Annotated in this window: 191 protein-coding genes, 1 pseudogene and 1 riboswitch (2 of these 193 running past the window's edge); of the genes and pseudogenes, 104 read left to right on the plus strand and 88 right to left on the minus strand. The window is 68.7% G+C overall.

From position 1 onward, the window contains the following. Nucleotides 1-1,162: the 5' portion of a L,D-transpeptidase family protein gene (locus tag L3N39_RS02345; RefSeq protein ID WP_237255589.1), read on the minus strand. 428 nt of this gene lie to the left of the window's left edge; 1,162 of the gene's 1,590 nt are visible here — the first part of the coding sequence; its start codon is at nucleotides 1,160-1,162; its stop codon lies off the left edge, out of view. 211 nt (nucleotides 1,163-1,373) lie between these two features. On the opposite strand from L3N39_RS02345, the gene L3N39_RS02350 reads away from it, so the two are divergent. Next, the gene (locus L3N39_RS02350; protein WP_237255590.1) at nucleotides 1,374-2,084 is read left to right on the plus strand and encodes a murein L,D-transpeptidase catalytic domain family protein; all 711 of its coding nucleotides are present in this window, start codon (nucleotides 1,374-1,376) and stop codon (nucleotides 2,082-2,084) included. Nucleotides 2,085-2,168: 84 nt separating this feature from the next. On the opposite strand, the gene L3N39_RS02355 is transcribed toward L3N39_RS02350, so the two are convergent. Then, nucleotides 2,169-3,953: a type IV pilus assembly ATPase TfpB gene (locus tag L3N39_RS02355; RefSeq protein WP_237255591.1), complete on the minus strand. Its 1,785-nt coding sequence runs from the start codon at nucleotides 3,951-3,953 to the stop codon at nucleotides 2,169-2,171. A 220-nt stretch (nucleotides 3,954-4,173) separates the two neighbouring features. Continuing rightward, nucleotides 4,174-5,535, minus strand: a complete 1,362-nt coding sequence (locus L3N39_RS02360) for a CYTH domain-containing protein (protein ID WP_237255592.1) — start codon at nucleotides 5,533-5,535, stop codon at nucleotides 4,174-4,176. A 111-nt stretch (nucleotides 5,536-5,646) separates the two neighbouring features. On the opposite strand from L3N39_RS02360, the gene L3N39_RS02365 reads away from it, so the two are divergent. The 4 genes from L3N39_RS02365 (at nucleotide 5,647) to argA (ending at nucleotide 10,227) form a co-directional block, all read left to right on the plus strand. After that, on the plus strand, nucleotides 5,647-6,324 hold the full coding sequence (locus tag L3N39_RS02365) for a TIGR00153 family protein (protein ID WP_237255593.1): 678 nt from the start codon (nucleotides 5,647-5,649) through the stop codon (nucleotides 6,322-6,324). A 38-nt stretch (nucleotides 6,325-6,362) separates the two neighbouring features. Beyond that, nucleotides 6,363-7,628, plus strand: a complete 1,266-nt coding sequence (locus tag L3N39_RS02370) for an inorganic phosphate transporter (protein WP_237255594.1) — start codon at nucleotides 6,363-6,365, stop codon at nucleotides 7,626-7,628. 113 nt (nucleotides 7,629-7,741) lie between these two features. Beyond that, on the plus strand, nucleotides 7,742-8,899 hold the full coding sequence (gene argE / locus L3N39_RS02375; protein WP_237255595.1) for an acetylornithine deacetylase: 1,158 nt from the start codon (nucleotides 7,742-7,744) through the stop codon (nucleotides 8,897-8,899). Nucleotides 8,900-8,928: 29 nt separating this feature from the next. Next, nucleotides 8,929-10,227 carry an amino-acid N-acetyltransferase gene (argA, locus tag L3N39_RS02380; RefSeq protein ID WP_237255596.1) on the plus strand — a complete coding sequence of 433 codons (1,299 nt, stop codon included), beginning with the start codon at nucleotides 8,929-8,931 and terminating at the stop codon, nucleotides 10,225-10,227. Nucleotides 10,228-10,263: 36 nt separating this feature from the next. Here the strand turns inward: argA and gshA are convergent, their stop codons facing one another. The 3 genes from gshA to L3N39_RS02395 all read right to left on the minus strand — a co-directional run bounded on the left by gshA (nucleotide 10,264) and on the right by L3N39_RS02395 (nucleotide 14,653). Next, entirely contained in the window at nucleotides 10,264-11,841 is a 1,578-nt protein-coding gene (gene gshA, locus L3N39_RS02385; protein ID WP_237255597.1) for a glutamate--cysteine ligase, read from the minus strand. A 107-nt stretch (nucleotides 11,842-11,948) separates the two neighbouring features. Next, a complete protein-coding gene (locus L3N39_RS02390; protein WP_237255598.1) occupies nucleotides 11,949-12,338 on the minus strand; it encodes a PaaI family thioesterase in 390 nt (129 codons plus the stop codon). 2 nt (nucleotides 12,339-12,340) lie between these two features. After that, entirely contained in the window at nucleotides 12,341-14,653 is a 2,313-nt protein-coding gene (locus tag L3N39_RS02395; RefSeq protein WP_237255599.1) for a Tex family protein, read from the minus strand. 199 nt (nucleotides 14,654-14,852) lie between these two features. On the opposite strand from L3N39_RS02395, the gene ompR reads away from it, so the two are divergent. Beyond that, a complete protein-coding gene (gene ompR, locus L3N39_RS02400) occupies nucleotides 14,853-15,587 on the plus strand; it encodes an osmolarity response regulator transcription factor OmpR (protein WP_237255600.1) in 735 nt (244 codons plus the stop codon). 64 nt (nucleotides 15,588-15,651) lie between these two features. Then, nucleotides 15,652-16,983, plus strand: a complete 1,332-nt coding sequence (locus tag L3N39_RS02405; protein ID WP_237255601.1) for an ATP-binding protein — start codon at nucleotides 15,652-15,654, stop codon at nucleotides 16,981-16,983. Here the strand turns inward: L3N39_RS02405 and L3N39_RS02410 are convergent. From L3N39_RS02410 to L3N39_RS02420, 3 genes are all read right to left on the minus strand, one after another. Next, the gene (locus tag L3N39_RS02410; RefSeq protein WP_237255602.1) at nucleotides 16,922-19,567 is read right to left on the minus strand and encodes an EAL domain-containing protein; all 2,646 of its coding nucleotides are present in this window, start codon (nucleotides 19,565-19,567) and stop codon (nucleotides 16,922-16,924) included. The two genes, L3N39_RS02405 and L3N39_RS02410, sit on opposite strands and share 62 nt — an antisense overlap. Before the next feature lie 223 nt (nucleotides 19,568-19,790). Further along, nucleotides 19,791-20,696, minus strand: a complete 906-nt coding sequence (gene rimK / locus L3N39_RS02415; RefSeq protein WP_237255603.1) for a 30S ribosomal protein S6--L-glutamate ligase — start codon at nucleotides 20,694-20,696, stop codon at nucleotides 19,791-19,793. After that, nucleotides 20,693-21,160, minus strand: a complete 468-nt coding sequence (locus L3N39_RS02420; protein ID WP_237255604.1) for a retropepsin-like aspartic endopeptidase RimB — start codon at nucleotides 21,158-21,160, stop codon at nucleotides 20,693-20,695. Before L3N39_RS02420 ends, rimK begins: the two co-directional genes overlap by 4 nt. Before the next feature lie 94 nt (nucleotides 21,161-21,254). Between L3N39_RS02420 and L3N39_RS02425 the strand changes: the two genes are divergently transcribed. From L3N39_RS02425 to L3N39_RS02440, 4 genes are all read left to right on the plus strand, one after another. Further along, on the plus strand, nucleotides 21,255-21,656 hold the full coding sequence (locus tag L3N39_RS02425) for an RNA-binding S4 domain-containing protein (RefSeq protein WP_237255605.1): 402 nt from the start codon (nucleotides 21,255-21,257) through the stop codon (nucleotides 21,654-21,656). A 116-nt stretch (nucleotides 21,657-21,772) separates the two neighbouring features. Then, nucleotides 21,773-22,660 carry an Hsp33 family molecular chaperone HslO gene (gene hslO, locus L3N39_RS02430; RefSeq protein ID WP_237255606.1) on the plus strand — a complete coding sequence of 296 codons (888 nt, stop codon included), beginning with the start codon at nucleotides 21,773-21,775 and terminating at the stop codon, nucleotides 22,658-22,660. A gap of 156 nt (nucleotides 22,661-22,816) precedes the next feature. After that, on the plus strand, nucleotides 22,817-24,361 hold the full coding sequence (locus L3N39_RS02435) for a phosphoenolpyruvate carboxykinase (RefSeq protein ID WP_237255607.1): 1,545 nt from the start codon (nucleotides 22,817-22,819) through the stop codon (nucleotides 24,359-24,361). 163 nt (nucleotides 24,362-24,524) lie between these two features. After that, the gene (locus L3N39_RS02440; RefSeq protein ID WP_237255608.1) at nucleotides 24,525-25,127 is read left to right on the plus strand and encodes a nitroreductase family protein; all 603 of its coding nucleotides are present in this window, start codon (nucleotides 24,525-24,527) and stop codon (nucleotides 25,125-25,127) included. A gap of 30 nt (nucleotides 25,128-25,157) precedes the next feature. On the opposite strand, the gene L3N39_RS02445 is transcribed toward L3N39_RS02440, so the two are convergent. The 4 genes and pseudogenes from L3N39_RS02445 to L3N39_RS02460 all read right to left on the minus strand — a co-directional run bounded on the left by L3N39_RS02445 (nucleotide 25,158) and on the right by L3N39_RS02460 (nucleotide 27,782). Continuing rightward, complete coding sequence (locus tag L3N39_RS02445) at nucleotides 25,158-25,325, minus strand: hypothetical protein (RefSeq protein WP_237255609.1); 168 nt, start codon at nucleotides 25,323-25,325, stop codon at nucleotides 25,158-25,160. A gap of 381 nt (nucleotides 25,326-25,706) precedes the next feature. Beyond that, a complete protein-coding gene (locus L3N39_RS02450; protein WP_237255610.1) occupies nucleotides 25,707-26,258 on the minus strand; it encodes an ATP-dependent Clp protease proteolytic subunit in 552 nt (183 codons plus the stop codon). A gap of 204 nt (nucleotides 26,259-26,462) precedes the next feature. Continuing rightward, nucleotides 26,463-26,723 (minus strand): annotated as a pseudogene (locus L3N39_RS02455) (general stress protein); the annotation flags it as partial. Nucleotides 26,724-26,882: 159 nt separating this feature from the next. After that, nucleotides 26,883-27,782, minus strand: a complete 900-nt coding sequence (locus tag L3N39_RS02460; protein WP_237255611.1) for a LysR family transcriptional regulator — start codon at nucleotides 27,780-27,782, stop codon at nucleotides 26,883-26,885. A 97-nt stretch (nucleotides 27,783-27,879) separates the two neighbouring features. Between L3N39_RS02460 and L3N39_RS02465 the strand changes: the two genes are divergently transcribed. From L3N39_RS02465 to L3N39_RS02480, 4 genes are read left to right on the plus strand one after another with little or no spacing between them, the layout of a single operon-like run. Beyond that, nucleotides 27,880-29,118 carry a 3-hydroxyacyl-CoA dehydrogenase gene (locus tag L3N39_RS02465; protein WP_237255612.1) on the plus strand — a complete coding sequence of 413 codons (1,239 nt, stop codon included), beginning with the start codon at nucleotides 27,880-27,882 and terminating at the stop codon, nucleotides 29,116-29,118. A 2-nt stretch (nucleotides 29,119-29,120) separates the two neighbouring features. Then, on the plus strand, nucleotides 29,121-30,911 hold the full coding sequence (locus L3N39_RS02470; protein WP_237255940.1) for an acyl-CoA dehydrogenase C-terminal domain-containing protein: 1,791 nt from the start codon (nucleotides 29,121-29,123) through the stop codon (nucleotides 30,909-30,911). Between the two features lie 30 nt (nucleotides 30,912-30,941). After that, nucleotides 30,942-32,099: an iron-containing alcohol dehydrogenase gene (locus L3N39_RS02475; protein ID WP_237255613.1), complete on the plus strand. Its 1,158-nt coding sequence runs from the start codon at nucleotides 30,942-30,944 to the stop codon at nucleotides 32,097-32,099. Between the two features lie 26 nt (nucleotides 32,100-32,125). Beyond that, nucleotides 32,126-32,557, plus strand: coding sequence for an acyl-CoA thioesterase (locus L3N39_RS02480; protein WP_237255614.1), 432 nt, complete (start codon nucleotides 32,126-32,128; stop codon nucleotides 32,555-32,557). A gap of 36 nt (nucleotides 32,558-32,593) precedes the next feature. Here L3N39_RS02480 and L3N39_RS02485 read toward each other — a convergent pair whose 3' ends face one another. The 4 genes from L3N39_RS02485 to yrfG all read right to left on the minus strand — a co-directional run bounded on the left by L3N39_RS02485 (nucleotide 32,594) and on the right by yrfG (nucleotide 37,549). Next, nucleotides 32,594-33,055 (minus strand): YMGG-like glycine zipper-containing protein, encoded by a 462-nt coding sequence (locus L3N39_RS02485; RefSeq protein WP_237255615.1) that lies wholly within the window; start codon nucleotides 33,053-33,055, stop codon nucleotides 32,594-32,596. A gap of 166 nt (nucleotides 33,056-33,221) precedes the next feature. Next, nucleotides 33,222-34,061: a formate dehydrogenase accessory sulfurtransferase FdhD gene (fdhD, locus tag L3N39_RS02490; protein WP_237255616.1), complete on the minus strand. Its 840-nt coding sequence runs from the start codon at nucleotides 34,059-34,061 to the stop codon at nucleotides 33,222-33,224. A gap of 105 nt (nucleotides 34,062-34,166) precedes the next feature. Continuing rightward, nucleotides 34,167-36,722 carry a PAS domain-containing hybrid sensor histidine kinase/response regulator gene (locus L3N39_RS02495; protein WP_237255617.1) on the minus strand — a complete coding sequence of 852 codons (2,556 nt, stop codon included), beginning with the start codon at nucleotides 36,720-36,722 and terminating at the stop codon, nucleotides 34,167-34,169. A gap of 140 nt (nucleotides 36,723-36,862) precedes the next feature. After that, on the minus strand, nucleotides 36,863-37,549 hold the full coding sequence (yrfG, locus tag L3N39_RS02500) for a GMP/IMP nucleotidase (RefSeq protein WP_237255618.1): 687 nt from the start codon (nucleotides 37,547-37,549) through the stop codon (nucleotides 36,863-36,865). Nucleotides 37,550-37,658: 109 nt separating this feature from the next. Here yrfG and nudE point away from each other — a divergent pair, with 109 nt between their 5' ends. Next, the gene (gene nudE, locus L3N39_RS02505) at nucleotides 37,659-38,225 is read left to right on the plus strand and encodes an ADP compounds hydrolase NudE (RefSeq protein ID WP_237255619.1); all 567 of its coding nucleotides are present in this window, start codon (nucleotides 37,659-37,661) and stop codon (nucleotides 38,223-38,225) included. Continuing rightward, complete coding sequence (gene cysQ / locus L3N39_RS02510; protein WP_237255620.1) at nucleotides 38,222-39,040, plus strand: 3'(2'),5'-bisphosphate nucleotidase CysQ; 819 nt, start codon at nucleotides 38,222-38,224, stop codon at nucleotides 39,038-39,040. The genes nudE and cysQ overlap by 4 nt, the downstream gene beginning before the upstream one ends. 6 nt (nucleotides 39,041-39,046) lie before the next feature. Here cysQ and L3N39_RS02515 read toward each other — a convergent pair whose 3' ends face one another. Together L3N39_RS02515 and ilvD are read right to left on the minus strand one after the other, a co-directional pair. Further along, nucleotides 39,047-40,429 carry a nucleobase:cation symporter-2 family protein gene (locus tag L3N39_RS02515; protein WP_237255621.1) on the minus strand — a complete coding sequence of 461 codons (1,383 nt, stop codon included), beginning with the start codon at nucleotides 40,427-40,429 and terminating at the stop codon, nucleotides 39,047-39,049. 135 nt (nucleotides 40,430-40,564) lie between these two features. After that, nucleotides 40,565-42,403, minus strand: coding sequence for a dihydroxy-acid dehydratase (gene ilvD / locus L3N39_RS02520; protein ID WP_237255622.1), 1,839 nt, complete (start codon nucleotides 42,401-42,403; stop codon nucleotides 40,565-40,567). A 302-nt stretch (nucleotides 42,404-42,705) separates the two neighbouring features. Between ilvD and L3N39_RS02525 the strand changes: the two genes are divergently transcribed. After that, nucleotides 42,706-43,023 (plus strand): hypothetical protein, encoded by a 318-nt coding sequence (locus L3N39_RS02525; RefSeq protein WP_237255623.1) that lies wholly within the window; start codon nucleotides 42,706-42,708, stop codon nucleotides 43,021-43,023. 8 nt (nucleotides 43,024-43,031) lie between these two features. Here L3N39_RS02525 and L3N39_RS02530 read toward each other — a convergent pair whose 3' ends face one another. Further along, nucleotides 43,032-44,228, minus strand: a complete 1,197-nt coding sequence (locus L3N39_RS02530; RefSeq protein ID WP_237255624.1) for a class I SAM-dependent rRNA methyltransferase — start codon at nucleotides 44,226-44,228, stop codon at nucleotides 43,032-43,034. Between the two features lie 246 nt (nucleotides 44,229-44,474). Between L3N39_RS02530 and L3N39_RS02535 the strand changes: the two genes are divergently transcribed. The 4 genes from L3N39_RS02535 (at nucleotide 44,475) to L3N39_RS02550 (ending at nucleotide 48,708) form a co-directional block, all read left to right on the plus strand. Next, the gene (locus L3N39_RS02535; protein ID WP_237255941.1) at nucleotides 44,475-45,287 is read left to right on the plus strand and encodes an HDOD domain-containing protein; all 813 of its coding nucleotides are present in this window, start codon (nucleotides 44,475-44,477) and stop codon (nucleotides 45,285-45,287) included. A 58-nt stretch (nucleotides 45,288-45,345) separates the two neighbouring features. Beyond that, nucleotides 45,346-46,158 (plus strand): bifunctional DNA-formamidopyrimidine glycosylase/DNA-(apurinic or apyrimidinic site) lyase, encoded by an 813-nt coding sequence (mutM, locus tag L3N39_RS02540; protein ID WP_237255625.1) that lies wholly within the window; start codon nucleotides 45,346-45,348, stop codon nucleotides 46,156-46,158. A 116-nt stretch (nucleotides 46,159-46,274) separates the two neighbouring features. Continuing rightward, a complete protein-coding gene (locus L3N39_RS02545; protein WP_237255626.1) occupies nucleotides 46,275-46,613 on the plus strand; it encodes a multidrug transporter in 339 nt (112 codons plus the stop codon). Nucleotides 46,614-46,860: 247 nt separating this feature from the next. After that, nucleotides 46,861-48,708 carry a Na/Pi cotransporter family protein gene (locus L3N39_RS02550; protein WP_237255627.1) on the plus strand — a complete coding sequence of 616 codons (1,848 nt, stop codon included), beginning with the start codon at nucleotides 46,861-46,863 and terminating at the stop codon, nucleotides 48,706-48,708. On the opposite strand, the gene ggt is transcribed toward L3N39_RS02550, so the two are convergent. From ggt to L3N39_RS02580, 6 genes are all read right to left on the minus strand, one after another. Continuing rightward, a complete protein-coding gene (gene ggt, locus L3N39_RS02555; protein WP_237255628.1) occupies nucleotides 48,692-50,407 on the minus strand; it encodes a gamma-glutamyltransferase in 1,716 nt (571 codons plus the stop codon). The two genes, L3N39_RS02550 and ggt, sit on opposite strands and share 17 nt — an antisense overlap. Then, nucleotides 50,407-50,658 carry a YfhL family 4Fe-4S dicluster ferredoxin gene (locus tag L3N39_RS02560; protein ID WP_237255629.1) on the minus strand — a complete coding sequence of 84 codons (252 nt, stop codon included), beginning with the start codon at nucleotides 50,656-50,658 and terminating at the stop codon, nucleotides 50,407-50,409. The genes ggt and L3N39_RS02560 overlap by 1 nt, the downstream gene beginning before the upstream one ends. A gap of 95 nt (nucleotides 50,659-50,753) precedes the next feature. Next, nucleotides 50,754-51,236 carry a pantetheine-phosphate adenylyltransferase gene (gene coaD, locus L3N39_RS02565; protein ID WP_237255630.1) on the minus strand — a complete coding sequence of 161 codons (483 nt, stop codon included), beginning with the start codon at nucleotides 51,234-51,236 and terminating at the stop codon, nucleotides 50,754-50,756. 107 nt (nucleotides 51,237-51,343) lie between these two features. Then, a complete protein-coding gene (locus L3N39_RS02570; RefSeq protein WP_237255631.1) occupies nucleotides 51,344-52,930 on the minus strand; it encodes a GMC family oxidoreductase in 1,587 nt (528 codons plus the stop codon). Nucleotides 52,931-52,934: 4 nt separating this feature from the next. Then, nucleotides 52,935-53,462, minus strand: coding sequence for a twin-arginine translocation pathway signal protein (locus L3N39_RS02575; protein ID WP_237255632.1), 528 nt, complete (start codon nucleotides 53,460-53,462; stop codon nucleotides 52,935-52,937). Nucleotides 53,463-53,465: 3 nt separating this feature from the next. Beyond that, entirely contained in the window at nucleotides 53,466-54,890 is a 1,425-nt protein-coding gene (locus L3N39_RS02580) for a coniferyl aldehyde dehydrogenase (RefSeq protein WP_237255633.1), read from the minus strand. Between the two features lie 128 nt (nucleotides 54,891-55,018). Here L3N39_RS02580 and L3N39_RS02585 point away from each other — a divergent pair, with 128 nt between their 5' ends. The 5 genes from L3N39_RS02585 to L3N39_RS02605 all read left to right on the plus strand — a co-directional run bounded on the left by L3N39_RS02585 (nucleotide 55,019) and on the right by L3N39_RS02605 (nucleotide 61,613). Next, nucleotides 55,019-55,678 carry a TetR/AcrR family transcriptional regulator gene (locus L3N39_RS02585; RefSeq protein WP_237255634.1) on the plus strand — a complete coding sequence of 220 codons (660 nt, stop codon included), beginning with the start codon at nucleotides 55,019-55,021 and terminating at the stop codon, nucleotides 55,676-55,678. Nucleotides 55,679-55,793: 115 nt separating this feature from the next. Beyond that, nucleotides 55,794-57,188: a TackOD1 domain-containing metal-binding protein gene (locus L3N39_RS02590; RefSeq protein ID WP_237255635.1), complete on the plus strand. Its 1,395-nt coding sequence runs from the start codon at nucleotides 55,794-55,796 to the stop codon at nucleotides 57,186-57,188. Continuing rightward, on the plus strand, nucleotides 57,189-58,517 hold the full coding sequence (locus tag L3N39_RS02595) for a glycosyltransferase family 2 protein (protein ID WP_237255636.1): 1,329 nt from the start codon (nucleotides 57,189-57,191) through the stop codon (nucleotides 58,515-58,517). Beyond that, complete coding sequence (locus L3N39_RS02600) at nucleotides 58,517-60,595, plus strand: coiled-coil domain-containing protein (RefSeq protein ID WP_237255637.1); 2,079 nt, start codon at nucleotides 58,517-58,519, stop codon at nucleotides 60,593-60,595. Before L3N39_RS02595 ends, L3N39_RS02600 begins: the two co-directional genes overlap by 1 nt. Before the next feature lie 10 nt (nucleotides 60,596-60,605). Beyond that, nucleotides 60,606-61,613: an HlyD family secretion protein gene (locus L3N39_RS02605; protein ID WP_237255638.1), complete on the plus strand. Its 1,008-nt coding sequence runs from the start codon at nucleotides 60,606-60,608 to the stop codon at nucleotides 61,611-61,613. A gap of 15 nt (nucleotides 61,614-61,628) precedes the next feature. Here L3N39_RS02605 and L3N39_RS02610 read toward each other — a convergent pair whose 3' ends face one another. Beyond that, on the minus strand, nucleotides 61,629-62,630 hold the full coding sequence (locus L3N39_RS02610) for a hydrolase (protein ID WP_237255639.1): 1,002 nt from the start codon (nucleotides 62,628-62,630) through the stop codon (nucleotides 61,629-61,631). Between the two features lie 153 nt (nucleotides 62,631-62,783). On the opposite strand from L3N39_RS02610, the gene L3N39_RS02615 reads away from it, so the two are divergent. Then, nucleotides 62,784-63,188 (plus strand): ribonucleotide reductase subunit alpha, encoded by a 405-nt coding sequence (locus L3N39_RS02615; RefSeq protein WP_237255640.1) that lies wholly within the window; start codon nucleotides 62,784-62,786, stop codon nucleotides 63,186-63,188. On the opposite strand, the gene rsmD is transcribed toward L3N39_RS02615, so the two are convergent. From rsmD to L3N39_RS02630, 3 genes are read right to left on the minus strand one after another with little or no spacing between them, the layout of a single operon-like run. Further along, nucleotides 63,182-63,781 (minus strand): 16S rRNA (guanine(966)-N(2))-methyltransferase RsmD, encoded by a 600-nt coding sequence (rsmD, locus tag L3N39_RS02620; RefSeq protein WP_237255641.1) that lies wholly within the window; start codon nucleotides 63,779-63,781, stop codon nucleotides 63,182-63,184. The two genes, L3N39_RS02615 and rsmD, sit on opposite strands and share 7 nt — an antisense overlap. Continuing rightward, complete coding sequence (locus tag L3N39_RS02625) at nucleotides 63,781-65,331, minus strand: M16 family metallopeptidase (protein WP_237255642.1); 1,551 nt, start codon at nucleotides 65,329-65,331, stop codon at nucleotides 63,781-63,783. Before L3N39_RS02625 ends, rsmD begins: the two co-directional genes overlap by 1 nt. Then, entirely contained in the window at nucleotides 65,324-66,682 is a 1,359-nt protein-coding gene (locus L3N39_RS02630; RefSeq protein ID WP_237255643.1) for a M16 family metallopeptidase, read from the minus strand. Before L3N39_RS02630 ends, L3N39_RS02625 begins: the two co-directional genes overlap by 8 nt. Before the next feature lie 206 nt (nucleotides 66,683-66,888). Here L3N39_RS02630 and ftsY point away from each other — a divergent pair, with 206 nt between their 5' ends. The 4 genes from ftsY (at nucleotide 66,889) to rpoH (ending at nucleotide 70,823) form a co-directional block, all read left to right on the plus strand. Then, entirely contained in the window at nucleotides 66,889-68,166 is a 1,278-nt protein-coding gene (ftsY, locus tag L3N39_RS02635; protein WP_237255644.1) for a signal recognition particle-docking protein FtsY, read from the plus strand. Next, entirely contained in the window at nucleotides 68,163-68,834 is a 672-nt protein-coding gene (gene ftsE, locus L3N39_RS02640; RefSeq protein ID WP_237255645.1) for a cell division ATP-binding protein FtsE, read from the plus strand. Before ftsY ends, ftsE begins: the two co-directional genes overlap by 4 nt. Further along, entirely contained in the window at nucleotides 68,831-69,853 is a 1,023-nt protein-coding gene (ftsX, locus tag L3N39_RS02645) for a permease-like cell division protein FtsX (RefSeq protein ID WP_237255646.1), read from the plus strand. The genes ftsE and ftsX overlap by 4 nt, the downstream gene beginning before the upstream one ends. Before the next feature lie 115 nt (nucleotides 69,854-69,968). Continuing rightward, nucleotides 69,969-70,823 carry an RNA polymerase sigma factor RpoH gene (gene rpoH / locus L3N39_RS02650; RefSeq protein ID WP_237255647.1) on the plus strand — a complete coding sequence of 285 codons (855 nt, stop codon included), beginning with the start codon at nucleotides 69,969-69,971 and terminating at the stop codon, nucleotides 70,821-70,823. Between the two features lie 73 nt (nucleotides 70,824-70,896). Here the strand turns inward: rpoH and L3N39_RS02655 are convergent, their stop codons facing one another. The 3 genes from L3N39_RS02655 to mtgA form a co-directional block, all read right to left on the minus strand. Continuing rightward, nucleotides 70,897-73,458, minus strand: coding sequence for a hybrid sensor histidine kinase/response regulator (locus tag L3N39_RS02655; protein WP_237255648.1), 2,562 nt, complete (start codon nucleotides 73,456-73,458; stop codon nucleotides 70,897-70,899). Between the two features lie 120 nt (nucleotides 73,459-73,578). Beyond that, nucleotides 73,579-75,495 carry a phosphodiesterase DibA gene (gene dibA / locus L3N39_RS02660; protein WP_237255649.1) on the minus strand — a complete coding sequence of 639 codons (1,917 nt, stop codon included), beginning with the start codon at nucleotides 75,493-75,495 and terminating at the stop codon, nucleotides 73,579-73,581. 141 nt (nucleotides 75,496-75,636) lie between these two features. After that, nucleotides 75,637-76,329, minus strand: a complete 693-nt coding sequence (gene mtgA / locus L3N39_RS02665; protein WP_237255947.1) for a monofunctional biosynthetic peptidoglycan transglycosylase — start codon at nucleotides 76,327-76,329, stop codon at nucleotides 75,637-75,639. Between the two features lie 68 nt (nucleotides 76,330-76,397). Between mtgA and L3N39_RS02670 the strand changes: the two genes are divergently transcribed. The 5 genes from L3N39_RS02670 to L3N39_RS02690 all read left to right on the plus strand — a co-directional run bounded on the left by L3N39_RS02670 (nucleotide 76,398) and on the right by L3N39_RS02690 (nucleotide 80,209). Beyond that, the gene (locus tag L3N39_RS02670) at nucleotides 76,398-76,769 is read left to right on the plus strand and encodes a DUF423 domain-containing protein (RefSeq protein WP_237255650.1); all 372 of its coding nucleotides are present in this window, start codon (nucleotides 76,398-76,400) and stop codon (nucleotides 76,767-76,769) included. 76 nt (nucleotides 76,770-76,845) lie between these two features. After that, nucleotides 76,846-77,046 (plus strand): sulfur carrier protein ThiS, encoded by a 201-nt coding sequence (gene thiS, locus L3N39_RS02675; RefSeq protein ID WP_237255651.1) that lies wholly within the window; start codon nucleotides 76,846-76,848, stop codon nucleotides 77,044-77,046. 71 nt (nucleotides 77,047-77,117) lie between these two features. Then, the gene (locus L3N39_RS02680; RefSeq protein WP_237255652.1) at nucleotides 77,118-77,912 is read left to right on the plus strand and encodes a thiazole synthase; all 795 of its coding nucleotides are present in this window, start codon (nucleotides 77,118-77,120) and stop codon (nucleotides 77,910-77,912) included. A gap of 135 nt (nucleotides 77,913-78,047) precedes the next feature. After that, nucleotides 78,048-78,719 carry a tRNA (guanosine(46)-N7)-methyltransferase TrmB gene (gene trmB / locus L3N39_RS02685; RefSeq protein WP_237255948.1) on the plus strand — a complete coding sequence of 224 codons (672 nt, stop codon included), beginning with the start codon at nucleotides 78,048-78,050 and terminating at the stop codon, nucleotides 78,717-78,719. A 149-nt stretch (nucleotides 78,720-78,868) separates the two neighbouring features. After that, nucleotides 78,869-80,209, plus strand: a complete 1,341-nt coding sequence (locus tag L3N39_RS02690; protein WP_237255653.1) for a DUF1329 domain-containing protein — start codon at nucleotides 78,869-78,871, stop codon at nucleotides 80,207-80,209. 39 nt (nucleotides 80,210-80,248) lie between these two features. Here L3N39_RS02690 and L3N39_RS02695 read toward each other — a convergent pair whose 3' ends face one another. From L3N39_RS02695 to L3N39_RS02740, 10 genes are all read right to left on the minus strand, one after another. Continuing rightward, a complete protein-coding gene (locus L3N39_RS02695) occupies nucleotides 80,249-80,572 on the minus strand; it encodes a DUF3392 domain-containing protein (RefSeq protein ID WP_237255654.1) in 324 nt (107 codons plus the stop codon). 9 nt (nucleotides 80,573-80,581) lie between these two features. Beyond that, the gene (gene hemW, locus L3N39_RS02700) at nucleotides 80,582-81,784 is read right to left on the minus strand and encodes a radical SAM family heme chaperone HemW (RefSeq protein WP_237255655.1); all 1,203 of its coding nucleotides are present in this window, start codon (nucleotides 81,782-81,784) and stop codon (nucleotides 80,582-80,584) included. After that, entirely contained in the window at nucleotides 81,781-82,374 is a 594-nt protein-coding gene (gene rdgB / locus L3N39_RS02705; protein WP_237255656.1) for an RdgB/HAM1 family non-canonical purine NTP pyrophosphatase, read from the minus strand. The genes hemW and rdgB overlap by 4 nt, the downstream gene beginning before the upstream one ends. Then, a complete protein-coding gene (locus L3N39_RS02710; RefSeq protein ID WP_237255657.1) occupies nucleotides 82,371-82,793 on the minus strand; it encodes a DUF4426 domain-containing protein in 423 nt (140 codons plus the stop codon). Before L3N39_RS02710 ends, rdgB begins: the two co-directional genes overlap by 4 nt. Nucleotides 82,794-82,820: 27 nt before the next feature. Continuing rightward, the gene (gene metW / locus L3N39_RS02715; protein ID WP_237255658.1) at nucleotides 82,821-83,420 is read right to left on the minus strand and encodes a methionine biosynthesis protein MetW; all 600 of its coding nucleotides are present in this window, start codon (nucleotides 83,418-83,420) and stop codon (nucleotides 82,821-82,823) included. A gap of 9 nt (nucleotides 83,421-83,429) precedes the next feature. Beyond that, on the minus strand, nucleotides 83,430-84,569 hold the full coding sequence (gene metX / locus L3N39_RS02720; protein ID WP_237255659.1) for a homoserine O-succinyltransferase MetX: 1,140 nt from the start codon (nucleotides 84,567-84,569) through the stop codon (nucleotides 83,430-83,432). A 57-nt stretch (nucleotides 84,570-84,626) separates the two neighbouring features. After that, complete coding sequence (locus L3N39_RS02725; protein WP_237255660.1) at nucleotides 84,627-86,609, minus strand: dynamin family protein; 1,983 nt, start codon at nucleotides 86,607-86,609, stop codon at nucleotides 84,627-84,629. A 153-nt stretch (nucleotides 86,610-86,762) separates the two neighbouring features. Continuing rightward, a complete protein-coding gene (locus tag L3N39_RS02730) occupies nucleotides 86,763-87,353 on the minus strand; it encodes a YggT family protein (RefSeq protein ID WP_237255661.1) in 591 nt (196 codons plus the stop codon). A gap of 9 nt (nucleotides 87,354-87,362) precedes the next feature. Next, complete coding sequence (gene proC / locus L3N39_RS02735; protein ID WP_237255662.1) at nucleotides 87,363-88,196, minus strand: pyrroline-5-carboxylate reductase; 834 nt, start codon at nucleotides 88,194-88,196, stop codon at nucleotides 87,363-87,365. A 19-nt stretch (nucleotides 88,197-88,215) separates the two neighbouring features. Further along, nucleotides 88,216-88,905: a YggS family pyridoxal phosphate-dependent enzyme gene (locus L3N39_RS02740; RefSeq protein WP_237255663.1), complete on the minus strand. Its 690-nt coding sequence runs from the start codon at nucleotides 88,903-88,905 to the stop codon at nucleotides 88,216-88,218. Nucleotides 88,906-88,970: 65 nt separating this feature from the next. On the opposite strand from L3N39_RS02740, the gene pilT reads away from it, so the two are divergent. Both pilT and L3N39_RS02750 read left to right on the plus strand, forming a co-directional pair. Further along, nucleotides 88,971-90,005 carry a type IV pilus twitching motility protein PilT gene (gene pilT, locus L3N39_RS02745; RefSeq protein ID WP_237255664.1) on the plus strand — a complete coding sequence of 345 codons (1,035 nt, stop codon included), beginning with the start codon at nucleotides 88,971-88,973 and terminating at the stop codon, nucleotides 90,003-90,005. Nucleotides 90,006-90,069: 64 nt separating this feature from the next. Continuing rightward, on the plus strand, nucleotides 90,070-91,215 hold the full coding sequence (locus L3N39_RS02750) for a PilT/PilU family type 4a pilus ATPase (protein WP_237255665.1): 1,146 nt from the start codon (nucleotides 90,070-90,072) through the stop codon (nucleotides 91,213-91,215). Here L3N39_RS02750 and L3N39_RS02755 read toward each other — a convergent pair. Next, nucleotides 91,181-92,068 carry a TIGR03915 family putative DNA repair protein gene (locus L3N39_RS02755; protein ID WP_237255666.1) on the minus strand — a complete coding sequence of 296 codons (888 nt, stop codon included), beginning with the start codon at nucleotides 92,066-92,068 and terminating at the stop codon, nucleotides 91,181-91,183. The genes L3N39_RS02750 and L3N39_RS02755 overlap by 35 nt on opposite strands. Further along, nucleotides 92,068-93,279, minus strand: coding sequence for a putative DNA modification/repair radical SAM protein (locus tag L3N39_RS02760; RefSeq protein WP_237255667.1), 1,212 nt, complete (start codon nucleotides 93,277-93,279; stop codon nucleotides 92,068-92,070). Before L3N39_RS02760 ends, L3N39_RS02755 begins: the two co-directional genes overlap by 1 nt. A 94-nt stretch (nucleotides 93,280-93,373) precedes the next feature. Between L3N39_RS02760 and L3N39_RS02765 the strand changes: the two genes are divergently transcribed. Continuing rightward, a complete protein-coding gene (locus tag L3N39_RS02765) occupies nucleotides 93,374-93,775 on the plus strand; it encodes an NINE protein (RefSeq protein WP_237255668.1) in 402 nt (133 codons plus the stop codon). A gap of 46 nt (nucleotides 93,776-93,821) precedes the next feature. Here L3N39_RS02765 and L3N39_RS02770 read toward each other — a convergent pair whose 3' ends face one another. The 7 genes from L3N39_RS02770 to gshB all read right to left on the minus strand — a co-directional run bounded on the left by L3N39_RS02770 (nucleotide 93,822) and on the right by gshB (nucleotide 99,635). Next, entirely contained in the window at nucleotides 93,822-95,093 is a 1,272-nt protein-coding gene (locus tag L3N39_RS02770) for a dihydroorotase (protein ID WP_237255669.1), read from the minus strand. Further along, nucleotides 95,087-96,106 carry an aspartate carbamoyltransferase catalytic subunit gene (locus tag L3N39_RS02775; RefSeq protein ID WP_237255949.1) on the minus strand — a complete coding sequence of 340 codons (1,020 nt, stop codon included), beginning with the start codon at nucleotides 96,104-96,106 and terminating at the stop codon, nucleotides 95,087-95,089. The genes L3N39_RS02770 and L3N39_RS02775 overlap by 7 nt, the downstream gene beginning before the upstream one ends. A 12-nt stretch (nucleotides 96,107-96,118) precedes the next feature. After that, the gene (gene pyrR / locus L3N39_RS02780; RefSeq protein WP_237255670.1) at nucleotides 96,119-96,631 is read right to left on the minus strand and encodes a bifunctional pyr operon transcriptional regulator/uracil phosphoribosyltransferase PyrR; all 513 of its coding nucleotides are present in this window, start codon (nucleotides 96,629-96,631) and stop codon (nucleotides 96,119-96,121) included. Nucleotides 96,632-96,645: 14 nt separating this feature from the next. Beyond that, entirely contained in the window at nucleotides 96,646-97,077 is a 432-nt protein-coding gene (ruvX, locus tag L3N39_RS02785; RefSeq protein ID WP_237255671.1) for a Holliday junction resolvase RuvX, read from the minus strand. Further along, nucleotides 97,074-97,643 (minus strand): YqgE/AlgH family protein, encoded by a 570-nt coding sequence (locus tag L3N39_RS02790; RefSeq protein WP_237255672.1) that lies wholly within the window; start codon nucleotides 97,641-97,643, stop codon nucleotides 97,074-97,076. The genes ruvX and L3N39_RS02790 overlap by 4 nt, the downstream gene beginning before the upstream one ends. A 62-nt stretch (nucleotides 97,644-97,705) precedes the next feature. Continuing rightward, nucleotides 97,706-98,599 (minus strand): energy transducer TonB, encoded by an 894-nt coding sequence (locus L3N39_RS02795; RefSeq protein WP_237255673.1) that lies wholly within the window; start codon nucleotides 98,597-98,599, stop codon nucleotides 97,706-97,708. Between the two features lie 85 nt (nucleotides 98,600-98,684). Continuing rightward, nucleotides 98,685-99,635 (minus strand): glutathione synthase, encoded by a 951-nt coding sequence (gene gshB / locus L3N39_RS02800; RefSeq protein ID WP_237255674.1) that lies wholly within the window; start codon nucleotides 99,633-99,635, stop codon nucleotides 98,685-98,687. Between the two features lie 227 nt (nucleotides 99,636-99,862). Here gshB and pilG point away from each other — a divergent pair, with 227 nt between their 5' ends. From pilG to L3N39_RS02840, 8 genes are all read left to right on the plus strand, one after another. Then, nucleotides 99,863-100,270 carry a twitching motility response regulator PilG gene (gene pilG, locus L3N39_RS02805; protein WP_003282729.1) on the plus strand — a complete coding sequence of 136 codons (408 nt, stop codon included), beginning with the start codon at nucleotides 99,863-99,865 and terminating at the stop codon, nucleotides 100,268-100,270. A gap of 44 nt (nucleotides 100,271-100,314) precedes the next feature. Continuing rightward, nucleotides 100,315-100,680 carry a twitching motility response regulator PilH gene (gene pilH / locus L3N39_RS02810; protein ID WP_041108377.1) on the plus strand — a complete coding sequence of 122 codons (366 nt, stop codon included), beginning with the start codon at nucleotides 100,315-100,317 and terminating at the stop codon, nucleotides 100,678-100,680. Nucleotides 100,681-100,715: 35 nt separating this feature from the next. Next, nucleotides 100,716-101,252 (plus strand): chemotaxis protein CheW, encoded by a 537-nt coding sequence (locus L3N39_RS02815; protein WP_237255675.1) that lies wholly within the window; start codon nucleotides 100,716-100,718, stop codon nucleotides 101,250-101,252. Nucleotides 101,253-101,339: 87 nt separating this feature from the next. Beyond that, nucleotides 101,340-103,382, plus strand: a complete 2,043-nt coding sequence (locus L3N39_RS02820) for a methyl-accepting chemotaxis protein (RefSeq protein ID WP_237255676.1) — start codon at nucleotides 101,340-101,342, stop codon at nucleotides 103,380-103,382. A 60-nt stretch (nucleotides 103,383-103,442) separates the two neighbouring features. Continuing rightward, the gene (locus L3N39_RS02825) at nucleotides 103,443-104,309 is read left to right on the plus strand and encodes a protein-glutamate O-methyltransferase (protein WP_237255950.1); all 867 of its coding nucleotides are present in this window, start codon (nucleotides 103,443-103,445) and stop codon (nucleotides 104,307-104,309) included. Between the two features lie 11 nt (nucleotides 104,310-104,320). Then, complete coding sequence (locus L3N39_RS02830) at nucleotides 104,321-111,349, plus strand: Hpt domain-containing protein (protein WP_237255951.1); 7,029 nt, start codon at nucleotides 104,321-104,323, stop codon at nucleotides 111,347-111,349. Then, entirely contained in the window at nucleotides 111,342-112,373 is a 1,032-nt protein-coding gene (locus tag L3N39_RS02835) for a chemotaxis protein CheB (protein ID WP_237255677.1), read from the plus strand. The genes L3N39_RS02830 and L3N39_RS02835 overlap by 8 nt, the downstream gene beginning before the upstream one ends. Before the next feature lie 10 nt (nucleotides 112,374-112,383). Then, nucleotides 112,384-112,854 (plus strand): chemotaxis protein CheW, encoded by a 471-nt coding sequence (locus L3N39_RS02840; RefSeq protein WP_237255678.1) that lies wholly within the window; start codon nucleotides 112,384-112,386, stop codon nucleotides 112,852-112,854. 66 nt (nucleotides 112,855-112,920) lie between these two features. Here L3N39_RS02840 and L3N39_RS02845 read toward each other — a convergent pair whose 3' ends face one another. Together L3N39_RS02845 and L3N39_RS02850 are read right to left on the minus strand one after the other, a co-directional pair. Further along, the gene (locus L3N39_RS02845) at nucleotides 112,921-113,643 is read right to left on the minus strand and encodes a 16S rRNA (uracil(1498)-N(3))-methyltransferase (protein ID WP_237255679.1); all 723 of its coding nucleotides are present in this window, start codon (nucleotides 113,641-113,643) and stop codon (nucleotides 112,921-112,923) included. A 55-nt stretch (nucleotides 113,644-113,698) separates the two neighbouring features. Then, nucleotides 113,699-115,105 carry an adenosylmethionine--8-amino-7-oxononanoate transaminase gene (locus L3N39_RS02850; protein ID WP_237255680.1) on the minus strand — a complete coding sequence of 469 codons (1,407 nt, stop codon included), beginning with the start codon at nucleotides 115,103-115,105 and terminating at the stop codon, nucleotides 113,699-113,701. 169 nt (nucleotides 115,106-115,274) lie between these two features. Here L3N39_RS02850 and L3N39_RS02855 point away from each other — a divergent pair, with 169 nt between their 5' ends. From L3N39_RS02855 to adeC, 5 genes are all read left to right on the plus strand, one after another. After that, a complete protein-coding gene (locus L3N39_RS02855) occupies nucleotides 115,275-115,823 on the plus strand; it encodes a cytochrome b (protein ID WP_237255681.1) in 549 nt (182 codons plus the stop codon). Between the two features lie 22 nt (nucleotides 115,824-115,845). Continuing rightward, nucleotides 115,846-116,421 (plus strand): YceI family protein, encoded by a 576-nt coding sequence (locus L3N39_RS02860; protein ID WP_237255682.1) that lies wholly within the window; start codon nucleotides 115,846-115,848, stop codon nucleotides 116,419-116,421. A gap of 198 nt (nucleotides 116,422-116,619) precedes the next feature. Then, nucleotides 116,620-117,765: an efflux RND transporter periplasmic adaptor subunit gene (locus L3N39_RS02865; RefSeq protein WP_237255683.1), complete on the plus strand. Its 1,146-nt coding sequence runs from the start codon at nucleotides 116,620-116,622 to the stop codon at nucleotides 117,763-117,765. 10 nt (nucleotides 117,766-117,775) lie between these two features. Continuing rightward, nucleotides 117,776-120,913, plus strand: coding sequence for an efflux RND transporter permease subunit (locus L3N39_RS02870; protein WP_237255684.1), 3,138 nt, complete (start codon nucleotides 117,776-117,778; stop codon nucleotides 120,911-120,913). Further along, a complete protein-coding gene (gene adeC, locus L3N39_RS02875; protein WP_237255685.1) occupies nucleotides 120,910-122,352 on the plus strand; it encodes an AdeC/AdeK/OprM family multidrug efflux complex outer membrane factor in 1,443 nt (480 codons plus the stop codon). Before L3N39_RS02870 ends, adeC begins: the two co-directional genes overlap by 4 nt. A gap of 82 nt (nucleotides 122,353-122,434) precedes the next feature. On the opposite strand, the gene L3N39_RS02880 is transcribed toward adeC, so the two are convergent. From L3N39_RS02880 to ahcY, 3 genes are all read right to left on the minus strand, one after another. Beyond that, nucleotides 122,435-124,246 carry an RNA helicase RhlE2 gene (locus L3N39_RS02880; protein ID WP_237255686.1) on the minus strand — a complete coding sequence of 604 codons (1,812 nt, stop codon included), beginning with the start codon at nucleotides 124,244-124,246 and terminating at the stop codon, nucleotides 122,435-122,437. Between the two features lie 229 nt (nucleotides 124,247-124,475). Next, nucleotides 124,476-125,327, minus strand: coding sequence for a methylenetetrahydrofolate reductase [NAD(P)H] (metF, locus tag L3N39_RS02885; protein ID WP_237255687.1), 852 nt, complete (start codon nucleotides 125,325-125,327; stop codon nucleotides 124,476-124,478). 73 nt (nucleotides 125,328-125,400) lie between these two features. Beyond that, the gene (gene ahcY / locus L3N39_RS02890) at nucleotides 125,401-126,807 is read right to left on the minus strand and encodes an adenosylhomocysteinase (RefSeq protein ID WP_237255688.1); all 1,407 of its coding nucleotides are present in this window, start codon (nucleotides 126,805-126,807) and stop codon (nucleotides 125,401-125,403) included. A gap of 25 nt (nucleotides 126,808-126,832) precedes the next feature. Continuing rightward, a riboswitch (S-adenosyl-L-homocysteine riboswitch) is annotated at nucleotides 126,833-126,917 on the minus strand. A gap of 171 nt (nucleotides 126,918-127,088) precedes the next feature. On the opposite strand from ahcY, the gene L3N39_RS02895 reads away from it, so the two are divergent. Both L3N39_RS02895 and L3N39_RS02900 read left to right on the plus strand, forming a co-directional pair. Beyond that, on the plus strand, nucleotides 127,089-127,526 hold the full coding sequence (locus tag L3N39_RS02895) for a hypothetical protein (protein ID WP_237255689.1): 438 nt from the start codon (nucleotides 127,089-127,091) through the stop codon (nucleotides 127,524-127,526). Between the two features lie 76 nt (nucleotides 127,527-127,602). Then, nucleotides 127,603-128,052: a c-type cytochrome gene (locus L3N39_RS02900; protein WP_237255690.1), complete on the plus strand. Its 450-nt coding sequence runs from the start codon at nucleotides 127,603-127,605 to the stop codon at nucleotides 128,050-128,052. Here the strand turns inward: L3N39_RS02900 and L3N39_RS02905 are convergent. The 3 genes from L3N39_RS02905 to L3N39_RS02915 form a co-directional block, all read right to left on the minus strand. Further along, the gene (locus L3N39_RS02905; protein WP_237255691.1) at nucleotides 128,046-128,414 is read right to left on the minus strand and encodes a DUF1090 family protein; all 369 of its coding nucleotides are present in this window, start codon (nucleotides 128,412-128,414) and stop codon (nucleotides 128,046-128,048) included. The two genes, L3N39_RS02900 and L3N39_RS02905, sit on opposite strands and share 7 nt — an antisense overlap. 27 nt (nucleotides 128,415-128,441) lie before the next feature. Further along, entirely contained in the window at nucleotides 128,442-130,142 is a 1,701-nt protein-coding gene (gene ligB / locus L3N39_RS02910; protein ID WP_237255692.1) for an NAD-dependent DNA ligase LigB, read from the minus strand. 65 nt (nucleotides 130,143-130,207) lie between these two features. Beyond that, on the minus strand, nucleotides 130,208-131,536 hold the full coding sequence (locus L3N39_RS02915) for a ferredoxin reductase family protein (protein WP_237255693.1): 1,329 nt from the start codon (nucleotides 131,534-131,536) through the stop codon (nucleotides 130,208-130,210). 162 nt (nucleotides 131,537-131,698) lie between these two features. Here L3N39_RS02915 and L3N39_RS02920 point away from each other — a divergent pair, with 162 nt between their 5' ends. Continuing rightward, the gene (locus L3N39_RS02920; RefSeq protein WP_237255694.1) at nucleotides 131,699-132,628 is read left to right on the plus strand and encodes an ABC transporter ATP-binding protein; all 930 of its coding nucleotides are present in this window, start codon (nucleotides 131,699-131,701) and stop codon (nucleotides 132,626-132,628) included. After that, nucleotides 132,625-133,386, plus strand: a complete 762-nt coding sequence (locus L3N39_RS02925; protein WP_237255695.1) for an ABC transporter permease — start codon at nucleotides 132,625-132,627, stop codon at nucleotides 133,384-133,386. The genes L3N39_RS02920 and L3N39_RS02925 overlap by 4 nt, the downstream gene beginning before the upstream one ends. 41 nt (nucleotides 133,387-133,427) lie before the next feature. Here the strand turns inward: L3N39_RS02925 and L3N39_RS02930 are convergent, their stop codons facing one another. From L3N39_RS02930 to L3N39_RS02960, 7 genes are all read right to left on the minus strand, one after another. After that, nucleotides 133,428-133,754, minus strand: a complete 327-nt coding sequence (locus L3N39_RS02930) for a hypothetical protein (protein WP_237255696.1) — start codon at nucleotides 133,752-133,754, stop codon at nucleotides 133,428-133,430. A 47-nt stretch (nucleotides 133,755-133,801) separates the two neighbouring features. Beyond that, on the minus strand, nucleotides 133,802-134,329 hold the full coding sequence (locus L3N39_RS02935) for a DUF5384 family protein (protein ID WP_237255697.1): 528 nt from the start codon (nucleotides 134,327-134,329) through the stop codon (nucleotides 133,802-133,804). 3 nt (nucleotides 134,330-134,332) lie between these two features. Continuing rightward, nucleotides 134,333-134,839, minus strand: coding sequence for a hypothetical protein (locus L3N39_RS02940; RefSeq protein WP_237255698.1), 507 nt, complete (start codon nucleotides 134,837-134,839; stop codon nucleotides 134,333-134,335). Between the two features lie 270 nt (nucleotides 134,840-135,109). After that, nucleotides 135,110-136,300, minus strand: coding sequence for a methionine adenosyltransferase (gene metK, locus L3N39_RS02945; RefSeq protein WP_237255699.1), 1,191 nt, complete (start codon nucleotides 136,298-136,300; stop codon nucleotides 135,110-135,112). 15 nt (nucleotides 136,301-136,315) lie between these two features. Further along, nucleotides 136,316-137,317 (minus strand): ArsR/SmtB family transcription factor, encoded by a 1,002-nt coding sequence (locus L3N39_RS02950; RefSeq protein ID WP_237255700.1) that lies wholly within the window; start codon nucleotides 137,315-137,317, stop codon nucleotides 136,316-136,318. Nucleotides 137,318-137,399: 82 nt separating this feature from the next. Then, entirely contained in the window at nucleotides 137,400-138,002 is a 603-nt protein-coding gene (locus L3N39_RS02955; protein WP_237255701.1) for a LysE family translocator, read from the minus strand. After that, entirely contained in the window at nucleotides 137,999-138,895 is an 897-nt protein-coding gene (locus L3N39_RS02960; RefSeq protein ID WP_237255702.1) for a TauD/TfdA family dioxygenase, read from the minus strand. Before L3N39_RS02960 ends, L3N39_RS02955 begins: the two co-directional genes overlap by 4 nt. Before the next feature lie 120 nt (nucleotides 138,896-139,015). Between L3N39_RS02960 and L3N39_RS02965 the strand changes: the two genes are divergently transcribed. The 7 genes from L3N39_RS02965 (at nucleotide 139,016) to fba (ending at nucleotide 146,312) form a co-directional block, all read left to right on the plus strand. Further along, on the plus strand, nucleotides 139,016-139,954 hold the full coding sequence (locus tag L3N39_RS02965; protein ID WP_237255703.1) for a LysR substrate-binding domain-containing protein: 939 nt from the start codon (nucleotides 139,016-139,018) through the stop codon (nucleotides 139,952-139,954). A 123-nt stretch (nucleotides 139,955-140,077) separates the two neighbouring features. After that, nucleotides 140,078-142,075, plus strand: a complete 1,998-nt coding sequence (gene tkt, locus L3N39_RS02970; protein ID WP_237255704.1) for a transketolase — start codon at nucleotides 140,078-140,080, stop codon at nucleotides 142,073-142,075. A 106-nt stretch (nucleotides 142,076-142,181) separates the two neighbouring features. Next, on the plus strand, nucleotides 142,182-143,228 hold the full coding sequence (gene epd / locus L3N39_RS02975) for an erythrose-4-phosphate dehydrogenase (RefSeq protein WP_237255705.1): 1,047 nt from the start codon (nucleotides 142,182-142,184) through the stop codon (nucleotides 143,226-143,228). 49 nt (nucleotides 143,229-143,277) lie between these two features. Further along, nucleotides 143,278-144,438 carry a phosphoglycerate kinase gene (locus L3N39_RS02980; protein ID WP_237255706.1) on the plus strand — a complete coding sequence of 387 codons (1,161 nt, stop codon included), beginning with the start codon at nucleotides 143,278-143,280 and terminating at the stop codon, nucleotides 144,436-144,438. Nucleotides 144,439-144,549: 111 nt separating this feature from the next. Then, the gene (locus tag L3N39_RS02985) at nucleotides 144,550-144,741 is read left to right on the plus strand and encodes a hypothetical protein (RefSeq protein WP_237255707.1); all 192 of its coding nucleotides are present in this window, start codon (nucleotides 144,550-144,552) and stop codon (nucleotides 144,739-144,741) included. Between the two features lie 22 nt (nucleotides 144,742-144,763). Next, nucleotides 144,764-145,099, plus strand: coding sequence for an MliC family protein (locus tag L3N39_RS02990; RefSeq protein ID WP_348983387.1), 336 nt, complete (start codon nucleotides 144,764-144,766; stop codon nucleotides 145,097-145,099). Between the two features lie 148 nt (nucleotides 145,100-145,247). Further along, nucleotides 145,248-146,312, plus strand: a complete 1,065-nt coding sequence (gene fba, locus L3N39_RS02995; RefSeq protein ID WP_237255709.1) for a class II fructose-bisphosphate aldolase — start codon at nucleotides 145,248-145,250, stop codon at nucleotides 146,310-146,312. Between the two features lie 76 nt (nucleotides 146,313-146,388). On the opposite strand, the gene L3N39_RS03000 is transcribed toward fba, so the two are convergent. Further along, the gene (locus L3N39_RS03000) at nucleotides 146,389-146,784 is read right to left on the minus strand and encodes a response regulator (RefSeq protein WP_237255952.1); all 396 of its coding nucleotides are present in this window, start codon (nucleotides 146,782-146,784) and stop codon (nucleotides 146,389-146,391) included. A gap of 253 nt (nucleotides 146,785-147,037) precedes the next feature. Between L3N39_RS03000 and L3N39_RS03005 the strand changes: the two genes are divergently transcribed. The 6 genes from L3N39_RS03005 to L3N39_RS03030 all read left to right on the plus strand — a co-directional run bounded on the left by L3N39_RS03005 (nucleotide 147,038) and on the right by L3N39_RS03030 (nucleotide 151,631). Further along, on the plus strand, nucleotides 147,038-147,664 hold the full coding sequence (locus L3N39_RS03005) for a class I SAM-dependent methyltransferase (protein ID WP_237255710.1): 627 nt from the start codon (nucleotides 147,038-147,040) through the stop codon (nucleotides 147,662-147,664). 171 nt (nucleotides 147,665-147,835) lie between these two features. After that, nucleotides 147,836-148,114 (plus strand): DUF3509 domain-containing protein, encoded by a 279-nt coding sequence (locus tag L3N39_RS03010; RefSeq protein ID WP_237255711.1) that lies wholly within the window; start codon nucleotides 147,836-147,838, stop codon nucleotides 148,112-148,114. 57 nt (nucleotides 148,115-148,171) lie between these two features. Beyond that, nucleotides 148,172-148,645 carry a PA2171 family ribosome-binding persister protein gene (locus tag L3N39_RS03015; protein WP_237255712.1) on the plus strand — a complete coding sequence of 158 codons (474 nt, stop codon included), beginning with the start codon at nucleotides 148,172-148,174 and terminating at the stop codon, nucleotides 148,643-148,645. Nucleotides 148,646-148,810: 165 nt separating this feature from the next. Next, nucleotides 148,811-151,003 (plus strand): putative bifunctional diguanylate cyclase/phosphodiesterase, encoded by a 2,193-nt coding sequence (locus L3N39_RS03020; RefSeq protein WP_237255713.1) that lies wholly within the window; start codon nucleotides 148,811-148,813, stop codon nucleotides 151,001-151,003. 86 nt (nucleotides 151,004-151,089) lie between these two features. Further along, nucleotides 151,090-151,374, plus strand: coding sequence for a hypothetical protein (locus L3N39_RS03025; RefSeq protein ID WP_237255714.1), 285 nt, complete (start codon nucleotides 151,090-151,092; stop codon nucleotides 151,372-151,374). A 65-nt stretch (nucleotides 151,375-151,439) separates the two neighbouring features. Beyond that, nucleotides 151,440-151,631 carry a hypothetical protein gene (locus tag L3N39_RS03030; protein ID WP_237255715.1) on the plus strand — a complete coding sequence of 64 codons (192 nt, stop codon included), beginning with the start codon at nucleotides 151,440-151,442 and terminating at the stop codon, nucleotides 151,629-151,631. A 9-nt stretch (nucleotides 151,632-151,640) separates the two neighbouring features. On the opposite strand, the gene L3N39_RS03035 is transcribed toward L3N39_RS03030, so the two are convergent. Together L3N39_RS03035 and yccS are read right to left on the minus strand one after the other, a co-directional pair. Next, entirely contained in the window at nucleotides 151,641-152,822 is a 1,182-nt protein-coding gene (locus L3N39_RS03035; RefSeq protein ID WP_237255716.1) for a BaiN/RdsA family NAD(P)/FAD-dependent oxidoreductase, read from the minus strand. Between the two features lie 58 nt (nucleotides 152,823-152,880). Next, nucleotides 152,881-155,076 carry a YccS family putative transporter gene (yccS, locus tag L3N39_RS03040; protein WP_237255717.1) on the minus strand — a complete coding sequence of 732 codons (2,196 nt, stop codon included), beginning with the start codon at nucleotides 155,074-155,076 and terminating at the stop codon, nucleotides 152,881-152,883. A gap of 157 nt (nucleotides 155,077-155,233) precedes the next feature. On the opposite strand from yccS, the gene L3N39_RS03045 reads away from it, so the two are divergent. After that, the gene (locus tag L3N39_RS03045; protein ID WP_237255718.1) at nucleotides 155,234-156,712 is read left to right on the plus strand and encodes a PhoX family protein; all 1,479 of its coding nucleotides are present in this window, start codon (nucleotides 155,234-155,236) and stop codon (nucleotides 156,710-156,712) included. Nucleotides 156,713-156,808: 96 nt separating this feature from the next. On the opposite strand, the gene dbpA is transcribed toward L3N39_RS03045, so the two are convergent. Further along, nucleotides 156,809-158,188 carry an ATP-dependent RNA helicase DbpA gene (gene dbpA / locus L3N39_RS03050; protein WP_237255719.1) on the minus strand — a complete coding sequence of 460 codons (1,380 nt, stop codon included), beginning with the start codon at nucleotides 158,186-158,188 and terminating at the stop codon, nucleotides 156,809-156,811. Nucleotides 158,189-158,329: 141 nt separating this feature from the next. Between dbpA and L3N39_RS03055 the strand changes: the two genes are divergently transcribed. The 4 genes from L3N39_RS03055 to L3N39_RS03070 all read left to right on the plus strand — a co-directional run bounded on the left by L3N39_RS03055 (nucleotide 158,330) and on the right by L3N39_RS03070 (nucleotide 162,059). Further along, the gene (locus tag L3N39_RS03055; RefSeq protein WP_237255720.1) at nucleotides 158,330-158,842 is read left to right on the plus strand and encodes a retropepsin-like aspartic peptidase RloA2; all 513 of its coding nucleotides are present in this window, start codon (nucleotides 158,330-158,332) and stop codon (nucleotides 158,840-158,842) included. Nucleotides 158,843-159,422: 580 nt separating this feature from the next. Beyond that, nucleotides 159,423-159,683: a DUF4212 domain-containing protein gene (locus L3N39_RS03060; protein WP_237255721.1), complete on the plus strand. Its 261-nt coding sequence runs from the start codon at nucleotides 159,423-159,425 to the stop codon at nucleotides 159,681-159,683. 5 nt (nucleotides 159,684-159,688) lie between these two features. Further along, nucleotides 159,689-161,458, plus strand: a complete 1,770-nt coding sequence (locus tag L3N39_RS03065) for a sodium:solute symporter family protein (RefSeq protein WP_237255722.1) — start codon at nucleotides 159,689-159,691, stop codon at nucleotides 161,456-161,458. 91 nt (nucleotides 161,459-161,549) lie between these two features. Further along, complete coding sequence (locus L3N39_RS03070; RefSeq protein WP_237255723.1) at nucleotides 161,550-162,059, plus strand: hypothetical protein; 510 nt, start codon at nucleotides 161,550-161,552, stop codon at nucleotides 162,057-162,059. A gap of 75 nt (nucleotides 162,060-162,134) precedes the next feature. On the opposite strand, the gene L3N39_RS03075 is transcribed toward L3N39_RS03070, so the two are convergent. The 3 genes from L3N39_RS03075 to L3N39_RS03085 all read right to left on the minus strand — a co-directional run bounded on the left by L3N39_RS03075 (nucleotide 162,135) and on the right by L3N39_RS03085 (nucleotide 167,152). Further along, on the minus strand, nucleotides 162,135-162,842 hold the full coding sequence (locus tag L3N39_RS03075; protein ID WP_237255724.1) for a 3'-5' exonuclease: 708 nt from the start codon (nucleotides 162,840-162,842) through the stop codon (nucleotides 162,135-162,137). A 7-nt stretch (nucleotides 162,843-162,849) separates the two neighbouring features. After that, nucleotides 162,850-164,784, minus strand: coding sequence for a putative nucleotidyltransferase substrate binding domain-containing protein (locus tag L3N39_RS03080; RefSeq protein ID WP_237255725.1), 1,935 nt, complete (start codon nucleotides 164,782-164,784; stop codon nucleotides 162,850-162,852). 187 nt (nucleotides 164,785-164,971) lie between these two features. Beyond that, nucleotides 164,972-167,152: a malate synthase G gene (locus tag L3N39_RS03085; protein WP_237255726.1), complete on the minus strand. Its 2,181-nt coding sequence runs from the start codon at nucleotides 167,150-167,152 to the stop codon at nucleotides 164,972-164,974. A gap of 179 nt (nucleotides 167,153-167,331) precedes the next feature. On the opposite strand from L3N39_RS03085, the gene L3N39_RS03090 reads away from it, so the two are divergent. Next, nucleotides 167,332-167,850, plus strand: a complete 519-nt coding sequence (locus L3N39_RS03090) for a glycine cleavage system transcriptional repressor (protein WP_237255727.1) — start codon at nucleotides 167,332-167,334, stop codon at nucleotides 167,848-167,850. Here the strand turns inward: L3N39_RS03090 and rarD are convergent. Continuing rightward, the gene (gene rarD / locus L3N39_RS03095; RefSeq protein ID WP_237255728.1) at nucleotides 167,828-168,727 is read right to left on the minus strand and encodes an EamA family transporter RarD; all 900 of its coding nucleotides are present in this window, start codon (nucleotides 168,725-168,727) and stop codon (nucleotides 167,828-167,830) included. The two genes, L3N39_RS03090 and rarD, sit on opposite strands and share 23 nt — an antisense overlap. A 204-nt stretch (nucleotides 168,728-168,931) precedes the next feature. Here rarD and L3N39_RS03100 point away from each other — a divergent pair, with 204 nt between their 5' ends. Beyond that, nucleotides 168,932-169,699 (plus strand): SDR family NAD(P)-dependent oxidoreductase, encoded by a 768-nt coding sequence (locus tag L3N39_RS03100; RefSeq protein ID WP_237255729.1) that lies wholly within the window; start codon nucleotides 168,932-168,934, stop codon nucleotides 169,697-169,699. Next, nucleotides 169,696-171,294 carry an alpha,alpha-trehalase TreF gene (gene treF / locus L3N39_RS03105; protein WP_237255730.1) on the plus strand — a complete coding sequence of 533 codons (1,599 nt, stop codon included), beginning with the start codon at nucleotides 169,696-169,698 and terminating at the stop codon, nucleotides 171,292-171,294. Before L3N39_RS03100 ends, treF begins: the two co-directional genes overlap by 4 nt. Nucleotides 171,295-171,309: 15 nt before the next feature. Here treF and L3N39_RS03110 read toward each other — a convergent pair whose 3' ends face one another. Next, nucleotides 171,310-171,807 carry an LEA/WHy family protein gene (locus L3N39_RS03110; protein WP_237255731.1) on the minus strand — a complete coding sequence of 166 codons (498 nt, stop codon included), beginning with the start codon at nucleotides 171,805-171,807 and terminating at the stop codon, nucleotides 171,310-171,312. A gap of 453 nt (nucleotides 171,808-172,260) precedes the next feature. Between L3N39_RS03110 and L3N39_RS03115 the strand changes: the two genes are divergently transcribed. The 5 genes from L3N39_RS03115 (at nucleotide 172,261) to L3N39_RS03135 (ending at nucleotide 178,792) form a co-directional block, all read left to right on the plus strand. After that, nucleotides 172,261-172,419, plus strand: coding sequence for a YqaE/Pmp3 family membrane protein (locus tag L3N39_RS03115; RefSeq protein WP_237255732.1), 159 nt, complete (start codon nucleotides 172,261-172,263; stop codon nucleotides 172,417-172,419). Nucleotides 172,420-172,672: 253 nt separating this feature from the next. After that, nucleotides 172,673-176,185 carry a response regulator gene (locus L3N39_RS03120; RefSeq protein ID WP_237255733.1) on the plus strand — a complete coding sequence of 1,171 codons (3,513 nt, stop codon included), beginning with the start codon at nucleotides 172,673-172,675 and terminating at the stop codon, nucleotides 176,183-176,185. A gap of 1 nt (nucleotide 176,186) precedes the next feature. Then, nucleotides 176,187-177,005, plus strand: a complete 819-nt coding sequence (locus tag L3N39_RS03125; RefSeq protein ID WP_237255734.1) for a CheR family methyltransferase — start codon at nucleotides 176,187-176,189, stop codon at nucleotides 177,003-177,005. Continuing rightward, nucleotides 177,002-177,604, plus strand: a complete 603-nt coding sequence (locus tag L3N39_RS03130) for a chemotaxis protein CheB (protein WP_237255735.1) — start codon at nucleotides 177,002-177,004, stop codon at nucleotides 177,602-177,604. The genes L3N39_RS03125 and L3N39_RS03130 overlap by 4 nt, the downstream gene beginning before the upstream one ends. A 3-nt stretch (nucleotides 177,605-177,607) precedes the next feature. Next, nucleotides 177,608-178,792: a hybrid sensor histidine kinase/response regulator gene (locus tag L3N39_RS03135; protein ID WP_237255736.1), complete on the plus strand. Its 1,185-nt coding sequence runs from the start codon at nucleotides 177,608-177,610 to the stop codon at nucleotides 178,790-178,792. A 55-nt stretch (nucleotides 178,793-178,847) separates the two neighbouring features. Here the strand turns inward: L3N39_RS03135 and L3N39_RS03140 are convergent, their stop codons facing one another. The 5 genes from L3N39_RS03140 to L3N39_RS03160 form a co-directional block, all read right to left on the minus strand. Then, complete coding sequence (locus tag L3N39_RS03140; RefSeq protein ID WP_237255737.1) at nucleotides 178,848-179,363, minus strand: Hcp family type VI secretion system effector; 516 nt, start codon at nucleotides 179,361-179,363, stop codon at nucleotides 178,848-178,850. Between the two features lie 273 nt (nucleotides 179,364-179,636). After that, on the minus strand, nucleotides 179,637-181,097 hold the full coding sequence (gene selO, locus L3N39_RS03145; protein WP_237255738.1) for a protein adenylyltransferase SelO: 1,461 nt from the start codon (nucleotides 181,095-181,097) through the stop codon (nucleotides 179,637-179,639). Between the two features lie 75 nt (nucleotides 181,098-181,172). Next, a complete protein-coding gene (gene mscK / locus L3N39_RS03150; protein WP_237255739.1) occupies nucleotides 181,173-184,463 on the minus strand; it encodes a mechanosensitive channel MscK in 3,291 nt (1,096 codons plus the stop codon). 90 nt (nucleotides 184,464-184,553) lie between these two features. Continuing rightward, nucleotides 184,554-186,299, minus strand: coding sequence for a potassium/proton antiporter (locus L3N39_RS03155; protein WP_237255740.1), 1,746 nt, complete (start codon nucleotides 186,297-186,299; stop codon nucleotides 184,554-184,556). Between the two features lie 149 nt (nucleotides 186,300-186,448). Then, nucleotides 186,449-188,251: an acyl-CoA dehydrogenase gene (locus tag L3N39_RS03160; protein ID WP_237255741.1), complete on the minus strand. Its 1,803-nt coding sequence runs from the start codon at nucleotides 188,249-188,251 to the stop codon at nucleotides 186,449-186,451. A 136-nt stretch (nucleotides 188,252-188,387) separates the two neighbouring features. Here L3N39_RS03160 and fni point away from each other — a divergent pair, with 136 nt between their 5' ends. Further along, entirely contained in the window at nucleotides 188,388-189,428 is a 1,041-nt protein-coding gene (gene fni / locus L3N39_RS03165; protein ID WP_237255742.1) for a type 2 isopentenyl-diphosphate Delta-isomerase, read from the plus strand. Here the strand turns inward: fni and L3N39_RS03170 are convergent, their stop codons facing one another. Continuing rightward, entirely contained in the window at nucleotides 189,429-190,472 is a 1,044-nt protein-coding gene (locus L3N39_RS03170; RefSeq protein WP_237255743.1) for an NAD(P)H-dependent flavin oxidoreductase, read from the minus strand. It lies immediately after the preceding gene. Between the two features lie 133 nt (nucleotides 190,473-190,605). Here L3N39_RS03170 and L3N39_RS03175 point away from each other — a divergent pair, with 133 nt between their 5' ends. After that, nucleotides 190,606-191,445, plus strand: coding sequence for a 23S rRNA (adenine(2030)-N(6))-methyltransferase RlmJ (locus tag L3N39_RS03175; protein ID WP_237255744.1), 840 nt, complete (start codon nucleotides 190,606-190,608; stop codon nucleotides 191,443-191,445). A 129-nt stretch (nucleotides 191,446-191,574) separates the two neighbouring features. Here the strand turns inward: L3N39_RS03175 and L3N39_RS03180 are convergent, their stop codons facing one another. Together L3N39_RS03180 and L3N39_RS03185 are read right to left on the minus strand one after the other, a co-directional pair. Next, nucleotides 191,575-192,549 carry a serine/threonine protein kinase gene (locus tag L3N39_RS03180; protein ID WP_237255745.1) on the minus strand — a complete coding sequence of 325 codons (975 nt, stop codon included), beginning with the start codon at nucleotides 192,547-192,549 and terminating at the stop codon, nucleotides 191,575-191,577. An 82-nt stretch (nucleotides 192,550-192,631) separates the two neighbouring features. After that, nucleotides 192,632-193,336 carry a ComFC family protein gene (locus L3N39_RS03185; protein ID WP_237255746.1) on the minus strand — a complete coding sequence of 235 codons (705 nt, stop codon included), beginning with the start codon at nucleotides 193,334-193,336 and terminating at the stop codon, nucleotides 192,632-192,634. 94 nt (nucleotides 193,337-193,430) lie between these two features. Between L3N39_RS03185 and bioB the strand changes: the two genes are divergently transcribed. The 8 genes from bioB to L3N39_RS03225 all read left to right on the plus strand — a co-directional run bounded on the left by bioB (nucleotide 193,431) and on the right by L3N39_RS03225 (nucleotide 202,301). Beyond that, a complete protein-coding gene (gene bioB / locus L3N39_RS03190; protein ID WP_237255747.1) occupies nucleotides 193,431-194,486 on the plus strand; it encodes a biotin synthase BioB in 1,056 nt (351 codons plus the stop codon). A 109-nt stretch (nucleotides 194,487-194,595) separates the two neighbouring features. Further along, entirely contained in the window at nucleotides 194,596-195,774 is a 1,179-nt protein-coding gene (bioF, locus tag L3N39_RS03195) for an 8-amino-7-oxononanoate synthase (RefSeq protein ID WP_237255748.1), read from the plus strand. After that, nucleotides 195,767-196,492 (plus strand): alpha/beta fold hydrolase, encoded by a 726-nt coding sequence (locus L3N39_RS03200; RefSeq protein WP_237255749.1) that lies wholly within the window; start codon nucleotides 195,767-195,769, stop codon nucleotides 196,490-196,492. Before bioF ends, L3N39_RS03200 begins: the two co-directional genes overlap by 8 nt. A gap of 1 nt (nucleotide 196,493) precedes the next feature. Then, on the plus strand, nucleotides 196,494-197,291 hold the full coding sequence (bioC, locus tag L3N39_RS03205) for a malonyl-ACP O-methyltransferase BioC (protein ID WP_237255750.1): 798 nt from the start codon (nucleotides 196,494-196,496) through the stop codon (nucleotides 197,289-197,291). Between the two features lie 30 nt (nucleotides 197,292-197,321). Next, entirely contained in the window at nucleotides 197,322-198,014 is a 693-nt protein-coding gene (gene bioD / locus L3N39_RS03210) for a dethiobiotin synthase (RefSeq protein WP_237255751.1), read from the plus strand. A gap of 75 nt (nucleotides 198,015-198,089) precedes the next feature. Beyond that, the gene (locus L3N39_RS03215; RefSeq protein WP_237255752.1) at nucleotides 198,090-198,317 is read left to right on the plus strand and encodes a hypothetical protein; all 228 of its coding nucleotides are present in this window, start codon (nucleotides 198,090-198,092) and stop codon (nucleotides 198,315-198,317) included. A gap of 201 nt (nucleotides 198,318-198,518) precedes the next feature. Next, complete coding sequence (locus L3N39_RS03220) at nucleotides 198,519-200,324, plus strand: phenylacyl-CoA dehydrogenase (protein WP_237255753.1); 1,806 nt, start codon at nucleotides 198,519-198,521, stop codon at nucleotides 200,322-200,324. 201 nt (nucleotides 200,325-200,525) lie between these two features. Next, nucleotides 200,526-202,301, plus strand: coding sequence for an acyl-CoA dehydrogenase C-terminal domain-containing protein (locus L3N39_RS03225; RefSeq protein ID WP_237255754.1), 1,776 nt, complete (start codon nucleotides 200,526-200,528; stop codon nucleotides 202,299-202,301). 380 nt (nucleotides 202,302-202,681) lie between these two features. Here the strand turns inward: L3N39_RS03225 and msrA are convergent, their stop codons facing one another. Then, the gene (msrA, locus tag L3N39_RS03230; protein ID WP_237255755.1) at nucleotides 202,682-203,326 is read right to left on the minus strand and encodes a peptide-methionine (S)-S-oxide reductase MsrA; all 645 of its coding nucleotides are present in this window, start codon (nucleotides 203,324-203,326) and stop codon (nucleotides 202,682-202,684) included. Nucleotides 203,327-203,411: 85 nt separating this feature from the next. Beyond that, nucleotides 203,412-206,072 carry a putative bifunctional diguanylate cyclase/phosphodiesterase gene (locus L3N39_RS03235; protein WP_237255756.1) on the minus strand — a complete coding sequence of 887 codons (2,661 nt, stop codon included), beginning with the start codon at nucleotides 206,070-206,072 and terminating at the stop codon, nucleotides 203,412-203,414. A gap of 135 nt (nucleotides 206,073-206,207) precedes the next feature. On the opposite strand from L3N39_RS03235, the gene L3N39_RS03240 reads away from it, so the two are divergent. Next, complete coding sequence (locus L3N39_RS03240; protein ID WP_431977994.1) at nucleotides 206,208-206,696, plus strand: hypothetical protein; 489 nt, start codon at nucleotides 206,208-206,210, stop codon at nucleotides 206,694-206,696. Nucleotides 206,697-206,777: 81 nt separating this feature from the next. Here the strand turns inward: L3N39_RS03240 and aceF are convergent, their stop codons facing one another. Together aceF and aceE are read right to left on the minus strand one after the other, a co-directional pair. Continuing rightward, nucleotides 206,778-208,415, minus strand: coding sequence for a dihydrolipoyllysine-residue acetyltransferase (aceF, locus tag L3N39_RS03245; RefSeq protein ID WP_237255757.1), 1,638 nt, complete (start codon nucleotides 208,413-208,415; stop codon nucleotides 206,778-206,780). Nucleotides 208,416-208,426: 11 nt separating this feature from the next. Next, nucleotides 208,427-211,072: a pyruvate dehydrogenase (acetyl-transferring), homodimeric type gene (gene aceE / locus L3N39_RS03250; RefSeq protein ID WP_237255758.1), complete on the minus strand. Its 2,646-nt coding sequence runs from the start codon at nucleotides 211,070-211,072 to the stop codon at nucleotides 208,427-208,429. A 274-nt stretch (nucleotides 211,073-211,346) separates the two neighbouring features. Between aceE and glnE the strand changes: the two genes are divergently transcribed. The 10 genes from glnE to L3N39_RS03300 form a co-directional block, all read left to right on the plus strand. Further along, on the plus strand, nucleotides 211,347-214,292 hold the full coding sequence (gene glnE, locus L3N39_RS03255; protein WP_237255759.1) for a bifunctional [glutamate--ammonia ligase]-adenylyl-L-tyrosine phosphorylase/[glutamate--ammonia-ligase] adenylyltransferase: 2,946 nt from the start codon (nucleotides 211,347-211,349) through the stop codon (nucleotides 214,290-214,292). A 49-nt stretch (nucleotides 214,293-214,341) separates the two neighbouring features. Next, nucleotides 214,342-215,265, plus strand: a complete 924-nt coding sequence (ilvE, locus tag L3N39_RS03260) for a branched-chain-amino-acid transaminase (protein ID WP_237255760.1) — start codon at nucleotides 214,342-214,344, stop codon at nucleotides 215,263-215,265. A gap of 86 nt (nucleotides 215,266-215,351) precedes the next feature. Beyond that, nucleotides 215,352-216,386, plus strand: a complete 1,035-nt coding sequence (gene waaF, locus L3N39_RS03265; protein WP_237255761.1) for a lipopolysaccharide heptosyltransferase II — start codon at nucleotides 215,352-215,354, stop codon at nucleotides 216,384-216,386. Beyond that, nucleotides 216,387-217,388, plus strand: coding sequence for a lipopolysaccharide heptosyltransferase I (gene waaC / locus L3N39_RS03270; RefSeq protein WP_237255762.1), 1,002 nt, complete (start codon nucleotides 216,387-216,389; stop codon nucleotides 217,386-217,388). Next, complete coding sequence (locus L3N39_RS03275; protein WP_237255763.1) at nucleotides 217,388-218,509, plus strand: glycosyltransferase family 4 protein; 1,122 nt, start codon at nucleotides 217,388-217,390, stop codon at nucleotides 218,507-218,509. The genes waaC and L3N39_RS03275 overlap by 1 nt, the downstream gene beginning before the upstream one ends. Before the next feature lie 85 nt (nucleotides 218,510-218,594). Continuing rightward, nucleotides 218,595-219,410 carry a lipopolysaccharide core heptose(I) kinase RfaP gene (rfaP, locus tag L3N39_RS03280; RefSeq protein ID WP_237255764.1) on the plus strand — a complete coding sequence of 272 codons (816 nt, stop codon included), beginning with the start codon at nucleotides 218,595-218,597 and terminating at the stop codon, nucleotides 219,408-219,410. Beyond that, nucleotides 219,407-220,144, plus strand: coding sequence for a lipopolysaccharide kinase InaA family protein (locus tag L3N39_RS03285; RefSeq protein WP_237255765.1), 738 nt, complete (start codon nucleotides 219,407-219,409; stop codon nucleotides 220,142-220,144). Before rfaP ends, L3N39_RS03285 begins: the two co-directional genes overlap by 4 nt. Before the next feature lie 94 nt (nucleotides 220,145-220,238). After that, complete coding sequence (locus L3N39_RS03290; protein WP_237255766.1) at nucleotides 220,239-221,660, plus strand: lipopolysaccharide kinase InaA family protein; 1,422 nt, start codon at nucleotides 220,239-220,241, stop codon at nucleotides 221,658-221,660. Nucleotides 221,661-221,807: 147 nt separating this feature from the next. After that, the gene (locus tag L3N39_RS03295) at nucleotides 221,808-223,562 is read left to right on the plus strand and encodes a carbamoyltransferase family protein (protein WP_237255767.1); all 1,755 of its coding nucleotides are present in this window, start codon (nucleotides 221,808-221,810) and stop codon (nucleotides 223,560-223,562) included. Further along, on the plus strand, nucleotides 223,549-224,285 hold the 5' portion of the coding sequence (locus tag L3N39_RS03300) for a glycosyltransferase (protein ID WP_237255768.1). It continues 415 nt past the right edge of the window; the window shows 737 of its 1,152 coding nt (coding positions 1-737); the start codon lies at nucleotides 223,549-223,551; its stop codon lies off the right edge, out of view. Before L3N39_RS03295 ends, L3N39_RS03300 begins: the two co-directional genes overlap by 14 nt.

The following is a 224,285-nucleotide window of genomic DNA, read 5'->3' on the forward strand; positions in this document are numbered from 1 at the left end:
CCAGGCGGTTGCCCTGGCGGTCGAGCACGCTCATGCGGTTGTGCGCCAGGTAGTTCGGGTCCTGGCGGATCTGCGGCAGCTTGTCTTCGCGCAGGATGGTCGGCGGCACCGTCCAGGTCGGGTTCAGCGTCAGGCGGGTGACGCGCGACTTGAGCGGCGGGGTGCGCCGCGCCTCGCGACCGACCTGGGTGCGCGTGCGCCAGCGGAGCTCGCCGTCCTCGAAGTAGCTGAGCGAGGCGCCGGCGATGTCCACCAGCAGCGAGCGCGGCTCCACCTCGCCGGCGAACCAGCGCAGGCGCTCGAGGTTGATGCGCAGCTGGTCCAGGCGGCTGGCCGGGCTGACGTTGAGCGCAGCCAGGGTGGCGCGGCCGACCACGCCGTCCTCCTCGATGCCGTGGTGCAGCTGGAAATCGCGTACCGCGGCGACCAGCGCGGCGTCGTAGCGCTCGGCCTGCGCGGCGTCGGGCGCGCCCAGGCGCTGGCGCAGCAGCGGCACGCGCGGGTCGCGGTCGTCCGGGTGCAGGCTGGCGCCGGCGGGGATCGGCTGCCAGGCCGGCAGCGGCGCGCGGCGCAGCGCGGCATAGATCTCGCGCAGCTGGCGGTACAGCGCCAGTTGCGGGCGCGCCGAGTCGAACGCACGGCGCGGGTCGTCCAGGCCGTCCCAGGCGCGCGCCAGCAGTTGGTGCCGGTCGCGCTGGGCAGGGCTGTCCGGGCTGCGCCACAAGGGTTCGATCGCCGCCTGCGCGAGGCGCCCGTAGGCCAGGTGGTCGAGCGCCTGCAGGTAGGCGTGGCTGGCGGCGAGGTCGGCGCAGGCGCGGTGCAGCGGCTCGCGGCTGGCGCTTTGCGTCAGCTCGCGGATGCGCTGCGGCGCATAGCTGGCCGGTGCAAGGCCGTCGTCGGCCAGGGTTTCGAGGGCCTCGAGCAGGCGGTCGATCTGCCGGTAGCTGCGCCAGGCCGGCTCAAAATCGCGCCGCTGGTAGAAGGTGGCGAGCGTCTCGCGGGCCTCGCCGTCGGGCACCGGTTGCAGCGCGGGGCAGCGCTGCTCGAGCGCATCCAGGGCGGTGGCCAGCGGCTTGGAGGGGGCGCTCGGCGGGTTGGCCGTGGCGGTGAAGGGTAGCGCCAGCAGCCAGGCGGTCAGACAGAATGCACGTTTTTTGACCAATGTTTCGCTCCAGAGCCAGTCCACGACTGCTAGACTGCGCCGCGGTACCCGGCAGCGCCGGGCTTGCAGGTCGTCCAGACCCTGACAACATATCGCGTCGGGCCGAGCCTTGGCTCACCCGGCTTGTGTCGCTGCCGTCCGGCTGGCAGCGAATGAGGCGCCAGCGAGGGCAGCAAGTCCGCTCGCCGTGCCCGATGAGGTTACCTACATCATGCTTCCATTGCTTCGACGTCTCTGCCTTGCGGCAGGTCTTGTCGTCCTGGCGACCCCGGCCCTGGCCGGCGCGCCGGCCTACCAGCCGCTGGTCGAGAGCCTGGCCCGGGTCGCGCCCAGCCTCGATCGCCAGGTGCTCACCCACGCCGTCGCGGCCATGCAGTGCGCGGTCAACAATGGCGCCACGCCGGCCGACCGCCTGGCGGTGATCGATTTCTCCCGGCCATCCTCCGAGCGCCGCCTGTGGATCTTCGACCTCGGCGAGCGACGCTTGTTGCTGCGCGAGTTCGTCGCCCACGGGCAGAAGTCCGGCGACAACCTGGCCACGCGCTTCTCCAACCGGGTCGGCAGCCACCAGTCGAGCATCGGCCTGTTCCGCACCGCCGAGAGCTACACCGGCAAGCACGGCTACTCGCTGCGCATGGACGGCCTGGAGCCGGGCATCAATGACCGCGCCCGCGAGCGTGCCATCGTCATTCACCCGGCCGCCTACGTGAACCCGGCGTGGATCGCCACCCAGGGTCGCATCGGCCGCAGCCAGGGCTGCCCGGCGGTACGCCCGGAAGTCGCCCGCATGGTGGTCGACAGCCTCAAGGGCGGGCAGTTCATGTTTTCCTGGTACCCCGACCAGAAGTGGGTGCGCAATTCGGCCTACCTCAACTGCAAGCCGAACCAGGTGGCGAGCATCCTCGCCGCGGCAGAGGGCTGAGCCAGCAGGTGCCCTCGGGGTGCGCCGCGCGCACCGTCAATTCTTCATGTGGCCATCGGTGCGTCGGGTGCAGCCTGCGCGGGGCTACTTCTGTTCGCTCTGCGGCGTCACCCGCAGCACTTCGTCGAGGGTGGTCAGCCCGGCGGCGACCTTTTGCGCGCCGGACAGCCGCAGGCTGCGCATGCCGTCCTTGAACGCGGCGCGGCGCAGGGCGACGAGGTCGGTGTCGGCGGTGATCAAGGGCTTGATGGCGTCGTTGACCAGCATGATCTCGTAGACCCCGGCGCGCCCGCGGTAGCCGGTGTCGCGGCATTCCAGGCAGCCGACCGCCTGTTGCGCAGCGCCTGGCAGCGGGGCGTTCCACGGCTTGGTCAGCGCGGCCCAGTCATCGGCGTCCAGTTGCATCGGCGCCTTGCAGTGCGGGCACAGCGTGCGCACCAGGCGCTGGGCCATCACGCCGAGCACGGTGGCCTTGATCAGGTAGTGCGGCACACCCAGTTCGAGCAGACGGGTCACGGCGCTGGGCGCATCGTTGGTGTGCAGGGTGGAGAGCACTAGGTGGCCGGTCAGCGCGGCCTGGATGGCCATCTCCGCGGTTTCCAGGTCGCGGATCTCGCCGACCATGATGATGTCCGGGTCCTGGCGCATCAATGCGCGCACGCCGCTGGCGAAGGTCAGCTCGATGTTGTGCTGCACCTGCATCTGGTTGAAGGCGCCCTCGATCATCTCGATCGGGTCCTCGATGGTGCAGACGTTCACCTCGGGCGTGGCCAGTTGCTTGAGCGTGGTGTAGAGCGTGGTGGTCTTGCCCGAGCCGGTCGGCCCGGTGACCAGGATGATGCCGTTGGGCTGGCACGTCATGCTCTGCCAGCGGCGCAGGTCGTCCGGCGAGAAGCCCAACTGGTCGAAGCTTTTCAGCAGCACTTCGGGGTCGAAGATGCGCATCACCATCTTCTCGCCGAAGGCGGTCGGCAGGGTCGACAGGCGCAGCTCCACCTCGTTGCCCTCGGGGGTGCGGGTCTTCACCCGGCCATCCTGCGGCTTGCGCTTCTCGGCCACGTTCATCCGCCCGAGCGACTTCAGCCGGCTGACCACCGCCATCGTTACCTGCGGCGGCAACTGGTAGACGTTGTGCAGCACGCCGTCGATGCGAAAGCGCACCGTGCCCTGCTCGCGGCGCGGCTCGATGTGGATGTCGCTGGCGCGTTGCTGGAAGGCGTACTGGAACAGCCAGTCGACGATGTTGACGATGTGCGAGTCGTTGGCATCGGGCTCCTGGTCGCTGGCGCCGAGGTTGAGCAGCTGCTCGAAGTTGCCGACGCCGCTGATCTTCTGGTCCGCGCTGCTGGCGCCGCTGACCGACTTGGCCAGGCGGTAGAACTCGACGGTGAAGCGCTGGATATCGACCGGATTGGCCACCACGCGCCTGATCGAGCGCTTGAGCACGTGGGTGAGGTTGGCTTCCCAGGCGTGCACGAAGGGCTGGGCGCTGGCGATGGTGACCGCACCGGGCTCCAGGGCGACGGCGAGGATGCCGTGGCGCTGGGCGAAGGCATAGGACATCAGCGGGGTGACCGCGGCGACGTCGATCTTCAGCGGGTCGATGCGCAGGTAGGGCTGGCCGGCGTGCTCGGCCAGCCACTGGGTCAGGCTTTCCAGGTCGAGCTTGCGCCCGGGGCGGCGCAGGTCGTCGAGCTGCTGGGCGGCGAGGAATTCCAGCGGATGCTGCTGGTTGTTCACCGCGCTGCGGCGCACCGCCAGGCACTGCTCGGCGTTGTCCTGGCTGAGGTGGCCCTGGGCGACCAGTTCGCGCAGCAGGTCGTTGAGGTCGAGGGGACGGTCCTGGGCGGGCGTGGTCATGGCGGTCATCGGGATCCTCGGGCGAACGGCTGGCGCGGAGGGCCAGCATGCCGGGAAAGCCTCGGCCTGTCGCCGGGGTGGGTCATGTTTCCGATGGTTGCCGGATGCGGGCGGCCGTGGTTCGGCAACAGGCTGCGCCCTGCGTCCCGCAGCGCGTTGTGCGGGCGGGGCGAGGGTGCCCACGCGGCGCCTACGGAGTGGGTTATCCGTAGGCGGCGCCCTGTGCGGCTTACTTCAGTGCCTTCCAGGCCTTGAGCATCCACACGGTCTGCACCTGCGCGGCGCGTGCCTGCAGGCTGTCCTCGTCGTTGGCGCTGCGGGCCAGCTCGGCCAGCTTGTGCAGCTCGCCGTACAGGCGGTCGGCCTCGGGAACGTCCAGCACGCCGCGGGCCAGGCGCAGCCAGGCGCACATGCGTTCGAGTCGCGGCAGCTGCTCGGGCAGGTCGTAGGGCTGGTTCTGGTAGCGCTCCAGCGGCAGGGCGGCGATCTCCTCGTTGAGCAGGCGGGCCAGCCAGCGGCCGACCGGCGCCTGCCCGGCACGCTGGCCGCGCTCGTTGCGCTTTTCGGTCCAGGCGCGGCGCAGCAGCCATAGCGAGGCCTTGAGCGAGAACAGGCCCCAGCGGGTCTGGCCGAGCTCGGCGGCGAACAGCTGCGGCGCTGCCTGGCGTGCTTGCTCGTCGTGCAGGCCGGCCTCGATGCGCGGCCGCCAGTCGCCGATCAGCGCATCGAGCAGCTCGCGCAGCTCACGGCTGCTGGCGCGTGGCGCGGCCTGGCCGAGGCTGGCAAGCAGGGCGCGCAGGCCGCTCAGCTGCTCGAGCCAGTCGACCAGCAGGCGCCAGTGGCCACTGTAGCGGTACTGCTCGGCCAGCCGCCCGCTGTTGCCCAGCAGGTGCCAGGCCAGCGCCGGGATCGCCTCGTCCAGCGGCATGTCGGCCGTGAGTGCCGGGGCCGGCAGCTGCACCTGGTAGTGCGCCGGGTCGTGCAGGCGGTAGCCGCGCTCGGCCTTGCTGATGTCGCAGGGCATCAGCGGCAGCTCGGTGGCCAGTTCGATGGCCAGTTCCAGCAGGGCGGTCGGCTCGCCCTGGCGCAGTTCGAGCTCCAGTTCGCTGATCGGCTCGGCCTGCTTGCCGGCGAGCACCTGGCCCTGGTCCAGCGCGGCCTCGATGGCGACCTTCTGCTTGCCGCGGCCCCAGGCGATGTCAGCCTTCTCGCGGACGAAGTCGGTGGTGAAGATCGGCTTCAGGGTCTTCTTGTCCAGCCCGGCCAGGCTCGCCGGCCAGCAGTCGTCGGTGAGCTTCTTCGGGTCGAGCTTGGGCTTGTCCAGGTACCAGTCCCACTCGTTGCGCTCGGACAACCCGGCCACGCTCTGCCCGCGGCTCTTGAGGGTCTGGATGTACTGCTCGCCGTCGCGGCGCAGGCGCAGGGCGACGCGCGCGCGTGCCAGGTCGTGGTCGGCGCTGTCGAAATACTGGTTGAACAGCTCGTGGCGCTGCCAGCCGCTCTTGTTGCGCTTCTTCAGCAGCGGGTGCTCGCGCAGCGCCAGGAGGGTCTCGCGGCTGGCGCGCAGCTTGATTTCGGTTTCTTTCTGCATGATGCCGACGGGTGCCTATAGTGTGAGTTGTTTCAGCTTTCTTACACGCGGTGGCGGGTGTCCGGGCGCGTCCGTATACTTGCCGCCTCTTTGAAACCGGGGCCCTACCCTATGCCAGTCAATCCCTTCGTCAGTCTGTTCGGTCGCTCGCCCATCGGCCCGATGCAGCAGCACATGGCCAAATCCCACGAGTGTGCCGCCAACCTGGTGCCGCTGTTCCAGGCGGTGATGGTCGAGGACTGGGAGCGCGTCGAGCAGATCCAGAAAGAGATGGCCCAGCTGGAAAACGAGGCCGACAAGCTCAAGAAGAGCGTTCGCCAGCACCTGCCGAAAAGCCTGTTCCTCCCGGTTCCGCGCTCCGATCTGCTGGACCTGCTGAGTGTACAGGACAAAATTGCCAATCGCGCCAAGGACATCGCCGGCCTGATCCTGGGCCGCTGCATGAAGGTCCCGCAGGACCTGCAGCCACAGATGCTCGCCTACGTGCAGCGCAGCGTCGACGCCAGCGCCCAGGCGCTGAAGGCGCTCAAGGAACTGGATTCGCTGCTCGAGACCGGCTTCAGCGGCCGCGAGGCGACGCTGGTCGAGAAAATGGTCGAGGAGCTCGAGGAGATCGAGCGTGACACCGACCGCATGCAGGTCACGGTACGCCGCAGCCTGTACAAGCTGGAAAAGGACCTTCCGCCGGTGGACGTGATCTTCCTCTACAAGATCATCGAATGGATTGGCGACGTGGCCGACCGGGCCGAGCGAGTCGGCAACCGACTGGAACAACTGCTGGCGCGCTAGGCGCCAGCGTCCTTTCTGGGTTCAACAGGTAAACCTCTATGTCTTTCATCTCGGATTACGGCCTCGTACTCCTCGTGCTCGCCTGCGCGTTCGGCTTCTTCATGGCCTGGGGCGTGGGCGCCAACGACGTGGCCAACGCCATGGGCACCTCGGTCGGCTCGCGCGCGCTGACCATCAAGCAGGCGATCTTCATCGCCATGATCTTCGAGTTCTGCGGCGCCTACCTGGCCGGTGGCGAGGTGACCGAAACCATCAAGAACGGCATCGTCGACGCCCAGGTGATCGCCCCGGACCTGATGGTGCTGGGCATGATGTCGGCGCTGCTGGCGGCCGGCACCTGGCTGCTGATCGCCACGCTCAAGGGCTGGCCGGTTTCCACCACCCACTCGATCGTCGGCGCGGTGATCGGCTTCGCCGCGGTCGGCGTGTCGCTCGACGCGGTGCACTGGGAGGCCATCGGGCCGATCGTCGCCAGCTGGGTGGTCACGCCGATGCTCTCGGGCGTGGTCGCCTTCGGCCTGTTCGTCAGCGTGCAGAAGCTGATCATCAACACCGACCACCCGTTCGAGAACGCCAAGCGCTTCGTCCCGCTGTACATGTTCCTCACTGGCTTCATGGTCGCGCTGATGACCGTTACCAAGGGCCTCAAGCACGTCGGCCTGCACCTGAGCGGCCAGCAGGGCATGCTCATCGCGCTGGCCATCGGCGTGCTGGTGGCGCTGCTCGGCGTCGCGCTGCTCAGCCGCATCAAGCTGGACCTGGAAGCCGACAAGGCCTTCCACTTCGCCAGCGTGGAGAAGGTCTTCGCCGTGCTGATGATCTTCACCGCCTGCTCCATGGCCTTCGCCCACGGCGCCAATGACGTGGCCAACGCGGTCGGCCCGCTGGCGGCGATCGTCGGCGTGATCCAGTCCGAAGGCGCGGCCGAGATTGCCGCCAAGTCCGCCGTGCCGGGCTGGGTGCTGCTGCTCGGCGCGATCGGCATCGTCATCGGCCTGGCCACCTACGGCTACAAGGTGATCGCCACCATCGGCAAGGAAATCACCGAGCTGACGCCCAGCCGCGGCTTCGCCGCCGAGCTGGCCACCGCGACCACCGTGGTCGGCGCCTCGGCCATCGGCCTGCCGGTCTCGACCACCCACACCCTGGTCGGCGCGGTGCTCGGCATCGGCATCGCCCGCGGGATCGGTGCGTTGAACCTGGGCGTGGTCGGCTCGATCTTCATGTCCTGGCTGATCACCCTGCCGGCCGGTGCCTTCCTCGCGATCGTCTTCTTCACCGTGCTCAAGTTCATCTTCACCTGAGCGGCGGTGTTGCCGGCAGCGCCCCGTTCTGACGGGGCGCTGTCGTTTTCGGCGGCCGTCGCGGCGCGTTTCGTGCTTCACTGAAACACCGAACCGCGAGGAGGTGATCGTCGGTGGCCATTCCCGATCTCAAGCAACAGTTCGCCGCCCTGGTCGCGGCGCCCTCGGTGAGCTGCACGCAGCCGCACTGGGACCAGACCAACCGGCCGGTGATCGAGCTGCTTGCCGCCTGGCTCGGCGACCTCGGTTTCGCCTGCGAGACCCAGGAGGTCGCGCCCGGCAAGTTCAACCTGCTGGCCAGCTACGGCAGCGGCCCCGGCGGCCTGGTGCTGGCCGGGCACAGCGACACCGTGCCCTACGACGCCGGCCTGTGGAACAGCGATCCGCTGCGGCTGCGCGAGGCGGACGACCGCTGGTACGGCCTGGGCAGCTGCGACATGAAGGGCTTCTTCGCCCTGGCCATCGAGGCGGCGCGCACGCTGCTCGACCAACCGTTCCGCCAGCCGCTGCTGATCCTCGCCACCTGCGACGAGGAAAGCTCGATGTCCGGCGCCCGTGCGCTGGCTGCCGCCGGCCGGCCATTGGGGCGCGCCGCGGTGATCGGCGAGCCCACCGGCCTGCGCCCCGTGCGCCTGCACAAGGGCATCATGATGGAGCGCCTGGACATCCTCGGGCAGAGCGGCCACTCCTCCAACCCGGCCTACGGCCACAGCGCGCTGGAGGCGATGCACGCCGCGCTCGGCGAGCTGCTCGCCCTGCGCGGGCAGTGGCAGCGCGAATACGCCAATCCGCTGTTCGACGTGCCGACGCCGACGCTCAACCTCGGCTGCATCCACGGCGGCGACAACCCCAACCGCATCTGCGGCCAGTGTGCCCTGGAGTTCGACCTGCGCCCGCTGCCGGGAATGGACGCCGAAGGCCTGCGCGCGGCGATCCGCCAGCGCCTGGCGCCAGTGGCCGAGCGGCACCAGGTGAAGCTCGAGCTGGGGCCGATCTTCCCCAGCGTGCCGGCCTTCGAGCAGGCGGCCGACAGCGAGCTGGTGCGCCTGGCCGAACGCCTGACCGGGCACCGCGCCGAGGCGGTGGCGTTCGCCACCGAAGCGCCTTATCTTCAGCAGCTCGGCTGCCAGACCCTGGTGCTCGGCCCCGGCGATATCGCCTGCGCGCACCAGCCCGATGAATACCTGGAGCTGGCGCGCATCGAGCCGACCCTCGGCCTGCTGCGCAAGCTGATCCAACACTACTGCCTGCGCCCGGCGACCAGCTCCTGAGCGCGGTGCGACAGCCCACGGATTCCTGCATGCACGACTACGTCACCTGGCTTCGCGACTCCTCGCCCTACATCAATTCGCATCGCGAACGCACCTTCGTGGTGATGCTGCCCGGCGATGGCGTCGCGCACCCGAACTTCGCCAACATCGTCCACGACCTGGTCTTGCTGCACAGCCTTGGCGTGCGCCTGGTGCTGGTGTTCGGCTCGCGTCCGCAGATCGAGGCGCGCCTGGCGGCGCGGGGCATCGAGGCGCACTTTCACCGCGACCTGCGCATCACCGACGCGCAGACGCTCGAATGCGTGATCGACGCGGTCGGGCAGATGCGCATCGCCCTGGAGGCGCGGCTGTCGATGGACATGGCCGCCTCGCCGATGCAGGGCGCGCGGCTGCGCGTGGCCAGCGGCAACTTCGTCACCGCGCGGCCGATCGGCGTGCTCGACGGCGTCGACCTGCACCACACCGGCGAGGTGCGGCGCATCGACCGCAAGGGCATCGGCCGGCTGCTGGACGAGCGCACCATCGTGCTGCTCTCGCCGCTGGGCTACTCCCCCACCGGAGAGATCTTCAACCTGGCGTGCGAGGACGTCGCCACCCGCGCCGCCATCGATCTGCAGGCCGACAAACTGGTGCTCTACGGCGCCGAGACCGGCCTGCTCGACGAAAGCGGCAAGCTGGTGCGCGAGCTGCGCCCGCAGCAGATCCCGGCCTACGTCGAGCGCCTCGGCAGCCAGTACCAGGCCGAGCTGCTGGATGCGGCGGCCCAGGCCTGTCGCGGCGGCGTGCGGCGCAGCCACGTGGTCAGCTACGTCGACGACGGGGCGCTGCTCAACGAGCTGTTCACCCGCGACGGCGCCGGCACCCTGGTGACCCAGGAGCAGTTCGAGCAGCTGCGCGAGGCGACCATCGAGGACGTCGGCGGCCTGATCGACCTGATCACCCCGCTGGAGGAGCAGGGCATCCTCGTGCGCCGCTCGCGCGAGGTGCTCGAGCGCGAGGTCGAGCAGTTCAGCATCGTCGAGCGCGACGGGCTGATCATCGCCTGCGCGGCGCTCTATCCGATCGCCGACTCGGACGCCGGCGAGCTGGCCTGCCTGGCGGTCAACCCCGAATACCGCCATGGCGGGCGCGGCGACGAACTGCTCGAGCGCATCGAGGAGCGCGCGCGCAGCCTGGGGCTGAAGAAGCTCATCGTGCTCACCACGCGCACCGCACACTGGTTCCGCGAGCGCGGCTTCGAGCCGATCGGCGTCGAGCGGCTGCCGGCGGCACGGGCGTCGCTGTACAACTTCCAACGCAATTCGAAGATCTTCGAAAAGGCGCTCTGAGGCGCCGGCGGCGGGCAGCGCCCGCCGCAGACAAGATCAGGCGTCGAGGCTGCGCTGGTAGTCGGCGACGAAACTGTCGAAGTCCTGGCTGTCGGCCGCCTCGATGGCGGCCTGCTGTTGCAGCGACTCGCGCGCGGCCTGCTCGAAGCGGGCCAGTTCGGCGGCCGGCAAGGGGCGGTTGCGGAAGTCCTCGGCGTGGCGCAGGGTCTGGCGCATGGCGAAGCGGGCGAAGCTCTCGCCATTGTAGCGCAGCGCCTGCAGCACCTGCGCCGAGGGCGTCAGGCGGCTGTCGGCGACCTTGGCCTGCTGCAGCGCCAGTGCCTGGGCATGCGCCTCGCCGCCCTGGCTCTGGTCCAGGCGCGCGGCGACCAGGCCGATGCGCTCGAGCAACTCGCCGGCCCAACTCTTGAGCTCGACCTCCTTTCCACCATGCACCAGCGTCAGCCCCGGCCGGCGGCCTTCATTGACCACGCGCAGGAAATTGTCGGTGGCCGCGCCGCATTCGCAGGCGGCCAGGCAGGGGCTGTCGTCGAGTGCGCAGAACAGCAGGAAGGCGTCGAGGAAGCGCGCCTCGACCAGGTCGATGCCCAGCGGCAGGAACGGGTTGATATCCAGGCAGCGCACTTCGATGTACTGGATGCCGCGCGCGCGCAGCGCCTGCAGCGGGCGCTCGCCGGTGGCGGTGACGCGCTTGGGGCGGATGTTCGAGTAGTACTCGTTCTCGATCTGCAGCACGTTGGTGTTGAGCTGCTGCCAGTTGCCCGCGGCGTCCTTGATGCCCAGCGCCGCATAGGGCGGGTAGGGCGTGGAGACGGCGGCGTGCAGGCTCTCGGTGTAGCTGTCGAGGTCGTCGTAGCAGGGCGTCAGGCCGGCCTGGGCGTTGTTCTGGTAGCCCAGGTCGCTCATCCGCAGGCTGGTGGCGTAGGGCAGGTAGAGGGTGTCGGCGTCGAGCTCCTCGAGCTGGTGCGGGCGCCCGCGCAGGAAGCCCTTGTCCAGCGCCGGCGAGGCGCCGAACAGGTACATCAGCAGCCAGCTGTAGCGGCGGAAGTTGCGGATCAGCGCGATGTAGCGCGAGGACTGGTAGGCCTGCGGCGAGCGGCTGTCGCCATCGTCGGCCTGCAGCAGCGGCCAGAGGCCCTCGGCCAGCGAGAAGTTGTAGTGGATGCCGGCGATGCACTGCATGGTCTTGCCGTAGCGCAGCGCCAGGCCCTGGCGGTAGACATGCTTGAGCCGGCCGACATTGGAGCGGCCGTACTCGGCGATGGGAATGTCGGCCTCGCCCGGCAGCGGGCAGGGCATCGACGGGCTCCACAGGAGCTCGTCCTGCAACCGGGTGTAGGTGAAGCGGTGGATGGCGTCGAGCTCGTCGAGGGTCTGCTGCGGGTCGGTGGCGGTGCCGGTGATGAACTCCAGCAGCGCTTCGGAATAGTCCGTGGTGATGTGCGGATGGGTCAGCGCCGAACCCAGCGCCTGCGGATGCGGCGTCAGGGCCAGCTGGCCGTCGGCGTCGACGCGCAGGCATTCGCGTTCGATCCCGTGCAGGCATTGGCTGAGCAGCGGGAGGTGGGAGTGCTCGGCCAGCATTGCCAGACGATGGGAGAGAAGATCGCTCAAGGTGTGGATTCCTTCACCGACAGTCGGGCCAATATGGGGGGGCGGCTCGGCGGCTTCAAGCGCCAGGCGAGAAGAAAAAGCGCGGGGTTGCCGCGCTTCGGCCGGTATTACAGGCAGGCGAAGGTCGCCTGGGCCTTGGCGATCAGCTTGTCGCCCTGATGAACCTCTGCTTCGAGCACCTGGGTGCGCCGGCCACCATGCACCACCCAGGCGCGGCAGCGCAGTTCGCCATCGGTGACCGGGCGGATGTAGTTGACCTTGCATTCGAGCGTCACGCTGTTCGGCGAGCCGTCGCCCAGGCTGTGGCTGGCCTGGCCCATGGCCGTGTCGATCAGCGAGAACAGTGCGCCGCCGTGCAGCTTGCCGTGCAGGTTGCGCAAGCCGTCGTGCATGCTCAGGCCGAGCACGGCCTCGCCCTGGCCGACCTGGTGTATCTCCAGGCCGAGCAGGCGGCCGAAGGCGCTGGAGCTGCCCACCGCCTCGACTTCAATGCTCATGCTTATTTCCTCAGCTGCTTGGCGTTGGCGAACAGCGCGGCCATCGCCGCGTTGGCCGGCGCCGGCTTGTCCTGCTTGGCGTGACGCTCGCTGCGCGGGCTGTTGCCGCGCGATGGGCCGCCGCGTTGCCCTTCGATCTTCTCGCCGGGGGCATCGTTCAGGCGCATGGACAGGCCGATGCGCTGGCGCGGGATGTCCACCTCCATGACCTTGACCTTGACGATGTCGCCGGCCTTGACCACCTCGTAGGGGTCCTTGACGAACTTCTCCGACAGGGCGCTGATGTGCACCAGGCCGTCCTGGTGCACGCCGATGTCGACGAAGGCACCGAAGTTGGTGACGTTGGTCACCACGCCCTCGAGGGTCATGCCGGGCTTGAGGTCGGCAAGGGTCTCGACGCCGTCCTGGAACTCGGCGGTCTTGAACTCCGGGCGCGGGTCGCGGCCGGGCTTGTCCAGCTCCTTGAGGATGTCGGTGACGGTCGGCAGGCCGAAGGTCTCGTCGGTGAACCTGGCCGGGTCGAGGCGCTTGAGGAAGCCCGAGTCGCCGATCAGCGAGCGGATGTCGCGGCCGGTATCGGCGGCGATGCGCTTGACCAGCGGGTAGGTCTCCGGGTGCACCGCGGAGGCGTCCAGCGGATTGTCGCCGTTCATCACGCGGAGGAAGCCGGCGGCCTGCTCGAAGGTCTTCTCGCCCAGGCGCGGCACCTTCTTCAGCTCGCTGCGCGACTTGAACGCGCCATTGGCGTCGCGGAACTGCACGATGTTCTGCGCGAGGGTCGCGTTGAGCCCGGAGATGCGCGCCAGGAGCGCCGCCGAGGCGGTGTTCACGTCCACGCCGACGGCGTTCACGCAGTCCTCGACCACCGCATCCAGCGAGCGCGCCAGCTTGAGCTGGGAGACGTCGTGCTGGTACTGGCCGACGCCGATGGCCTTCGGCTCGATCTTCACCAGTTCGGCGAGCGGGTCCTGCAGGCGCCGGGCGATGGACACCGCGCCGCGCAGCGACACGTCGAGGTCGGGGAATTCCTTGGCCGCCAGCTCCGAGGCCGAGTACACCGAGGCACCGGCCTCGCTGACCATGATCTTGGTGAGCTTGAGGCCCGGCAGCTTCTTGATCAGTTCGCCGGCCAGCTTGTCGCTCTCGCGGCTGGCGGTGCCGTTGCCGATGGCGATCAGGTCGACAGCGTGCTTGGCGCACAGCTTGGCGAGGATCGCCAGGGTGCCGTCCCAGTCGTTGCGTGGCGCATGCGGGTAGACGGTGGCGGTGTCGAGCAGCTTGCCGGTGGCATCGACCACTGCGACCTTGCAGCCGGTGCGCAGGCCCGGGTCGAGCGCCAGTACCGCGCGCGGGCCGGCCGGCGCGGCGAGCAGCAGGTCGTGCAGGTTGCGGGCGAACACGCTGATCGCCTCGTCCTCGGCCTGCTCGCGCAGCTCGCCGAACAGGTCGGTTTCCAGGCTGGTGTAGAGCTTGACCTTCCAGGTCCAACGCACCACCTCGGCCAGCCACTTGTCGGCAGCACGGCCGGCATTACGGATGCCGAAGCGCTCGGCGACCATCACCTCGCAAGGGTGCAGGTTGCCCGGCACTTCGTCGCCGACCTTCAGCGCGATCGACAGCACGCCCTCGTTGCGCCCGCGGAAGATCGCCAGCGCACGGTGCGAAGGCACCGCCTTGAACGGCTCGTCATGCTCGAAGTAATCGCTGAACTTGGCGCCTTCGGCTTCCTTGCCCGGCACCAGGCGCGCGGCCAGGGTGGCGTTGTGCTTGAGGAACTCGCGCAGCTTGGCCAGCAGGTCGGCGTCCTCGGCGAAGCGCTCCATGAGGATGTACTTGGCGCCCTCGAGCACCGCCTTCACATCGGCGAAGCCTTTGTCGGCATCGATGAAGCGCTCGGCTTCCTGCTCCGGGGCCAGCTCCGGGTTGCCGAACAGCGCATCGGCCAGCTCGCCGAGGCCGGCTTCGAGCGCGATCTGGCCCTTGGTGCGACGCTTCTGCTTGTACGGCAGGTAGAGGTCTTCGAGGCGCGTCTTGGTGTCGGCCAGCTTGATCTCGCGCTCCAGTTCGGCGGTCAGCTTGCCCTGCTCGGCGATGCTGGAGAGGATCGCGCCGCGGCGGTCTTCGAGCTCGCGCAGGTAGCGCAGGCGCTCCTCCAGGTTGCGCAGCTGGGTGTCGTCCAGGCTGCCGGTGACTTCCTTGCGGTAACGGGCGATGAAGGGCACGGTCGAGCCTTCGTCGAGCAGTGCCACGGCGGCGGCGACCTGCTGCGGGCGCACGCCCAGTTCTTCGGCGATGCGGGAATTGATGCTGTCCATCTCGGGGTCCTGCGGGCGGGGATGAAACGGCCGTCCGGCCGGAAAGGGCGGCAGTATAGCGGTCGCGGCGCTGCGCGGGGCCAGCCTGCATCACGGCGTCCGGTCTGCCCCGACGGGCGAAAAATCTGCTAACAATGGCCGGCAGGGGCGGGCGGGGCGCTGCGCCATAATGCCCGCCATTGAAATCCGGGGAGCCATCATGAGCATCACTGCCGCCGCCAGCGAAGGCGAAAAGATCCTGATCGTCGATGACGACGCGCGCCTGCGTCGCCTGCTCGAGCGTTTTCTCGACGAGCAGGGCTATCGGGTGCGCACCGTCGAGAACGCCGAGCAGATGGACCGCCTGCTCAGCCGCGAGATCTTCCACCTGGTGGTGCTCGACCTGATGATGCCCGGCGAGGACGGCCTCTCGGCCTGCCGCCGGCTGCGCGAGGCGAACAACCAGATCCCGATCATCATGCTCACCGCCAAGGGCGACGAGGCCAGCCGCATCCACGGCCTGGAGCAGGGCGCCGACGACTACTTGGCCAAGCCGTTCAACCCGCGCGAGCTGCTGGCGCGCATCCGTGCCGTGCTGCGCCGCCAGGCGCCGCAGGTGCCCGGCGCGCCGGCCAGCGAGGACGAGGTGGTCACCTTTGGCGACTACGAGCTGTTCCTCGGCACCCGCGAGCTGAAGAAGGGCGACCAGGTGCACATGCTCACCACCGGCGAGTTCGCCGTGCTCAAGGCGCTGGTGCAGCACGCCCGCGAGCCGCTGACCCGCGACAAGCTGATGAACCTGGCGCGTGGCCGCGAATGGGACGCGCTGGAGCGTTCGATCGACGTGCAGATCTCGCGCCTGCGCCGGCTGATCGAGCCGGACCCGTCCAAGCCGCGCTACATCCAGACCGTCTGGGGCGTGGGCTACGTGTTCGTGCCGGACGGCAACAAGTGAAGCGGCCGGCGGCAGGCGCGGGCGGCCCGGCGACCCGTAGCGGGCGGCCTGGAGCCTGGTGCCGGTGAAGACCCCGCTCTGGTTCCCGCAAAGCTTCTTCGCCCGCACCCTCTGGCTGGTGCTGGTGGTGGTGCTGTTCTCCAAGGTGCTGACGCTGGTCTACCTGATGGCCAACGAGGACGTGCTGGTCGATCGCCAGTACAGCCACGGCGCGGCGCTGACCCTGCGCGCCTACTGGGCGGCCGACCCCGGCGAGCGCTCGCGCATCGGCGCGGCCGCCGGGCTGCAGCAGGTGGCCGCCGCCGAGGTGCCGCGCAGCGAGTATCACTGGCCCTACACCGAGATCTTCGAGCGGCAGATGCGCGCCGAGCTGGGCCCGGAGACCGAGGTGCGGGTGCGCATCCAGCCGTCCACGGCGATCTGGGTGCTGGCGCCGCGTCTGGGCCCGGAGTGGGTCCGCGTGCCGCTGTACGCCTACCCGTTGCGCGGCCAGCGCATCTGGAGCGTGCTCGGCTGGTCGCTGGGCATCGGCCTGCTGTCCACCGCGGCTGCCTGGATCTTCGTCAGCCAGCTCAACCTGCCGCTCAAGCGCCTGGTCTATGCGGCGCGGCAGATCGGCAAGGGGCGCAGCGTGCGCCTGCCGGTCAGCGACACCCCCAGCGAGATGACCGAGGTCTACCGCGCGTTCAACCAGATGGCCGAGGACGTCGAGCAGGCCGGGCGCGAGCGCGAGCTGATGCTGGCCGGCGTGTCCCATGACCTGCGCACGCCGCTGACGCGCCTGCGCCTGTCGCTGGAGCTGATGAGCAGCGACGAGGAACTCACCGAGGAGATGATCCGCGACATCGAGGACATGGACGCCATCCTCGACCAGTTCCTCGCCTTCGTGCGTGACGGCCGCGACGAGCCGGTGGAGGACGTCGACCTCGGCGAGCTGGTCCGCGAGGTGGTCGCGCCCTACAACCAGCAGCGCGAGCGCATCCGCCTGGCGCTGCAGCCGCTGCCGTTGCTGGCGCTGCGGCGGGTGTCGATCAAGCGCCTGCTGGTCAACCTGATCGAGAACGCCCTGCGCTACGGCGGCGACGACGTCGAGGTCGCCGCGGCGGTGACCGGCGACGCCAACGCGCCCTACGTGGTGCTCAGCGTGCTCGACCGCGGCAGCGGCATCGACCCCAGGGAACTGGGCGAGATCTTCAACCCCTTCATCCGCGGCGACCGTGCCCGCGGCGGCCAGGGCGCCGGGCTCGGCCTGGCGATCGTCAAGCGCATCGCCAACCAGCACGGCGGCATCGTCGAGCTGCGCAACCGCGAAGGCGGCGGGCTGGAGGCGCGGGTCAGCCTGCCGCTGGGGCTGGTCTTGCCGCGCGGGGCTCTGCCGCTGGGCGCGGCGTGCTAGTGACGGGCGGCGCCAGGCGTGCAGGCTTGGCGCGGGCCAGCACCGCCGGCGTATAGGGTGGCGCCGGGTTGCCGGGGCCGCTGCGCCAGCCGGCGCGGGCCTGCAATGGATCGGCCGCCGGGCCGCCGATGCCCGGTTCGATCGCGTTGGCCCGCAGGTAGTCGAGCAGCGCCGCGGCCTCCAGTGGGCGACTGAACAGGTAGCCCTGGCCGATGTCGCAGCCGTGCTCGCGCAGGAAGCCCAGCTGCTCGTCGGTCTCGATGCCCTCGGCGACCACCTTCAGGCCCAGGCTGTGCGACAGGTCGATGATCGCCCGGGTCAGGGTGCGCGCATTCGGGATCACCGACAGGTTGCGCACGAAGCTGAGGTCGAGCTTGAGGATGTCGAACGGCAGCTGCAGCAGGTAGCTCAGCGACGAGTAGCAGGTGCCGAAGTCGTCGAGCGAGAGGCCGACGCCCATGCGCTTCAGCTCGCGCAGCGCCGAGCCGGTCTCGCCCATGTTGCGGATCAGCACGGTCTCGGTCAGCTCCAGCTCCAGGCAGCGCGGCTGCAGGCCGGTCTCCTGCAGCACCCGCCTGACCAGCGGCACCAGCCCTTCGCCGAGGAACTGCCGGGCCGACAGGTTGATGGCCAGGGGGAACGGGGCGAGGCCGGCGTCCTGCCAGGCCCGGCTCTGCAGGCAGGCGGTACGCAGCACCCATTCGCCGATCGGGATGATCAGGCCGGTGCTTTCGGCGATGGGGATGAACTCGGCCGGCGAAATGGTGCCCAGCCGCGGGTGGTGCCAGCGCAGCAGGGCCTCGGCGCCCTCGATGCGGCGCGTGGCGAGGCTCACCTTCGGCTGGTAGACCAGGCTCAGCTCGTTGCGCTCGACGGCCAGGCGCAGTTCGGCCTCGAGCGTCATGTGCCGCTGGTTCTGGATGTCCAGCTCCTCGGAGTAGAAGTGCATGCGGCGGCCGTCCTGGCGCTTGGCGTGGTACATGGCCAGGTCGGCGTTCTTCAGCAGGTAGTCCTCGCTGCCGTCGAGCGGGAACAGGCTGATGCCGATGCTCGCGCCGACGTGGATCTCGCGGGTCTGGATGACGAACGAGTGGCTGAGTACCTGCAGCAGCTTGGCGGCCACGCTGGCGGCTTCCTCGGCATCGCCGATGCTCGGCAGCAGGATGGCGAACTCGTCGCCGCCCAGGCGCGCCACCGTGTCGCTCTCGCGCAGGGCATTGCGCAGGCGCAGCGCGACGGCCCGCAGCAGGTCGTCGCCGGCGCAGTGGCCGAGGCTGTCGTTGATGACCTTGAAATCGTCCAGGTCCATCAGCAGCACGCCGACCAGCGCGTTGGAGCGCCGCGCCAGGCTGGTGGCCTGGCCGAGGCGGTCGAGGAAGTGCTTGCGGTTGGCCAGCCCGGTCAGCTCGTCGTGGCTGGCCTGGTACTGCAGCTGCTCGAGGTATTCGCGCTGGCGCTGGCGCTGGTGCTGCTTGCGCTCGGTGATGTCGACGATGGTGCCGATCAGCGCGCGCTCGCCGTGCAGGTGCATCACCGAGGCGAAGATCTCGATGTCGATCGGGCTGCCGTCGCGCCGGCGCGCGGCGACCTCGTAGACGGCGCGGTCGCTCTTGCCGGCCAGGCGCATGCGGGTGTTCTGGCGGATCGCCTGGTGGTCGAGCGGGTCGACCAGGTCGAGGATGCCGAGTTCGGCGAACCGCGCCTCGTCGAGCTGGAACATCTGCGCCAGAGTCCGGTTGGCGAAGTAGAAGCTCAGGTCCTCGTGGAGGATGTACACGCCCATCAGGCTGTTCTCGGCCAGGCCCTTGAACATCGCCACGCTCTGCGCCAGGGCGGCCCTGTCGTGCTCCTTCTTTTCCAGCAGCGCGCGGATTTCCCGCGAGGCGAAGTTGAAGGCATCGGCCAGCTCGCCGATCTCGTCGTTGGGGCGCAGGCCGGCATAGCTGCCGAAGCGACCGCGGGACAGGTTGAGGTGATGCCGCGCCAGTTCGCGCAGCGGGCTGACGAACTGCTGGCGGGTAGTGTGCAGCAGCACCAGCAGCACCACGAACTCGATGGCGAACAGCAGGTAGAGCGTCAGCGTGGCCTGCCGGTGGATGCGCTGCGAGCCGAGGGTCAGCGCGTCGACCATGCTTTCGGCATCCTGCAGCAATTGGGCGGCATGCTCGGCAGGGGCCGGCGCGCCGGGGCCGCGCGCGGCGAGCGCGCTCAGGTCCTGCTGCAGTACCGCCCACTTGCGCCGGGCCTCGGCCAGCAGCGGCAGCGCACCCGGGGCGATCCGGCGCAGCGTGATGCCCGCCGGCTGGCCCGCGTCCAGCGCCCGCAGCGCGTCGTCGAAGGCCTGGATGGTCGCCTGCCGCGACGCCAGGTCGGCATAGGCCTCGAAGGCGGCCTTCTGGCTGAGCATGCGCAGCTGCCCGACCTGGTCGACGGTCTGCGCGACGCCGTCGAGCCGGCCGAGCATCAGGTGGAAGGTCGCGATGTTCGCCGCGGCCATGGCCAGCAGGACTACCACCAGCAGGATGAACTTGCCCTGCAGGCCGAAGCGTCGCTCGATCCGGTTGTTGGGGTGTGGCGCGGCCATGACGATCCCGTGGACAGTGGCTATGACGGTCGCAGCAAGGATCGGATTGGCGCCTGGGGCAACGATGGGTCGCCTGGCGCTCTCGGTAAGGAGGTGGCGGATTCTGGCAGGACGATCCAGGCGGCAGGCTTGATGGCGATCAAGTCGTGGTGCGGATGATAGCTATTTGCCACTAAAGTCGAAGGCACCGCACGCGGGCCGTGAATGCGTCCGGCGGTGCCGCTCAGCCCTTGCCCTTGGTCCGCGTCAGGTTCGGCCCGGCGTTCTTTTCGAGGAACTGGATGATCAGCCCGGCGACGTCCTTGCCGGTGGTCTGCTCGATGCCTTCCAGGCCCGGCGAGGAGTTGACCTCCATCACCAGCGGGCCGTGGTTGGAGCGCAGGATGTCGACGCCGGCCACCGACAGGCCCATGACCCGTGCCGCGCGCACCGCGGTGGAGCGCTCCTCGGGGGTGATCTTGATCAGGCTGGCGGTGCCGCCGCGGTGCAGGTTGGAGCGGAACTCGCCGGGCTTGGCCTGGCGCTTCATCGCGGCGATCACCTTGTCGCCGACCACGAAGCAGCGGATGTCGGCGCCGCCGGCTTCCTTGATGTATTCCTGCACCATGATGTCCTGCTTGAGGCCGAGGAAGGCCTCGATCACCGACTCGGCGGCCTTGGCGGTCTCGGCCAGCACCACGCCCATGCCCTGGGTGCCTTCGAGCACCTTGATCACCAGCGGCGCGCCGCCGACCATCTGGATCAGGTCGGGAATGTCGTCGGGCGAGTGGGCGAAGCCGGTCACCGGCAGGCCGATGCCCTTGCGCGAGAGCAGCTGCAGCGCGCGCAGCTTGTCGCGCGAGCGGCTGATGGCGACCGATTCGTTGAGCGGGTAGACGCCCATCATCTCGAACTGGCGCAGCACCGCGCAGCCGTAGAAGGTGACCGAGGCACCGATCCGCGGGATCACCGCGTCGAAGCCTTCCAGCGACTGGCCGCGATAGTGGATCTGCGGCTTGTGGCTGGCGATGTTCATGTAGGCGCGCAGGGTGTCGATCACCAGCACCTCATGGCCGCGCTGCTGGCCGGCCTCGACCAGGCGACGCGTGGAATACAGGCGTGGATTGCGCGACAGCACGGCGATTTTCATTGGGCACCGGAGGAAGTGAGGATCTGGGGTTTGTCCTGCAGGTAGCTGCGCGACGGGTCGATCAGCCATTTGCCGTCGACCAGCGCGCGCGAGCCCAGCAGCAGGCGGTAGCGCATGTTCTTGCGGCAGGTCAGGGTGAACTCCACCGGCCAGACGTGACTGCCGAGCGCCAGCAGCGTGCGCACCACGTAGCGGTTCTGCGCCTGGCCGTTGGAGCTCTTGATGACCTTGTGCGCGACCAGCGGCGCCTCGCAGCGATGGCGGCGCTGGACCAGCGTGCCCAGGTGCGCGGTGAAGCGAACCCAGGGCTTGCCGTCGCGTTCGAATTCGACGATCTCGGTGGCGTGCAGCGCCGAGGTGCTGGCACCGGTGTCGATCTTCGCGCGCAGGCCGACCACGCCCAGGTCGGGCAGGGCGACCCATTCGCGCAAACCGATCAGCGTATGGGGATCGAGGCAGTCCAAGCGTGGCATCCGTGAGATTTGCGGGCATTCTAGTCGCCGTGCATGACAACTGCACGGGGCGCGACAGGGCTATGACAGCGAGGTCGGATACAGGTTGAGCAGGAACGACAACGACGACGGCAAAGTCCGTCTGGACAAGTGGCTGTGGGCGGCGCGCTTCTTCAAGACCCGCGCGCTGGCCAAGGAGGCGATCGACGGCGGCAAGGTGCATTGTCGCGGCGAACGCTGCAAGCCGGGCAAGGAGCCGAAAGTCGGCGAACAGTACGAGATCCGCTGCGGCTACGACGAGCGCACGGTGATCGTGCGCGCGCTGTCGGCGGTGCGCCGCGGCGCGCCCGAGGCGCAGGCGCTCTACGAGGAAACCGCCGAAAGCCTGGCCCGGCGCGAGGAGGCCGCGGCCCAGCGCAAGGCCGGCGCGCTCGGCGTGCAGACCGACGGCCGGCCGAGCAAGAAGCAGCGCCGGCAGATCGAGCTGCTGCGCGCGTTCAAGGGCTGAAGCAGGAACGACGCGGCCTGCAGCCGGTGCGGCGAAGCGACGGCGGGTGCCTCGGGCGGCCGGCGCTTCGTGTAAAATGCACGGCTTTTTCCGCGACCACCTTGCGAGCATCCGGCATGTCCGACCAGACCCAACGCTTCCTCTTCGACGACTCCGACGTGCGCGGCGAGACCGCCACGCTCGCCGAGAGCTACCAGCATGTGCTGGCCAAGCACGCCTACCCGGAGCCCGTCGCCCAGCTGCTCGGCGAGCTGCTGGCCGCCGCGGCGCTGCTGGTCGGCACGCTCAAGTTCGACGGCCTGCTGTCGCTGCAGGCGACCTCCTCGGGCGCGGTACCGCTGCTGATGGTCGAGTGCTCCAGCGAGCGCCACGTGCGCGGCATCGCCCGCTACGACGCGGCGCAGATCGAGGCCGGCGCCAGCCTGGCGCAGCTGATGCCCGACGGCGCCCTGGCGATCACCATCGACCCGGCGCGCGGCCAGCGCTACCAGGGCATCGTCGCGCTCGACGGCATCAACCTGGCGGCCTGCCTGTCGGCCTACTTCGCCACCTCCGAGCAGCTGCCCACGCGCTTCTGGCTCAACGCCGACGGCCGTCGCGCCTGCGGCCTGCTGCTGCAGCAGCTGCCGGCCGACCGCATCCACGACGCCGAGGAGCGCGACGCCAACTGGGAGCACCTGCTGACCCTGGCCGGCACCCTCACCGCCGAGGAGCTGCTCGGCCTGGATACCGAGACCATCCTGCACCGGCTGTTCCACCAGGAGCAGGTCCGGCTGTTCGAGCCGCTGCCGCTGCAGTTCCGCTGCAGCTGCTCGCGCGAGCGCTCGGCACGGGCGCTGATCAGCCTCGGCGAAGCCGATGCCCAGCAACTGGTGCAGGAGCAGGGCGGGCGCGTCGCCATCGACTGCCAGTTCTGCAATCACCAGTACCTGTTCGATGCGGCGGACGTCGCCCAGCTGTTCGCCGGCGCCGGCATCCAGCGGCCGTCGGACACCCGCCACTGATGGCCTCGGGCCAGAGTGAACCTTTTCGCCATCACGGGCTCATACCCAGCGCGACGCCTTTTCTGGCATAATCGCGCGCACTTTTTTCGATGTAGTCCGCCGCAGGGCGGACTACAACAGTACGGAGGATTCGGCCCAGGGCCGACGGGGACACTCATGACGCAAGCGACCAACGCCGTGTACACCGACATCAGCATCGCGCAACTGATCGAAGAAGCCGTCAAGCGCGGTGAAGGTGAACTGGCCGCCAATGGCTCTCTGGTGGTTAAGACCGGGCATCGCACGGGGCGTTCGCCAGCCGACCGTTTCATCGTCGAGGAACCGAGCACCCAGCACCACATCGCCTGGGGCCCGATCAACCGTCCGTTCCCGGCCGGCAACTTCGAGGCACTGTGGAACCGCGTCGAAGCCTACATCGCCGAGCGTGACAACTTCGTCTCCCACGTGCACGTCGGTGCCGACCCCGAGCACTACCTGCCGGTCAAGATGACCACCGAGACCGCCTGGCACAACCTGTTCGGCCGCTGCCTGTTCATCGAGCCGGCGCAGTTCAACCCGGCCGGCAAGAGCGAGTGGCGCATCCTCAACGCGCCGTTCTTCCAGTGCGTGCCCGAGCGCGACGGTACCCACTCCGATGGCTGCGTGATCATCAACTTCGCCGAGAAGAAGGTGCTGATCGCCGGCATGCAGTACGCCGGCGAGATGAAGAAGGCCATGTTCAGCGTGCAGAACTACCTGCTGCCGGACGTCGACGTGCTGCCGATGCACTGTGCCGCCAACATCGGCGAAGACGGCGATACCACGCTGTTCTTCGGCCTGTCCGGCACCGGCAAGACCACCCTCTCGGCCGACGAGTCGCGCTACCTGATCGGCGACGACGAGCACGGCTGGGGCGTTGGCCGCGTGTTCAACATCGAGGGCGGCTGCTATGCCAAGTGCATCGACCTGTCCGAGAAGAACGAGCCGGTGATCTGGAAGGCCATCAAGTTCGGTGCCGTGCTGGAGAACGTGGTGCTCGACGCGCGCACCCGCCTGCCCGACTACGCCGACGCCAGCCTGACCCAGAACAGCCGCGCCGCCTACCCGCTGGAGCACGTCGAGAAGCGCAGCGAGCAGAACCTCGGCGGCGAACCGAACGCGGTGATCTTCCTGACCTGCGACCTGACCGGCGTACTGCCGCCGGTGTCGATCCTGAACAACGAGCAGGCCGCCTACCACTTCCTCTCCGGCTACACCGCGCTGGTCGGTTCCACCGAGATGGGTTCGGGCAGCGGCATCAAGTCGACCTTCTCGACCTGCTTCGGCGCGCCGTTCTTCCCGCGTCCGGCCGGCGAGTACGCCGAGCTGCTGATCAAGCGCATCAACGCCTTCGGTTCCAAGGTCTACCTGGTCAACACCGGCTGGACCGGTGGCGGCTACGGCGTCGGCAAGCGCTTCAACATCCCCACCACCCGTGCGGTGATCGCCGCGATCCAGAGCGGCGCACTGGTCGGTGCCGAGACCGAGCACCTGCCGATCATCAACCTGGACGTGCCCAAGGCCGTCGCCGGCGTCGAGACCCAGCTGCTCAACCCGCGCAACACCTGGGCCGAGCCGGGCGCCTACGACCAGGCGGCCAAGGAGCTGGCGGCCAAGTTCATCGAGAACTTCAAGAAGTTCGACGTTTCCGACGCCATCCGCAGCGCCGGCCCGCAGCTCTGATCCGCAGGCTGTGGTGAAGAAAGGGCCGCCTTCGGGCGGCCTTTTCGTATCCGCGCGGTGAGCGATCGGAACGCTCGATCAATGTGTTCGAAAAGGCGCGATGGATTCGATGAGTCCGTCGGCCTAGCATGCCGGGCTTCACCCGTTCGACTGGAGCACGCCCATGCATATCGAAGAAGCCATCCGCAGTCGCCGCGCCATCAAGGCCTATGACGCCACGCACCAGCTCTCGCGCGAGGAAAAGGACGAGCTGCTGCAACTGGCCCTGCTGGCCCCCAGCGCCTTCAACCTGCAACACGTGCGCCTGGTGGAAGTCAGCGACCCGCAGCTGCGCCAGCAGATCCGCGCGGCCGGCTGGAACCAGGCGCAGATGACCGACGCCGCGATGCTGGTGGTGGTCTGCGCCCAGCTCGACAGCTGGGAGAAGAATGTCCGTCGCGTCTGGGACGGTGCGCCGCCCGAAGTGCAGGACTACATGGCCGGTGCCATCGACGCCTACTACCGCGGCAAGCCGCAGGTCCAGCGCGACGAGGTGATGCGCAGCTGCGGGCTGATGGCGCAGACGCTGATGCTGGCCGCGCGCGGCAAGGGCCTGGACTCCTGCCCGATGGATGGCTTCGACTACGACGCGGTCGGCAAGCTGATCAACCTGCCGGACAACCATGCGATCGGCCTGATGGTGGCGGTGGGCAAGCGCACCGCCGATCCGCGCCCGCGCATCGGCAAGCTGCCGTTCGACGAAGTGGTGCTGCGCAACGGTTTCTGAGGGCGCCTCGCTGACTGCGCGCCCCGCCATTCAGCCGCCGTGCAGCAGCTTGCCGAAACCGCTGTCGCTGGGCAGCAGATAGAAGCTCAGGCCGATCACCAGCACCAGGCCACCGAGATAGGCCAGGCAGACCAGCCAGTCGAGTCCGGAGAGGGGCTTGTGCGTGGGTGAAGGCCGCGAGCGGCGGGGGAACGGCATGGTGGTGGTCGCTGGTGCAGGCAGGTCGCGCGAAGCGGACAAGCGTACTGCCGGTAAAGGCAAAATGCCATCACTGTGGCCCGAACCGGTGCCGCGCGGTTGCATGGCAGCGTCCGAAGCGGGCTATGGCAGATTTCCTACAACGCCTGGTGGCATTCGGCGCTGCCGTGAAAGGCCACTGCCGGCTAATCTATGCCCGTCTCTGAAGCGCAGGACGCGCTCAGGATCAAGGATGATCGGCCATTGCCAGGACGGCGCTCCGGATGGACTCGGAATGGTCAGGAAAAACCCGCTTCGGCGGGTTTTTTGCTTTCTGCGGCCCGCGGCTGCTCCCGGCCGGCCCTGGGTCGCAGCCGTGCGTCCTGGCCCAGTTCGCCCGGGTCAGGAGTGCACGCACCAGCTCACCGCGTCACGCGGCACGCCGCATTCGTCGATGGCGTGGATCATCCCGCTGGCCAGCGCCGCCTCGGGCTCGAGGATGCGCGGCGATGCCTTGAGGTACTCGGGGATGTCCAGCGGCTCGCGTGCGCCACGGGTGCGCTCCTCGACGATGCGCGCATAGAGCAGCAGGTCCTCGTCCAGGCTCATGGCGTACTCGGACATGCGCGCGTGGTCCACCGAGCCATGCAGCGTCCAGTGGAAGGGATGGAAGAGGAACTTGCTGTGCCGGCAGGCCGTACGCCGCTCGCCGGCGAGGAAGATGATGTTGCCCATCGACTCGACCGTGCCCAGGTTGTGGGTGTGCACCGGGATCGGCAGGGCCATCAGGAAGTTGTACATGGAAAAGCCGTAGCTGCATTCGCCGCCCATGGTCGCGATCTTCACGACCAGGCTCGACGCACCTTCCTGCACGGCCTGTGAGCAGCGGGCGATCAGCTGGCCGCAGGTGGCGGAGTTGATCGGCGCGGTGAAATTGATGATGTGAACGGTCATGTGCCACTTCTTGTATGCAGATGGTCGGCGGTGGCCAGGCCCCTGGCCGTCATCGCCGGGGTTGCCTGTCCGGTTGGGCGACAGGCCGCTGGCGTGGCGTGCCACGGCGCCTGGCCGGACGCCACGGTAGGCCGCGCCGGCTGGCCAGCTCGAAGCGGACATGGCGCCCGCTTCGAGGGCGTGGCCGGATCAGCTGTTGCGGCCACCGCCACTGCTCTGGCCGCCCTTGCGACCGGCCTCGGCGGCCTTCTCGCGGTCGTTGGCGAAGTTGCCGCCACTGTTCTGGCCACCCTTGCGCCCGGCTTCGGCGGCGCGCTGGGGGGCGTTCTTGAAGTTGCCACCGCTGGCCTGGCCGCCCTTGCTGCCGATTTCCTGATAGAACTCCTTGTCGTGGCTTGCCGCGGTCGCCTCGCCACCTTTGCGACCGGCTTCGTTCACGCTCATGCTGCCTTTGTTGTCAGCCATGGGATCCTCCAGAAAGTCGAGTAACTGGGTTTCGGCGGGCGTTAATCGCCGCGCCACACCTGTTCTGAAAGACCTTTGCGGGCCAAGTTCAGCCAGCGCGGACGAGTGGTTGCAGGCCCCGCTGCGCCTGGGATCGTCGTGCCAGAGCGGTGCGCGGGTTCAGTCCTGGGCGAGTGCCAGGAGCTGCTCGATCAGCCAGTTGAGCGCGGCGTCGTTCTGCCGCTGGGCGACGCTGACGACATCCAGCTGGAACGGGCCGAGGGCGAACGGCAGGTCGAGCACCTGCAACGGCAACAGTTCGGCGAAGTGCAGCGCCAGACGGGTCGGCAGCACCACCGCCAGGTCGCTGGCGGCGACGATGTGCGGCGCCTGCAGGTAGTTCGGCGTGGTGTAGACCACCTCGCGTGCCAGGCCCTGTTCCTGCAGCCAGAGATCGACCATGCCGCGGGTCTGGCCGCCGTGCACCCAGAGGTGGCGCAGCTGCAGGAACGTCTCCAGGTCGAGCGGTCGCCCGGCCAGCGGGTGCCCCTGGCGCAGCACCAGCTTGAGCCCCTCGCTGGCCCAGCGGCGGGTCTGGAAGCGCGTCGGCACCTCGAGGAAGCGGCCCAGTGCCAGGTCGATCTCGCCGCGGTCCAGCGCCTCGCCCGGCAGGGTCGGCGCCAGTGGTTCGACCGCCAGGCGGATGCCCGGGGCCAGGCGCGCCAGGCGCTGCATCAGCCGCGGCATGCACAGCAGTTCGACGTAGTCGGTCACCGCGATGACGAAGCGCGCGCGGCTGCTGGCCGGGTCGAACAGGTCGCCGGCATTGAGCGAGGCCTCGATGCGCGCCAGCGCGTCGCGGATCGGCATCTCCAGGCCGAGCGCGCGCGGCGTCGGCTGCATGCCGCGGCCGACCCGCACCAGCAGTGGGTCGTCGAGCAATTCGCGCAGGCGCGCCAGGGCGTTGCTCACCGCCGGCTGGCTGAGCGACAGGCGTTCGGCGGCACGCGAGACGTTGCGCTCGCGCAGCAGGGCGTCGAGTACCTTGAGCAGGTTAAGGTCGAAGCTGGAAATATTCATCTGATGAATTTATTCCATCACAAGACTAAATTTCAAAAATAGTACTGGCTTCGTCTATGGTGGTCTCCTGTTTTTCGCCCGCCATGAGGATGAGCAAATGAGCCAACCCCGCATCGAGATCCAGCGCGCCGCCGTTATCGGCGCCGGCACCATGGGCCGCGGCATCGTCATGAGCCTGGCCAACGCCGGCCTCGAGGTGCTGTGGCTGGACAGCAAGCCCGAGATGCTCGAGCAGGCGCTCGGCGCGGTGGCCGACACCTATGCGCACAACGTGCGCCAGGGTCGCATCGACGAAGCCGAGGCGGCGGCCCGGCGTGCTCGTATCGAGCCGGTCGCCGGCTACGCGGCGCTGGCCGATGTCGATCTGGTGATCGAGGCGGTCTACGAGAACCTGGAACTCAAGCAGCGCATCTTCGGTGAGCTGGATGGCATCGTGCGGCCTGGCGCGATCCTCGCCAGCAACACCTCGGCACTGGATATCGATGCCATCGCCGCGGCCACCGGGCGCCCGGAGCAGGTGGTGGGGCTGCACTTCTTCAGCCCGGCGCACATCATGAAACTGCTGGAGATCGTCCGTGGGGCGAAGACCTCCAAGGCCGTGCTCGCCGCCTCCACCGAGCTGGGCAAGCGCATGGGCAAGGTCAGTGTGATCGCCGGCAACTGCCCGGGTTTCATCGGCAATCGCATGCTCGCCACCTACGTGCGCGAGGCGCGGATGATGCTGCTCGAAGGCGCCTATCCCCATCAGGTGGACGCCGCGCTGCAGGGCTTCGGCTTCGCCATGGGCCCGTTCCGCATGTACGACGTGGTCGGAATCGACTTGGAATGGCGCGCCCGCGAGTTGGCCGGCAAGGGCCAGGACGAGGCCGAGGTGCAGGTGGATAACCGCCTCTGCGAGCTCGGCCGCTTCGGCCAGAAGTCGCGCATGGGCTACTACCGCTACGCCGAGGGCAGCCGCCAGGCCGAGCACGACCCGGAAGTGGATGCCCTGGTGCAGCGCGAGTCCGAGCGCTTGGGCTTCCAGCGCCGCGAGATCGGCGAGGAGGAAATCCTCGAGCGCTGCCTGCTGGCGCTGGTCAACGAGGGCGCCAAGATTCTCGAGGAAGGCATGGCCGAGTCCAGCGCCGATATCGACACCGTCTACCTCTACGGTTACGGCTTCCCGGCCGCAGTCGGTGGGCCGCTGACCTGGGCCGACCGCCAGGGCCTGCCGGCCATTCGTGATCGCCTCAACGCATTGGTCGAGCGCCACGGCGAGCACTGGCAGCCGGCCGGACTGATCGACAGCCTGGCCACCCTTCGCGGCCGCTTCGCCGACTACAAGAAGGAGGCATGAGCATGGAATACAAGGCACCGCTGCGCGACATGCGTTTCGTCCTGCACGAGCTGTTCGACGTCAGCGCTCACTGCGAACTGCTCGGCAACGGCCTGGACCGCGAGCTGATCGACGGCGTGCTGGAAGAAGCTGCGCGCTACACCGGCGGCGAGATCGCGCCGCTCAATCGCAACAGCGACGAAGAAGGCGTGACCCTGGAAAACGGCGAAGTGCGCACGCCGCAGGGCTTCGTCGAGGCCTACCGGCAGTACGTCGACAACGGCTGGGCAAGCATGACCGGCCCGCTCGAATACGGCGGCCAGGGCTTCCCGCAGATGGTCGCCTGCGCCTTCCACGAGATGCTGATGGCCGCCTCGCTGTCGTTCCGCATCTATTCCGGCCTGACCGAAGGCGCGGTGCTGGCGCTCTACCGGCACGGCAGCGAGGCGCTCAAGGACGCCTATCTGGAGAAACTGGTCAGCGGCCGCTGGAGCGGCACCATGTGCCTCACCGAGCCGCAGGCCGGCACCGACCTGGCGCTGCTGCGCACCCGCGCCGAACCTCAGGCGGACGGCAGCTACAAGGTCAGCGGCAGCAAGATCTTCATCTCCGGCGGCGAACACGACATGAGCGAGAACATCGTGCATCTGGTGCTGGCGCGCCTGCCGGATGCGCCGGCCGGGGTGAAGGGCATCAGCCTGCTCTTGGTACCCAAGTTCATCGCCAATGCCGACGGTACGCCGGGGGCACGCAACGCGCTGAGCTGCGGGGCCATCGAGCACAAGATGGGCATCAAGGGCGCGGCCACCTGCGTGATGAATTTCGACGGCGCCAGCGGCTGGCTGGTCGGCGAAGCCAACCAGGGCCTGGCCTGCATGTTCACCATGATGAACGACGCGCGCTTCCAGGTCGGCCTGCAGGGCCTGGGCATCGCCGAGCAGGCCTTCCAGGGCGCCCTCGGCTACGCCAGGGAGCGCCTGCAGTCGCGCGCGTTGGCCGGTGCGGAGCAGCCGGACAAGCCGGCCGACCCGATCATCGTCCACCCCGACGTGCGCCGCATGCTGCTGACGCAGAAGACGCTGGTCGAGGGTTGCCGGATGCTGGCCGTCTACACCGCGCGCCAGCTCGACCTGGAGCACGCCCATCCCGAACCGGCCTGGCGCGCGGCCGCGGCGCGCCGGGCGGCGTTGCTGATCCCCCTGGTCAAGGCGTTCTTCACCGACATGGGCCAGGAGGTGGCCAGCCTCGGCGTGCAGGTCTACGGCGGCCACGGCTACATCCGCGAGTGGGGCATGGAGCAACTGATGCGCGACAGCCGCATCACCCAGCTCTACGAGGGCACCAACGGTATCCAGGCGCTGGACTACATCCGCCGCAAGCTGCTCGGCGATGGCGGTGCCGAGCTGTCGGCGCTACAGGCCGAGTTCAGCGAGCTGTGCGACCGCCAGGCGGGGCGACCGACATTGCACGAACTGGCCGGCAAGGTGCAGGCCCGCCTCGGCGAGTGGCGCGAGCTGGGCGCCGAGGTGATCGCCGCCTGCGCCCGCGACCCGCAGGAAATCGGCGCGGTGTCGGTGGACTTCCTACACTACTCGGCCTACGTGCTGCTTGCCGGGCTCTGGCTGCAGGCCGCCGCCTGCGCCCAGGATCGCCTGGACGAGGGCACCGGCGAGGCGGCTTTCTACCAGGCCAAGCTGGCCAGCGCCGCGTTCTTTGTGCATCGCCTGCTGCCGCGCGCCAGTGCCCACCGCGAGGCCATCGCCGGCGGCGCGGCCTGCCTGATGGCCCTGCCGGCCAGCGACTTCGCGTTCTGATTGCGCCGCCCAACGAACCAGGAGACACCCATGCACCCGTTCAGCTTCGCCACCACCGCCCAACTGATCTGCGAGCCGGGTGCCGCCGCGCGCCTGGCCACGCTGTGCCGGGAGCGCGAGGCGCGCTCGGTGCTGATCGTCAGCGATCCGGGCATTGCCCGCCTCGGCCTGCTCGATGGCCTGCTGCCGGGCTTCGCCGCCGAGGGCCTGACGGTGGCGGTCTACGACCAGGTCCTGGCCGATCCGCCGGAGCACATCGTGCTGGCGGCGGTGGCGCAGGCCAAGGCGGCTCAGGCCGATCTCATCATCGGCTTCGGCGGCGGCAGCTCGATGGACGTGGCCAAGCTGGTGGCGCTGCTGGCGCATCCGCAGAACGAGCAGGCGCTGCCGGACATCTACGGCGTCGGCAATGCCCGTGGCCGGCGCCTGCCGCTGATCCAGGTGCCGACCACCGCGGGCACCGGTTCGGAAGTCACCCCCATCGCCATCGTCACCACCGGCGAGACCACCAAGATGGGCGTGGTCTCGCCGCTGCTGCTGCCGGACCTGGCGTTGCTCGATGCCGATCTCACCCTCGGCCTGCCACCTGCGGTGACCGCGGCCACCGGCATCGACGCCATGGTGCATGCCATCGAGGCCTACACCAGCGCGCTGAAGAAGAACCCGCTGTCCGACCTGCTGGCCCGCGAAGCCCTGCGCCTGCTGGCCGGCAACCTCGACACCGTGGTGCGCGATGGCGGCGACCGCGAGGCGCGCCAGGCCATGCTGCTGGGCGCCAGCCTGGCCGGCCAGGCCTTCGCCAACGCCCCGGTGGCGGCGGTGCATGCGCTGGCCTATCCGCTGGGCGGCAACTTCCACATCCCCCACGGGCTGTCCAACGCGCTGGTGCTGCCGCACGTGCTGCGCTTCAACCTGGATGCGGCGCGCGCGCACTACCGCGAGCTGGCGCCGCTGGTGCTCGGCGACGCGCTGCAACCCGGGCGCTGCGCCGCCGAGCAGCTGATCGAGGCGCTCGCCGCGCTGAATGCCCGGGTCGGCCTGCCGACTTGCCTGCGCGAGGCCGGCGTCAGCGAGCAGATGCTGCCGCAGCTGGCCCGCGAGGCCATGCAGCAGCAGCGCCTGCTGGTGAACAACCCGCGCGAGGTCACCGAGGCCGATGCCCTGGCGATCTACCGCGCGGCCTACTGACCAGGCATCGCCGAAGGAGAACCGCCATGGCCGAACAACCCCGGCATCTGCGCAGCGACTACCGCCAGCTGCAGCCGATCACCACGCGCTGGCATGACAACGACATCTACGGCCACGTCAACAACGTGACCTACTACGGCTTCTTCGACACCGCGGTGAACCGCTACCTGATCGAGCAGGGCGGGCTGGATATCCACGGCGGCGAGGTGGTCGGCTTCGTGGTCAGCTCCTCGTGCGACTACTTCGCCTCGATCAGCTTTCCCGACCGGGTCGAGGTGGGTGTGCGGGTGGCGCGGCTGGGCAACTCGTCGGTGCAGTACGAACTGGCGATCTTCCGCAACGGCGAAAACGAGGCCTGCGCCGCCGGGCGCTTCGTGCACGTCTTCGTGCAGCGCAGCAACAACCAGCCGACCCCGATCCCGCCGCGCCTGCGTACTGCGCTGGAGGCGCTGGCCTGAGATAGCAAACGCCGGGCACGTGCCCCGGCGTTCTGCTCAATGGTGGCGGTGGCGGTGCTTGTTCTTGTAATGGCCCTTGCCCGGGTGGCGGCGGTAATGGTGGTGGTCGTCATGGCCGCGGTACGAGCCGCGATAGTCATGGTCGTCGCCGTAGGCGTTGCCCAGCGCGCCGCCGGCGGCGCCGCCGACCGCGGCCCCGATCAGGCCGCCGGACGGGCCGCCGACCTGCTGGCCGATGACGTTGCCGCCGGCCGTACCCAGGCCACCGCCAATGGCTGCTTCGGTGCGGCTGCGCTTGTCGGCGCCGATCGCCCCGCCGGCCGCGCCGCCGACGCCGGCACCGATGGTGGCGCCGGTCGCGCCACCCAGTTGTCCTCCGACCACCGAGCCCAGCGCGCCGCCGAGTGCGCCGCCGACGGCGGCTTCGGTATTGCTGCCGGCGAAGGCGGCCGCGCTGAGCAGGCTCGCGGACAGCAGCAGAATCGACGAATACTTCATAGGAAAACCCCGATTGGTGGATGCGCCGCGATCTGACCCTTTGCCGCGGCGATCGGCAAGCATTCATCGATAAATTGCGTGAACGAGGTCGCGATCCGCGAATATTTGCAGGGGCTCGGGAACCGCCAACAAGCGAAGCGGTCTGAGCCCGATCGCCCTCGATAGCTCAGGCCCGCTCGTGCGGCTCGAGCGGGCTGTAGACCCGCGGCGCGCTGCGCCGGGGCAGGTGGATCAGGTTCAGCTTGTGCCGCTGCGCCCAGCGCGCCGCCAGCCCGGTCGGCGCGGACAGGCTGACCAGCGTGGCGATGCCGGCGCGCTGGACCTTGTGGATCAGCTCCAGGCTGCAGCGGCTGGTGACGACCGCCAGGCCGCCGGCGGTGTCCAGGCGCGCGCGGGCCAGGGCGCCGATCAGCTTGTCCAGCGCGTTGTGCCGGCCGATGTCCTCGCGGGCGAGGCGAATCTGCCCGTGGCCATCCATGAACAGCGCACAATGCACCGCGCCGCAGTCCTGGGCCAGCGGCTGGAACGCGGCGATGCGCTGGCGCAGGCCGTCGAGCCAGTCCGGCGGCGGCAAGGGCGCCCCCGGCAGCGGCGCCAGCTCGGGCAGCGCCTGGGCCAGCGCCTCGACGCCGCAGAGCCCGCAACTGCCGGTGCCGGGCAGCCCGCGGCGCTGCTGCTTGAGACGCCAGAAGGCGCGGCTGGAGATCTCCACCTCGGCCTGGCGCGCGTGGCGCGTGCCGGCGAGGCGGATGTCGTAGATCTCGCGGCTGTGCTGGACGATGCCGGCGCCGAGGCTGAAGCCCACCACGAAGTCCTCGACATCGGCCGGGCTGATCATCATCACCGCCTGGCTGATGCCGTTGTAGGCCAGCGCCAGCGCGCATTCCTCGGCCAGCTCGACCGGGCGTTCGCCGGGCTCGCCCAGGGCGTGGAAGTGATAGCGGCGGCTGGCCCCCGGCGGGGCGCTCTCGACCACCGCCAGCTGCGGGCGGGAAAGCGATCTCATGGCAGCTCCGTCATGACAGGCCAGGCGCGCGTCCGCGTGCCCTGCCTGTTCTGAGCCGGCGCGGCGGGCAAACGTTCCGCGCCGGCGAGCTGCCGTTCGTCCTGCTCAGTTTTCGCCGGCGTGGGCGAGCATGTCGCGCACGTGCTGGGCCAGGGTGTCGACGCTGAACGGCTTGCTGATCATGTCCATGCCCTGCTCGAGGAACCCCGCGCTGGCGGCCTGCTCGGCATAGCCGGTCATGAACAGCACCGGCAGGTCGCGGCGGTGCTGGCGGGCGATGTCGGCCAGCTGGCGGCCGTTCATGCCCGGCAGACCGACGTCGGTGACCAGCAGGTCGATGCGCCCGCTCGCCTCGAGGATGCGTACCGCGGCCTTCGCCTCGGCGGCTTCCAGGGCGCGATAGCCGAGCATGTCGAGCACGTCGAGCACCAGCAGGCGCACCGCCGGGTCGTCCTCGACCACCAGCACGGTTTCGTCCGCTTGCGCCTGGGGTGGCCGCGCGGGCAACGGCTCGTCGTGGGTCGGCAGCGACAGTTGCGGATGCACCGGCAGGTACAGGCGCACCTCGGTGCCGACCCCGGGCTCGCTCTCGATCAGCACGTGGCCGCCGGCCTGGCGGGTGAAGCCGTAGATCATCGACAGCCCGAGGCCGGTTCCCTGGCCGATCGGCTTGGTGGTGAAGAAGGGTTCGAAGGCGCTGGCCAGGACCCGCGTGCTCATGCCGCAACCGCTGTCGATGACGCTCAGGGTGACGTAGTGCCCGGCGGCGAGGTCGCCAACCTCGGCGTCGTGGTGCAGCTCGACGTTGGCGGTGGCGATGCGCAGGCTGCCGCCGTCGGGCATGGCATCGCGGGCGTTGATCACCAGGTTGAGCAGGGTGCTTTCCAGCTGGTTCTCGTCGCTGATCGCCGGCATCAGGTCGGCAGCCAGCTGCGTGCGGACCTGGATGTGGCTGCCCAGGGTGCGCACCATCAGGTCGTGCATCGACTCGACCAGGGCGTTGAGCTCGACGCGCTTGAGGTTCAGCGGCTGGCGGCGGGCGAAGGCCAGCAGGCGATGGGTCAGCGCCGCCGCGCGGTTGGCCGAGGTGAAGGCGGCCTCGATGAAGCGCCCGGTCTCCTGGTGGCGACCGGACTGGTTGTAGCGCTGGATCAGCTCCAGGCCGCCGATGATGCCGGTGAGCATGTTGTTGAAGTCGTGGGCGATACCGCCGGTCAGCTGGCCCACGGCCTCCATCTTCTGCGCCTGGCGCAGCGCCTCCTGGGCCTGCTCGCGGCTGGCCATCTCCTTGAGCAGGCGCTCGTAGACCTGCGCCAGCGCCTCGGTGCGCTCCTGAATGCGGCTTTCCAGCGTCTCGTTCAGCTCGCGCAGCGCCTGCTCGGCCTGGCGCCGCTCGGTGATGTCTTGGGCCATGACGAAGAAGCCGCGCACCGTGCCCTGCTCGTCGCGCCGCGGCAGGTACTGCACCTGCGAATGGCGCGGCGAGCCGTCGCGATGCGGTGCATAGGCCTCGAAGGTCACCGGCTCGCCGGCCAGCGCCCGGCGGATGTTGGCCTCGCGCAGTGCGTAGGCCTTCTCGCCGAGCACCTCGAGCACCGTCTTGCCGTACAGCCGTTGCGGGCTGTGGCCGAACCACTGCTCGTAGTAGCGGTTGTTGAAGCGGAAGCGCTGCTCGTGGTCGATGTAGCCGATGAGGATCGGCAGCGAATCGGTGATCGCCTTGAGCTCGGCCTCGCGGTTGCGCAGTGCCTGCTCGCTGGCCTGCTGGCGGGTGATGTCCATCACCGCGCCAGTGAAGCGCAGCAGCCGCTGCCCGTCGCGCTGGCAGTGGCCGCGGGCCTGGGCCCAGCGCGGCGGCTGGTCGGCGCTCGCCAGCCGGTAGCGGGCGCTGAAGCTGCCGCCGCACTGCAGGCAGCGCTGCATGTTCTGGCGTACGGCTGCGCGGTCGTCGGGGTGGATATGGGCGAAGAAGTCCTGCACGTGGAAGCCCTGGCCGCGCTCGGCATCCTCGGCGGTCACCCGCGAGAGCAGCTCGAAGGCTTCGTCGGCGGCTTCGCGGCTGGTGTCCCAGTCCCAGATGCCGATCAGGTCGCTGGCCTCCAGCGCCAGGTGCAGGCGATGCACGCTGTGGCGCTGCAGGCTGGCGTCCTGCTGGTGGTGCTGTGCGGCCTGCGACAGGCGCTGCTCGGTGCGCAGCTGCTGGGTGGTCTCGCGCAGGCAGAGCAGCAGCCCGGCGCTGTTTCCGTCGGCGTCGCGGATCGGGCTGAGGGCCAGGTCCAGCCAGGCGTCACGTACTTCGCCGTCGCGTTCCAGGCGCAGGCACTGGTTGTGCAGCAGGCTCGCCTGGCCGCCGCGTGCCCGCGTGCAGGCTGGCGCCAGCAGGCCCCAGCTGGCCTGCCAGGTGACCTCGGCCGGCGCGCCGAGGGCGGCCGGATGGCGTGCGCCGAGCAGGCTGGCGTGGGCGTCGTTGTACAGCTGCAGGCCGTCCTCGCCCCAGAGGATGCACATCGGCAACGGCGCCTCGAGGATGGTGTCGACCAGCTGGCGCAGCGCCGCAGGCCAGTCCGCCGAGGCGCCCAGTGCGCCGGCGGACCAGTCGTGGTGGCGGATCCGTTCGCCCATTTCGCTCTCGCTGTACGGCCAGCGCTGCACTGCTGCCATTGGTTATCCATTCCTTTGCACGGGGCCTGCCGCCCCCGGTTGCGTCGCGCTGCGACGTCGGGCGTCAGGACCGGGTTCGCTTGGCGTGACCGTCCGGTCATCTGACGCAGTGTAATGGCTCCAGCCCGGAGCCGCTGCGCTCAGGCGTCGGTGCCGGCGGCCTCGAGGGCGCGCACCAGGTCGCGATAGTCGTCCACCGCGGCGAATTCCTCGGTGTCCTTGGCGCCGCGCCGGCTGTCCGGCTCGCGCACGGCGAGCAGCCGGGCGATGCCGAAGCGGCGCGCGCTGCGCAGGATCGGCAGGCTGTCGTCGATGAACAGCGCGCGGGCCGGGTCGAAGTCGATGTCCTGCCTGAGCGCGTGCCAGAACTGCGCCTCTTCCTTGGGGAAGCCGTAGTCGTGGGAGCTGATCAGACGGTCGAACCAGGGGGCGAGTTCGACGCGCTCGAGCTTGAGCGACAACGAGTCGCGATGCGCGTTGGTGATTAGCACCACGCGCTTGCCGGCGCGCTGCAGCGCGGCGAGGAATTCGTCGGCCGCCGGGCGCAAGGCGATCAGGTGGGCGATCTCGCGCTTCATCTCGCGGATCGGCAGATCGAGCTCGCGCGTCCAGTAGTCCAGGCAGTACCAGGTCAGGCGACCCTGGTGCTCGTTGAACAGCGGGCCGAGTTCCAGCTCGGCCATCGCCTGGCTGATGCCGTGGCGCTCGGCATAGCGGGCCGGAAGAAACTCGAGCCAAAAATGGTTATCGAAATGTAGGTCCAGCAGGGTGCCGTCCATGTCCAGCAGGACGGTATCGATTTCGGACCAGGGCAGCATGGCGGTCATGGCAGGCTCGCAACAGGTGACGGATCGGCGGTGCGCTCGCTGGCAAAGCCCTCGCAGTCGCCGCGAAAAGCCGGGTTATGATAGCCCCTCGCGTTTGCAGGAGTCCCCCATGCGCCAGAAACCCACCGTCCTTGCCCGTGAGATCGTCGCCACGAGCCGCCTGTTCCGCGTCGAGGAACTGCAGCTGCGCTTTTCCAACGGCGTGGAGCGCACCTACGAACGCCTGGTCGGCCGCGGCGCGGGCTACGGCGCGGTGATGATCGTCGCCCTGGCCGATGCGCGCAGCGTGCTGCTGGTGGAGGAATACTGCGGCGGAACCGACAGCTACGAGCTGTCGCTGCCCAAGGGCCTGATCGAACCCGGCGAGGACGTGCTCGAGGCGGCCAACCGCGAGCTGAAGGAAGAGGCCGGCTTCGGCGCGCGCCGCCTGGAGCTGCTCGCCGAGCTGTCGCTGTCGCCCGGCTACATGAGCCAGAAGATCCAGGTGGTACTGGCGCGCGACCTCTATCCCGAGCAGCTGCCGGGCGACGAGCCCGAGCCGATGCGCGTCGAACGCTTCGACCTGGCCGAGCTGTCGAGCCTGGTCCAGCACCCGCAGTTCAGCGAGGGCCGCGCGCTGGCAGCGCTCTACCTGGCGCGCGACCTGCTGACCCAGCGCGGGGAGTTCAGCGCATGAGCCATCCCTACCTGCCGGCGGTGATCGAGCTGGTGCGCCAGGCCGGCGCGGCGATCCTGCCGTACTGGCGCCGCGAGCTGGCGGTCACCGCCAAGGCCGACGACTCGCCGGTGACCGCGGCCGACCTGGCGGCGCACGATGTGCTGGTCCAGGGGCTGCGTGCGCTCGATGGCGGCATTCCGGTGCTGTCCGAGGAAGACTGCCAGCTGCCGCTGGCCGAGCGCGCCGCCTGGCAGCGCTGGTGGCTGGTCGATCCGCTGGATGGCACCAAGGAATTCATCGCCGGCAGCGAGGAATTCACCGTCAACGTGGCGCTGATCGAGCAGGGCGTGGTGCGCTTCGGCGTGGTCGGCATCCCGGCCAACGGGCGCTGCTACTACGGTGGCGCCGAGTTCGGTGCCTGGCGCAGCGAGGCCGATGGCGACAGCCAGCCGCTGCATGTGCGCCAGGCTGCCGCCGAGCGCTTCACCCTGGTCGCCAGCCGCCGGCACAGCAGCCCGGCGCAGGAGCACCTGGTCGCCAGCCTGCGCGAGCGCTTCGGCGAGGTGGAGCTGGCCAATGTCGGCAGCTCGCTGAAGTTCTGCCTGCTGGCCGAGGGCAAGGCCGACTGTTACCCGCGGCTGGCGCCCACCTCGCAGTGGGACACCGCCGCCGCCCAGGGCGTGCTCGAAGGCGCCGGCGGCGAGGTCATCCAGGTCAGTGGCGCGCCGCTCGGCTATGCGGCGCGCGAGGACTACCTGAACCCCTGGTTCCTCGCCCTGCCCAGGGGCGTCGACTGGCGCGCGCGCCTGCTGGAGCTGGCGCGGCACGCCTGATCCGGCTCAGTCGCGAGGCGCGGCCGGCTGCGCCTCGGGCAGGAACCAGTTCATCAGCAGGGCGCAGATGCCGCCGGTGGCGACCCCCGACTCCAGCACGTTGCGCAGCGCCGCTGGCAGGTGCGCGAGGAATTCCGGCACCTGGGAAAAGCCCAGGCCCAGGGCCAGCGACACGGCGATGATCAGCAGCGCGCGGCGGTCGAGCTGCACCCCGGCGAGGATGTTGATGCCGGCGGCGGCCACCGCGCCGAACATCACCAGCGCGGCACCGCCGAGCACCGGCTCGGGCACCGCCTGCAGCACGCCGGCGACCACCGGGAACAGGCCGAGGATCACCAGCATCGCGGCGATCCACAGGCCCACGTGGCGGCTGGCGATGCCGGTCAGCTGGATGATGCCGTTATTCTGCGCGAACACCGAACTGGGAAAGGTGTTGAACAGCCCGGCCAGCAGCGAGTTGGCGCCATTGACCAGCACGCCGCCCTTGATCCGCTGCATCCACAGCGGGCCCTCGACCGGCTGGCGCGACAGCTTGCTGGTGGCGGTGATGTCGCCGATCGCCTCCAGCGAGGTCACCAGGTAGATCACCACCATCGGGATGAACAGGCTCCAGGAGAAGCCCAGGCCGAAGTGCAGCGGCATCGGCACCTGGAACAGCGCGGCCTCGCGCATGCCGGTGAAGTCCAGCCGGCCCAGCCAGGCGGCCAGCACGTAGCCGATGGCCAGCGCGATGATGATCGCGCAGCTGCGCAGCCACACCACCGGCAGCCGGTTGAGCACGACGATGGCACCGAGCACCACGCCCGAGAGCAGCAGGTTCTCGCGGTTGGCGAAGCTGCCGTCGCCCATCGCGGCGAAGCCGCCGCCCATGCTGATCAGCCCGACCTTGATCAGGGTGAGGCCGATCATCAGCACCACGATGCCGGTCACCAGCGGGTTGATCAGCCGCTTGACGAACGGCAGCACGCGCGACACGCCCATCTCGACGAAGGAGCCGGCGATCACCACGCCGAAGATCGCCGCCATCACCGCCTCGACCGGCATGCCGTCCTTGACCATCAGTACGCCGCCGGCGATCAGCGGGCCGACGAAGTTGAAGCTGGTGCCCTGGACGATCAGCAGACCGGCGCCCAGCGGGCCGAAGCGCTTGCACTGCAGGAAGGTGGCGATGCCGGAGATCACCAGCGACATCGAGACGATGATGTTGGTGTCGCGCGGCGATACGCCGATGGCCTGGCAGATCAGCAGGCCGGGGGTGACGATCGGCACGATGATCGCCAGCAGGTGCTGCAGCGCGGCGAGGAAGGCGACCCAGGGGCGTGGCCGGGCGTCGAGGCCGAGGACCAGGTCGTTGGCGGGGGAGTCGGCAGGGGTGTCGGCGGTGCTCATGGGGCTGTCCCGGGAAAAAGCCGCGATTCTAGCCGCGCTGCCCGGTCGCTGACAGCGCCTGCTCGTCGCCGGTCGGCAGCGCCCAAGAAAAAGCCCGGCGCAGGGCCGGGCTTTGGGGGCGAGCGCGGGACGGGCTCAGCCGTCCAGCAGCGCCTTGTTGCGCACCGCACCCTTGTCGGCGCTGGTGGCCAGCAGGGCGTAGGCCTTGAGCGCGGTGGTGACCTTGCGCGCGCGCGGTTGCGCCGGCTTCCAGCCCTTGTGGTCCTGGTGCAGGCGGCGGGCCTTGAGCTGCTCGTCGTCGACCAGCAGGTTGATGCTGCGGTTGGGGATGTCGATGAGGATCCGGTCGCCGTCCTCGACCAGGCCGATGGCGCCGCCGGCCGCGGCTTCCGGCGAGACGTGGCCGATCGACAGGCCCGAGGTGCCGCCGGAGAAGCGGCCGTCGGTGAGCAGCGCGCACTGCTTGCCCAGGCCCTTGGACTTCAGGTACGAGGTCGGGTAGAGCATTTCCTGCATGCCCGGGCCGCCCTTCGGGCCTTCGTAGCGGATCACCACGATGTCGCCCGGCTGGATCTCGTCGGCGAGGATGCCCTTCACCGCGGCGTCCTGGCTCTCGAAGATGCGCGCGCGGCCTTCGAACACGTGGATGGATTCGTCCACGCCGGCGGTCTTCACCACGCAGCCGTCCTCAGCGATGTTGCCGTAGAGCACGGCCAGGCCGCCTTCGGCCGAGTAGGCATGCTCGACGTCGCGGATGCAGCCTTCGGCGCGGTCGAGGTCCAGGCTCGGCCAGCGGGTCGCCTGGCTGAACGCGGTCTGCGTCGGGATGCCTGCCGGGCCCGCCTTGAAGAAGGTGTGCACGGCTTCGTCCGTGGTCTGGGTGATGTCCCAGGCGGCGATGCCGGCGGCCAGGGTGCTGCTGTGCACGGTGGGCACGTCGGTGTGCAGCAGGCCGCCACGGGCCAGCTCGCCGAGAATGGAGAAGATGCCGCCGGCGCGGTGCACGTCTTCCATGTGGTACTTCTGGATGTTCGGCGCGACCTTGCACAGCTGCGGCACGCGGCGCGACAGCCGGTCGATGTGGCGCAGGTTGAAGTCGACCTCGGCCTCCTGGGCGGCGGCCAGGAGGTGCAGGATGGTGTTGGTCGAGCCGCCCATGGCGATGTCCAGGGTCATGGCGTTCTCGAACGCCTTGAAGCTGGCGATGTTGCGCGGCAGCGCGGATTCGTCGCCCTCGCCGTAGTAGCGCTGGCACAGCTCGACGATCAGGCGGCCGGCCTTGAGGAACAGCTGCTCGCGGTCGGCGTGGGTGGCCAGGGTGGTGCCGTTGCCCGGCAGCGACAGGCCGAGGGCTTCGGTCAGGCAGTTCATCGAGTTGGCGGTGAACATGCCCGAGCAGCTGCCGCAGGTCGGGCAGGCGCTGCGCTCGTACTCGGCGACGGTCTCGTCGGAGCAGCTGTCGTCGGCGGCGGCGACCATGGCGTCGACCAGGTCGAGGCCGTGGGCGGCCAGCTTGGTCTTGCCGGCCTCCATCGGCCCGCCGGAGACGAACACCACCGGGATGTTCAGGCGCAGCGCGGCCATCAGCATGCCGGGGGTGATCTTGTCGCAGTTGGAAATGCACACCAGGGCGTCGGCGCAGTGGGCGTTGACCATGTACTCGACGGAGTCGGCGATGATCTCGCGGGACGGCAGCGAATAGAGCATGCCGTCGTGACCCATGGCGATGCCGTCGTCGACGGCGATGGTGTTGAATTCCTTGGCCACGCCGCCGGCCTTCTCGATCTCGCGGGCGACCAGCTGGCCCATGTCCTTCAGGTGCACATGGCCGGGCACGAACTGGGTGAAGGAGTTGGCGACGGCGATGATCGGCTTCCTGAAGTCCTCGTCCTTCATCCCGGTGGCGCGCCACAGGGCACGGGCGCCGGCCATGTTGCGGCCGTGGGTGGAGGTTTTCGAGCGGTAATCGGGCATGAGGGTGTCCTGCGGCTATCAGATGACGGATGTGGGTAGCGTGAGCGCCTCGCGGGCTCCATGCAATCGGCGGTAGCCGTGCGTCTGTCGATGGCCGGCAGGCGGGATCACCGCGCGTGCGGCCGGCTCACAAGCACGCCGGAGGGTTACTGGCGAAGAGGCCCGATTCTACGCCCGGCCCCGCGCCAGCGCCAAGCTGACGCACCCCCGCGGGCGGCGAATGGGCTTGCGTCGGGCCCGTCGATAGCTGTTAGATATCACATTGCCATTATGGCGATGAGCCACGGACGGGAGCGCCAGGGATGATGGAATTTCACGACGAGCGGCGCAGCCTGCATGCGCTGCGCGAGCATATCGACTGCCTGCTGGCGCGTGGCGCGGTGATCCGCCGGCGCGAGCCGCTGACGCTGGAGCTCAACGGGCGGCAGATGACCGTCGAGCACGGCATGCTGATCGGCGAGAAGGGCGCGCTGGACCTGATCCGCCTGCTGGCCTCGATGAAATGGGACAACGCCGAGCGCAACCGGGTGATTGGCATCTGCCTGCAGCAGCTGGACCAGGCGATCGAGGAAGTGGAGCTGCCGCTGCCCGGCCGCCGCGACGACGACCGGGGCCGCTGAGCCCGCCGTCAGCTGTTGGGCAGCAGGCGGCAGGTCAGGCTCTTGATGTAGCGGGTCTCCGGGATCGCCGGGTGCACCGGATGATCCGGACCCTGGGCGCCGCGCTCGAGTAGCTGGATGTTGCGGTCCAGATGCCGCGCCGAGGACAGCAGGATGTTCTGCAGGTCGTCCTCGGGCAGGTGCATCGAGCAGCTGGCGCTGACCAGGATGCCGTCCTTGTTCAGCAGGCGCATGGCCTGCTCGTTGAGCCGGCGGTAGGCCGCCTCGCCGTTCTTCAGGTCCTTCTTGCGCTTGATGAATGCCGGCGGATCGGTGATCACCACGTCGAAGCGCTCCTCGGCGGCCTTCAGTTCCTTCATCGCCTCGAAGGCATCGCCCTCGACGCAGGTGATCCGCTCGCCGACGCCGTTGAGCGCCGCGTTGCGCTCGACACCGTCGAGGGCGAAGGCCGAGGCGTCGACGCAGAACACCTCGCTGGCGCCGAAGGCCGCGGCCTGCACGCCCCAGCCGCCGATGTAGCTGAACAGGTCGAGCACGCGCTTGCCCTTGACGTAGGGCGCCAGGCGCGCGCGGTTCATGCGGTGGTCGTAGAACCAGCCGGTCTTCTGCCCGGCGATCACCGGCGCCTCGAACCTGACCCCGTTCTCCTCCAGCGCGACCCACTCGGGCACCACGCCGAAGGCGGTGTCGACGTAGCGTTCCAGGCCCTCGGCGTCGCGCGCGCTGGAGTCGTTCTTCCACAGCACGCCGCGCGGCTTGAGCACCTGCACCAGCGCCTCGAGCACGGCGTCCTTGTTGCGCTCCATGGTCGCCGAGGCGAGCTGCACGACGAGGATGTCGAAGAAGCGATCGACCACCAGGCCCGGCAGCAGGTCCGAATCGCCGTAGACCAGGCGGTAGCAAGGCACCTCGAACAGCCGCTCGCGCAGGCTCAGGGCGACCTGGATGCGGTGTACCAGCAGCGACTTGTCCAGGCTGTGCTTGAGGTCGCGCGACAGCAGGCGCGCGCAGATCAGGTTGTTCGGCGAGACGCCGACGATGCCCAGCGGCTTGCCGCCCGCCGCCTCGAGCACGGCCTGGTCGCCGGCGGCGAAGCCAGTCAGCGGCGTGGCGGCAGTGTCCACCTCGTTGCTGAAGATCCACAGGTGGCCGGCGCGCAGGCGGCGGTCGGCGTTGGCTTTGAGGCGCAGGCTGGGCAGGTTCATGGGGCGCTCCGGATGAGGGGGCGGGCATTGTATAGGAGGTGCTGGCCGCAAGCCTCACGCGGCAAGGAAAAGCTGCCGCCCGGGCAGGTCGCGCGCGTCACTTGAATCCGACCGCCTTCTGCGCCAAAGTTCGGCCCCGATCCGCAACGATGGCACTTTGCCTTTTCCGTCACCGCCCGCCGAGCTTTCCCGATGGCCGTCGAACTCACCGCCGAACAGATCCGCCATGTCCTGCAGGGCATCAGCGTGCCGCCGCAGCCGCAGATCATGGTCGACCTGCAGATGGAGCAGGTCATGCCGGTGCCCGACCTCAAGGCCATCGCCCGGCTGATCAGCCAGGACCCGGGACTGTCCGGCGCGCTGCTGAAGATCGTCAATTCGAAGTTCTTCGGCCTGGCCAACCGCATCGCCTCGATCCAGCAGGCGGTGAACCTGCTGGGCTGCGACTCGGTGATCAACCTGATCAACGCGCAGTCGATCAAGGGCGAGATGAGCGACGAGACCATCGTCACCCTCAACCGCTTCTGGGACACCGCCCAGGACGTGGCCATGACCTGCCTGACCCTGGCCAAGCGCATCGGCTACCAGGCGCCGGACGAGGCCTACACCCTGGGCCTGTTCCACAACTGCGGCATCCCGCTGATGCTCAAGCGCTTCCCGCAGTACATGGCGGTGCTGGAGGAGGCCTACGCCGGCGCCAGCGCCGAGCAGCGCATCGTCGACATCGAGAACCGCGTGCTCTCGACCAACCACGCGGTGGTCGGCTACTTCACCGCCAAGTCGTGGAACCTGCCGCTGCACCTGTGCGATGCCATCGCCAACCACCACAACGCGCGCTCGCTGTTCGCCGACGACTCGGGGCGTGATGCGCAGCTGAAGACGCTGCTGGCGATCCTCAAGATGGCCGAGCACATCTGCGCCTGCCACCGGGTGCTCGGCGGCCAGGCCGATGACGGCGAGTGGGACGGCATCGCGCACCTGGTGCTGGACTACGTCGGCCTGTCGGACTACGACTTCGACTGCCTGAAGGAAAGCATCCGCGAACTGGGCGTCGGCTGACCGCCGCGGCGTTAGCTGCTAAGGTCGCGCGCTCGTCCGTCGCCATCCGGTCGCCGCCATGCCCGAACTCCCCGAAGTCGAAACCACCCGCCGCGGCATCGAGCCGCACCTGCTCGGCCAGACCATCGAGCGCGTGCTGGTGCGCGACCGCCGCCTGCGCTGGCCGATCCCCGAGGATCTGGACATCCGCCTGTCGGGCCAGCGCATCGAGGCCGTGGAGCGCCGCGCCAAGTACCTGCTGATCCGCGTGCAGAGCGGCACGCTGATCGCCCACCTGGGCATGTCCGGCAGCCTGCGCCTGGTGCCTGCCGAGCTGCCGGCGGCCAAGCACGAGCACGTCGACATCCTGCTCGGCTCCGGCCAGGCGCTGCGCTACACCGACCCGCGCCGCTTCGGCGCGCTGCTCTGGAGCGAGCTCCCGCTGGCGCACCCGCTGCTCGCCAGCCTCGGCCCCGAGCCGCTGGACGAGGACTTCGACGGCCGCCGGCTCTACGAGCTCGCGCGCGGGCGCAGCATGGCGGTCAAGCCGTTCATCATGGACAACGCGGTGGTGGTCGGCGTCGGCAATATCTATGCGAGCGAGGCGCTGTTCGCCGCCGGCATCGATCCGCGGCGGCCGGCCGGCGCCATCTCGCGGGCGCGCTACGAGCGCCTGGCCGCGGAGATCAAGCGCATCCTGGCGATGGCCATCGAGCGCGGCGGCACCACGCTGCGCGACTTCGTCGGTGGCGACGGCAAGCCCGGCTATTTCCAGCAGGAGCTGTACGTCTACGGCCGCGGTGGCGAGTTCTGCAAGCAGTGCGGCGCGACGTTGCGCGAGGTGCGCCTGGGCCAGCGCGCGAGCGTATTCTGCGGGCACTGCCAGCGCTGAGCCGGCACGGGTCGCGGGCCAATGCGTTGACGGTGTTCACGACTAGCCCGGTGCGGCCGCTGCTATAGTGCCGCGACAACGCCAACTGCCCCGTTTCACAGCTGAAGGACCGCATCATGAACCTGTTCCGCTCCACCGCTGTCGTGCTGGCCCTGACCACCGGAATGCTGGCGCTGCCGGCGCATGCGGAAGTGGTCGAGCAGAACAGCACGGCCGATCCGATCTACAACGTCGAGGCGCCCAAGGCCTACTCGATGATCGGCGACCTGATCATCGCCCGTCCGCTGCTGATCGGCGCCACCGTGATCGGTGCCGCGGCCTTCATCGTCAGCCTGCCGTTCACCGCGCTGGGCGGCAACGTCAAGGAGGCCGGGCAGGCGCTGGTGGTCGAGCCGGGGCGCGAGGCTTTCGTGCGCTGCCTGGGCTGCTCCAGCTCACAGCAGAATCCGCGCTGAACTGAACCAGAAGGGCGCTCCGGCGCCCTTCCTATGCCCGAGCGCTGTGCTGCCCGGGCTTGCCGCGTGCCCCTGCCAGCCGAGCGGACGCCCACGCCACGCGGATACCTGTCGCCGACGCCCGCGACCGTCGTAGCCGGCACACCGATCCCCTAGAATGATCAGTGAACGGCCCGCTTGCCGCTGTGGTTGCGTCGCGGCGCCGTTCGGTTTTCCGGTGATCAGGCACAGGCGGTCGTGGGTGGAAATGGGTGAGCTGAAGAAACACCTGAAGGTTGTGCTGATCGCCCTGGGCCTGGCCCTGCTGGCGCTCAGCTTCTGGAACAGCGCCGGCTGGCTCGAGCTGTGCGCCGGCCTGGCGCTGTTCCTGTTCGGCATGCAGTGCCTGGAGGAGGGCCTGCGCCAGCTCGCCGGCAGCCGCCTGGAGCAGTTGCTCGGGCGCGCCACCGCGACGCCGCTCAAGGCCCTGCTGTTCGGCATCAGCGGCACCATGCTGCTGCAGTCGAGCACCCTGGTGTCGCTGCTCACCATCGCCTTCATCAGTACCGGGCTGATCCAGCTGGCCGGCGGCATCGCCATCCTGTTCGGCGCCAACCTGGGCTCGACCAGCGGTATCTGGTTGCTGGCCGTGCTCGGCCACAACGTCGGTCTCGGGCCGCTGGCCCTGCCGCTGCTGGTGACCGGCGTGCTGCTCGGCTTCAGCGGCGAGCGCGGCAAGGCGGCCGGCCGGCTGCTGCTGGGCATCGCCTTCATCTTCCTCGGCGTCGAGCAGATCAAGGGAGGGTTCGCCAGTTTCGGCGGTGCGGCGGACTTCTCTGCCTACCAGGCCGAGGGCCTGCTCGGCCAGCTCGGTTTCGTCGCGATCGGCCTGCTGGTCACGGTGGTGCTGCAGTCCAGCCATGCCTCGCTGATGCTGACCCTCGCCGCCCTCGGCGCCGGCCAGCTCACCCTCGGCCCGGCGCTGGCCATCGCCATCGGCGCCAACGTCGGCACCAGCGTGACCACCGCCTTCGTCGGCTCGCTCGGCGGCAACCGCAGCGGCCAGCGCCTGGCGCTGGCGCACGTGCTGTTCAACGGGGTGACGGCGGTGGTGGCCCTGGCCCTGCTGCTGCCGCTGACCGGGCTGGTGCGCTGGCTGAGCGAGCCGCTGGGGCTGGGCGACAACGCGCTGATCCAGCTGGCGTTGTTCCACAGCCTGTTCAATGCCCTGGGGGTCGCGCTGTTCTGGTTCTGGCAGGCGGGCCTGGCGCGCCTGCTCGAGCGGCTGCTGCCCGAGCGCGCCGAGCCGGCGGTGCTCATCACCGAGCTGGCCCAGCCGGCGGCGGCGCAGCCGCTGACCCGGGCGCGCTACCTCAACGAACGGGCGCTGGACTCGGCAGACGCCGCAGCCAGCGCGGTGGCCCAGGAGCTGCAGCACCTCACGCGGCTGAGCCTGGAGGTGATCTGCCACGCCATGTACCTGCCGGTCGACCTGCTGCAGCGCCCGGGTCAGGCCGACACGGCGACCCTCGGCGCGCCGCCGCCGCCCCAGGCACTGGATGCCGAGCAGCTCTACCAGCGCCACATCAAGGGCGTCTATGGCGACCTGCTGGCGTTCATGGGGCGGCTGGAGATGCCGCTCGACGAGCAGCACCAGAGCTTCTGGCTGAGCAGCCAGGTCGCCGCGCTGCAGCTGGTCGATGCGGTCAAGGACAGCAAGCACCTGCAGAAGAACCTCGGCCACTACCTGCGCGGCGGCGACTCGGCGGTGCGCCAGGCCTACATCGAGCTGCGCCGCCACCTGCTCGAGGCGTTGCAGGAGGTGCGTGCGCTGAGTCGCTCGGAGCTGCCCGAGGAGCGCTGGAACGCGCGGCTGCAGTGGCTGGACGAGCACGCCGCCAATTTCGACGCGGCGTTCCGCCGGCGGTTGTTCGAGGCGGTGCGCAGCCAGGCCCTGGACGGACTGCAGATGAGTTCGCTGATGAATGACCTGGGCTATGCCAGCCGCATCATCCAGAGCCTGCGCAACGCGCTGATGCTCGGCGATGCGCAGGAGCTGACCCGCCAGCTGCGCGGTGTCGAGGGCGACGACGGGCCGATCATCGTGCAGGGCTGAGCGGCACCGTCAACGCCCGGCCGATGCCGCGCGGATCGCTGGCCGCCTGCACCGCGCCGCTGCGCTTGTCCCAGAACAGCACCTGCTGGTTGCCGTAGTCGCGCTCGATCAGCCGCAGCCGGTGGCCGCGCGCGCGCAGCGCCGCGAGCTGTGCCTCGTCGAAGGTATCGGCCTCGTACTGCACCAGGTCCGGCAGGTACTGGTGGTGGAAGCGCGGCACCGCCGGCCAGGCCTGCACCGGCTGGCCTTCCAGGTAGGCGAGCACCGACAGCAGCACCATGCTGGGGATGCGGCTGCCACCCGGCGTGCCGAAGCTGGCCATGGCGGTGTCGCTCTCGATGAAGGTCGGGCTCATGCTCGACAGCGGCCGCTTGCCGCCGGCGATGGCATTGGCCTGGCTGCCGGCCAGGCCATAGGCGTTGCTGCCGTCGATGTCGGCGGCGAAGTCGTCCATCTCGTCGTTGAGCAGCACGCCGGTGCCGGGCACGGTGAAGGCGGCGCCGAACATCATGTTCAGCGACAGGGTGGCGGCCACCGCGTTGCCTTCGGCGTCCATCACCGCGAAATGGGTGGTGTGCTCGCCTTCGCGCCAGGGCGAGGCCGGCGGCAGCGCGGCGCTCGGCGTGGCCTGCTCGCGGTCGATGCCTTCCGCCAGGCGCTCGAGATAGGCGGGGGCGAGCAGCCGCTTCAGCGGCGCCGCGACGAAATCCGGGTCGCCCAGCTCGCCGCGGTCGCGGTAGGCCCGGCGCAGGGATTCGATGACCAGATGGCTGCGCGCGACGCCATCGCTTGCGCGCCAGTCCAGGCGCTCGAGCAGGCCGAGGCTCTGCGCCAGGATCAGCCCGCCGGCCGAGGGCGGCGGGGCACTGATCAGTTCGTGATGCGCGTCGATGGCGAAGCGCAGCGGCTCGCGCTCGACGGTGCGGTAGCCGGCCAGGTCGTCCGGCGCCCAGATGCCACCGGCCGCGCGCACGCCCTCGACCAGGCGCTCGGCGAGCGGGCCGCGGTAGAAGCCGTCGCGCCCTTTGTCGGCGAGCAGCCGCAGCGTGGCGGCGAGTTCCGGCTGGCGCAGCCGGTGGCCGAGCGGCGGCAGGTCGCCGTCATGCAGGAACAGCCGTGCGCTCTCGGCGTCGTCGCGCAGCGCATCCAGCCGCCAGCTGGCGCGCTGGCGGTACACCGCGTCGACCTCGAAGCCGTCCTCGGCCAGTTCGATCGCCGCGGCCAGGCTGCGGTGCAGCGGCAGGCGGCCACGGGTCTCGGCCAGCTCGGCCAGCGCCGCCGGCGTGCCAGGAATGGCGGCGGCCAGCGGGCCGTTGAGCGAGAGTTCGCGGCGCACCTGGCCGTCGCGGCGGTAGAGATCGGCATTCGCCTGCAGTGGCGCGCGTTCGCGGGCGTCGAGAAAGCGATAGCGCGGTTGCTCGCCGGCCTCGCGCAGGAGAAAGAAGCCGCCGCCGCCCAGCCCGGAGCCGTAGGGCTCGACCACCGCCAGCGCGGCCGCCACGGCCACGGCGGCATCGAAGGCGTTGCCGCCGGCGGCGAGGATGTCGCGGCCGACTTCGCTGGCCAGCGGGTGTGCGGTGGCGACGGCGCCACGCTCGGGGGGCGCGGCCTGCGCGGTGCAGGCCAGCAGCAGGAGGGAAACGCAGGCACCGGCCAGGTGGCGCAGCGCGCCGCTGCTGGCCCGGGCCGCGCCGATCATCAGGCCTTGCCGGTGATGATCAGGTACTTCTGCATCAGTTCGTCCTTGCTCTCGACGTTGTTCTCGTCGAGCGGGATGCAGTCTACCGGGCAAACCTGCTGGCACTGCGGCTCGTCGTAGTGGCCGACGCACTCGGTGCACAGGTTGGGGTCGATGATGTAGATCTCCTCGCCCTGGGAAATCGCGCCGTTCGGGCACTCGGGCTCGCAAACGTCGCAGTTGATGCAGTCATCGGTGATCTTCAGGGACATCGAAGCGGACTCCCGCCATGGTTGTTGTCATGGCACAGCAATGGAACGACGCGCAATTGTGCCGCAAGCGCGCCCGCCATGCACGGGCGCGGCGATCAGCGCTGGCCGAAGCGCACCTTGAGCGCGTCCATCACCACCGGATGGACGAACTTGGAGACGTCGCCGCCGAGCGAGGCGATCTCGCGTACCAGGGTGGAGGAGATGTAGGAATACTTCTCCGACGGGGTGAGGAACATGCTCTCCACGTCGGGCGCGAGCTGGCGGTTCATGTTGGCCAGCTGGAACTCGTATTCGAAGTCGGACACCGCACGCAGGCCGCGCAGCAGCACGTTGGCCTGTTGTTCCTTGACGAAGTGCGCAAGCAGCGTGGAGAAGCCCACCACTTCGACGTTCGGCAGGTGGCGGGTGACCTCGCGGGCCAGTTCGACGCGTTGCTCCAGCGGGAACAGCGGGTTCTTCTTCGGGTTCGCCGCCACGGCGATGATCACCTGATCGAACAGGCGCGAGGCGCGCTCGACCAGGTCGGCGTGGCCCATGGTGATGGGATCGAAGGTTCCCGGATACAACACTCGGTTCATCGCGGCGTCCTGACGCAGGCGTTGGGGTTGCCGATGGTAGCGGCTGGCAGTCGGCAGCGTAAAGCACGAATCCCCGCACGAGGGTTCGCTGCGGATCGGCGGCGATATCAGGTTTTCGCCAGGGATTTTCCCAGCGATTCGGCGAACTTGGCGCTGAATGCGTAGATCGACAGCTGCGGGTTGGCGCCGATGCTGGTGGGGAACACCGAGCCGTCGTGGATCGACAGGTTGGCCAGCTGGTGATGCCGGCCGCGGCTGTCGACCACCGCCTGGCGCGGGTCTTCGCCCATGGCGCAGCCGCCCATCACGTGGGCGCTGCCCAGTCGCGTGCGGTAGCGCTCCAGCGGCAGCCTGGCGATCAGCCCGCGCGCGGCGGCCAGGCTGCGCACCGGGCGGGCGTCGCCATGCAGCGGCAGCACGGCGCGGGCACCGGCGGCGAACTGAATCTCGGCCATGCTCAGGTAGGCGCGGCGCAGGCCGTCCCACAGGTAGTCGGTCAGCGGATAGTCGAGCACCGGCGAGCCGTCGCTGCGCAACTCGACACGGCCGCCCGGGCTTTGCGGGGCGAAGCCGTCGCGCAGCAGGGCGATCATCGCGTGGGTATGCGGCAGCGCGGCCATGCGCCGGGCATTGTCCTGGCCCAGCCCGCCGAGCAGCGTCGCCGCCAGTGCCGGGTGGACCGGCGGCACTTCGAGCTTGTAGCCGATGCCCTCGTCCGGCCAGAGGAAATGGTCGCTGTGGATCGACTGCGGTGCGCCATGGAATGGGTTGATCGGCTCGGCGAAGCGCGCCGCGGAAAAGTTCACCAGGTGCAGGAAGGTGCGCCGGCCAAGCCGGTCATGCGGGTCCGGCGCCGCCGAGCGCATGAGGAGCGCCGGCGTGTTGATGCCGCCGCCGGCGAGGATGTAGTGCCGCGCACGAACCCGGATGCGCCGGCCGCTGGGCGCCACGCCGCGTTCGTCCAGGGCCAGGCATTGCAGCCCGCGGACCTGCTCGCCGTCATGCAGCAGGCGCTCGGCGCGGGCGCGGTAGAGCAGTTCGCCGCCGCGCTCGAGCAGCGCAGGGATGCTGGTGACCAGCATCGACTGCTTGGCGTTGGTCGGGCAGCCCATGCCGCAATAGCCGAGGTTCCAGCAGCCGCGCACGTTGCGCGGGATCACGCCCCACTGGTAGCCGAGCGCCTGGCAGCCGCGGCGCAGCACGTCGTTGTTGGGGTTGGGCTCGACCGCCCAGGGCGCGACGCCGAGGCGCGCTTCCAGGCGTGCGAACCAGGGTGCCATGGCCTCGACCGAATGGCCGGCCACGGCATGCTCGCGCGCCCAGTGGGCGAGCGTCGGCGGCGGGGTGCGAAAGCTCGAGGTCCAGTTGACCAGCGTGGTGCCGCCGACCGCGCGGCCCTGGAGGATGGTGATGGCGCCGTCCTTGCTCTGCCGGCCCAGGCCTTCCTGGTACAGGCTGCGGTAGGCGCGGGCTTCCTGCATGTCGAAATCGCGGCTGCTGTGCAGCGGGCCTTCCTCGATCAGCAGCACGCGGTAGCCGGCGGCGCTGAGCAGCTCGGCGCTGGTGGCGCCGCCGGCACCGCTGCCGACGATGGCGATGTCGGCTTCCACGGCGAGGTCGTGGTCCAGGCGTGCGGCGTCGCGCACGTTCCAGCCGCGGGCCAGGCCCTCGGCGAAGGGATCGGGTATCGGCATCTGGTCAGGTCCCGAGGGTCGGTGGGCCGGGATAGCCGCAGTGCGCCCAGGCTTCGGCACGGCCGTACCAGGCCATCAGCAGCAGCTGCAGCAGGGTCGCGTGGCCCTGGCGCAAAAGGTCGAAGTCGCTGGTGCGCCAGCGTTCGAGAAAGGCCAGGACCTGCGCGTCGCTGGCCTGGTCCCAGCGGCCCCAGATGCCGGTGGCCGGGCCGCGGGTGGCCGGCAGGGCGAGCAGGCCGAACAGCTGGCGCACCTGGCTGAGCAGGGCTGGCGACAGGTGCGCGAGGCTGTCGTCCAGTGCTTGCAACGTGGCGTCGAGGGACGCCGTCGCGCCGGCGCTGCCGGTGAGCACCAGCGCACCGATGCGCCGCAGCATCGGCAGCTCGTCGGCGCGCAGGATGGTGAAACCGGGCGCCGCGGGCCGATCCGCCCAGCCCGCCAGGCCGCCGAGCACCCCGGCGCCGCCGAGCAGCAGGCTGCCGGCCAGGCCCAGCCTGAGCACCTGGCGGCGCGACAGCGGCCGGTTCGCCATGGCTCAGCGCACCAGCAGCTTGTGCAGCAGGCGCTGCAGCCGGCCGCCATAGGGCGGATAGATCAGCCGCGCGGCGTTCAGGCGCGGCCGGCTGAACAGGGCGCGCGCCTTGCTGAAGGTCAGGAAGCCCTCGCGGCCGTGGTAATGGCCCATGCCCGAGTCGCCGATGCCGCCGAAGGGCAGGTCGTCCTGGGCCACGTGCATCAGCGCATCGTTGAAGCACACGCCGCCGGAGTGGGTGCGCTCGAGCAGTTGCCGCTGCTCGGCGCGGTTGCGGCCGAAGTAGTACAGCGCCAGCGGCCGCGGGCGGGCGTTGACGTAGGCGATGGCCTGGTCGAGCGAGGTGTAGGGCAGCACCGGCAGCAGCGGGCCGAAGATCTCCTCCTGCATGACCAGCATCTCGTCGCTGACGTCCAGCAGCAGGTGATGGGGCAGGCGCCGCCCCTGGCCCTCGTCGAACAGCGGCAAAACCCGCGCGCCGCGGGTGCGGGCATCGGCCAGGTAGTGTTGCAGCCGGGCCAGGTGGCGCTCGTTGATGATGCTGGTGTAGTCGGGGTTGTCGGCCAGGCGCGGGAAGAAGCGCTGCACGGCCTGGCGGTAGGCTTCGACAAAGTCGTCCAGGCGCTGCGCGGGGACCAGCGCGTAGTCGGGGGCGACGCAGGTCTGCCCGGCGTTGAGCGTCTTGCCGAAGGCGATGTTGGCGGCTGCCTGTTGCAGGTCGCCATCGACCGAGACGATCGCCGGCGACTTGCCGCCCAGCTCCAGGGTGACCGGGGTGAGATTGGCCGCGGCTGCCTGCATGACCTGGCGGCCGACGGCCGTCGAGCCGGTGAACAGCAGGTGGTCGAAGGGCAGGCGGGAGAAGGCGCGGCCGGTCTCGGCGTCGCCGAGCACCACCGCGACCTCGTGCTCGGCGAATACCTGCCCGAGCAGGTCGCGCAACAGCCGACCGGTGGCCGGCGTCGCCTCGCTCATCTTCAGCATCGCGTGGTTGCCGGCCGCCAGCGCGCCGATCAGCGGGCCGATGGCCAGGTACAGCGGGTAGTTCCAGGGCACGATGATGCCGACCACGCCCAGCGGCTGGTAGACGACCCGCGCGCTGGCCGGCTGGAAGGCCAGGCCGACGCGGCGTCGCGACGGCTTCATCCAGCGCGCCAGGTGGCGCCTGGCGTAACGGATGCCGTGCAGGCTGGGCATGACCTCGGCAAGCAGCGTCTCGTCCGCCGAGCGATTGCCGAAATCGGCGCTGATCGCCCGGACCAACGCCTGGCGGTTGCCGGAAATGACCCGGTACAGCGCGTCGAGCCACTGCAGGCGCTGTTCTAGGTCCGGCATCGGCCGGGCCTGGAAGGCGCTGCGCTGGGCGGCCAGCAGCGGTTGCAGGTGCTGCGTCTCGGCGTGGGCGTCGCGGGAGGTGTCGAGGAGCATGGGCTGGCCCGATGAGTGGCGGTCGGTGATTTCTAGAGTAATTGCTCTATTATGTCAACGCGACGTGCCCGCCCAGCCGGTTGCGTGTACCTTGGCGCCTTCCACCGCAACACCCGAGCCGCACCGCAATGGCACCACGCGCCAAGACCCGCGACCGCATCCTCGAAGCCAGCCTGGCGCTGTTCAACGCCCGCGGCGAGCGCGCCGTGACCACCAACCACATCGCCGCGCACCTGGGCATCTCGCCGGGCAACCTCTACTACCACTTCGCCAACAAGCAGGCGATCGTCGCCCAGCTGTTCGCCGCCTACGAGGCGCGGGTCGACGGCTTCCTGCGCCATCCCGAGGGACGGTCGCTGCAGATCGAGGACAAGGCGGTCTACCTCGAGGCGCTGCTCGCGGCGATGTGGGACTACCGCTTCCTGCACCGCGACCTGGAGCACCTGCTCGAAAGCGACGCGCAGCTGGCGCAGCGCTACCGGCAGTTCGCCGCGCGCTGCCTGGCCCACGCCCGGGCCATCTACGCAGGCTTCGTCGAGGCCGGCATCCTGGCGATGGATGCGCCCCAGGTCGAGGCACTGGCGCTCAACGCCTGGATCGTGCTGACCTCCTGGGTGCGCTTCCTCGCCACCGTCGGCGAGGGCTCGACGGCGCTGGACCCGCTGCACCTGCGGCGCGGCATCTACCAGGTGCTGGCACTGGAAAGCGGCTACGTGCGTGCCGAGGCAGCGCCGGCGCTGGGGCAGCTGCTCGCCGCCTACGAGGTGCCGCTCGATCGGCTGTTGTGAGCGCGCATGGCGGCGGTGAGCCCGGCTTTTTTGCAACGGCGCGACAGATGGCTGGCCAATAGCACCGGGCAAATCAGTACAATGATGGCACTCTGCTACTGCCTGGCGGTTTTCCATGCCTTCCCCGCTACCCCGCGTTGCCGTGCTGGGCGTGTCCTCGACCCGATTCAGCGGAATCGAAGTCGAGCGGCATCTGGATATCGCCACGCTCAACGAGGCGCCTGCCTACGACGTGCTCCTGCTGGACCTGCCCGGCGCCCGTGCCGGCGAGGCCCTGCGCGGCCTGCGCATGGACCGGCGCTACCGCTTCAGCCTGATCTACTGCTGCCAGGACAGCGATGCCTGGTGCGTGGCACTCGGCGACGGCGCGCCGCCGCCCGACCTGGGCGCGCTGGCGCCTTTGTGGCGGCTTTGGCGCGAGCGCTTCGGGCTGTTCGACCGCGGCGTGGCGCCCGAGCGCTTCGAGTCGCGGGTGCTGGCCTGGCTGTGGTTGCGCCCGCACGGCGCGGTGCATGCGGTGCGCGATGCCGGCGCGGCCCAGCACTATCGCTACCCGCTGCTCGAGGCGCTGGCCGACGACGAGTCGCCGAATTCGTTCGCCTGGCTGCAGCTGATGACCCAGCAGGGCTGGCTGGAGGAGGGCGAGCTGCTCGATCGGTTGCGCCTGTGCATCAGCTGTGGCTCCGGCCGGCTCAACTATGTCGACGTCTGCCCCGAGTGCCAGACGCTGGAGATCGCCCGCCAGCCGTCGCTGCATTGCTTCACCTGCGGCCACGTCGCGCCCCAGGAGCATTTCCTCAAGGACGGGCTGCTGCTGTGCCCGAACTGCCTGAGCCGCCTGCGCCACATCGGCAGCGACTACGATCGGCCGCTGGAGAACTACCGCTGCCGCGGCTGCCAGGCCTTCTTCGTCGACGCCGAAGTCGAGGCCCGCTGCCTGGATTGCGGCCATGCCCATGCGCCGGACAAGCTGCGCGTGCGCGAGGTGCGTCATTTCCGCCTGGCCGAAGCCGGGCGCCTGCGCTGCCGGCAGGGCTACGCGACGGCCGCGGTGGAGGCCGAGAGCTTTGGCCAGCTCGCGCTGCTCAGCCAGAGCGCCTTCCACGAGCTGCTCAACTGGCAGCTGCAGCTGGTGCGACGCTACAAGCAGCCGGCCTTCTCCCTGCTCGGCCTGCGCTTCGTCAACATGGCCGCCACGCTCAGTGCGCTCGGCGAGCTGCGCGGCCATGCCCTGGTCGACAGCCTGGTGGAGCGGCTGCAGGAGGCGGTGCGCGATACCGATCGTTGCTGCCGGGTCAGTGAGGAGATCCTCTGGATCCTGATGCCGCACACCGATGCCGCCGGCCTGGCGGTGGTGCGTCAGCGCCTGGCACAGGGTGCCGAGCGGCTGGCCAGCGAGCAGATCGGCAAGCTGCAGTTGCGCCTGGCCGGCTTCACCGCTCCGGCCGATCTGCTCGAGCAGGAGGATGCGGCGCTGCTGCTGGCGCGGCTGAACGGGGAGCTGGGCTGAATGGAGGCCTTCTGGCTGCAGTGGCTGGGCATCCTCGGCGAGATCGACAAGCCTGACGGCCTCGGTTACCTGCTGGTGATGCTGTTTCCGGCGTTCGTCGTGCTGGAGCTGCCGCTCAACCTGCTGGTGCTGCTCGGCGTGCTGCGCTGGTTCGTGCGCAAGCCCTTCGAGCTGCCCGAAGGCAACCCCTACCAGCCGCGCGTGTCCTGCATCATCACCTGCTACAGCGAAGGCCGCGACGTGCAGAAGACGCTGCTCAGCCTGTGCGAGCAGACCTACCGTGGCGAGATCGAGATGATCCCGGTGGTCGACGGTGCGGCGGCCAACCACGCCACCATGCAGGCGGTGCGCGATTTTCGCGTCGATGGCCGGCTCTACCCGCGGCGCTTCCTGCGGCCGATCGCCAAGTGGCAGCGCGGCGGGCGCGTGTCCTCGCTCAATGCAGGGCTCGACTACAGCACCGGCGAGATCGTCATGGCGCTCGATGGCGACACCTCGTTCGACAACGACATGGTGGTGCGCATGGTCCGCCACTTCCAGGATGCCGACGTGCCGGCCGTCGCCGGCAGCCTGCGGGTGCGCAACGCCGGGGCGTCGCTGACCACCGCGATGCAGGCGCTGGAGTACCTGCTGTCGATCCAGATGGCCAAGACCGGGCTCAGCGAATGGAACGTGGTGAACAACGTGTCCGGCGCGTTCGGCGCGTTTCGCCGCAGCTTCCTCGAGAAGATCGGTGGCTGGGATACCCACACCGCCGAGGATCTGGACATCACCCTGCGGATCAAGAACTACTTCGGGCGCCGGCCGCTGCGCATTCCCTTCGAGCCGTGCGCCATCGGCCATACCGATGCGCCGGTAACCTTCCGCCAGTTCCTCCTGCAGCGCCTGCGCTGGGATGGCGACCTGTTCTTCCTCTACGTGCGCAAGCATCGCCACAGCTTCACGCCGCGCCTGCTCGGCTGGCCGAATTTCCTCGCGGTGCTGGTCAGCGGCTTCTTCTTCCAGCTGGTGCTGCCCTTCATCATCCTCGGCTACTTCCTCGTCGGCCTCTATGCGCTGACGCTGTCGACCTTCCTCGTGCTCGCCCTGCTGATCTACCTGGTCTACCTGGCCAGCACCCTGCTGGGCTACGTGGCGCTGCTGGCGATGGTCAGCGAGCGGCCGGGCCAGGACCTGCGGTTGTGCTGGGTGGTGCCGCTGTTTCCGCTGTTCATGTTCGTCATGCGCTGCTGGAGCGCGGTGGCGATCCTCAACGAGTGGGTGAGGCGCGGCCATGAGGAATCGTCGATGGCGCCCTGGTGGGTGCTGCGCAAGGCCAAGAGGTTCTGATGCTGCGTTGCTGGGTTGCCCTTCTCCTGCTCGGCTTGGCGGCGGTCTGCCGGGCCGAGTCATTGCCGCTGGCCGGGCTGCTGGAACAGGCCGCCGACGGGCCGGCCGAGCGTGCGCTGGAGGCCGAGCTCGCGGTGCTGGATGCGCAGCGGCAGCAGCGCGAAGCCGAGGCCGGGTGGCAGTGGTTCGCCTCGGCCGGCACCGGGCGCTACCGCGAACTGGTGACCGAGGATCTGCGCGACGACTACTACGGCCGCGATCTCGCCCTGGGCTTGCGCCATCCGCTGCTCGGCAGCCTGCATCGCCAGCAGGATGCGCTGCGCGGGCTGCAGGCCGAGCACCAGCAGCTGCAGGCCCGTCGGCCCGGCTACCGCGCCGAGCAGCGCCTGGCCCTGCGCAGCGCCTATGCCGACTGGTGGCGTGCGCAGCAGGAACAGCGCTGGTGCGCCAGCCTCGAGCAGCCCGCGGCACAGGCACGCCGGCAACTGGCCGAGCGCTTGCGCAGCGGCTGGCTGCTGGCCTCGGAGGCGCGCCTGCAGGACGATCGCTGGCAGGCGCTGCAGCGTCGTTGCACGGCCATCGCTCCGCTGCTGGAGGAGACCGCCCAGCGCCTGTCGCTGCTGTCCGGGCGCCCGCTCGGGTCGCAGCAACAGGCCGAGGCCGAAGCCCTGGCGGACAGCGTGCAGCCCCTGGCGGCCTGGCTGCAGAAGCTCGAGGTCCATCCGCGGCTGGAAGAGCGTCGCGAGCAGCTGCGCGCAGCCGAACAGGGCCGCAAGAGCCCCTGGTACGCCTCGGTGGATTCCAGTTTCAGCGTTGCCCAGAGCTACGAGGCGCGCAATGGCGGCAACCAGCCGGGCAGCGGCCTGGTCGCCAGCATCAGCCTGTCGACGCCCTTCGATCCGCTGGCCTACGGCCAGGCGCGGGACGACGAGGGCCAGGCACGCCATGCGGCAGCGCTGGCACGGCTCGAGGCCGAGCGCGATGGGCTGGCCCGGGCGCTGGCCCAGGCGCTGCAGGCTCACCGCCTGGCCGCCGAGGCGTTGCGGCAGGCCCGCGAGGAGCTGGAGGTGGCCGACCTGGCCATGCGCGAGCAGCGGTTGCGGCGTGACGGCGATATCGACCAGGCCTTTCTCGGCAGCCTGTCCGCCGAGCTGGAGCGCGGCCAGGCGGGCTTGCGCCTGATCGCTGCCTGGCACGAGCTGTGGCTGCGCGAGGCCTCGCTGCGGCTGTTCGTCGACGCGGACGCCGGCCTCGCGGCGCTGCTCGGCCGCCCGCATGAGTGGCAGGCGCTGGCGAAGCCCGAGGTGCAGGCAACGCTCGCCGAGGGCCGGGGCTGGCGCCAGGGCACCTACGTCTGGGACAGCCGCGCGCTGCTCGAGCCGACGAGCCGCGACCAGGCCTTGCAGGCGCTGCGGGCTGCCGGCATGCAGCGCCTCTACCTCGGCCTCAGCGCCGCGCAGATCGGCGACCCGCAGTTGCAGGCGCGGCTGCGCCAGCTGCTCGACGCGACGCGGGCGCAGCGCCTGGAGACGGTGCTGCTGCTCGGCGATCCGCAGTGGCTGTTGCCGCAGGCGCGCCAGGGCCTGCTCGACCTGCTGGCGACACTGGCCCCGCTGCCATTCGCCGCCGTGCACCTGGACCTCGAGGTTGAGCAGCTTGGCTGGCCGGTGCCGCCGGCACGCCTGCAGGACTGGCTGGACACCCTCGAGGCGGCGGCGCGGGTCAGCCCCTGGCCGCTCGAGCTGTCCAGCCACCATCGCTGGTTCGCCGCGCCGCAGGCCGGAGAGGTCTGCGTGCCGTGCCGGCTGACCCGGCTCGGCGTGCGCCAGGTGAGCCTGATGATCTACACCCGCAACGCCGAGCGCAGCGCCGCACTGGCCGAGGACATCGCCCGGCGCTGGCCCGGGCTGGGCTTCCGCCTGGCGCAGAGCGTGGAGCCGCAGCTGGCCGCCGAGGAGTCCTGGACGGACGCGAGCCGCGCCCAGCTCGAGGCCCAGGCCGAGCGCTGGCGCGCGCGCCTGCAGGCGCACTCGGTCAGCGGTATCGACTGGCAGGACTGGTCCCACTTCCCCCATTGAGCGACGCCGCATGAAGATCAAGTTCTCCAGCGCCAAGGAACAGCAGCCGACCCAGGAGCAGGGCCTGCAGGTGCTCTATGCCCCGGGCAAGCGCCTGGCCTTCCGCCTGCGCTGGTATCTGATCCTGCTGGCGGTGCTCAGCCCGCTGCTCTGGCTGGCCGGCCGCTGGGCGCTCATGCTCTGGCTCATCGAGGCGCCGGCCCAGTTGCAGCTGCCCGGCGGCGAGCTGCGCGCGCGCGAGGCGGCGCAGGTCCGCGAGGTGCTGGTGCAACCGGGCCAGCACGTCCAGGCCGGCGATCTGCTGGTCCGGCTGGACAACCCCGAATGGCGCGCCCGGCAGTTCCTGCTCGAGGCCGCCGCCGAGCAGCCAGCACAGCTCGCCGGCAGCGCTGCCGAACGCGCCTTGCTGGCGCGCCTGCTCGAGCGCGCCGAGGCGCGGCTGGCGCAGATCCAGCGTCTGTTCGAGGCCGGTGCTGCGACCCGCGGCGAGCTGCTGGCAGCCGCCGACCAGCGTGACGCCCGGCAGCGCGATCTCTATCAGCTGGCCCAGCGCAGTCAACCGCTGACCAGCAGCGAGCAACGCCAGCGTGAACTCGAGCTGGCCTGGCTGGAACGTCGCCTGCAGGGCCTCGAACTGCGCGCCGAGGAAGCGGGCAAGGTGGGCGAGATCCTCGTCGCGCCGGGGGAAAACGTCGGCCCCGGCATGCCGCTGCTGCGCCTCGAGCGTGCCGGCGATCCCCAGGTATGGGTCTACCTGCAGCCCAGCCATGCCGCCGAGGCGGCCAGCGGCACGCGGCTGACGCTGATCTTCCCGGACGGCAGCCAGCGTCCGGCCGAGGTGGTCCAGGCCGTGGACAGTGCCGCCCCGGTGCCGGCCGAGCTGCGTCCGCCGTTCAGCGCACCGACGCGCAGCCTGCGGGTGCTCGCCCGGGTCGACGACCTGCCGCCGGAGTGGCGCATCGACCGGCTCGGGCTCAAGGCCCGCTTCGGCCATGCCTGGCTGCCCTTCGGCGACTGACCCGCCGCGTCGGGGTCAGCGCTCGGCCAGCCATTGCGGGATGCGGCGCTCCAGGTAGTAGCGCGGACGCAGCGGAGTGCCTTCGACGAAGCCGACATGGCCGCCATGGCCGTGCAGTTCCAGGGTCGTGCTCGGTGAGAGCTCGCAGGCTTCGGGGATGCTGTGGCGGAACACGAAAGGGTCGTCGGCGGCCTGGATCAGCAGGGTCGGCACCTGGATGCCGCCGAGGTAGTAGCGGCTGGAGGCGCGCCGATAGTAGTCGCTGGCATCGCTGAAGCCGTGCAGCGGCGCGGTGATGCGACCGTCGAAGTCCCAGAAGGTGCGCATGCCCTCGAGCGTACCCAGTGCGCCGAGGGTGGCCAGGTGCTGCTCGAGGCCGCGCTCGCGGAACAGTCGCTGCTTGTCCTTCACATAGGCGACCATGGCCTTCATGAAATGCGCCTGGTAGACCCGCGAGAAGCCGAGGCCGATGCGGTCGGCGCACTGGTCCAGGCGAAAGGGCACCGAGACCGCCACCGCCGCGCGCAGCGGGCAGTCGGCGCCGCGTTCGCCGAGGTACTTGAGCAGCACGTTGCCGCCCAGCGAATAGCCCACCGCGTGCAGCGGCGCCTGCGGGCGGCTGGCCAGCAGGTGCTCGACGATCTCGGCCAGGTCGTCGCTGGCGCCGGAATGGTAGGCGCGCGGCGACAGGTTCGGCTCGCCGGAGCAGCCGCGCCAGTTGGCGGCCACGCTGCTCCAGCCGCGTTCGGCCAGGCGCTGCTGCAGGCCGAGCACGTAGAGCGATGCGGACGAGCCGGTCAGCCCGTGCAGCACCAGCACCAGCGGCGCCGCCGGCGCGTGCGGGCCGTACCAGTCGAGGTCGAGGAAGTCGCCGTCGGCCAGCCACAGGCGCTCGCGGCGGCGCGCCAGCCGCGGCGCGCGGCGCAGGAACGGGTTCCACAGGGTCTGCAGGTGCGGGCCCGGTAGCCACCAGGCCGGGTGGAACGGGGCGGTCGGAGGGTTCTGCCGGATGTTCATGCCGGCCACGCTAGGCCAGCGACGGCTGGCACGGCAAGCCGCATCGGCCGGCTGAATGCCGCCCGGTGCGAGGGGCGTATGCCTTTGGGGATATGGTCAGCGCGGCGCGGGCGGCCGACAGTGTCGGCTGGCCAGAAACACTCGGAACCGACCATGATGCTTTCCTCCTTCGACCGACTGCTGCATGCCGCCCGCGCGCAGGCCGAGCCGCAGCGCCTGCTGTTCGTCTTCGTTACCGCCGAGCTGCCCGACGATGCCAACGCCGCCGAGCGCGAGCGCTTCGCCGAGGGCGGCGGCGGTTCGCTGCGCCCGGTGCTTTGCGTCGACAAGCTGCCCGAGGAGCTGGAAGGCTTCGCCACGCTGTTCGACGAATCGCAGCGCACCGGCCAGCCCTGGGACCTGGTGTTCGCCGCGGCGCTGCCCGGCCACGCCGGCATCACCCCCGGCTCCGAGGATGCCGAGGAGCCGCTGAAGATGATGGTCGCGGCCATCGAGAGCGGCAGCGTCGGCCGCTTCATCGCCTTCGACCGCGACGGACAGGCGGTCGACTTCTACTGAGCGGCGTTGCGCTCCCACAGCGCATAGAACACCTTGCCGGCCTTCTTTTCCCGGTGCAGCCGCCAGTTGCCCGGCAGGCCGAGCGAGGACGGCGCGGCCTCGCTTTCGGTGTAGATCCAGGCGCGCTCGGCCAGCCAGCCCTTGCTTTCCAGCAGCTGGCAGGCCGGCAGCAGCAGGTTCTGGTTGAACGGCGGGTCGAGGAACACCAGGTCGAACGGCGTCGCCGCCTGGGTTTCCAGGTAGCGCAGGGCATCGCTCTGCAGCAGCTGGCCGTTGCCGCAGTTGAGCGTGTCCAGGTGCTTGCGCAGGCTGGCGATGGCATTGGCGTTCACGTCCAGCGCCAGGGCCATGCCGGCGCCGCGCGACAGCGCCTCGAGGTAGAGCGCGCCGCTGCCGGTGAACGGGTCGAGCACGCGCGCGCCGGAGAGGTAGGGCATCAGCCAGTTGAACAGCGTCTCGCGCACGCGGTCGGGAGTCGGTCGCAGGCCTTCGGCGTCGGGAAAGGAAAAGCGCCGCGAGCGCCAGTCTCCGCCGATGATGCGCAACTGGCCGGTGCCGCCATGGGCGGACGGGCGGACGGGTGGATTGGCCATCAATGCTCCGGGACTGCGCTGGGCGCGGCTGTGGGTTGGTCGGTGGGCGGCGGCAGCGGCTGCTGCGCGACGCTCGGGCCGGCGGTGACGATGACGAAGCCGTCGGCGCTCAGGTGCTTGCGCATCGCCGTGCTGACCTGTTCGACCGTCAGCGCCTGCACCTGCTCCATGAAATCTTCCAGGTAGGTCAGCGGCAGGTCGTAGAAGCCGATGCTGCCCAGCTGGCCGACGATGTCGGCGTTGCTCGCGGTGGACAGCGGGAAGCTGCCGGCGATCTCGCGCTTGGCACGCTCGAGCTCGGCCTCGCTGGGGCCTTCGGCCAGGTAGTCGCGCACCAGTTGCTGCACCAGTTCCAATGCGCCGTCGGCGAGTTCGGCGCGGGTCTGCATGCTGATCATGAACGGGCCGCTGGCGCGCATCGGGCTGAAGCCCGAGTAGATGCCATAGGTCAACCCGCGCTTCTCGCGCACCTCCTCCATCAGCCGGGTGCCGAAGCCGCCGCCACCGAGGATCTGGTTGCCGAGATAGAGCGCGGCGTAGTCGGGATCGCCGCGCGGGATGCCGAGCTGGGCGAGCATCAGGTGGGTCTGGTTGGAGGGGAACTCGATGTGCGACTTGCCGGCCTCGGGCGCCGCCGGTTCGGTCGTCGGCGCCAGCGCCGGGCCCCGGGGCAGGGCCGCGGAGACCTGGGCGGCGGCGGCTTCGGCCTGCTCGCGGCTGAGGTCGCCGACCAGCGCGATCACCAGGTTGCCGGCGGCGTAGGCGCGCTGGTGGAAGGCGCGCAGTTGCTCGGCGCTGATCGGTGCGATCGACTCGGCGGTGCCGTCGCTGGGGTGGCCGTAGGGGTGTTCGCCATAGAGGCGGGCGAACAGCTCCAGGCTGGCCAGCTTGCCGGGGTTCTGCTTCTGGAACTCGAAGCCGGCCAGCAGCTGGTTCTTGATCCGCTGCAGCGAATCCTCCGGGAAGGTCGGCTTGCCGACCACCTGGCCGAACAGCGCCAGCGCGGCGTCGCGCTTGTCCGCGGCGCTCAGGCTGCGCAGGCTGGCGACGGCCATGTCGCGGTAGGCGCCGTTGCCGAAGTCGGCGCCCAGGCCTTCGAACTCGCGGGCGATGGCGCTGACGTCCTTGCCCTCGATGCCCTCGTTGAGCATGGCGTTGGTCAGCAGCGCCAGGCCCGGCGTGCCCTCGTCCTGGGCGCTGCCGGCAGCGAAGGTCAGGCGCAGGTCGAACATCGGCAGCTCCGGCGCGCGCACGAAGAGGACCTTGGCGCCTTCGGCGGTCTGCCAGGTCTGGATCTCCAGGTGCCGACGCGCCAGCGGCTTCTCGCTGAGTTGCTCGAGCGATTCGACGCGCCGGCTGGCCTGCTCGACGGCAGGCTCGCCAGTGGCCGCCTCGGAGGCCGGCGGCGTCGGCTCGGCGGGCTGCGCGGCGGGTTGCTGGCTGGCGGGCGCGGCGTTGTCGCCAGTCGGTTCGTCGCAGGCGGCCAGGCCGAGGCAGGCGGCCAGCAGCAGGCCGAGGGCGCCGTGGCGCCACAGGCTGGGCTTATTCATCTTGGGCTTCCTTCTGCTCCGGCAGGACATGGGCGACGCTCAGCCGCGCACGGGTGAGGTAGGTGCGTGCCGCCTGCTGGATGTCCTCGGGGGTCACCGCCTCGAGCGCGGCGAGCTCGTCGTCCATCAGCCGCCAGGACAGTCCCACGGTCTCCAGCTGGCCGATGGTGGTGGCCTGCTGGGTAATCGAATCGCGCTCGTAGACCAGCCCGGCGATCACCTGTGCGCGCACGCGCGCCAGTTCGTCGCTGCTCGGCGGGCTTTGCTTGAGCCGCTCCAGCTGGGCCCAGAGCCCGGCCTCGGCGGCATCCAGGTCATGGCCCTTCTGCACGTTCGGCGTGGCGCTGAGGACGAACAGGCTGTCGCCGCGGGTATAGGCGTCGTACCAGGCCGAGGCGCTGGTCACCAGTTCCTCGCCGCGTTCCAGCGTCTCGGCCAGGCGCGCGCTGTAGCCACCGTCGAGCAGCGCGGCGACCAGGCGCAGGGCGTGTACCTGGCGCGCGTCGTCGCTGGTGGACAGGCTCGGCACGTTGAAGGCCATCAGCAGGCTCGGCAGCTGCGTCTTGACGTGCAGGGTCAGGCGCCGTTCGCCGGGTTCGGCCAGCTCCAGCGGCGCCTTGGCGGTGGGCACCTGGCGCTTTTCGATGGGGCCGAAGTAGCGCTCGGCCAGGCCCTTGACCTCGTCGGCGGTGACGTCACCGACCACCACCAGGGTCGCGTTGTTCGGCGCGTACCAGGCTTCGTACCAGTTGCGCAGGTCGTCGGCGGTCATGCGCTGCAGGTCGCTCATCCAGCCGATGGTCGGGTTGCGGTAGCCGCTGGCCGGGTAGGCGATGGTCTTGAAGCGCTCGAAGGCCAGCGCGCTGGGCTTGTCGTCGGTGCGCAGGCGGCGCTCCTCCTTGATCACCTCGATCTCGCGCGCGAACTCCTCGGGTGGCAGGCGCAGGCTGGCCAGGCGGTCGGCTTCCAGCTCGAAGGCCACCGCCAGGCGGTCGCGCGCCAGCACCTGGTAGTAGGCGGTGTAGTCGTTGCTGGTGAAGGCGTTCTCCTCGGCCCCCAGCTCGCGCAGGATGCGCGACGCCTCGCCCGGGCCGAGCTTGGCGCTGCCCTTGAACATCATGTGCTCGACCACGTGGGACAGGCCGGTCAGGCCGGCGGTCTCGTAGCTCGAGCCGACCTTGTACCAGAGCTGGGAGACCACCACCGGTGCGCGGTGGTCCTCGCGCACGATCACCTTCAGGCCGTTGTCGAGGAAGAATTCGTGGGTGGGCTGGCTGTCCGCCGCCCCGGCCAGCGGGGCGTGCAGGGCGATCAGCAGCAGGGCCGCGCAGCGGCGTAGTGTCAGGAGCATGCTGGGATTCCGAGTCGATGGCGTGGCCGTGTGCCGACGCCAGCACGCGGCCATGGTACTGAGCTGCCCCGGCCAGGCAAAGCGGCGCTTGCCAGGCGACCGGGCGCCTTTGGCGCAGCCGCGCGGGTAGGTGCTAGGATAGGCCTCCGTCCGTCCGGCCGGCGGCCTGGCCTCCGGCGTAACGCCCCCTTGAGAATACCGTCTGCATGTTTGGTTCCAACGACGACAAGAAGACGCCGGCCGAGGCTGGCGAGAAGAAGGGTCTGTTCGGCTGGTTGCGCAAGAAGCCGCAGGCCCCCGCGGCCGAGCCCCCGGCGGCCGAACCCCCGGAAGAGAGCCAGCCGCTGGCGGACCAGCCCGATCGCGAGGCCGAGCAGATGCTGCGCGAGCAGCCGGTCGAACCCTTGCCGTTGGCTGAGCCGCCGAAGGCCGAGGAGCCGCAAGCCGCCACGGCTGCTGCCGAACCGCTTGCCGAGCCCGAACCTGAACCCGAACCTGAATCCGCACCCGAGCCGGTCACCGAGCCGCTGCCGGCGCAGCCTGCCGCACCGGCCAAGCTGGGCTTCTTCGCCCGCCTGCGCCAGGGCCTGTCGAAGACCAGCGCCAGCATCGGCGAGGGCATGGCCAGCCTGTTCCTCGGCAAGAAGGCCATCGACGACGACCTGCTCGAAGAACTGGAAACCCGCCTGCTGACCGCCGATGTCGGCGTCGAGGCCACCGGCGTGATCATGCAGAACCTTACCCGCCGCGTTTCGCGCAAGGAGCTGGCCGACAGCGGCGCGCTCTACCGCGCCCTGCAGGAAGAGCTGGCCGGGCTGCTGCGCCCGGTCGAGCAGCCGCTGGCCATCGACAGCGCCAAGCAGCCCTACGTGATCCTGGTGGTCGGGGTGAACGGCGTCGGCAAGACCACCACCATCGGCAAGCTGGCCAAGAAGCTGCAGAACGAAGGCAAGAAGGTCATGCTCGCCGCCGGCGACACTTTCCGCGCCGCCGCGGTCGAGCAGCTGCAGATCTGGGGCGAGCGCAACCGCATCCCGGTGATCGCCCAGCACACCGGCGCCGATTCCGCCTCGGTGATCTTCGATGCGGTGCAGGCGGCCAAGGCGCGCGGCATCGACGTGCTGATCGCCGACACCGCCGGCCGCCTGCACACCAAGGACAACCTCATGGAGGAGCTGAAGAAGGTGCGCCGGGTGATCGGCAAGCTGGACGAGACCGCGCCCCACGAGGTGCTGCTGGTGCTCGATGCAGGCACCGGGCAGAACGCGATCAACCAGACCCGCCAGTTCAACCAGGCCGTCGAGCTCACCGGCATCGCCCTGACCAAGCTCGACGGCACCGCCAAGGGCGGCGTGATCTTCGCCCTGGCCAAGCAGTTCGGCACGCCGATCCGCTACATCGGCGTCGGCGAGGGCATCGACGACCTGCGTACCTTCGAGGCCGACGCCTTCGTCAGGGCGCTGTTCGGCCAGGACGAGCGATGATCCGCTTCGATCAGGTCGGCAAGCGCTACCCCAACGGCCACGTCGGGCTGCACGAGCTGTCGTTCCACGTGCAGCGCGGCGAGTTCCTCTTCGTCACCGGCCATTCCGGCGCGGGCAAGAGCACGCTGCTGCGCCTGCTGCTGGCAATGGAGCGGCCGACCAGCGGCAAGCTGCTGCTGGCCGGGCAGGACCTGTCGCGCATCACCAATGCGCAGATTCCCTTCCTGCGCCGGCAGATCGGCGTGGTGTTCCAGAACCACCAGCTGCTGTTCGACCGCACCGTGTTCGACAACGTCGCCCTGCCGCTGCAGATCCTCGGGCTGAACAAGCGCGAGATCGGCCAGCGGGTGATGACCGCACTGGAGCGCGTCAGCCTCAAGGACAAGGCGCTGCAGTACCCGGCCGACCTCTCCACCGGCCAGCAGCAGCGCGTCGGCATCGCCCGCGCGGTGGTGCACCGGCCGGCATTGCTGCTGGCCGACGAGCCGACCGGCAACCTCGACCCGCGGCTGGCCGCCGAGATCATGGGCGTGTTCGAGGACATCAACCGCCTGGGCACCACGGTGCTGATCGCCAGCCACGACCTGGCGCTGATCGCGCGCATGCGCCACCGCATGCTCACCCTGCAACGTGGTCGCCTGATCGGCGACGGGGAGGCCGGCCGATGAGCGCATCCCGCAAGAGCGATCCCAAAGCCAACCCGAGCACCGCCGAGCGTGTCGGTGGCTCGGTGAAGAAGGTCGAGGCGAAACACGACGAACCGGATTTCAGGACACTGTTCCACGCCTGGCTGGAGAGCCACCGCGCGAGCCTGGTGGACAGCCTCGGCCGCCTGCTCAAGCAGCCGATCGGCAGCTTCTTCACTTGCCTGGTGATGGCGGTGGCGCTGAGCCTGCCGATGGGCCTGGCGCTGCTCTTGGACAACGTCGAGCGGCTCGGCGGCTCCTGGCAACGTGCCGCGCAGATCTCGGTGTTCCTGCGCCTGGATGTCGACGCCGCCGCCGGCCAGCGCCTGCGCGAGGAGATCGCCGCGCTGCCGGACGTGGCCGAGGCGCAGTGGATCAGCCGCGAGGCGGCGCTGGAGGAGTTCCAGCAGCTCTCGGGCATCGGCGAGGCGCTCCGCGAGCTGCCGGACAACCCGCTGCCGGGCTCGGTACTGGTGACGCCCAGGGAGATCGACAAGGACAAGCTCGAGGCGTTGCGCCAGACCCTCGCCGGCATGCCGGGCGTCGAGCAGGCGCAGCTGGACCTGCTCTGGGTCGAGCGGCTGACCGCGATCCTCAAGCTCGGCGACCGCTTCGTCTTCGGCCTGACCCTGCTGCTGGTGGCCACGCTGCTGCTGGTGATCGGCAACACCATCCGCCTGCATATCGAGAACCGCCGCACCGAGATCGAGGTGGTCAAGCTGGTCGGCGGGACCGATGGCTACGTGCGCCGACCCTTCCTCTACATGGGCGCGATCTACGGCCTGGGTGCCGGGTTGATCGCCTGGGCGCTGCTGGCCTACGGGCTGGGCTGGCTGAACGAGGCGGTGGTCCGGCTCGCCGGGCTCTACGGCAGCGACTTCGGCCTGGCCGGCGTGCCTTCGGGCGATGCCGTTTCGCTGGTGGTCGGTGCCGTGCTGCTGGGCTATATCGGCGCCTGGCTGGCGGTCGCCCGGCACCTCAGCGAACTTGCGCCGCGCTAACCTAATTTTCTGTTTTGAAAGGCGTTTTCCAGGCCTGTGGGGGAACTTATCCACAGGCCTTGCAGTCATAGGGGCCAGTGCTACACTGCTGCAGCTTCACTTCGGGAGGAACTGCATGACAACTTCTCTGCAACCTGTTCAAGCCCTGGTCCCGGGAGCCAATCTCGAGGCCTACGTGCAGACCGTAAACAGCCTGCCGCTGCTTACCGTCGAGCAGGAGCGCGAGCTGGCTGGGCGGCTCTTCTACCACCAGGACCTGGAAGCCGCCCGGCAGATGGTCCTGGCGCACCTGCGCTTCGTCGTGCACATCGCGCGCAGCTATTCGGGCTATGGCCTGGCCCAAGCCGACCTGATCCAGGAAGGCAACGTCGGGCTGATGAAGGCGGTCAAGCGCTTCAACCCGGAAATGGGCGTGCGCCTGGTGTCTTTCGCCGTGCACTGGATCAAGGCGGAAATCCACGAGTTCATCCTGCGCAACTGGCGCATCGTCAAGGTCGCCACCACCAAGGCGCAGCGCAAGCTGTTCTTCAACCTGCGCAGCCAGAAGAAGCGCCTGGCCTGGCTGAACAACGACGAGGTCAACCGCGTCGCCGACAGCCTGGGCGTCGAGCCGCACGAGGTGCGCGAGATGGAAGGCCGCCTGAGCGGCCACGACATGGCCTTCGACCCGCTGGACGATGCCGATGACGAGAGCGCCTACCAGTCGCCGTCGCATTACCTGGAAGACCAGCGCTACGACCCGGCGCGCCAGCTCGAGGATGCCGACTGGAGCGACAGCTCGGCCGCCAGCCTGCACGAGGCGCTCGACGGGCTGGACGAGCGCAGCCGCGACATTCTCCAGCAGCGCTGGCTGAGCGAGGAAAAGGCGACGCTGCACGACCTGGCCGCCAAGTACAACGTCTCGGCCGAGCGCATCCGCCAGCTGGAAAAGAACGCGATGAACAAGCTCAAGGGCTGTATCCAGGCCTGAGCCCGGCCGTACCGTTGGATCGAACGCGGAGTCTGCTTGCAGGCTCCGCGTTTTTCTTTGCCCGGCCGATTCTTCAGTCGCGCTCTGCGCCGCCGACCAGGGCGTTGCGCAGGGTCTCCAGCAATTGCGCGCTGCCGATGGGCTTGTGCAGCCAGAACACGCCATGGGCCAGCAGCGCCTCGTCGAGTTGCGGTGCGGCGGAGATCACCACCACCGGCAGCTCCTTGAGTGCCGGGTCGTTGCGCAGCTCCTCGACGAACTGGCGCCCGCTGCCGTCGGGCAGGTGCAGGTCCAGGGTCATGGCCCGGTAGCGTGCCTGCGCCAGGCGCTCGCGTGCCTGCTGCAGGCTCTGCACGCGATCGACCGCGTAGCCGCCTTCGCTGAGCATCAGGTGCAGCAGGCGGCCGGTGTCCGGCTCGTCCTCGACCACCAGCAGGCGCGGGCGGCCGTCGTCCTCGGCCGGTTGGTCGGCCATCGGCGGTTGTACCGGCAGCTCGAACCAGAAGGTCGAGCCGTGGCCTTCCTCGCTGTCGAAGCCGACCGTGCCGCCCATGCGCTCGACCAGCTCCTTGGTGATCGCCAGGCCCAGGCCGGTGCCGGCCTTGGTGCGGCTGTCGGAGGTGTCGGCCTGGGCGAACTTGGCGAACACCTGGCTGCGAAAGCCCGCCGGGATGCCCGGGCCCTGGTCGGTCACGCAGACCCGCACCAGCCCGTCGCGCTGCAGCACATGCACCTGCACCTCGCCGCCCTGGTGGGTGAACTTGATGGCGTTGGACAGCAGGTTGCTCAGCACCTGCTGCAGGCGCAGGCCGTCGACCCAGACCGTGACCGGCGGCGGCGCCGCCAGCACGCAGCGCACGCCGTGCTGCTCGGCGAAGCCCTGGTTGTTGGCCAGCGCCTCTTCCAGCAGCTGGACCAGCGCATGCTCGCGCATGTCGAAGGTCATCTTGCCGGCGGCGATCTTCTCCATGTCCAGCAGGTCGTTGATCAGGTGGCCCAGGCGCAGGCTGTTGCGGTAGGCGATCTCGAGCATCTGCTGCATGGCTGGCGGCGCCTTGCCCAGCGCACCGCCGTTGATCAGGCCGAGGGCGCCGGTGATCGAGGTCAGCGGGGTGCGCAGCTCGTGGCTCACCGTGGAGACGAACTCGTTCTTCAACTGCTCGACGCGCTTGTGCTCGGTCAGGTCCATGATGGTCCCGGTGATCCGCTGGGCCTGGCCGTCGAGGTCGCGCTGGATGTAGCCGCGCAGCAGCACCGGGACGATGCGCCCGCTCTTGTGCTGCATGCGCAGCTCGGCGGTGAAGTGATCCCGGCGCGACAGCATGGCCTTGGCCAGGCGCGAGCGCTCGTGCGGGACGTCCTCGGCGACGACGAAGCGCTCCCACAGGCGCAGGTCGCAGGGGAATTCCTCGGCGCGGTGGCCGAGCATCTCCCAGGCGCGCGCCGAGGCATACAGCGTGCCGGCCTCCAGGTTGAGGTCCCAGAGCCCGTCGTTGCTGCCCTTGAGCGCCAGCGACAGGCGCTCCTCGCTGAGCCTGAGGTCGTGCTTGCTGCGGCGGATGGCCTGGGTCATGCGTTCGGCCAGGGCCTTGGCGCGGCGCTGGCGCAGGGCCAGCGAGGCGGTGAGGAAGAACAGCAGCAGGCTCATGCCGATGCTCAGCAGCACCAGCGTCGCCCAGTTGGCGTGGAAGCGCTCGTCGAACTCGGCCAGGCTGGTCATGCGCAGGGTCCAGACCTGCCCGTAGGCATGCAGCTGCTGCAGTTCGCTGTACTGCCCGGCGGCCGGCCCGTTCGCGGTCGTGCTGGTGAAGATCTCGTCCTCCGGGCGTTCGGCCGCGCCGGCATAGATGCGCAGTTCCAGCGGCAGGTCCATGTTGCGCAGGATGCCGTTGACCAGGTTGCTGACGCGATAGGGGCTGTAGACGAAGCCGCGGAGCGCCCGCATGCGCTGCTCCGGGCTGCCCAGCGGCATGCCCTGGCGGTAGACGGGGACGTAGAGCAGCACGCCGGCCTGGACCTTGCCGTGGGTCTCCTGCATCAGGGTGACCATGCCGGTGATGCTGGTCAGGCCCTGTTCGGCGGCGCGTTGCATGGCCTGCCGGCGGGCCGGGTCCGAATACATGTCGTAGCCGAACGCGGCGCGGTTGCGCGGGGTGAACGGCTCGAGATAGACGATGGAGGTGTACAGCGGGCGCTCGCCCGGCGGGTGCACCGCGTAGTCGGGAAAGCCCTCGGCCTGCACCTGGCGCAGGTGTGCGGGCAGGTCCTCGGGCTGGATCGCGCGGCTGAAGCCGACGCCCTGGATGCCGGGGTAGTTATCGGCCAGTTGCAGGCGCTGGACATAGATCCGCCACTGCTCGCGGCTGACCTCGCCGGTGGCGTCGAACAGCCCGGCGCCGCCGAGCAGGATCTGCTCGTGATCGAGCAGGCGCTTGCGCAGCGCCTCGGTGACCTTCTCGCCGAGCAGGTGGAATTCCTGGCGCGCCGCCCGGGTTTCGCGTGCCTGGAAGTGCTGGAACAGCACCAGCTGGACCAGCAGGGTGAACAGCAGGACCAGCCAGGCGACGCCGTTGCGCCAGTCGACGAGCTGCTTGAGGCCCGGGGTCGGGTTGGGTTCGATGGCTGGGTCGCTCATTGCCTTCACTGCCGGGCGCTGCGGGGCGCGATGGTTTCGACTCGATCGTGGCCCGCCGCACGGGTACGTCAGCGTATCGTGGCCTAGCTTACCTGTGCGTCCAGGCCATTGATACCGAGGCTAGCGGCAGCCCTGGTGCTGCGGCAGCGCGCGCGGCCGCCAGTCGATGGCCTCCGGCAGGCAGGGGCGGGCCAGGCCGAAGCCCTGGCCATAGTCGCAGTGGTGGTCGAGCAGGAAGTGCGCCTGGAAGTCGTGCTCGATGCCCTCGGCGACCACCTTCAGCCCCAGGTTGTGCGCCAGGCCGATCACCGAGCGGGTGATCGCCGCGTCCTCGCGGTCGTCGGGCAGTCCGGCGACGAAGCCCTGGTCGATCTTCAGCTTGTGCACGTTCATCCGCTTGAGGCGCAGCAGCGAGGAATGCCCGGTGCCGAAGTCGTCGATCGCCAGCCGCACGCCGAGCTGGCGCAGGCGCTGCAGCAGGTCGATGGCCGCCTCGGGGTCCTGCATGACCGCGCTCTCGGTGATCTCCAGCTCCAGGTGACGGGCCGCCAGGCCGGTGTCGGCGAGGATGCTGGCGACCTGCAGGTCGAGCTCGCCGTGGCCGAACAGGCGGCTGGAGATATTCACCGCGACGAACTCGAGCGGGCGGCCCTCGGCCTGCCACTGGCGCATCTGCCGGCAGGCCTGCTCCAGCACCCAGCGGTCGATCGCGCCGATCAGGCCGTTCTCCTCGGCCATGGGAATGAACTGCGCCGGCGAGATCGGCCCGTGCTGCGGGTGTTCCCAACGCACCAGCGCCTCGACGCCGCGGATCGTGCCGCTGGCCAGGTGGAAGATCGGCTGGTAGTGCACCCGCAGCTGCTGCTGTTCGAGGGCCTGGCGCAGCGCGGTGGCCAGTTCCATGCGCTGCTGCGCGTGGCTGGTCAGCTCCTGGCTGTAGAAGGCGTAGGTCGAGCGGCCGCTGCCCTTGGCCTTGAACAGCGCCGAGTCGCCGTTGCGCATCAGCTGCTCGACGTCGCGGATCGCGTGCGGGTAGAGCACGATGCCGATGCTGGCGCTGCTGAACAGGTCGCGGCCCTGCAGGCGGTAGGGGCGGGCGAGGGCGTCGAGCAGGCGCAGCGCCAGGGCTGCCGCCTGATCGGCGCTGCAATCCTCGTGCAGCAGGGCGAACTCGTCGCCACCCAGGCGTGCCAGCGTCATGCCCGGCTGGACCAGGCCCTGCAGGCGCCCGGCAACCGCCTGCAGCAGAGCATCGCCGAGGCTGTGGCCGAGGCTTTCGTTGATGTCCTTGAAGTGGTCGAGGTCGATCAGCAGCAGCGCGCCGCCGCGCCGGCTCGCGCGGGCGCGCTCCAGGCTCTGCTTGGCGCGCTCGCTGAACAGCAGGCGATTGGGCAGGCCGACCAGCGGATCGTAGTGGGCGAGCTGGTCGAGCTCCTCCTGTGAGCGCTTGAGCGCGGACAGGTCGGAGAACACCGCCACATAGTGGCTGACCAGGCCCCGCTCATCGCGGATGCTGCGCAGGTTCTGCCATTGCGGGTACACCTCGCCGCTCTTGCGCCGGTTCCAGATCTCGCCGCTCCAGGCGCCCTCGGCCTGTAGTGCTTGCCACATGGCTCGATAGAAGTTGGCGTCGTGCTTGCCCGAGGCGAACAGCCCCGGGGTCTTGCCCAGCACCTCATCGGTGGCATAGCCGGTGATGCGGCTGAAGGCCGGGTTGACGTGGACGATACGCTGCTGGCTGTCGGTGACCAGCACGCCCTCGAGGGTGCTGTCGAACACCGCTGCGGCCTGGCGCAGGCTGGACTCCTTCAGGCGCAGGGCGTCCTGCTCGGCAGCCAGGCGGCGCAGGTGGCGATGCTCGAGCAGGTAAAGCACGAAGGTGCTGAGCACGACGAACAGCGTGCCCTTGGCCAGCGCCCAGGCTTGCAGCTGGCCGGTATCCGGCACCAGGCGGTGCAACAGCGGGTCGCTGGCCAGCAGCCAGAGCATGGAAATCGCGAAGTAGCCGAGGCTAAGCCGCAGCAGGTGCATGTTCATCTTCAAAACCGTGGCCGGTACTTCATGAAGCCCGCCGGAGGTGAGGCCTGGCGGGGAAGCGCGCGGCCGGGGCCGCGCCAAGGTGGCGAATTGTCCCGCAACGGCGTTGCCCGAATATTGCCGCGGGTCATTAACGAATCGTTACAGGCGGCGCAGGTAGTCGCTGCCGCCGAGCTGGCGCATCTGCTGGCGAATCCAGCCGGCCCGGCGCTGGACGTAGCCGCTCGGGCGACCGGCGTCCCAGCTGCGCGGGTTGGGCAGCACCGCCGCCAGCAGGCTGGCCTGGGTGGTGGACAGGTAGGGCGCGCCGCGGCCGAAGTGATGTCGCGCGGCTGCCTCGGCACCGAAGATGCCGTCGCCCCATTCGACACTGTTGAGGTAGACCTCGAGGATGCGCTGCTTGGGCCAGAGCAGCTCGATCAGCGCGGTGAACCAGGCCTCCAGCGCCTTGCGCGGCCAGCTGCGCCCGGACCAGAGGAACAGGTTCTTGGCTACCTGCTGGCTGAGCGTGCTGGCGCCGCGCAGCGAGCCGCCGGCCTGGTTGTGCTGCAGCGCGGCGCGGATGGCGGCGACGTCGAAGCCCCAGTGCTCGGCGAACTTCTGGTCCTCGGCGGCGATGACCGCCATCTTCAGGTCGTCCGGCAGTTCTTTCCACGGCCGCCACTGGCGTTCGAGGTCGATGCTCGGTCCGCTGGTCCAGGACTGCAGCTTGCGCTCGACCATCAGCGCGGTGAACGGCGGCGCCACCCAGCGCAGGGCCAGCACCAGCAATGCCGAGACGGCGACGAACCAGAGCAGCAGCTTGAACAGGCGGCGCAGCAGGGAGCGGAGCATGAGGACGTGGTCGCGGGCCAGAAGAGCGGGCATTATAGCGGCCGTCCCGGCCTGCCCGTCTCTGGATCATGATGCGCCCGTTCCTGCTGCTCTCCGCGTTCTACGGCCTCACCGGCGTCGCCCTCGGGGCCTTCGCCGCCCATGGCCTGCGCGCCCGGCTGAGCGCCGAGTACCTGGCGGTGTTCCAGACCGCCGTGCTGTACCAGCTGGTGCATGCCCTGGCGCTGTTCGGTGTCGCGCTGCTGACGCGCCAGGTGGCGGGGCGCCTGCCCCGGCTGGCGGGCGGCTTCTTCGCCGTCGGCGTGCTGCTGTTCTCCGGCAGCCTCTACCTGCTGACCCTGACCGGCGTCGGCAAGCTCGGCATCGTCACCCCGCTCGGCGGGACCGCCTTCCTGGCCGGCTGGGCCTGCCTGCTGGCCACGGCCTGGCGGCTGCGCTAGCGCTCGGCGCCTTTGCCTTGGTCGGCCACCCGGTTCGGGCTAGAATGCCGACCCCCTATCGATGGCGGCGATCCCCATGCAGATTCACTTGAATGGCGAACCCTACGAGCTGCCCGACGGCCAGACCGTCGCCGACCTGCTTGCGCGGCTGGAGCTGAGCGGCCGTCGGCTCGCGGTGGAACTGAACCTGGACATCGTGCCGCGCAGCGAGCACGGCGCCACCGCGCTGAAGGACGGTGATCGCGTCGAGGTGGTGCACGCCATCGGCGGTGGTTGAGCGAGCCGCAGCCCCAGCATTCCCGGCGGCATCGCAGTCGCCTCCCGCAACGTCCGAACGAGGAATACCCGATGAGCACAACGGCGCACGACAAGCCCTTCATCCTGGCCGGCCGCACCTATGAGTCGCGGCTGCTGGTCGGCACCGGCAAGTACAAGGATCTCGAGGAGACCCGCGCGGCCATCGAGGCCTCGGGCGCCGAGATCGTCACCGTCGCCGTGCGCCGCACCAACATCGGGCAGAACCCGGGCGAGCCGAACCTGCTCGACGTGATCAGCCCGGAGCGCTACACCATCCTGCCGAACACCGCCGGCTGCTACACCGCCGAGGAGGCAGTGCGCACCTGCCGCCTGGCGCGCGAGCTGCTCGACGGCCACAAGCTGGTCAAGCTGGAAGTGCTGGCCGACCAGAAGACCCTGTTCCCCAACGTCATCGAGACGCTCAAGGCCGCCGAGGTGCTGGTCAAGGACGGCTTCGACGTGATGGTCTACACCAGCGACGACCCGATCATCGCCCGCCAGCTGGCCGAGATGGGCTGCATCGCGGTGATGCCGCTGGCCGGCCTGATCGGCACCGGGCTGGGCATCTGCAACCCGTACAACCTGCGCATCATCCTCGAGGAAGCCACCGTGCCGGTGCTGGTCGATGCCGGTGTCGGCACCGCCTCCGACGCCACCATCGCCATGGAGCTCGGCTGCGAGGCGGTGCTGATGAACAGTGCCATCGCCCATGCGCAGAACCCCGTGCTGATGGCCCAGGCGATGAAGCATGCCATCGAGGCCGGGCGCCTGGCCTACCTGGCCGGACGCATGCCGAAGAAGCTCTACGCCAGCGCCTCCTCGCCGCTGGAAGGGCTGATCCGCTGATCTCCCGGCGGTGCGTGCGCACCGCCGACGCTTGACCCTGAAGCCGACTGCGCAGTCGGCTTCGTTCATTTCAGGATGCCGTTCATGACCGATGAAACCCAACAGGCGCAGCAACCGGCCGGCGATGCGCCGCGCATGCGCACCATCAAGAGCTTCGTGATGCGTGCCGGGCGTACCACCCTCGGCCAGCAGCGCGGCCTGGAGCTGGGCTGGCCGAAGTTCGGCCTGGAACTGGCCGACGGCCTGCGCGATTTCGACCAGGTGTTCGGGCGCAGTGCGCCGCGCACCTTCGAGATCGGCTTCGGCATGGGCCATTCGACGCTGGAGATGGCCGCCGCCGCCCCCGAGCAGGACTTCATCGGCGTGGAGGTACATACGCCCGGCGTCGGTGCGCTATTGAGCGGACTTCTGTCACAAAACCTGCAGAACGTGCGGGTTTACAGTTGCGATGCGCTGGAAGTGCTGCGTGAATGCGTCGCCGATTCCAGCCTCGACCGGGTGCTGCTGTTCTTCCCCGATCCCTGGCACAAGAGCCGCCATCACAAGCGGCGCATCGTGCAGCCGGCGTTCGCCGAGCTGGTGCGGCAGAAGCTGAAGGTCGGTGGCGTGCTGCACATGGCCACCGACTGGGAGCCCTACGCCGAGCACATGCTCGAGGTGATGGACGCCGCGCCCGGCTACCGCAACCTGGCCGCGGACGGCCGTTACGTGCCGCGCCCCGCGGAGCGGCCGATCACCAAGTTCGAGCGGCGCGGCGAACGTCTGGGGCACGGCGTCTGGGACCTGAAGTTCCAGCGCTGCGAATGAGCGACGCCCATCCGTAGGCGTCGTCGAGCCGCCCTGGGCGGCACCAGCGGGGCGACCGGGCTCCGCTGCCACACACAATGACAACGCCAACGGACGGCAGCCGACGCACGCAGAGGCGCGCTGGTCGTCCGACCCGCAGGGAGAAGACGATGAACGCGAAGTTGGGAGCGCTGCTGCTGGCCGTCTGTGCCGCATCGACGGCACAGGCCAAGGTCGACGCCACGCAGGCGGCCCGCCTGGGCCAGGACCTCACCCCGCTGGGCGCCGAGCGCGCCGGTAACGCCACCGGCAGCATTCCGGCCTGGAGCGGTGGCGTGACGCCGCCGGCCGGCTACCAGCCCGGCATGCACCATCCCGATCCGTTCGCCGCGGACACGCCGCTCTACCGTGTCGACAGCGGCAACCTCGGCGAGCACGCCGAGCGGCTTCCCGCGGGGTTGCGTGACCTGCTCGAGCGGCATCCGGACTTCTACCTGCGGGTCTTTCCCACACGGCGCAGCGCCGCGGCGCCGGAACGCATCTACGAAGCCTCGCGCGCCAACGCACAGAGTGCCGAGCTGATCGCCAACGGCAACGGCATCAAGGGGGCCGCGGCCGGCGTGCCCTTCCCGCTGCCGCGGGACGGCATGGAGGTGATCTGGAACCACATCCTGCACTACAAGGGCGAGCAGACCCACATGATCAACAACCAGGCGGTGGTGATCGGTGGCAAGGCGTCCTACATCAAGCGTGACCGCCACGTCTATTACGTCTACAACCGCGAAGGCATGACCCAGGGCGAGCTGAACAACACGCTGCTGTACTACAAGTACCGGGTCACCGCGCCGGCCAAGCTCTCCGGCACCGCACTGGTGGTGCAGGACCCGGTCGACCAGGTGCTGACCATCCGCAAGGCCTGGCGCTACAGCCCGGGCGACCGTCGCGTGCGGCGCCTGCCCTCGCTGGCCTACGACTCGCCGCAGCCGGATACCAGCGGCCTGGCGACCGCCGACGTGGTGGACTCCTTCAACGGCGCGCCGGATCGCTACGAGTGGACGCTGCTCGGCAAGCGCGAAATGCTGGTGCCCTACAACAGCTACGCGGTGCATCAGCAGGGCATCCCCTACGACCGCATCGTGCGTCCGGGCACGCTCAATCCCGAGCTGCTGCGCTACGAGCTGCACCGTGTCTGGGTGGTCGAGGCCGCGCTGCGCAAGGGTTTCAGCCACGCCTACGACAAGCGCCGCTTCTACATCGACGAGGACAGCTGGGCGATCCTCGCGGTCGACCTGTACGACGAGCAGGGTGAGCTGATCGGACTGCAGGAAAGCCATCCGATCAGCTACTACGAAGTGCCGATGTTCAACAGCACGCTGGAGACGCTGTACCACCTCAAGGATGGCAACTATTTCGTCGACGGGCTGGACAACAACGAGCCGATGTACGACTTCGACGTGCGCCTGACGCCGCGCGATTTCTCGCCGCAGGCGCTGCGCCGCGGGGCGAACTGATGCGCCGGCCCGGCCTGTCGCAGGCCGGGCTGTACCGCGCTAGTTGCGGTCGGCGACCACGCCGATGATGAACAGCATCAGGATCAGCACCGGCGCCAGGGTGTAGTTGTTGAACTGCGCCAGGCCCTTGGCCAGCCAGGGGCTCAGGTAGATGATGCCGAGGCCGTAGACGATCGCGCAGAACACCACGAACAGAAGCGTGCGCAGGATGAAGTTGAGCCCGCCGATGTTCTTCTGCACCCAGGCGTTGAGCGCCGGGCCGAAGAGCACGAAGAGCGTGGCCATGATCGCCAGCGAGATGTCCGACAGGTGGCTGCGGCTCCAGCGCGACAGCGTGGCGAGCAGGTCGAGTACGAGGTCCATCCGGTTTCCTTATGGCAGGAACAGTTGCAGCAAATCGTTGAGGAACAGCTGGCCGCGCGGCGTCGCCACCAGGCGCTGCGGGTCCGGGTCGAGCAGCCCGCGTGCCTGCGCCTGGCGCCGGCCATCGGCGAGCAGGGCCAGGGGCAGGCCGGTGCGCTCAGTGAACAGCAGTGACGGCACGCCGTCGGTGAGGCGCAGCACATTCATCAGGAACTCGAACGGCAGCTCGTCCCGTTCCAGCGCCTTCTGCCCGGCGCGAAAGCCATCGAGGGCGGCCAGGTAGTCCTTGGGCAGGCGGGTCTTCCACTGGCGCAGGATCCTCCCGTCGGCCAGGCTGAGCTTGGCGTGGGCACCGGCGCCGAGGCCAAGGAAGTCGCCGAAGGTCCAGTAGTTGAGGTTGTGCCGCGCCTGCCGTCCGGGCCGGGCATAGGCCGAGGTCTCGTACTGCCGGTAGCCGTGCTCGGCGAGCAGTGCCTGGCCGGCTTCCTGGATGTCCCAGAGGATGTCGTCCTCGGGCAGCACCGGCGGCTGACTCCAGAACACCGTGTTCGGCTCCAGGGTCAGCTGGTACCAGGACAGGTGCGTCGGCTGCTGGGCTATGGCGATGCGCAGGTCGCTCAACGCGTCCTCCAGGCTCTGCTCCGGCAGGCCGTGCATGAGGTCGAGGTTGAAGTTGTCGAAGCCGGCGCTGCGCGCCATGTCGGCGGCGCGGATCGCCTCGGCGCCGTCGTGGATGCGGCCCAATGCCTTGAGCTTGGCGGCCTGGAAACTCTGTACGCCGATCGACAGGCGATTGATGCCGGCGCTGCGGTAATCGCGAAACTTGGCCTGCTCGAAGGTGCCGGGGTTGGCCTCGAGGGTGATCTCGATGCCGTCGGCGAAGCCGACCCGCCGCTCCAGCCCGGCGAGGATGCGCTCCAGCGCCCGGGCGGAGAACAGGCTCGGGGTCCCGCCACCGAAGAACACCGAGCCCAGCCGGCGGCCCTGGACGTAGTCCAGGTCGGCCTCGAGATCGGCCAGCAGGGCGTCGACATAGGCCGTCTCCGGCAACTCGGCGCCGGCAGTATGCGAGTTGAAGTCGCAGTACGGGCACTTGCGCACGCACCAGGGGATATGCACATAGGCCGCCAGCGGCGGCAGCTCGAAGCCTGGCGCCTCAAGCTGCAAGCCGTTGCTACCTGACGCTTGCGGCTTGCGGCTGGCCGTCGTCATATCCCCAGGTGCGTCTTGAGCTGAGCCATGGCGCGGGCGCGATGGCTGAGCTGGTTCTTCTGTTCGGCGGGCAGTTCGGCGCTGGAGCAGTCGCACTCCGGTACCCAGAACAGCGGGTCGTAGCCAAAGCCGTGCTCGCCGCGCGGCGCATGCAGGATGCGCCCGTGCCAGAGCCCCTCGCAGAGGATCGGCAGTGGGTCGTCGGCGTGCCGTACCAGGGCCAGGGCGCAGACGAACTGCGCGCTGCGCTCGGCGTCCGGCACGTCGCGCAGCACCTCCAGCAGCTTGGCGTTGTTCGCCGCGTCGCCCTGGCCGTCGGCATAGCGCGCCGAGTAGATGCCAGGCGCACCGCCGAGGATGTCCACCGCGAGGCCCGAGTCGTCGGCCAGCGCCGGCAGCCCGGAGAGGCGCGCCGCGTTGCGCGCCTTGAGGATGGCGTTCTCGATGAACGACAGGCCGGTCTCTTCCGGCTCGATGTCGCTGAACTCGCCGACCGAACGCACGCGCACCGCATCGCCGAGCATCGCTTGCAGTTCCTTGAGCTTGCCGGCGTTGTGGCTGGCCAGCACCAGTTCGTTGAAAGGCATCATTCGTCTGGGAAGAATTCCTGGGTGAAGTCGAAATTGACCGGCTCGCCGCCCATCGGTTGCACGCTGAGGCTGAAACGCAGGACTTCCTGCGAGTCGAAGGGGAACTGCGCCAGGTAGTAGGTGGCGGCATCGCCTTCCTTGAGCTGCTTGAACTGCAGCCTGTAGTCCTGGCCGAGCAGGTTCTTCACCTGGCCGCTGACCAGCGCGGTGACCGGCTTGCCCTGGCGGAGCACCGAGACGTTCACCACGCCCTGCTGCTTGCTGCGCACCAGGCCCGCCGCGGCGGCGATGTCAGGTTGCAGGAAGCTGGAGTTGAAGGCGCTGTAGTGGATGTCGTATTCGCCGACGCTGTGCTTGCGCTCGGCCAGGGCCGGCAACGTGAGCAGGCTGGCCAGTAGCAGGATCAGGGCGCGTTTCATGGGGCTTTCTCCTATCCAGGCGGCCGCTCAGCGGCCAGGTCCGGTGACGCGATAGATGCCGATCTCGCCGAGCAGGTTGGGCCACAGCCTGCTCGCCCAGTCGTGCCGGTGGTCGCGGTCGACCGCCAGCCGATCGAGCACCCGCGCACCGCGTTCGCGGCACAGCCGCTCGAAGTCCTCGAACGTGCAGAAATGGATGTTCGGGGTGTTGTACCAAGTGTAGGGGAGGAATTCGGAGACCGGCATGCGCCCCTTGCTAGCCAGGTACCAGCGGCAGCGCCAGTGGCCGAAGTTGGGGAAGGTGATGATGCACTCGCGGCCGACGCGCAGCATTTCCTTGAGCAGCTTGTCCGGGTAGTGCACGGCCTGCAGGGCCTGGGTCATGACCACCATGTCGAAGCTGTCGCTGGCGAAGTTGCCCAGGCCCTTGTCCAGGTCCTGCTCGATGACGTTGACGCCTTTTTCGATGCAGGCCGCGATGTTGTCCGGGTCGATTTCCAGGCCGTAACCGCTGACGCCCTTGTGGTCGCGCAGCCAGGCCAGCAGCTCGCCATTGCCGCAGCCGAGGTCGAGCACCCGACTGCCGGCCGGAATCCAGTCCTGGATGATGTCCAGATCGGCGCGCATGTTCGCTCCTTATACGGCGATGCGGTTCATGTAACCGCGGAAGGCTTGCAGATAGCGGGGGTTGGGGATGAGGAAGGCGTCGTGCCCCTGCGGCGCGTCGATCTCCAGGTAGCAGACGTCCTTGCGCGCGGCGAGCAGGGCGTCGACGATCTCCCGCGAGCGCTGCGGCGAGAAGCGCCAGTCGGTGGTGAAGGACATCACGCAGAAGCCGGCCTTGGCGCCCTCGAAGGTCCGCGCCAGGTCGTCGTCGTGGGCCGCGGCGGGGTCGAAGTAGTCCAGCGCCTTGGTCATCAGCAGGTAGGTGTTGGCGTCGAAGCGCGCGGAAAACTCCTCGCCCTGGTAGCGCAGGTAGCTCTCGACCTGGAACTCGACGCTGTTGAAGTCGTAGTTGAGCTTCTCGCTCTTCAACCCGCGGCCGAACTTGGTGCCCATGGCATCGTCGGACAGGTAGGTGATGTGGCCGACCATGCGCGCCAGCATCAGGCCGCGCTTGGGGATCACGCCCATCTCCTGGAAATGCCCGCCATGGAACTCGGGGTCGGAGAGGATCGCCTGGCGTGCCACCTCGTTGAAGGCGATGTTCTGCGCCGACAGCTTGGGTGCCGTGGCGATCGCCAGGCAGTGGCGCACCCGCTCGGGATAGCTGATCGTCCATTGCAGCGCCTGCATGCCGCCCAGGCTGCCGCCGACCACCGCCGCCCACTGGCTGATGCCCAGCGCATCGGCCAGGCGCGCCTGGCTGTGCACCCAGTCCTCCACCGTGACCACCGGGAAGTCCGCGCCGTAGACCTTGCCGGTGGCCGGATTCAGGCTGGCCGGGCCGGTCGAGCCGTTGCAGCCGCCGAGGTTGTTCAGGCTGACGACGAAGAAGCGCTCGGTATCGATGGCCTTGCCCGGGCCGATGCAGCTGTCCCACCAGCCCGGCTTGCGATCTTCCAGGCTGTGGTAGCCGGCGGCATGGTGATGGCCGGACAGGGCATGGCAGATCAGCACGGCATTGCTGCGGCTGGCGTTGAGCTCGCCATAGGTTTCGTAGATCAGCTGGTAGTCGGCCAGCGTACGGCCGCAGGCGAGCGTCAGCGGTTCGGCGAAGTGCGCGACCTGCGGGCTCACCAAGCCAACGGAATCGGCTGGAATGGCAGTGGGCATCTACCCTGGCTCTTGCAGACGGAAGGTCGGAGAGTCTAAAGGGAAGCGCGCGTCAATTCACCCTGTATCGCCTGCCCGCTCCGGCTGGGCCAGGCCCAGCAGATTGACCACCTTGTGCTGCCGGCGGATCGGCGAGGGCCGCCGCAGGGCGCGCTGCATCTCGGCGGCCTGGGCCAGCTGCTGCTCCAGCTCGTCGGCATAGCGGCCCAGCAGTTCGGCGCGGCGGTCGTCCTGATGGTTGTCGCGGGCCAGCTGCTTGAGCTGCAGCATGTGCGCCTCGATCTGCTGCTTGTGCTCCAGCGAGAACTGCAGCAGCGGGGTCAGCGCATCGACCGCCCAGAGCTCGGCCTGCTGGCGCAGGCGCTCGTGCAGGGCGAGCACTTCCTGGACCAGGGTGGCGAAGAAGCGGCGGGTCAGCGCGTGCTGTTCGGTGAGCAGGGTCTTGAGCTGGCGGCGGAACTGGTCGGCCTTGCCCTGCAGGGTCTGCAGCTCGCGCACGTAGGGCTGCACGCGCAGGCAGGGGGCATCCATGCCGTGCAGCGGGTTTTCCTCGTTGTGTCGCCGGTAGATCGCCTCGAGCATCTTGTTCGCGCGCTGCGCCTCGAGTTCCAGGGCGGCGAGGTCCTGCTCGACGCTGCGGAAGAAGTGCTGGATGGCCAGGTTGATGCCCAGGGTGGTGAGGCTGCCGGTCAGGCTGCGACGCAGGCGCGCCAGGTGCTCCTCCAGGCGCTCGCTGCCGAGCGCGGCGCGCAGCTGCTCGCCCTGGCGTTGCAGCAGGCGCTGGTTGGTCTTCAGGTCGAGCAGGCGCTTGTGGTGGCGGTTGTGCTCGTGGCGGGTACGAGCGGTCAGCTCGAGCAGCGTCTGGCTGCTGCCCTGCTGGCGGTCATCGAGCAGCCGGCGCTGTTCGGCGATCCGCTCCAGGCGCTGGCCCAGCGCCTGCTGGCTGTTGTGCAGCAGCGCCAGTACCTGCTGCACCACGCCTTCTTCGAGCAGGCGCTCCTTGTGCGCCAGTACCCGCTCGCTGAGCAGCCGCTCGAGCGCTTCGATGCGGCTGCGCTCGAGCAGGGCGTCGTCCTGGCGCGCCTTGGCCAGCAGCGCCTGCTTGGCCGAGAGCGGCAGCACGTCCTGCTTGGCGAGGCCGAGCTGCTGGGCGGTATTGGTGCGGATCTGCTCGATCGCCTGGGCGACGAACGCCTCGCCGGCCAGGTCGTCCCAGAGCACGTCGATCTTGTTGAGGATGGCGAACAGGTTGCCCTGCGCCTCCTCGCCCAGCGGCGCGACGTGCCGCTGCCAAATCTGCATGTCGCTGGCGGTGATGCCGGCGTCGGCCGAGAGCATGAACAGCACCGCCTGGGCGTTGGGCAGCATCGACAGGGTCAGCTCCGGCTCGCTGCCCAGCGCATTGAGCCCGGGGGTGTCGAGAATGCGCAGGCCCTGGCGCAGCAAGGGGTGGTCGAAGTTGACCAGCGCATGGCGCCAGGCCGGGATCAGCACCTTGCCGGAGCTGTCGGCCGGCTCCAGGCTGTCGGCCGCGAAGCCCAGCTCCAGCGCGGCCTGCAGCGGCACGGCCTTGGTCATCGCGACCTGGTCGAAGGCCTCGGCGAGGTTCGCCGGGTCCTGGGTGTCGAGCGGGATCTGCAGCCACTGGCGCGGCAGGCGGCGCAGCTGCGCCAGGCTGGCGTCCTCCAGGCGCGTCTCGATCGGCAGCAGGCGGATGTAGGAGCGCTCCGAGCGAGGGTCGAAGAACAGCTCGGTCGGGCACATGGTGGTGCGCCCGGCGCGCGAGGGCAGAATGCGCCGGCCGAAGCGGCCGAACAGCAGGCTGTTGATCAGCTCGGTCTTGCCGCGGGAGAACTCGCCGACGAAGGCCAGGGTGATGTGGTCGGTACGCAGCAGGCGCAATGCACGTTCCAGGCGCGCATCGACCGCCTCGCTGCTCAGTCGGTTGTGTACCAGCCAGCTGCGGTAGCGGGTGATCTCGCGGATCAGGTCGCGCTTCCAGCCAACGTAGGCGTCTACTTGCCGATCGAGTCGCTCCATGTGCTTGCCTGCCGTGCCGAGAGGAGGTCGTCAGGAAGGTGCGCTCGAACCGTCGGCGACTCCTGACCGGGCAAGTCTAGAGCGGCCTGCGGGTCGGCGGAATGCGCGCTGCGGCCTGCTGGGCCGCAGCCTTGCGAGAGCTTGAACCGGTTCTCAGATCAGCGTGCGCAGGATGTTGGGCATGTGCGTCATGGTCGCCAGGTTGCCGACCACCAGCATGTCCAGCAGCTTGATCGCGAGGAAGGCGAAGATCGGCGAAAGGTCCAGCCCGCCCATGCTCGGCAGCAGCCGGCGGAACGGCGCCAGCACCGGCTCGCAGATCTGGTTCACCAGCTCGGCCGCCGGGTTGTGGCTGTGCGGCGCGACCCAGGAAAGGATCACGCTGATCAGCAACGCCCAGAAGAAGATGTTGAGGAACAGCCCGGTGAGCCCGACCAGGCCCCAGATCAGCAGCAGCAGCGGGTTGCCGGTGGTGCCGTAGGCGATGAGCAGGATCAGCGCCATCAGCAGCATCTGCGCCAGCAATGCGAGGATCAGCGACGACAGGTCGAGGCTGCCGATGCTCGGGATGACCCGGCGCATCGGCCGCAGCAGCGGATGGGTGGCGCGGACAATGAACTGGCTCAGCGGGTTGTAGAAGTCCGCGCGCACCAGCTGCAGGATGAAGCGCAGCAGCACGATCAGCAGGTAGAGGCTGCCGAGGGTCTGCACCACGAGAATCAGGGCTTGCGAGAGTTGCGACATGAAGGCTCCTTATTGGCCCAGTTGTTCGGCCAGTTCGGCCGAGCGCCTGGCGGCGGCGTCCACCGCCTGCTGCACCAGCTGCTCGAAGCCGCCGGCCTGGAAGGTTTTGATTGCCGCCTCGGTGGTTCCGTTCGGCGAAGTCACCCGGCGGCGCAGCTCGCTGGGCTCGACCTCGCTTTCGCAGGCCATGCGCGCCGCGCCCAGTGCCGTGTGGCTGGCCAGTTGCGCGGCGGTCTCGCGCGGCAGGCCGAGGCGCTCGCCGGCGGCGGTCATGGCCTCCATCAGCAGGAAGAAGTAGGCCGGGCCACTGCCGGACACGGCGGTGACCGCGTCGATCAGGCTTTCCTCGTCCAGCCAGAGGGCCAGGCCGACAGCGCCGAGCAACTGCCCGGCCTGCTGCTTCTGGATCGCGCTGACTGCGGCGTTGGCGTACAGGCCGCTGACGCCCTGGCGCAGCAGCGCCGGCGTGTTGGGCATGCAGCGCACGATCGCGCGGGGCGCGTCGGTGGTTGCGCCGAGCCAGGCCTGCAGGCTGGCGCAGCTGATGCCGGCAGCGATGGACACGACCAGCGCATCCGGCGCCAGGTGCGCTGCCAGCTCGCGGCAGACGGCCTGCATCACCTGCGGCTTGACCGCCAGCACCACCACCTCGGCGCCGACCAGGGCCTGTGCATTGTCAGCGAAGACCTCGATGCCATGCTCGGCCGCCAGGCGTGCACGCTGTTCGGCGCCCGGGTCGCTGGCGCGGATGGATTCGGCGGCGATGCCCTGGCCGATCAGGCCGCCGATCAGGCTGGCGGCCATGTTGCCGGCACCGATGAAGGCGATGCGAGGATTGCTCACGGGAACTCCTTTGGTCTATTCAGGCGGGGCGCCCGTAATCACGGGCGCCGAACAGGGCGGTGCCGATGCGGACCCAGGTCGCGCCTTCGGCAATTGCAGCTTCCAGATCCTGGCTCATGCCCATCGAAAGCGTATCGAGCGGCAGCTCGAGCGAGTCCTTCAGCTGGCGCAGGCGGGCGAAGGCGGCGCGCTGCTGCTGCGGATCGTCGCTCGGTGCGGGAATGCACATCAGCCCGCGCAGGCGCAGGCGGGGCAGGGCGGCGACCGCAGCTGCCAGCGCTGCAAGCTCCTGCGGCTCGCAGCCGGCCTTGCTGGCCTCGCCGCTGACATTCACCTGCAGGCAGACATTCAGCGGCGGCAGGTGGGCCGGGCGCTGGTCCGACAGGCGCTGGGCGATCTTCAGCCGGTCGACCGAGTGGACCCAGGCGAAATGCTCGGCGATGGGTTTGGTCTTGTTCGACTGGATCGGCCCGATGAAATGCCAGGTCAGCGCCAGGTCGCCGAGTTGCGCCTGCTTGTCGAGCGCTTCCTGCAGGTAGTTCTCGCCGAAATCGACGACGCCGGCGGCGAAGGCTTCGCGGATCGCGACCGCCGGCTGGGTCTTGCTGACGGCCAGCAGGCCGACCGTCGCCGGGTCGCGCCCCGCAGCTTGCGCCGCCTCACGGATGCGCGCTGCGACCTTTGCAATCTTGTTCGCTATCGTGGACATTACCTGCGCCCGCGGCCTAGGGTCTGCGCGGCATTCTACCCGCTTGCCTGTAATTGGGGAGTCCCATGGATATCACTGAACTGCTGGCGTTCAGCGCCAAGCAGGGTGCATCGGACCTGCACCTTTCCGCCGGCCTGCCGCCGATGATCCGCGTCGATGGCGACGTGCGGCGGATCAACCTGCCGGCCATGGACCACAAGCAGGTACACGCGCTGATCTACGACATTATGAACGACAAGCAGCGCAAGGATTTCGAGGAATTCCTCGAGACCGACTTCTCGTTCGAGGTGCCTGGTGTCGCGCGCTTCCGGGTCAACGCCTTTAACCAGAACCGCGGCGCCGGCGCGGTGTTCCGGACCATTCCGTCCAAGGTCCTGACCATGGAAGACCTGGGCATGGGCGAGGTGTTCCGCAAGATCACCGACGTGCCGCGCGGCCTGGTGCTGGTCACCGGCCCCACCGGCTCGGGCAAGTCGACCACCCTGGCGGCGATGCTCGACTACCTGAACAACACCAAGTACCACCACATCCTCACCATCGAGGACCCGATCGAATTCGTCCACGAGTCGAAGAAGTGCCTGGTCAACCAGCGCGAGGTGCATCGCGACACCCTCGGCTTCTCCGAGGCGCTGCGCTCGGCGCTGCGTGAAGACCCGGACATCATCCTGGTCGGCGAGATGCGTGACCTGGAGACCATCCGCCTGGCGCTCACCGCCGCCGAAACCGGCCACCTGGTGTTCGGCACGCTGCACACCACCTCCGCCGCCAAGACCATCGACCGGGTGGTCGACGTGTTCCCGGCCGAGGAGAAGTCGATGGTCCGCTCGATGCTCTCCGAGTCGCTGCAGGCGGTGATCTCGCAGACCCTGCTGAAGAAGATCGGCGGCGGCCGGGTCGCCGCCCACGAGATCATGATCGGCACCCCGGCCATCCGTAACCTGATCCGTGAGGACAAGGTCGCGCAGATGTACTCGGCGATTCAGACCGGCGGCGCGCTGGGCATGCAGACCCTCGATTCGTGCCTCAAGAGCCTGGTCGCCAAGGGCCTGGTCAGCCGCGACAGCGCGCGCGAAAAGGCCAAGACGCCGGACAACATCTGATCCCGGCCGAGGATCGTCACCGGCCGCCCGAGGCGGCCTCGCCAGTCAACTGCGAGTCAGCACCATGGATTTCGAGAAACTGTTGCGCCTGATGGTGGAAAAGGGCGGCTCCGACCTGTTCATCACCGCCGGCGTGCCGCCGTCGATGAAGGTCAACGGCAAGATCCTGCCGGTCAGCAAGACGGCCATGTCGCCGGAAATGACCCGCGAAACCGTGCATGCGGTGATGAACGAGCAGCAACGCCGCGAGTTCACCGAGAACCACGAATGCAACTTCGCCATCAGCGCCCGCGGCATCGGTCGCTTCCGCGTCAGCGCCTTCTACCAGCGCAACCTCGCCGGCATGGTGCTGCGGCGCATCGAGACCAACATCCCGACGATGGAGGACCTCAAGCTGCCCGACGTGCTGAAGAAGCTGGCGATGACCAAGCGCGGCCTGGTGCTGTTCGTCGGCGCCACCGGCACCGGCAAGTCCACCTCGCTGGCGGCGATGATCGGCTACCGCAACAAGAACTCGAGCGGCCACATCATCTCCATCGAGGACCCCATCGAATTCATCCACCAGCACCAGAGCTGCATCGTCACCCAGCGCGAGGTGGGCATCGACACCGAGTCGTTCGACGTGGCGCTGAAGAACACCCTGCGTCAGGCGCCGGATGTGATCCTCATCGGTGAGGTGCGTACGCGCGAGACCATGGACTATGCGGTGGCCTTCGCCGAAACCGGCCACCTGTGCCTGGCCACCCTGCACGCCAACAATGCCAACCAGGCGCTGGACCGGATCATCAACTTCTTCCCCGCCGACCGGCAGCAGCAGGTGTGGATGGACCTGTCGCTCAACCTCAAGGCGATCGTCGCCCAGCAGCTGGTGCCCACCCCCGACGGCAAGAGCCGCCGCGCGGTGATCGAGGTGCTGATCAACACGCCGCTGGCCGCCGACCTGATTCGCAAGGGCGAGGTACACGAACTCAAGGGCCTGATGAAGCGCTCCACCGAGCAGGGCATGCAGACCTTCGACCAGGCGCTGTACAGCCTCTACGTGCAGGGCGAGATCACCTACGAGGACGCGCTGGCCCACGCCGACTCGGCCAACGACCTGCGCCTGATGATCAAGCTCGGTTCGGAAACCGACAGTGAGCACCTCTCCAGCGTGTCCCAGGGCCTGCAGCTGGAAGTCAGCGACGACGATCCGGGCTTTCGCGGACGCTGACTTCGCCCTGGCCCGCCGCCAGGCCGCGGGCTTCCCGACCGATGCGTCGGCCGGCGCGCCCCACCAGCGCGGCGGCCTGGCCGGTGCGCCTGTCGCCGTTGCGTGCGCCCACCAGCAGTTCGCAGATCGCCGTGCCTTCGGGCAGGTCCTTCCAGAAGCGTGCCGGCAGGCCCTTGAGCAGCGCCTCGCGATTGGCCCGCGCGGGATTGAAGATGCTGCGGTAATAGGCCAGCCAGAGCGCCTCGTCCGGATCTGCCGCGGTTTGCGCGAGCGCCCGCCAGGTGGGCGGGCAGGGGCTGACCAGCGCCGCGCGCCGGCCATCCCAGAGCGCCGCCGCCTGCGGCGTGGCGATCATCCAGGGCGTGCCGCCCATGCGCCGGGCGAAATGCTCGATGGCCAGCTCGAGCACGTCGTGGGCCGGTTCGTGCCAGGCCACGAAGTGCTTGGCCGGCTCTCCCAGCGGGCGGAAGCGGACGAACGCATGCAGATGGTGCAGCTCGCGGCGCACGGCCTTGGCGCGGCGCTGCAGCAGGCTGCCGTCCGGGTCGCCGGCCAGTAGCGCGCTGCGGTCGCCGCGGCTGGCACGCCAGAGCACACGGTAGAGCAGGCTCCAGCGAGCCTCGCAGCGAAAGCGCGCGGCGAGCTGCAACAGGGCCGGGAGTTCACGCGGGATACGGAACGACGCGCCCGGTTGGGCTGGCAGGTCATCCGCGGCGGCGCCGAACAGGTCGCCGGTGCGATCGCCGGGGCCGTCCAGCCAGACCACTTCATCTGGTGCCAGGCCCGCCAGCAGGCAGTGGCGGGCCTCTGCACGCCAGGCCTCGAAGGTGCCGTCGAAACGGATCTGCCGCATCACCACAGCTCCAGCTGGGCCGAGCCGTCACGCAGGCGCTGGCGCAGTACGGCGGACTCGAGCGTGGCCTGGCGCGGCCGGTAGTCCTGGGTGATGACGAAGGGCGCCGCCTTCTCCACCGCGCAGCGCAGGCGCTGCAAGTCGGCATAGCGCAGTCGTCGCTCGCGGCGCAGCTCGGCGAGGCGCCTGGCGTTGAGCACGCCGATGCCCGGCACGCGGGCGATCAGCGCGGGCTCGGCGCGGTTCAGGTCGACCGGGAACAAGGCGCGGTTGGCCAGCGCCCAAGCCAGCTTGGGGTCGATGTCCAGCGCCAGGTTGCCGTTGTCCGGCAGCAGCTCGCCGGCGCGAAAGCCGTAGCCGCGCAGCAGGAAGTCGGCCTGGTAGAGGCGATGCTCGCGCAGCAGGGGCGGCGGCTGCTGGGCAAGCATGCGCGGGCTCTGCGGGATGGGGCTGAACGCCGAGTAGTAGACGCGTCGCAGGCGAAAGCCATCGTACAGCGTTTCGGCGGTGCGCAGGATGGTGCCGTCGTCGCTCGCGTCGGCGCCGATGATCATCTGCGTGCTCTGCCCGGCCGGGGCGAACGTTGCGCCGCGTGGCTCCTGCTGCGCCTGCTGTTCGCCCGTCCGGATCACGCCCATCGCCTGGCGGATGCTGCGGGCGCGTTTCTCCGGCGCCAGGCGCAGCAGCCCCTGCTCGGTGGGCAGTTCGACGTTCACGCTCAGCCGGTCGGCATGGCGGCCGGCTTCGGCGATCAGCAACGGATCGGCGTCGGGAATGGTCTTGAGGTGGATGTAGCCGCGGAATTCATGTTCCTCGCGCAACAGCCGGGCGACGCGGACCAGCTGTTCCATGGTGTAGTCGGCGCTGCGGATGATGCCGGAGCTGAGGAACAGCCCGCTGACCAGGTTGCGCCGGTAGAAGTCCAGCGTCAGGCGCACCACCTCCTCGGGTGTGAAGCGTGCCCGCGGCACGTCGCTGGATCGGCGGTTGATGCAATACTGGCAGTCATACAGGCAGAAGTTGGTCAGCAGGATCTTCAGCAGCGAGACGCAGCGCCCGTCCGGCGTGAAGCTGTGGCAGATGCCCATGCCGCTGGTCGAACCCAGGCCGCTGCGCCCTTTCGAGCTGCGCCGGGGCGCGCCGCTGCTGGCGCAGGAGGCGTCATACTTGGCCGCATCGGCAAGAATGCTGAGCTTGTCGATCAGTTGCATAGAAAGACCACTGGATACTGTTCATGCATACAGTATCATGGCGATTGGCACATTCAACGACCGGCCGGCGGGCCGCGACGAGGGGGAACGACACATGCAGCGCGACACCCACAGCAAGGTCATCGGCTATCTGCTCTGGATCTTCGGCTTTCTCGGCTCGCACCGCTTCTATTACGGCAGGCCGGTCACCGGCACCATCTGGTTCTTCACCCTCGGCCTGTTGTTTGTCGGCTGGATCATCGACCTGTTCCTGATCCCGTCGATGGACCGCGAGGCGGACCTGCGCTTCCGCGCCGGGCCGCTCGACTACAACATCGCCTGGATCCTGCTGACCTTCCTCGGCGTGTTCGGCGTGCACCGCATGTACCAGGGCAAATGGATCAGCGGCATCCTCTACCTGTTCACCGGCGGGCTGTTCTTCATCGGCGTGCTCTACGACTTCTGGACGCTGAACGACCAGATCTCCGAACGCAACGCCCAGCGCAGCAGCTTCTGACAACCCTGCGGGGCGGCAGCCGGAGGCGGGCTCCGGCCGCGCAGCCTCAGGCCTGGTAGACGAGCTTGCCGTCGACCAGCGTGTAGCGCACCGCGCCCGGCAGGCAGTGGCCAAGGAAGGGACTGTTGCGGCCGCGCGACAACCAGGTCTCGCCGGCCAGGGTCGAGGCGTTCGGATCGAACAGCACCAGGTCGGCGGCTTCGCCAACCGCCAGGCGGCCGGCAGGCAGCCCGAGCGCCTGGGCCGGTCCGCTGGACAGGCGTGCCAGCAGGGTCGGCAGGTCCAGCAGGCCATCCTGCACCAGGGTCAGGGCCAGCGGCAGCTGGAGTTCCACGCCGCTGATGCCTGGCTCGGTCTCGCCGAACGGCGCGAGCTTGGCATCGGCCTCGTGGGGCTGGTGATGGCTGGCGATGGCGCCGATCACCCCGGCGCGCACCGCCTCGCGCAGGCCCTCGCGGTCGGCGATGCTGCGCAGCGGCGGCTGCACGTGGTAGAGGCTGGAGAAGCCGTGCAGCGCCTCGTCGGTGAGGATCAACTGGTACATGGCCACGTCGGCGGTCACCGGCAGGCCGCGGGCCTGGGCTTCGGCGATCATCTGCGCGCCGCGTGCGCTGGACAGCTGGCTGAAGTGGGCACGCACGCCGGCGCGCTCGACCAGCAACAGGTGGCGTGCCAGGGCCACGGTCTCGGCCGTCTCCGGGATGCCGGCCAGGCCGAGGAAACTGGCCGCTGGCCCCTCGTGTGCCAGGCCGCCTTCGGCCAGGTCGCGGTCCTGCGAATGGATCACCACGGTCAGGTCGAAGGTCGCCGCGTACTCCAGGGCGCGACGCAGGTTGCGGACGCTACCGAACTCGGTCAGGCCGTTGCCGAAGGCGACACAGCCGGCGTCGCGCAGGGCGACCAGCTCGGCAAGCTGCTCGCCGGCCAGGCCGCGGCTCAGTGCGCCGATAGGGAACACCTTGGCGTGGCCGGACTCGCGGGCGCGGTCGAGGATCAGCTCGGCCACCGCCGTGGTATCCAGTACCGGCCGGGTGTTCGGCGGGCAGCACAGGCTGGTGACGCCGCCGGCAGCTGCAGCCAGGGTTTCGCTGGCGATGCTGCCCTTGCGGCTGTAGCCTGGCTCGCGCAGGGCCACGGACAGGTCCACCAGGCCGGGTGCGGCGACCAGGCCACCGGCGTCGATCCGCTGGGTTGCGGCAAAGCCTGCCGGTGCCGCGCCGATGGCGGCGATGCGGCCGTCTTCCAGGTGAAGGTCGGCGACCTCGTCCCGCCCGCTGGCCGGGTCGATGACGCGCGCGCCGAGGATACTGGTCAGCATCGGGTCTGCTCCTCGGAGATGTTTTCGGATTCGAGCTGGCGCTGCGCGGCCTGGCCGCTCATGGCCATGGACAGCACGGCCATGCGGATGGCGATGCCGTAGGTGACCTGGTTGAGGATCACCGACTGCGGGCCGTCGGCGACCGCCGATTCGATCTCCACGCCACGGTTGATCGGCCCAGGATGCATGACGATGGCGTCGGGCCTGGCCAGTGCCAGGCGCGCGGTGGTCAGGCCGTAGAGCCGGTAGAACTCGCCTTCGCTGGGCAGCAGCCCGCTCTGCATGCGTTCGCGCTGCAGGCGCAGCATGATGACCACGTCGACGTCGCGCAGGCCTTCGTCCATGTCGCTGAACACTCGCACGCCGTACTGCTCGAGCCCTTCGGGCAGCAGCGTGCGTGGGCCGATGACGCGGATGTCCGGGCAGCCCAGGGTGCGCAGCGCCAGCATGTTCGAGCGCGCCACCCGCGAATGCAGGATGTCGCCGACGATGGCTACCGAAAGGTTCTCGAAGCTGCCCTTGTGCCGGCGGATGGTCAGCATGTCGAGCATGCCCTGGGTCGGGTGGGCATGGCGGCCGTCGCCGCCGTTGATCACCGCGACATTGGGGCTGACGTATTCGGCGATGAAATGCGCGGCGCCCGAGTCGGCATGGCGCACCACGAACATGTCGGCGGCCATGGCCTCGAGGTTACGCAGGGTATCGGTCAGTGTCTCGCCCTTGCTGGTCGAGGAGGTCGAGACATTCAGCGTGATGACGTCGGCCGACAACCGCTGGGCGGCCAGCTCGAAGGTGGTGCGGGTGCGCGTGGAGTTCTCGAAGAACACGTTGCACACGGTCTTGCCGCGCAGCAGCGGCACCTTCTTTACCGCACGTGCGCCCACCTCGAGGAAGGAGTCGGCGGTGTCGAGGATTTCGGTGAGCAGTTCGCGGGACAGGCCGTCCAGCGAGAGGAAGTGGCGCAGCTGACCGTTGTCGTTCAGCTGCAGCGGGCGCTTGGCAGCGGTTGGCATCATCGCGGGATCTCAGTTGGCGGTGTCGAGCGTCTGGAGTTCGAGGGCGAGCGGCGCGGGGCCGAGCAATTTTACCCGCTGCTCGGCCGTCAGCGACAGCGTGGCGCCGACCACGTCGGGGCGGATCGGCAGCTCGCGCGCATCGAGGTCGAGCAGGCAGACCAGCGTCACGCTGGCCGGCCGGCCGTAGTCGAACAGTTCGTTCAGCGCGGCGCGGATCGTCCGGCCGGTCATCAGCACGTCGTCCACCAGCACCAAGTGCTGGCCCTCGATCTCGAAGGGTAGCTCCGAAGGCCGCACCTGGGGGTGCAGGCCGTTCTGCGTGAAATCGTCGCGGTAGAAGGAGACGTCGAGAATGCCCAGCGCGTCGTCACGGCCGCTGGCGGCCAGCAGGGCCTGGGCGACCCAGACGCCGCCGGTGCGGATGCCAACGAAGCGGGGTTCGGCTATGCCGTGGCGGGTCAGGTGGGCGTCCAGCGCGCGGGCCATTTCCGGCAGCAGCTGGTCAGGATTGGGCAGGTTCATCTGATCTCCTTGAGTCAATCTCGCTGGCTGTGCTCGGCGAGCCAGCCTTCCAGCAACAGGGCGGCGGCCAGGGCATCCACCGGGCGTTCGCGATAGCCGCCGCGCTGGCCCTCGCGCAGGCGCTGGCCCTTGGCCTCGAAGGTGGTCAGCCGTTCGTCGTGGCTGTGCACCGGCAGGTTGAAGCGCCCGTGCAGGCGGCGCGCGAACTTCAGCGCGCGCTCGCTCATCTCGCTGGGGCTGCCGTCCATGTTCAGCGGCAGGCCGACCACCAGGGCGTCCGGCTGCCACTCGGCGATCAGTCGCTCGAGCTGGCTCCAGTCCGGCACGCCGTTCTGCGCCTTGAGCACGCAGAGTTCGCGCGCCTGGCCGGTGATCGCCTGGCCAACGGCCACGCCGATCTGCCGGGTGCCGTAGTCGAAGCCGAGCAGCAGGCGCGGCGCGCTCACGCGTGGCCTGCCTGGCTGCTGAGCAGTGTCAGGTCGATGCCGAGGCTCGCGGCGGCCGCCTTCAGGCGCTGGTCATGGGGTAGTTCGAAGAGGATGTCCAGGCGCGCCGGGCAGCTGAGCCAGGTGTTGCCGGCCAGTTCGGCCTCGAGTTGCCCAGCGTCCCAGCCGGCGTAGCCGAGGGCGATCAGGTAGCGCTGCGGGCCGTCGCCGTCGGCGATGGCGAAGAGCACGTCCTGCGAGGTGGTCATGCCCAGCTCGCCCAGCGCCAGGGTGGCCTGGTAGCTGTGGTCGCGCGGATGCAGGACGAAGCCGCGGTCGGTCTGCACCGGCCCGCCGGAGAACACCGGCAAGCTCTGGCAGAGCGCCGGGCTGGCCTGGTCGGGGCGCAGTTGCTCGAGCACGTCGGCGAGGCTGAGGCCGCTCGGGTCGTTCACCACCAGGCCCATGGCGCCCTCGGGGCCGTGCTCGACCAGGTAGATCAGCTTGTGGGCAAAGTTGGGATCGGCCATGTGCGGCATGGCCATCAGGAAATGGTGCTTGAGGTAGCTGGGCGCGGTGCTTTTCATGCCGGCTAGCTTAAGGCCTGCGCCGGATGCCGGCTACTGCCGCACCGCGCTCGCCAGGCGGCTCAGCGGCTCGACAGCCGGTCGCCGCGCTCGAAGCGCCAGGTGCGGATGATCTCCACCTGGTCGAATTTCTGGGCCAGCTCGCCGGTGAAGGGGGCGAAGGGGGCGGCCAGGCGGACGATACGCATGGCGGCGTCGTCCAGCACCTTCTCGCCGGACGATTCGATGACGCGCAGCTCCTGCACGGTACCGTCGCGGTTGATCGTGACCAACATGCGCAGGCTGCCGTAGATGCGCTGGCGGCGGGCCTCGTCGGGGTAGTTGAGGTTGCCGATGCGCTCGACCTTCTTGCGCCATTCGTCGCGGTACCAGGCGCTGATGTCGCGCATGGTCGCGGCGCTGTTCTGCCGGTTGACGCGTGGCCGCTTGGCATAGCGCTCGATGTCCTGGGCAAGCTCGGCCTCGAGGCTGGCGATCTCGGCGCTGAGCTGCGAGGAGTCGAACGCCGGGGTTGGTTGCGGTTCGGGCTGTGGGCGGGTCTCGCGCTTGACCGGCGTCTTGTCCGGTTGCGGCGAGCGGGTGGCGACCGCGGCCTTGGGCGCCTCCTGGCGAACCGCACGCGGTGGCGTCGCCGGTGGCGAGACCTTGCGCACCTCGGTGTCCTGGAACGGCGCCTGCTCGGTGGTTCGCGGCGCGGCCTTGTGTTCCAGGGTGCCGCTGCCCTGCTGGTTGTCCTGGGCGAGGAAGTCGGCCTGTTCCGGCTGTTTCTCGCTCTTGAAGGTGGAGAGGGTGATCTCCAGCGTCTTGCTGAGCTGCTGCGGCTCGCTGAGGGAGAAGCCCAGCCCGAGGATCAGCGCCACGTGCACCACCGTCGCGACGAACAGGGTGAAGCCCAGCCGGTCGGCGGGGCGAACCTGCGACGGCTGGACGGTGGGCTGGCGTGCTGCTGCGTTCATCGGGTACGGGTCGGTTGAAGTGCGGCGCAGTCTGCCGACTTTGCCCTTCAGGCCGCAACCTTGCCGCTCAAAGCTGTTAGCTGGTTCAAGCTTGCAGCCGGGCGGCGATGGCCTCCATCAGGCGGTCGCCGATGCGCGTATCGAAGGCGCTGTCGATCTCGCGGATGCAGGTCGGGCTGGTGATGTTGATCTCGGTCAGGTAGTTGCCGATCACGTCCAGGCCGACGAACAGCAGCCCGCGTTCGCGCAGGCTCGGTCCGACGATCGCCGCGATCTCGCGGTCGCGCTCGGAAAGCGGCTGGGCCACGCCACGACCGCCGGCGGCGAGGTTGCCGCGGGTCTCCCCGGCCGCCGGGATGCGCGCCAGGCAGTAGGGAACCGGCTCGCCATCGATCATCAGGATGCGCTTGTCGCCATCCTTGATCTCCGGAATGTAGCGCTGCGCCATGATCTGGCGACTGCCGTGCTCGGTGAGCACCTCGAGGATGACGGACAGGTTGGGGTCGCCTTCGCGGTGGCGGAATATCGAGGCGCCGCCCATCTCGTCGAGGGGCTTGAGGATGATGTCGCCGTGCTCGGTGGCGAATGCGCGGATGACGTCGGCGCGGCGGCTGACCAGGGTCGGCGGCGTGCACTGCGGGAACTGGGTGGCAAAGAACTTCTCGTTGCAGTCGCGCAGGCTCTGCGGGCGGTTGACCACCAGGGTGCCGGCTTTCTCGGCCAGCTCCAGCAGGTAGGTGGCGTAGACGTACTCGCTGTTGAACGGCGGGTCCTTGCGCATCAGGATCACGTCCAGCTCGGCCAGCCCGGTGTCCACCTCGTCGCCCAGGTCGAACCAGCGCTGCGGGTCCTCGAATACCTGCAGTGGGCGCATCCGGGCGCGCGGCTGGTCCTGCAGCTGATAAAGGTCGCGCTGCTCCATGTAGTGCAGCGACCAGCCGCGGCGCTGCGCGGCAAGCAGCATGGCCAGCGAGCTGTCCTTCTTGTAGGAGATCTGCGCGATGGGATCCATGATGATTCCGACGCGAATGCTCATGTGCGGTTCTCCGGCGTTCGGCAGCGGTGCTGCCCGGGTTTGGACCGCGGCAGATTGGCTCCGGTTGAGCACTGGGTCAAGGAAAAAACAGCCGCTCGCCGCGTCGATGGCACGCCGTCAATCGACTGTGCTAAAAAGGCTCGCGCCTGCGCAGATGCCCCGAATGGCAACGCCTGCGCGGCAAACGAATGAACCGAGACGATTCACCGAGGCGATGGTAGGGCGAAATGGAACAGCACTCCGAGGGCTTGAAGGTCATGGTGATCGACGACTCGAAAACGATTCGTCGGACCGCCGAAACCCTGCTGAAGAAGGTAGGGTGCGACGTCATCACCGCGGTGGACGGATTCGACGCGCTGGCGAAGATCGCCGACACCCATCCCCGTATCATCTTCGTAGACATTATGATGCCCAGGCTGGACGGTTATCAGACCTGTGCACTCATCAAGAACAACAGTTCCTTCAAATCGACGCCGGTGATCATGCTGTCGTCCAAGGACGGGCTGTTCGACAAGGCCAAGGGGCGGATCGTCGGGTCTGATCAGTATCTGACCAAGCCTTTCAGCAAAGAAGAGCTGCTCGGTGCCATCAAGGCGCACGTGCCGGATTTCGCGCCGGTCGAGCAGGCATCCTGAAGTTCGGCATAGACTGCCGCTGAAGCCTTTCCAACGGAGATAACATGGCCCGCGTTCTTATTGTTGATGACTCGCCGACCGAAATGTACAAGCTGGCCGCCATGCTGGAGAAGCATGGTCACGTCGTGCTCAAGGCCGAGAACGGTGCCGACGGCGTGGCACTGGCCCGCCAGGAAAAGCCCGATGCCGTGTTGATGGACATCGTGATGCCAGGTCTCAACGGTTTCCAGGCGACCCGCCAACTCACCAAGGATGCGGAAACCAGTCACATTCCTGTGATCATCGTCACCACCAAGGATCAGGAAACCGATAAGGTCTGGGGCAAGCGCCAGGGTGCCAAGGATTACCTGACCAAGCCGGTGGACGAGGCAACCCTGCTCAAGACCCTGAACGCGGTGCTGGCCGGCTGAATCAGCTCGCCTGCTCGGACAAGGGAATGGCCGGTATGTCGGAACAACAGACACCCTTTCAGCGACTGCTGGAACTCGATGCGCGGGCACGCGCGTCTGCCGCCGGCCTGCCCTCGCAGCAGGAAACGGTGCAGACCTGGGGAGGAATCGGGTTCCGGATGGGTGGGCGCCTGTTCGTCGCGCCGATGGGCGAGGTCAGCGAGATTCTCCACGAGCCACGCTTCACGGCCCTGCCCGGCGTCAAGCCCTGGGTCAAGGGAGTGTCCAACGTGCGGGGGCGGTTGCTGCCGGTGATGGACCTGTGCGGCTACCTCGGCTACGAGCTGGCGCCCCTGCGCAAGCAGCGCCGGGTGCTGGTGGTCGATCACCAGGATGTCTTCGCCGGGCTGACCGTCGACGAGGTGTTCGGCATGCAGCATTTCCCGGTCGAGACCTATTCCGAGCACTTGCCGCCGGTGGAGGGGACGATACAGCCGTTCCTGCATGGCGTTTTCCAGCGTGAGCAGCCCTGGCTGGTGTTCAGTCCGCATGCGCTGGTGGGTCATCCGTCCTTCATGGACGTGTCGTACTGATACAGAAATGCGTTTAGGCGAGGTCGGCCATTGGCCGGCCTTTTGGTTCTGATGGAAGCGAAAGGGGGACCAGGCGGGGGCCCGATAATGAGAAAGATCAATGCCAATGCTTTGTTGAGCGGTGTGCGGAGCAACACGCTCATCACCGGTCTCTTTATCGCTCTGATCGTGGCCATCGTCTTGCTGTTCGCGAACTTCGCGTACGTCAACACGCAGGCCGATCACGACAACGAATACATCGCCCACGCCGGAGAATTGCGCGTTCTGTCGCAGCGCATCGCCAAGGATGCGGTGGAAGCGGCTGCCGGCACCCAGGGTGCCTTCGCATCGCTCAAGCAAGCGCGCAACGAGTTCGACCGCCGCTGGGGCTACCTGGCCCAGGGCGACGAGTCGATCAGCCTGCCGCCGGTGCCTGACTCGCTGGCGGCGGAAGTCGAGGCGGTCCAGCAGGACTGGAACACCCTGCGCCGCGACACCGACGCCATCCTGGCCAGCGAGCAGACCGTACTATCGCTGCACCAGGTCGCCACCACCCTGGCCGAGACAATCCCGCAGCTGCAGGTCGAGTACGAGGAAGTGGTCGACATCCTGCTGGAAAGCGGCGCGCCGGCGGCCCAGGTTTCGGTCGCCCAGCGCCAGTCGCTGCTGGCCGAGCGTATCCTCGGTTCGGTGAACAAGGTGCTCTCCGGTGACGAGGACTCGGTGCAGGCCGCCGACATGTTCGGTCGCGACGCCAGCCTGTTCGGCCGCGTACTCAACGCCATGCTCGAAGGCAACGTGGCGATGGGCATCACCAAGGTGTCGGACGCAGAAGCGCTGGACCGCCTCGGCGAGATCGCCGAACTGTTCCAGTTCGTTTCCGGCTCGGTGGACGAGATCCTCGAGACCTCGCCCGAGCTGTTCCAGGTGCGCGAATCGGCCAACAGCATCTTCGAGGTCTCGCAGACCCTGCTGGACAAGACCTCCGCGCTGTCCATCGGCCTGCAGGGGCGCGCCGACGCGCGCTACCTCAACACCCTGCTCGGCTACCTGCTCGGCGCCCTGGCGCTGGCGGCGATCATCCTCATCGGCCTGGTGATGGTGCAGGAGGCGCGTCGTCGCCTCAGCGAGACCGCCGAGAAGAACGAACGCAACCAGGCGGCCATTCTGCGTCTGCTCGACGAGATCGGCGACCTCGCCGACGGTGACCTGACCGTGGCCGCCACCGTGACCGAGGACTTCACCGGCGCCATCGCCGACTCGATCAACTACTCCATCGACCAGCTGCGCGAACTGGTGGCCACCATCAACCAGACCGCGGTGCAGGTCTCGGGCGCGGCCCAGGAAACCCAGGCCACGGCGATGCACCTGGCCGAGGCGTCCGAGCACCAGGCCCAGGAAATCGCCGGCGCCTCCGCGGCGGTGAACGAGATGGCGGTGTCCATCGACCAGGTGTCGGCCAACGCCGCGGAATCCTCCGCGGTAGCGGAACGTTCCGTAGCCATCGCCAACAAGGGCAACGAGGTGGTGCACAACACCATCACCGGCATGGACAACATCCGCGAGCAGATCCAGGACACTTCCAAGCGGATCAAGCGCCTCGGCGAATCGTCCCAGGAGATCGGTGACATCGTCAGCCTGATCAACGACATTGCCGACCAGACCAACATCCTCGCCCTGAACGCGGCGATCCAGGCGTCGATGGCCGGTGACGCCGGCCGTGGCTTCGCGGTGGTTGCCGATGAAGTCCAGCGCCTGGCGGAACGTTCCTCGGCGGCAACCAAGCAGATCGAGGCCCTGGTAAAGACCATTCAGACCGATACCAACGAAGCGGTGATCTCCATGGAGCAGACCACCGCCGAGGTGGTGCGCGGGGCGCGCCTGGCACAGGACGCCGGGGTGGCGCTGGAGGAGATCGAGAAGGTATCCAAGACCCTCGCCGCGCTGATCCAGAACATTTCCAACGCCGCTCGTCAGCAGGCCTCGTCCGCCGGCCACATTTCCAACACCATGAACGTGATCCAGGAGATCACCTCGCAGACCTCTGCCGGTACCACCGCTACGGCGAAGAGCATCGGCAATCTGGCGAAGATGGCCAACGAGATGCGGCAGTCGGTTTCCGGCTTCACGCTGCCGGAATCGCAAGGGTAATCCTGAGCAGGCGGCGATCGCAGACGCCGGTCGCCGCCGGTCTTGGACAAGGGGCAGGACATGCAGCCGCAGTTTGACTGGTCGCTCGAACCCCTGATCGACATGTCGGCCGCCGAGTTTCGAGACTGGCAGAGGCTCCTCGAAGAGCGTTCGGGGATGGTGGTCAGCGAAGGCCGGCGCACCTTTCTGCAGACGAACCTGCGCGCCCGCATGCGTGAAGTGGGCGTCGGCGACTACGCCACCTATTACCGCCAGGTCACCGAGGGCCCGCGCGGGGCGGTGGAATGGTCGACGCTGATGGACCGGCTGACGGTGCAGGAGACGCGCTTCTTCCGCCACCCGCCTTCCTTCGCCGTGCTCGAGGACTACCTGGCCGCCCGCCTCGAGCGCGAGGGTGGGCAGCGGCCCTGGTCGCTCTGGAGCGTCGGCTGTTCCAGCGGCGAGGAAACCTACTCCATGGCCATGAGCGCGGCCGAAGTGCTGCGCACGGCCGCGGCGGGCGGCAGCTTCGGCGTGACCGGCACGGACATCAGCCTGAGCGCACTGAGCAAATGCCGCGAGGCGAGCTATGCCGCCCGGCGTCTGGAGGATGTCTCGCCCGAGCGCCGGGCGCGCTATTTCGAGCCCGGCGCCGAGGGCCGCTTCCGTGTCGGTGCGGCGCTGGCGGCGCGTGTCTGCTTTGCAAAACTCAATGTCCTGGACCTGGCCAGTGCGCCGCTGTCGGGCATGGATGTCATTTTCTGTCAGAACCTGTTGATCTATTTCCGCCGCTGGCGCAGGCGCGAGATCCTCAACCGTCTCGCCGAGCGCCTTGCGCCAGGGGGCCTGTTGCTGGTCGGCGTCGGGGAAATGGTCGGCTGGCAGCATCCGGACCTGCAGCCGCTGGCCGATGATCGGGTTCTGGCCTTTATCCGGACAAAACAATGAGCGGAGTCGCTATGGGTGATCGGCACGATTATGTCGCCCTGGAGTGGGTGAAAGGCGAGATCGCCGAGACGCTGAAGCAGGCGCGCCAGGCGCTTGAGGCCTATGTCGAGTCTCCCGCGGACCCGACCCAGATGCGCTTCTGCCTGACCTACGTGCACCAGGTGCACGGCACGCTGCAGATGGTCGAGTTCTTCGGCGCCGCCCTGCTGGCCGAGGAGATGGAGCAGCTGGCCAGGGCGCTGCTCGAGGAGCGCGTGGCCAACCGGGTCGAATCACTCGAAGTGCTGATGCAGGCGATCCTGCAGCTGCCGGCCTATCTCGACCGCATCCAGAGCGCGCGCCGCGACCTGCCGATGGTCGTGCTGCCGCTGCTCAATGACCTGCGCGCGGCGCGCGGCGAGAAGCTGCTGTCGGAGACCAGCCTGTTCGCCCCCGATCTGTCGAGCCGCCTGCCGGCGCTGTCGAGCGAGTCGGTCGAGCGGCTGCGTACCGAGGAGCTGCCGGTGCTGCTGCGCAAGCTGCGCCAGATGCAGCAGGCGGCACTGGTCGGGATCATCCGCAACCAGGACATGACGGCCAACCTCGGCTACATGGCGCGGGTGTTCGTGCGCCTCGAGCAGCTCTGCCAGGATGCCCCGCTGGCGCCGCTCTGGCAGATTTCCGCCGGCTTCATCGAGTCCCTGGCCGGGGGAGGCATCGCCAACAGCGCCTCCATCCGCACGCTGCTGCGCCAGGTCGACCGTGAGTTCAAGCGCCTGGTCGAGCAGGGTGCCGAGGGCTTCAACCAGCCGGCGGCCGACGAGCTGATCAAGAACCTGCTGTTCTACATTGCCAAGGCGCCGGAGCAGTCGCCGCGCGTGCGCGAGATCAAGGCACGCTATCGCCTCGACGAGGCGTTGCCGGACACCGCCATCGTCGACCAGGAACGCGCCCAGCTGGCCGGCCCGGACCGTGGGGCGATGCGCTCGGTGGTCACCGCGCTGTGCGAGGAGCTGGTCAGGGTCAAGGACAGCCTCGACCTGTTCGTGCGCGGCGAGCGCAAGGCCATCGCCGAACTGGGTGGCCTGCAGGCGCCGCTCAAGCAGATCGCCGATACCTTGGCGGTGCTTGGCTTCGCCCAGCCGCGGCGGATCATCCTCGACCAGATCGCGCTCATCCAAAGCCTTGCAGATGGCGCGCGCGAGGTGGACGACGCCACGCTGATGGACATCGCCGGTGCGCTGCTCTACGTCGAGGCCACCCTGGCCGGAATGGTCGGCAGTACCGAGGAGCGTGGCGAAGAGGGCCACCTGCCGACCACCGACGTGGCGCGCATCCACCAGTTGGTCATCAAGGAGGCACGCACTGCGCTGGAGCAGGCCAAGGATGCCATCATCGAGTTCATCGCCTCGCAGTGGAACCACGAGCACCTGGCCCGCGTGCCCGAGCTGCTGACCCAGGCGCGTGGCGGCCTGGCGATGATCCCGCTGCCGCGCGCGGCGTCGCTGCTGCAGGCGTGCAACCACTACATCAACGAGCAGTTGCTGGCGCGCCGCGCAATCCCCGACTGGCAGAGCCTGGATGGCCTGGCCGATGCCATCACCAGTGTCGAGTACTACCTCGAGCGGCTCGCCGACGATTGCGGCAGCCAGGGCGACATGATTCTCGATGTGGCGGCCGAAAGCCTGCAGAGCCTGGGCTATCCGGTCGAGGGCGGGCAGCCGGCGCATGCGCAGGCTGCTGCGCCGGCCATGCCGGACGTCGAGGAAATCGAGGTGCTGCCCGACGAGCAGACGCCGGCGGTCGTGCCGTCCGAACCGGTGGACGAAACGCTGCCAGCGAACCGCGTCGACGAATTTGCCGACTGGTTCGACGGCGGGGCACCCACGCCTGCCGCTATGGCGGGTGTTGGTGGACACCATGCACCGCAACCGGGCGAGGAGCCGATCGGCGAAACCGAGCTGTTCTCGGCTCCGCAAGCGTCGGAATTCTGGCTGGACGAGGGCGACGAGCTGTCGCCGTCGGAGCAGCCTCCCGCGATGCTCGACGCAGGCCTGGCGGCGCAGGACGAGCCCGCGCCGGAACTCGAGCCGTTCGGCGAGTGGGAGCTGCCCGACGAGCCATCGGGGAATGCGCTGGCGAGCGAATGGGACGATGCCGAGCTGATCGACCTGCAGTTGCCCGAGGTCGAATTGCCCGCCGCGCGTGCCGAACCCCCCGCCGCCGAGCCGGTCGCGGCCACAGCGCTGACGCTCGCGGAGGTGATGGCCGCGCCGGTCGCCAGCATCAACCCGCCGGCACAGGAGGCACCACCCAGCCTGTTGCCGCCGCCGGCGGACGAGGAGCCGGTCGACGACGAGCTGCTCGAGGTCTTCATCGAGGAAGCGGCCGAGGTGCTGGAGACCATCGGCAGCTTCCTGCCGCAGTGGCTGGCCGGCGATGAGGGCGAGGCGCTGGTCGAGATCCGACGCGCTTTCCACACGCTCAAGGGCAGCGGGCGGATGGTCCGCGCGCTGGTTATCGGCGAGCTGTCCTGGTCCATCGAGAACCTGCTCAATCGGGTACTCGATGGCAGCATCGAGGCCCAGGAACCGGTGCGTCGCGTGGTAACCGATGTCGTCGCGCTGATGCCCGAGCTGGTCGAGGAGTTCGCCGCCAAGGCCCAGCGCCAGCGTGACGACGTCGACCGGCTGGCCGCCGCGGCGCATGCCCTGGCCAAGGGCCAGCTACCCGCGCCGACGGCTCCGACCGCGGCGACGCCGAGCGAGAGCGTGGCGGCCGAGGACGAGCTCGACCCGCAGCTGCTGGAGATCTTTCGCAACGAGGCCGAGACCCACCTGACCACCCTGGTCGGTTTCCTTGCCGACTGCGCCCAGCGTCTGCCGCAACCGGTGACCGACGCGCTGCAGCGCGCCCTGCACACGCTCAAGGGCAGCGCGCACATGGCTGGCGTGTTGCCGGTGGCGGAAATCGCCATGCCGCTCGAACGCATGGTCAAGGAGTACAAGAACAACCTGCTGCAGATCGACCTGGCCGAGGCCGAGCTGCTGCACGAGGCCGAGCACCTGCTGCGCCAGGGCCTGGCACAGCTGGGCGAGCGCCCCCTGGCGCCGATCCCGGATGCCGCGGACTTCCTGGGGCGCGTGCAGGAGTTGCATCAGCGCCGCCTGGCGGAAGCTGCCGTGCGCACGGAGAACGACAAGGGCGAGGCGCGCGACCCCAGCGTGATCGCCCGCTTCCTGGCCGAAGGCATGGACATCCTGCTCGACGCCGAGGCGCTGCTGCGCAGCTGGCGCGAGCACCCGGCCGAGCGCCAGGAGCTGAGTGCGCTGCTCGACGAGCTGACGGCCCTCGGCCGCGGCGCGAAGATGGCCGACCTGGCGCAGATCGACGACCTCTGCCAGGCCCTGCTGGCACTCTACGGCCTGGTCCAGGAGGGGCGGCTGGCAGTCAGCGAGCGCTTCTTCGACGGCATCGAGCAGGCCCACGAAGCCCTGGTCGGCATGATGGACCAGGTCGCCGCGGCCCTGCAGGTGACGGCACAGCCGGAACTGGTGGCCCGCCTGCAGGCGCTGCAGGCCGAGGCGCGGCCAGCCGAGCAGCCGGCGGCCGATCCTGTCACCGAGCCAGTCGCGCCAGGCGCACCCGGCGAATCGATGCCGGCGGTAGCGCCGGCCGCGGTCGAGGCGGCCGTGGTGTTGGAAGATCTCGACGAGGACATGGTCGAGATCTTCCTCGACGAGGCGGTCGACCTGCTGGAAAGCGCCGCCGACGCCCTCGAGCGCTGGCTTGCCCAGCCGTCCGACCAGCTCACCCTGTCCTCGCTGCTGCGCGACCTGCACACCCTCAAGGGCGGTGCGCGCATGGCCGGCATCCGCCCGATCGGCGATCTGGCCCATGAGCTCGAGTCGCTCTACGAGGGCCTGACCGACGGGCGCTACCTGCATTGCCCGGCACTCGCCGGCCTGCTGCACCGCAGTCACGACCAGCTTGCCCAGCAGCTCGACCAACTCCAGGCGCAGCAGCCGATGACGGCGGCAACCCAGCTGGTCGAGGCGATCCGCGCCTACCGCCAGGGCACGCCGGTCGCGTTGGATGCGACCGATGCCGTCGAGCCAGTGGCCGTGGTCGAGGATGGCGGCGAACCGGCGAGTGCATCGCTGGCCGCGCCGGAGCCGGCCGAGGACGACGATCTGCCTGCCGAGACGGCGGCCGTTGCCAGCGAGGCGGACGACGTCGTGCCAGGCGTGCCCACCGTCGACACCGCTGCCCCCGAGCGCGACCCGGAGCTGGTCGAGATCTTCCTCGACGAAGGCCTGGACCTGATCGAAAGCGCCGCGGCAGGCCTGCAGCGCTGGATGGCCGATCTCGACAACAGCCTCGAGCTCGAGGCGCTGCAGCGCGACCTGCACACCCTCAAGGGTGGCGCGCGGATGGCCGACATCCGTGAGGTCGGCGACCTGGCGCATGAGCTGGAGTATCTCTACGAAGGCCTGTGCGCGGGTAGCTATCGAGCCAGCCCGAGCCTGTTCGAACTGCTGCTCGGCGCCCAGGACGCCCTTGCCGGCATGCTCGACGCGGTGCGCAGTGGCGCGCCGGTTCCCGACGGCAAGGCGCAGATCGAGGCGATTGGCCGCTTTCGGCGCAACCCGGACGAGCGCCTGAGCGAGCCCGGTGCGGTGACTTTGCGGGCGGTGGCCGAGCCCGACCCGGCGGCCGAAGCCGAGATCCTCGACATCTTCGTCGAGGAAGCCGACGAGCTGCTCGAGCAGATGGAAGCGGCGCTCGGGCGCTGGGATGCGGCCGGTGGCGACGAACGCCAGATCAGCGAGATGCTGCGCGTGCTGCATACGCTCAAGGGCGGTGCGCGCCTGGCCGGGCAGGCCGAGCTCGGCAACCTGGCGCATGCACTGGAGCTGCGCCTGATCGAAGCGCAGCAGCAGGGTGCGCCCTGGGCCGATACCCTCTACCTGACCGTCCAGCAAGGCTACGAGGCGCTGCAGCAGGGCGTCGAGCGGATCCGCTCGCTGCTGGCCGCGGACGCCGAACCGGAGCAGCCTGCGCTCGGCGAGCCGGCACCGGTGGCGCAGCTGCCACAGCCGATCGTCGCCGCGGCCAACCTGGCGGAGCCGGCCAGCCAGGCCCCGGCCAAGATCCTGCCGTTCATCCGCCGGGCGCAGCTGGCGGCCCAGGAAGCGGCTGCGCGGCGCGCGCCGCAGGAAATGATCAAGGTGCCGGCCGAGCTGCTCGAAGGCCTGGTCAACCTGGCGGGCGAGACCTCGATCTTCCGGGGGCGCGTCGAGCAGCAGGTCAGCGACGTCAGCTTCACCCTCGGCGAGATGGAGGCGACCATCGAGCGGGTCCGCGACCAGTTGCGCCGCCTCGACACCGAGACCCAGGCGCAGATCCTCAGTCGCTACCAGGCCGAGGCCGAGCGCGCCGGCTACGACGACTTCGACCCGCTGGAGATGGACCGCCACTCGCAGCTGCAGCAGCTGTCGCGCTCGCTGTTCGAGTCGGCGTCCGACTTGCTGGACCTGAAGGAAACCCTCGCCGCGCGCAACCGCGATGCCGAGACCCTGCTGTTGCAGCAGGCGCGGGTCAACACCGAGCTGCAGGAAGGCCTGATGCGCACGCGCATGGTGCCCTTCGAGCGCCTGGTGCCGCGCCTGCGGCGCATCGTCCGCCAGGTTGCCGCCGAGCTCGGCAAGCAGGTCGAGTTCGTGGTCGGCAACGCCACCGGAGAGATGGACCGCAGCGTGCTCGAACGCATCGTCGCGCCGCTGGAGCACATGCTGCGCAACGCGGTCGACCACGGCATCGAGCCGATCGCCGCGCGGCGTGCCGCCGGCAAGCCGGAGCAGGGCACGATCCGCCTGGATCTTGGCCGCGAGGGCGGCGACATCCTGCTGACCCTGAGCGACGACGGTGCCGGCATCAACCTCGCCGCGGTGCGCCGCAAGGCCATCGAGCGCGGCCTGATGAGCGCCGACAGCGACCTCACCGAGCACGAGATCCTGCAGTTCATCCTCGAGGCCGGCTTCTCCACCGCGGCGCAGGTCACGCAGATTTCCGGCCGTGGCGTGGGCATGGACGTGGTGCATTCGGAGGTCAAGCAGCTTGGCGGTTCGATGAGCATCGAGTCGGCAGCCGGGCAGGGCACGCGCTTCCTGATCCGCCTGCCGTTCACCGTATCGGTGAACCGCGCGCTGATGGTCTATTCCGGGGAAGACCTCTATGCGATCCCGCTGAATACCATCGAGGGCATCGTGCGGGTCTCGCCCTACGAGCTCGAAGCCTACTACCAGCCCGGTGCGCCGCGCTTCGAATATGCCGGGCAGGCCTACGAGTTGCGCTACCTGGGTGATCTGCTGAGCAACGGCCAGCGGCCCAAGCTGGTGGGCCAGAGCCTGCCGCTGCCGGTCATCCTGGTGCGCTCGAAGGAGCACAGCGTGGCAGTGCAGGTCGACAGCCTGGCCGGCTCGCGGGAAATCGTGGTGAAGGGGTTGGGCCCGCAGTTCGCCGGCGTGCCGGGGATTTCCGGCGCGACCATCCTCGGTGACGGCCGCGTGGTGGTCATTCTCGACCTGCTGGCGACCATCCGCACCCTGCACGCCCAGCTGCAGTTGCAGCAGCGGCCGCGCCTGCTGCCGCAGGTGGCCGAAGTGGCCGAGCCCGAGCACGGCCGGCCGACGCTGGTGATGGTGGTGGACGACTCGGTGACGGTGCGCAAGGTCACCAGTCGCCTGCTCGAGCGCAACGGCATGAACGTGATGACCGCCAAGGACGGGGTGGACGCCATCAGCCAGCTGCAGGAGCGCAAGCCGGACATCATGCTGCTGGACATCGAGATGCCGCGCATGGATGGCTTCGAGGTGGCCTCGCTGGTGCGCCACGACGAACGGCTCAAGGACCTGCCGATCATCATGATCACCTCGCGCACCGGCGAGAAGCACCGCGACCGTGCCCTGGCCATCGGGGTCAACCAGTACCTCGGCAAGCCCTACCAGGAATCGCTGCTGCTGGAGAGCATCGAGCAGCTGGTGCAGCGCAATGGCTGACACCAGCCCGGCACGCATCGCCGTGCTCGCCGACACCTCGCTACAGCGCCACGTGTTGCAGCAGGCGCTGGGTGCCAACGGCTACCGGGTGGTGCTCAACAGCGACCCGGCGCGCATGGAACTGGCCGACCTGGAGGGCGCGGAGGCCGACCTCTGGCTGGTCGACCTGGCGCAGACCGAGGATTCGCCCCTGGTGGATGCGCTGCTGGAACGCGACAGCCGGGTGCTGTTCGGCGAAGGCCATGCGCCGGAGCGCCATTCGGAGCACTATCCGCGCTGGGAGCGCCGGCTGTTCGGCAAGCTCAAGCGCCTGGTGGGCGATCCGAGCCGCGAGATCGGCCCGCGCCTGGAGGGCTTGCGCGGCGGCAGCGGCGGTAGCGGTGTCCTGGCTTTGCCGGCCAGCCTGCGCGACGCGCAGCCGCTGGCCGACGAGGCGGCCGAGGAGGTCTGGCTGCTGGCCGCGTCCCTCGGCGGGCCGGAGGCGGTCAAGGCCTTCCTCGATGCGCTGCCCGCCGGGCTACCGGTGGGCTTCATCTATGCGCAGCACATCGAGGCGAGCTTCGAGGCGACGCTGTGTCAGGTCATCGGCCGGCACAGCCAGTGGCGGGTCAGCCCGTGCCGCGACGGCGAGCGGGTGCGCTGCGGCGAGGTGGTGGTCGCGCCGATCGCCCGTGAACTCGGCTTCGACGATCAGCTGTGCCTGCAGCGCAGTCCGCGTGGCTGGCCCGAGCCCTATAGCCCGTCGATCGACCAGATGATGCTCAATCTCGCCCAGCACTTCGGTGCGCGCTGCGGCGCCATCGTGTTCAGCGGCATGGGCAGCGACGGCAGCGCCGCGGCAGCCTACCTGCTGCGCCAGGGCGGGCAGATCTGGACGCAGCGCGCCGAGTCCTGCGCCTGCTCGAGCATGCCGGACACCCTGCGAGAGGGCGGGTACAGTTCGCTGAGCGGCGACCCGCGCGAGCTGGCCCAGGCCCTGGTCAACCACTTCGCGCAGCAAGCCTGCGCTGCCATGCCGTCCTGAGGACCCATCGATGACCCAATCGGTCGTATCCACCGAGGCGCCGGCCAGCCTCAACTGCCTGTTGGTGCCGCTGGCTGACCGCCACCTGCTGATCCCCAACGTGCTGGTCGCCGAGCTGATTGCCTACCGTACGCCGCAGACGGCGCCCGGATTGCCTTCCTGGCTGCTTGGCCAGGTGCAGTGGCGCGACCTCACGCTGCCGCTGCTGTGCTTCGAGGCGGCCACCGGCGGCGAGCCGCGCATCGGCCCGGGCGCGCGGGTGGTGGTGCTCAATGCGCTGGGCGGCCGCGAGCACGTGCAGTTCATCGCCCTGCTGGTGCAGGGCATCCCGCGTTCGCTGAAGGTCGATGCCGGGTTGCCGCGCTCGGAGGTGCCGCTGGGCCCGCTGGAGCTGGATGCAGTGGACCTTGGCGACGCCCAGGCGCGCATTCCGGACCTGGTGGCGCTGGAGCAGAAGCTCGCCGACGCCGGCCTGATCTGAGCAGCCGGGTGACTCCGGTGCGGGGCGGGCGCCAGTCGCGCTGAGCGCGACGCGGCCCCTGCAGCCTCAGCCTGCCAGGTCGCCCCACAGGTGCTGGGCGACGCTCAGCGCCACCACCGGCGCGGTCTCGGTGCGCAGCACCCGCGGGCCGAGGCGGGCCGGCAGGAAGCCGCGCTGACGGGCCTGCTCGACTTCCGCGTCGCTCAGTCCGCCCTCCGGGCCGATCAGGAAGGCCAGTTCGCGCGGCGGCGCATGGCTGGCCAGGGGCTCGGCGACCGGGTGCAGCACCAGCTTGAGCGTCGCCTCGACGGCCAGCCAGTCGCCCAGCGCCATGGGCGCATGAATGACCGGCAGCACCGAGCGGCCACATTGTTCGCAGGCGCTGATCGCGATCTGCCGCCAGTGGGCGAGGCGCTTGTCGGCGCGCTCGTCGTTCAGGCGCACCTCGCAGCGTTCGCTGAGCACCGGCGTGATCTCGCTGACGCCCAACTCGGTGGCCTTCTGGATCGCCCAGTCCATCCGCTCGCCGCGCGACAGGCCCTGGCCCAGGTGGATGCGCAGGGGGGATTCGGCGAGCCCCGGCAGCTGCTCCTCGAGCTCGACCTGTACCTGCTTCTTGCCCACCTCGGCCAGCCGGCCGCGGTACTCCTGACCGCTGCCGTCGAACAGCTGCACCGCGTCGCCGGCGGCCAGGCGCAGCACGCGGGCGATGTAATGGGCCTGTGCGTCCGGCAGCAGATGGCGGCCGAGGGACAGGGGCAGGTCGACATGGAAGCGGGAAAGTCGCATAGGTTTTCAGTGGTGTGTGGGCTGGGCCGTGGATTGTAGCGCCTCGCGCGAGTGCTCAGCCCGGGTCGCGAAAGCCCGGATAGCGATCGCCGGGCACCGCCACGCTGACCCGCTCGCGGGTCGCCAGCTCGATGCCCTGTTCGGCGACCTCGGCGAGGAAGTCGATCTGCTGCTCGGTGATGCAGTACGGCGGCAGGAAGTACACCACGCTGCCCAGCGGCCGCAGCAGCGCGCCACGCTCCAGAGCATGCTGGTAGACCTTCAGGCCGCGCCGCTCCTGCCAGGGGTAGGGCGTGCGGCTGGCCTTGTTCTGCACCATCTCGATGGCCAGCGCCATGCCGGTCTGGCGCACCTCGGCGACATGCGGGTGCCCGGCCAGGTGCGCGGTGGCACTGGCCATGCGCGCGGCCAGCACCTTGTTCGCCTCGATCACGTTGTCCTCGGCAAAGATGTCCAGGGTCGCCAGCGCCGCGGCGCAGGCCAGCGGGTTGCCGGTGTAGGTGTGCGAGTGGAGGAAGGCGCGCAGCGTTTCGTAGTCGTCGTAGAACGCCTGGTAGACGCGGTCGGTGGTCAGCACCGCGGCCATCGGCAGGTAGCCGCCGGTCAGCGCCTTCGACAGGCAGAGGAAGTCCGGGGTGATGCCGGCCTGCTCGCAGGCGAACATGGTCCCGGTGCGGCCGAAGCCGACGGCGATCTCGTCGTGGATCAGGTGCACCTCGTAGCGATCGCAGGCCTCGCGCAGCAGCTGGAGGTAGACCGGGTGGTACATGCGCATGCCGCCGGCGCCCTGGATCAGCGGCTCGACGATCACCGCGGCGATCTCGGCATGGTGTTCGGCGAGGGTCTGCTCCATGTGCGCGAACATGGCGCGCGAATGGTCCTCCCAGCTCACCCCTTCGGCACGCAGGTAGCAGTCCGGGCTGGGCACCTTGAAGGTGTCGAGCAGCAGCGGCTTGTAGGTGTCGGTAAACAGCGCCACGTCGCCCACCGACATCGCCGCCACCGTTTCGCCGTGGTAGCTGTTGGTCAGGGTGACGAAGCGCTTCTTGTCGGTCTGCCCGGCGTTGCGCCAGTAGTGGTAGCTCATCTTCAGCGCTACTTCGATGCCGGTCGAACCGTTGTCGGTGTAGAACACCCGCTCCAGCCCGGGTGGCGTCAGCGCCACCAGCCGCTCGGAGAGCTCGATCACCGGCTGGTGGCTGAAGCCGGCGAGCATCACGTGCTCGAGGCTGTCGAGCTGCTCGCGGATGCGCGCGTTGATGCGCGGGTTGGCGTGGCCGAACACGTTGACCCACCAGGAGCTGACCGCGTCGAGGTAGCGCTTGCCGTCGAAGTCCTCGAGCCAGACCCCATCGCCACGCCGGATCGGGATCAGCGGCAGCTGCTCGTGGTCCTTCATCTGGGTGCACGGGTGCCAGAGCACGGCAAGATCACGTTGCATCCATATCTGGTTCAGGCTCATGGTGTTCGGCTCCTCGTTCGGCAACGCGGCAGCCTAGCAGAACGGGGCGCGCTGGCGTGGCGCGAGGAGGGTCGGTTATCGAGCGAGTCGATCATATGGAGCGAAAAACTGCGCTCTACGCCGATAGGTTTGTCGTTAGGCTTGTGCAATCGAAGAAGGGAGCTGGTTCATGCAATGGCGTAATACTTTGCGCGACTACGGGTTGGTGAGCATCCTGCTGCACTGGCTGATCGCCGTCGCGGTGTTCGGGCTGTTCGGCCTCGGGCTGTGGATGGTCGGCCTCGACTATTACAGCGCCTGGTATCGCAAGGCGCCGGACCTGCACAAGGGCATCGGCGTGCTGCTGTTCATGCTGATGCTGCTGCGCCTGGTGTGGAAGCTGTTCAACCCGCGCCCGGCGCCGCTGCAAAACCACGGCAGCGCGGTGCGCCTGTTCACCCGCCTGGGCCATGGCCTGCTCTACCTGGGGCTGTTCGCGGTGATGGCCAGCGGCTACCTGATCTCCACCGCCAAGGGGCGGCCGGTCGAGGTGTTCGGCTGGTTCGAGGTCCCGGCGCTGGTGACGTCCATTCCGCGACAGGCCGACGTCGCCGGCCTGCTGCATGAATACCTCGCTTGGGCGCTGGTGATCCTCGCCGTGTTGCACGCCCTGGCCGCCCTCAAGCACCACTTCATCGACCGTGACGCGACGCTCAAGCGCATGCTGGGCCGCCACTGACTATCCAAAGGAGAACATCCGCATGTTGAAACGCACCTTCGCCGCCCTGGCACTCGGCTCGGCACTCTTCGCAGGCCAGGCCCTGGCCGCCGACTACGTGATCGACAAGGAAGGCCAGCACGCCTTCGTCAACTTCAAGATCAGCCACCTCGGCTACAGCTGGCTGTACGGTACCTTCAAGGACTTCGACGGCAGCTTCAGCTTCGATGCGGCCCAGCCCGAGGCAAGCAAGGTGCAGGTGTCGCTGCAGACCGCCAGCGTCGACACCAACCACGCCGAGCGCGACAAGCACCTGCGCAGCGACGACTTCCTCAATGTCGCCAAGCACCCGACCGCCACCTTCGAGTCCACCTCGGTGAAGTCGACCGGCGAGGGCAGCGCCGACATCCACGGGAACCTCACCCTCAACGGCGTGACCAAGCCGGTGGTGATCGCCGCCAAATTCATCGGCGAGGGCGACGACCCCTGGGGCGGCTACCGCGCCGGCTTCGAGGGCAGCACCACGCTGCGCCTGAAGGACTTCGACATCAGCATGGACCTCGGCCCGGCCTCGCAGACCGTGGACCTGATCATCTCCGTCGAGGGCGTGCGCCAGTAAGCGTCGCCGCGCGGGACAACGCCGGCCTCGTGCCGGCGTTTTGCGTTGTGGCCTTATGGCCGTGAGCGTGGATGGGATGCGCATTCCAGCCGCTTCGGCGGTTTACAGACAATCATGGATGTAAGTATATTTCCGGGTCTTCGCCCTGCGCCGCGGCGTTCGCCGCCATGGCCGGCCAGCTTCTGAATGAGGTTACCCATGTCGATCAAGCCAGCCAGTGCTGCTCTGGTTTCCGTTCTGTCCCTCGCCGCCCTGCTGGCCGGCTGCGATGAGCAGTCAGCCCCGGCCCAGCAGCAACCGGCGCCGCAGGTCGGTGTCGTCACCCTGCAGGCCGAACCCTACGCGCTGACCACCGAACTGCCCGGCCGCACCCATGCCTACCGGATCGCCGAGGTGCGCCCGCAGGTCAACGGCATCATCCAGAAGCGCCTGTTCGCCGAGGGCAGCGAGGTCAAGGCCGGGCAGCAGCTGTACCAGATCGACGCGTCGGTCTACGAGGCCACGCTCAAGAGCGCGCAGGCGCAGCTGGCCTCGAGCAAGTCGCTGGCCGACCGCTACGCCGACCTGGTCAAGGACCAGGCGGTCAGCCGCCAGGCCTACGACGAGGCCCGCGCGGCCAGCCTGCAGGCCGAGGCCGAGGTGGAGCGCGCGCGCATCGACCTGCGCTACACCAAGGTGCTGGCGCCGATTGCCGGGCGTATCGGCCGCTCCGCGGTGACCGAGGGGGCCCTGGTGAGCAACGGCCAGAGCGATGCCATGGCCACCATCCAGCAGCTCGACCCGATCTACGTCGACGTCACCCAGCCGGCGCGCGACCTGCTGGCGCTGCGCCGCGACCTCGAGCAGGGCCGCCTGCAGAAGGCCGGCGAGAACGCCGCCAAGGTCACCCTGACGCTCGAGGACGGCAGCCAGTACGGCCACGAGGGCACCCTGGAGTTCTCCGAGGTCTCGGTCGACCCCGGCACCGGCTCGGTGACGCTGCGCGCGACCTTCCCCAACCCGGATCGCCTGCTGCTGCCGGGCATGTTCGTGCATGCGCGGCTGGTGGCCGGCCTGAAGAACGAGGCCATCCTGGTGCCGCAGCAGGGCGTCACCCGCAACGCCAAGGGCGAGCCGACCGCCATGCTGGTCAACGCCGAGAACAAGGTGGAACTGCGCACCCTCAAGGTCCAGCACACGGTCGGCAATCGCTGGCTGGTCGAGGAGGGCCTGCAGGCCGGTGACCGGGTGATCACCGAGGGCCTGCAGTTCATCCAGCCGGGCGTCGAGGTCAAGGCGGTGCCGGCCGGCAACGTGGATCCGCAAGGCGGGACCGCTCCCGCCGGCCAGGCCAAAGAAGGCTGAGGATTAGTCCATGTCCAGATTCTTCATCGACCGGCCGATCTTCGCCTGGGTGATCGCGCTGGTGATCATGCTGGCGGGCGGGCTGTCCATCCTAAACCTGCCGATCAACCAGTATCCGAGCATCGCGCCGCCCGCCGTCGGCATCCAGGTCAGCTACCCCGGTGCCTCGGCGCAGACCGTGCAGGACACCGTGGTGCAGGTGATCGAGCAGCAGCTCAACGGCATCGACGGCCTGCGCTACATCAGCTCGGAGAGCAACTCCGACGGCAGCATGAGCATCACCGTGACCTTCGAGCAGGGCACCGACCCTGACATCGCCCAGGTCCAGGTGCAGAACAAGCTGCAGCTGGCCACGCCGCTGCTGCCGCAGGAGGTCCAGCAGCAGGGCATCCGGGTGACCAAGGCGGTGCGCAACTTCCTGCTGGTGGTGGCGCTGGTTTCCGAGGATGGCCGGCTCGACAAGAACGACCTGGCCGACTACATCGTCTCCAACATCCAGGATCCGCTGTCGCGGACCAAGGGCGTCGGCGACTTCCAGGTGTTCGGCTCGCAGTACGCCATGCGCATCTGGCTCGATCCGGCCAAGCTGAACAACTACGCGCTGACCCCGGTGGACGTGAAGAGCGCGATCCAGGCGCAGAACGTGCAGATATCCGCCGGCCAGTTGGGCGGGCTGCCGGCGGTGAAGGGCCAGCAGCTGACCGCGACCATCATCGGCAAGACGCGCCTGCAGACCCCCGAGCAGTTCCGCGACATCCTGCTCAAGGTCGACAGCGATGGCTCCCAGGTGCGCCTGGGCGACGTCGCCCGTGTCGAGCTGGGCGGCGAGAACTACAGCATCAGCGCCGAGTACAACGGCATGCCGGCCACCGGTATCGCCATCAAGCTGGCCACCGGCGCCAACGCGCTGGACACCGCCAAGGGCGTGCGCCAGACCATCGCCGAGCTGGAGCCGTTCTTCCCGGCCGGGGTCAAGGTGTACTACCCCTACGACACCACGCCGGTGATTTCCGAATCGATCCAGGGCGTGGTGCACACGCTGTTCGAGGCCATCGTCCTGGTCTTCCTGGTGATGTACCTGTTCCTGCAGAACTTCCGCGCCACGCTGATCCCGACCATGGCGGTGCCGGTGGTGCTGCTCGGTACCTTCGGCATCCTCGCGGCGTTCGGCTTCAGCATCAACACCCTGACCATGTTCGCCATGGTGCTGGCCATCGGCCTCCTGGTGGACGACGCCATCGTGGTGGTGGAGAACGTCGAGCGGGTGATGAGCGAGGAAGGACTGTCGCCGGTGGAGGCCACGCGCAAGTCGATGGGGCAGATCCAGGGCGCGCTGGTGGGTATCGGCCTGGTGCTCTCGGCGGTGTTCCTGCCCATGGCCTTCTTCCCCGGTTCGACGGGGGTGATCTACAAGCAGTTCTCGATCACCATCGTCTCGGCCATGACGCTCTCGGTGCTGGTGGCGCTGGTATTCACCCCGGCGCTGTGCGCAACGCTGCTCAAGCCGATCGCCAAGGGCGAGCACCACGAGAAGCGCGGCTTCTTCGGCTGGTTCAACCGCAGCTTCCAGCGCGGCGTCGGTCGCTACGAGCGCGGCGTGCAGGCGATGCTCAGGCGCAAGGCGCCCTACCTGCTGCTGTACCTGGCGATCGTCGGCGTGATGGCTTGGGCCTTCACCCGCATCCCCACCTCCTTCCTGCCGGAAGAGGACCAGGGCGTGCTGTTCGCCCAGGTGCAGACCCCGGCCGGCTCCACTGCCGAGCGTACCTACGACGTGCTGCGGCAGATGCGCGAATACCTGCTCACCGAGGAACAGGACGTGGTCCGCTCGGTGTTCACCGTCAACGGCTTCAACTTCGCCGGCCGCGGGCAGAACTCCGGCCTGGCGTTCATCGGCCTCAAGCCGTGGGGCGAGCGCGCCGGTGAGGGCCACAGCGTGTTCGACCTGGCGCAGCGCGCGCAGATGCGCTTCTTCACCTTCCGCGATGCGCTGGCCTTCGCCTTCGCCCCGCCGGCGGTGATGGAACTGGGCAATGCCACCGGTTTCAACGTGTTCCTGCAGGACCGTGCCGGCGTCGGCCACGAGGTGCTGAGCCAGGCGCGCGACAAGTTCCTGCAGCTGGCCGGGCAGAATCCCAAGCTCGCCGGCGTGCGCGCCAACGGCCTGCGCGACGAACCGCAGTTCCAGCTGAGCATCGACGACGAGAAGGCGCGCGCCCAGGGCGTGTCGCTAGCGGAGATCGACCAGACGCTGTCGATCGCCTGGGGCGGCAGCTACGTCAACGACTTCATCGACCGCGGCCGGGTGAAGAAGGTGTACATGCAGGGGCGCTCGGATGCGCGGATGAACCCCGAGGACCTGGACAAGTGGTACGTGCGCAACGCCGACGGCCAGATGGTGCCGTTCAGCGCCTTCGCCAGCGGCCAGTGGGTCTACGGCCCGCCGAAGCTGTCGCGTTACAACGGTGTGCCGGCGATGGAAATGCTCGGCGCCGCGGCCCCCGGCTACAGCTCGGGCGAGGCCATGGCCGAGGTCGAGAAGATCGCCGCGCAGCTGCCACCGGGCGTGGGTATCGCCTGGACCGGGCTGTCCTACGAGGAACGCCTGGCCGGCTCGCAGTCCACCGCGCTCTACGCCTTGTCGCTGCTGGTGGTTTTCCTCTGCCTGGCGGCGCTCTACGAGAGCTGGTCGATCCCGTTCGCCGTCATGCTGGTGGTGCCGCTGGGCATCATCGGTGCGCTGCTGGCGACCTACGGACGCGGGCTGTCCAACGACGTCTACTTCCAGATCGGCCTGTTGACCACCATCGGCCTGTCGGCGCGTAACGCGATCCTCATCGTCGAGTTCGCCAAGGCGCTGCACGAACAGGGCATGAGCCTGGTCGATGCCGCAGTGGAGGCCTGCCGCATGCGTCTGCGGCCGATCGTCATGACCTCGCTGGCCTTCATCCTCGGCGTGGTCCCACTGGCCATCGCCAGCGGCGCCGGCTCGGGCAGCAAGCATGCCATCGGCACCGGGGTGATCGGCGGCATGCTCTCGGCGCTGCTGCTCGCGATCTTCTGGATCCCGCTGTTCTACGTGCTGGTCGCCGGCCTGTTCGACCGCAAGAAGCCCGCCGAGAAAGGCGCGCAGGAGAGCTCATCGTGAACAAGTCCCTGTTGGGTCTGGCCCTGCTGGCAGCGCTCGGCGGCTGCTCGCTGATTCCCGACTACCAGCGCCCCGAGGCCCCGGTACCCGCCGCCTGGCCGCAGGGCCCGGCCTACGAGGCGCAGCCGGGGCAGGCGCAGGCCGCCGACCTCGGCTGGCGCGCGTTCTTCCGCGACCCGGCGCTGCAGGAACTGATCGGCGTCGCGCTGCAGAACAACCGCGACCTGCGTGCGGCCGCGCTCAACGTCGAGGCCTATCGCGCGCTCTATCGCATCCAGCGCGCCGACCTGCTGCCGGCGATCAGCGCCGATGCCGGCGGTACCCGCACGCGCACGCCGGGCGACCTGAGCATGAGCGGCGAACCGACCGTCAGCAGCCAGTACAGCGCCACCTTCGGCGTGTCCTGGGAGCTGGACCTGTTCGGCCGCCTGCGCAGCCTGCGCGAGCAGGCGCTGGAGGAGTTCTTCGCCAGCGAGGCGGCGCAGCGCAGCACCCAGGTCAGCCTGATCGCCAGCGTGGCCAACGCCTGGCTGACGCTGCAGGCCGACCAGGCCCTGCTCGACGTTACCGGCGACACGCTCGAGACCTACGAGCGCAGCCTGGCGCTGACCCAGCGCAGCTTCGACGTCGGCGTCGCCTCGGCCCTCGAGTTGCGCCAGGCGCGCAGCGCGGTGCAGACCGCGCGGGTCAGCATCGAGCGCTACACGCGGCAGGTCGCCCAGGATCGCAACGCGCTGGAACTGCTGCTGGGGCAGGGGATTCCGGCAAGCGTGCGCGGCGGCTTCGGCCTCGACCGCGAACAACTGGGCCAGTTGCCGGTGGGCCTGCCGTCGGACGTGCTGCAGCAGCGCCCCGACATTCGCCAGGCCGAGTACCAGCTGCGTGCGGCCAATGCCAACATCGGCGCGGCGCGCGCGGCCTTCTTCCCGCGCATCAGCCTGACCGGCGCGGCGGGTTCGGCCAGCAGCGAACTGTCCGGGTTGTTCGAGGGCGGCTCGAAGTACTGGACCTTCTCGCCGAGCATCAGCGTGCCGATCTTCAATGCCGGGCAGCTCCGCGCCAACCTGGACTACGCACGGATCAGCCAGAACATCCAGGTCGCCAACTACGAGCAGGCGATCCAGACGGCCTTCCGCGAAGTGGCGGACGGGCTGGCGGCGCAGGGCACCTACCAGCGGCAGGTGCAGGCGCAGCGCGATCTGGTGCGCACCAGCGAGGAATACTACGAGCTGGCCGAGCGCCGCTATCGCACCGGCGTGGACAGCTACCTGACGGTACTCGACGCCCAGCGCCAGCTGTTCGAGGCGCAGCAGCAACTGATCAGCGACCGGCTGGCGCAGCTGGCCAGCGAGATCAACCTGTTCAAGGCCCTCGGCGGCGGCTGGCAGGAGACCACCGCGGCGCAGCCGGCGGCGGAGCAGGAGCAGGAGCAGGGCTGAGGGTCGCCGCGTTCGCTTCCCCGCAAACGAAGAACCCCGCCTGATGGCGGGGTTCTTCGTTGGGGCAGGGTGCGGTTTCGCCTCAGCGGTTGCGCGTCAGCAGGGCCGGCTTCTCGCCGTCGCTGCGGCGCGAGGGCAGCTGGTCGAGCATCTCGGCGCTGATCAGCCCGCCACGCGACTTGTGGATGATCACCGGCTGCTTCTCCGGCTTGACCACTTCCTGACGCGGAGCCGCTTCCGGTTCGTGGCGGCGCGGCTCGGTCTTGCGCCGCTGGCCGTTGCGACCGCCCTGCGACTTGGCGCCCTGGCCCTGCGGCTGGCCCTTGCCCTGGCCCTTGCCGCGCCCGGCACCGCGTGCGCCACCAGCACCGGCACCGGCGGCAGCCCCGGCGCGCGGCTGCGAGCCATTGCCGCTGGCCGGACGCCGGCCACGGCCGTTCTTGTTCTGGAACGGGCTGACGTAGTCGACACGGTTGCCGAAGTTGTCCACCTCGTCGTCGAGGAATTCCTCGGGGTCACGCTCCGGCGGCAGCTGCGGCGGCCGGGTGATCGCCTGCGCCGGCTCGGCGGCGGCGTCGCGCGGCTTCTTCGCCTTGCCCTTGCCGCCGCGGCGGTTGCGCGACTTCTTCTCTTCGCTCGAGGCGGCGGCGTCCTGCTTGTCCTTCTCGGCGCGGGGCTTGCGTTCGCCGCGCGGCTGGCGGGGCTGGCGCGGCTCGCGGGCCTCGGGCTTCTCCGCCTCGACGGCGGTGGCGTCGAAGCCCAGCAGGTCGCCGTCCGGAATGCTCTGTCGGGTCAGCCGCTCGATGCCCTTGAGCAGCTTCTCCTCGTCCGGGGCGACCAGCGAGATCGCCTCGCCGCTGCGCCCGGCGCGGCCGGTACGGCCGATGCGGTGCACGTAGTCTTCCTCGACATTGGGCAGCTCGAAGTTGACCACGTGGGGCAGTTGGTCGATGTCCAGGCCGCGGGCGGCGATGTCGGTGGCGACCAGGATGCGGATGGCGTTGGCCTTGAAGTCCGCCAGCGCCTTGGTGCGGGCGTTCTGGCTCTTGTTGCCGTGGATCGCCGCGGCCGGCAGGCCGTGCTTCTCCAGGTATTCGGCCAGGCGGTTGGCACCGTGCTTGGTGCGGGTGAACACCAGCACCTGCTCCCAGGCGCCCTGGGTGATCAGGTGTGCGAGCAGGGCGCGCTTGTGGCTGGCGGCGATGCGGAACACGCGCTGCTCGATGCGCTCGACGGTGGTGTTCGGCGGCGTGACCTCGATGCGCTCGGGGTCGCGCAGCAGCTTGTTGGCCAGGTCGATGATGTCCTTGGAGAAGGTCGCCGAGAACAGCAGGTTCTGCCGTTGCGCCGGCAGGCGGGCCAGGACCTTCTTGACGTCGTGGATGAAGCCCATGTCGAGCATGCGGTCGGCTTCGTCGAGCACGAGGATTTCCACGTGGGACAGATCGACGCTGCCCTGGCCGGCGAGGTCGAGCAGGCGGCCGGGGCAGGCGACCAGCACGTCGAGGCCCTTGGCCAGTGCCTGGACCTGCGGGTTCATGCCAACGCCGCCGAAGATCACCGCGCTTTTCAGCGGCAGGTCGCGGGCGTAGAGCTTGAAGCTGTCATGGACCTGGGCGGCGAGCTCGCGGGTCGGTGTCAGCACCAGCACGCGCGGCTGCTTCGGCCCGTGGCGGTGTTCGCGGTCCGGGTGGCCGTTGGGGAACAGCAGTTCGAGCACCGGCAGGGCGAAGCCGCCCGTCTTGCCGGTGCCGGTCTGGGCGGCGACCATCAGGTCGCGGCCTTGCAACACGGCGGGAATCGCCCGCTGTTGCACGGGAGTAGGCTGGGTGTAACCGGCGGCCTCGACGGCACCGGCCAAAGCCTCGGAGAGACCGAGGGAAGCAAAGGACATGAGAGATCCTGTCTTGTAGAGGGCTTGGCCCTGGGATGATCATGCCGGGCTCGAATCGCGACTGGCGTGCGATCCCGTCCGGTTCTGCCGCGATGAAGAAGGGCGGCATCCGGACGTAGGCCTGGCGGAAGCGCGGAGTATAGCAGAGCTTCGCAATCCGCAATGCTGGGACAATGTCGCATCCCGCAGGTTCACTGCGCCGCCCGCGAATGGGCGGCGCAGTGCGCTTTCAGCGGTCCAGCTTGAGGTTGTTCCAGATCGCCAGGCTCGGTTCGGCCTGGTTCAGCGTGTAGAAGTGCAGCCCGGGTGCGCCGCCGGCCAGCAGCTTTTCGCACATCTGGCTGATCACCTGCTCGCCGAAGGCCTGGATGCTCTGGATGTCGTCGCCATAGGCTTCCAGCTGCTTGCGTACCCAGCGCGGGATCTCCGCGCCGCAGGCGTCGGAAAAACGCGCCAGCTTGCTGTAGTTGGTGATCGGCATGATGCCCGGGACGATCGGAATGTCCACGCCCAGCTTGCGGACCCGCTCGACGAAGTAGAAGTAGCAGTCGGCGTTGAAGAAGTACTGGGTGATGGCGCTGCTGGCGCCGGCCTTGGCCTTGCGCGCGAAGTTGGCCAGGTCATCCTCGAAATTGCGCGCCTGCGGGTGCATTTCCGGGTAGGCGGCGATCTCGATGTGGAAGTGTTCGCCGGTCTCGGCGCGGATGAACTCCACCAGCTCGTTGGCGAAGCGCAGTTCGCCGCTGGCCAGGCCCATGCCCGAGGGCAGGTCGCCGCGCAGCGCGACGATGCGACGGATGCCGGCGTCCTTGTAGATATTCAGCAGGCTGCGCAACTCGTCCTTGCTGTCGCCGACGCAGGACAGGTGCGGCGCGGTGGGCACCTTCACCTCGTTGTCGAGCTGCAGCACGGTATTGAGCGTGCGGTCGCGGGTCGAGCCGCCGGCACCGTAGGTGCAGGAGAAGAAGTCGGGGTGGTAGCCGGCCAGCTGGCGGGCCACGTTCAGCAGTTTTTCATGCCCGGCATCGGTCTTGGTGGGGAAGAACTCGAAGCTGATGGAAGGGCGGTTCGAAGAGGTCATACAGGAATTCCTTGAGCTGCAAGCCGCAGGCCGCGAGCGCACCTGGCGCCTCGCAGCCTGTGACGTGACCTGCTTAGTAGCGGTAGCTGTCCGGCTTGAACGGGCCTTCGACGGTCACGCCGATGTACTCGGCCTGCTTGCCGGTCAGGCGGGTGACCACGCCACCGAAGCCCTTGACCATCTCCAGCGCCACTTCCTCGTCGAGCTTCTTCGGCAGGACCATGACGGTGACGTTCTGGGTCTTCTCGGCCACCGGCAGGTCGGCGAACTTCTCGTTGTAGAGGTGGATCTGCGCCAGCACCTGGTTGGCGAAGGAGCCATCCATGATCCGGCTCGGGTGGCCGGTGGCGTTGCCCAGGTTCACCAGGCGGCCCTCGGCCAGCAGGATCAGGTAGTCATCGTTTGTCGGGTCGACGGTCTTGCCGGTGCGGTGGATCTTGTGCACCTGCGGCTTGACCTCTTCCCAGCCCCAGTTGGCGCGCATGAAGGCGGTGTCGATCTCGTTGTCGAAGTGGCCGATGTTGCACACCACGGCGCGCTTCTTCAGCGCCTTGAGCATGTTCGCGTCGCAGACGTTGACGTTGCCGGTGGTGGTGACGATCAGGTCGATCCTGCCCAGCAGCGCCTTGTCCACGCAGCCTTCAGTGCCGTCGTTCTCGCCGTCGAGGTACGGCGAGACCACTTCGTAGCCGTCCATGCAGGCCTGCATGGCGCAGATCGGGTCGACTTCCGAGACCTTGACGATCATGCCTTCCTGGCGCAGCGAGGCGGCCGAGCCCTTGCCCACGTCGCCGTAGCCGATCACCAGCGCCTGCTTGCCCGACAGCAGGTGGTCGGTGCCGCGCTTGATGGCGTCGTTGAGGCTGTGGCGGCAGCCGTACTTGTTGTCGTTCTTGCTCTTGGTGACCGAGTCGTTGACGTTGATCGCCGGCACCTTCAGGGTGCCGCCCTTGAGCATGTCGAGCAGGCGATGCACGCCGGTGGTGGTTTCCTCGGTGATGCCGTGCACGCGCTCGAGCACCTGCGGGTACTTGTCGTGCAGGATCTGGGTCAGGTCACCGCCGTCGTCGAGCACCATGTTGGCGTCCCACGGCTGGCCGTCCTTGAGGATGGTCTGCTCGATGCACCACTCGTACTCCGCCTCGGTCTCGCCCTTCCAGGCGAACACTGGAATGCCGGCGGCGGCGATGGCCGCGGCGGCCTGGTCCTGGGTGGAGAAGATGTTGCAGGAGGACCAGCGCACCTCGGCGCCGAGGGCGATCAGCGTCTCGATCAGCACCGCGGTCTGGATGGTCATGTGGATGCAGCCGAGGATCTTCGCGCCGGCCAGCGGCTGTTCGGCGGCGTACTTGCGGCGCAGGCCCATCAGTGCCGGCATCTCGGACTCGGCGATGATGATCTCGCGGCGGCCCCAGTCGGCCAGGGAAATGTCGGCAACCTTGTAGTCGTTGAAACCGGCAGGCGTGATGACAGCGCTCATGCAATGAGTCTCCATTCGTGGCTTGTGCGAATGGGCGCCGTTGATGCGTTTTCGATAAACGCCCCGGTCGAGCCTGACAGGTGTGACCTGCTGCAGCGCCCCTCGGCCGGGTGGCGGGCACGGCCGAAGCGGAGTCGGCCGGGTAAAACGGCGCTGAGTATAGCCGCAGCCCGCGGCGATACCCAAGCGCGACGACGCGAACCTTGCCCGCTGCCGGCAGGTCACAAGGCCAAGGCCACCGTCTTTTCCACCGCGCGTGATGCACGCGCCAGGAGCTCGCCATGCACCGGTCGCTGCCGATCGCCTCCGCCATCCTGGCCATCCTGCTCGGCGGTCCTGCCGCCGCGCAGTCCTGCTACGTCCACAGCGAGGCATCCGGCGCGGTGCCGGCGCCGGTGGTGACGGAAAAATGCTTCGAATTCGAGAGCCTGGACGACGGCGATGCGATGCGCTGGACCTGCAGCGACGGCGAGGACGTCGGCAACACCCGGCGCGAGCTGCGCGACAGCTGCCCGGCCGGCCATTTCGGCGTGTGCTCGGCGCCGATGACCGCCGAGACCCTGGCCAACGAGCACTCGGCCGGCAGCCAGGCCGACAATGGCACCTGGCCGGACCAGGTGCCGGAGCAGGCACGCATCGTCACCTACCACTACCACGCCAGCGACCGGGCCCAGGCGAAGATCGACTGCGAACGTGCCGGCGGGCAGTGGTCGCGCTGAGTCGCCTTGTCTCATTTGTCCGGCTTCACCCGAGCGGCGATAATCGCCGGCTTGCATTAGCGCACCTGGGTGAACCATGAAGTCGAAACTGCTGTGCCTTACCGTGCTTCTCGTGGCGACCGGCCTTGCCGGCTGCGACCGTATCGACCCGAACTCGCCGCTGGGCAAGCGCAAGGCCATCTACCAGCAGATGCTCGATACCAAGGAGGACCTGGGCGGCATGCTGCGCGGGCGCATCGCCTTCGATGCGCAGGCCTTCGCCGCCGGTGCGGCCAAGCTCGACGAGCTGTCGCGCCAGCCCTGGCAGCACTATCCCGAGGTCAAGGAAGCGCAGAGCGACGCGCGCGACGAGGTCTGGCAGAAGCAGGAGCGCTTCCATGAACTGGCCCGTGCGCTGGAGCAGCAGACCGCGGCGCTGGTCAGCGCGACCGCGGGCGCAGCGCTGACCGCCGAGGGCATCGCCCCGGCCTTCCAGCAGGTGGAGGACGCCTGCGAGCGCTGCCACCAGGAATTCCGCGTCTACTGAGCGCCGGCCCGCTCCTGCAGGGCCTGCCGGGCCTGGTCCAGGCGTCGCTTGCTGTCTTCGACGCGCCGGGCATCGCCGCCGGCCAGGGCGCCGCGCAGCTCCGCCTCGCGCCGCTCGACCAGCCGCGAGGCGCGCTCGCGGCTGGCATGCCCGGGCTGCAGGCGGGTCAGGCCGCGACATTGCGCGTTCAGTTCGAGCAACTGCTCCTCCAGCACCGACTGGCGGACCTTGTCGCCCTGCAGGCGCGCCTGCTGCAGCGCGGCGCTGAGCGGCTCGCGACGTTGTGCGCAGCCCTCGCCGGTAGCGCCGCCGGCCAGGCCACTGGCCAGCAACAGGACGGTGGCCAGAGGCCAGTGATGCATGGGTAGGCTCCGCAGAACAGGACAGAGTTATCGACTGCCAGCGGCGCCTGAAAGTGCCTGATCGACGAAGCCGGCGATACCCTGCGCCTGCAGGTGGGCGCGTAGCTGTTCGGTGGCCGGCGCGCGGAAGAAACGCACCAGGGCCTCGGCGCGCGTCGTACCGATGCCTGGTCGGGCCTGCCACTGGTCGGCGCTGAGCCGGGCCAGCGAGGCCCAGTTCTCGCCTGCCTGCGGCGCGGCGCCGGGCGGTGCACCGAGGGCGACCAGCCAGCGCGCGAAGGGTTGCCGACGGGCCGCGGCGAAGGCCGTCAGCATGGACTGCGCCCGCTTCGCGCCGATGCCGGGGACCTGGCGCAGCGCCTCGGCGTCGAGCGCCAGCCAGGCGAGCAGGTGCGGCAGGCGCCCGGCTGCCAGCAGCCTGCGCCAGCTGCCTTCGCCGATGCCCGGCATGTCCAGCCCGGCGTCGCCGGAGAGCCAGGCCAGCCGGGCGATGAACTGCTGCTCGCAGCCGGCCTCGGGGGTCCAGCAGCTGAGCGCGTGGTAACGCGCCGGATCGGGCGCCTGCACGGCCTCGCGCAGGCTGCTGCGGCTGATCACCTGGTCGATCTTCGGCACGCTCAATCCGGCCAGCGACAGCGCCACCTGGTCGCCGGGCAGCAGGTCCAGCGCCCGCCAGCGGCGCAGCGAGCCGAGGCTGACACGGCTGATCCGGCGATCGTCCAGTTGCACGGGGTCGAGCAGCAGCAGCGGGGTGATCCGGCCGCTGCGACCGATGCGAAAGTGCACCGCGCGGACCTGCGCCAGCGCCGTGCGCAGCGGATATTTCCAGGCGGCCGCCCAGGCCGGTGGCTCGGCCTGCCAGCGCCCGGCCGGCGGTCGCCGGGCCTGGCGCAGCACCACGCCGTCGGTGGCGAAGGGCAGGGCCGTGCGGTACCAGCGCTCACGCCAGGCGCTCGCCTCGGCAGGGGTTCGGATGGGCTGGCTGAACGCCCTGGTGGCGCTAAAGCCCAGCGCCGCCAGCCCGTCCAGGCGCGCCTGCATGGTCGTCGGGCCGGCGGGCCAGTCCCAGACGAACAGCCCGATCTGCGCCGCCGTGGCGGGTTCGATCCGTTCGCCGTGCAGCGCGCCGGCGACGCGGCTGCGCGCGTTGACGCCGCCTTCTTCGGCCTGGACGTGGCCGTCGAGCTGCCAGTACAGCTCGCCCTGCAGCACCAGTTCGCCCCGGCTGGGCAGGCGCCGGGCCAGCGCCGGGATGTGCCGGCCGTGGGCGGTCCAGTCCTGACCGCTGCGGCCGTCACCGCGGCTGATCAGGCGCTGCAGCACGCCGTCGCGGTAGACCAGCGTCACCGCCACGCCGTCGACCTTAGGCTGGATCCACAGGCCCTCTCGGCTGGCCATCCAGGCTGCCACGGCGGCCTCGTCGGCGAGCTTCGCCAGGCCGGTCTGCGCCACCGGGTGCACCACCGGCCCGCCGGCGCCGGCCAGCGCGTCGGCGCTCGGGGCGCTGCCGGCGAAGCAGGCCTGCCAGCGTTCCAGGCGTGCGCGGGCCTGGTCGTAGACTTCATCGGCCACCAGGCTGGCGCCGCGGCGATGGTAGGCCTCGTCCCATTCGGCGATGTTCGCCGCGAGCACGGCGATTTCCTGGCTGGCGCGCTCGGCAGGCCACGGCGGGCAGGCGAGCGCAAGGGGCGAGATGACGGCGACGAGCGCCGCGAAGAGGCGTGGCATGACGAGCATCCTTGCTCCGAACTGACCGGCCGATTGTCACGCAGCCGGTCGGGGCGCGCCGTGCGTCAGCGCATGTTGAACAACTCCTGGTGGAAGTCGTGCGGCGACAGGCCGCGGGCGATGAGGTCGTCGCGCAGGCTCTGGCCGAAGCCGGCCGGGCCGCAGAACCAGACGTCGGCGTTCTTCCACGACGGCGCCAGTTCGCGCAGGCGCTGGGGCGTCAGCCGGCCGTCCCGGCTGGAGACCATCAGGTGCAGGCGTACCCGGGCCTGCTCGGCGAGCTGGCGGATCCGCTCGATGAAGGCCTGGTCCGGCTCGCTGGTGCAGTAGAACAGCTCGACGTTGCTGCCGCCGCCGGTCAGTGCCAGCGCCTGCAGGCGGCCGATGAAGGGCGCGATGCCGATGCCGCCGGCGACCCAGATCTGCTCGTTGCGCCGGCCGCGGAAATCGAAGCAGCCATAGGGGCCTTCGACGGTCACCGCGTCGCCTTCCTTCAGCCGCTGCGGCAGGCTGCGGGTGTAGTCGCCGATGCCCTTGATGGCGAAGGTGAGCTTGCCGTCGTTGCGCCATGCCGAGGAGATGCTGAACGGGTGCGGGCCTTCGCTGGGGTCGAAGGTGACGAAGGCGAACTGCCCGGCCTTGTGCCCCGGCCAGGCGCCTTCCAGGCCGATCTCCACGCGCAGCACGCGGTTGTCGCGGTGGTAGGTCAGCTGCGCGATGCGCCCGACGACCTGGTGCTTGCGCCCGACCTGGCGCATCAGCGACAGCACGGCGGCCCAGCTGCCGGCCGCCAGCAGCAGGCCCATCACCAGGCCGAGCGGGGTGTTCCAGTAGGCGAACGGCATCAGTACCACCGCGTGGACGACCAGCGCCAGGTAGAGCGCGGCCAGCCAGCGGTGGGTCTTGAAGAACCAGCGGTAGGGAAAACGCTTGATCAGCGCCAGCACGATCAGCAGCGCCGCGCCGTAGAAGGCCCACTCGCCGATGCTCTCGGCCAGCCCGCGCTGGTTATGCAGCAGGCCGGCCAGGCCTTCGTGCACCTGCCCGGCGCCACGCCGCGCCGGGCGCTCCAGCCAGCCGAAGCCGACCAGCCACTTGGGAATCTGCGCCCAGCCCCAGTGCACCACCGCCAGCACCAGGCTGGCGATGCCCAGCCACTTGTGCAGCCGGTAGGTCTTGTCCAGACCATCGAACAGCGGCTCGATGCGCACCGGCCGCGCGGCGAGGAAGATCGCCACGCTCATCGCGCCCATCACCAGCACGCCGCTGAAGTGAACCATGGTCGAGCGCAATGGCCAGAACTGCAGGCGGTCCACCAGCAGGTCGTCGGCCAGCAGCCACAGCGCGACCAGCGCGACGAACAGTCCGATAAAGGTCAGTTTGATGGGTTTCATCGCGCCTCCTCGCGCATCAGTCCTGAAGCCGCTGCCAAGCATGCGCCATCGCCGGCCGGCCGACATGATCGAAGTCAGCTTCGTCGGGCGATCCGCCAGGCAAGCCGACGGCAGCGGTTTTTCCTACAATCGGCCCCTGGCCCACTTCGGAGCGACGAGCCCGTGCAATCCGTGATCTCCATCGAGCAGCTCACCAAGACCTACGCCTCGGGGCACCCGGCCCTCAAGGCCATCGACCTCGAGATCCGCAAGGGCGAGATCTTCGCCCTGCTGGGCCCCAACGGCGCCGGCAAGACCACGCTGATCAGCATCATCTGCGGCATCGTCAACCCTGGCAGCGGGCGCGTGCGGGTCGACGGCCACGACATCCTGCGCGACTACCGCGCCGCGCGCTCGAAGATCGGGCTGGTACCCCAGGAGCTGTACAACGAGGGCTTCGAGAGCGTCTGGGCGACGGTGCGCTTTTCCCGCGGGCTGTTCGGCAAGGCGCCAGATGATGCCTACATCGAGAAGCTGTTGCGAGACCTGTCGCTGTGGGACAAGCGCGACGCGCGCATCCTCGACCTTTCCGGCGGCATGAAGCGCCGCGTGATGATCGCCAAGGCGCTGTCCCACGAACCGTCGATTCTGTTCCTCGACGAGCCCACCGCGGGCGTCGATGTCGAGCTGCGCCGCGACATGTGGGAGATGGTCCGCGGCCTGCGCGCGCGCGGCGTGACCATCATCCTCACCACCCACTACATCGAGGAGGCCGAGGAGATGGCCGACCGCATCGGGGTGATCCGCAAGGGCGAGATCATCCTGGTCGAGGACAAGCACGTGCTCATGCACAAGCTGGGCAAGAAGCAGCTGACGCTGATCCTGCAGCGCCCGCTGGAGGCCGTCCCCGCCGCGCTCGCACCCTACGGCCTCGAGCTGTCGGCCGACGGCACGCAACTGGTCTACACCTTCGATGCGCAGCACGAGCACACCGGCATCGCCGACCTGCTGCGCCTGCTCGACGAGCAGGGCATCGATTTCAAGGACCTGCAGTCGAGCCAGAGCTCGCTGGAGGAAATCTTCGTCAGTCTGGTCAAGGGCAGCCGCACATGAACGTCCACGCGATCCGCGCCATCTACCTGTTCGAACTGGCGCGCACCTGGCGCACCCTGCTGCAGAGCATCGCCACCCCGGTGATCTCCACCTCGCTGTACTTCGTGGTGTTCGGCTCGGCCATCGGCGCGCGCATGGAGGCCATGCACGGCATCCCCTACGGTGCCTTCATCATCCCCGGCCTGGTGATGATGGCGCTGCTCACCGAGAGCATCTCCAACGCCTCGTTCGGCATCTACATGCCGCGCTACTCGGGGACCATCTACGAGGTGCTCTCGGCGCCGGTGTCCTACGTCGAGATCGTCATCGGCTACGTCGGCGCGGCGGCGACCAAGTCGCTGATCCTCGGCGTGATCATCCTCATCACCGCGCGGCTGTTCGTCGACTACCAGATCGAGCACCCGCTGATGATGGCGCTGTTCCTGGTGCTCACCGCGATTACCTTCTGCCTGTTCGGCTTCATCATCGGCATCTGGGCCGACGGCTGGGAGAAGCTGCAGATCGTCCCGGCGCTGATCGTCACCCCGCTGGCCTTCCTCGGCGGCAGCTTCTATTCCATCGAGATGCTGCCGCCGCTGTGGCAGAAGATCACCCTGTTCAACCCGGTGGTGTACCTGATCAGCGGCTTCCGCTGGAGCTTCTACGGCGTCTCGGACATCAACGTCGGCATCAGCCTGGCGATGATCCTCGGCTTCCTGGCGCTGTGCCTGGTGCTGGTTGGCTGGATCTTCCGCACCGGGTATCGGTTGAAGAACTGAGCGCGGCGGCTGGGCGCCTGGAGGCCTACGCTGAGCGTAGGCTAAAGCCCGTTGGGCAGGAAGCGGGTAGCCCCGGCGACGTCGTCGATGCGCTTGATGCGCCGGGCCCTGTCACAGGTCTGGTGGCGGTTGTCGGCGGGGCAGTGGTGCCGCAGGAACTCATCCAGGCTCATCTCCGTGCCCGCCACGTTCAGCACGCGTCGGTAGTACGAACCCTCGATGCCCTCGGCCTGGCGCTCGGCCGTCCTGGCCTCGTCCACCTCAAGGCGACCGTGGAGGTCCACCCGGGGAACGACCGGGAGCGGCTCTTCTTTCGAACAGGCAGCCAACAGCAGGCCGGCCGCAGCCAGCAAAGCGATACGCATCATCGTAGGAATTTCCCGGAAAGGCCCCGGCGAGGCGGGGCCATGGAGTCTTATTCGAACAGCCGCTTGGAACGATTGACTTCGGCTTCGCCTGCATTCTCCAGCAGGGTCTTGGTACCGGACGTCACGTTGCGCAGCGAGTCGGCCTCGGACTGGATCACGTCAGTACGTGCCGCTTTTTCGCGCAGCTCGGCATCGATGTAGTCGTTGGTGCGGGAAGTGCGGGCACGCTTGGCCTGAAGCTCCAGGCGTCGCTCTTCCAGTTCGAGCAGGCGCAACTCGTCCTCGAAGGCTTCCTCACGGGTGCGCATGCGCTTGTGTTCGGCATCTTGGGCGGCCCGGCGCTCATCGGCGCGCTTCTGCGCGGCCTGTTGCGCGGCCGCTCGCTGGCGGCGCTCGGCCTGCTCGCGCGCCTCGGCCTGGGCTCGGGCGGCGGCTGCCTGGCGCGCGCGCTCGGCTTCGGCGGCGGCTTCGGCCTGGCGGGTTTGCTGCTCGATCTGTTGCAGCTGCTCGAACTGGTTGGCCGCGGCTGGTAGCGCGATGAGCAGCGCGCTGGCGGCGACAAGGGCGAGTTTCATTGATCAGCCCTTCTGCGGCTCGGGACAGGTCGCGTTCGGCTGGATGCGCGTCTCGTTGTTGATGGTCATCACCATCAGCGAGATCTCGCCAGTCTTGAACTCACATGGGCGGCCGACCTGCGCCGAGGTAAAGATCTTACCTTCCTCGGAGTAGCCGATGAGCACGCCCGGCACGAGTGTGGTATCGCTGACCAGCGAGCCGGCCAGCGCGCCTGCTGCCCCGCCGGCGACACCGCCGACGATCGCCGTGTCGTTGTTGCTGCGGTTGCCCAGCGCGGCGCCGCCGATGGCGCCAAGAAGGCCGCCGACCATCATCGCGGCCTTCTTGTTCTTTTCGTTGCTGACTTTGATCTTGGTTGGCGAGACGGTGATGATCTTCACCGTCCGGGCTTCCTGCTGCGTATTGACCTGAGAGGCATCGAAGACGTCGGCCTGGTATTGCTCACCGGTACTCTGGCAACCGGAAAGCAGTGCGGCGATAGCGAGCGACAGACAGCAGCGTTTGATCATGATCTGTTTCCTTATCCCTGATCGTTGGTTCAATCCGTGACCACCATCTTGGATGGCGAATTGCCATTATTCTAGGGGCGGCTGTTTCGCAGGGTAAAGCACACCGGCCCTTGGCTCCGCAGCTGCCGCTGGCGTGTGCGGCGCGTCACAGCTGAGAAGCGCGGCGCGCACTGCGACCAAGCGTCGCAGTGCGCTGGAGGGAGCCTGCTGGCGAAAAGAAAAAGCCCCGCACGGCTCGCGCCGGCGGGGCTTTTGCGCTGCGTGGCGCTGTTACAGGCCGGCCGCGGCGCGCAGGGCGTCGGCCTTGTCGGTGCGCTCCCAGGTGAAGGCGGTGAAGGTGTCGTCGCCCACCGTCATCTCGTAGGGATTGCGGCCGAAGTGGCCGTAGGCCGCGGTGGCCTGGTACATCGGGTGCAGCAGGTCGAGCATGCGGGTGATCGCGTACGGACGCAGGTCGAAGTGCTCGCGCACCAGGGCGATGATCTTGTCGTCGCCGAGCTTGCCGGTGCCGAAGGTGTTCAGCGAGATGGAGGTCGGCTGGGCCACGCCGATGGCGTAGGACACCTGGATCTCGCAGCGCTCGGCCAGGCCCGCGGCGACGATGTTCTTCGCCACGTAGCGGCCGGCGTAGGCGGCGCTGCGGTCGACCTTGGACGGGTCCTTGCCGGAGAAGGCGCCGCCGCCGTGACGGGCCATGCCGCCGTAGGTGTCGACGATGATCTTGCGCCCGGTCAGGCCGCAGTCGCCCACCGGGCCGCCGATGACGAACTGGCCGGTCGGGTTGATGTGGTACTGGGTGTCCTTGTGCAGCAGCTCGGCCGGCAGGCTGTGCTTGATGATCAGCTCCATCACCGCTTCGCGCAGGTCGCTCTGCTTGACCTCCGGGTTGTGCTGGGTCGACAGCACCACGGCGTCGATGCCGACCACCTTGCCGTTCTCGTAGCGGCAGGTGACCTGGCTCTTGGCGTCCGGGCGCAGCCACGGCAGCAGGCCGTTCTTGCGTGCCTCGGCCTGGCGCTCGACCAGCGCGTGGGAGAAGCGGATCGGCGCCGGCATCAGCACGTCGGTCTCGTTGCTGGCGTAGCCGAACATCAGGCCCTGGTCGCCGGCGCCCTGGTCTTCCGGCTTGGAGCGGTCGACGCCCTGGGCGATGTCCACCGACTGCTTGCCGATGATGTTGATGATGCCGCAGGTGGCGCCGTCGAAGCCGACCTCCGAGCTGTTGTAGCCGATGTCGACGATGACGTCGCGCACCAGTTGCTCGAGGTCGACCCAGGCACTGGTGGTCACTTCACCGGCGACGATGGCCACACCGGTCTTGACCAGCGTCTCGCAGGCCACGCGGGCGTGCTTGTCCTCGGCGATGATGGCGTCGAGCACGGCATCGGAGATCTGGTCGGCGATCTTGTCCGGATGCCCTTCGGACACGGACTCGGAGGTGAAAATCGAGTATTCGCTCATCTAACGGTTTCCTAATTACCGGTGGGTGAGGCGGTCGTCAGCGGTGGGTCGGCTGAAGGACCGAACCTGGATCTGAAAACCGTTCTTCAAGCCAATGTAGAGGCTCTCGCCGGGCGTGAGCCCCGCGGCATCGGCCCAACGGGCCAGGTCGTCCTGTTCGAAGCCCAGCCAGAGATCGCCGCAGGCCTCCCTGGCCCAGCTCTGGTTGTGGCTGCACAGCTCGGTGACCAGCAGGCTGCCGCCCGCCTTGACCAGCCGCGCCAGTTGTCTGAGTGCCTCGCCGGGCGCCGCCAGGTGATGCAGGACCATGTTCAGCACCACGCAGTCGGCGGCCGGGCAGTCGTCGTGCAGGGCGTCGGCGAGCTTGAGCTCGACGTTGCCGAGCGCGGCCTGTGCGCAGCGTTCGCGGGCCAGTTCGAGCATCGCCGGGCTGTTGTCCAGCGCCACCACGTGGCGGAAGCGGCTGGCCAGCTCCGGCAGGAAGCTGCCGTCGCCGGGGCCGACTTCCAGCGCCGTGGCGCTGGCCTCGAAGTTCAGCGCATCGAGCAGCGCCAGCACGCTGTCGCGATACTGCGGCAGACCGGCGAGCAGGTCCTGGCGGGCCTGGAAGCTGCCGGCCATGCGCGCGAAGAAATCCTCGCTGGCGGCGCTGCGCTGGGCATGCACCGCGGCGATGCGTGCCTGGATGTCGTCGGCCAGTGGCAGCTGGTCGACTTCCTCGAGCAGCGCCGCGTGCAGCCGGCCGCCCAGGCTGTCGGGCTGCGGCAGGTTGCGCCGGTAGAAGATCGCATTGCCCTCGCGGCGGGTGGCCAGCAGCCCGGCCTGGGTCAGCACCTTGAGGTGGTGGCTCATGCCGGACTGGCCGATGGCGAAGATCTGCGCCAGCTCCAGCACGCCGAACGAATCGCTGGCCAGGGCGCGCAGCACCTTCAGGCGCAGCGCGTCGCCGCCGGCCTTGCACAGGGCGGCGAGCTGGTCGCTGTCGTCGAAATGGAGCGGGGATATGCGCAGGCTCATAGGCCGCGCAGTCTAGTCGGCTGTTTTTCGTACAGCAAGGCCAATATCAAAAAGTTTTGATATTGGCCTGCGGCCCGCAGGGTCATTGCAAGAGGCGGCTGATACCCAGGCTGCAGGAGACCAGCCCGAGGCCGAGCAGGAAGTAATTGGGCAGCACGTCGAGCAGCTGCTCGATGCGCCGGTTGCCGCTGATCCGGTGCGACAGCAGGCCGTAGGTGAGCAGGATGCTGACGTCGATCGCCGCCCAGATCAGCACCAGTACCGCGGCCTGCGGGGCGAACGGCTCGCCGGGGATGATGAAGCCGGGCAGGAAGGCGAGAAAGAACAGGATGTCCTTGGGGTTGGACAGCCCGACCGCCAGCGCGCGCCAGAAGTAGTGCGCCTCGCTGCGCCGCGTGGTCACCCCCTCGGCGGTGCCGCCGCAGAGGCCGTCGCTGCCGAGCCAGATCAGGTACAGGCCGCCGATGACCTGGCCCCACTGGATCAGCAGCGGCGAGATGTCCAGCGCCAGGTAGATCAGCAGCAGTGCGCAGATGATCAGCAACTGCGCCGAGAGCACGCCGCCGAGGATGGTCCACAGCGGCCAGACGCGCCGGGCATCGGCCACCACCAGTGCGACCACCGGCCCGGGCGAGGCGATCAGCAGGGCGACCGCGGCGGCGAAGGTCAGGTAGGTGGCGTTCATAGCTCGGTCACCAGGTCGAAGACCCGCGAGCGCCGGCCCAGGCGCTCGGTGAGGAAGTGCCCGCTGCCCACGGCGAAGGCGCGCTGCATCCAGCGGTCGCGGCCATCGAAGTTGGCGCTGAACACGCTGCGCGCATGGGCCGTGCGGCGGTTGTCGATCAGCAGCAGGTCGCCCTGGCGCAGGCGCAGCGGCTCGGCGACCTGCCAGGCTACCGCGCGCAGCTGCTCGAGCCGCGCCCGTGCCGGCTCGCTGGCGGCCAGCATGAACTGCGGATCCAGGCGCAGGAACGGGCAGTCCGGGTCGCCGTAGAGCACGGTCTGGTGGCGGCCGATATCGATGCGCTGGTTCTTGCCGCGCGGGCCGTAGTCGCAGAGGAAGTTGTACGGCTCGCATAGGAAGAAGGCCTGCTCCTCGTGGCTCAAGTGCTCGAGGATGCGCTGCACCGAGGCGATGTAGGTGATGGCCTCGGCCGCCGGGTCCTGGCGCAGGCAGAGCAGCGCCAGGTAGTCCGGCAGCACGGCATGGAAGGCGTTCTCGGTGTGCAGCTCCAGTTCGGTGTCGAAACTGTCGGAGGTGGCGGCGCGGGCCTGGGCCTGCTGCGGGAAGAAATTGTTGACCAGGCTGCCATCGGACTCCTGGCGGTAGCCGATCGGCTCGCCGAGCAGCGCGGTGGCCTGCAGCAGCATCTGCTCGCTGCGCCGGTCGGGCTTGTCCAGCCGGGCACGCGAGGGCGGCGTGGGCGGGATCTCGCCGATCGGCAGGTCTTTGAGCAGCAGGAAGCCCTGGCGATTGCCGAGCAGGCGGAACTCGAGGATCTGGGCGATCTGCCCGGCGCTCAGGCCGCCGTGGCGGATGGCGGCGGACAGCAGGTGGTCATTTTGGTCGTCGAGCATGTCATCCTTCCCTGCGATTTTGATGGTCGGGCGCACGGCGAACCGGCGCCGGCGCAGTATTGGCGGCGGGCAGGGAGGTGGAAAAATGGAAAAAAGCAGCGGCAAGGATGAGTTTTAGTCATGCCTGAACGGGACGGCCTCGCGCCGCGGATGCCGCCGCTGTATGCCCTGCGCGCCTTCGAGGTGGCTGCGCGGCTGGGTTCGTTCACCGCCGCCGGGCAGAGCCTGTGCATCACCCAGAGCGCGGTGAGCCGGCACGTGCGCACCCTGGAGGAGAACCTCGGCTGCCAGCTGTTCGAACGGCGCGGCTCGCGGCTGTCGCTGACCGACGCCGGGCGGGTGCTGGCGCAGGAGCTGAAGGTGGGCTTTCGCGCCATCGAGAACGCCTGTATCGCCGTCAGCCGCCAGGAAGGCGCGCTGCGCCTGAAGGCGCCGAGCACGCTGACCATGCGCTGGCTGCTGGACGTGCTGGAGGCCTTCGGCCGCGAGCAGCCGCAGCGGCGCGTGCAACTGACCAGCGCCTGGATGGACCTCGATTCGGTGGATTTCCACGGCGAGCCCTTCGATTGCGCGGTGTTGCTGGGCAACGGCAGCTTTCCGGCGGACTGGCAGCAACTCAAGCTGTTCGACGAGTGGCTGGTGCCGGTCTGCGCGCCGGTGCTGCTCGGCGAGCGGCCCTGGGATGCGGCGCGCCTGGCCCGCGCCGAGCTGATCCACCCGTCGCGCGATTGCCGCGACTGGCGCCGCTGGCTGGAGCGGGTCGGGCTTGGCGAGGCGATCGCCTGGCAGCAGGGCAAGCTGTTCGACACCCTGGAGCTCGGCATTTCCGCTGCGGCGCAGGGCCACGGGGTGTCGATCGGCGACCTGGCGCTGGTCGCCGCCGACCTGCGCCGCGGCAGCCTGGCGCTGCCGTTCGACCGTGCGGTGCGCTCGGGCGACAGCTACTACCTGGTCTGGCCGGCGCGCGGCGGTCGCCACCCGGTGCTGGCCCGGCTGAAGGACTACCTGCTGGCGCACCTGCCCGACGTTCGCGGCCTCGGTGTGCAACTGCTGGACTGATCGAGCATCCAGGCGCATGCGGGCGGCGGGGTAGACCTTCGCCACACAGTCATTGCCCGCCCCGGCCCCGGTAGGGGAAAATGGCCGCCTTTTTCTACGTACACCCCCGCAGGAGATTCAGCGATGCCCAGCCGTCGTGAGCGAGCCAATGCCATCCGCGCCCTCAGCATGGATGCCGTGCAGAAAGCCAACAGCGGCCACCCGGGTGCCCCCATGGGCATGGCGGACATCGCCGAAGTGCTCTGGCGCGACCACCTGAAGCACAGTCCGACCAACCCGCAGTGGGCCGACCGCGATCGCTTCGTGCTGTCCAACGGCCACGGCTCGATGCTGATCTACTCGCTGCTGCACCTGACCGGCTACGACCTGTCCATCGACGACCTGAAGAACTTCCGCCAGCTGCACAGCAAGACCCCGGGCCACCCGGAGTTCGGTTACACCGCCGGTGTCGAGACCACCACCGGGCCGCTGGGCCAGGGCCTGGCCAACGCTGTCGGTTTCGCCGTGGCCGAGAAGGTCATGGCGGCGCAGTTCAACCGCCCCGGCCACAACATCGTCGATCACAACACCTACGTGTTCCTCGGCGACGGCTGCATGATGGAAGGCATCAGCCACGAAGTCTGCTCGCTGGCCGGCACGCTGGGCCTGAACAAGCTGATCGCCTTCTACGATGACAATGGCATCTCCATCGATGGCGAGGTGCACGGCTGGTTCACCGATGACACCCCGCGCCGCTTCGAGGCCTATGGCTGGCAGGTGATCCGCAACGTCGACGGTCACGACGCCGACGAGATCCAGATGGCCATCGAGACCGCGCGCAAGAGCGACCGGCCGACGCTGATCTGCTGCAAGACCATCATCGGCTTCGGCTCGCCGAACAAGCAGGGCAAGGAAGAGTCCCACGGCGCCGCCCTGGGTGAGGCCGAAATCGCCCTGACCCGCGAGGCTCTGGGCTGGAAGCACGGCCCCTTCGAGATTCCCGCGGAGATCTACGCCGAGTGGGACGCCAAGCAGAAGGGCGCCGACGCCGAGAACGAGTGGAACAAGCGCTTCGCCGCCTACGAGGCCGAATTCCCCGCGCTGGCCGCCGAGTTCAAGCGGCGCATGGCCGGCGAGCTGCCGGCGGACTTCGCCGAGAAGGCCAGCGCCTTCATCCGCGAAGTCGCCGAGAAGGGCGAAACCATCGCCAGCCGCAAGGCCAGTCAGAACTGCCTGAACGCCTTCGGCCCGCTGCTGCCGGAGCTGCTCGGCGGCTCGGCGGACCTGGCCGGCTCCAACCTGACCCTGTGGAAGGGCTGCAAGCCGGTGGTGGCCGAGGATGCCTCGGGCAACTACATGTATTACGGCGTGCGCGAGTTCGGCATGGCCGCGATCATGAACGGTGTCGCCCTGCACGGCGGCCTGATCCCCTACGGCGCGACCTTCCTGATGTTCATGGAATACGCACGCAACGCCGTGCGCATGTCGGCGCTGATGAAGCAGCGGGTGATCTACGTGTTCACCCACGACTCCATCGGCCTCGGCGAAGACGGCCCGACCCACCAGCCGGTCGAGCAGCTGGTCGCCCTGCGCACCACGCCGAACCTGGATACCTGGCGTCCGGCCGACACGGTCGAGTCCGCGGTGGCCTGGAAGCACGCCCTCGAGCGCAAGGACGGCCCGAGCGCGCTGATCTTCTCGCGGCAGAACCTGCCGTTCCATGTACGCGACAACGAAACCGAAGCGGCCATCGCCCGCGGCGGCTACATCCTGAAGAACTGCGCCGGCGAGCCCGAGCTGATCCTCATCGCCACCGGTTCGGAAGTCAGCCTGGCGGTGCAGGCCGCCGACAAGCTGACCGAGCAGGGCCGCAAGGTGCGTGTCGTCTCCATGCCTTGCACCAGCGTGTTCGACGCCCAGGACGCGGCCTACAAGCAGCTGGTGCTGCCGGTGGAAGTCGGTGCGCGCATCGCCATCGAGGCGGCGCATGCGGACTACTGGTACAAGTACGTCGGTCTCGACGGCCGCATCATCGGCATGACCACCTACGGCGAGTCGGCCCCGGCCAACCAGCTGTTCGAGGAGTTCGGCTTCACCGTCGACAACATCCTCGCGGTGGCCGAAGAGCTGCTGGAAGACTGAATCGAGCGGCGGTGGATGACCCTGGTCATCCACCCTACGTCACGCCCCCTTGCGTAGGGTGGAAAACCCGCGCAGCGGTTTTCCACCGCCAGGATCGACGACCCCCATGGCCAACGCCCGTCCCTATCGCGTCGCTCTCAACGGCTACGGCCGCATCGGTCGCTGCGTGCTGCGCGCTTTCTACGAGCGCGGCGCGGCCTTCGATTTTCAGTTCGTTGCCCTCAACGACCTGGCCGACATGGCCAGCCTGGAATACCTCACCCGCTTCGATTCCACCCACGGCCGCTTTCCCGGCGAAGTGGGCGTGGACGGCGATTGCCTGCATCTGAACGGGCACTGCGTGAAGGTGCTGCGCGAGTCGACGCCGGAAGCCATCGATTGGCGCGCGCTGGGCGTCGACCTGGTGCTGGAGTGCTCCGGCGCCTACACCAGCCGTGCCGATGGCGAGCGCTTCATCAAAGCCGGTGTGCCGCGGGTACTGTTTTCCCAGCCGATGGCCAGCGCGGCGGATGTCGACGCCACCGTGGTGATGGGCATCAACCAGGGGCAGCTGAGCGGCACCGAGCGGCTGGTGTCCAACGCCTCCTGCACCACCAATTGCGGCGTGCCGCTGCTCAAGCTGCTCAACGATGCGGTGGGCATCGAGTTCGCCTCGATCACCACCATCCACTCGGCGATGAACGACCAGCCGGTGATCGACGCCTACCATCACGATGACCTGCGCCGCACTCGCTCGGCCTTCCAGTCGGTGATTCCGGTGTCCACCGGCCTGGCAAAAGGTATCGAACGCCTGCTGCCGGAACTCTCCGGGCGGATTCAGGCCAAAGCCGTGCGGGTGCCGACGGTGAACGTCTCCTGCCTGGACATCACGCTGCAGACGGCGCGCGATACCGATGCGCAGACCATCAACAAGGTGCTGCGCGAGGCCGCCGAAAGCGGCCCGTTGCAGGGGTTGCTGGCCTACACGGAGTTGCCGCATGCCAGTTGCGACTTCAACCACGACCCGCATTCGGCGATCGTCGACGGCAGCCTGACCCGCGCCTCCGGCCCGCGCCTGGTGAACCTGCTGGCCTGGTTCGACAACGAATGGGGGTTCGCCAACCGCATGCTCGACGTCACCGACCATTACCTGCGCGTGGCCCATCGCCCGTAGCGGCACGCGCTTGCAACATCGCTGCTTCTCGACCTTAAGGAAGACCAACATGACCATTTTGAAGATGACCGATCTCGACCTCCAGGGTAAGCGCGTGCTGATCCGCGAGGACCTCAACGTGCCGGTGAAGGATGGCGCGGTGAAGAGCGATGCGCGCATCCTGGCTTCGTTGCCGACCATCAAGCTGGCGCTGGAAAAAGGCGCCGCGGTGCTGGTCTGCTCGCACCTGGGTCGTCCTGAAGAGGGCGTCTACAGTGAGGAAGACAGCCTCAAGCCGGTCGCCGACTACCTGTCCAAGGCCCTCGGCCGTGAGGTGCCGCTGGTCAAGGATTACCTGGACGGTGTCGAGGTCCAGCCGGGCGAGCTGGTGCTGCTGGAGAACGTGCGCTTCAACAAGGGCGAGAAGAAGAACACCGACGAGCTGGCGCAGAAGTACGCTGCCCTCTGCGACGTCTTCGTCATGGACGCCTTCGGCACCGCCCACCGTGCCCAGGGCTCGACTCATGGCGTGGCCAAGTTCGCCAAGGTCGCCTGTGCCGGCCCGCTGCTGGCCGCCGAGCTGGACGCGTTGGGCAAGGCGCTGGACAAGCCGCAGCGGCCGATGGTGGCCATCGTCGCCGGCTCCAAGGTATCGACCAAGCTCGACGTGCTGACCTCGCTGGCCGACATCTGCGACCAGCTGATCGTCGGTGGCGGCATCGCCAACACCTTCCTCGCCGCGGCCGGCTACAAGGTCGGCAAGTCGCTGCACGAGGCCGATCTGATCGACACCGCCAAGGCCATCGCGGCCAAGGTCGCCGTGCCGCTGCCGGTGGACGTGGTGGTCGCCAAGGAGTTCGCCGAGAGCGCCGAGGCCACGGTCAAGGCCATCGGCGATGTGGCCGACGACGACATGATCCTCGACATCGGCCCGAAGACCGCGGCCATGTTCGGCGAGATGCTCAAGGCCTCGCAGACCATTCTCTGGAACGGCCCGGTCGGCGTATTCGAATTCGACCAGTTCGGCAACGGCACCCAGGTGCTGGCCCAGGCCATCGCCCAGAGCCCGGCGTTCTCCATCGCCGGCGGTGGCGACACCCTGGCGGCCATCGACAAGTACGGCGTTGCCGAGCAGATCTCCTATATTTCCACCGGTGGCGGCGCCTTCCTCGAGTTCGTCGAGGGCAAGGTGCTGCCGGCCGTGGAAGTGCTGGAACAGCGCGCCCAGTGAGCCGCCGCGGCGCGGACGCGCCTTGCGCTCCGCGCCGTTGCGATGGCGGCGAAACGCTGGCAGGCCCGCGTGGTCTGTAGTTCAGTCACGCACCAGCACGGGAGATGGCTCATGCGTTTCGCCCTGATTACCGCGTCTGTCCTGGCGCTGGCCGGTTGTGCCGGCGGTGGCCCCGATTCGGCCTGCGAGGTCATCGACCCGCCGCCGGCCAGCACGCCCACCGCGCAGGACAGCCAGCGCCTGGAGATGCAGAGCACCGGCGATCCGACCGCGCCGATTGTCGATGACCCGCAGGACTGTTGAGCCGTTTGCGCCAGGGAGTGCCATGAAAGCGTTGCGAGTGATGTTCCTGGGCCTGCCGCTGTTGGCCGGCTGCGCCCACTGGCAGGCCGGGCCGGATGCACCCTTCGTGCGCTGGAAGTGCCAGGGCGGCCAGCACATTGCCTGGCGTTATGCCGACAAGGCGCGCAGCGCCGTCGACCTGCGGGTCGGCGACGACGCCACGATCCATCGGTTGCGCAAGGAACCTGCCACGCTCGGGACTTTCTATAGCGACGGCAATGTCGCGTTCCACGACAAGGGCAGCACCGCCCTGGTGTATCGCGTCGCGGACGACAGGCTGCTGGCCCACGGCTGCAGCGCATCGCTGGTGAATTTCTAGCGAGGCAGCCGGGCGAACACCCGGTGCGGACTGGCATTTGCCGGTGCCGCCACTACAATGCCGCGCCGCATGCGCCACGCTTGAACCGCGTCGGCCAGTGCGGCAGGCTCTACACGATCACACGACCCCTACCGGGAGAAAGGAAAACATGGCACTGATCAGCATGCGCCAGTTGCTCGACCACGCCGCCGAATTCGGCTACGGCGTGCCGGCCTTCAACGTCAACAATCTCGAGCAGATGCGCGCCATCATGGAAGCGGCCGACAAGACCGATTCCCCGGTTATCGTCCAGGCTTCGGCCGGTGCCCGCAAATATGCCGGCGCGCCGTTCCTGCGCCACCTGATCCTGGCGGCGATCGAGGAATTCCCGCACATCCCGGTGTGCATGCACCAGGACCACGGCACCAGCCCGGACGTCTGTCAGCGCTCGATCCAGCTGGGTTTCAGCTCGGTGATGATGGACGGCTCGCTGAAGGCGGACGGCAAGACCCCGGCCGACTATGACTACAACGTGCGCGTGACCCAGCAGACCGTGGCCTTCGCGCATGCCTGCGGCGTCTCCGTGGAAGGCGAGCTGGGTTGCCTGGGCAGCCTGGAAACCGGCATGGCCGGCGAGGAAGACGGCGTCGGCGCCGAGGGCGTGCTCGATCACAGCCAGCTGCTGACCGATCCGGAAGAAGCCGCCGACTTCGTCGCCAAGACCAAGGTCGACGCCCTGGCGATCGCCATCGGCACCAGCCACGGCGCCTACAAGTTCACCAAGCCGCCTACCGGCGACACCCTGTCGATCCAGCGCATCAAGGAAATCCACGCGCGCATCCCGGATACCCACCTGGTGATGCACGGTTCCTCCTCGGTGCCGCAGGAGTGGCTGAAGATCATCAACGAGTACGGCGGCGAGATCGGCGAAACCTACGGCGTGCCGGTCGAGGAGATCGTCGAGGGCATCAAGTACGGCGTGCGCAAGGTCAATATCGACACCGACCTGCGCCTGGCCTCCACCGGCGCGATCCGCGAGTTCCTGGCCAAGAACCCCAGCGAGTTCGACCCGCGCAAGTACCTGGCCAAGACCGTCGCCGCCATGCGCGACATCTGCATCGCCCGCTACGAAGCCTTCGGCACCGCCGGCAATGCCAGCAAGATCAAGCCGATCTCGCTGGAAGGCATGTTCCAGCGCTACGCCAGCGGCGAGCTCGACCCCAAGGTCAACTGAGCCGCCGAGCCGAACGAAGCCCGCGAAAGCGGGCTTCGTCTTTTCCGGGCCTGGCGCCGATGGCGCTGCGCGGCAGTTAGTGCGCCGCAGCGTCGCCGGCCAGCACCTGCTGGATCTGGCTGCGCAGCGAGTCCAGCGAGAAGGGCTTGGCCAGCACCGGTGCCGAGCGGGCCACGCTGCTGCCGGTCTCGTAGATCTCGATCGGGTAGCCGCTGATGAAGATCACCTTCATCTCGGGGCGCAGCTTCAGCGCCGGCTCGGCGATCGCCACGCCGGACACGCCGCCCGGCAGGCGGAAGTCGGTGACCAGCAGGTCCAGATGTGGCTTGCTGGCGAGGATCTCGAAGGCGCGCTTGGCGCAGTCGGCCTCGAGCACCCGGTAGCCCTCGCCGGCCAGGTAGTCGGCGAGCAGATCGAGGATGTGCGGCTCGTCCTCGACGAGCAGGACGACTTTGGTTTCGCGGGTGTTCATCACTGCCATGGGCTTTCTCGAACTTCGAGCAGGTTGTGTGTGCTGCAAGCACTTCAGCAACAATCGGAGCAACAATTGGGCCTGTTCGCCTCGGCCAAAGTTCAGCACGCCAGCCGGGCGGTAGCGGGCGAGTGCTGCCCGGCCGGCCGGAGCCTCGTCGCAGTATGCAACGCCGAGATTACAACGGTGAACTCGCAGGCCGGCCGACTGCTACTAAGGTAGCCTGCGGCCCCTGCCATCGGACGGAGCACGCATGAACCGCAAACAACCCTGGGTCGGCGTGGCGCAACGCACGCTGGAGCACTACCGCAGCAATGCCGAGGCGTTCCGCGAAGGCACCCGCGATCACGACGTCAGCCAGAACATCCAGGCGCTGCTGCGCCATCTGCCCGGTGACCGGCGGCTGCGCATCCTCGACCTCGGCTGCGGGCCGGGGCGCGACCTCAGGGCCTTCCGTGCCCTCGGCCACGAGGCCATCGGGCTGGATGCCACCGAACCCTTCGTCGAGATGGCGCGCCGTGAGAGCGGCTGCGAGGTGTGGCAGCAGAACCTGCTGGCGCTCGCGCTGCCGGCCGCGCACTTCGACGGGGTCTTCGCCAATGCGGTGCTGTTCCACGTGCCCAGCGCCGAGCTGCCGCGGGTGCTGGGGGCGTTGCACGACACCCTCAGGCCCGGCGGCGTGCTGTTCTGCTCCAACCCGCGGGGCGACAACCAGGAAGGCTGGCAGGGCGAGCGCTATGGCGTCTGGTACGACTGGCCGCGCTGGCGCCGGCTGGTCGAGGCGGCCGGCTTCGAGGCGCTGGAACACTACTACCGGCCGCCCGGCCTGCCCCGCGCGCAGCAGCCCTGGCTGGCCAGCCTGTGGCGCCGCGCAGTGTGACGAGTGCCGCAGTTTGCAAGCCGCTGCCCTGGCGATCTTGCGTTATGCAATGTGCCTTTGTTATGCCAGTTTATATAAGTACCTGATTTACATGAATTTTATCTAGGCGGACAGGCTGGCATGATCGCTGCTCTGTGCTCGGGTGCTGGAAACCAACCGGAGTACATAACAATGACCGCTGCACAGCAATTCCTGACTGCCGCATTTCCCGAGTTCGACGTATCGACCACCCCGCGCCCGGACGGTGGCCTGCTGCTGACGCTGCGCAATGACGATCAGGTGATCGCCAAGCGTGCCGTCTCGCGCGGGCAGACCTCCTCGGCCGCCCAGCTGGAATGGCTGGTGAGTTCGATTCGCCGCGACCTGGCATTGGAAGCCGGAATGTCCCCAGCCATCGCCCACCTGCAGAGCCAGAGCCGCACCGGCCTGCCCACCTACGAATACGCCTGATGCCGGACCCGGGGGGAGGGAGGCTCCCGGGTCGCCGCCAAGCCTGGAGGATCAACGATGAATGCCGTCGACCTGCTGATCGAGGACCACGAGCGCCTCAAGGACATCCTGACGCGCTTGACCGAATCCACCGAGCGCGCCGTGAAGACGCGTACCGAGCTGCTGCACAAGCTGGAAATGGAGGTCACCATCCACACCCAGCTCGAGGAGCAGGTGCTCTATCCCGCCTACAAGGAAGCCGGCGGCAAGGAAGAGCTGAAGATGTACCACGAGGCCAAGGAGGAACACCGCGCGGTGGACTCGCTGGTATTGCCCGACCTCAAGGCCACCGATCCGGCGAGCGTCGAGTTCTCCGGCCGGGCCAAGGTCTGCAAGGAGCTGCTCGAGCATCACCTCGAGGAAGAGGAGTCGGACATGTTCCCCGAGGTGCGCGAGATGTTCGACCAGGCGCGCCTGGAGGAGATGGGCCGGCAGATGGCCGAGCTGCGCACCCGCCTGAAGAAGGAACTCGGCGCACGCCAGGCCGCCTGAGCCGAGGCGGGCGCCGGCTCAGGCGGGCGCCCTGCCCGCGTTGGGCTGATATGAGTCAATAAGCCACGGCCGCGCCGCTGGCACCCTTGCCTTCGTTTTGCCATCACCGATCGGCGGAGGCTGCTTCGGAACTGGCAGCCTGACAATGGACGGAGCAGGGCAAGCATGGAAGATCAGCTCACCGCGGTGCTGCAACGCGTCGGACTGGACCTGGAGCGCATCCTCACGCGCAAGCGCTTCCTGCAGTGGCAGGCGGCCGACCGCGAACGCCTCGGTCGCGCGGCGAACGACCCGGCACTGACCGCTGGCCAGGCGCGCTTCGTCGAGCGCCTCTACGACCACCTGGCCGAGTTCGCCGAGGCCTCGGCCCGGCTCGGCCCGCCGGCCAGCCTCGAGCGCCTCAAGCACAGCCAGCTCAGCTACTACCAGCGCCTGCTCAGCGGGCCCTACGACCGCGACTATGTGCGCGACCGCCTGCTGGTCGGGCTGGTCCACGAGCGCGCCGGCATCGACCTGGAGTGGTACCTGGGGGCCTACCGCCTGTACCTCGGCCACATGCTCGAGCAGCTGTTCGGCGAGGACGAGCGGAGTGCGCTGTTCGGCAGCCTGCTGAAGATCGTCTTCTTCGACATGATCCTGGCCATCGACACCTACGTCGCCGCCCAGCGGCAGGCGCTGGAGGACAGCGAGGCGCGCCTGGCGCGGGCCCTGCGCGGGACCGAGGATGGCATCTGGGACTGGAACGTCGAGTACGACCGGCTGTATGTCTCCGAGCGCTGGACGCAGATGCTCGGCCTCGCGCCGCTGGGCAGCGGCCACAGCCGCGACTGGTTCGAGCGTGTGCACCCGGACGACCTGCCATTGCTGCGCGATGCCATCGGCCGCCACCTCAACGGCGAGAGCGCTTCGCTGGCCCACGAATACCGCATCCGTGGCGGCGGCGACGATTACCTCTGGGTGCTGGTGCGCGGCGTCGCCGAGCGCGACGGCCACGGCGGCTGGCACCTGGCCGGCTCGCAGACCGACATCAGCGCGCGCAAGGCCGCCGAGGCCGGCCTGCGGCATGCCGCGCGGCACGACGCGCTGACCGGCCTGGCCAACCGCCTGCATCTGGAGGAACTGCTGCAGGCGGTACGCCGACGGCCGCGCGGGCGCGACTCAGCGCTGCTGTTCATCGACCTGGACCGCTTCAAGCTGATCAACGACAGCCTCGGCCACAACGCCGGCGACCAGGTGCTGGTGATCGTCGCCCAGCGGCTGGCCTCGTGCCTGCGCGCGGGCGACCACCTGGCGCGCTTCGGTGGCGACGAGTTCGTCGCGCTGCTTGGCGACCTGGCCTGCGCGGCGGACGCCGAGCGCGTCGCCCAGCGCATGCTGGTCGCCCTGCGCCAGCCGCTGCAACTGGGCGAACGCACGCTGTCGGTGAGTGCCAGTATCGGCATCGCCCCGCTGATGCGCGACGGCCAGCCGCTGGATGCGCTGCAGGCGGCGGACCTGGCGCTGTACCGCGCCAAGCTGGCCGGCAAGGACCAGTTCGCGCTGTATTCGGATAACCTGCAGGTCAGCGCGACCCGCCAGCTTGAACTGGAAAGCGCGCTGGCCCAGGCCCTGGCCCGGGAGGAATTCGTCCTGCATTACCAGCCGGTCTGGGCCATCGACGGCGCCCGGCCGCGGCTGGTCGGCACCGAGGCCCTGCTGCGCTGGCGCCACGATGGCGAGCTGGTGGCGCCGGCCGAGTTCATCGCCGCGCTGGAGGAGTCGCGCGAGATCGTACGCGTCGGCGAGTGGGTCCTGCGCCAGGCCTGCCAGCAGCTGCGCCGCTGGCAGGAGCAGGGCCACGCGGCGCTGCACTGCGCGGTGAACCTGTCGATCCGCCAGCTGCAGCAGTGCGACTTCTGCGCCATGCTCAACGCGGTGCTCGAACAGACCGGCGCCGCCCCCGGCTCACTGGTGCTGGAGATCACCGAGACGCTGCTGATGCAGGACAGCGAGCTGCTGCAGCGCAACCTGCGGCATGCCGCCGAACTGGGCGTGCGCCTGGCGCTGGACGATTTCGGCACCGGCTATTCCTCGCTCGGCTACCTCCGGCGCTTCCCGCTGCACATCCTCAAGGTCGACCGCAGTTTCATCGCCGGTGCGCCGCGCGACGCCGACGCCGTGCTGCTCAGCCGGGCGATCATCGGCCTGGGCCAGAGCCTCGGCCTGCAGGTGATCGCCGAGGGCGTCGAGCATGCCGAGCAGCTGCAATTCCTGCGCGAACAGGGCTGCGACTGCGCCCAGGGCTACTTCCTCGCCCGCCCGCTGCCGGTCGAGGAACTGCACGAGCTGCTCGGCGCGCGCGGCGGATCGGGGCACTAACGCGTCGATTGCCTGTCTACCTCCCCGTGGATCATAGGATCCAGGTACTGCCGGCCAAGTGCCGGTTCACCCTAAGGAGGTTAACGATGCGTCTGACTTATTTGCTGCCCCCGCTGCTCGGCCTGGTGCTGGTTGGCTGCGGCCAGGAAGAGGAGCGCGAGCCGACCCCGCCGCCGGCCACCACCGAACAACCCGCCACCCCGGCACCTGCTCCGGCGCCGGAAACCAGCACCCCGTCCACCGGGTCGGGCACCAGCACCATGCCGTCGGACAGCACCACCGGCTCCGGCACCACGGGCGGCACCACCGACCCGAGCGGTACCGGCACCACCAACCCGCCGAGCGGCAGCGGTACCGGCTCGAGCCAGTAAGGCTCGCCCGGATGCGGCCGCGACCTGCGCGCGGCCGCTTGCCCCCACCTGCCGTGGAGTGCCCCATGAAAGCCGTCCGCCTGTTGCTCTGCGCCGCCGTCGGCACGCTGCTGGTGGCCTGCTCGCCGGAAGAGGACAAGCAGTCCTCGCTGGACAACGCCGAGCAGAATTCGCAGGAATACCACGACACCGCCGCCGAACCGGCCGGCCCGAACAAGCTCGTCCCGCCTTCGACCGGTACCGCCGGCAACGATTGAGCCGCTAGCTCAGACCGCCTGGCCGGCGGCATGCCCGCAGGCCCAGGCCCACTGGAAGTTGAAGCCGCCGAGCTGGCCGGTGACGTCGAGCACCTCGCCGATGAAGTACAGCCCCGGCGATTTCTGCGATTCCAGGGTCTTGGACGACACCTCGCGGGTATCCACGCCGCCGAGCGTCACCTCCGCGGTGCGATAGCCCTCGGTGCCCGCCGGCACCAGCCGCCACTCGGCCAGCCTTGCCGCGATCTCGCGCAGCTCGGCCGGCGTGTACTGCTTGAGCGCGCGCGAGGCGAACCAGCTGTCGCACACCAGCACCGCCAGCTTGCGCGTGAACACCTCGGCCAGCAGCGTCTTCAGCTCGATGTTGGGGCGGGCCTGGGCCTGTTCCTGCAGCCAGGCCTGCGCATCGAGCCCCGGCAGCAGGTCGATGCTCAGCTCGTCGCCGGCCTGCCAGTAGGACGAGATCTGCAGCATCGCCGGCCCGCTCAGGCCGCGATGGGTGAACAGCAGGTTCTCGCGAAAGCTCTGCCCGTTGCAGCTCACCACGCATTCCACCGAGGTGCCCGACAGCTCGCCGCACAGCGCCTTGAGCGCCGGGTCGGTGACGGTGAAGGGCACCAGCCCGGCGCGGGTCGGCAGCACGTTGTGGCCGAACTGGCGGGCGATCTGGTAGCCGAAGCCGGTCGCGCCGAGGGTCGGGATCGACAGCCCGCCGGTGGCGATCACCAGCGACTGGCCGCGCACCGGGCCGAGGCCGGTCTGCAGCAGGTAGCCCTGCTCGTCGCGGGCCACCGACTCCACGCCGACGTTCAGGCGCAGGTCGACGCCGGCCTGGCGGCACTCCTCGAGCAGCAGGGCGAGGATGTCGCTGGACTTGTTGTCGCAGAACAGCTGGCCGAGCTTCTTCTCGTGATAGGGCACGCCGTGGCGCGCCACTAGCTCGATGAAATCCCACTGGGTGTAGCGCGCCAGCGCCGACTTGCAGAAATGCGGGTTGGCCGAGAGGAAGTTGGCCGGCTCGGTGTACAGGTTGGTGAAGTTGCAGCGCCCGCCGCCGGACATGAGGATCTTCTTGCCGGCCTTGTTGGCGTGGTCGAGCAGCAGCACCCGGCGGCCGCGTCGGCCCGCGGTGGCCGCGCACATGAGGCCTGCGGCACCGGCCCCGATGATGATCACTTCTGTCGCCAGCACCTTCGCACCTCGTTGTTCGCCGCCGTTGCAGGGCGCGCATCTTACCCGTTGCGCGCGCTCACGGCTGCGCCTGCGGTCCGGCGGCGCCCTGGCGCACCAGGTGGGCGGCCATGCTGCGCAGCGCGGCCAGCTGCCGGCAGATCAGGCCGAGCTGGGTCTGCACCAGGCGATGGCCGTCGTCGGTCTCCTCCGGCAGCTGCTCGAGGCGCTCGGCCAGGGCCTGCTCGGCCTCGTCGTGCAGGGCCACCGGGCGGTTGTCGCGCAGCGCCGCGGCGAGTTCGTCGAGGCTGGCGCTCAGCTGCGCACTGGCCTCGTCGAGCAGCGCGTCGCTGGCATCCTCGGGCAGCGTCTCGCGGTGCGCGCCGAGTGCCGACAGGTAGTTGAGCAGGGTGTGCGAGAGCACCAGGAAGCGGAAGCCGGTCTCGGCGTCGCGGCGGAAATGCCCGGGCTCGAGCAGCATGTTCGACAGGGTGGTCGACAGCGCCGCGTCGGCGTTGTGTGCGTTGCGCCGGGCCAGGCGGTAGGCGAGGTCGTCGTGCTTGCCGCTGTCGTACTGGCGCATGATCTGGCGCAGGTATTCGCTGCTGCAGCTCAGGGTGCTGGCGACCATCTGGTTGAGCCGCCGGCCCTGCCAGTCCGGCAGCACCAGGAACACCGCAGCGGCGGCGATCAGGCTGCCGAGCAGGGTATCGAACAGGCGCGGCCAGATCAGCCCGTAGCCGTCGCCGATCTGGTTGAAGCAGAACAGCACCATCAGCGTGATGGCGGCGGTGGCCAGGGTGTAGCGGCTGCTGCGGGTGGCGAAGAAGATCACCCCGGCGAGCACCGCGAACAGCGCCTGCAGCGCCGGCCAGGGGAACAGGTCGAACAGCGCCCAACCGGCCACCAGTCCCAGCACCGTGCCGCTGATGCGCTGCACCAGCTTGGTCCGGGTGGCGCCGTAGTTCGGCTGGCAGACGAACAGCGTGGTCAGCAGCACCCAGTAGCCCTGCTCCGGGTGGATCGCGTGCAGCGCCACGTAGCCGCAGACCAGCGCCAGGGCCATGCGCAGCGCATGGCGGAACAGCAGCGAGGTGGGCGTCAGTTGCAGGCGGATGCGCCCCAGGGCGTCGCCCAGCGACTGCGGCTCGCGATCGAGCAGGGCGCTGTCCTGCTCGCCGGCCAGGGCGTCGGGGTTGCTGGCGCTGGCCAGGCGCGCCTGCAGCGCGCCGAGGTTGCCCGACAGCGCGCGCAGCGAGCGCAGCAGGCCGCGCCAGGCCGGGTTGTTCTGCCCGCGCAGATGCTCCAGCGAGGCGTGCAGGTCGGCCAGCGCCTGGGCGTTCTGCTCGTCGTAGGCGAACGGCTGGCGCAGCCGGATGGCCTCGGCCAGTGCCAGGCAGGCGCCGGCCTGCAGGCGCAGCAGGCGCTGGCAGCGGAACAGCACGTCGCTGTGGAAGAACGCCTCGGCCAGCGCCTGGTAGGGATAGTGCGAGGAACTGACCCGCTCGTGCAGGTCCTGGGCGAGAAAGTACAGCTTGAGGTAGCGGCTGATCCGGCTGCCGCTGCGGCCCTGGCCCATGCGGTGCAGCAGGGTCTCCTTGGCCGCGTTGAGCGCGCCGACCACCCGCCCGTTCTGCTGCGCCAGCTCGATGCGCCGCTGCTCCACGTCGAGCTGGCGCACCGGTTCGAACAGCGCGGCCTTCAGGCGGATGTACAGGCCCAGCTCGCGGTACAGCCGCGCCAGGCTCTGCTGCACCGGCTGGTGGGCGAAGAGCAGGTTCCACGCCACCGAGAGCAGGCCGTACCAGGCGGCGCCGGCGACCAGCAGCAGCGGGTCGCGCCAGAAATCGGCGAACACGCCGTCGCGCTGGTCGGCGGCGATCATGCTGTAGACCGAGAGGATCAGCGTGGCCTGGGCGATGGCGCCGTAGCGCTCGCCGAGCGCGCCAAGCATCACCAGGGCGAAGGCCGAGGCCGCCAGGCCCGCGGCGAAGGCCAGCGGATAGGGAAACAGCAGTTGCACCGCAACCGCGGCAATGCTGAAGCAGGCCAGGGTCACCAGCAGGGCGACCAGCCGGCCGCGCCAGCTGTCATCGGTCTCCGCCAGGGCGCTGGCGATGATGCCGAGGAACAGCGGGATCGCCAGCGACGGCCGGTCCAGGCCCCAGCTCAGCGCCATGCTGCCGGCCAGGGCGATGAACACCCGCAGGCTGTAGCCGAACTTCTCCAGCGCCCAGAGGCGACGCAGGGAGTGGCGGATCGAGGGCTTCGGCATGGGGCGCTGCCTTCTGCTGCAGGACGGCTGGCTGCACAGCTTATACCGACCGTTCGTCCCTTATCACCGGCATGCCACCCGGGTGTAACCGGACTGCCGCAATCGGTCTGCTCTACTCATGCCCGCCTTCCCACCCCCCATACAAGAGGAATAGCGCATGACTCGTGATTACGATCCCGGCCGCCGCAACCTGCTCAAGGGCAGCCTGATTGCCGCCGCCGTCGCTGGCACCCCGTTTCTCGGCGCCCTGGATGCCTATGCCCAGCGCCACGCCAGCGGCAAGGGTCGCCACCTGAGCCGTAGCAGCTATGGGCCACTGAGCCCGGTCAAGGACCAGAGTACCGGTCTGGAACTGCTGCAACTGCCCGAAGGCTTCCAGTACCGGACCTTCTCCTGGGCCGGTGACCTGATGGAGAACGGCCAGCCGGTGCCCGGCTCGCATGACGGCATGGGTGTCATCGACGTACGCCGCGGACCGAACGGGCCGGAAGTGGTGCTGGTGCGCAACCACGAGGCCGGCACCGGCGAGCTGATCCAGGCCAACGGCATCTACGACGACGTGACCCTGGCCAACGGCCAGCGCCCGGCCGGCGGCACCACCAACCTGTACTTCTCGATGGACAACGGCCACGAGGTACGCACCCTGCCGAGCCTCGGCGGCACGCGCACCAACTGCGCCGGCGGCGTGACGCCCTGGGGCACCTGGCTGTCCTGCGAGGAGACCACGGCCGACTACAGCAGCGTCGGCGGCCGCCGCCACGGCTATGTCTTCGAAGTGACCGCCGACCCGGTGCTGACCACCGGCGAGCCGATCGTGCAGATGGGCCGCTTCGCCCACGAGGCGGTCGCGGTCAACCCGCAGAACAGCTACGTCTACCTCACCGAGGACGCGCGCAACGCCGCCGGCTACTACCGCTTCATCCCGGCCAATGCCAGCCAGCAACCCGGTTCGCTGGCCGCCGGCGGCATGCTCCAGGCCGCGCGCGTGCGCAACCTGGCCAACGCCGACCTGCTGACCCCGCGCGTGGGCGACAGCTACCAGCTGGAATGGGTGGATATCGCCGATCCGGACATGGCCCCGCAACCGGGCGCCAGCGGGCCGTTCTTCCAGGCACGCAACGCCGGCGCACTGCGCATGAGCCGTGGCGAGGGCATCTGGTACAGCCAGGGCCGCCTGTTCATCGTCGACACCAGCGCCGGTGTCGATGCCCAGGGCCGCGCCGGCTACGGCAACGGTGCGGTGTGGATGCACGACCTGAGCAGCGACCTGATCACTTGCGTGTTCGCTTCCAGCGACCCGGAAGTGGCCAACAATCCCGACAACATCACCGTCAGTCCCCGTGGCGGCGTGCTGATGTGCGAGGACGGCGGCGGCGCCAACGACGAGTTCGGCTTCGGCGAGCGCCTGCTCGGCCTGACCAGCGAGGGCGAGGCCTACATCTTCGCCAAGAACAACATCGTCTTCGACGACGTCCAGGCCGCGGCGGCCGGCAAGCGTGCCTCCGGCGGCGACTACCGCGACCGCGAGTTCGCCGGTGCCTGCTTCGACCCGAGCGGCCGCTTCCTGTTCGTCAACTGCCAGACGCCGGGCATTACCTTCGCCATCTGGGGCCCGTGGCAGCGCGGCTCGCTGTAAGCGCCGCGGCCGCTGGCAGCGGCCGCTCCGCCCAGCCGGGCAAGGACGGGTCTGCAGGCTTCGCGCTTGCAGGCCCGTTCTGCATTGCGGGCCTGTCTAGAGCTGGCGGACCTTCAGCGAACGGCCCTTGATGCGGCCCTCGGTCAGCCGCTTGAGCGCCTTGCCGGCGAGCTCGCGATCGACGGCGACCAGGGTCTGGTAGTCGAACAGGGCGATCTTGCCGACCTTGTCCCCCGGGATGCCGGCCTCGCCGGTCAGCGCGCCGAGCACGTCGCCGGGGCGCAGCTTCTCCTTGCGTCCGGCGGCGATGCACAGCGTGCGCATCGGCGGCAGCAGTGGCTCGTCGCTGCGCGGCTTGAGGCTGGTCAGCGGGTGCCAGACCAGCGGCGCCTGCTGCAGCTGCTCGATGGCCTGCGCGCGGTACGCCTCGGCCGGCGCCACCAGGCTCGCCGCCAGGCCCTTGCGCCCGGCGCGGCCGGTGCGGCCGATGCGATGCACATGCACCTGTGGGTCGCGCGCCAGCTCGACATTGATGACCATGTCCAGGGTATCGATGTCCAGGCCGCGGGCGGCGACGTCGGTGGCCACCAGCACCGACAGGCTGCGGTTGGCGAACATCGCCAGCACCTGGTCGCGCTCGCGCTGCTCCAGCTCGCCATGCAGCGGCTGGGCGTAGATGCCGCGCGCCTCGAGGTAGTCGACCAGCTCCTGGCACTGCTGGCGGGTGAAGCAGAAGGCCACGCAGCTCTGCGGGCGGAAGCACTCGAGCAGGCGCAGCACGGCGTCCATGCGCTGCTCCGGAGCGATCTCGTAGAAGCGCTGCTCGATCTGGCTGTCGTCGTGCAGCGCCTGCACCTCGATGCGCAGCGGATCGCGCAGGAAGCGCGCCGCCAGCTGCTCGACGTCCTCGGGGTAGGTGGCCGAGAACAGCAGCGTCTGCCGGCGCGCAGGGGTCTGCTCGACGATCTCGGCGATGGCATCGTGGAAGCCCATGTCGAGCATGCGGTCGGCTTCGTCGAGCACCAGGCGGTTCAGCCCGTCGAGCTTCAGCGTGCCCTTGCGCAGGTGCTCCTGCACGCGGCCGGGGGTGCCGACGACGATGTGCGCGCCGTGCTCGAGCGAGCCGATCTGCGGGCCGATCGGCACGCCGCCGCAGAGGGTGAGGATCTTGATGTTGCTGGCGGCGCGGGCCAGCCGGCGCAGCTCCTTGGCGACCTGGTCGGCCAGTTCGCGGGTCGGCACCAGGACCAGCGCCTGGCAGCCGAAATAGCGCGGGTTCAGCGGCTCGAGCAGGGCGATGCCGAAGGCCGCGGTCTTGCCGCTGCCGGTCTTGGCCTGGGCGATCACGTCGCGGCCCTGGAGCATGGGCGGCAGGGCACTGGCCTGGATCGGCGTCATCTGCAGGTAGCCGAGGGCGGCGAGGTTGGCCTGGGTCGCGGCGGACAGCGCCAGGCTGGAAAAGGAAGAGCTGGACACGGCAGGGTTTCCGGGCGGAGGGCGCAGTCTAGCAGGTGCCCGCCACGGCCGGCCGCAAACATCCTGTAAACAGCCGGGCGGAACCCAGCGCCGGCCAGGGGGCTCGGAGAGGACACCACTGGCCATTCGGAGACCCCCGCCTTGCTTCGCCTCCTGTCTTTCGCGGCTGCCGTGCTGGCACTGCCCGCCGTCGCCGACCAACCCCACCTTTATGGACGCTACGAGAACATCCGCATCGAGACCCTGGGCCAGGTGCTGCCGGCCAAGATGGACACCGGCGCCATGACCGCCTCGCTGTCGGCACGCGACATCGAGGAGTTCGAGCGCGACGGCCAGCAATGGGTGCGCTTCCGCCTGGCCGTCGAGAACGCCGACGACACCTGGTACGAACGCCCGCTGCTCGGCATCAGCGAAATCAAGCAGCGCGCCGAGGAGGGCGCCGCGCTGGACCCGGATGCCGAACCGCCGCGCGCCCGGCGCCCGCTGGTCGGCCTGCAGCTGTGCATCGGCGACCGCCTGCGCGAGGCCGAGGTCAACCTCACCGATCGCTCCCACTTCAGCTATCCGCTGTTGATCGGCGCACAGACCCTGCGCGACCTGCAGGCCGGGGTCGACCCGGCGCAGCGCTACACCGCAGGCCGGCCGGCCTGCTAGGGTGCAACCACGTGCGGCGGCCGAACCCGCGTGGTCCTGTCGCCGCCGTTTCGGGTCTTTTCAGCTGCGGTAATACCGCTGCCATCGTCCGGCAACAAACTTCGGTGAAAGTGTCTTGCCGGAATACTTGGATTTTAATTGTCATCCTGGCTGTTTTATTGATGTGCGCTAGGCTGAATATTCGATTCGTTCTGCTCGTTAATTAATACAGCTAACTTCGCTTGAATTGACGGGCAGTATTGCAGGCTATCTGCCATGCAACTTCGGCACCCCGGATAATTGGCCTGTGTGCATCGCTGCGGCCCGCCTTCGGCGACGCTCCGGGGCGGCCGCTGCAGCGCGGCTGGCGGCAAACCGGGCCGGTCTTCGTCGTGACCGATGCGTCACGCGGGCCAAAGCCCTCGCGGCGATTCGCCTGGGTTGCGCGAAGAAGCCCGCCGATCGCCCCCTGCGCGGCCCGATCGGCCCTCCAGGGCTTCGGTCAGACTAAAGTCGGGGCTTTCGGAGCCTCACGCACCTTTGTTAGATTCTAGATGTGGGCTTCCACCACTTGCGAATAACAATAAGGCGGAGAACGGCTATGGCCGAAGATAAAAATAATGCTGCTGCATACTGGAAGGCGAACGTTCGCCTCATAACATGGAGCCTCGTAGTCTGGGCTCTCGTCTCCTACGGTTTTGCAATCGTCCTGCGTCCGCTGTTGGCCGGTATCCCTGTCGGGGGTACTGATCTCGGCTTCTGGTTCGCCCAGCAGGGTTCCATCATCACGTTCATTGCGATCATCTTCCACTACGCGTGGCGGCTGAACAAACTGGACAAGGAATTCGGGGTCGAGGAGTAACCAGAATGAGCCAATATTGGATCAACATGCTGTTCGTGGGCGCCTCGTTCCTGCTGTACATCGGGATCGCGGTCTGGGCTCGCGCCGGTTCGACCAAGGAGTTCTACGTCGCCGGTGGTGGCGTTCACCCCGTGACCAACGGGATGGCGACCGCGGCGGACTGGATGTCCGCGGCCTCCTTCATCTCCATGGCCGGTCTGATCGCCTCCGGCGGTTATGCCACCTCCGTCTACCTGATGGGCTGGACCGGTGGCTACGTGCTGCTGGCCATGCTGCTGGCGCCCTACCTGCGCAAGTTCGGCAAGTTCACCGTGCCGGACTTCATCGGTGATCGTTTCTACAGCCGTGGCGCCCGTCTGGTCGCCGTGATCTGCCTGATCCTGATCTCCGTGACCTACGTGATCGGCCAGATGGCCGGTGCCGGCGTGGCGTTCTCGCGCTTCCTGGAAGTCAGCAACTCGGCCGGTATCTGGATCGCCGCCGCGATCGTGTTCGCCTACGCCGTGTTCGGCGGCATGAAGGGCATCACCTACACCCAGGTGGCTCAGTACATCGTGCTGATCATCGCCTACACCATCCCGGCGGTATTCATCGCCATGCAGCTGACCGGCAACCCGATCCCGATGTTCGGCATGTTCGGTACCCACGTCGATTCCGGCGTACCGCTGCTGGACAAGCTGGACCAGGTGGTCACCGACCTCGGCTTCGCCGCCTACACCGCCGACATCGACAACAAGCTGAACATGTTCCTGTTCACCCTGTCGCTGATGATCGGTACCGCTGGCCTGCCGCACGTCATCATCCGCTTCTTCACCGTACCGAAGGTGGCTGATGCCCGCTGGTCCGCCGGCTGGACCCTGATCTTCATCGCCCTGCTGTACCTCACCGCTCCGGCCGTGGCCTCCATGGCGCGCCTGAACCTGGTGCAGACCATCTATCCGGAAGGCCCGAAGGCCGAAGCGATCCGCTACGAAGATCGTCCGGAGTGGGTGCAGACCTGGGAGCGTACCGGCCTGATCAAGTGGGAAGACAAGAACGCCGACGGCCGTGTACAGATGTACAACGACGCCAACGCCGCCTTCACCCCGACCGCTCAGGAGCGTGGCTGGAACGGCAACGAGCTGACCGTGAACAATGACATCATCGTTCTGGCCAACCCGGAAATCGCCAACCTGCCGGGCTGGGTCATCGGCCTGATCGCCGCGGGCGCCATCGCCGCTGCACTGTCCACCGCTGCAGGCCTGCTGCTGGCCATCTCCTCGGCCATCAGCCACGACCTGATCAAGACCCTGATCAATCCGAAGATCAGCGAGAAGAACGAGATGCTGGCGGCCCGTCTGTCCATGACCGCGGCGATCCTGCTGGCTACCTATCTGGGTCTGAACCCCCCGGGCTTCGCGGCCCAGGTCGTGGCCCTGGCATTCGGTCTGGCGGCAGCGAGCCTGTTCCCGGCACTGATGATGGGTATCTTCTCCAAGCGCGTGAACAGCGTCGGCGCGGTCGCCGGTATGCTGGTGGGCGTGATCAGCACCGCCGTGTACATCTTCCTGTACCTGGGCTGGTTCTTCATCCCCGGCACCGCGAGCATCCCGAACACCCCGGACCAGTGGTGGATGGGCATCTCCCCGCAGGCCTTCGGTGCCGTGGGCGCGATCCTCAACTTCGCCGTGGCCTACGCCGTGTCGATGGCCACCCAGGCTCCGCCGCAGGAGATCCAGGATCTGGTCGAGAGCGTGCGTACCCCGAAGGGTGCTGGCGCTGCGCTTGATCACTGATCGATAATGCGCCACCTGTCGGACCTGGTCTGACACCGCAGTAGAGTCGGGCTTCCATCTGGAAGCCCGATTTTTTTAAGGAAGGCTATTTATGTTCTGGCATCTCATCGCAGCAATAGTCGCCGGCGTGGCCGGTGCGGGGATCGCGCTGGCCCTGCGCGCCCTGACGCGCAAGCGGCTGCCGAAATGGATCATCCCGGTGTTCGCCGGCCTGGGCATGCTCGGCTACACCGTCCATTACGAATACACCTGGTTCGAGACGACCCGCGAGCGCCTGCCCGAGGGTTCGGTCGTCGTTGCCAGCGAGGAAGGCGACATGCTCTGGCGACCCTGGACGCTGAAGTATCCGATGCCGCTGGTCTACACGGTGCTCGACGCCGCCAACGCGCAGATCCAGGACAGCCCCCAGGGCCGGGTCGGTCGCTTCGTGCTCTATCGTTTCGAGAAGAAGCACCTGCTGGCCAGCGTGACGAGCGGCAAGTACCAGCTGCTGTGCAGCGAGCGGGCGATGTTCCGCCTCAACGATGAGGGCCAGGCCAAGCTGGAGACCCTGACCGAACTGGACGCCGATGCGCCGCTCTACCGCGCCATCTGCGAGTAATCCCGGGGTTCGATAAGGCGTGCCGGCCACCCATGGCCGGCGGCCTTCTTCGACGTCTGGCCGGGCGCCGCTGGCTCAGAACGAATGCAGCGCGGCCTGGCGCGAGCGCTTCCAGAAGCGCAGCCGCTGGTTGAGCTCGTCGATGCGCTCGAGGCCCATGCGCTGGGCGCGATTGAGCAGGATCAGGGCGATCTGCGCGGTGGCCATGGCATCGGCGGAGGCGTGGTGGCGCTGCGGGATGTCGATGCGGAAATAGTCCAGCCAGTGATCCAGCCCGCCACGGTGGATCAGCGCCTGGGGAAACAGCATCGGCGCCAGGTCGGCGACATCCATGAAGGTGTTCTGCAGGCTATGGCCCAGTTCCTTCTTCAGCGCGCGCGCCAGCATGCGCTGGTCGAACGGTGCATGGAACGCCAGGATCACGCTGTCGCCGGCGAACTCCATGAAGCGCAGTAATGCCTCGGCCGGTGGCAGGCCGCGGGCCAGCTGGCTGGGCGCGATACCGTGGATCAGCACGCTCTCGGTCACCTTGACCTGGCGGTTCAGGGTGCACTCGAACTGCTGCGAGAAATCGATCGCGCCGTGCTCGATGGTGACTGCGCCGATGGAGATGACCAGGTCGCGCTTGAGGTGCAGGCCGGTGGTTTCCAGGTCCAGCACCACCATGCGCTGCCGGCGCAGCGGGACCGGCCCCAGCGCAGCGGGCTGCGGCAGCTGCGCCAGGCGCTGCTGCTGGTCGAGCGTGAGCTTCGGCCCGCGCGGTTGAAACCAGGTCATCTTCATCGCCGACTCACAGCTGGTAGCGCAGGGCCAGGCCTGCCTGCAGGCGCTGGGCCTGGCGGAAGGACTCGCGCAGGATGCGGCGGTCCAGCGCATTGAGCGTATCTGGGTCCAGGCGATTGGAATAGGGCGCTCCGTCGCGTGCCTGCTGCTGGTGGTGCTGCATGCGCGTCTGCTGGATGAAGTGATAGGCCTCCTCATAGGCGGCGCCGTCCTTGGCCTCGATGACTCGCTTGTCGACCAGCTGGCGCAGGCGCTCGAGGGTGTTGCACTCGCCGATGCCATGGGCCAGCGCCAGCAGGCGGGCGCCGTCGACGAAGGGCGTCAGGCCTTGCACCTTGAGGTCCAGCGTGGCCTTGCCGTCGCCCTTGCGAGCCACCACGAAGTCGCGGAAGCGGCCCACCGGCGGCCGGTGGCGCAGGGCGTTCTCGGCCATCATGCGCTGGAACAGGCGGTTGTCGGCGATCTCGTCGAGCAGCGCCTGGCGCAGCTGCTCGCAGCCTTCCTGCGGCCCCCAGACCGCGCGCAGGTCGAAGAAAATGGTGCTGCTGAGCAGGTTCTCCGGCGTCGCCTCGCGGATGAACGAGCTGAAGCGCCGGCCCCACTCCTGGCGCGACAGGCACAGTTCCGGGTTGCCGGCCATGATGTTGCCCTTGCACAGGGTGAAGCCGCAGGTGTCCAGGTCGCGGTTGATGCGCTCGGCCAGCGGCAGCAGCCGCCCGCGGATCAGCGCAGCCTCGGCGGCGTCGGCCGCCTCGAAGAGGATGCCGTTGTCCTGGTCGGTGTGCAGGGTCTGCTCGCGGCGGCCTTCGCTGCCGAAGCACAGCCAGGTGAACTCGATGCCCGGGTCGCCCAGCTCCTGGACGGCCAGCTCGATCACCCGGCACACGGTGTGGTCGTTGAGCAGGGTGATGATGTGGGTGATCTGCGTGGAGGAGGCCCCGTGGGCCAGCATGTTGTCCACCAGCTGCTTGATGTTGTTGCGGATCAGCACCAGCGACTCGACGCGGTCGGCATGGCGGATGGTCTGCGCCAGGTGCACCAGGTCCACACGCTGCAGGGAGAACAGGTCGCGCTCGGAAATGACCCCGCAGAGCAGGCCGTTCTTCACCACGCAGACATGGGCGATGTGCCGCTCGGTCATGGCGATGGCCGCATCGAAGGCGGTGGCTTCCGGCGGCATGTGGAATGGCGCCTGGGTCATGAAGGTCGAGATCGGGCTGTCCAGGTCGCCCTCGCGGGTGCCGATCACCCGGCGCAGGTCGCGCAGGGTGAAGATGCCCAGCGGGTGCTGCTCGGCATCGACGATGACGATGCTGCCGACGTTCTCGGCCTGCATCAGGCCGACCGCCTGGCCCAGCGGCAGGGACGGCAGGCAGGAAACCGGGTGGTGCAGCGCCAGCTCGCCGAGGGTGGTCTCCAGCGAATACTGCTCGCCGAGGCTTTCCACCGCGCGCATCTGGGCCTGCTGGTTGACCAGGTCGAGCAGGCTGCTGACGCCGCGCATGGCGAAGTCGCGGAAGGTGCTGGAGATCGACACCAGCTTGACGAACGCCGGCTTGCCGAGCAGCAGGCAGAAGGTGTCCTCGGCGGCCAGGTGGGCGGTACGCGTGGCGCGCTCGCCCATCAGCGCGGCCATGGGGAAGCATTCGCCGACCGTCACCTCGAAGGTGGTCTCGGTGCCGCGCTTGGCGCTATGCGGACGCTGCCCGTGCACGCGGCCCTGCTTGACGATGTAGAAGTGCTCGACCACGCCGTCTTCCGGCGCAACGATGCAGTCGCCCTCGGCGTAGAAGCGCAGCTCGCAGTTCTCCACCAGGTAGGCCAGGTGCGGCGTTTCCATCTGGTTGAAGGGCGGGAACTTGCGCAGGAATTCCATGGTGCCATGGATGTTCTGCATGACCGCGGTCTTGCCTGCCTCGGCGAAAGCATCGGCTTTGCTCATGGTGCTATTCCACTTTTTGTTTCATGTTCGGCTGCGCCCGGTTGCCGGCACATTGGACGTAAGTCTAGTCAGCGCGGCGCCGGCCCAGGCTGACCGGAGTCAGTGCCCGTGCGGGCTGCGGGGATTTTCCGGCGGGCATGAAAAAACCGCCCCGAAGGGCGGTTCTTTGTGCAGCGGGCTTGGCGGGTTACAGGCCGTTCTTGGCCTTGAACTCGCGGCGGCGGCGGTGCAGGACCGGCTCGGTGTAGCCATTGGGCTGCTTGGTGCCTTCGAGGACCAGCTCCAGGGCGGCCTGGAAGGCCACGCTGTTGTCGAAGTCCGGCGCCATCGGGCGATACAGTGGGTCGCCCTCGTTCTGCCGGTCGACCACGGCGGCCATGCGCTTGAGGCTCTCGACCACCTGCTCCTGGGTCACCACGCCGTGGCGCATCCAGTTGGCCACGTGCTGGCTGGAGATGCGCAGGGTGGCGCGGTCTTCCATCAGTGCGATGTCGTTGATGTCCGGCACCTTGGAGCAGCCGACGCCCTGTTCGACCCAGCGGACCATGTAGCCGAGGATGCCCTGCGAGTTGTTGTCCAGCTCGTTGCGCTTCTCTTCCTCGCTCCAGTTGGTGTCCTGCGCCAGCGGCAGGGTGAGGATGTCGTCGATGGACGCCTTCTCGCGCTTGGCCAGCTCGGCCTGGCGCGCCTGCACGTCGACCTTGTGGTAGTGCATGGCGTGCAGGGTGGCGGCGGTCGGCGACGGGACCCAGGCGGTGTTGGCGCCGGCCAGCGGATGGCCGACCTTCTGCTCGAGCATCGCCGCCATCAGGTCGGGCATGGCCCACATGCCCTTGCCGATCTGGGCCTTGCCCTGCAGGCCGCAGGCCAGGCCCACGTCGACGTTGTTGTTCTCGTAGGCGCTGATCCACTTCTCGGCCTTCATGGCGGCCTTGCGCACCACCGGGCCGGCTTCCATGGAGGTGTGGATCTCGTCGCCGGTGCGGTCGAGGAAGCCGGTGTTGATGAACACCACGCGCTCGCGCGCTTCCTTGATGCAGGCCTTGAGGTTGATCGTGGTACGACGCTCCTCGTCCATGATGCCGACCTTGAGGGTGTTGCGCGGCAGGCCGAGGACGTCCTCGACGCGGCCGAACAGCTCGCTGGCGAAGGCGACTTCTTCCGGGCCGTGCATCTTCGGCTTGACGATGTAGACCGAGCCGGTGCGGGTGTTCTTGCGGCTGGTGTTGCCGTTGAGGCTGTGGATGGCGATCAGGCTGGTGAACAGGCCGTCGAGGATGCCTTCCGGCGCTTCGTTGCCGTCCTTGTCGAGGATGGCATCGTTGGTCATCAGGTGACCGACGTTACGGATGAACAGCAGCGAGCGGCCATGCAGGGTCAGCTCGCCCTGGCCGTCGGCCTTGGTGTAGACGCGGTCCGGGTTCATCGCGCGGGTAATGCGCTTGCCGCCCTTTTCCAGCTCCTCGACCAGGTCGCCCTTCATCAGGCCGAGCCAGTTGCGGTAGACGATGGTCTTGTCGTCGGCGTCGACGGCGGCGATGGAGTCTTCGCAGTCCATGATGGTGGTCAGCGCCGCTTCCATCAGGATGTCTTTCACGCCGGCGGCGTCGGTCTGGCCGATCGGGCTGGCCGGGTCGATCTGGATCTCGAAGTGGATGCCGTTGTTCTTCAGCAGCACGGCGACCGGTGCGCCGGCTTCGCCCTGGAAGCCCTGCAGCTGGGCCGGGTTCTTCAGGCCGCTGGTGCTGCCGTCCTTCAGCGAGACGACCAGCTTGCCGGCTTCGATGCGGTAGCCGGTGGAGTCGGCGTGGGAGCCGGCTTCCAGCGGCGCGGCCTGGTCGAGGAAGGCGCGTGCGTAGGCGATGACCTTGTTGCCACGGATCTCGTTGTAGCCCGGGCCCTTGGTCGCGCCGTCTTCTTCGGAGATCGCGTCGGTGCCGTACAGGGCGTCGTACAGCGAGCCCCAGCGGGCGTTGGCGGCGTTCAGCGCGAAGCGCGCGTTCATGATCGGCACCACCAGCTGCGGGCCGGCCATGCTGGCGATCTCTTCGTCGACGTTCTGGGTGCTGGCCTGGAAGTCTTCGGCTTCCGGCAGCAGGTAGCCGATTTCCTGCAGGAAGGCCTTGTAGGCCGCGGCATCGTGGGCCTGGCCGGCGCGGGCCTGGTGCCAGGCGTCGATCTTGGCCTGCAGTTCGTCACGCTTGGCGAGCAGCGCGCGGTTCTTCGGCGCCAGGTCATGGATGACCCGGTCGGCGCCGGCCCAGAAGGCGGCGGCATCGACGCCGGTACCGGGGATCGCCTCGTTGTTCACGAAGTCGTACAGGACTTTGGCGACCTGCAGGCCACCGACTTGAACGCGCTCAGTCATTACTCGCCTCACTTGGTTCTCGTATCCAGAACGGACAGAAATTTCTTGTAGTCCGGGTCGGCGGATACTACATGAGCCATCGGGAAAATGCAGTCCGCCGTCGGTAGCAGCCGATTCCCAGCGCGCCGCTCTGGGCTGCTATACCTAAGGGGCCCAATTTTTCCGTAGAGGAGCCTTCGATGGACCATCTCGTGCTAACCGTGATCGCCCAGGATCAGCCCGGACTCGTCGAGCGACTGGCCAAGTGCATCGCCGGCCACGGCGGCAACTGGCTGGAAAGCCGCATGTCGCGCATGGCCGGGCAGTTCGCCGGCATCCTGCGCGTGGCGGTGCCGCAGCAGGCGCATGCCGGGCTGATCGAGGCGCTGCAGGGCTTGCAGGACCAGGGCATCCGCGTGCTCTTCGCCGCCAGCGGCGCGGAGCCGGAGGCGCAGTGGCAACAGATCCGCCTGGAGCTGGTGGGCAACGACCGGCCCGGTATCGTGCGTGACATCACCCGGCTGCTGGCCGAGCACGGCGTCAACCTGGAGCGCCTGGACACCGACGTGCTGCCGGCGCCGATGAGCAGCGAGCTGCTGTTCCACGCCAATGCGCGGCTGGCGGTGCCGCCGGGCCAGGCGCTGGACCAGCTGCAGCAGCGCCTGGAGACCCTGGCCGATGACCTGATGGTCGAGCTCAGCCTGCAACCGGCCGAGTAGCGCGCATCAGCCGCCAGGTGTCGATGCTATAGATCGCCAGCCCGGTCCAGATGAAGAAGAACGCCATCTGCCGCTCGGCCGGGAAGGGCTCGTCGAACAGCTGCACGGCGAGGATCAGCAGCAGCGTCGGGGTGATGTACTGCAAGAAGCCCAGGGTCGAGTAGGGCAGGTGGCGCGCCGCGGCGTTGAAGCACAGCAGCGGCACCAGCGTCACCGGCCCGGCGGCCACCAGCCAGAGCGCCTCGGGGGTGCGCCACAGCTCCGGCTCGGTGCTCGCGCCGCTGCCAAAGAAGAACAGCCAGACCAGCGCGACCGGCAGCAGCAGCCAGGTCTCGACCACCAGCCCGGGCAGCGCCGCCACCGGCGCCTGCTTGCGCAGCAGGCCGTAGGTGCCGAAGCTCAGCGCCAGCGCCATCGAGACCCAGGGGAACTCGCCCAGGCGCAGCAGCTGCAGGCAGACGCCGGTCGCCGCCAGCCCCACCGCCAGCCACTGCAGCGGGCGCAGCCGCTCGCGCAGGATCACCAGCCCCAGCAGCACGTTGACCAGCGGGTTGATGTAGTAGCCCAGGCTGGCCTCGACCATGTGGCCGTGGTTGACCGCCCACACGTAGATCAGCCAGTTGCTCGCGATCAGCAGGCTGGAGATCGCCAGCACGCCGATGCGCCGCGGGTGCGCGAGCAGTTCGCGCAGCCAGCCGGGGTGGCGCCAGACCAGCAGCACCAGGGTGCCGAACAGCGCCGACCAGATCGCCCGCTGGGTGACGATCTCCAGCGCGGCGAAGCGTTCGATGGACTTGAAGTAGAGCGGGAACATGCCCCAGATGCCGAAGGTGACGAGCCCCAGCAGGTAGCCTTTGCGCAGGTCGGCGGTTGCCATTGAGAGCCTTCTCGGGCGGCAGGAAAGCCGCTCATTGTGCGCTTTTGTCGCAGGCCTAGGAAGCGCCGGATAGAGCGCCGCCGGCCCCGTCGAAACACCCTGGAATAGTGCCCGGAAGCGGCCGACGGAACGCCGGCGGCGGGGCATTCGTCTCACCTGCATGGCGACCGCCGCGTGCGGCGCCGGACCTGTGCGGAGGTGAGCATGAGACTCGAGAACAAGGTCGCGCTGGTGACCGGCAGCACCCAGGGCATCGGCCGCGGCATCGCACTGCGCCTGGCCCGCGCCGGTGCCGATGTGATCATCAATGGCCGCGAGGCCGACGAGGATGCCCGCGAGAGCGCTGCGCTGGTGCGCGCCGAAGGCCGCCGCGCCTGCATCCTGGCCGCCGACGTGGCCGATGCCGGGCAGTGCCGGCGCCTGGTGCGCGAGGCCGTCGCGCAGATGGGCCGGCTCGACATTCTGGTCAACAACGCCGGCATCCAGAAGCACGCGCCCTTCCTCGACGCCAGCGAGGCGGACTTCGATCAGGTGCTGGCGGTCAACCTGCGCGGGCCGTTCTTCCTGGCCCAGGCCTTCGCCCGCCATCTGCGCGACGCCGGCCACGGCGGGCGCATCATCAACAACAGCTCGGTGCACGAGGACCTGCCGCACCCGAATTTCGCCAGTTACTGCGCCAGCAAGGGCGGGCTGAAGATGCTCATGCGCAACCTGGCCATCGAGCTGGCCCCGCTGGGCATCACCGTCAACAACGTCGCGCCGGGCGCCATCGAGACGCCGATCAACCGCGAGCTGATGCAGCAGCCGGGCAAGCTCGACCGGCTGCTGGAGCAGATTCCCGCGCGCCGCCTCGGCCAGCCGCGCGACGTGGCCGGCGCGGTGGTCTTTCTCGCCTCGCCGGAGGCCGACTACATCACCGGGACTACACTGGTGATCGATGGCGGCCTGCTATGGAACTACAGCGAGCAATGAGCGAAGTCGACCCGTGCCATGCGTTCGTCCATGACCTTTCGCGCGTCTCGGTCGCCGATACCCTGTCGCCGGCCGAGCGCTACCAGGAGCTGTTCGTCGCCGTGCAGATGCACAAGGTGTTCGACGACAGCAAGACCTTCGTCGACTGCGCGCCGCTGCGCCATCCGGAGGAAATCCTCGAGGACTACCGTCGCCGTGTCGACACGCCGGGCTTCGACCTGGCGCGCTTCGTCGCCGAGCACTTCAGCCACTACGAACTGCCGCGCCAGGCCTTCGTCGCCAACCCCGACGACAGCCTGGCGCGGCACATCGACCGCCTGTGGCCGGTGCTCACCCGTCACCCGCGCGAGCATCCGCCGTACTCGTCGCTGCTGCCGCTGCCCTTCGACTACGTGGTGCCGGGCGGGCGCTTCACCGAGCTGTACTACTGGGATTCCTACTTCACCATGCTCGGCCTGGACGAGAGCGGCCATTGCGAGCTGCTGCGCGCCATGGCGGACAACTTCGCCTACCTGATCGACACCTACGGGCATATCCCCAACGGCAACCGCACCTACTACCTGGGCCGCTCGCAGCCGCCGGTGTTCGCCCTGATGACCGACCTGTTCGAGGAAACCGGGGTCCACCGCGCCAGCGACTACCTGCCGCAGCTGCGCAAGGAGCATGCGTTCTGGATGAGCGGCGGCGACGGCCTGCAGCCGGGCGAGGCGCACCGGCGCTGCGTGCGCCTGGTCGACGGCAGCCTGCTCAACCGCTACTGGGACGAGCGCGACACGCCGCGCGAGGAGGCCTACCGCGAGGATGTCGAGACCGCGCGCCACGCCGGGCGACCGGCCTACGAGGTGTACCGCGACCTGCGCGCCGGCGCCGAGTCGGGCTGGGACTTCTCCTCACGCTGGCTGGATGACCCGCACCGGCTGTCGAGCATCCGCACCACCAGCATCCTGCCGGTGGACCTCAACAGCTTCCTCTACAAGCTGGAGCTGCAGATCGCCCGGCTCAGCGAGGTGCGCGGCCTGCGTGGCTGCGCCGAGACCTTCGCCGACAAGGCCCGGGCGCGGCGCCAGGCAATGGACCGCCACCTGTGGAACCCGGCGCTCGGCGCCTACTTCGACTACGACTGGGCGCGCCGCCAGCCGCGCGACAACCTCACTGCCGCCACCCTGGTGCCGCTGTTCGTCGGCCTGGCCGATGCCGCGCAGGCCGAGGGCGTCGCTGCGCTGGCGCGCAGCCGCCTGCTGGCGCCCGGCGGCCTGCGGACCACCGAGGTGTACGGCAGCGGCGAGCAGTGGGACTGCCCCAACGGCTGGGCGCCGCTGCAGTGGATGGCCATCCGCGGCCTACAGCACTACGGCCACGACGGCCTGGCGCTGGAGATCGAGCGGCGCTGGCTGGCGATCGTCAGCTACCTGTTCGAGCGCGAGGGCCGGCTGCTGGAGAAATACGTGCTGCGGCCCTGCACCGAGCACGCCGGTGGCGGCGAATACCGGCTGCAGGACGGCTTCGGCTGGACCAACGGCGTCACCCGCAAGCTGATGCAGGAAGATCCCAGCCACCGCGCCAATCGCTGCCACATGGGCAAGCCCGGCTGCTGAACGGCGCGGTCGGCGTCAGGGCCGGCGGTACGGGCTGTCGGCCAGCGGCGACAGGTCCAGCGTGCCCTTGTCGACGAAGCGCTGGGTGCCGAACAGGCCGCCGGCCAGCTTGCCGCGTAGCACGTAGGGCACTGCGTCCATGCCGCTGTGCTCGGCCAGCCCCAGCGCCTGGCGGGCCACCGAGAACGCCGAGATGCTCACCGGCACCTGCAGCAGCGCCTCGCCGAAGCGCGGCACCGTGCCCTGGCGGTCGCTGACGCCACTGGCCAGGCGGCGGCCGTTGACGTCCAGCGACAGCGCCACGCCGTGGTAGTCGATCGGCGTGGTATTGGGGTTCTGCAGGCGCAGCTTGACCAGCAGGCGCAGCTCCAACCCCTCGCCCGGCAGCGGCTCGATGCCGGCGACCTGCACGTTGAGCGGGTCGCGCGTGGAGAAGGCGGCGCAGCCCGCGAGCGAGAGCGCCAGCAGCAGCGCCAGTAGCCGGCCGGCCAGGCGGAAGGTGAGCGACGGCATGGGGATTCCTCGAAACCAGGGACGCACAAGCATAGTCGAGCCGGCCGCCCGACCAGGCCACCGGCCGGCGCGTGGCCCAGGCTTCGACTGCCCGCTGCCGTGCCAGTGCTCCGGGCATGGGCGGCGGCTGCGACTTTCCGCCAATGGCCGGCGGTGGCGCGCTCTGGGACAGTGCGCAGGCCAGGCCCGCCTGGCGTTGCCGGATGCCCACAAGGCGCCGGCAACGCGCCCCTGGATCGACCCCTAACCGCGGTCGATTGGTGCCCACGACCTGCGTCGCTGACGCACGGGCGGCCCATACGGCCGTCACGCCATGACGACCGCCGCCCATCGGTGGCGGTCGCCGTTTTCTCCCGCGCACGCCCTCAGCCCAGCGGAACCCCGGCCGCGGCCGGCGGGTCGACTGCTGCGCAGGCTCCGCGTGCGAGCCGACCAGAGCTGACGGAGATTTCGATGGATCTGATCCGCATCATCATCGCCATACTGCTGCCGCCGCTGGGGGTCTTCCTGCAGGTCGGCTTCGCCGGCGCCTTCTGGCTGAATATCCTGCTGACCCTGCTCGGCTACCTGCCCGGCATCATCCACGCGGTCTGGGTGATCGCCCGCCGCTGAGCGTCCCGCGCGTGCCGGCTCCCGCGGCCGGACGCGACCTTCCGTTGCCCTCGCGCAAGCGCCGATGCCCGCCGGGCAGGCGCTTTTGTGCGCGCCTCGACGGCCGTGTAAAGTCCGGCGATTCGCCGCGGAACCAAACACGCGCGCGACACTCAAGAACAGGCCGGTAAAACGGAGCGCCATGACCGCGCAGGTGCGCGGCGGCGGGTGCGGTGGCATCCGCCGGTGACGTGGCAGCCGGAAAGGAAACCAGATGAGCGATTCCTTCGTCGACCAGAACCACTTCAAGCGCATCCTCAACCGCAACGTGACCGTGCCGCTGGGCTTCGGCTTCCTCAGCGCGTTCTTCTTCTGCGCCATCGTCTACTACCTGCTCACCATCGGCCACTGGGTCGAGCGCTCGGTGCAGGGCGTGGCCTTCGCCCACGAGGCGCAGAAGATGCTCAACGACATCGAAGCCTCCATGCGCGGCTACCTGATCGCCGGCGAGGCGGTCTTCCTCGAGCCCTACCAGCGCGAGCTGCCGGAGTTCCGCGAGCAGCTCGCACACTTGCGCGAGTACTCGTCCGAGGATCCCCAGCAGCTCGAGCGCGTCGAGCGCATCGCCATGCTGCACGGCCAATGGCTGGACTTCGCCGAGCAGATGATCGCCCGGCGCAACCAGAACCTGCCGATCGTCGAGCAGGTGCAGAGCAAGCGTGGCCTGGAGCTGAAGGAAGAGCAGCGCCGCCTGCTCAACGACTTCATCGCCTACGAGCGGCAGGTGCGCGCCGACCGCACCGACATCAGCGAGATGATCACCACCGCGCTGATCGGCGGCTTCCTGCTGTTCAGCCTGATCTTCAGCGGCCTGCTGGTGTATTCCGGGCGCCGCGACCTGATGTCCCTGTCGTCCACCTACGCCGCGTCGCTGGCACGGCAGAAGGCCCACGCCGCCGACCTGGAGAAACAGGCCTGGTACCGCACCGGCCAGTCGCAGCTCAGCGACGCGATCATCGGCGAGCTGACCCTGTCGGCGCTGGGCCAGGGCATCCTCAGCTTCCTGTCGCGCTACCTGGAAGTGGCGGTCGGCGCGCTCTACGTGATGCAGGATGGCAAGCTGCAGCGCGTCGCCGAGTTCGCCTACGACAGCGACCGGCTGGAGCGCGACCGGGTCCTCGAGCTGGGCGTCGGGCTGGTCGGCCAGGTGGCCCTGGAGCGCCGGCCGATGGCCCTGCAGCAGCTGCCCGAGGACTACCTCAAGGTCAGCTCGGCGCTGGGCGCCACGCCGCCGCGCTCGCTGCTGATCGTGCCGGTGGAGGACAGCGGCATGCTCAACGCGGTGATCGAGCTGGGCTTCCTGCGCCCGCTGCGCGACGAGGACTGCGAGCTGCTGCGGCGCATCGGCGCCAGCATCGGCTCGGCGATCGAGGCCGCACGCTACCGCCAGCGCCTGCAGAAGGCCCTGGCCGAGACCCAGCAGCTGAACGAGGAGCTGCAGGTGCAGCAGGAGGAACTGCGTGCGGCCAACGAGGAACTGGAGGAGCAGTCCAGCGCGTTGCGCGAGTCGCAGACCCACCTCGAGGAGCAGCAGGCCGAGCTCGAGCAGACCAACGAACAGCTCGCCGAGCAGGCCGAGGCCCTGGCCCGCCAGCGCGACGAGATGGACGAGAAGAACGGCCGCCTGCGCGAGGTCCAGCTGCTGCTCGAAGAGCGCGCCGAGGAACTGCAGCGCGCCAGCCGCTACAAGTCCGAGTTCCTCGCCAACATGTCCCACGAGCTGCGCACGCCGCTGAACAGCTCGCTGATCCTCGCCAAGCTGCTGGCCGACAACCCCGAGGGCAATCTCAGCGCCGACCAGGTGCAGTTCGCCCGCTCGATCTACTCGGCCGGCAACGATCTGCTGACGCTGATCAACGACATCCTCGACATCGCCAAGGTCGAGGCCGGCAAGCTCGATGTGCACCCCGAGCTGACCCTGCTGCCGCGCCTGGCCGACGGCCTGCGCGGGCTGTTCCTCGCCCAGGCGCTGGAGAAATCGCTGCAGTTCGACATCGAACTGGCCGAGGGCCTGCCGGACAGCCTCTACACCGACCGCCAGCGCCTGGAGCAGATCCTCAAGAACCTCTTGGCCAACGCCTTCAAGTTCACCGAGCACGGCCAGGTCCGGCTGCGCATCGCGCCGCTGGACGACGGCCGCGTGGCATTTGCCGTCAGCGATACCGGCATCGGCATTCCGGCCGAGCAGCAGGGCGCGATCTTCGAGGCGTTCCGCCAGGCCGACGGCACCACCAACCGCCGCTACGGCGGCACCGGCCTCGGCCTGTCGATCTCCCGCGAGCTGGCACAACTGCTCGGCGGCTCGATCAGCGTGCAGAGCCAGCCGGGCGCCGGCAGCGTCTTCACCCTGGTGCTGCCGGCGCAGTACCAGGCGCCGGCGGCGGCTGCCGTGGCGCCGCTGGCAGCGGCCGAACCGCTGGCGGCGCTGCCCCTGCCGCCGGTCGCGCCGATGCCTGCTGCGCCGCCCGCGCCAGTCTCGCGCGAGCCTGCGCCGGCGGTCGTCGAGGCCGTCGCCGATGACCGCGCCGCCTACCCGTTCGCCGGTCGCGCGGTACTGATCATCGAGGACGAGCCACAGTTCGCCGGCATCCTGCGCGACCTGGCCCATGAGCTCGGCTACAGCTGCCTGATCGCGCAGAGCGCCGATGCCGGTTTCGAAGTCGCCAGCCAGTATCGTCCCGACGCGATCCTGCTCGACATGCGCCTGCCGGACCATTCCGGCCTCACCGTGCTCGAGCGCCTGAAGGAGAACCCGGCGACGCGACACATCCCGGTGCACGTGGTGTCGGTGGAGGATCGCAAGGAAACCGCACTGCAGATGGGCGCCGTCGGCTATGCGCTCAAACCCACCAGCCGCGACGAGCTGAAGGAGGTGTTCGCGCGCCTGGAGGCCAAGCTGTCGCAGAAGGTCAAGCGCATCCTCCTGGTCGAGGACGATGCCCGCCAGCGCGACAGCGTCGCGCGGCTGATCGAGGACGTCGACATCGAGATCACCGCGGTGGAGTACGGCGCGCAGGCGCTGGAGATGCTGCGCGACACGCTGTTCGACTGCATGATCATCGACCTCAAGCTGCCCGACATGGACGGCAGCGAGCTGCTCGAGCGCATGGCCCGCGAGGAGATCTGCTCGTTCCCGCCGGTGATCGTCTACACCGGGCGCAACCTGACCCGCGACGAGGAAGCGGCGCTGCTCAAGTACTCGCGCTCGATCATCATCAAGGGCGCGCGCTCGCCCGAGCGCCTGCTCGACGAGGTCACCCTGTTCCTGCACAAGGTCGAGTCGGACATGCCGCCCGAGCGCCAGCGCATGCTGAAAAGCGCGCGCAGCCGCGAGAAGGCCTTCGAAGGGCGCAAGCTGCTGGTGGTCGACGACGATGTGCGCAACATCTTCGCCCTGACCAGTGCCCTGGAGCACAAGGGCGCGCTGGTGGAGATCGCCCGCAACGGCCGCGAGGCGATCGACAAGCTGCACGCCGACAGCGCCATCGACCTGGTGCTGATGGATATCATGATGCCGGAGATGGACGGCTTCGCCGCGACCGAGGCGATCCGCCGGGAGCCGCGCTTCGCCAAGCTGCCGATCATCGCGGTGACCGCCAAGGCGATGAAGGACGACCAGGACCGCTGCCTGCGCGCGGGCGCCAACGACTACCTGGCCAAGCCGATCGACCTTGACCGGCTGTTCTCGCTGATCCGCGTCTGGCTGCCCAAGGTGGAGCTGCTCTGAGATGGCCGACCGCAACCTGGAGATCGAGCTCAAGTTGCTGATCGAGGCGATCTACCTCAAGTACAGCTACGACTTCCGCGAGTACTCGCCCGCCTCGATGAAGCGCCGGGTGCTGCTGGCGCTGCAGCAGATGCGCTGCGACAACGTTTCGGCGCTGCAGCGGCGCATCCTCTACGATGCGGCGGCGTTCATGGAGCTGCTGCAGTACCTGACGATCCCGGTCAGCGAGATGTTCCGCGACCCCGGCTACTTCCTCGCCCTGCGCCAGCAGGTGGTGCCGCTGCTGCGCACCTACCCGTCGCTCAAGGTATGGATCGCCGGCTGCAGCACCGGCGAGGAGGTCTACTCGCTGGCCATCCTGCTGCGCGAGGAAGGCCTGCTCGAACGCACCATCATCTATGCCACCGACATCAACCCGCGCTCGCTGGAGCGCGCGCGCCAGGGCATCTTCGCCATCGAGCACCTGCGCCAGTACAGCGAGAACTACCGGCGCGCCGGCGGCAAGGGCAGCCTGGCCGACTACTACACCGCGGCCTACGACTCGGCGATCATGGACAAGAGCCTGAAGGACAACGTCACCTTCGCCGACCACAGCCTGGCGACCGACAGCGTGTTCTCCGAGACGCAGCTGATCTCCTGCCGCAACGTGCTGATCTACTTCAACAAGCCGCTGCAGGACCGGGCCTTCGGGCTGTTCCACGAGTCGCTGTGCCACCGCGGCTTCCTCGGCCTGGGCAGCAAGGAGACGGTGGAGTTCTCCGGCTATGCCAGCCTCTACGAGCCCTTCGACAAGCAGGAACGGATCTTCCGCAAGCTATGAACCGCGAACTTGCAGGCGCTTCGCTCGCTGGCCGCCAGCCGCCGCTCGAAGCCGTGGTTATCGGCACCTCCGCCGGCGGCCTGGGCGCGCTGAGCCTGTTGGTCGACGGCCTGGGCGCGGCCTTCCCGTTGCCGTTGCTGGTCGTCCAGCACGTGCCGGCGGACATGCCGACCCAGCTGGCGGAGATCTTCGGCCGCAAGACCGCGCTGCGGGTCAAGGAAGCCGACGACAAGGAAGCGCTGCAGCCGGCGACGCTGTATTTTGCCGCGCCCGGCTATCATCTGTTGCTCGAAGGCGACCGCAGCCTCTCGCTGAGCCAGGACGAAGCCGTGCATTTTTCCCGTCCGTCGATCGATGTGCTGTTCGAGTCGGCGGCTGATGCCTTGGGGCCGGCCGTCGCCGGCATCCTGCTGACCGGCGCCAACGAGGATGGCGCGGCCGGCCTCGAGGCGATTCATCGTGCCGGGGGCCTGACCATCGTCCAGGACCCCGCCGAGGCGGAGGTGGACACCATGCCTCGTGCCGCACTCCAGCGCTTTGCGCCGGACCATATCTTGCCCCTGCGCAACATCCACCGGCTGTTGCGCGAACTGGAGTGACCGATGCCCGACCAGACCGTTGAGGCGAACCTGCTGATCGTCGACGACCTGCCGGAGAACCTGCTGGCGCTGGGCGCCCTGCTGCAGATGCCGGGCATCCGCGTGCACCAGGCCGAATCCGCCGAGCAGGCGCTCGAACTGCTGCTGCAGCACGAATTCGCCCTGGCCATCCTCGACGTGCAGATGCCCGGCATGGACGGCTTCCAGCTGGCCGAGATGATGCGCGGCACCGAGCGCACCAAGCAGATCCCCATCGTCTTCGTCAGCGCCGCCGGGCGCGAGCTGAACTACGCGTTCAAGGGCTACGAGAGCGGTGCGGTGGACTTCCTGCACAAGCCGCTGGACGCCCATGCGGTGCGCAGCAAGGTCAACGTCTTCGTCGATCTGTACCGCAGCCGCAAGGCGCTCTCGCGCCAGCTCGAGGCGCTGGAGGCGAGCCGCCGCGAGCAGGAGCTGTTGCTCGACGAGCTGCGCAGCACCCAGGCCGAGCTGGAAAGCGCCATCCGCATGCGCGACGACTTCATGTCGATCGTCTCGCACGAGCTGAAGACGCCGCTCAACACGCTGATCCTCGAGGTGCAGCTGCGCAAGATGCAGCTGGCCCGGCACAACCTCGGTGCCTTCAGCGAGGAACGCCTGCGCGGCATGGTCGACAAGGACGAGCGCCAGGTGCAGAGCCTGATCCGCCTGATCGACGACATGCTCGACGTGTCGCGCATCCGCACCGGCAAGCTGTCGATCCGGCCGAGCCAGGTCGACCTGGTGCGGCTGGTCGGCAACGTGGTGGAGAGCTTCGCCCCGCAGATGGAGGCCAAGGGCTGTGCGCTGCACTACCAGCAGTGCGAGCCGATCGTCGGCACCTGGGATGCCTTCCGCATCGAGCAGGTGGTGGCCAACCTGCTGACCAACGCCATGCGCTACGGTGCCGGCCAGCCGGTGCAGGTGACGGTGTCGCGCGAGGTGGACGGCGCCTGCATCCAGGTGCAGGACCACGGCATCGGCATCAGCGCGAAGAACCTCTCGCGCATCTTCCAGCAGTTCGAGCGCGCCGAGGGCAGCGAATGCAGCGCCGGCCTGGGCCTGGGGCTGTATATCGCCGAGCAGATCGTCAAGGCGCACAACGGCCGCATCCAGGTCGAGAGCGAGGAAGGCCGCGGGGCGCTGTTCAAGGTGACCCTGCCGCTCTAAAGGGCGCGGCAGCAGGGCGGGGCAGGGCCGCCGGCGCAGGGCCGGCGGCGACGGTTCAGACGATCGGCGCGCGCCAGTCGTCGGAACCGGAGGTGCCGGACACTTCGTGGGTCCAGACGATCTTGCGGTAGGTGAAGTAGACGTCTTCCAGGTGGGTGAAGTGCGCCATGTTCGGGTCCTGGCAATTGGGCATGCGCGACTGCACGTCGACGATCACCGCGTCTTCCAGCTCGATGGTGAAGTAGTGTTCCTGGGTGCCGGTGGCCGAGGTGCGGTACCACTCCAGGCGGCACTTGTTCAGGCGCTCGCCGGAAGTCAGGGCGTTGAAGATCAGCGGCGACGACTTGTCGAACACCTTGGTGATCATCAGCGGCTTGTGCACCCGCTGGCCGGTGGGCTGGCCGGACTGCGGGTCGCGCGGGATGATGACCTGGTGCTGGAAGGCCTGCACCAGGATCTGGTCCTCGTGGCCTTCCTGGAAGATGTTGCCGACCGAATCCTCGGTAAAGGTGCCGGCGGTGATCAGGCCCTGCTTGGTGCCTTCCAGTGACAGGTATGCGGGTGTTGGCATGATGCGCTCCTTGCGCTTGAGTAGCTGCCGGATATGGCGGGGCGGCTCAATCAAGTCCCGTGCCTGTTCGGGAAAATCATTTTTTATCAATAAGTTGGCTGGATGGCGTGAGCCGCGCGACGGAACCTTGTGCGCCAGCACGCGGGCCGCTGTGCAAGACCTTGCGCAGCCCCGGCGGAAAGCTGCGCAGCCCGGCTGCAGGCCGCGGTTCATGCGGGCCGTGGCGTCTGGGGCAGGCCCCGCGTCGGCCCGGCTGCGCAGCGCCTGGCGCAGCTACGACGAGCAGCTGATCGCCAGGTGCTTGCCCCACTCGGGCGGGCGCTCGGCGTAGCGTTCGCGCCCGGGCTGCTCGTCGAACGGCCGCGAGAGCACCGCGTGCAGCTCGCGCACCGGCGCGTAGTCGCCGCGCTCGGCGGCCTCGATGACCTGCTGGGCCAGGTAGTTGCGCAGGATGTAGCGCGGGTTCACCGCGTGCATGCGCGCGCGCCGCGCGGCCTGCTCGCCAGCCTCCGCCGCGACCCGCGCCTGGTAGTCGGCGGCCCAGCGGTCGAAGCCGGCCAGGTCGACGAAGTCCTCGCGCAGCCGCGCCAGCGCTTCGCCCGGGGCGCGCTCGCCGAGTTCGCGGAAGAAACCGGTGTAGTCCACCGCGCTTTCCTGCATCAGCCCGAGCAGGCGCTGCACCAGCGCCTGGTCGCCGTCCTCGGCGCGGGTCAGGCCCAGGCGGCGGCGCATCAGGTCCAGCCACTGCGCCTGGTACAGCGGCAGGAACAGCGCCAGGGTCTCCTGCAGCGCCTCCACCGCGACGAAGGGCGTCAGCGCCTGGGCCAGGGCGGCGAGGTTCCAGTGTGCGATCGGCACCTGGTTCTCGAAGGAATAGCGCCCGCTGTCGTCGGAGTGGTTGCAGATCAGGCGGGCGTCGAAGTCGTCGAGAAAGGCATAGGGGCCGAAATCGAAGGTGATGCCCAGGATCGACATGTTGTCGGTGTTCATCACCCCGTGGCAGAAGCCGTAGGCCTGCCAGTGGGCGATCAGGCTGGCGGTGCGCTCGAGCACCTCGCGAAAGAACGCCCGGTAGGGCTCGGGGTGCTCCAGGCATTCGGCGAAGTGCGCGCCGATCACATGGTCGAGCAGCTGGCGCAGGGCCTCGTGCTGGCGCGTGTAGTAGAAGAACTCGAAGTGGCCGAAGCGCACGTGGCTCGGCGCCAGGCGCAGCAGCATGGCGCCGCGCTCGGGGCGCTCGCGGTAGACGGTGGTGCTCGAGGCGGTCACGCACAGCGCCCGGCTGCTGGGAATGCCCAGCGCATGCAGGTGCTCGCTGGCGAGGAATTCGCGGATCGACGAGCGCAGCACCGCGCGACCGTCGCCCATGCGCGAGTAGGGCGTCAGCCCGGCGCCCTTGAGGTGCAGGTCCCAGTACTGGCCGGCCTCGTTGCGCACCTCGCCGAGCAGCAGGCCGCGGCCATCGCCGAGCTGCGGGTTGTAGGCGCCGAACTGGTGGCCGGAATAGACCATCGCGCGTGGCTCGGCGGTGGCCCAGATCTTGTGCCCGGAGAACAGTTGGGTGAACAGCGGCTCGTCGGCCTCGCTCGGCGGCAGGTCGAGCAGGGCCATGGCCGCGGGGCTGGCGACCACCAGTTGCGGGTCGTCCAGCGGTTGCGGCTCGATCGCCGTGGAAAACACATCGCCGAGGCGGGCGAAGCGGTTGTCGAAGGCGAGTTCGGTCAGGGTTCTCACGCGCGGCTCCGCTGTGGGGCCCCGCCGGCGGCAGGGCCAGTCTTGTCTTGGAGAGTAGCCCAGGCCCGGTGTTCCTCAGGCGGGATCGGCGGCGCCGGGCTGCTGCTGGCTCGGCTTGCCGGTCAGCTGGACCTGGAAGCCGGCGAGGTTCTTGAGGAACACGTCGACCTGGCGGAAGGCGATGCCGATGCCGGCGGCGTTGAACTGGCGGTCGATGAAGCGGTTGACCTCGTCGATCGTCGGGTTGCGGTCGCCCAGGTCGCGCACGTGCACGCGCAGCTCGTGGTCCAGGGTGCTCTCGCCGAAGTTGAGGAAGAACACCTGCGGCTCCGGGTCCTTGAGCACGCGCGGGTTGTCGGCGGCGGCCTGCAGCAGCAGCCGGCGCACCTGCTCCAGGTCCGAGCCGTAGGACACGCCGACCTTGATGGTCACCCGGGTCACGGTGTCGCTCAGCGACCAGTTCACCAGCTGCCCGGTGATGAAGGTCTTGTTCGGCACGATGATGTCCTTGCGATCGAAGTCGGTGATGGTGGTGGCGCGGATGCGGATGCGGCTGACCGTGCCGGACAGGTTGCCGATGGTGACCACGTCGCCGATGCGCACCGGGCGTTCGAAGAGAATGATCAGGCCGGAGATGAAGTTGGCGAAGATCTCCTGCAGGCCGAAGCCCAGGCCCACCGAGAGCGCGGCGACCAGCCACTGCAGCTTGTCCCAGCTGACCCCGAGGGTCGACAGCGTGGTGACGATGCCGACCCCGGCCAGGGCGTAGGAGAGCAGCGTGGTGGTGGCGTAGGCGCTGCCCTGCGCCAGGCGCAGCTTGGACAGCACCAGCACCTCGAGCAGGCCGGGCAGGTTGCGCGCCAGGGCCACGGTGATGCCGACGATCAACAGCGCGCCGAGCAGGTTGTTCAGGCTGATCGCCGAGGTGGTCAGTGTCTCGCCGCTGCCGCTGGTGTATTCGTAGAGGGTGATGTTGTCCAGGTAGGAGACCACCGAGATCAGGTCGGACCAGACCCAGTACAGCGCCACCAGGAACAGGCCGAACATGGTCAGCTGGGTCAGGCGCAGCGACTGCTGGTTGACCTGCTCGATGTCCAGCCCGGGCTCGCCGCTGGCCTCGACCGTATCCTGCTGTTCCTCGGTCTGGTTCTGCCGCTTGGCCAGGGCGCGCTTGTAGGCCAGCCGGCGCGCGGCGACGGTCAGGCTGCGCACCAGCGTGGCCTCGACGGTTATCCAGATCATCAGCAGGTAGAGCGTGTCGATCAGCCGGTCGGTCAGCTTCAGCGCCGTGTAGTAGTAGCCGAAGCCCACCGCCACGATCAGCGCCAGCGGCAGCATGCTGAACAGCAGGCCGATGAACAGGCGCAGGGGCGGGGCGTTCTGGCTCGACGGCCCCTTGAGCAAGAGGCGCGTCAGGCGCCAGCTCATCGCCGCGTAGCAGGCCAGCACCACGACGATGCCGAGCACGTCGTCGGCCAGGCGCGCCGGCTGGTGCTCGGCCACGCTGACCACGGTGACCAGCGCCAGCACGATGAAGCCCAGGCGGCGCATTTCGTCGCGCAGGAAGGCGACCTGCGGGCGCGACCAGCCGAAGTGCACCTCGGCCACGCGGTTCGGCGAGAGCATGCGGTAGGCGGTGTAGAACACCAGCCAGGCCTGGGCCATCTCGAACAGGGCGGCGCCGAGCACCGAGTTCTGCCCGCGCGCATCCATCTGCAGCAGGTAGCCGCACAGCGCGAGGAACAGCGCGCCGGGCAGCGCCAGGGACAGGTTGAGCAGCAGCGCCAGCGGCGTGTGCAGCTGGCTGTCGCGGCGGAAGTGGCCGATGTCGCTGCTCAGCGCGCTGAGCTTGCGGTCGATCCGGCTGCGCCACCAGAGCAGCGCGGCGATCAGCAGCAGCAGCGGCAGGAAGAACAGCGGCCGCTCCTTGAGTCCGGCGCCCAGTTCCTTCAGTGCCGCGCCCCAGGGCAGCGAGGCGAGCTGGAGCTGCAGGCGCTTCGCGGCGGTGGCGAACCAGTCCAGGTCCAGCGGCTTGTTGCTCGGGATCCAGAACATCTGTTCTTCGAGGGTCTCGCTCAGCGTGCGGGCGGTGTCCTGCAGCTGCTTCTGGTTGAGCTGCAGGGTGATCGAGGCGTTGAGCAGCTCGTTGAGCTCGCGGTTCAGCCGGTCGAGCAGCTCGCTGCGGGTGTTGACCAGCTCGAGCAGCGCCTTGCGCAACTCGGGGGTGGCCTCCTCGGCCGACTGCTGGGCCAGCAGCGTGTCGACGTAGGCGGCGGGGTTGCCGGCCTGCTCGCGGCGCTGGTTGAGCTCGAACTGGTAGAGGCGGATGTCGGCGATCTCGTCGGCCAGGTTCTTGTCGAGCTCGAGCTTGGGCAGCGCCTGCTTCTGCTGGTAGAGGATCTTGGACAGCAGCAGGCTGCCTTCGAGCACGCTGATCTGCTCTTCGAGCGCCTGGTCGCTCTGGGTGAGGATGTCCAGCTGCTGGCGCGCCTGCAGGTTCTGCTGGTTGAGCCGGTTCAGCCGCTCGGTGGCGCGCAGCAGGTAGTCCGACAGCTTGAGGTTCTCCGCGCTCTCGGCGGCCAGCAGCTTGTCCGAGCCGGCCAGTTGGGCCTTGGCCGACAGTTCGGCGACGGTCTGTTCCGACTCGACGCGGCGCTTCTCGTTGATCGCCTCCTGCAGCGCGCGGGTCTCCTGTTCGGCGCGGGCGATGCGCTCGGCCAGCAGGTCGCGGCGTGCCTTGCCCAGGTCCTGCAGCAGGCTGTTGCCGGCCAGCTCCTGGCGGCGCAGCTCGATCTGCGCGGTGAGCGCGGCGATCTCGGCCTCGATCAGGCCGCGCTGCTCCTCGCCGAGGCTCTTGCCGCTCTCGCGGCCGCCCTTGAGCTGGCCGTTGAGGGTCTGGATGCGCGTCTGCGCGCTGGCGATCTGCGATTGCGCGCGTTCGGGGCGGGTCTGCGCGGTGATGATCAGGCTGTTGGCTTCGGTCAGCTGCTTCTGCCAGTCGGAAAGTTCGCCCAGGCGCTGCGCCAGCCGCTGTTCGAGGGCCTCCACCGAGAGCCCGGCCTGGCGCTGCGCCGGGTCGCCGCCGGGGCCGGCCTTGAGCTTGGCGAGGTCGCGCTGGGCGGTCTCGATCTGCCGCGGCGCCTCGGCCAGCTGGCGGCGCAGTTCCTCGAGCTGCTGGCTGCTGGCCGCGGCCTGCTCGCGCTGCTGCCGGGCCTGGTCGGCCAGGCTTGGCTGGGCCGGCTTGCTCTCGGCCTCGGCGCCCGGCTGGCTGCCGGTCAGGGTGTCGAGGGTCTGCGCCTGCAGGGCGGGTGCGACGCAGGTCAGGGAAAGCAGCAGGGGCAGCAGGAAGGAGCGCAGGCGAGCCATGAAAACCATCGGGAAGGCGGGACGAGCGCTGAGTCTAAGGGCTGCGATTGGGCAGCGCGAGCCCGTGCGATCAACGACGGCCGCGCTGCCTCAGAACAGCAGCTGCGGGCCCGGTTTCTCGCCTTCGGGGAAGCGCAGGCCGACCTTGCGCACCTCGCCGCCCTCCATCGCCGCGACCGTCCAGGTCAGGCCGTTCCACTCGATCTGGTCGCCGACCACCGGCTGCCCGCCGATGCGCTCGGCCATGAAGCGGCCGAGCGGCTGGCTGCCGTCGACCTCGCCGAGGGCGAGCCCGTAGAGCGCCGCCAGGGCGCCCAGCTCGGCCTCGCCCTCGAGGATGAAGTCGCCGAAGAAGCGCATGTCCTGGCCGCGCTTGGGCGCCTGGCTGAACAGCTTGCCGAGCGCCGGCAGGTCTTCGTCGTGGCCGATCACGCAGAGGATGTCATCGACCTGCAGCCGCGTGCTGCCCGAGGGGTGCAGCAGTTCCTTGCCGCGGAACAGCGCGGCGATGCGCGTGCCGGGCGGCATCTTCAGCTCGCGCAGGGCCGCGCCGACACACCATTTGCTGGCGCTCAGGCGGTAGATGAACATTTCCCACTGGCTGGTGGTATGCACCTGCAGCCCGGTGCGCGAGATCGGCATTGGCGAGGGCGGCACCTCCACCTTGGCGCGCTTGGCCGCCCAGGCCAGGGTCGAACCCTGCAGCAGCAGCGAGACCAGCACGATGAAGAACGCCACGTTGAAGAACAGCTGGGCGTTTTCCAGCCCGGCCATCAGCGGGAACACCGCGAGGATCACCGGCACCGCGCCGCGCAGGCCGATCCAGGAAATGAACAGCCGCTCGCGCAGGTGGAAGCTGCGAAACGGCAGCAGGCTGAGGAACACCGCCAGCGGGCGGGCGACGAGGATCATCCACAGCGACAGCGCCAGCGCCGGGAGGGCGATCGGCAGCAGCTCGCTGGGGGTCAGCAGCAGGCCGAGCACGAGGAACATGCCGATCTGGCTGAGCCAGGCCAGGCCGTCGAACATGTGCAGGATGCCGGAGCGATTGCGGATCGGCCGGTTGCCCAGCAGCAGGCCGCAGACGTAGATCGCCAGGATGCCGCTGCCGCCGATGGCGCTGGAGAAGGCGAAGATCATCAGCCCGCCGGCCACTGCCAGCAGCGGATAGAGGCCGTCGGCCACCGACAGCCGGTTGATCAGTTGCAGCAGCAGCCAGCCGCCGGCCAGGCCGAGCAGGGTGCCGATGCCGAACTGCTGGACCAGCTTGAGCAGGAAGTCCCAGCTGAAGCTGGTCTGCCCGGCCAGCAGCATGTCGATCAGCGCCACGGTGAGGAACATCGCCATCGGGTCGTTGCTGCCCGATTCGATCTCCAGCGTCGAGCCGACCCGCTCGTTCAGGCCCTTGCCATTGAGCAGGTTGAACACCACCGCGGCGTCGGTGGAGCCGACGATGGCGCCGATCAACAGGCCCTGCAGCAGCGGCAGGTCGAACAGCCAGGCCGCGGCCAGGCCGGTCAGCCCCGAGGTGATCGCGACGCCCAGGGTGGCGAGGGAGAACGCCGGCTTGAGCGCGACGCGGAAGGTCGCGGTGCGGGTGCGCATGCCGCCGTCGAGCAGGATCACCGCCAGCGCCAGGTTGCTGATGATGAAGGCCAGGTGGTAGTCACCGAAGGCGATGCCGCCGACGCCGTCGACCCCGGCGAGCATGCCCACCGCGAGGAAGATCACCAGGATCGGCACGCCGAGCCTGGCCGAGAGCGAACTCATGAGGATGCTTGCCGCCACCAACAAGGCACCGATGAAGAACAGGTGATTGATGTTGCCGACGTCCAAATGCGCGCTCCGTTGGGGCTGTACAAATCGCGATCCCATGCTACCGACTGGCAATGCACGGGCCGTGCCAGCGATTGTAACGCGATGTTTTGGCAGCCTATCAGGAAAGCGCCCCGCTGCGGCGGGGCGTTTGCGCGCGAGGGTGTTCGCTAGAACCAGTCGTCCTGCATCGCCAGGCAGGTCTCGTCGCGGTGCTCGAGCAACGCCAGTTCATGAGCGCAGGCCGGCACTTCCCAGGTCAGGAACAGACGTGCCGCCTGCAGCTTGCCGCGGTAGAAGTCGGCGTCCGCCGGATCGCCATCGGCCAGCCCCTGCTGCGCGCGGATCGCCTGTTCCAGCCAGCGCCAGCCGACCACGGCATGGCCGAACACTTTGAGGTACAGCGCCGAGTTGGCCAGCGCCTGGTTGACCTTGCCGGCCATCAGGTCGCCGAGCAGCGCCTGGGTCACGCTGGTCAGCCGGGCGACGTGCTGTTCCAGCGGCTGGCGTAGCGGCGTCAGCTCGCCGAATTCGGCGGCGCGTCGGCAGCCGTCCTCGATCAGCCCGAGCAGTTGGCGCAGGCCGGCGCCCTTGTTCTGCATCAGCTTGCGGCCGAGCAGGTCCAGCGACTGGATGCCGTGGGTGCCTTCATGGATCGGGTTGAGGCGGTTGTCGCGGTAGTACTGCTCCACCGGGTACTCGCGGGTGTAGCCGTGGCCGCCGAGAATCTGGATCGCCAGCTCGTTGGCCTTCAGGCAGTACTCCGACGGCCAGGACTTGACGATCGGCGTCAGCAGGTCGAGCAGCTCGCCGGCGTTGCGCCGCGCCTCGTCGCTCTCGGCGGTCTGCTCGTCGTCCACCAGCCGCGCGGCATACAGGCCGAGGTCGAAGGCGCCCTCGACGTAGGCCTTCTGGGTCAGCAGCATGCGCTTGACGTCGGTGTGCTCGATGATCGGAACCTGGGTCGACGCCGGGTCCTTGCCGTCCGGCAGGCGGCCCTGCGGACGCTCGCGGGCGTAGTTCAGCGAGTAGAGGTAGCCGGCGTAGCCGAGCATGATCGCGCCCATGCCGACACCGATGCGCGCCTCGTTCATCATCTGGAACATGTAGGCCAGGCCCTTGTGCGGCTCGCCTACCAGGTAGCCGACGCAGTTGCCGTTGTCGCCGAAGTTCAGCGCCGTCGACGTGGTGCCGCGCCAGCCCATCTTGTGGAACAGCCCGGCGAGCAGCACGTCGTTGCGTTCGCCCAGCGAGCCGTCGTCGTTGACCAGGAACTTCGGCACGATGAACAGGCTGATGCCCTTCACCCCGGGCGGCGCGTCCGGCAGCTTGGCCAGCACCATGTGCACGATGTTCTCCGAGAGATCGTGGTCGCCGCCGGAGATGAAGATCTTGTTGCCCTTGAGCCGGTAGCTGCCGTCGCCGGCCGGCTCGGCACGGGTGCGGATGTCGGACAGCGAGGAGCCGGCGTGCGGCTCGGTGAGCGCCATGGTGCCGAAGAAGCGACCCTCGAACATCGGCTGCAGGAAACGCTGCTTCTGCGCCTCGGAGCCGAACGCCTCGATCAGGTGCGCCGCGCCCATGCTCAGCATCGGGTAGGAACTGGTGGCGATGTTGGCCGACTGGAAGTGCGCGAAGCAGGCGCGCGACAGCAGGTTGGGCAGCTGCATGCCGCCGTCCTCGAAGCCTCGCCCGGCGTTGTGAAAGCCCGCCTCGAGGAAGGCATCGACCGCCGGCTTGACCTCGGGAATCAGTACCGCCTGGCCGTCGACATACTGCGGCTCGTGCTCGTCGGACTTGCGGTTGTGCGGCGCGAAGTGCTTCAGCGCAATGTTGCGCGCGGTGCCCAGGGCCGCGTCGAACGTCTCGCGGCTATGCTCGGCGAAGCGCTCGCGGCGGGTCAGCGCCTCGGCGTCCAGCACTTCGTAGAGTTCGAATGCCAGGTTGCGCTGGCAGAGCAGTGTCTCGGGCATCTTGCACCTCCGGTTCTGGTGCGCCCGAGTCTAAGGAGCGCCCGCGCGCGCTGCCTAGCTCCATACATTCGGGTGATGGGGACATAAAACCGGGCGTCTTTCTGGCATCCTGCCGGGCAAGTCAGAGGAGCCGAACATGGCCGAAAGCGAATTGAGCACGCGCAAGAACGATCACCTGGACATCGTCCTCGATCCGGCGCGCCGGCATGCTTCGATGTCGGCAGGCTTCGAGGCGCTGCGCTTCGAGCACTGCGCATTGCCGGAACTGGAGCTGGATGCCGTCGACCTGTCCGCCAGCCTGTTCGGCCGACCGCTGGCCGCTCCGCTGCTGATCAGCTCGATGACCGGTGGCGCGGCGCGCGCCGAGGCGATCAACCGGCACCTGGCCGAAGCCGCCCAGGCGCTGGGTATTGCCCTGGCGGTGGGCTCGCAGCGGGTGGCGCTGGAGGCCGGCGGTGCCAACCAGGGGCTGACCCGCGAGCTGCGCCGGCTGGCGCCGGACGTGCCGCTGCTGGGCAACCTCGGCGCGGCGCAGCTGGTGCGGGGCTATGGCCTGGACGAAGCGCGGCGGGCGGTGGAGATGATCGAGGCTGACGCGCTGATCATCCACCTCAACCCGCTGCAGGAAGCGGTGCAGCCGGGCGGCGACCGCGACTGGCGCGGCGTGCTCGGCGCCATCGAACAGCTGGCGCGGCAGCTGGAAGTGCCGCTGGTGGCCAAGGAGGTCGGCTGCGGGTTGTCCGCCGCGGTGGCGCGGCGGCTGCTCGAGGCCGGCGTCGCCGCGCTGGATATCGCCGGGGCCGGTGGCACCAGCTGGGCCGCGGTGGAGGCGGCGCGGGCGACCAGCCGGCAGCAGCGTGCCGTGGCCGAGGCCTTCGCCGGCTGGGGAATCCCCAGCGCCGAGGCGATTGGCCGGGTGCGCCAGGCCTGCCCCGAGGCGCTGCTGATCGGTTCGGGCGGCATCCGCGACGGCATCGACGCGGCCAAGGCGATCCGCCTGGGCGCCAACCTGGTCGGCCAGGCCGCCGCCGTGCTGGACAGCGCGCTGCAGTCCAGCGAGGCGGTGGTCGAGCACTTCCGCATCGTCATCGAGCAGCTGCGCGTGGTCTGCTTCTGCACCGGTTCGGCGGACCTCGCCGCGCTGGCACAGGCGCCGCTGCTCGAGGGCAGCGGCTGATCAGTCGCGCCAGCCGGCCGCCAGCGCGCGGGTCAGCTCGGCGGCGGGGACTTCCCGGCAGCCGCTGGCGTTCTGCCCGGCCCACAGCGGCGTGCAGTGGTCCAGATCGAGGCTCTCGGTCTTCGCCCGCAGCGCGCTGATGGCATTGCCGGCCAGCGGAAACTCCGGCACGTCGTGGGGCAGCGGGCCCAGCTCGCGCATCAGCCGGTTGACGATGCCGCGCGCCGGCCGGCCGGTGAACAGCGTGGTCAGCTCGGTGTGGCGGGCCCGGGTGCTCTTCAGCGCGGCGCGATGCAGCGCGTTGGTGCGGCTTTCCGGGCACAGCAGGTAGGCCGTGCCCAGCTGCACGCCGGCCGCGCCGAGTGCCTGGGCCGCCGCCACGCCGCGGGCATCGGCGATGCCGCCGGCGGCGATCACCGGCACGTCCAGCGCGTCGACCAGCTGCGGCAGCAGGGCGAAGGTGCCGAGCTGGGTGGTCAGCTCCTCGCCGAGGAAGATCCCGCGGTGGCCGCCGGCCTCCAGGCCCTGGGCGATCACCAGGTCGACGCCGTGCTGCTGCAGCCACAGGCCTTCCTCGAGGGTGGTGGCGCTGGAGGCGATCTTCGCCCCGCCGGCACGGGCGCGCTGCAGCAGCCCGGCCTCGGGCAGGCCGAAGTGGAAGCTGACCAGCGCCGGGCGATGGCGCTCCAGCACCGTAGCCATGGCCGCATCGAACGGCTGGCGGGTCGGGCCGTCGGGGATGTGCGCCGGGTCGATGCCGAACTCGGCGAAGTAGGGCGCCAGCAGGTGGTGCCAGGCGGCGATGCGCGAGGGGTCGCTGGCCGGCGTCTGGTGGCAGAAGAAGTTGACGTTGTAGGGGCGGTCGGTCAGCGCCTCGAGGGCCGTCAGCTCGGCGTCCAGCGCCTGGGCATCGAGCATGCCCGCGGGGATCGAGCCCAGCCCGCCGGCTTCGCACACCGCGGCGGCGAGCAGATGATTCTGTGCACCGGCCATGGGTGCCTGGATGATCGGCAACTGGATGCCGAGAAGATCTCGCAGGTTCATGGTGCTGCTCCATTGAGTCGGGGTAATCAACCACTCTAGCTCGCGCTGCCGGTGCGGCAAACGACATTGGTCATGCACGCCTGCGTGGCGGCGGGCGGCGCGCTAAACTGCGCGGCTCTCGAGGAGCGCCCCCATGAACTACCGTCACGCCTTCCACGCCGGCAACCACGCCGACGTGCTCAAACACCTGGTCCTGAGCCGGATCTTCGCCCTGCTGGCGCGCAAGGAGGCGCCGTTCGCCTACCTCGACAGCCATGCCGGCGTCGGCCTCTACGACCTGGCCGGCGACCAGGCCAGCCGCACCGGCGAGTGGCTGCAGGGCATCGCGCGCGTCTGGCAGGCCGAGGCGCGCCCGGCGCTGCTCGACGACTACCTCGGCGCAGTCGGCGCGCTCAACCCGGATGGCGCGCTGCGCTACTACCCGGGTTCGCCGGAACTGGCGCGCCAGCTGAGCCGCGAGCAGGATCGGCTGCAGCTCAACGAGAAGCATCCCGAGGATGGCGCCCTGCTCAAGGACAACATGGCCGGCGACCGCCGCGTCGCCGTGCACCTGGGCGAGGGCTGGCACGTGCCGCGAGCGCTGATGCCGACCCGCGAGAAGCGCGTGGTGCTCTTGATCGACCCGCCGTTCGAGCAGGCCGACGAGCTGGGCCGCTGCGTGACAGCGCTGAAGGAAGCGCTGGGGCGCATGCGCCAGACCATCGGCGTGATCTGGTATCCGATCAAGGACGAGCGCCAGCTCAAGCGCTTCTACCAGGAGTTGGCCCGCAGCGGTGCACCCAAGCTGCTGCGCGCCGAGCTGTTCGTGCATTCGGCCGACGACGCCAGCCGCCTGGCCGGTTCGGGCCTGGCCATCGCCAATCCGCCGTGGGGGCTGGAGGAGGAACTGCGCGAGTTGTTGCCCTGGCTGGCCGAGCAGCTGGCGCAGAGCCAGGGTGGCTGGCGCCTGGACTGGCTGATCGAGGAGGCCTGAGCCGCCGGGATCGCCATCCGGTGGATCGATAAAGCGCGATCCACCCTACGCAGACGCCTGGTTTCGTAGGGTGGATGTCGCTTTTCACATCCACCGTCACGGGGCTGAAGTCGCACCGCTTGGCCGTCCTCAGAACAACCTGAGCGGCTCTTCCTGCAGCGCCGCCATCTGCTCGCGCAGGATCAGCACCTGGTCGCCCCAGTAGCGCTCGCTGCCGAACCAGGGAAAGCTCATCGGGAAGGCCGGATCGTCCCAGCGCCGCGCCAGCCAGGCGCTGTAGTGCAGCAGCCGCAGCGCGCGCAGGGCCTCGATCAGCGGCAGTTCGCGCGGGGCGAACTCGTGGAACTCCTGGTAGCCATCGACCAGCTCGGCCAGCTGGCCGAGCCGCTCCTGGCGTTCGCCGGCGAGCATCATCCACAGGTCCTGCACGGCCGGGCCCATGCGGCAGTCGTCCAAGTCGACCAGGTGGAAGACCTCGTCACGCGCCAGGATGTTGCCCGGGTGGCAGTCGCCGTGCAGGCGGATCGGCGTGAAGGCCACGCGGGCGAAGACATCCTCGATGCGCTTGAGCAGGTCGCGCGCCACCGACTCGTAGGCCGGCCGCAGGCTGGCCGGCACGAAGCCGCCGTCGAGCAGGGTATTCAGCGAGTCGTGGCCGAAGTTCTGCACGCCGAGCGTTTCGCGATGGGCGAACGGCCGGCTGGCGCCGATCGCATGCAGGCGCCCGAGCAACTGGCCTAGGCGATAGAGCTGGTCGAGGTTGCCCGGCTCCGGGGCGCGCCCGCCACGCCGCGGGAACAGGGCGAAGCGAAAACCGGCGTGCTCGAACAGCGTGCTGCCGTCGCGCTCGAGCGGTGCCACCACCGGCACCTCGTGCTCGGCCAGCTCCAGGCTGAACTGGTGTTCCTCGAGGATTGCCGCGTCGCTCCAGCGCCCCGGGCGGTAGAACTTGGCGATCAGTGGCGTCTCGTCCTCGATGCCCACCTGGTAGACGCGGTTCTCGTAGCTGTTGAGCGCCAGCACGCGGGCGTCGCTGAGGTAGCCGAGGCTTTCCACGGCGTCGAGGACCAGGTCGGGGGTAAGGGTATCGAAGGGATGGGACATGGCCGGCTCCGCAGGTGGGTCGTGCAGTGTACGTAGGGTGGAAATCTCGCGCAGCGAATTTCCACCCGGCACGACGGCGCGCTCAATCCCCCGGCTTGGGCGTGCGTGCCAGGCAGTAGACGTCGACCCGCGCCGCGCCTGCGCCCTTGAGCAGGCGGGCCAGCGCCGCGGCGGTGGCGCCGGTGGTCAGCACGTCGTCGACCAGGGCGAAGTGCCGGCCGGCCACCCGCGCCTGCGGCGCCAGGGCGAAGGCACGGCGCAGGTTGCGCCGGCGACCGGCGGCGTCCAGCTGCTGTTGCGCGACGGTGTCCTGGCGGCGCTGCAGCAGGTGTTCGTCCACCGTCAGCGTGAGCGCGCGGCCCAGCCAGGCGGCCAGCATGCCGGCCTGGTTGAAGCCGCGCTGGCGCAGGCGGCGACGCGCCAATGGCACCGGTAGCAGGGCGTCCGGGCGCGGCAGCCCGTCGTCGAAGGCGTGCTGCAGGTGGCGGGCCAGCTGCCCGGCCAGCAGCCGGCCCAGCGGCCAGCGCGCCTGGTGCTTGAACCTGTTGATAAGGCTGTCGACCGGAAAGGCGAACCGCCAGGGCACCTCCACCCGGTCGAACGCCGGTGGGCGGCGCAGGCATTCGCCGCAGGCGAGCCCCAGGGTGGGCAGGGGCAGCGCGCAGAGGACGCAGCGCCCGGCCAGCCAGGGCAGCTCGCGCTCGCAGGCCTCGCAGAGAGCGTGCGTGGCGGCGGGCTCGTCGCAGAGTAGGCAGGACTGATCAATATTTGGCCACTTGTAAACCATGATTCCGTTCCTGGTTGACAGCTTTTCGGGCTTGGCTAACCATTCGGCATCCGTGCCAGGCCCGCGAGCCGCCATTTATTACAAGGAACACCCCATGAGCGCTACCGCCGCTTCCGTCACCCGCCACGACTGGACCCTCGAGGAGGTCAAGGCGCTCTTCCAGCAGCCCTTCAACGACCTGCTGTTCCAGGCGCAAACGGTGCACCGCCAGCACTTCGACGCCAACCGTGTGCAGGTTTCCACGCTGCTCTCGATCAAGACCGGTGCCTGCCCGGAAGACTGCAAGTACTGCCCGCAGTCCGGCCACTACAACACCGGTCTCGACAAGGAAAAGCTGATGGAGGTGCAGAAGGTGCTGGAGGCCGCAGCCGAGGCCAAGGCCATCGGCTCGACGCGTTTCTGCATGGGCGCGGCCTGGAAGCATCCGTCGGCCAAGGACATGCCCTACGTGCTGAAGATGGTCGAGGGCGTCAAGGCCATGGGCCTGGAAACCTGCATGACCCTCGGCAAGCTGGATCAGGAGCAGACCCGCGCCCTGGCCGCTGCGGGGCTGGACTACTACAACCACAACCTGGACACCTCGCCGGAGTACTACGGCAACATCATCACCACCCGTACCTACGCCGAGCGCCTGGAGACGCTGAGCTACGTGCGCGAGGCGGGGATGAAGATCTGCTCGGGCGGCATCCTCGGCATGGGCGAGTCGCTGGACGATCGCGCCGGCCTGTTGATCCAGCTGGCCAACCTGCCGGAGCACCCGGAGTCGGTGCCGATCAACATGCTGGTCAAGGTCAAGGGAACGCCGCTGGCCGAGGAGCAGGACGTCGATCCGTTCGACTTCATCCGCATGCTCGCCGTGGCGCGCATCATGATGCCGAAATCCCATGTGCGCCTGTCCGCCGGGCGTGAACAGATGAACGAGCAGATGCAGGCCCTGGCCTTCCTCGCCGGCGCCAACTCGATCTTCTATGGCGAGAAGCTCCTGACCACCGCCAATCCGCAGGCCGACAAGGACATGCAGCTGTTCGCGCGCCTGGGCATCAAGCCCGAGGAGCGCCACGAGCATTCCGACGAGGTGCACCAGGCCGCCATCGAGCAGGCGCTGATCGAGCAGCGCGATTCCAAGCTGTTCTACAACGCCGCCGTCTGATCCCCGCGGTGGAAGAGGTGCGCGCCGTTCACCCTGCGCCGGGCTTGCCGCCTGCGTAGGTTGGATAACCCGCGTGCGCCTTATCCACCGCCTGCCACGCCGAATCGCCATGTCCTTCGATCTCGCTTCCCGCCTCGCCGCCCGCCGCGCCGAGCACCTGTATCGCCAGCGTCCACTGCTGCAGAGCCCGCAAGGGCCCGAAGTGATGGTCGACGGCCAGCGCCTGCTGAATTTCTGTTCCAACGACTACCTGGGCCTGGCCAATCATCCCGAGGTGATCGCGGCGATGCAGCAGGGCGCGGCGCAGTGGGGCGTCGGCGGCGGCGCCTCGCACCTGGTGATCGGTCACAGCACGCCGCACCACCAGCTGGAAGAGGCACTCGCCGAGTTCACCGGGCGGCCGCGGGCGCTGCTGTTCTCCACCGGCTACATGGCCAACCTGGCGGCGGTCACCGCGCTGGTCGGGCAGGGCGATACGGTGCTGCAGGACCGCCTCAACCATGCCTCCTTGCTCGATGCCGGGTTGCTCTCCGGCGCGCGCTTCTCGCGCTACCTGCATAACGACGCCGACAGCCTGGCCAAGCGTCTGGGCAAGGCCGAGGGCAATACCTTGATAGTCACCGACGGCGTGTTCAGCATGGATGGCGACCTCGCCGATCTGCCGGCCATCTGCCGGGTGGCGCGCGCGCGTGGCGCCTGGGTGATGGTCGATGACGCCCACGGCTTCGGCCCGCTGGGCGCGACCGGCGGCGGCGTGGTGGAGCACTTCGGCCTCGGGCCGGACGAGGTGCCGGTGCTGGTCGGCACCCTCGGCAAGGCCTTCGGCACCGCCGGAGCCTTTGTCGCCGGCAGCGAGGAACTGATCGAGACGCTGATCCAGTTCGCCCGCCCCTACATCTACACCACCAGCCAGCCGCCGGCGGTGGCCTGTGCCACACTCAAAAGCATGGAGTTGCTGCGCAGCGAGGGCTGGCGCCGCGAGTACCTGGCGCGGCTGGTGGCCCGGCTGCGCGAAGGCGCCGCGCAGATCGGCCTGAGCCTGATGGACAGCCCGACGCCGATCCAGCCGGTGCTGATCGGCGACAGCGCCCGTGCCCTGCGCCTGTCGGCGCTGCTGCGCGAACGCGGCATCCTGGTCGGGGCGATTCGTCCGCCGACGGTCCCGGCCGGCAGTGCGCGCCTGCGCATCACGCTCAGCGCGGCACACAGCGAGGCGCAACTGGAGCGCCTGCTGGACGCGCTGGCCGAGAGCTGGCGCCAACTCGTCAAGGAGGCTGAAAATGCGTGATCGTCTGATGCTGCTGTCCGGCTGGGCATTCGGCCCGGCCTCCCTGGAACCGCTTGCCGAGCTGCTGCGCGAACGCGAACCGCAGCTGCAGGTGGAGATCGTGGCGCTGCCGCAGCTGGCTGACGCCGACGCCTGGCTGGACGAACTCGATGCGCGATTACCGCAGGAGAGCTGGCTGGCCGGCTGGTCGCTCGGTGGCATGCTGGCCACGCAACTGGCGGCGCGCCGTGGCGACGCCTGCAGCGGGTTGATCACGCTGTGCAGCAACCCCTGCTTCCGCAGCCGGCCGGACTGGGACACGGCGATGCCGGCCGAAGTCTTCGACGCCTTCCACGCCGCCTTCCGCCTCGGCCCGGACGAGACCCTCAAGCGCTTCGGCCTGCTCAGCAGCCGCGGTGGCTTCGATCCGCGCACCCTGGCCAGGCAGTTGGACGTCAGCCGCCTGGAGCAGCCGCAGGCCACCCTCGACGCCGGCCTGCAACTGCTCGCCGGGCTCGATGGCCGCGAGGCCCTGCGGGCCTTCGTCGGGCCGCAGCTGCACCTGTTCGGCGGCAACGATGCGCTGGTGCCGCGCGCCGCGGCGCAGGCCCTGCTCGACTGGCTGCCGGACATCGAGGTCGATGTCATCGACAACGCCAGCCATGGGCTGCCGCTGGAGCGTGCCGAGGACGTGGCCACGGCCATGCTGGCGTTCATCCGTCAGGGCGAGGAGGACTGAGTTGGCCGAAGCGCAGCCCCCCGCGTTGCCCGACAAGCGCCAGGTCGCCGCGTCCTTCTCGCGGGCGGCAGCCAGCTACGACGGCGTCGCCGACCTGCAGCGGCGGGTCGGCGAGTCCCTGCTCTCGCAGCTGCCGGCGTTGCAACCGGCGCGCTGGCTGGACCTGGGCTGTGGCACCGGCTACTTCTCCCGCGCGCTGCAGGCGCGCTTCCCGCAAGGCGAGGGCCTGGCGCTCGACATCGCCGAGGGCATGCTGCGCTACGCCCGCCCGCTGGGTGGCGCCGGGCAGTTCGTCGCCGGCGATGCCGAATGCCTGCCATTGCGCGACGGCTGCCTGGACCTGATCTTCAGCAGCCTGGCGCTGCAGTGGTGCGAAGACTTCGCCGGCGTGCTTGGCGAGGCCCGGCGGGTGCTGCGTCCGGGCGGCGTGCTGGCGTTCAGCAGCCTGTGCGCCGGGACGCTGGCCGAACTGCGTGACAGCTGGCAGCAGGTCGACGGCTTCGCCCACGTCAATCGCTTCCGCCGTGAAGCCGACTACCGGGCGCTGTGCGCGGCCAGCGGGCTGGAGCTGCTCGGCCTGCAGGTGCGCCCGCAGGTCCTGTATTTCACCGACCTGCGGCAGTTGACCCACGAGCTCAAGGCGCTCGGCGCACACAACCTCAATCCCGGGCGGCCCGGCGGGCTCACCGGCCCGGCGCGCATCCGCGCCCTGGTGGACGCCTACGAGCGCTGCCGCCAGCCGCAGGGCCTGCCGGCCACCTACCAGGTCATCCATGCGGTCCTGCGCAAGGGGCGCTGAGCGGCGCGGGCATCTGACGAGGACTCTTGCATGACGGCCTTCTTCATCGCCGGCACCGATACCGATGTCGGCAAGACCACCATTGCCGCGGGCCTGCTCAACGCGGCACGCCAGGCGGGCCTGTCCACCGCGGCGATCAAGCCGGTCGCGTCCGGTTCCCAGGTCACCACCGCGGGCCTGCGCAATGCCGATGCGCTGGCGTTGCAGGCGCAGTGCCAGCCGCCGCTGGACTACGCGCTGGTCAACCCGCTGGCCTTCGAGCCAGCCATCGCGCCGCACATCGCCGCGCAGGAGGCCGGTGTCGAACTGAGCGTGGCCACGCTGCGGCCGGGCATCGAGCGGGTGCTGGCGCGGCGAGCCGATTTCACCCTGGTCGAGGGCGCCGGCGGCTGGCGGGTGCCGCTCGACCGTGGAGAAACCCTGGCCGACCTGGCCATCGCCCTGCAATTGCCGGTCGTGCTGGTGGTCGGCGTACGCCTGGGCTGCATCAACCACGCGCTGCTCAGCGTCGAGGCGATCCAGCGTGACGGCCTGCCGCTGGCCGGCTGGGTGGCCAACATCGTCGACCCCGGCACCTCGCGCCTCGAGCAGAACCTCGCCACCCTGGCCGAGTGTATGCCGGCCGCCTGCCTCGGCACCGTGCCGCGGCTGGACGTACCGGACGCCGAGGCCGTCGCGGCCTGTCTCTCGCTGGCGCCACTGGGGCTCGTTGCCCGCTCGTAGCGAGCGTTCGGCTTGCTTGCGGCTGCGGCGCAGGCTTGCTTGACTCAGGGTATCTGAGTGCTTGCGGAGACGGCCATGTACAGCACCAGTGCGTTCGGTCCCATTCGCGCGGCGCCCCAAGCCGGGCCGCGGCTTCTCGAGGAGCCCGGCACCGCCATCGTCCCGTTTTCCCTGGCTCGCATCACCCCCTTGCTGGGAGCGGGCCCGCCTTGGCCCGAGCGGCCCGGCGACTACGACGCCCGACGCCGCCGCCGGCCTGGCCGCGAAGAGGCGCTGGGCGGGCTGATCGACATCCGCGTCTGACCCCGCCGCATGGCGGCCTTTTCCTTCTTCGCGATTGCCGACGAGGCGACGGGCGGCGTCGCGGCCCCCGCTTGACATCAGCTCGGGCATAAACGTATGTTTCAAACGCCTGTTTGATGATGGCCCGCCTGCCTGCGGGCCCCTTACGCAATGACCGCCCGATCGGTCAGCAGACTAGAACTTACCGCTGAGGTTTACGCTATGCCCGACTACAAGGCCCCCTTGCGCGACATTCGTTTCGTCCGCGACGAACTGCTCGGCTACGAGGCGCACTACCAAAGCCTGCCGGGTTGTGAAGACGCCACCCCGGACATGGTCAACGCCATCCTCGAGGAAGGCGCCAAGTTCTGCGAGCAGGTACTGGCGCCGCTGAACCGGGTCGGCGATACCGAGGGTTGTACCTGGAGCGAGTCCGGCGTGAAGACGCCGACCGGCTTCAAGGAGGCCTACCAGCAGTTCGTCGAAGGCGGCTGGCCGAGCCTCGCGCATGATGTCGAGCACGGCGGCCAGGGCCTGCCGGAATCCCTCGGCATGGCCATGAGCGAGATGATCGGCGAAGCCAACTGGTCCTGGGGCATGTACCCCGGGCTGTCCCACGGCGCGATGAACACCCTGCACGAGCACGGTACCGCCGAGCAGCAGCAGGCCTACCTGACCAAGCTGGTCTCCGGCCAGTGGACCGGCACCATGTGCCTGACCGAGCCGCACTGCGGCACCGACCTGGGCATGCTGCGCACCAAGGCCGAACCGCAGGCCGATGGCAGCTACAAGGTCACCGGCACCAAGATCTTCATCTCCGCCGGCGAGCACGACATGGCCGAGAACATCGTCCACATCGTGCTGGCCCGCCTGCCCGATGCGCCGGAAGGGACCAAGGGTATCTCGCTGTTCATCGTGCCGAAGTTCCTGCCCAACGCCGAAGGCGAAGCGGGCGAGCGCAACGGCGTGAGCTGCGGCTCCATCGAGCACAAGATGGGCATCCACGGCAACGCCACCTGCGTGATGAACTTCGACGGCGCCACCGGCTTTTTGATCGGGCCGCCGAACAAGGGCCTGAACTGCATGTTCACCTTCATGAACACTGCACGCCTGGGCACCGCGCTGCAGGGCCTGGCGCATGCCGAGGTGGCCTTCCAGGGCGGCATCAAGTATGCCCGCGAGCGGCTGCAGATGCGCTCGCTGACCGGGCCGAAGGCGCCGGACAAGGCCGCTGACCCGATCATCGTGCATCCGGACGTGCGCCGCATGCTGCTGACCATGAAGGCCTTCGCCGAAGGCAACCGCGCCATGCTGTACTTCGCCGCCAAGCAGGTCGACATCATGCAGCGCAGCGCCGACGAGGAGCAGCGCAAGGCCGCCGACGCGATGCTGGCGTTCCTCACCCCGATCGCCAAGGCGTTCATGACCGAAGTCGGCTTCGAAGCGGCCAACCACGGCGTGCAGGTCTATGGCGGCCACGGTTTCATCGCCGAGTGGGGCATGGAGCAGAACGTGCGCGACAGCCGTATCTCCTGCCTGTACGAAGGTACCACCGGCATCCAGGCGCTCGACCTGCTTGGCCGCAAGGTGCTGATGACCCAGGGTGAGGCGCTCAAGGGCTTCACCAAGGTGGTGCACAAGTTCTGCCAGGCCAACGAGGGCAACGACGCGCTGAAGGAATTCGTCGGCCCGCTGGCGCAGCTGAACAAGGAGTGGGGCGAGCTGACCATGAAGGTCGGCATGGCGGCGATGAAGAACCGCGAGGAAGTCGGTGCCGCCTCGGTGGACTACCTGATGTACTCCGGCTACGCCTGCCTGGCCTACTTCTGGGCCGACATGGCCCGTGTCGCGGCCGAGAAACTGGCTGCCGGCACCGAGGATGCGGCGTTCTACCAGGCCAAGCTGCAGACCGCGCGCTTCTACTACGGGCGGATCCTGCCGCGCACCCGCAGCCATGTCGCTGCCATCCTCTCCGGGGCCGACAACCTGATGGACATGGCCGAAGAGAACTTCGCCCTGGGCTACTGATCCAGCATCGGCTGTAGACAAGGCCGCTGACCTTCGGGCAGCGGCCTTTTTCATGCCTGCTACAGTCGATCCCGGGCCGAACGATTGTTGGACCAGGCAAAACCGGATGGTCACAAACGGACGCTTCGGCCTAATGGCGTGTTTGGTTAGACTCCGGAAACCGACGGCCACCCGGCCCATCATCACTGCGAGGACCCTACAATGGCTGACTACCGTGCCCCGCTGCGCGACATGCGTTTCCTGCTCAACGAAGTCTTCGAGGCGCCCAAGCTCTGGCAGAGCCTGCCGGCCCTTGCCGAGGTCGTGGACGCCGAGACCGCCGAGGCCATCCTCGAGGAGGCCGGCAAGATCACTGCCGGCACCATCGCCCCGCTCAACCGCAGCGGTGACGAGGAAGGTTGCCACTGGGACGATGGCCAGGTGCGGACGCCGGCCGGCTACCGGGAGGCCTATCGCCTCTATGCCGAAGGCGGCTGGGTGGGCGTCGGCGGCGACCCGGCCTATGGCGGCATGGGCATGCCGAAGGTCATCTCCGCGCAGGTCGAGGAGATGATGAACTCGGCCAGCCTGGCATTCGGCCTCTACCCGATGCTGACCTCCGGCGCCTGCCTGTCGATCCATGCGCACGCCAGCGAGGAACTGAAGCAGAAGTACCTGCCGAACCTGTATTCCGGCGTCTGGGCTGGCTCGATGTGCCTCACCGAACCGCACGCCGGCACCGACCTGGGCATGATCCGCACCCGCGCCGAGCCGCAGGCCGATGGTTCCTACAAGGTCAGCGGCACCAAGATATTCATCACCGGCGGCGAGCACGACCTCACCGAGAACATTATCCACCTGGTGCTGGCCAAGCTGCCGGACGCGCCGGCCGGCTCGCGCGGCATCTCGCTGTTCCTGGTGCCCAAGGTTCTGGTCGCCGACGACGGCTCGCTGGGCGAGCGCAACGCGCTGTCCTGCGGTTCGATCGAGCACAAGATGGGCATCCAGGCCTCGGCCACCTGCGTGATGAACTTCGACGGCGCCACCGGCTGGATGGTCGGCGAACCGAACAAGGGCCTGGCGGCGATGTTCACCATGATGAACTACGAGCGCCTGGGCGTCGGCATCCAGGGCCTGTCGACCGGCGAGCGTTCCTACCAGAGCGCCATCGAGTACGCCCGCGAGCGCATCCAGAGTCGCGCGCCGACCGGGCCGGTGGCACAGGACAAGGCGGCCGACCCGATCATCGTGCATCCGGACGTGCGTCGCATGCTGCTGACCATGAAGGCGCTGAACGAGGGGGGGCGGGCCTTCTCCAGCTATGTCGCGTTGCAGCTGGACATCGCCAAGTTCAGCGACGACGCCCAGGCCCGCCAGCGCGCCGATGCCCAGGTCGCCCTGCTGACCCCGGTGGCCAAGGCCTTCCTCACCGACATGGGCCTGGAGACGACCATCCACGGCCAGCAGGTGTTCGGCGGCCACGGCTTCATCCGCGAATGGGGCCAGGAGCAACTGGTGCGCGACTGCCGCATCACGCAGATCTACGAGGGCACCAACGGCATCCAGGCGCTCGACCTGCTCGGCCGCAAGGTAGTAGGCAGCGGCGGCGAGCTGTACCGCCCGTTCGCCGACGAGGTGCGCGCCTTCATCGCCGCGGCCGGCCCCGAGCTGGCCGAGTTCAGCGTGCCGCTGGAAGCCGCCCTGCAGAACCTCGACGAGCTGACCGGCTGGGTGCTCGACCGTGCCCAGCGCTCGCCGAACGAGATCGGCGCAGCCTCCGTCGAGTACCTGCACGTGTTCGGCTACACGGCCTATGCCTTCATGTGGGCGATGATGGGCAAGGCTGCGCTGGGCCGCGAAGACGATGCCTTCTATCGCAGCAAGCTGGGCACGGCGCGCTTCTACTTCGCGCGCCTCCTGCCGCGTATCCACTCGCTTTCGGCGAGCGTGCGGGCCGGTAGCGAGGCGCTCTACCTGCTGGATGCGGCGGACTTCTGAGGCTTAATCTGAAGGCACGCTGAAATTATTTGGCCATGTGGTGGAACAATTTCGCCATCAGCCAAGTCATAGACTGAGTGCATGTAAGCCATGGCCTACAGGCTTCGCCAGGGATGGCGATCTGTAAGTTATGGCTTACATGGCACAGGGCAAGATCGCTAATGCCGCCTTACCGGTGACAACGCTAGTCTTGCCCCACAACAGGACGTGGCGCAGGGACACGCGCAGATCACAACAAGGAAACCCCAGGGAAAGGCGCCATGGAGGCGCGGATCACGGATGTCGGAATTCAGTCTGCAAAGGCCCCGCTCACGCGGGGTTTTCTTTTTGTGCCAGGGGTTAAGCCGTTAGCCCGGCCCAGCCGGCGTGGCATGGCCCGATCAGGCCAGGCAGACGCCGGTCCCGCCGAGGCCGCAATAGCCGCCGGGATTCTTCGCCAGGTACTGCTGGTGATAGGCCTCGGCATAGTAGAAGGCCGGCGCTTCGGCGATTTCCGTGGTGATGCTAGCCAGCCCTGCCTGCGTGAGCCGTTGCTGGAAGCGCTCCCGGCTGTCCTGTGCCTGGTCCAGTTGCCCGGCGTCATGGCAGTAGATGGCCGAGCGATACTGGCTGCCGGCGTCGTTGCCCTGGCGCATGCCCTGGGTCGGGTTGTGGGATTCCCAGAACACCTTGAGCAGCCGTTCATAGTCGATCTGCCGCGGGTCGAACACCACCAGCACTGCTTCGGTATGCCCGGTCAGCCCCGAGCAGACTTCCTCGTAGGTCGGGTTGGGCGTAAGGCCGCCGGCGTAGCCCACCGCCGTGGTCCAGACACCGGGCAATTCCCAGAAGCGCCGCTCGGCACCCCAGAAGCAGCCCATGGCGAACAGCGCCCGCGCCAGGCCGGCCGGAAACGGTGGCGTCAACGGGTTGCCGCTGACCGCGTGGGCTGCCGGCACCGGCATCGGCGTGGAGCGCCCGGGGAGCGCCTGCTCGGGCGTCGGCAGGGCCTGGCGATGGACGAGAATCTGCGAGCGCAATGTCATGTTCAGGGCCTCGCGGCAAGGACGGATGCCCCAGGCTACCGAAGCCGTGCCGCCGGGGAAAGCCGCGTGCGGACCGCCGGCTGCCTCAAAGCCAGTGCGGGTAGCGACGCAGGTGTTCGGCAAGCAGCCGGCCGGCGATCGGCCGGTCGAACAGATAGCCCTGGCCGATATCGCAGCGCTGGCGCCGCAGGAAGTGCAGCTGGGCAGCTGTCTCGACACCTTCGGCGACCACCTTCAGGCGTAGGTTGTGGGCCATGGCGATCACCGCCGAGGTGATTTCCATGTCGTCCTGGTTGGCAGGAATATCCTTGATGAAGCTGCGGTCGATCTTGATCACATCGATCGGGAACTTCTTCAGGTAGCTCAGCGAGGAATAGCCGGTGCCAAAGTCGTCCATGGCCAGGGTCAGGCCCAGGGCCTTCAGGCCGACCAGTTGCTGGCGGGTCTCGCCGGTGGCGGCCAGCAGCAGGCCCTCGGTCAGCTCGAGTTCGAGCTGGGCGGCCGGCAGTTTCTCCTCGCGCAGGATGCTGGCGATGGAGGCGACCAGGTCTGGGTCGGAGAACTGCTTGGGCGAGAGGTTGATGGCGATCTGCGGCGCGCCGCAGCCGCTGGCCGCCAGCGCGACGCCCATGCGACAGGCCTCGCGCACCACCCACTTGCCGATCGGGACGATCAGGCCGGTCTCTTCGGCCACGCTGATGAACTGGTCCGGGCGGATCATGCCCTTTTCCGGGTGGTTCCAGCGCAGCAGCGCCTCCAGGCCCTGCAGGCGGCCGCTGCGCAGGCACAGCTTGGGCTGGTAGAAGACTTCCAGTTCGTTCTGGTTCAGTGCGCGGCGCAGGTTGTTCTCGACGAACAGCTTGTAGTTGGCCTCGGCATGCAGGGCCTCGGTGAAGACCTGGACCTGGTTCTTGCCATTGGCCTTGGCCTTGTGCAGCGCCTGGCCGGCGTGCTTCATCAGGGTTTCCGGGTCGCGGCCGTGCAGCGGCGCGCAGGCCAGCCCCACGGAGGCGCTGACGCTGATCAGCTGCTTGTCGACGAACAGCGGGCGGTCGAGGGTATGCAGCACCTGGTCGGCGAGCCGCAGGCCGTCTTCCAGGTTCTGGTCGTCGAGCAGGATGGCGAATTCGTTGCTGGCGAAGCGGGCGAGCACCGCGCCGCTGCCCAGGTTGTTGCGCAGCCGGCGCGCCAGGCTGGCGAGCAGCTTGTCGCCGGTCTGGTGCCCGAGGCTGTCGTTGATGCGCTTGAAGTTGTCGATGTCCACCAGCAGCAGGCACAGCACCGGCTCATGGCTGCCGGCGAAGCGCTCCTCCAGGCTGCGGATGAAGAACGGCCGGTTGCTGAGGCTGGTCAGGTTGTCGGTATAGGCCAGGCGCTCGATGTGCTGCTGGGCGAGCTTGTTCGGCGTGACGTCTTCGTAGATGCCAATGTAGTGGGTCAGCTCGCCGTCGTCGCCGAACACCTTGGAGATCGACAGCTGCCCCCAGTAGGCCTCGAGGTTCTTGCGGCGGCTGCGGAATTCGCCCTGCCAGCTGTTGCCCTGGCTGAGCGTCGAGGCGCTGTCGGACAAGAGCTCGCCGAGGTTTTCCATCGCCGACAGCTCGGTCAGGCGCCGGCCGCAGACTTCCTCGGCGGCGAACTGGGTGATGTCGGTGAAGCTGGGGTTGACGTATTCCACCCGACCCTCGCGGTTGACCAGCACGACTGCGCTGGCGCTCTGCTCGATTGCCCGCAGGAACAGCTGCAGCCGCTGCATGGCGCCGATCCGCTGCTGGTTGGCCAGGACCTGGGCATACTGGTCGGCCAGCTCGCCGGCGAAGGCGATCTCGTCGGCCAGCCAGCTGCGCGGCGCGCCGCTGTGCTGCAGGCAGAGCACGCCGGTCACCTCGCCGCCGACGCGGATGGTCGCATGGAGCACCGAGCGGATCGCGTGCGGCGCGAAGAATACCCGGTTCAGCTCGGCCAGGCGTGGGTCGAGGCCGACATCCTCCGCCTCGAGGGTGCGGCTGTTGTGCAGCGACTCCAGGTAGCGTGGGCAGGTCGCCAGGTCGAAGCGGGACGGGTAGTCGAAACTGTCATCGGCGCGGACGAAGGAGGCCACGGCGGTGGCCTGCTTGCCGTCGATCTGCCAGATCGCCGCCCGCGCCACGTCGAACGCCTCGGCCGCTGCCTGGGTGATCAGCTGTGCCGCTTCGACCTGGGGGTTGGCCGAGCTGTAGCGGTGGCGGGCCAGGCGGACGATGAGTGCCTGCTGGGCGCGTGCGCGCAGCAGCAGGTCGAGCTGGCTGCCGAGCGGTAGTTCGGGGTCGAGCGCCAGGTTGCGCTCGGCCGCGGCCGGGCGGGTCGGATCCGCCTGCGGGCCGGCGAGCAGGTAGCCTGCCAGGAGCTCGCGCCCGTAGCGCTGGCAGGTTTCACCGACCTCGGTCACCTCCAGCAGGCCGCTCGGGCAGTGCAGGCGATAGCTGACCCGGTAGTGATTGCCGCTGACCAGTTGCTGCTGGATCTGCTCGTGCAGCTGGTGGCGGACCGAGGGCTCCATCAGGCTGGCAAAGGGCGACTCGGTCAGCGAGCAGAGTTCACTGGCCGCCACCCCGAGGTAGCTGTCACAGGCCGGGTCGAGGTAGAGCAGGGCCCAGCTGGCTTCGTTGATCCGCTCGAAACGCAGCAGGCCCAGGCGCGAAGGCACTGGAAACTGCGTCACAACCTCGGTCGCCAGGCGGCTGGCGGCATCGGTATGTATTTTCATCGAGCGGTTCGCTTCCGTATGCTCACCGGGACTGGCCGCAGAGGCCTTGGCTTCGAGCAATAGCTAATTGATATCAAACTGGGGCAAGGGTGCATTATGCGACAGGGACTGACAAGTCGGCTCGGCAGGTTATTCATCGCATCGATCGCCAGTTCTGTGATGCTGTGCGCCTCGGCCGCAGAGCCCCCGCAGTTGAGCTCCGACGAGTCCGCGCGCTACCTCGCCGAACTGCGCCAGCTCTACCTCACCAACAGTGATCGCCAGGCCCTGCTGGCGCATGGCAACAGCCTGCTGGAGACCTACGCGCTGCGGGCCGGCTACCAGGTCGGGCGGGGCGATGCGCGGGACTACCTCTACCGCCTCGAGCTAGGCGAGGCCGGTGAGCTGCGCATTCGCGAGGAGGTCCGCGGACCGGGTGCGGCGGTCGCGGTACGCCACCGCAGCCTGGCGGTCTACGGCCTCGATCCCTACCTGCAGTACCGCTGCCCGGACCAGCAGTTGGCCTGCAGCATCGACAGCCCGCTGGACGGCGAGCCGCTGGTGCGCATCCTGCGCGATCCCAAAGGCGCGCAGGAGCTGGCCAAGGCGCTGTCCTTCCTCATCCGCAACCTGCAGAAGGGCTGAGCCCGGCGCCTTGGCGCAGCGGAGCCCCTGAACGCAAAGACCCGCCAGTTGGCGGGTCTTTGCGTTTACCGCAGGCTGCCGTCAGAGCAGCAGCGTGCGGATGTCGGCCAGCAGTTCGGACAGGCCCTTGGTGAAGCGCGCCGCCGCGGCTCCGTTGATCACGCGGTGATCGTAGGACAGCGACAGCGGCAGCATTAGGCGCGGCTGGAAGGCCTTGCCGTCCCACACCGGCTGCATGGTGGCCTTGCTGACACCGAGGATCGCCACCTCCGGCGCATTGACGATCGGCGTGAAGCCGGTGCCGCCGATGTGGCCGAGGCTGGAGATGGTAAAGCAGGCACCCTGCATGGCGTCCGGCGACAGCTTCTTGCTGCGCGCCTTCTCGGCCAGCTCGGCGGCCTCGCCGGCCAGCTGCAGCAGGCTCTTCTTGTCCACGTCGCGGATGACCGGGACCATCAGGCCGTCCGGCGTGTCCACGGCGAAGCCGATGTGCACGTACTTCTTGCGGATCAGCGCCTTGCCGCTGGGGGCCAGGGAGCTGTTGAAGTCCGGCAGCTCCTGCAGCAGATGCGCACAGGCCTTGAGCAGCAGCGGCAGCACGGTGAGCTTGACGCCGGCCTTCTCGGCCACCGCCTTCTGTGCCACGCGGAAGGCCTCCAGCTCGGTGATGTCGGCCGATTCGAACTGGGTCACGTGAGGCACGTTCAGCCAGCTGCGATGCAGGTTGGCGGCGCCGATCTGCATCAGTCGCGACATCGCGACTTCCTCGACTTCGCCGAACTTGCTGAAGTCCACCGCGGGGATCGGCGGGATGCCGGCCCCGCCGCTGGCGGCGGCCGCCTGCGGGCCCTGCTGCAGCATGCCCTTGACGTACTGCTGCACGTCTTCCTTGAGGATGCGCCCCTTCGGGCCGCTGCCGGTGACCGCCGACAGCTCGACGCCGAACTCGCGGGCCAGCTGGCGCACGGCCGGGCCGGCATGCACCTTGGCGCCGGCGCGGCTCGGTGCGGCGGCCGGCTGGGCAACGGCGCTCGGCTGGGCTGCGGCCGGCTTGGCGCTCGGCTGTGCGGGCTGGGCCGGTGCGGCGGCTGGGGCCGGTGCAGCGGGCTTCTCGGCCGGTGCCGGTGCGCTGCCCTGGACCTTGAGGGTCAGGATCGCATCGCCGGTACCGACTTCGTCGTTGAGCTTGACGGTCAGGCTTTCCACCACGCCGGCGGCCGGCGAGGGGATCTCCATGCTGGCCTTGTCCGACTCCAGGGTGATCAGCGACTGGTCGGCCTCGACGCGGTCGCCGGCCTGTACCAGCACCTCGATGACCTTCGCCTTGCCGGCCGAACCGATGTCCGGGACGCGGATTTCCTGGACCTGCTCGGCAGCGCCCGGCGCGGCGGCCGGTGCAGGCTGCTCGGCGGGCTGTTCGGCCGGGGCCGCAGGCTGCGCCTCGGCGGCCGGGGTTGCTTCGGCTTGCGGCTCGGCCGCTGCGCCACCCTCGCTTTCCAGCTCGAGCAGCTCGTCGCCTTCCTTGAGCTTGTCGCCGAGCTTGACCTTCAGGCTCTTGACCACGCCGGCCTTGGGCGCCGGGATTTCCATGCTCGCCTTGTCCGACTCCAGGGTCAGGATGCTCTGGTCGGCCTCGATGCGGTCGCCGACCTTGACGAACAGCTCGATGACTTCACCCTCACCACTGCCGATGTCGGGTACGCGAATCAACTCACTCATTTGTTCGCTCCTCAGCAGTCCAGCGGGTTGGTCTTTTCAGGGTCGATGCCGAACTTGGCGATGGCATCGGCCAGCACCTTGGCTTCCATCTCGCCGCGGGCGACGAGTTGCTCCAGGGCAGCCAGCACGACCCAGTTGCGGTCGACTTCGAAGAAATGGCGCAGCTTCTTGCGGCTGTCGCTGCGGCCGAAGCCGTCGGTGCCCAGCACGCGGTACTCGCGGCTCGGGACCCACTGGCGGATCTGGTCGGCGAACAGCTTCATGTAGTCGGTCGAGGCCACCACCGGGCCCTTGCGGCCGCCCAGGCACTGCTCGACGTAGGACTGGCGCGGCTTCTCGTGCGGGTGCAGGAGGTTCCAGCGGTCCACCGCCAGGCCGTCGCGACGCAGTTCGTTGAAGCTCGGCACGCTCCAGACATCGGCGGCGACGCCGTAGTCCTCGCGCAGGATCTTCGCCGCCTCGCGCACTTCACGCAGGATGGTGCCCGAGCCGAGCAGCTGGACGTGATGCGCGGCGTCCTTCTTGTCTTCCTCGAGCAGGTACATGCCCTTGATGATGCCTTCTTCCACGCCCTGCGGCATCGCCGGCTGCTGGTAGGCCTCGTTCATCACGGTGATGTAGTAGAAGATGCTTTGCTGCTCCTCGGTCATCTGCCGGATGCCTTCACGAATGATCACCGCCAGCTCGTAGCCGTAGGTGGGGTCATAGGTGCGGCAGTTGGGGATGGTCGCGGCGAGCAGGTGGCTGTGGCCGTCCTCGTGCTGCAGGCCTTCGCCATTGAGCGTGGTGCGCCCGGCGGTGCCGCCGATGAGGAAGCCGCGCGCGCGGCTGTCGCCGGCCGCCCAGGCCAGGTCGCCGATGCGCTGGAAGCCGAACATCGAATAGAACACGTAGAACGGCAGCATCGGCTGGTTGTGGTTGCTGTAGGCGGTCGCCGCGGCAATCCAGCTGGACATGGCGCCGGCCTCGTTGATGCCTTCCTCGAGGATCTGGCCCTTCTTGTCCTCGCGGTAGAACATCACCTGGTCCTTGTCCACCGGCTGGTACAGCTGGCCGACCGAGGAGTAGATGCCGAGCTGGCGGAACATGCCTTCCATGCCGAAGGTGCGCGCCTCGTCCGGAATGATCGGCACGATGCGCGAACCCAGGTCCTTGTCCTTGACCAGCTGCGCCAGGACGCGGACGAAGGCCATGGTGGTGGAGATTTCGCGGTCGCCGGAGCCGTCGAGGATCGCCTTGAGCGTTTCCAGCGGCGGCGTCGGGATGCTGAAGCTCTTGGCGCGGCGCTGCGGCATGAAGCCACCGAGCTTCTCGCGGCTCTTGAGCAAGTACTTCATCTCCGGGCTGTCGGGCTCGGGCTTGTAGAACGGCAGCGCCTCGAGCTTGTCGTCGGAAATCGGGATGCCGAAGCTGTCGCGGAAGGCCTTGAGGCTTTCCAGGTCGACCTTCTTCACGTTGTGGGTGATGTTCTGCGCCTGGCCGGAGCCGGTGCCGTAGCCCTTGATGGTCTTGGCCAGGATCACGGTCGGCTGGCCCTGGTGGTTGACCGCGTTGTGATAGGCCGCATAGACCTTGAACGGGTCATGGCCGCCACGGTTGAGCTTCCAGATTTCCTCGTCGGAAAGGTCCTTGACCATTTCCTTGAGTTCCGGCGTGGCGAAGAAGTGCTCGCGTACGAAGGCGCCGTTGTTCGCCTTGTAGTTCTGGTAGTCGCCGTCGACCACCTCGTCCATCCGGCGCTGCATGGCGCCGTTGTCGTCCTTGGCGAACAGCGGGTCCCACAGGCGACCCCAGATGACCTTGATCACGTTCCAGTTGGCGCCGCGGAAGTTGCCTTCCAGTTCCTGGATGATCTTGCCGTTGCCGCGCACCGGGCCGTCCAGGCGCTGCAGGTTGCAGTTGACCACGAAGATCAGGTTGTCGAGCTTTTCTCGGCCGGCCAGGGCGATGGCGCCGAGCGATTCCGGCTCGTCGGTCTCGCCGTCGCCAAGGAAGCACCAGACCTTCTGCTTGCCCGCCGGGATGAAGCCGCGGTGCTCCAGGTACTTCATGAAGCGTGCCTGGTAGATCGCCTGGATCGGACCCAGGCCCATGGACACCGTGGGGAACTGCCAGAACTCCGGCATCAGCCAGGGGTGCGGGTAGGAGGACAGGCCGTTGCCGTCCACTTCCTGGCGGAAGTTGTTCAGCTGCTCCTCGCTGATGCGGCCCTCGAGGAAGGCACGCGCATAGACGCCCGGCGAGGCGTGGCCCTGGAAGTACACCAGGTCGCCGCCATGTTCTTCGGTCGGCGCCTTGAAGAAGTAGTTGAAGCCGATGTCGTAGAGCGTCGCGCTGGAGGCGAAGGTGGAGATGTGGCCACCCAGGTCCGGGTCCTGCTTGTTCGCGCGCATGACCATGGCCAGGGCGTTCCAGCGGACCAGCGAGCGGATGCGTCGCTCCATGAACAGGTCGCCCGGCATGCGGGCCTCGTGGGCGACCGGAATGGTGTTGCGGTATGGCGTGGTGATCGCGTAGGGCAGCTGGGTGCCGCTGCGGCTGGCCAGTTCGCCCATCCGGGTCATCAGATAGTGAGCACGTTGTTCACCCTCGTGGTCGAGGACGGACTCAAGGGCGTCCAGCCATTCCTGGGTTTCGACGGGATCGAGATCTTGCATGGCTTGCTCCATGGCGGAAAGGCTTCCAGAATCGGTTGCCTGCTTCGCATCACGCTTTTTGAGCGGTTGCGTTTCATGTTCTTGGATGCTTGCCCGGGGGTAGAGCCAGGCGCCTGTAGTTTTACTACAAAACCTCGCCCGTGTTCAGCCCCTCCGGGGATTCTTTAGTAGCGAAACTACATTCGCGGCGGCATCCGCTGGCCTGCCTCCGGTGCTTGCGAGGCGCTAGGCCGCGCGATTGACCACGATTCGACCGGAGAAAGGAAGTGACCCGATGAGCCTGCCCTCGCTGATTGCCGTTCCTGCCGCGCTCCAGTCCTTTGTCAGTCGTGCCGAGGAGTCGTTCCTCGCCGCGGCCGGGGGGCTCGAGGCCGGGCTCGCGCAGGTGCTGCAAGGCTGGCCGCAGGCCCGCCGCGAGGCCTTCGCCAGGGTATGCGCCGCCAGCGATTTCGCCAGCCAACAGGTTAGTCGAGATCCGGCGATGTTGCTGCAGCTGGGCGAGGCCGGGCTGCTCGAGCGCGCGCTCGGCCGGGACGAGATGCGCGCCCTGCTCGAGGCGGAGCTCGCCGGCTGCGACAGCGAGGACGCGCTGGCGGTGGCGCTGCGGCGTTTCCGCAACCGCCACCAGCTGCGCATCATCTGGCGCGACCTCAATCGCCTGGCCGACCTGGCCGAGACCTGCCGCGACCTCTCGGCGATGGCCGATGCCTGCATCGACCTGGCCTATCGCTGGCTCTACGAGCGCCACTGCCAGCAGTTCGGCGTGCCCACCGGCGCGCGCTCCGGCGAGCCGCAGCACATGGTCATCCTCGGCATGGGCAAGCTCGGCGCCTGCGAGCTGAACCTGTCCTCGGACATCGACCTGATCTTCGGCTACCCGGAAGGCGGCGAGACGGTCGGCGCCAAGCGCTCGCTGGACAACCAGGAATTCTTCGTGCGCCTGGGGCAGAAGCTGATCAAGGCGCTGGACGCCATCACCGTGGAGGGCTTCGTCTTTCGCGTCGACATGCGCCTGCGCCCGTACGGCTCATCCGGCGCGCTGGTGCTCAGCTTCAACGCGTTGGAGCAGTACTACCAGGACCAGGGTCGCGACTGGGAACGCTACGCGATGATCAAGGCGCGGGTGGTCGGCGGCGACCAGCAGGCCGGGCGCGAGCTGCTGGAGATGCTGCGGCCGTTCGTCTACCGCCGCTACCTGGACTTTTCCGCGATCGAAGCGCTGCGCAGCATGAAGCAGCTGATCCAGCAGGAGGTGCGGCGCAAGGGCATGGCGGCGAACATCAAGCTCGGCGCCGGCGGCATCCGCGAGGTGGAGTTCATCGCCCAGGCCTTCCAGCTGATCCACGGCGGGCGCGACCTCAGCCTGCAGGAGCGCTCGCTGCTCAAGGTGCTGGCCACGCTGGCCGGGCAGGGCTACCTGCCGGCCGCGGCGGTGGACGAGCTGCGCGAGGGCTACTGCTTCCTGCGCTACGTCGAGCATGCGCTGCAGGCGATCGCCGACCGGCAGACGCAGATGCTGCCGGACAACCAGACCGACTGCGACCGCCTGGCCTTCATGCTCGGCTTCGCGCACTGGGATGCCTTCCACGAGCGCCTGCTGCACTGGCGCGGGCGCATCGACTGGCATTTCCGCCAGGTCATCGCCGATCCCAACGAGGACGACGAGGCCGAGGGCGAAGTGCTCGCGGTCGACGAATGGCTGCCGCTCTGGCAGCAGGAGTGGGACGAGGAATACGCCTGCCGGCAGCTCGGCGAGGCGGGCTTCCGTGACGGCGCGCTGGCCTGCCAGCGCCTGGTCGCGCTGCGCAACGGCAGCCAGGTGCGCACCATGCAGCGGCTCGGGCGCGAGCGCCTCGATGCCTTCATCCCGCGGCTGCTGGCGCAGGCGGTCGAGCAGGGCGACCCGGACCTGGTGCTCGAGCGGGTCCTGCCGCTGGTCGAGGCGGTGGCGCGGCGCTCGGCCTACCTGGTGCTGCTGACGGAAAATCCCGGTGCGCTGCAGCGCCTGCTCGAGCTCTGCGCCGCGAGCCCATGGGTCGCCGAGCAGATCACCCGGTTCCCCCTGCTGCTCGACGAACTGCTCAACGCCGGGCGTCTCTACAACCCGCCGCAGGCCCCCGAGCTGGTGGCCGAGCTGCGCGAGCGGCTGATGCGCATCCCGGAGGACGACCTGGAGCAGCAGATGGAGGCGCTGCGCCACTTCAAGCTGGCGCACCGCCTGCGCGTGGCAGCCTCGGAGATCGCCGGCACGCTGCCGCTGATGAAGGTCAGCGACTACCTGACCTGGCTGGCCGAGGCGATCCTCAACGAGGTACTGACCCTGGCCTGGCGCCACATGGTGGCGCGCCATGGGCAGCCGCGGCGCAGCGACGGCTCGCCCTGCGACCCGGCGTTCGTCATCGTCGGCTACGGCAAGGTCGGCGGCATCGAGCTTGGCCACGGCTCGGATCTGGACCTGGTGTTCATTCACGATGGCGACCCCATCGCCGAGACCGATGGCGCCAAGCCCATCGACGGCGCGCAGTTCTACACCCGGCTGGGCCAGCGCATCATCCACCTGCTGACCACCCAGACCACCTCCGGCCAGCTCTACGAGGTGGACATGCGCCTGCGCCCGTCCGGCGCCTCGGGGCTGCTGGTCAGCTCGCTCGGCGCCTTCGAGCGCTACCAGCAGCAGGAGGCCTGGACCTGGGAGCACCAGGCGCTGGTCCGCGCCCGCGTGCTGGTCGGCTGCGAGCGCCTGCGCGGCGACTTCGAGCGGGTGCGGGCGGCAGTCCTCGGGCGCCCGCGCGAACTCCAGGTGTTGCGTCGCGAGGTCAGTGAGATGCGCGCGAAGATGCGCGACAGCCTGGGCACCCAGGCGACCCACGGCGGCACGGGTGAATCCGCGTTCGAGGCCGCGGCCGAGTTCAATCTCAAGCAGGACGCCGGTGGTATCGTCGATATCGAATTTATGGTGCAATACGCGGCTTTGGCGTGGTCGCATGAGCATCCCGAGCTGCTGCGCTACACCGATAACATCCGCATTCTCGATGGGCTGGAGCAGGCCGGGTTGATGACCGGCGATGAGGTCCGGCTGCTGCAGGACGCCTACAAGGCCTACCGTGCGGCGGCGCACCGACAGTCACTGCAGAAGCTGCCCGGAGTGGTGAGTGGGGATCAATTCCACGGCGAGCGCCGCACCGTCCTGCGCATCTGGCGCGAACTGGGGCTCGGCTGACCCTCGCCGGGCAACCTGCAAGTTTCGAATTCTGAAGGAGTTGGCAACCATGTCCATGGCCGATCGTGATGGCGTGATCTGGTACGACGGCGAGCTGGTGCAGTGGCGCGATGCGACCACCCACGTGCTCACCCACACCCTGCACTACGGCATGGGCGTGTTCGAGGGCGTGCGGGCCTACAACACGCCGGCCGGCACCGCGATCTTCCGCCTGCAGGCGCACACCGACCGCCTGTTCGACTCCGCGCACATCATGAACATGAAGATCCCGTACAGCCGTGACGAGATCAACGAGGCAACCCGCGCCGCGGTCCGCGAGAACAACCTGGAAAGCGCCTACATCCGCCCGATGGTGTTCTACGGAAGCGAAGGCATGGGCCTGCGCGCCAGCGGCCTGCAGGTGCACGTGATCGTCGCCGCCTGGCACTGGGGCGCCTACATGGGCGACGAGGCGCTGGAGCTGGGCATCAAGGTGCGCACCAGCTCCTTCACCCGCCATCACGTCAACATCACCATGACCCGCGCCAAGTCCAACGGTGCCTACATCAACTCGATGCTGGCCCTGCAGGAAGCGATTTCCGGCGGCGCCGACGAGGCGCTGATGCTGGATCCGGAAGGCTACGTGGCCGAGGGTTCCGGCGAGAACATCTTCATCATCAAGGATGGCGTGATCTACACCCCGGAAGTCACCGCCTGCCTGAACGGCATCACCCGCGGCACCGTGCTGACCCTGGCTGCCGAGCACGGCCTGAAGGTGGTCGAGAAGCGCATCACCCGCGACGAGGTGTACATCGCCGACGAAGCCTTCTTCACCGGTACCGCCGCCGAAGTCACGCCGATCCGCGAGGTCGACGGCCGGCAGATCGGCGCCGGCCGCCGCGGGCCGGTCACCGAGACGCTGCAGAAGGCCTACTTCGACCTGGTCAGCGGCAAGACCGACGCCCATGCCGAATGGCGCACGCTGGTCAAGTAAGCCGCGAGCCGCAGGCTGCGGGCTGCAAGCGGTCCTCCGATCGTTTCCGGCTTGCCGCCTGAGGCTTGCAGCTTGAAGCTGCCCTTATGAATATCCTGATTGTGGGGCCCAGCTGGGTCGGCGACATGGTGATGGCGCAGACGCTGTTCATCTGCCTCAAGCGCCAGCATCCGCAGTGCAACATCGATGTCCTGGCGCCCGAGTGGAGCCGGCCGATCCTCGAGCGCATGCCCGAGGTGCGCCAGGCGCTGAGCTTCCCGGTCGGCCATGGCGTGCTCGACCTGGCGACCCGCCGGCGAGTGGCCCAGGGCCTGCGCGGCCAGTACCAGCAGGCGATCCTGCTGCCCAACTCGCTGAAGTCGGCGCTGGTGCCGTTTTTCGCCGGTATCCCCCGGCGCACCGGCTGGAAGGGCGAGATGCGCTACGGCCTGCTCAACGACCTGCGCAAGCTGGACAAGGCCCGCTACCCGCTGATGATCGAGCGCTTCATGGCGCTGGCCTTCGAGCCCGGTGCGAGCCTGCCGCAACCCTATCCGCACCCGCAGTTGCGCATCGAGGCGTCGAGCCGTGACCAGGCGCTGGCGCGCTTTGGCCTGGCGCTCGATCGTCCGGTGCTGGCGCTGTGCCCGGGGGCCGAGTTCGGCGAGTCCAAGCGCTGGCCGGCCGCGCACTTCGCGGCAGTGGCCGAGCGCAAGATCCGCGAAGGCTGGCAGGTCTGGCTGTTCGGCTCGAAGAACGACCACCCGGTGGGCGAGGAAATCCTCCAGCGGCTGATCCCCGGCCTGCGCGAGGAGGCGAGCAACCTGGCCGGCGAGACCTCGCTGGCCGAGGCGATCGACCTGCTGTCCTGCGCCGACGCCGTGGTCTCCAACGATTCCGGGCTGATGCACGTTTCCGCCGCGCTGCAACGGCCGCTGGTAGCGGTCTATGGCTCGACCTCGCCGGCGTTCACGCCGCCGCTGTCCGAGCGGGTCGAGGTGGTGCGGCTGGGGCTCGAGTGCAGCCCCTGTTTCGACCGTACCTGCCGCTTCGGCCACAACAACTGCATGCGCGAGCTGATGCCCGAGCAGGTGGTCGAGGCACTCGAGCGCCTCGTACCGCAGCCGGTCGAGGTGCGCTGAGTGCGGGTGCTGCTGATCAAGACGTCCTCGCTCGGCGATGTCATCCACACCCTGCCGGCGCTCACCGATGCGCAGCGGGCGCTGCCCGGCATCCAGTTCGACTGGGTGGTCGAGGAAGGCTTCGCCGAGATCCCGGCCTGGCATCCGGCGGTGGCCCAGGTGATCCCGGTGGCGATCCGCCGCTGGCGCAAGCACCCGCTGCAGACCTGGCGCTCCGGCGAGTTCCGGCGCTTCAAGGCGCGCTTGCGCGAAACCCGTTACGACCTGGTGATCGACGCCCAGGGCCTGCTCAAGAGCGCCTGGCTGACCCGCTACGTCAAGGCGCCGGTGGCTGGCCTGGACCGTGACTCGGCGCGCGAGCTGCTGGCCGCGCGCTTCTACGACCGCGCCTACGCGGTGGCGCGCGAGCAGCATGCGCTGGAGCGCGTGCGCCAGCTGTTCGCCCAGGCGCTCGGTTATGCGCTGCCGGCCGGCCGCGGCGACTACGGCCTGGACCGCTCGCGCCTGGCGATCCCCAGCGAAGAGCCCTACCTGCTGTTCCTGCACGGCACCACCTGGCCGAGCAAGCACTGGCCGGAAGCCAGCTGGCGCGAGCTGGCCGAGCGCATGAGCGCCTTCGGCTGGGCGATCCGCCTGCCGTGGGGCAATGCCGAGGAGAAGGCCCGCGCCGAGCGCATCGCCAGCGGCCTGCCGCAGGTAGCGGTGCTGCCGAAGCTGAACCTGGCTGGCGTGGCCGGGGTGATCGCCGGCGCGCGCGCCTGCGTCGCGGTGGACACCGGGCTCGGCCACCTGGCCGCGGCGCTGGATGTGCCCTGCATCTCGCTCTACGGGCCGACGCTGCCGGGCCGCGTCGGCGCCTACGGGCGCGCGCAGGTCCACCTCTGCGCCAGCGGACCGAATGCCGGGCGCGGCGATCGCCACAAGCCCTGCTTCGACGACCTGCACGCCGAGCGCGTGGTCACCGAACTCAAAGCGCTGCTGCGGGCAGCGGAGCCTGTCTGATGCAACTGGCCTTCATCCTCTACAAGTACTTCCCGTTCGGCGGGCTGCAGCGCGACTTCATGCGCATCGCCCTGGAATGCCAGCGCCGCGGCCATGCCATCCGTGTCTACACCATGATCTGGGAAGGCGAGGTGCCGGCCGGCTTCGAAGTGCTGGTCGCCCCGGTCCGCGCGCTGTTCAACCACACCCGCAACGAGCGCTTCAGCGCCTGGCTCGAGCGCGACCTGGCGGCGCGCCCGGTCGATCGCGTGGTGGGCTTCAACAAGATGCCGGGGCTGGACGTCTACTACGCCGCCGACCCCTGTTTCGAGGACAAGGCGCAGACCCTGCGCAACCCGATCTACCGGCGCTGGGGCCGTTACCGGCACTTCGCCGAGTACGAGCGGGCGGTGTTCGCGCCCGAGGCGAAGACCGAGATCCTGATGATCTCCGAGGTGCAGCAGCCGCTGTTCGTCAAGCACTACGGCACCCCGGCCGAGCGCTTCCACCTGTTGCCGCCGGGCATCGCCCAGGATCGTCGCGCGCCGGCGAATGCCGCCGAGGTGCGCGATGAGTTCCGCCAGGAGTTCGGCCTGGGCGAGGACGACCTGCTGCTGGTGCAGATCGGTTCGGGATTCAAGACCAAGGGCGTCGATCGCAGCCTGAGGGCCGTGGCGGCGCTGCCGCGCGAACTGAACAAGCGCACCCGGCTGTTCGTCATCGGCCAGGACGATCCCAGGCCGTTCCAGCTGCAGGCCAAGGCGCTGGGCATCTCCGGCCAGGTCGAGTTCCTCAAGGGGCGCAGCGACGTGCCGCGCTTCCTGCTCGGTGCCGACCTGCTGATCCACCCGGCCTACAACGAGAACACCGGCACGGTGCTGCTCGAGGCGCTGGTCGCCGGGCTGCCGGTGCTGGTCACCGATGTCTGCGGCTATGCGCACTACATCGCCGAGGCCGATTGCGGTCGCGTGGTGCCGAGCCCCTTCGAGCAGGCGGCGCTGGATCGCATGCTCGCCGAGATGCTCGCCGATCCGGCGCAGCGCGCGGCCTGGAGCCGCAACGGCCTGGCCTTCGCCGACATGGCGGACCTCTACTCTATGCCGCAGCGGGCCGCCGATGTGATTCTCGGGGAGAAGGCATGAGCCGGATTCGACATTCGCTGCGTAGGGTGGGCAACGGCACAGCCTGGTCCTCTAGCGGCCCCGCACTGCAGCGCCGGGGTGTGCCATGCAACTGATCCTCGCCGAGCCGTTCAAGCGCCTGTGGGCCGGCCGCGACGCCTTCGCCGAAGTGGAGAGGCTGCAGGGCGAGGTCTATCGCGAACTGGAAGGGCGGCGCACGCTGCGCACCGAGGTCGATGGCCGCGGCTACTTCGTCAAGATCCATCGCGGCATCGGCTGGCGCGAGATCGCCAAGAACCTGCTCACGGCCAAGGTGCCGGTGCTAGGCGCCGGCCAGGAGTGGCGCGCCATCGAGCGGCTACGGCAGGCCGGGGTGGCGACCATGACCGCGGTGGCCTATGGCGAGCGCGGGGCGAATCCGGCGGCCCAGCACTCGTTCATCATCACCGAGGAGCTGGCGCCCACCATCAGCCTCGAGGACTACAGCCGCGACTGGCGCGAGGTACCGCCGGCGCCGGCGCTCAAGCGCGCGCTGCTGCGTCGTGTCGCCGAGATGGTCGGCGCCATGCATCGCGCCGGGGTCAACCACCGCGACTGCTATATCTGCCACTTCCTGCTGCACACCGATCGCCTGCCGACGCCCGGGGACTTCCGCCTCTCGGTGATCGACCTGCACCGCGCACAGACCCGCACGCGTACACCGCGCCGCTGGCGCGACAAGGACCTGGCGGCGCTGTACTTTTCCGCGCTCGACATCGGCCTGACCCGCCGCGACAAGCTGCGCTTCCTGCGAGCCTACTTCCAGCGGCCGCTACGTCAGGTGCTGCGCGACGAAGCGCGGCTGCTCGACTGGATGGAGCGCAAGGCCGAGCGCCTGCGCGCCCGCTACGCGCGCAAGTACGCACCCGGGGCCGGCGCATGAGCGGCTGGTGCATCGCCCCCGGCACCGAGCGTACGGCGGCCCTGGCCCTGGCCGATCTGGACGCGGTATTCGTCCTGCAGGGCGAGCTGATCGCCCAGGACCCGCTGTCGGAAGTGATCCGCGTCGAGCTGGGCGGCCTGCGCTACTACGTCAAGCGCTACTGGGGCGCCGGCAAGGGGCTGCGGCGCTACCTCGGTCGCCCGCGGGTGAAGGCGGAGTGGCAGAACCTGCGTCATTTCGAACGCTGGGGCATCCCGGTCGCGCCGCTGGTGGCCTGGGGTCTGGAGCGCCGTGCCGGGCGCTTCGTGCGCGGGGCGCTGATCACCCTTGAAGTGCCGAACACCCAGGACCTGGCAGCGCTGGCGCTGCAGGCCGACCCGCGCCTGGCCGATCGCGGCTGGCTCGACCGCGTCAGCCGGCAGGTCGCCGACGCAACCCGAATCCTGCACGCGCACCGCTTCGCCCACAACGACCTCAAGTGGCGCAACCTGCTGGTCAACGACGCTGGCGAGCTGTACCTGATCGATTGCCCGTCGGGTGACTTCTGGTGGGGGCCGTTCCTGCAGCGGCGGATCGTCAAGGACCTGGCCTGCCTGGACAAGGTGGCCAAGTACCAGCTGAGTCGCACCCAGCGGCTGCGCTTCTACCTGCAATACCGCCAGCGGCCCCGACTGATCGCCTCCGACCGCGGCTTCATTGCGCAGGTGCTTCGCTATTTCGAGGGGCGCGAATGATTGGTTTCCCCTCGGCGGCCGAGCGGGTGATGCTCGGTAAACCGGTGTCGTCCTGCGAACTGGCGCACCGCCGGCAACGCAAGGCCGGCCGCGCATGAAACTGGCAGACCTGGTCGCTGCGGGCCGATCGCCGGCGCTGCCGCTGGTGCTCGCGTTGCCGGATGGCGAGCTGAGCGTGAACCGATGGCTGCGCGTGCTGCCCGGGCAGCGCTACGTCGGCCGGGCGCGCTGGCAGGGGCGTGACGTGCTGGCCAAGCTGCTGGTCGGCACACGTGTCGAGCGGCACTTCCAGCGTGAGTTGCAGGGCGCGCGGCTGCTGGCCGAGCAGGGCCTGGCAACGCCTGCGCTGCTGGCCCACGGACAGGTGGCGGGGCAGGGCGGCTGGCTGCTGTTCGACTTTCTCGCCGACAGCGAAAGCCTGGAAGATGCCTGGCTGCGGGTAGAGCGCGAGCCGCTGCTGTCGACGGCGCAGCGGGCGGTACTCGGCGAAGCGCTGGGCGCGGTCGCACGGCTGCATCGCCAGGGGTTGTGGCAGAGCGATCTGCATCTGGGCAACCTGTTGCGGTACCAGGGCGGGCTGTATCTGATCGACGGCGCTGGTGTGCAGGCCCGGCAACCGGGGCAGCCGTTGGATCGCGCGCGCGTCGTGGAAAACCTGGCGCTGTTCTTCGCCCAGCTGCCTCCCGGGCTGGACCCGCATATCGAGGAACTGCTGGCATCCTACCTCGAGGTCAATGCGCTGCACGCGCTGTCACTGGAGGCGCTGCTGGCGGAAGTCGCACGCATACGCCAGCGGCGCTGGCGCGACTACCGCAGCAAGCTCGGACGCGATTGCTCGCTGTTCAGTGTGAGCCGCAGCGCCATGCAGCTGCGCGTCGTGCGGCGCGACGCCGAGCCGCTGCTGGCGCCCTTGCTGGCCGCGCCGGATGCGGCCATCGAGGCCGGTCGCTCCCTCAAGCAGGGCGGCAGCGCGACGGTCGCCTGCGTCGAATGCTCCGGCCGCCCGCTGGTCGTCAAACGCTACAACATCAAGGGCCTGGCGCACTGGCTCAAGCGCTGCTGGCGCCCGAGCCGCGCCTGGCACAGCTGGATCGAAGGCAATCGCCTGGAATTCCTCGGCATCGCCACGCCGCGGCCGTTGGCGGTGCTGGAGCAGCGCTGGCTGGGCCTGCGCCGGCGCAGCTACCTGATCACCGAGTTCAGTGCCGGCGAGGACCTGCTCACGCGCCTGCAACCCTATGTCGCAGGGTCGCCCCCCGAGGCCGAGGTGCTTGCGCTGGTGCGCCTGTTCGAAGCGATGCGTCGCGAGCGCATCAGCCATGGCGACCTGAAGGGGACGAACCTGTTCTGGGATGATGGCCGCTGGGCGCTGATCGACCTCGATGCGCTGCAGCATCACCGCAGCGCGGCTCGCTTCGCCCGGGCCTTCGCCCGCGATCGGGCGCGCCTGCTGCGCAACTGGCCCGCCGATTCGCCGCTGCATCGCCTGCTCGACGAGCGCCTGCCCAGGCCGTGACTGCCGTCGGAGCATCTGCCGGTGGCCGCTGATGCCTCGCGGCCCTGGCTGCCGCTATAATCTGCCGCTTTCGCTGTGGCCGCCTGCGGCCGCGCCATTTCTGTTTCGTGATAGCCTTTGGCTACCACATGTTCAAGAGGCTTTACCGTGGCACTGACGATTCTCGGTTTGTCCGGCGCTCTCAGTCATGACCCCTCCGCAGCGCTCTATATCGATGGCAAGCTGATCGCCGCCGTCGAGGAAGAACGCTTCGTGCGCGACAAGCACGCCAAGAACCGCATGCCCTACGAGTCGGCCAAGTTCTGCCTGGAGCAGGCCGGCATCAAGCCGTCCGACGTCGACGTGGTGGCGATCCCCTTCGCGCCGATCAGCCTCTTCGAGAAGGCCCGCTGGCACTACGCCAAGCGCTACTGGTACGCGCCGGATCGCGCGTTGGACGCCATCCTGTTCGGCAACCGCCGCTACCATCGCTACAAGAAGCGCATCCAGTGGTGCCTGCAGCAGCTCGGCTTCGACCTGAAGAAGGTCAGGATCGAGCCGGTCGAGCATCACCTGGCGCACGCCTCCAGTGCCTACCACTGCTCGGGCTTCACCGAGAAGACCGCGATCATGGGCATCGACGGCAAGGGCGAATACGCCACCACCTTCTTCGGCTGGGGCGAGAATGGCCGCATCCACAAGATCAAGGAATTCTACGACCCGGATTCGCTCGGCGGCCTGTACGGCGCGATCACCGAATACCTCGGCTTCGAGATGCTCGACGGCGAATTCAAGGTGATGGGCATGGCGCCCTACGGCGATGCGGCCAAGTACGACTTCTCGCGCCTGGCGAAATTCGAGAACGGCGAGCTGACCATCAACACCGAGTACGCCAACGTCATCGGCTTCCGTCGCTACAAGGAGAAGGGCAAGGGCTACTACTTCTCGCCCAAGCTGATCGAGTGGCTGGGCCCCAAGCGCGAGGGCGACATCGCCGACGATCCCTACATCCACTACGCCGCCAGCATGCAGGCACTGTTCGAGAAGCTGGCGCTGGAGATGATGGACTACTACCTGGGCGACATCATCCGCGAGACCGGCAAGATCGCCTTTGCCGGCGGCTGCGCGCTGAACGTCAAGCTCAACCAGAAGATCATCGCCCGCGACGAGGTTAAGGAACTGTTCGTCCAGCCCGCCTCCGGCGATGCCGGCACCGCGGTGGGCGCCGCCGCCTATGTCTCGGTCGCCCGCGGCGTGCCGGTGGAGAAGATGGAGCACGTCTACCTCGGCCCGGCCTACTCCAACGAGGACGTGATCGCCGCCTGCGCGCGCCATCCCAACATGCCGGTTTGGCAGAAGATCGACGACGTAGCCGAGCGCATCGCCAGGATCATGGTCGACGGCAACCCGGTGGCCTGGTTCCAGGGCCGCATGGAGTTCGGCCCGCGTGCCCTCGGCGGCCGCTCGATCATCGGCTGCCCGAGCGTGCCGGGCGTCGCCGACCGCATCAACGAGCAGATCAAGTTCCGCGAGCGCTGGCGGCCGTTCTGCCCGTCGATGCTCGACACCGTGGCACTGCAAATGCTCAAGGTCGACCACCCGAGCCCGTTCATGACCTTCACCTTCGAGGTCAACGAAGGCTGGAAGGAGCGCGTCGGCGAAGTCGTCCATGAGGACGGCACCTCCCGCGCCCAGGTCCTCGAGCGCCGCCACAACCCGCGCTGGTACGACCTGATGCTCGAGCTGGAGAAACTCACCGGCAACGGCGTCTCGCTCAACACCTCGCTCAACCGCCGCGGCGAGCCGATGGTCTGCTCGCCGACCGATGCGTTGGACATGTTCTATGGGTCGGATCTGCAGTATCTGATCATGGAGGACATTTTGGTGGTCAAGGACGGGATGGAATTGCATGCCGCCAGCTGAGGCGCAATCCCCTGGTGGGCCGTGGGTGCTGCAGTTCTGCCACGGCTACGACGGTCCCTTCCTTGATTGTGCGCGGCAGTACGCCGTGTTGTTCAAGGACACGCCGTACAAGGTGTGCACCGTCTATCTGACCGGCGCGCCGAACGCGGAGGTCGAGCGTGGCTCGGCCTCCGACGAGGTGATCTTTCTCGGTTACCACAGTAAGCACGTGCGCGGGCTCAAGCTCGGCGCCATGCGCCGGCTGCGCGAGATCGTCGCCGGCCGCGACTTCCGCCTGTGCATCGCCCATCGCTTCAAGCCGATCTACATCGCCCTACTGGCCACCCGCCTGCCGGTGATCGGCGTGCACCACGCCTTCGGCGTGTACCAGCGGCGCATGCGTCGCTGGTTCGTCAACCGTTTCCGCTCGCGCCTGTTGCTGCTGGGCGTCTCCAACGCGGTGCGCGACGAGATGCGCCGCCATCTGCCAGGCTGGCCCGCCGAGCGTATCGAGACCCTGTACAACCGCATCGACGTCGCCGCGGTGCAGGCCGAACAGGTCTCCCGCGAGGCTGCGCGCGACTTCCTGCGCTTGCCGCAGGATGCCTGGGTGGTCGGCAACGTCGGCCGCCTGCATCCGGATAAGGACCAAGCCACCCTGATCCGCGGTTTCGCCCAGGCCCTGCCGAACCTGCCCGAGGGCAGCCTGCTGGCGATCATGGGCAGCGGCCGCCTGGAGCAATC

It is taken from the genome of Pseudomonas oligotrophica (assembly GCF_021726475.1).
GTDB lineage: Bacteria > Pseudomonadota > Gammaproteobacteria > Pseudomonadales > Pseudomonadaceae > Stutzerimonas > Stutzerimonas oligotrophica.

What these genes read in the sequence shown, in the direction of transcription:
- L3N39_RS02350 (WP_237255590.1), top strand. Translation starts at nt 1,374, where the DNA reads ATGCTTCCATTGCTTCGACGTCTCTGCCTTGCGGCAGGTCTTGTCGTC.
- L3N39_RS02860 (WP_237255682.1), top strand. Translation starts at nt 115,846, where the DNA reads ATGTTGAAACGCACCTTCGCCGCCCTGGCACTCGGCTCGGCACTCTTC.
- fni (WP_237255742.1), top strand. Translation starts at nt 188,388, where the DNA reads ATGGCCGAAAGCGAATTGAGCACGCGCAAGAACGATCACCTGGACATC.
- ilvE (WP_237255760.1), top strand. Translation starts at nt 214,342, where the DNA reads ATGTCCATGGCCGATCGTGATGGCGTGATCTGGTACGACGGCGAGCTG.
- L3N39_RS02955 (WP_237255701.1), bottom strand. Translation starts at nt 138,002, where the DNA reads ATGAACGCCACCTACCTGACCTTCGCCGCCGCGGTCGCCCTGCTGATC.
- L3N39_RS02760 (WP_237255667.1), bottom strand. Translation starts at nt 93,279, where the DNA reads ATGCAACTGATCGACAAGCTCAGCATTCTTGCCGATGCGGCCAAGTAT.
- L3N39_RS02615 (WP_237255640.1), top strand. Translation starts at nt 62,784, where the DNA reads ATGATGCTTTCCTCCTTCGACCGACTGCTGCATGCCGCCCGCGCGCAG.
- L3N39_RS02900 (WP_237255690.1), top strand. Translation starts at nt 127,603, where the DNA reads ATGAAGTCGAAACTGCTGTGCCTTACCGTGCTTCTCGTGGCGACCGGC.
- L3N39_RS03185 (WP_237255746.1), bottom strand. Translation starts at nt 193,336, where the DNA reads ATGGTTTACAAGTGGCCAAATATTGATCAGTCCTGCCTACTCTGCGAC.
- L3N39_RS02440 (WP_237255608.1), top strand. Translation starts at nt 24,525, where the DNA reads ATGCATATCGAAGAAGCCATCCGCAGTCGCCGCGCCATCAAGGCCTAT.
- L3N39_RS02965 (WP_237255703.1), top strand. Translation starts at nt 139,016, where the DNA reads ATGCCTGAACGGGACGGCCTCGCGCCGCGGATGCCGCCGCTGTATGCC.
- L3N39_RS02370 (WP_237255594.1), top strand. Translation starts at nt 6,363, where the DNA reads ATGTCTTTCATCTCGGATTACGGCCTCGTACTCCTCGTGCTCGCCTGC.
- L3N39_RS02825 (WP_237255950.1), top strand. Translation starts at nt 103,443, where the DNA reads ATGCAGCCGCAGTTTGACTGGTCGCTCGAACCCCTGATCGACATGTCG.
- L3N39_RS02845 (WP_237255679.1), bottom strand. Translation starts at nt 113,643, where the DNA reads ATGCGACTTTCCCGCTTCCATGTCGACCTGCCCCTGTCCCTCGGCCGC.
- L3N39_RS02445 (WP_237255609.1), bottom strand. Translation starts at nt 25,325, where the DNA reads ATGCCGTTCCCCCGCCGCTCGCGGCCTTCACCCACGCACAAGCCCCTC.
- L3N39_RS02570 (WP_237255631.1), bottom strand. Translation starts at nt 52,930, where the DNA reads ATGCCGATACCCGATCCCTTCGCCGAGGGCCTGGCCCGCGGCTGGAAC.
- L3N39_RS02670 (WP_237255650.1), top strand. Translation starts at nt 76,398, where the DNA reads ATGATGCGCCCGTTCCTGCTGCTCTCCGCGTTCTACGGCCTCACCGGC.
- L3N39_RS02655 (WP_237255648.1), bottom strand. Translation starts at nt 73,458, where the DNA reads ATGAGCGACCCAGCCATCGAACCCAACCCGACCCCGGGCCTCAAGCAG.
- L3N39_RS02985 (WP_237255707.1), top strand. Translation starts at nt 144,550, where the DNA reads ATGCGTTTCGCCCTGATTACCGCGTCTGTCCTGGCGCTGGCCGGTTGT.
- bioD (WP_237255751.1), top strand. Translation starts at nt 197,322, where the DNA reads ATGACGGCCTTCTTCATCGCCGGCACCGATACCGATGTCGGCAAGACC.
- L3N39_RS03030 (WP_237255715.1), top strand. Translation starts at nt 151,440, where the DNA reads ATGAAAGCCGTCCGCCTGTTGCTCTGCGCCGCCGTCGGCACGCTGCTG.
- L3N39_RS02410 (WP_237255602.1), bottom strand. Translation starts at nt 19,567, where the DNA reads ATGGCCGCGCCACACCCCAACAACCGGATCGAGCGACGCTTCGGCCTG.
- L3N39_RS02365 (WP_237255593.1), top strand. Translation starts at nt 5,647, where the DNA reads ATGCCAGTCAATCCCTTCGTCAGTCTGTTCGGTCGCTCGCCCATCGGC.
- rfaP (WP_237255764.1), top strand. Translation starts at nt 218,595, where the DNA reads ATGCAACTGATCCTCGCCGAGCCGTTCAAGCGCCTGTGGGCCGGCCGC.
- L3N39_RS02460 (WP_237255611.1), bottom strand. Translation starts at nt 27,782, where the DNA reads ATGAATATTTCCAGCTTCGACCTTAACCTGCTCAAGGTACTCGACGCC.
- rdgB (WP_237255656.1), bottom strand. Translation starts at nt 82,374, where the DNA reads ATGATGCCTTTCAACGAACTGGTGCTGGCCAGCCACAACGCCGGCAAG.
- L3N39_RS03235 (WP_237255756.1), bottom strand. Translation starts at nt 206,072, where the DNA reads ATGAAAATACATACCGATGCCGCCAGCCGCCTGGCGACCGAGGTTGTG.
- ftsX (WP_237255646.1), top strand. Translation starts at nt 68,831, where the DNA reads ATGAGCGCATCCCGCAAGAGCGATCCCAAAGCCAACCCGAGCACCGCC.
- aceF (WP_237255757.1), bottom strand. Translation starts at nt 208,415, where the DNA reads ATGAGTGAGTTGATTCGCGTACCCGACATCGGCAGTGGTGAGGGTGAA.
- L3N39_RS02980 (WP_237255706.1), top strand. Translation starts at nt 143,278, where the DNA reads ATGACCATTTTGAAGATGACCGATCTCGACCTCCAGGGTAAGCGCGTG.
- L3N39_RS02465 (WP_237255612.1), top strand. Translation starts at nt 27,880, where the DNA reads ATGAGCCAACCCCGCATCGAGATCCAGCGCGCCGCCGTTATCGGCGCC.
- L3N39_RS03275 (WP_237255763.1), top strand. Translation starts at nt 217,388, where the DNA reads ATGCAACTGGCCTTCATCCTCTACAAGTACTTCCCGTTCGGCGGGCTG.
- L3N39_RS02680 (WP_237255652.1), top strand. Translation starts at nt 77,118, where the DNA reads ATGAGCACAACGGCGCACGACAAGCCCTTCATCCTGGCCGGCCGCACC.
- L3N39_RS03290 (WP_237255766.1), top strand. Translation starts at nt 220,239, where the DNA reads ATGAAACTGGCAGACCTGGTCGCTGCGGGCCGATCGCCGGCGCTGCCG.
- L3N39_RS02750 (WP_237255665.1), top strand. Translation starts at nt 90,070, where the DNA reads ATGGATTTCGAGAAACTGTTGCGCCTGATGGTGGAAAAGGGCGGCTCC.
- L3N39_RS02390 (WP_237255598.1), bottom strand. Translation starts at nt 12,338, where the DNA reads ATGAGCATTGAAGTCGAGGCGGTGGGCAGCTCCAGCGCCTTCGGCCGC.
- L3N39_RS02855 (WP_237255681.1), top strand. Translation starts at nt 115,275, where the DNA reads ATGCAATGGCGTAATACTTTGCGCGACTACGGGTTGGTGAGCATCCTG.
- L3N39_RS02690 (WP_237255653.1), top strand. Translation starts at nt 78,869, where the DNA reads ATGAACGCGAAGTTGGGAGCGCTGCTGCTGGCCGTCTGTGCCGCATCG.
- argA (WP_237255596.1), top strand. Translation starts at nt 8,929, where the DNA reads ATGCACGACTACGTCACCTGGCTTCGCGACTCCTCGCCCTACATCAAT.
- pilG (WP_003282729.1), top strand. Translation starts at nt 99,863, where the DNA reads ATGGAACAGCACTCCGAGGGCTTGAAGGTCATGGTGATCGACGACTCG.
- L3N39_RS02935 (WP_237255697.1), bottom strand. Translation starts at nt 134,329, where the DNA reads ATGAAACTCGCCCTTGTCGCCGCCAGCGCGCTGCTCATCGCGCTACCA.
- L3N39_RS02775 (WP_237255949.1), bottom strand. Translation starts at nt 96,106, where the DNA reads ATGCCAACCGCTGCCAAGCGCCCGCTGCAGCTGAACGACAACGGTCAG.
- rarD (WP_237255728.1), bottom strand. Translation starts at nt 168,727, where the DNA reads ATGGCAACCGCCGACCTGCGCAAAGGCTACCTGCTGGGGCTCGTCACC.
- L3N39_RS02360 (WP_237255592.1), bottom strand. Translation starts at nt 5,535, where the DNA reads ATGCAGAAAGAAACCGAAATCAAGCTGCGCGCCAGCCGCGAGACCCTC.
- glnE (WP_237255759.1), top strand. Translation starts at nt 211,347, where the DNA reads ATGAGCCTGCCCTCGCTGATTGCCGTTCCTGCCGCGCTCCAGTCCTTT.
- L3N39_RS02850 (WP_237255680.1), bottom strand. Translation starts at nt 115,105, where the DNA reads ATGAGCCTGAACCAGATATGGATGCAACGTGATCTTGCCGTGCTCTGG.
- L3N39_RS03090 (WP_237255727.1), top strand. Translation starts at nt 167,332, where the DNA reads ATGGACCATCTCGTGCTAACCGTGATCGCCCAGGATCAGCCCGGACTC.
- L3N39_RS03010 (WP_237255711.1), top strand. Translation starts at nt 147,836, where the DNA reads ATGACCGCTGCACAGCAATTCCTGACTGCCGCATTTCCCGAGTTCGAC.
- L3N39_RS02925 (WP_237255695.1), top strand. Translation starts at nt 132,625, where the DNA reads ATGAACGTCCACGCGATCCGCGCCATCTACCTGTTCGAACTGGCGCGC.
- aceE (WP_237255758.1), bottom strand. Translation starts at nt 211,072, where the DNA reads ATGCAAGATCTCGATCCCGTCGAAACCCAGGAATGGCTGGACGCCCTT.
- L3N39_RS03025 (WP_237255714.1), top strand. Translation starts at nt 151,090, where the DNA reads ATGCGTCTGACTTATTTGCTGCCCCCGCTGCTCGGCCTGGTGCTGGTT.
- ftsE (WP_237255645.1), top strand. Translation starts at nt 68,163, where the DNA reads ATGATCCGCTTCGATCAGGTCGGCAAGCGCTACCCCAACGGCCACGTC.
- L3N39_RS03160 (WP_237255741.1), bottom strand. Translation starts at nt 188,251, where the DNA reads ATGCCCGAGACACTGCTCTGCCAGCGCAACCTGGCATTCGAACTCTAC.
- bioB (WP_237255747.1), top strand. Translation starts at nt 193,431, where the DNA reads ATGAGCGCTACCGCCGCTTCCGTCACCCGCCACGACTGGACCCTCGAG.
- L3N39_RS02880 (WP_237255686.1), bottom strand. Translation starts at nt 124,246, where the DNA reads ATGTCCTTTGCTTCCCTCGGTCTCTCCGAGGCTTTGGCCGGTGCCGTC.
- L3N39_RS02770 (WP_237255669.1), bottom strand. Translation starts at nt 95,093, where the DNA reads ATGCTGACCAGTATCCTCGGCGCGCGCGTCATCGACCCGGCCAGCGGG.
- L3N39_RS02765 (WP_237255668.1), top strand. Translation starts at nt 93,374, where the DNA reads ATGCAGCGCGACACCCACAGCAAGGTCATCGGCTATCTGCTCTGGATC.
- metW (WP_237255658.1), bottom strand. Translation starts at nt 83,420, where the DNA reads ATGCGCGCCGATCTGGACATCATCCAGGACTGGATTCCGGCCGGCAGT.
- treF (WP_237255730.1), top strand. Translation starts at nt 169,696, where the DNA reads ATGAGCGAAGTCGACCCGTGCCATGCGTTCGTCCATGACCTTTCGCGC.
- L3N39_RS02595 (WP_237255636.1), top strand. Translation starts at nt 57,189, where the DNA reads ATGGAGGCCTTCTGGCTGCAGTGGCTGGGCATCCTCGGCGAGATCGAC.
- L3N39_RS02470 (WP_237255940.1), top strand. Translation starts at nt 29,121, where the DNA reads ATGGAATACAAGGCACCGCTGCGCGACATGCGTTTCGTCCTGCACGAG.
- L3N39_RS03220 (WP_237255753.1), top strand. Translation starts at nt 198,519, where the DNA reads ATGCCCGACTACAAGGCCCCCTTGCGCGACATTCGTTTCGTCCGCGAC.
- hslO (WP_237255606.1), top strand. Translation starts at nt 21,773, where the DNA reads ATGTCCGACCAGACCCAACGCTTCCTCTTCGACGACTCCGACGTGCGC.
- L3N39_RS02815 (WP_237255675.1), top strand. Translation starts at nt 100,716, where the DNA reads ATGTCGGAACAACAGACACCCTTTCAGCGACTGCTGGAACTCGATGCG.
- L3N39_RS03115 (WP_237255732.1), top strand. Translation starts at nt 172,261, where the DNA reads ATGGATCTGATCCGCATCATCATCGCCATACTGCTGCCGCCGCTGGGG.
- L3N39_RS02560 (WP_237255629.1), bottom strand. Translation starts at nt 50,658, where the DNA reads ATGTCCCTGAAGATCACCGATGACTGCATCAACTGCGACGTTTGCGAG.
- L3N39_RS02895 (WP_237255689.1), top strand. Translation starts at nt 127,089, where the DNA reads ATGCACCGGTCGCTGCCGATCGCCTCCGCCATCCTGGCCATCCTGCTC.
- L3N39_RS02840 (WP_237255678.1), top strand. Translation starts at nt 112,384, where the DNA reads ATGACCCAATCGGTCGTATCCACCGAGGCGCCGGCCAGCCTCAACTGC.
- L3N39_RS02480 (WP_237255614.1), top strand. Translation starts at nt 32,126, where the DNA reads ATGGCCGAACAACCCCGGCATCTGCGCAGCGACTACCGCCAGCTGCAG.
- yccS (WP_237255717.1), bottom strand. Translation starts at nt 155,076, where the DNA reads ATGCCGAAGCCCTCGATCCGCCACTCCCTGCGTCGCCTCTGGGCGCTG.
- L3N39_RS03085 (WP_237255726.1), bottom strand. Translation starts at nt 167,152, where the DNA reads ATGACTGAGCGCGTTCAAGTCGGTGGCCTGCAGGTCGCCAAAGTCCTG.
- L3N39_RS02525 (WP_237255623.1), top strand. Translation starts at nt 42,706, where the DNA reads ATGATGGAATTTCACGACGAGCGGCGCAGCCTGCATGCGCTGCGCGAG.
- L3N39_RS02450 (WP_237255610.1), bottom strand. Translation starts at nt 26,258, where the DNA reads ATGACCGTTCACATCATCAATTTCACCGCGCCGATCAACTCCGCCACC.
- L3N39_RS02820 (WP_237255676.1), top strand. Translation starts at nt 101,340, where the DNA reads ATGAGAAAGATCAATGCCAATGCTTTGTTGAGCGGTGTGCGGAGCAAC.
- L3N39_RS03000 (WP_237255952.1), bottom strand. Translation starts at nt 146,784, where the DNA reads ATGAACACCCGCGAAACCAAAGTCGTCCTGCTCGTCGAGGACGAGCCG.
- L3N39_RS03070 (WP_237255723.1), top strand. Translation starts at nt 161,550, where the DNA reads ATGTTCTGGCATCTCATCGCAGCAATAGTCGCCGGCGTGGCCGGTGCG.
- L3N39_RS02835 (WP_237255677.1), top strand. Translation starts at nt 111,342, where the DNA reads ATGGCTGACACCAGCCCGGCACGCATCGCCGTGCTCGCCGACACCTCG.
- L3N39_RS03125 (WP_237255734.1), top strand. Translation starts at nt 176,187, where the DNA reads ATGGCCGACCGCAACCTGGAGATCGAGCTCAAGTTGCTGATCGAGGCG.
- L3N39_RS02580 (WP_237255633.1), bottom strand. Translation starts at nt 54,890, where the DNA reads ATGCTCCTCGACACCTCCCGCGACGCCCACGCCGAGACGCAGCACCTG.
- pyrR (WP_237255670.1), bottom strand. Translation starts at nt 96,631, where the DNA reads ATGAACCTGCCCAATCCTGACCAGCTGCTGCCGGAAATGGCCCGCGCG.
- L3N39_RS02865 (WP_237255683.1), top strand. Translation starts at nt 116,620, where the DNA reads ATGTCGATCAAGCCAGCCAGTGCTGCTCTGGTTTCCGTTCTGTCCCTC.
- L3N39_RS02610 (WP_237255639.1), bottom strand. Translation starts at nt 62,630, where the DNA reads ATGAACATCCGGCAGAACCCTCCGACCGCCCCGTTCCACCCGGCCTGG.
- L3N39_RS03080 (WP_237255725.1), bottom strand. Translation starts at nt 164,784, where the DNA reads ATGAGCAAAGCCGATGCTTTCGCCGAGGCAGGCAAGACCGCGGTCATG.
- L3N39_RS03130 (WP_237255735.1), top strand. Translation starts at nt 177,002, where the DNA reads ATGAACCGCGAACTTGCAGGCGCTTCGCTCGCTGGCCGCCAGCCGCCG.
- L3N39_RS03180 (WP_237255745.1), bottom strand. Translation starts at nt 192,549, where the DNA reads ATGTCCCATCCCTTCGATACCCTTACCCCCGACCTGGTCCTCGACGCC.
- L3N39_RS02940 (WP_237255698.1), bottom strand. Translation starts at nt 134,839, where the DNA reads ATGATCAAACGCTGCTGTCTGTCGCTCGCTATCGCCGCACTGCTTTCC.
- L3N39_RS02725 (WP_237255660.1), bottom strand. Translation starts at nt 86,609, where the DNA reads ATGGAGCGACTCGATCGGCAAGTAGACGCCTACGTTGGCTGGAAGCGC.
- thiS (WP_237255651.1), top strand. Translation starts at nt 76,846, where the DNA reads ATGCAGATTCACTTGAATGGCGAACCCTACGAGCTGCCCGACGGCCAG.
- metK (WP_237255699.1), bottom strand. Translation starts at nt 136,300, where the DNA reads ATGAGCGAATACTCGATTTTCACCTCCGAGTCCGTGTCCGAAGGGCAT.
- L3N39_RS02395 (WP_237255599.1), bottom strand. Translation starts at nt 14,653, where the DNA reads ATGGACAGCATCAATTCCCGCATCGCCGAAGAACTGGGCGTGCGCCCG.
- L3N39_RS02755 (WP_237255666.1), bottom strand. Translation starts at nt 92,068, where the DNA reads ATGCGGCAGATCCGTTTCGACGGCACCTTCGAGGCCTGGCGTGCAGAG.
- waaF (WP_237255761.1), top strand. Translation starts at nt 215,352, where the DNA reads ATGAATATCCTGATTGTGGGGCCCAGCTGGGTCGGCGACATGGTGATG.
- L3N39_RS03120 (WP_237255733.1), top strand. Translation starts at nt 172,673, where the DNA reads ATGAGCGATTCCTTCGTCGACCAGAACCACTTCAAGCGCATCCTCAAC.
- L3N39_RS02795 (WP_237255673.1), bottom strand. Translation starts at nt 98,599, where the DNA reads ATGAACGCAGCAGCACGCCAGCCCACCGTCCAGCCGTCGCAGGTTCGC.
- L3N39_RS02600 (WP_237255637.1), top strand. Translation starts at nt 58,517, where the DNA reads ATGCTGCGTTGCTGGGTTGCCCTTCTCCTGCTCGGCTTGGCGGCGGTC.
- coaD (WP_237255630.1), bottom strand. Translation starts at nt 51,236, where the DNA reads ATGAACCGAGTGTTGTATCCGGGAACCTTCGATCCCATCACCATGGGC.
- mscK (WP_237255739.1), bottom strand. Translation starts at nt 184,463, where the DNA reads ATGGCTCGCCTGCGCTCCTTCCTGCTGCCCCTGCTGCTTTCCCTGACC.
- L3N39_RS03175 (WP_237255744.1), top strand. Translation starts at nt 190,606, where the DNA reads ATGAACTACCGTCACGCCTTCCACGCCGGCAACCACGCCGACGTGCTC.
- pilT (WP_237255664.1), top strand. Translation starts at nt 88,971, where the DNA reads ATGGATATCACTGAACTGCTGGCGTTCAGCGCCAAGCAGGGTGCATCG.
- L3N39_RS02545 (WP_237255626.1), top strand. Translation starts at nt 46,275, where the DNA reads ATGAACCTGTTCCGCTCCACCGCTGTCGTGCTGGCCCTGACCACCGGA.
- L3N39_RS02625 (WP_237255642.1), bottom strand. Translation starts at nt 65,331, where the DNA reads ATGAATAAGCCCAGCCTGTGGCGCCACGGCGCCCTCGGCCTGCTGCTG.
- rpoH (WP_237255647.1), top strand. Translation starts at nt 69,969, where the DNA reads ATGACAACTTCTCTGCAACCTGTTCAAGCCCTGGTCCCGGGAGCCAAT.
- L3N39_RS03065 (WP_237255722.1), top strand. Translation starts at nt 159,689, where the DNA reads ATGAGCCAATATTGGATCAACATGCTGTTCGTGGGCGCCTCGTTCCTG.
- rsmD (WP_237255641.1), bottom strand. Translation starts at nt 63,781, where the DNA reads ATGGCCAATCCACCCGTCCGCCCGTCCGCCCATGGCGGCACCGGCCAG.
- L3N39_RS02930 (WP_237255696.1), bottom strand. Translation starts at nt 133,754, where the DNA reads ATGATGCGTATCGCTTTGCTGGCTGCGGCCGGCCTGCTGTTGGCTGCC.
- L3N39_RS02960 (WP_237255702.1), bottom strand. Translation starts at nt 138,895, where the DNA reads ATGCTCGACGACCAAAATGACCACCTGCTGTCCGCCGCCATCCGCCAC.
- L3N39_RS02590 (WP_237255635.1), top strand. Translation starts at nt 55,794, where the DNA reads ATGCCTTCCCCGCTACCCCGCGTTGCCGTGCTGGGCGTGTCCTCGACC.
- L3N39_RS02485 (WP_237255615.1), bottom strand. Translation starts at nt 33,055, where the DNA reads ATGAAGTATTCGTCGATTCTGCTGCTGTCCGCGAGCCTGCTCAGCGCG.
- L3N39_RS02550 (WP_237255627.1), top strand. Translation starts at nt 46,861, where the DNA reads ATGGGTGAGCTGAAGAAACACCTGAAGGTTGTGCTGATCGCCCTGGGC.
- nudE (WP_237255619.1), top strand. Translation starts at nt 37,659, where the DNA reads ATGCGCCAGAAACCCACCGTCCTTGCCCGTGAGATCGTCGCCACGAGC.
- L3N39_RS02870 (WP_237255684.1), top strand. Translation starts at nt 117,776, where the DNA reads ATGTCCAGATTCTTCATCGACCGGCCGATCTTCGCCTGGGTGATCGCG.
- ahcY (WP_237255688.1), bottom strand. Translation starts at nt 126,807, where the DNA reads ATGAGCGCTGTCATCACGCCTGCCGGTTTCAACGACTACAAGGTTGCC.
- L3N39_RS03110 (WP_237255731.1), bottom strand. Translation starts at nt 171,807, where the DNA reads ATGCCGTCGCTCACCTTCCGCCTGGCCGGCCGGCTACTGGCGCTGCTG.
- L3N39_RS03215 (WP_237255752.1), top strand. Translation starts at nt 198,090, where the DNA reads ATGTACAGCACCAGTGCGTTCGGTCCCATTCGCGCGGCGCCCCAAGCC.
- L3N39_RS02515 (WP_237255621.1), bottom strand. Translation starts at nt 40,429, where the DNA reads ATGAGCACCGCCGACACCCCTGCCGACTCCCCCGCCAACGACCTGGTC.
- msrA (WP_237255755.1), bottom strand. Translation starts at nt 203,326, where the DNA reads ATGACATTGCGCTCGCAGATTCTCGTCCATCGCCAGGCCCTGCCGACG.
- L3N39_RS02950 (WP_237255700.1), bottom strand. Translation starts at nt 137,317, where the DNA reads ATGAGCCTGCGCATATCCCCGCTCCATTTCGACGACAGCGACCAGCTC.
- L3N39_RS02585 (WP_237255634.1), top strand. Translation starts at nt 55,019, where the DNA reads ATGGCACCACGCGCCAAGACCCGCGACCGCATCCTCGAAGCCAGCCTG.
- L3N39_RS02495 (WP_237255617.1), bottom strand. Translation starts at nt 36,722, where the DNA reads ATGGCAGCAGTGCAGCGCTGGCCGTACAGCGAGAGCGAAATGGGCGAA.
- bioF (WP_237255748.1), top strand. Translation starts at nt 194,596, where the DNA reads ATGTCCTTCGATCTCGCTTCCCGCCTCGCCGCCCGCCGCGCCGAGCAC.
- L3N39_RS02630 (WP_237255643.1), bottom strand. Translation starts at nt 66,682, where the DNA reads ATGCTCCTGACACTACGCCGCTGCGCGGCCCTGCTGCTGATCGCCCTG.
- mutM (WP_237255625.1), top strand. Translation starts at nt 45,346, where the DNA reads ATGCCCGAACTCCCCGAAGTCGAAACCACCCGCCGCGGCATCGAGCCG.
- L3N39_RS03045 (WP_237255718.1), top strand. Translation starts at nt 155,234, where the DNA reads ATGACTCGTGATTACGATCCCGGCCGCCGCAACCTGCTCAAGGGCAGC.
- L3N39_RS02915 (WP_237255693.1), bottom strand. Translation starts at nt 131,536, where the DNA reads ATGAAACCCATCAAACTGACCTTTATCGGACTGTTCGTCGCGCTGGTC.
- rimK (WP_237255603.1), bottom strand. Translation starts at nt 20,696, where the DNA reads ATGAAAATCGCCGTGCTGTCGCGCAATCCACGCCTGTATTCCACGCGT.
- L3N39_RS03200 (WP_237255749.1), top strand. Translation starts at nt 195,767, where the DNA reads ATGCGTGATCGTCTGATGCTGCTGTCCGGCTGGGCATTCGGCCCGGCC.
- L3N39_RS02605 (WP_237255638.1), top strand. Translation starts at nt 60,606, where the DNA reads ATGAAGATCAAGTTCTCCAGCGCCAAGGAACAGCAGCCGACCCAGGAG.
- gshB (WP_237255674.1), bottom strand. Translation starts at nt 99,635, where the DNA reads ATGAGCATTCGCGTCGGAATCATCATGGATCCCATCGCGCAGATCTCC.
- yrfG (WP_237255618.1), bottom strand. Translation starts at nt 37,549, where the DNA reads ATGACCGCCATGCTGCCCTGGTCCGAAATCGATACCGTCCTGCTGGAC.
- hemW (WP_237255655.1), bottom strand. Translation starts at nt 81,784, where the DNA reads ATGACGACGGCCAGCCGCAAGCCGCAAGCGTCAGGTAGCAACGGCTTG.
- L3N39_RS03225 (WP_237255754.1), top strand. Translation starts at nt 200,526, where the DNA reads ATGGCTGACTACCGTGCCCCGCTGCGCGACATGCGTTTCCTGCTCAAC.
- mtgA (WP_237255947.1), bottom strand. Translation starts at nt 76,329, where the DNA reads ATGCTCCGCTCCCTGCTGCGCCGCCTGTTCAAGCTGCTGCTCTGGTTC.
- ggt (WP_237255628.1), bottom strand. Translation starts at nt 50,407, where the DNA reads ATGATCGGCGCGGCCCGGGCCAGCAGCGGCGCGCTGCGCCACCTGGCC.
- cysQ (WP_237255620.1), top strand. Translation starts at nt 38,222, where the DNA reads ATGAGCCATCCCTACCTGCCGGCGGTGATCGAGCTGGTGCGCCAGGCC.
- L3N39_RS02530 (WP_237255624.1), bottom strand. Translation starts at nt 44,228, where the DNA reads ATGAACCTGCCCAGCCTGCGCCTCAAAGCCAACGCCGACCGCCGCCTG.
- ftsY (WP_237255644.1), top strand. Translation starts at nt 66,889, where the DNA reads ATGTTTGGTTCCAACGACGACAAGAAGACGCCGGCCGAGGCTGGCGAG.
- L3N39_RS02355 (WP_237255591.1), bottom strand. Translation starts at nt 3,953, where the DNA reads ATGACCGCCATGACCACGCCCGCCCAGGACCGTCCCCTCGACCTCAAC.
- fdhD (WP_237255616.1), bottom strand. Translation starts at nt 34,061, where the DNA reads ATGAGATCGCTTTCCCGCCCGCAGCTGGCGGTGGTCGAGAGCGCCCCG.
- metF (WP_237255687.1), bottom strand. Translation starts at nt 125,327, where the DNA reads ATGACCTCTTCGAACCGCCCTTCCATCAGCTTCGAGTTCTTCCCCACC.
- L3N39_RS02730 (WP_237255661.1), bottom strand. Translation starts at nt 87,353, where the DNA reads ATGTCGCAACTCTCGCAAGCCCTGATTCTCGTGGTGCAGACCCTCGGC.
- L3N39_RS03140 (WP_237255737.1), bottom strand. Translation starts at nt 179,363, where the DNA reads ATGCCAACACCCGCATACCTGTCACTGGAAGGCACCAAGCAGGGCCTG.
- dibA (WP_237255649.1), bottom strand. Translation starts at nt 75,495, where the DNA reads ATGAACATGCACCTGCTGCGGCTTAGCCTCGGCTACTTCGCGATTTCC.
- L3N39_RS03135 (WP_237255736.1), top strand. Translation starts at nt 177,608, where the DNA reads ATGCCCGACCAGACCGTTGAGGCGAACCTGCTGATCGTCGACGACCTG.
- ligB (WP_237255692.1), bottom strand. Translation starts at nt 130,142, where the DNA reads ATGCCACGCCTCTTCGCGGCGCTCGTCGCCGTCATCTCGCCCCTTGCG.
- metX (WP_237255659.1), bottom strand. Translation starts at nt 84,569, where the DNA reads ATGCCCACTGCCATTCCAGCCGATTCCGTTGGCTTGGTGAGCCCGCAG.
- L3N39_RS02435 (WP_237255607.1), top strand. Translation starts at nt 22,817, where the DNA reads ATGACGCAAGCGACCAACGCCGTGTACACCGACATCAGCATCGCGCAA.
- L3N39_RS03005 (WP_237255710.1), top strand. Translation starts at nt 147,038, where the DNA reads ATGAACCGCAAACAACCCTGGGTCGGCGTGGCGCAACGCACGCTGGAG.
- ilvD (WP_237255622.1), bottom strand. Translation starts at nt 42,403, where the DNA reads ATGCCCGATTACCGCTCGAAAACCTCCACCCACGGCCGCAACATGGCC.
- L3N39_RS03100 (WP_237255729.1), top strand. Translation starts at nt 168,932, where the DNA reads ATGAGACTCGAGAACAAGGTCGCGCTGGTGACCGGCAGCACCCAGGGC.
- L3N39_RS02695 (WP_237255654.1), bottom strand. Translation starts at nt 80,572, where the DNA reads ATGGACCTCGTACTCGACCTGCTCGCCACGCTGTCGCGCTGGAGCCGC.
- L3N39_RS02905 (WP_237255691.1), bottom strand. Translation starts at nt 128,414, where the DNA reads ATGCATCACTGGCCTCTGGCCACCGTCCTGTTGCTGGCCAGTGGCCTG.
- L3N39_RS03060 (WP_237255721.1), top strand. Translation starts at nt 159,423, where the DNA reads ATGGCCGAAGATAAAAATAATGCTGCTGCATACTGGAAGGCGAACGTT.
- L3N39_RS02575 (WP_237255632.1), bottom strand. Translation starts at nt 53,462, where the DNA reads ATGGCGAACCGGCCGCTGTCGCGCCGCCAGGTGCTCAGGCTGGGCCTG.
- L3N39_RS03285 (WP_237255765.1), top strand. Translation starts at nt 219,407, where the DNA reads ATGAGCGGCTGGTGCATCGCCCCCGGCACCGAGCGTACGGCGGCCCTG.
- epd (WP_237255705.1), top strand. Translation starts at nt 142,182, where the DNA reads ATGGCCAACGCCCGTCCCTATCGCGTCGCTCTCAACGGCTACGGCCGC.
- L3N39_RS03020 (WP_237255713.1), top strand. Translation starts at nt 148,811, where the DNA reads ATGGAAGATCAGCTCACCGCGGTGCTGCAACGCGTCGGACTGGACCTG.
- tkt (WP_237255704.1), top strand. Translation starts at nt 140,078, where the DNA reads ATGCCCAGCCGTCGTGAGCGAGCCAATGCCATCCGCGCCCTCAGCATG.
- L3N39_RS02740 (WP_237255663.1), bottom strand. Translation starts at nt 88,905, where the DNA reads ATGTCCACGATAGCGAACAAGATTGCAAAGGTCGCAGCGCGCATCCGT.
- ompR (WP_237255600.1), top strand. Translation starts at nt 14,853, where the DNA reads ATGAGCATCACTGCCGCCGCCAGCGAAGGCGAAAAGATCCTGATCGTC.
- L3N39_RS02475 (WP_237255613.1), top strand. Translation starts at nt 30,942, where the DNA reads ATGCACCCGTTCAGCTTCGCCACCACCGCCCAACTGATCTGCGAGCCG.
- pilH (WP_041108377.1), top strand. Translation starts at nt 100,315, where the DNA reads ATGGCCCGCGTTCTTATTGTTGATGACTCGCCGACCGAAATGTACAAG.
- fba (WP_237255709.1), top strand. Translation starts at nt 145,248, where the DNA reads ATGGCACTGATCAGCATGCGCCAGTTGCTCGACCACGCCGCCGAATTC.
- L3N39_RS03075 (WP_237255724.1), bottom strand. Translation starts at nt 162,842, where the DNA reads ATGAAGATGACCTGGTTTCAACCGCGCGGGCCGAAGCTCACGCTCGAC.
- L3N39_RS02830 (WP_237255951.1), top strand. Translation starts at nt 104,321, where the DNA reads ATGGGTGATCGGCACGATTATGTCGCCCTGGAGTGGGTGAAAGGCGAG.
- L3N39_RS03015 (WP_237255712.1), top strand. Translation starts at nt 148,172, where the DNA reads ATGAATGCCGTCGACCTGCTGATCGAGGACCACGAGCGCCTCAAGGAC.
- L3N39_RS03170 (WP_237255743.1), bottom strand. Translation starts at nt 190,472, where the DNA reads ATGAACCTGCGAGATCTTCTCGGCATCCAGTTGCCGATCATCCAGGCA.
- L3N39_RS02710 (WP_237255657.1), bottom strand. Translation starts at nt 82,793, where the DNA reads ATGAAACGCGCCCTGATCCTGCTACTGGCCAGCCTGCTCACGTTGCCG.
- L3N39_RS02990 (WP_348983387.1), top strand. Translation starts at nt 144,764, where the DNA reads ATGAAAGCGTTGCGAGTGATGTTCCTGGGCCTGCCGCTGTTGGCCGGC.
- L3N39_RS02790 (WP_237255672.1), bottom strand. Translation starts at nt 97,643, where the DNA reads ATGAAAAGCACCGCGCCCAGCTACCTCAAGCACCATTTCCTGATGGCC.
- trmB (WP_237255948.1), top strand. Translation starts at nt 78,048, where the DNA reads ATGCGCACCATCAAGAGCTTCGTGATGCGTGCCGGGCGTACCACCCTC.